Consider the following 229,474-nt stretch of genomic DNA (forward strand, 5'->3'; position numbering starts at 1 on the left):
TGGTCCCACCTGACCCCATGCCGAACTCAGCAGTGAAACGCCGTAGCGCCGATGGTAGTGTGGGGTCTCCCCATGTGAGAGTAGGGCACTGCCAGACATTCATTTATAAGTGTTGCTGGTATAGCAAAAGCAGCATAAGAAAGAAATTCGGTGGTGCGGTAGTTCAGTTGGTTAGAATACCGGCCTGTCACGCCGGGGGTCGCGGGTTCGAGTCCCGTCCGCACCGCCACCGTATTTAGGGGCGTAGTTCAATTGGTAGAGCACCGGTCTCCAAAACCGGGTGTTGGGAGTTCGAGCCTCTCCGCCCCTGCCAGTTAATAACTAAGTAATAATTGAATAGTTTTTAGATTAATAGCCCAGCTAATTTTAGCTGGGTTTTTCTTTTTTATTCGTGGCATTATCAAATCGCTATACTCTTCCACTTAGATCTCTAGTGTGCATCCCCTTTAAGACTCTTTATAGAGCGCTATCAGCTTGTTGCAGGTGCTTTTTCAACAGGTATTTTTAACAACTGTTGGATGAATGTATGCTGATCACTATTTTGTAGCCAGACGGCATATAGAGGCCGTTTGATTGGCTCATGATTGGGTGCAGTGACGAGGTTAGGATAATCATCAAGCCAGTGCTTAGGCAGGAATGTCGCAGCATTTACGCTATCTAATAATTCTCTGGCGATATGGGCTGAAGTGGTTGTAATGATCGGTGGGTGATCATTTTTCAAAATCTGTTGTTTTTGGTGGTGAAAATCAGCTCCCCACTCGAGTTTGATGTAATTTTCTATACCTTGTTCGAGATTATGTTGGGTTGTTAATAAAACAAGTTGGATACTACCGATCACTTGACTTTGGAATTCATCCATTTTTGGGGGCTCTGTTGTGATTAAAAGATCTAATTCACGCGAGTGCAGTTGTTTGACCAGAGACTGACGTGTAGAGACTCTTGATTCGATTCTCATCCCTTGATTATCCCGATAAAACATATTTAACCAAGGAGTTAGGTAGGCTTCCCATAGGGATGCTGTAGCACCGATAGAGAGTTCTGTATGTTGTGAGACGTAGTTGATCTCTTTCTTCGCTAACTGCCAAGTATTCATTAACGATTCTGCATAAGGGACAAGACGCTCACCAGCCGCAGTTAAGCGAATATTATTGCGATGTCGTGTGAATAAATTAGCACCTAACTGATTTTCTAGTTGCCGGATCCGGAAGCTAACTGCGGATTGTGTTAGATAGAGTGATTCAGCTGCCCGACCAAAGTGACGAGTCTTACTGACTTCCAAAAAGGTTTTCAGTAATTCGGTGTCCACATGCATCTCCAATAGTTTTTGTCGTTAAGATTTAAATATTTTGTTTTACAGAATGTCAAGCCTCCCTAATACTCCGCGCCATAATTAGTATGACTGTAGAGTTAGGAGTGTGTCAGATGGCTGAAAGCTTCATCACGACTAATCGTTTTTTTGATAATAAAAATTATCCACGAGGGTTTTCTCGTCACGGGGATTTCACCATCAAAGAGGCCCAATTGTTAGAACGTCATGGTTATGCGTTCAATGAATTGGATCTTGGCAAACGTGAACCACAAACAGACGAAGAAAAATTGTTTGTCTCTGTTTGCCGTGGTGAGCGTGCCCCTGTAACGACAGAGGAAAAAGTATGGGCTAAGTATTTGGCGAAAATTAGCCGTCCAAAACGTTTCCATACTCTTTCCGGCGGAAAACCACAGTTAGATCCTGCTGAGGACTATACTGATTCTGATGATTAATATCATCATTGGGATGACGGATCCATCAAGAGGGGCAAATTAGCCCCTTTTCTACGTCATCCAACCTGTTTTTGTAGCTGAATAAGCAACCTATCCATGCTCCGGTAACTGAGAGCTTCCATAATATCCGGCTTTTCTATTCTCTTTTGCTCTTTCAAATCTGCAATCGTACGTGAAACCTTTAATATCCGGTGCCAGGCACGTACAGACAGCCCTAATTTTAGTAAAGTGTTTTCCAGAAAAACGGCATCTTCCATTTTTAGTTTACAAACACATTCAGTTTGTTGACGATTAAGATGTGCATTTACATGCCCATACCGCTCTATTTGTATGTTTCTGGCATTTTGTACTCTCTTTTTGACTTCATGGCTACTTTCACCATGTTTTGTTGATGATTGACTCAAGATACCCGGAGGGAGTAGAGGAACTTCAATGGAGAGGTCAAAACGATCTAAAAAAGGACCTGAAAGTTTGGAAAGATAGCGCAATATTTGTTGCGGACTACTGCGATTGTGTAACCCCTGATGATATCCTGTCGGGCTTGGATTCATGGCTGCAATCAATTGGACTTGAGCAGGAAAACAAACTTTTGCCCTTGCACGAGATATGATAATTTCGCCGGATTCTAGTGGCTCACGTAATGCATCAAGGACACTTCGGTTAAACTCGGGCAATTCATCCAAGAATAAAATGCCATTGTGTGCAAGTGAAATTTCCCCAGGTTTAGGGATTGAACCTCCACCAACGAGAGCTGCCATTGATGAACTGTGATGAGGCGCTCTAAACGGTCGTATATGCCATTTTTTGGGATTAATTGACTGACCAGCCAAGCTATTGATTGCAGCGACATCTAGTGCTTCCTGATGCGTTAGAGGCGGTAATAGATCGCATAACCGACTGGCTAGCATTGTTTTACCTGTACCGGGGGGCCCAAGTAGCAGAAGATTGTGACCACCTGCGGCAGTGATCTCCAGAGCGCGCTTGGCTTGCTCTTGTCCAATAATGTCTCGTAGATCTAACAGTGGTGGTTCATTTTGTGGGGTAATGGGGGAAGGAGAAGATAATATTGCTTTTTCGCCATGCAAAAAATGGCAAACTTGTAGTAAATGATTGGCTAATAACGTTTCACTTTGGGATAAGATAGCTAATTCCGTTTGATTTTCTGTGGATAAAATCAATTGCCTTCCTGCATTTTTGGCGCTGAGTGCTGCGGGAATGGCTCCCATGACTTTTCGTATCTCACCTGAAAGCGCTAACTCTCCCAAAAACTCATAATTATGCAATTCATTTGGTGGAATTTGCTCTGAAGCGGCCAAAATTGCAATAGCGATAGGTAAATCATATCTTCCTCCTTCTTTGGGAAGATCAGCCGGAGCCAGGTTGACTGTGATTCTTTTTGGTGGATAGGTAAAACCGCTATTGATCAAAGCACTTCTGACACGATCTCTGGCTTCTTTAACTGTCGTTTCCGGCAAACCAACTAGTGTTAAACCAGGTAAACCATTACTGATGTGTGCTTCTATTGTGACGATAGGGGAATCAATACCTATTGTTGCCCGTGTATAGATGATAGCGAGTGTCATGTGCTCTCCTTAGCAAGAAAGCATTATCATGAATTGATAAAAAATAATAAAAAGTCTCCTTTTGTTATTTTGCGAAGACACTCGAAAATATATTGATTTTTTATTGGGGCCTAAAACCCGTTTATTTTTAATAAATTGTTATTTAATGTTTTTTTGGAATACATGAGATAAATTCATAATGTATTACCACTGAGTTAATTATTTTATTATTTAGATGAATTAATTAGCTGTTTTTATTTTTTGTTTATAATGATACTGCGCATAAAAATGTCTCTTTTAACATTTATGTCTTGTTATTAGGCAATTAAATTGTATTTATATAACTTATGTTATTAATTATTTTATAAAACATATAGATAGTTATTTTTTATCCTCATTTAAGGAATGAATACTGCTAACTTTGCTGGTTTTTGATTTATCTAACTGAAAAATATAAATAAAATTATTTTTCAAATAAAAATTTAAAATAATCGTTGTCAACAATTATAGAAAGTGATACTTGTAAAATATACGTCGAACATATGAATAAGAACGAAAAGAATTATGAGTAAATTTGTTCTAGTGATTAGCCTAATTATTAGCGTGGTGGTGATTATTCTACCGTGCGGGGCTGCACTTGAACGAAGGAAGGCGTAGACAGACAGATAGCCGGATTTCACAAAGCCCCCGCACCGAAAAGGAGCGGGGGTTTTTTTTTACACATGCCAAAAAACGAACATAAAACAACATCACAACAGGCCACTGACAGAGTAAACGCAATAGGAGGATGGTATGAATGGGGCTCAATGGGTTGTACAAGCATTACGAAAGCAGGGAGTTGAAAAAGTTTTCGGTTATCCAGGCGGAGCTATCATGCCTGTGTATGATGCTTTGTATGATGGCGGTATTGAACATTTGTTGTGCCGTCATGAACAAGGAGCGGTTATGGCTGCCATTGGCTATGCGAGGGCAAGTGGTAAGCCCGGAGTTTGTATCGCGACATCAGGGCCTGGAGCAACAAATTTGATTACCGGGTTGGCTGATGCTTTGTTGGATTCTGTTCCCGTCGTTGCTATTACTGGTCAAGTAAGTTCTGAAGTTATCGGTACAGATGCTTTTCAAGAAATCGATATGTTGGGACTTTCTCTTGCCTGTACCAAACACAGTTTTCTGGTGGAGTCGCTGGAAAAATTGCCTCAAGTTATGGCTGAGGCTTTTGCCATTGCCATGGAAGGCCGCCCTGGCCCCGTTCTGGTGGATTTACCGAAAGATATTCAGTTAAAACAAGGTGATTTCGCACCTTACTTAATGCCTGTCGTTGCCTCATCTTCTCTGCCTGAGCGTGAACTGGAACAAGCCCGTCATATGATGGCTTGTTCTAAAAAACCTATTTTGTATATCGGGGGAGGCGTTGGAATGTCAGATGCGGTGCCTGAATTACGCCGTTTAGTGGCAGAGACGGGGCTACCTGTTGTCTCTACACTCAAAGGATTGGGAGCTGCGGATGCTGAGCATGAATATTATTTGGGGATGCTGGGAATGCATGGCACAAAAGCTGCTAATTTCGCGGTTCAATCTTGTGATTTGCTTATTGCTGCCGGAGCTCGCTTTGATGATCGGGTAACCGGGAAACTGAATACCTTTGCTCCGCACGCCAAAGTCATCCATTTAGATATCGACCCTGTTGAATTAAATAAGTTACGTCAGGCACATATTTCATTATTGGGGAATTTAAAAACGTTGTTGCCTCATTTACAGCAGCCTTTGTCAATCAAGGCATGGCAACAAGAAGTTAAACAGTTAAAAAACGAACATGCATGGTGCTATAACCATCAGGGGGACAGTATTTATGCTCCCGCATTGTTAAAACAGATATCTGAGCGCAAGACATCAAATACTGTTGTTACCACTGATGTGGGACAGCATCAGATGTGGACTGCCCAACATATGACATTTGATGGGCCTGAGAATTTCATTACTTCCAGTGGGTTGGGCACGATGGGATTTGGCATCCCGGCGGCGATTGGTGCACAGATGGTTCGCCCGGAGGATATGGTCATTTGTATATCCGGTGATGGCTCTTTCATGATGAATGTTCAGGAATTAGGCACTATCAGACGCAAAAAATTACCTATCAAGATGGTTTTGCTGGATAACCAGCGTCTGGGGATGGTTAAGCAATGGCAGGAATTATTTTTTGATAAACGCTATAGCGAAACGATCCTAACCGATAACCCTGATTTTATTACCTTAGCAAAATCCTTTGATATTCCAGGCCAACATATCACAGACAAGTCGCAAATCAATACAGCGTTAGATGCCCTTTTCAACAGTGAAGGTCCTTATTTGCTACATGTATCCATTAATGAATTAGAAAATGTTTGGCCATTGGTTCCGCCTGGTGCCAGTAACGCAAATATGTTGGAGAGATCATTATGATGCAGCATCAACTGGCTATTCAGGCACGATTTTGTCCTGAAATTCTTGAAAGAATTCTGAGAGTTACCCGCCATCGTGGTTTTCAGATATGCGCATTGAATATGGATCATACAATAGATAGTGATAGTGTAAGTATTGAACTCACTGTCGCCAGTCAGCGTCCTGTGAATTTGCTTTTTTCCCAGTTGATGAAGCTGGTTGATGTTGCTGATGTTGAGATACAACACAAAAAATCACAATTGATAAGCGCATAGTGCGCATTTGAAGGAAACAGAAGAATGACAAAGCAAGCTGATTATATTTGGTTCAATGGGGGAATGGTTCCCTGGGCTGATGCAAAAATACATGTTATGTCCCACGCCCTGCATTATGGAACCTCAGTATTTGAAGGTGTCCGTTGTTACAACTCGCACAAAGGAGCAGTTGTTTTTCGTCATCATGAACACATGCAGCGTTTACATGATTCAGCCAAGATTTACCGTATGCCCGTGAGCCAGAGTGTTGATGAACTGATGGAAGCATGTCGTGAAACACTTCGCAAAAACAAATTAGTCAGCGCTTACATTCGTCCACTGGTTTTTATTGGTGATGTGGGTATGGGGGTGAATCCTCCCGCGGGTTATAAAACCGATGTCATTATTGCGGCTTTTCCGTGGGGAGCGTATCTCGGAGAGGAAGCACTGGAACAAGGCATTGATGCGATGGTTTCTTCATGGAACCGTGCTGCGGCAAACACAATTCCAACAGCGGCAAAAGCGGGTGGTAATTACTTATCTTCTTTGCTGGTGGGTAGTGAAGCTCGGCGCCATGGTTATCAGGAAGGGATCGCGTTGGATGTTCATGGCTATATTTCAGAAGGTGCGGGTGAAAACCTATTTGAAGTCAAAAATGGTGTTTTGTTTACCCCGCCATTCACTTCCGCTGCGTTACCGGGGATCACACGAGATGCCATCATCAAACTGGCACAGGATCTCGGTCTGGAAGTTCGTGAGCAGACCCTTTCCCGCGAATCACTCTATCTGGCTGATGAAGTCTTTATGACCGGAACAGCAGCAGAAATTACTCCAGTCCGTAGTGTAGATGGTATTCAGGTTGGAATTGGTAAATGTGGGCCTATCACCAAAAAAATTCAGAGTGCATTCTTCGGCCTATTTGATGGTTCGACAGAAGATAAATGGGGCTGGTTAGATCCAGTGAATCCTTAATAACCTGATTCCTTTATAACTAAGATAAAATTTAACAGGCGGTTCGTTCCCCGCCCGTTTTCTGATGCTGATTAGATAGACATGGGAGTGAAAAATAATGCCTAAATACCGTTCTGCTACGACAACTCATGGCCGCAATATGGCAGGGGCACGTGCTTTATGGCGTGCCACGGGGATGACTGATGCGGATTTTGGTAAGCCCATCATCGCCGTTGTGAACTCATTTACTCAATTCGTGCCCGGGCATGTTCATTTGCGAGATTTGGGCAAGCTGGTGGCAGAACAGATTGAGGCGTCCGGGGGAGTCGCAAAAGAATTTAACACCATCGCAGTTGATGATGGTATCGCAATGGGGCATGGAGGAATGCTTTACTCTCTGCCTTCCCGTGAACTGATTGCCGATTCGGTCGAATATATGGTGAATGCACACTGTGCGGATGCAATGGTATGTATTTCCAACTGTGACAAGATCACACCGGGCATGTTGATGGCATCACTGCGTTTAAATATTCCAGTTATTTTTGTCTCCGGAGGCCCGATGGAAGCGGGTAAAACGCGTTTATCCGATCAGCTCATCAAGTTAGATCTGGTTGATGCGATGATCCAGGGAGCGAATCCGCATGTCAGTGATGAACAGAGTGAGCAAATCGAACGTTCTGCTTGCCCGACTTGTGGTTCTTGTTCCGGCATGTTTACCGCAAATTCAATGAATTGTTTGACAGAAGCACTGGGGCTTTCGCAACCGGGTAATGGATCGCTCCTTGCTACACATGCAGATCGTAAAACCCTATTTATCAACGCGGGTAAGCGCATTGTTGAATTAACCAAACGTTACTATGAACAAAATGATGGCAGCGCTTTGCCACGTAATATTGCGACCAAAGCTGCGTTTGAGAATGCCATGACACTGGATATTGCGATGGGCGGTTCGACAAACACTGTTCTGCACTTATTGGCAGCAGCGCAGGAAGGTGAAGTTGATTTCACTATGGCAGATATTGATCGTTTGTCTCGTCAAGTGCCCCATTTATGTAAAGTTGCTCCAAGTACCCAGAAATACCATATGGAAGATGTACACCGTGCTGGTGGAGTGATTGGTATTCTTGGTGAGCTGGATCGTGCTGGATTGTTGCATCGAAATGTGAAAAACATCCTGGGCTTGGACTTGCCACAAACGTTGGCTCAGTACGACATTATGCTGACAGGGGATGACGATGTTAAGAGCATGTATACTGCGGGACCAGCAGGAATTCGTACTACCCAAGCTTTTTCGCAGGATTGTCGTTGGCCGTCTTTGGACACAGACCGGAAAGAAGGGTGTATTCGTGAACGTACTCATGCTTACAGCCAAGATGGGGGACTGGCTGTTCTGTATGGTAACGTTGCCGCGGATGGTTGTATCGTGAAAACCGCAGGAGTGGATGAAAGTATTCTCACTTTCCGTGGCACTGCCAAAGTTTATGAAAGTCAGGAAGATGCAGTAGACGCGATTCTGGGCGGAAAAGTTGTTGCGGGGGATGTTGTGGTTATTCGTTATGAAGGCCCGAAAGGCGGCCCTGGTATGCAGGAAATGCTCTATCCAACTACTTACCTAAAATCAATGGGGTTGGGAAAAAGCTGTGCTTTGATCACTGATGGGCGTTTTTCAGGAGGTACATCTGGGTTGTCGATTGGCCATGTTTCTCCTGAAGCAGCTAATGGTGGCTTGATTGGATTGGTTCATGACGGCGATATCATCAATATTGATATTCCAAACCGTAAAATCCAGTTGAATGTCAGCGAAAAAGATCTGACTGAACGGAAACAGGCTGAATTATCTCGTGGCGATAATATGTGGACACCTAAATCCCGAAAGCGTCAGGTTTCTTTTGCATTGCGGGCTTATGCTTCATTAGCGACCAGCGCCGACAAAGGTGCTGTACGTGATAAGACTAAGCTGGGGAGTTGATTGTGGCGGTTTATCCTCTTAATACTGAACCCAAGGGAGCGGAATATCTCAAAGCCGCACTAAGTGCACCAGTTTATGATGTTGCACAGGTCACTCCATTACAGGAAATGAAAAAAATCTCTGCTCGTTTAGATAACACTATCTTGGTTAAACGAGAAGATCGTCAGTTGGTACACAGCTTCAAATTGCGTGGTGCTTACGCGATGATCGCCAGCTTAACGGAAGAGCAAAGAGCTAAAGGTGTGATCACCGCATCTGCGGGCAATCATGCACAAGGTGTCGCATTATCGGCCAGTAAGGTTGGTGTTAAAGCCACTATAGTGATGCCGATAGCTACAACAGATATTAAAGTTGATGCAGTACGCAGTTTTGGTGGTGAAGTATTGTTACATGGCGCAAATTTTGATGAAGCGAAAGCAAAAGCGATTGAAATGTCAAAAGAACATAGTTACACCTTCGTACCACCATTTGATCACCCTGCTGTGATTGCCGGTCAGGCAACTTTGGCGATGGAGCTTTTACAGCAAGATGTTCATCTTGATCGCATTTTTGTTCCTGTTGGTGGTGGTGGATTGATTGCTGGTATTGCAGTGCTCATCAAACAACTCGTACCAGAAATGAAAATCATTGGTGTGGAGGCTGAGGATTCTGCCTGTTTGAAAGCCGCGTTGGAAGCCGGGCATCCCGTTGATTTACCCAGAGTCGGATTATTTGCGGAAGGTGTTGCTGTTAAACGTATTGGTAATGAAACATTCCGTTTATGTCAGCAATATGTTGATGATGTGATTACGGTAGATAGCGATGCTATTTGTGCAGCCATGAAAGATATTTTCGAAGATGTCAGAGCGATCGCGGAACCTTCCGGAGCTTTGGCGCTGGCGGGGTTGAAGAAATATGTCCAGCAGCACCAGATTAAGGGGGAGAGACTAGCCCATATTCTTTCTGGCGCGAATGTGAATTTTCATGGTTTACGTTATGTCTCCGAACGTTGTGAGTTGGGGGAGCAACGTGAGGCTTTGTTGGCGGTAACTATTCCTGAACAAAAAGGCAGTTTCCTGAATTTCTGCCAGATACTGGGTGCCCGCTTTGTGACAGAATTCAGCTACCGTTATTCAGATGCTGCCGCTCCAGATAAAGCCTGTATTTTTGTCGGAATACGATTGGGGCGTGGAAATGCTGAACGCATTGAAATTATTGAAGAACTAAAATCTGCGGGATATCAGGTATCTGATTTTACTGATGATGAAATGGCGAAACTGCATGTTCGTTATATGATCGGTGGAAGACCACCCAGACTATTGCAGGAGCGGTTATTTAGCTTTGCTTTTCCCGAATCACCGGGAGCATTGCTGAAATTTTTGCAAACATTAGGAACATACTGGAATATCACACTGTTTCATTACCGTAGTCATGGCACAGATTATGGACGAGTACTGGCCGCTTTTGAATTGTCAGGGTCGGAAGTCTGTTTTGACCGCCATTTAGATGAGCTAGGTTACGAATACCATGATGAGACTGATAATCCCTCATTTAATTTGTTGTTGAAATAGAAACAGTTAATATTATGAGAAATAGCACCTTTTAGAGTGCTATTTTTTTCATGGGATCACGTTATTTCATGGGGTAACAATCCCCAAAATGCCTTTATCAGTGGTTCATGCAGCCGCTTGCCAAGAGCACAAACCCCTAATTCGAATGGCTCAACCAACGAAATATTTTCCAACAGTAATATACGGTTGCGTACTGGTTCTGGGCTATTTTCAACGACAACCGCAGGGATTAACGCAATACCACAACCTAAAGCGACCATGGAAACAATCGCTTCATGACCAGAAACTGTAGCATAAATTTGTGGATGATTGATTTTGTGCCGACGAAACCAAAGTTCAATACGCTTACGGGAAGGGCCATGCTCAGGCAGGATAAAAGGAATGTTGTTCCAATTGGGGTGTTCCTGTGTCGATAGAGTTCTCACGGCACAAGGTAGGGAAGGCGCAATCAGTACCAACGGTATTTCACCTATTTTAGCAAAACTAACATTATCAGGTAGTTTTTCAGGCTTGCCTGCAATCCCCAAATCAGCAGCATCAAATTGGACTCTATCCACGGCATCAGCAGCATCCCCCGTTGTCAGTTTAATTTCCACCAAAGGATGTTCAGCTCGAAATTTATCCAGAACCTGCGGAAGATGGCTATAAGCGGCAGTGACCGAACAAAAAAGGCGTAATTCTCCCGTTAAAGATGGGCTTTGGTGATTCAGTGAATGGAGCAATTGCTGATATTGCAGCAGAGTTTGTTGGGCAAATTGCTTTAATTGCTCCCCTGCGAAGGTTAGTTTTACTGTCCGATTATCTCGCAGAAATAGTGAGTGCCCCAATTGTTCTTCAATACGTTGAATTTGGCGTGAAAGCGTGGATGGACTAACATGCATAGCTTTGGCTGTATGACCAAAATGACAACTTTCTGTAAGATGTAAAAACAATTTTAGATCACGTAAGTCCATCGTTCTTATGCCTTTTACTAGGTTTTTTTGCTATATATCCGTCGTACGATGGGAGATTGTCACAAATAAAGATATGTTGCATAAATTGCAATATAGTCTTGTCAATATATCAATTTAAGCAATGGATTTCATGTCATATATTGGCTATATGCAAACAACATCACACCTAATTATATCGGAGTCACCATGGCTAATTATTTTGATACATTGAACTTACGCCAGAAATTGGCGCAGTTAGGCAAATGTCGTTTTATGACGCGGGAAGAATTTGCTGACGAAGCAGGGTATTTAAAAGGCCAGAAAGTGGTGATTATCGGCTGTGGTGCGCAAGGATTGAATCAGGGGCTGAATATGCGTGATTCTGGCTTGGATATTGCCTATGCTCTGCGTAAAGAAGCCATTGCAGAGAAACGTGCATCATGGCGTAAGGCAACTGAAAATGGTTTCAACGTCGGCACATATGAGGAATTGATCCCACAAGCTGATTTAGTTATTAACCTGACACCGGACAAACAGCACTCTGCGGTTGTACAGGTCGTTCAGCCGTTAATGAAAGAAGGGGCGGCTTTAGGGTATTCCCACGGTTTTAATATTGTTGAAGTGGGTGAGCAGATCCGTAAAGACATCACGGTTGTGATGGTTGCTCCGAAGTGCCCGGGAACGGAAGTGCGTGAAGAATATAAGCGTGGATTTGGTGTTCCGACTTTGATTGCCGTCCATCCGGAAAACGATGCAAAAGGCGAGGGCATGGCAATTGCAAAAGCATGGGCAGCCGCAACCGGAGGTCATCGTGCAGGAGTTCTGGAGTCCTCTTTTGTGGCAGAAGTGAAATCTGACTTGATGGGTGAGCAAACGATTCTGTGTGGGATGTTACAGGCGGGATCTCTGTTGTGTTATGACAAGCTGGTGGCTGATGGCTCAGAGCCGGGTTATGCGGGTAAATTGATCCAGTTTGGTTGGGAAACCATCACAGAAGCCCTGAAACAGGGTGGCATTACCTTGATGATGGACAGGCTTTCTAATCCAGCAAAACTACGTGCTTATGCCCTTTCTGAACAGTTGAAAACCATTTTAACTCCACTGTTCCAAAAACATATGGATGACATTATTTCTGGTAAATTCTCTTCCACTATGATGGACGACTGGGCGAATGATGACAAAGATCTGCTGACCTGGCGTGCAGAAACAGGTCAAACGCCATTCGAAAACTACCCTGATTACAACGGTCATATCAGTGAGCAAGAATACTTTGATCATGGTGTACTGATGGTTGCTATGGTTAAAGCCGGGGTAGAGCTGGCATTTGATATAATGGTAGATTCAGGCATTATTGAAGAGTCCGCTTATTATGAATCACTACATGAACTGCCATTAATTGCGAATACCATTACTCGTAAGCGTCTTTATGAAATGAACGTGGTGATTTCTGATACGGCAGAATATGGTAACTACTTGTTCTCTTATGTTGCGGTGCCATTATTGCAAGAAAAATTCATGCCAACCCTACAGACTGGAGATTTAGGCAAGGTTGTTGTTGATAAAGGTATCGATAATGCTCAATTACGCGATGTTAATGACGCTATCCGTAACCATCCAATTGAGGTTGTAGGCCGGACTTTACGTGGTTATATGACAGATATGAAACGTATTGCTGTCGGCGGATAATACCTACTGATAATGTTACTCTATTGTATGCCCGATATTGTGTATCGGGCATAATTTTAATCTCAGTTACAGGTTAAATCTTTGCTTCAGCTCATCAATTTCCTGGCGCTGGAACGTATCAAAACGTTCTCTCGGTTGTTGGGCCTTAACCATGTTCAGTAAAGGGTCCTGAACTTTAGTGCGGACACCGCTCAACTCTTCCAGCACGGCTAAGCCACAGAATGGCACATAGAGTTCGGAATAACCACCTTCATGGACGACAACCAGTTTGCCATCGCATAATTCATCTGCTGCCTGCTGTATTTTACGCGTCATTTCCCGGAAACTCTCACTATGGAGCTGCATTCTGGCAAGTGGATCGACGGAGTTAGCATCATATCCACAGGCGACAATAATCAATTCGGGTTGATAACGCTGTAATGCGGGAAGAACGATTTGATCCATAGCATACATGTAACTATTGTGCCCGGCTCCTGCCATGAGTGGAATATTGATGTTAAAGCCTTCGCCTTTACCTGCACCGATATCATCTTCACCACTGTACCCTTCGGGGTAACAACCATCCTGATGCAATGACATCGTCAAAACATCATCGCGCTCCCAAAAGATATATTGTGTTCCGTTACCGTGGTGAACATCCCAGTCAACGACTGCGACCCGGCCAAGCCCAAACTGCCTTTTGGCCCGTTCAATGGCAAGGGAGATATTAGCAAGGAAACAAAATCCCATAGCTTTATTGGGTAGACAATGGTGTCCGGGAGGACGTGACAGGCTATAAGCGTTGTCCAGTTCGCCGTGCAGGACGGTTTCCACTGCTGCACAGACTAATCCGGCAGATAATTTGGCGATTTCATAACTGCCTGGTCCTACAGAGGCTTCAGAGCCAAGCATACCTGTGCCACCATCGCTCAGCGACTTAAAATTCTGTAAATACGCTTCTGGATGGATAAGCCTTAAGGTTGTTTCATCAATAGGATCAGCCCCTAACAGTTGTAATGAGCGGCTTAAACCAGAAACATCCATTAAATTTTTCATTCTTCGCTTAGTTTCTGGTGACTCGGCATGACCCGCTCCGGATGGCGGTTGTACCCATCCGCCAACTGGGAGCGTTACGACATGTTGTAATCCGGTAGTGTGCCAGAAACAGCTTTCATCAAAGAAAAAACCTGTTTTGCGTAACATATTGTATCCTCTTTGGCTGACTAATATGAAAATAAAAAATTTATTATTGCTATACCAATCAAACAGATGAAAATGATGTTATTTTTACAATGCATTGATAGCTACTATTACATATAGAAAAGTAATAAATCTATGGTAGAACAGTGAATTTGATAGTTACTAAAATAATTATTTTTGATTGATGAATGTCATGATTAATGAGCAATTGAGAAATGCTAGGATAATTAATTGGATAGGGTTTATTATTAATTCATTTTAAAATAAGACTATTTGTTATTTTTTTAGAAATTTTCTATTAAAAATGGGTTATTGCTATATTTTTATTTCTGTTATTTTAAATATATCTTTTATGCGTATTTCCATCTTGATTGAAAATAACTAACTGAAGCAGATTGATTATCTTATTTAGTAATAACACCTACGGTAAAGAAAATCTCCTTCCTGTGCTGCTTTCTGCTACAATTTCATCCCTCGATCTTTCATCCTGACATAACCTTCAAAACAGTATGCGATTAAACCCTAACCAACAACAAGCGGTTGAGTTTGTAACAGGGCCTTGTTTGGTTCTGGCCGGTGCAGGCTCCGGTAAGACCAGAGTTATCACCAATAAAATAGCCCACCTGATCCGCACTTGTGGTTATCAAGGCCGTCATATTGCGGCTGTGACTTTCACCAATAAAGCGGCACGCGAAATGAAAGAGCGTGTGGCCCAAACATTGGGTCGTAAGGAAACTAAGGGATTAATGATCTCAACATTCCATACGTTGGGGTTGGAGATCGTCAAGCGTGAGTACAAGGCACTTGGAATGAAGAGTAACTTCTCTCTGTTCGACGATCAGGATCAAATGGCATTGTTGAAAGATCTGACAGCGGATTTATTGGAAGAAGATAAAGATCTGCTACAAAAGCTAATCTCAAATATCTCCAATTGGAAGAATGACCTGATGCCACCGGAACAGGTGATGAGACAAGCTCGTTCAGCACAGGAACATCAGTTTGCGGAGTGCTATCGTCGTTACGATTTACATCTGAACAGTTGTAATGTTTTTGATTTTGATGATTTGATTACCAAACCAACCTTGTTGTTAATGCGGGACGAAGAGGTCAGGGAGCGTTGGCAAAACAGAATTCGTTATTTGCTGGTGGATGAATATCAGGATACTAATACCAGTCAGTATCAACTGGTGAAGTTACTGGTAGGCAGCCGGGCGCGTTTTACTGTTGTCGGTGATGATGACCAGTCAATTTATTCATGGCGTGGTGCTCGCCCGCAAAACCTGAGCCTGTTAAAGGAAGATTTTCCACAGCTCAATGTGATCAAGCTGGAGCAGAATTACCGCTCATCAGGGAGAATACTGAAATCGGCAAATATCCTGATTGCGAATAATCCCCATGTATTTGAGAAGAAACTTTTTTCTGAATTGGGTTATGGCGATCCTCTACGTGTGATCGAAGCAAATAATGAAGATCATGAAGCTGAGCGTGTCGTAGGGGAATTGATTGCCCATCACTTTATCAATAAAACCGAGTATAAAGATTACGCTATTTTATACCGTGGTAATCATCAATCCCGTATCTTTGAAAAGATGTTGATACAAAACCGGATTCCTTACCGCATTTCTGGCGGAACGTCGTTTTTTTCCCGGCCGGAAATTAAGGACTTGCTTTCTTATTTGCGAGTACTGACTAATCCTGATGATGACGGCGCATTTTTGCGGATTGTCAATACACCACGCCGGGAAATAGGGGCCGTAACGATTCAGAAATTGGGAGAGTGGGCGAAGCAGCGTAACAAAAGCTTGTATCATGCCAGCTTCGACCTTGGTCTGGAACAGAATTTGTCTGGTCGCGGGTTGGCTGCTCTACAGCGTTTTACCCACTGGATGAATGAAATTTCCCGTCGGGCAGGACGTGAGCCATTGCTGGGTGTAAGGGATTTACTGCACGGTATGGATTATGAAAGTTGGCTGTATGAAACCTCACCCAGCCCTAAAGCTGCTGAAATGAGGATGAAAAATGTCAATCAGCTTTTCACCTGGATGAGTGAAATGCTTGAAGGCGATGATCTGAATGAACCTATGACGCTTTCTCAGGTTGTGGCTCGCTTTACTTTACGGGATATGCTGGAGCGAGGTGAAGAAGATGGGGAATTGGATCAGGTTCAGCTCATGACGTTGCATGCTTCCAAAGGACTGGAGTTTCCTTATGTTTTTCTGGTGGGAATGGAAGAAGGGTTATTACCACATCAAAGCAGTATTGATGAGGATAATATCGAAGAAGAACGGCGTTTGGCTTATGTCGGTATTACCCGTGCACAACGGGAACTCTTTTTTACCCTTAGTAAAGAGCGTCGTCAGTATGGAGAATTGATTCGCCCTGAACCGAGCCGATTTTTGTTAGAGTTGCCACAAGATGATCTGGATTGGCCGCAAGGTAGGAAGGTAGTCAGTGCAGAAGAACGTATGGAACGGGGGCAATCACGTCTTGCCGATATCAAATCCCGCTTTGGCCTTGGGCAGAAAAGTAGTGGTAACTAAGCGGGTTAATGTCCTTACCCCAGTTTCATCACCAGTGATGCTGCTGGGGAACTTTCCTTCGTTTTTTCTTGTAAGTTAAGAGTTATTAGAATGCACAATTATCCCAAACTGGAATTATTCTGCTCTTCAATAATTAGCGGCCATTGAATGTAACTTTGCCACTTGATTTCTTGATGTAATGTTTCAGCACTGAGTGGGTGTCGTGTTTGCCATTGATGAGGGAGAGTAATGGTAAGTACGTCATTTTCTGCCCGCAAATGCAGAGTTACTAAAGAATCATTCCGCCGATGGCTGGCAAATATAATGGCAAGGCGCAGTAAACGGCATAACCGCAGCGCCAGTAATGCTGGTAACGCATTTTGCTGACTTAATGATGTCAGATTGATTGATCCACTTTGATTTTTCAACAATGTTGCCAGTAAGCGTTTTTGAGCAGGAGTATAGCCGGGTAGATCTAAGTGGCTGATCAAATAAGCAGAATGGGTTGGCCCTTGGCGAAAATCGACACATAAGCCGATTTCATGGAGCAAACAAGCGCTGATCAACAGTTCCCGACATCGCTCATCCAATTCCCACGTTTTAGCGACTTGTTGAAAAAAATGCTCTGCCAGCTGTCTGACTCTTTGTGCTTGTTCAGCATCAACCTGAAAGCGTTGTTGAATATCTTGCAAGGTTCTGGCACGGATGTCCCGTTCGACAGATAGCTCCAGCATGCCATAAACCAGCCCCTCACGCAGCGCCCCTCCTGCCAGAGTCATACTTTCGATACTCAATGCCTGAAAGATAGCAATCAGGATTGCCAAACCGCTTGGAAAAACCAATGCCCGCTCTAGTGTCAGGCCATCTATCTCCAGCTCTTCCAGTTTTCTGCATTCAATCGCCTTAGATTTAAGCTGTTGCAATTTGGACAGGGTGATAAGCTCATCCATACCCTGGGCAATCATGATCTCCTGAAGAGCCTGCACTGTACCCGATGCTCCGACACAAATCTGCCAACCTTGTTCCAGAAGTGCTGTGGTAACCGGAGCAAGAATATGGTGAGCAGCCGTTTCCGCTTTAGCAAAGTTTTCTTCCGTCAGACTACGATCATTAAAATAGCGTTCGAGCCAGGTAACACAGCCCATTTCAAGGCTGAATAACTGTGTAGCTTTTGCACCAGTACCTGTAACAAGTTCTGTACTGCCACCACCAATATCCACCACCAGACGTTTTTCCGGCCCGCCTGTAGTGTGGGCAACGCCTTGATAAATCAGCCGAGCTTCTTCTTCACCTTTGATGACTTTGGTCGGAGTGCCTAATATTTCAGAGGCTTTGCCAACAAATTCATCGGAATTTTCGGCAAGTCGCAATGTTGCTGTAGCAACAACGCGGATCTGTGGAGCAGGGATATCCTGCAAATATTCTGCAAAAAGGCGAAGGCATTGCCATCCCCGCTCCATTGCCTGTTGTGATAAATGGTGATTTTTATCCAACCCAGCGGCCAGCCTGACTTTACGCTTGATGCGGGCGACCACTTGAATACTATCGGACACTCTGCGGACAACCAGCATATGAAAACTGTTTGAGCCTAAATCGATAGCGGCATAGAGCGAAGAAGAACTCAGCATTTTGTTATTCCAGAATTATGTTAATCAGCCTGAACATTACGGTTACGAATTGCGTTTACGATTATGAACAGTATTACCACGGCGCGTCATATTGGTACGGCGCGGATGTCCTCCTGAACGTGCGCGGTTGCGGCGTTTAGGCACTGGTAAATCTTTCAGTAATGTATCGCTGTTATATTTGCTCACAGGGATCTGATGCCGGATATATTCTTCAATGGCTGGCAGATTCAGCGCATATTCTTCACAGGCCAGACTGATTGAATGGCCGCTTTCGCCGGCACGGCCCGTTCGGCCGATACGATGAACGTAATCTTCACAATCATCCGGCAAATCATAGTTAAACACGTGTGTTACGGAAGGGATATGCAGCCCACGTGCAGCAACATCGGTGGCGACCAAAATATCCAGATTGCCCAGACTGAATTCTTCCAATATGCGCAGGCGTTTTTTCTGTGCTACATCACCGGTCAGCAGACCGACACGATGTCCATCGGCAGCCAGATGAGCCCAGATATCTTCGCAGCGGTGTTTGGTATTCGCGAAAATAATGCAGCGGTCGGGCCACTCTTCTTCCAATAAGGTCTGTAGCAGACGCATTTTTTCTTCATTGGAAGGATAAAAAAGTTCTTCCCGGATGCGGTGTCCCGTTTTTTGTAATGGTTCCACTTCCACATATTTAGGATTGTTCATCTGTTCAAAGGCCAGTTCACGCACCCGATAAGACAAGGTGGCGGAAAACAGCAGATTCATGCGTTCAGTTGCAACAGGCATCCGACGGAATAACCAACGGATATCTTTGATAAAACCGAGATCGTACATGCGGTCGGCTTCATCCAGTACGATAACCTGAATGGCGTTGAAATTGATATACCCCTGCTTGGCGTAATCAATAAGACGACCCGTTGTGCCAATGATGATATCAACGCCAGATTCCAGCACCTTTAGCTGTTTATCATAGCCATCTCCACCATAGGCCAGACCCATTTTTAACCCTGTGACTTCAGCTAGCTCTTCTGCGTCAGAGTAGATCTGGACGGCCAGCTCACGGGTCGGAGCCATAATCAACGCTCTTGGTTGATTGGTTTTATGCTCCGCCTTGGCGGGATGAGTCAGTAAATAATGAAAAGTAGACGCCAGAAATGCGAGCGTCTTGCCCGTTCCGGTTTGTGCTTGCCCCGCAACATCTTGGCCTTCGACAGTAAAAGGCAATGTTAGCGCCTGTATCGGTGTACAGTTGGAAAAACCCTTTTTATTAAGGGCTTCAATGACCTTGGGGTGCAATGCGAAGTCGGAAAACTTCTTTTCTGTCAAATGTGTTTTGCTCATAGTGTGGTAGAATATCAGCTAACTATTGCTTTAAGAAAGTGTGTCCGCTGAAATAAAGACACCTTATATTGGTTAATGTACACTGATAACGTAAAAGATTTTACTTTGGAGTCCAAATAATGAGTGAAAAGATTGTGAATGCTGGGGTTATTCATCTGGCTGACAGTGACTTTAATGAAGATAAGCTAAAATTGGAAGGTGTCGTTCTGGTTGATTTTTGGGCCGAATGGTGTGGCCCTTGTAAAATGGTTGCGCCTATTCTGGATGAAATCGCTGTTGAGTACACAGGTAAACTAATCGTTGCTAAATTAAACGTTGATGATCATACCAAAACTGCGCCGAAATTCGGCATTCGTGGTATTCCGACGATGATTTTGTTCAAAGATGGCGAAAAAGTTGCGGTGAAAGTGGGAGCTTTGTCAAAAACTCAATTGAAAGAATTTTTGAAACCACACCTCTAATTTAGAGTTAGCTCACAGTAATTATGGGCGTTTAGCAGATAGAGTGATTTATCTTATTGACAGCTAGACGTCCGCAACGAAGCATGGTAAGTTAGCTGCCACGTGCTTATATGAAACATGCGTTAGAAAGATTTTCATAACTTATATGAAGAATTGACAGCAGGCATGTTACATACTAAACAATCTATAGTGTCTGATAAATCTGTTATCTCTGGATCACCTTGAAATATCTGATAGCATATCGTATTTAGTAAAGTATCTGAAAGCATATATAGTGAGCCATTCAGTATATAGCTTGGTGCTGAAGACGTTTTTATGCTAAACATTCCGATGATGTTTTCGTACTGGGCGTTTTATGTCGAAGCCTCCTTTTGCTGAGATAATGTTTACTAAGACAATATTTGTTAAACAGTATGTGCTGAAACAGTATTTACACTGAGATAGCTCTTGTATTGAGATTAATCACATTTCGTTATTGTCATCTCAGTTATGTTTTAACAGTTTGTTAGCCTTATTTTGAAATCAATTAGAGTACTTCAGACTATTGCCTTGTAATATAAATTAATATGTTAAAAGGTTGTATTTGTTTTGGGTACAAATAAACAGGCACCGATAACGCTGCCATACCATTCACGTTCATAGTTCGAGATATACCCCGAGTTAAAGAACCCACCATTATGAATCTTACCGAATTAAAGAATACGCCGGTATCAGAGTTGATCTCTCTCGGCGAAAATATGGGGCTGGAAAACCTGGCTCGTATGCGCAAACAAGACATTATCTTCTCTATCCTCAAACAGCATGCGAAGAGTGGAGAAGATATTTTCGGAGATGGTGTGCTGGAGATATTGCAGGATGGATTCGGTTTCCTCCGCTCAGCAGACAGCTCCTACCTTGCAGGTCCCGATGATATCTACGTTTCTCCTAGTCAAATCCGCCGTTTTAATCTCCGTACCGGTGACACCATTTCAGGTAAAATCCGCCCACCGAAAGAAGGTGAACGTTATTTTGCTCTGCTGAAAGTTAATGAAGTTAACTTTGATAAACCTGAAAATGCCCGTAGTAAAATCCTGTTTGAGAACTTGACTCCCCTCCATGCTAACAGCCGTTTACGTATGGAGCGTGGTAATGGTTCTACTGAAGATTTGACTGCTCGAGTTCTGGATCTGGCGGCGCCTATTGGTCGTGGTCAGCGTGGTTTGATTGTTGCTCCACCAAAAGCGGGTAAGACTATGCTGCTGCAAAACATCGCAGCTAATATTGCCCATAATTATCCAGATTGTGTGTTGATGGTGTTGCTGATCGATGAACGTCCGGAAGAAGTCACTGAAATGCAGCGTCTGGTAAAAGGTGAAGTTATCGCTTCTACTTTTGATGAGCCGGCTTCCCGCCACGTTCAAGTGGCTGAAATGGTGATCGAAAAAGCAAAACGTCTGGTTGAACACAAAAAAGACGTTATTATCCTGTTAGATTCCATAACCCGCCTGGCTCGTGCCTATAACACCGTTGTTCCTGCTTCTGGTAAGGTATTGACTGGTGGTGTGGATGCAAACGCATTGCATCGTCCCAAACGCTTCTTCGGTGCGGCACGTAATGTTGAGGAAGGTGGTAGCTTGACCATTATCGCGACAGCCTTGGTTGATACCGGGTCTAAGATGGATGAGGTTATTTACGAAGAATTTAAAGGTACAGGTAACATGGAGTTGCACCTGTCCCGTAAGATTGCGGAAAAACGTGTTTTCCCTGCTATCGACTATAATCGCTCTGGTACACGTAAAGAAGAGTTGCTCACTGCGCAAGATGAATTACAGAAAATGTGGATATTGCGCAAAATCATTCATCCGATGGGTGAAATTGATGCAATGGAATTCCTTATCAACAAACTGGCTATGACAAAAACAAACGAAGAATTCTTCGACTTTATGAAACGTTCGTAGTCTGTAAACAAAAATTCGCGCACTCCATATACAAAAAATAGTTAAGCGATCACTTCTTCAAAACGCCACTTTTTGTGGCGTTTTTTATAGGTATGTTAATTTATACGTTGAAATGGTACATATTTTGCATGCTTTTTGTTTGATTAAGCGAATATTTATTGAACACAGGCTTTACAAATGTTCCATAAATAATTATTAATCACGATCTAAAATCTGCATTATCTATTTGATTTGTATTTATACACAGTAGGATGTCTTCTTGAACAGGGAACTTATGGATTCGATATTAAATGGAACCTCCATAAGTCAATGAATAATAGATGACCCATCATTATTATTTTTTACAGAGAGTTGTTATTGTGAATATTCCCAGCATGAGCGCCGAAGTTTTTTGCATCTTTATATTTTCATTAATTTTTTTGTTTATAGCAAGGAAGGTAGCAAAAAAGATTGGTCTTGTTGATAAACCGAATTACCGCAAACGCCATCATGGATTAATTCCTCTGGTAGGAGGTATATCAGTTTTTGTTAGTATCTGTTTTGCTTTTGTTATAACAAAAGAGTTTATACCACATAAGTGGTTGTATCTAGCTTGTGCAGGAACATTGGTTTTTATTGGAGCACTGGACGATCGTTTTGATATCAGTGTAAAAATTCGCGCAACAATTCAGGCTTTGGTCGGCATTAGTATGATGTACTTTGCTGGTCTGAAGCTTGAAAGTTTGGGTAATACTTTTGGTCCGTGGGAAATGACTCTGGGCCCATTTAGCTATGTGGTTACTCTGTTTGCGGTCTGGGCTGCCATTAATGCTTTTAACATGATGGATGGCATTGATGGTTTACTGGGAGGATTGTCTTGCGTCTCTTTCGGTGCATTAGGTATTTTGCTTTATGAAAGCGGCAATACTGCATTGGCATTTTGGTGCTTTGCGTTTATAGCTGGAATATTGCCTTATATTTTTCTCAATCTGGGCCTGCTTGGTAAACGTTTCAAAGTCTTTATGGGGGACGCCGGAAGTACATTGATTGGTTTCACCATCATCTGGCTGTTGACTGAGGTGACTCAAGGGGAAAATCGTTCTATTGACCCTGTGACAGCATTATGGATCATTGCTATCCCATTGATGGATATGGTTGCGATTATGTACCGCCGATTGCGTAAGGGCATGAGTCCATTTTCCCCGGATCGTCAGCATATTCATCACTTGATCATGCGTGCAGGTTTTACTTCCCGTCAGGCATTCGTCTTAATTACCGTGGCGGCAGCTTTGTTAGCCGGAGTGGGCATTATGGGTGAACGGTTAAGTTTTGTGCCTGAATGGGTAATGTTGGTATTATTTTTGCTTACATTTATATTGTATGGTTATTGCATCAAAAGAGCATGGCGAGTTGCTCGTTTTATCAAACGGTGTAAACGTCGGATGCGTCGGGTTGCAAGCCATCATTAAAAAATAATCGGCTTATCAAAGAGGTTTGGCGCAGTGAAAAACTCAGAAACGAAATCTAATCAGGGTCAGGCGGCTATAGAGCATGAACTGGATATTCGTGCACTATGTTATGCTCTGTGGCGTGGAAAGATATGGATTATCGCACTGGCAATTATTTTCGCTGCTGTCGCTCTGGCTGCATCGTATCTGATGCAGCAAAAATGGAGCGCAACCGCTATTGTAGATTTACCGACGACGAATAATCTGGGGAGCTACTATTCACAACAGCAATTTCTGCGCAATTTAGATACACACATTAATGCTTCGCCGGAAGCTCAGTTACCGACTATTCCCGACGGTGCATATAACGAGTTCATGACGCAAGTCGAGGCATATGATACCCGTCGTGAATTCTGGCTTCATTCCAATTATTACAAACAGCGCCGAGATGGCAATAGTAAAGCGGATGCCGTGTTACTGGAAGAATTGATCAACAATATTCAGGTGACACGCCGTAATGAGAAAAATGTGCAGAATGAACACATTAAATTAACGGCAGAAACAGCAATAGATGCCAACCGGCTGCTGCGGGAATATATTGCTTTTGCTAATCAACGCGCAAGCACCTACCTGAACAATGAAATTAAAGGTGCATGGGCTACACGTACTCAATCAATGAAGGCGTTGGTCAAACGACAAGAAATGGTGGCCAAGGCAATGTATAACCGTGAGTTGAATGTCTTGCAGCAATCATTGAAGGTTGCTGAGAAACAGGGCATTCAGCGTAATCAGACAAACATCCCTCTTGATGAACTGCCTGAATCCAAAATGTTCATGCTAGGAGTACCATTGCTGCAAGCCCAGATCGAAACTTTGCAAGCTACAGGTCCCAATTACAGCATTGATTATGATCAAAATATAGCAATGTTGGCGACATTAAATGTTGGTCCTACTTTGCAGAATATTTTTCAGACCTACCGTTATCTCAGAACACCTGAAGAACCTGTCAACAGAGACAGTCCTCGCCGTGGATTTATGATGATTCTGTGGGGAGCCATCGGTATGTTGGTTGGTGCTGGAATCGCATTAGCGAGGCGTTCGCGTACATAATTTTATGTAAATAATAACTATATAAATTTCATTTATCGCAAGAACAAATGAATGACTGTTTCAGATAGTCTGTATTTTGTATACACATACATTGGAAGCGGGATGAAAGTAATTGCAACAAATATCCCTTTGTGGAATTACCAGCAATTGATTGACAAAATAAGAGAGCCACTGTGAAAGTGTTGACTGTGTTTGGTACTCGCCCGGAAGCCATCAAAATGGCACCATTGGTACATGCTTTGACCAGGGATAATGCTTTTGAGGCAAAAGTTTGTGTCACTGCACAGCATAGGGAAATGTTAGATCAAGTACTGCACTTATTTGGGGTTAAGCCGGATTTTGATCTCAATATTATGAAACAAGGGCAGGATCTCACGGATATTACCTGCCGGATACTTGAATCCATGAAGCCTGTATTAAGTGAGTTCAAGCCAGATGTGGTGCTGGTGCATGGTGATACGACAACGACAATGGCAACTAGTCTGGCAGCTTTTTACCAACGTATTCCGGTAGGTCATGTTGAAGCCGGATTGAGAACTGGCGATTTGTACTCTCCGTGGCCGGAAGAGGCCAATCGTAAGATTGCTGGTCATCTGGCAACATACCATTTCGCGCCGACGGAAAACTCTCGTAACAATCTCTTGCAAGAATCAATTGCAGATAACACTATTTTTGTCACGGGAAATACGGTCATTGATGCTTTGCTCTGGGTGCGTGACCGCATTATGAATGATGAAGTGTTGAGTGAACAATTTGCTGAGCTTTACCCCTTTATTGATCCCAATAAGAAAATGATCCTGGTGACAGGCCATCGCCGTGAGAATTTTGGTGGTGGGTTTGAGCGGATTTGTGAAGCGTTAGCGCAAATTGCCAGAATGCACCCTGATGTACAGGTCGTTTATCCTGTTCACCTGAATCCTAATGTGTGTGAGCCGGTAAAACGCATTCTGCATGATATTGATAATGTTATTCTTATCAATCCACAAGACTATCTGCCATTTGTCTATTTGATGGATCATGCCTACCTGATCCTCACCGACTCAGGCGGGATCCAGGAAGAAGCCCCTTCACTTGGAAAACCCGTTCTGGTCATGCGTAATACCACAGAGCGACCAGAGGCAATTGATGCTGGCACAGTGCGGTTGGTAGGAACAAAAACCCAAACTATCGTTGATGAAGTCACACGTTTGTTGACGGATGACTCTGCCTATCAACAGATGAGCCGAGCCCATAACCCTTACGGTGATGGTAAGGCTTGCCAGCGAATTCTGGAAGTATTGAAGAAAAATCAGGTGACATTATGAGCTTTGAAACAATTTCTGTTATCGGTCTTGGTTATATTGGCTTACCTACTGCAGCAGCATTTGCGTCTCGTCAGAAAACGGTTATTGGTGTTGATGTTAATCAACATGCAGTGGAGACGATTAATCGTGGAAAGATCCATATTGTTGAACCTGATTTGGATAAAGTAGTCAAAACCGCTGTTGAAGATGGCTATCTGAAAGCAGTGTCTTCCCCCCAACCCGCCGATGCATTTTTAATTGCGGTTCCCACGCCTTTTAAGGGAGCTCACGAGCCTGATATAGCTTATGTTCGCGCGGCGGCAGAATCTCTTGCTCCGGTTTTGAAAAAAGGGAATTTGATTATTCTGGAATCAACATCGCCTGTTGGCGCGACTGAGCAGATGGCAGAGTGGCTGGCAGAAGTTCGCCCTGATCTTTCGTTTCCACAGCAGGCAGGGGAAAATTCAGATATTGATATCGCATATTGCCCTGAGCGGGTACTGCCGGGGCAGGTCATGGTGGAGCTGATCAAAAATGATCGCGTTGTGGGAGGCATGACACCAAAATCGTCTTCCAGAGCAAGCGAATTGTATAAAATTTTCCTTGAAGGCGAATGTGTTGTCACCAATGCCAGAACTGCGGAAATGTGTAAGCTGACAGAGAACAGCTTTCGGGATGTCAACATCGCATTTGCTAATGAACTCTCGCTTATCTGTGCTGAGCAGGGGATTAATGTCTGGGAATTAATCAGTCTGGCAAATCGGCATCCTCGCGTTAATATTCTGCAACCGGGCCCAGGGGTTGGTGGACACTGCATCGCTGTAGATCCGTGGTTTATTGTGTCACAGAATCCTGCACAATCCCGTTTGATTCACACTGCCCGCCTTGTGAATGATGGCAAGCCACTTTGGGTCGTTGATCAAGTGAAAGCTGCGGTGGCGGACTGTTTAGTTGAAAGTGGCAAACGGGCAAGTGAAATTAAAATCGCCTGTTTTGGTCTGGCATTTAAATCAAATATTGATGATTTACGGGAAAGCCCGGCAGTTCATATCACCAAAATGGTCGCACAGTGGCATGCCGGCACCACCTTCGCAGTTGAGCCGAATATCCATAAACTGCCTCATTCACTGGAGGGTGTCGTGGAACTGGTAGATTTGCAACAGGCACTGGAAGAGGCCGACGTTGTGTTAATGCTGGTGGATCACAGCCAATTTAAGTCCATTAATGGCAATCAAATAAAACAAAAATGGGTTGTTGATACCAAAGGAGTTTGGCGTTGAAACGTATTCTGATTACTGGTGGTGCAGGCTTTATCGGCTCAGCGGTGGTTCGCCATATTATTAATCACACTGAAGACAGCGTCGTTGTTGTTGATAGCCTAACTTATGCTGGCAATCTTGAGTCATTGGCTCCGGTTGCCGGACATCCTCGTTGTGTGTTTGAGCGGGTGGATATCCGTCATCGCGAAGCTTTAGATTGTATCTTTCAGCAATACCAACCTGATGCAGTGATGCATCTGGCGGCAGAAAGTCATGTTGATCGCTCCATTGATGGGCCTGCGGCTTTTATCGAAACCAATATTATTGGAACTTATACCTTATTAGAAGCTGCTCGAGCGTTCTGGCAACAATTGGATCAGGATAAGCAGGCTGCATTTCGTTTTCACCATATTTCAACCGATGAAGTATATGGTGATTTGCATGGTGATGAGGGCTTTTTCACAGAAACGACACCTTATGCACCGAGCAGCCCTTATTCTGCATCGAAAGCATCCAGTGATCATCTGGTCAGAGCGTGGCGTCGTACCTATGGTTTACCGACAGTGATCACTAACTGTTCGAATAACTATGGGCCTTACCATTTCCCGGAAAAACTGATCCCTCTGATGATCCTGAATGCGCTGGCAGGTAAACCTTTGCCCGTTTACGGTAAAGGAGAGCAGATCCGTGACTGGCTGTATGTAGAAGATCATGCACGGGCACTACATCTGGTGGTTACCAAGGCAAGACCTGGTGAAACCTATAATATTGGCGGCCACAATGAGCGCCGGAATATTGATGTAGTGAAAACTATCTGCGAATTACTGGAAGAGTTGCGTCCGGAAAAGCCAATGGGTGTTGCCTGTTATCGTGAGCTTATCACCTATGTCACTGACCGTCCGGGGCATGATATGCGTTATGCCATTGATGCAGCGAAAATTGAGCGTGAATTGGGGTGGACACCACAGGAGACATTTGAGTCCGGCATTCGTAAAACGGTGCAGTGGTATCTGGAAAATGAGAGTTGGTGGCGTAGCGTTCAGGACGGCTCTTATGCAGGAGAGCGTCTTGGTTTGGTTGATCACTGCGGGAATGAATAAACCCGCCTGGGGGACAGCATGAAAGGCATTATACTGGCAGGTGGCTCTGGTACTCGTCTCTATCCAATAACACGCGGTGTATCAAAGCAGTTACTGCCTATTTATGATAAGCCAATGATCTACTATCCGTTGTCAGTCTTGATGCTGGCAGGGATACGCGACATCCTGATTATTTCTACTGCGGAAGATCTGCCTGCCTTCAAACGGTTATTGGGTGATGGTGATCGTTTTGGTATTCACCTGAGTTATGTAGTACAACCTTCACCGGATGGTTTGGCACAGGCATTTCTGATCGGCGAGGAGTTTATTGGCGATGATGCCTGTTGTCTGGTACTTGGTGACAATATCTATTTTGGTCAAGCATTCAGTCCGAAATTGCAAAGTGTTGTGGCTCGCGGGCACGGAGCAACAGTATTCGGTTATCAGGTTATGGATCCTGAACGGTTTGGGGTTGTGGAATTTGATGAGCAGTACCGTGTACTTTCCATTGAAGAAAAGCCAGCGCAGCCAAAATCAAATTGGGCAGTAACCGGACTCTATTTTTATGACAACAAAGTCGTGGATTTTGCTAAACAGGTGAAACCTTCCGACCGTGGTGAACTGGAAATTACCAGCATTAATCAGATGTATTTGGAGTGCGGAGAGCTAAATGTTGAACTGCTGGGACGTGGGTTTGCCTGGTTGGATACTGGCACGCATGACAGTCTGATCGAGGCCAGTATGTTTGTTCAGACTGTCGAAAAACGGCAAGGTTTCAAAATAGCTTGTCTGGAAGAGATCGCATGGCGCAATGGATGGATGGATGAGGAACAGGTAAGAGCCTCTGCGACAGAGCTGGCAAAAACAGGTTACGGTCAATATTTGCTGGATTTACTCCATGTCTATTCACGTTGAACCTGTTCACGCTGATATTGAGCCTTTGGTATGGGATAGTCAGTTTTTTGGCTTATCTACTGCCCGTCTAAATTTTGTATCGGAGTTTTCTTCTACTAAGGGACGGATAACAACAACTCAGTTGGATGAATATGCTTTGGTGCAGGCGAAAGTTCCTGCGCAACAACTCTATTTGGTTGATCAGTTATCTGCTCTGGACTTCTCTCTGGTGGAAGGCGAAGCGGATTTACTGTTGTCTGTTAATTCATCATCTGTCAGTTCGTTACCTACCAGTTCAGAAGAATGTGATAAATACCAGGCATTGATAATCGCAACGCCACCGGATATTCCGGTATTGAAAGCTGCAGCGACCCGTGTGTTCGCAACCAGCCGCTTCCGTGCCCCTTGGTATCAACCGGATGACAGTGGCCGTTTTTACGCGACTTGGGTTGAAAACGCGGTTCTGGGAACCTTTGATCACGAATGTTTGCTCGTCAATGATCAGTGTGGTGGGCTTGCCGGCTTTGTCACCATGAGAAACATCGGTTGCCATGAAGCACGAATAGGTTTACTGGCAGCATTACCAGGAAAGCATCACCAGGGAATTGGAAAGAAGTTGATGTCGGCGGCGCAGCAGTGGTGTCATGGCCATAGGATACAACGGTTGAGAATTGCAACACAAATCAGCAATATCACGGCCTTGCGCCTTTATACACGTAGTGGTGCGACAATCGAAAGCACCGCATATTGGTTATACAGAGGACGAAATGATTCCATTTAACAAACCACCGGTAGTCGGCACTGAACTGAAATATATGCAACAGGCGATGACCAGTGGAAAATTGTGTGGTGATGGCAGTTTTACCAAGCGTTGTGAAGAGTGGATGGAAAAGCGTTTTAATTATTCAAACGCTCTTCATAGTTCAAAAATGCTGCTGACACCCTCTTGTACCGCTGCATTAGAAATGGCGGCAATACTGCTGAATATCCAGCCGGGTGATGAAGTTATCATGCCCAGTTACACGTTCGTTTCGACTTCCAATGCGTTTGTGCTGCGTGGAGCGACAATTGTTTTCGTGGATATCCGTTCGGATACGATGAATATTGACGAAACCAAGATTGAAGCTGCTATCACAGATAAAACCCGTGCTATCGTGCCAGTGCATTATGCAGGGGTAGCGTGTGAAATGGATACTATCTTGGCACTGGCGGAAAAATACAATCTGTATGTCGTGGAAGATGCTGCACAGGGTGTAATGTCCACTTACAAAGGCCGCGCGTTGGGAACCATTGGCCATATTGGCTGTTTCAGCTTTCATGAGACCAAAAATTACTCTTCCGGAGGTGAAGGTGGGGCAATACTGATCAACGATAAATCCATGTTCTCCCGCGCGGAGATTATTCGTGAAAAAGGGACTAACCGTACGCAGTTCTTCCGTGGACAAGTGGATAAATACACATGGCGTGATATTGGCTCCAGTTATCTGCTGTCCGATTTACAAGCCGCTTTCCTGTGGGCGCAGTTGGAAGTTGCTGAGGAAATCAATCAGCGCCGTCTGACCTTATGGGATAACTACTATCAGGCCTTGAAACCATTGGCTGAGAAGGGGCTTTTAACTCTGCCGATTGTGCCAGAAAATGTAGAGCACAATGCGCATATGTTCTATATCAAACTGAAAGATGTAGAAGAGCGTAGCGAGTTTAATAGCCATATGAAAGCGGCTGATATTTTGACAGTGTTCCACTATGTAGCGTTGCACACCAGCCCAGCCGGTGAGAAATGTGGTCATTTTCACGGTGAAGACCGCTTTACCACCAGCGAAAGTGAACGTCTGGTGCGTTTGCCGATGTTTTACAATATTACTGATGAAGAGCAGCAGATGGTCATCAGCCGCATTAAGGAATTTTTTGCCTGATGTCACTTGCCAAAGCCTCAGTCTGGACGGCTGGCTCTACACTAATCAAGATTGGCGTCGGGTTGCTGGTCGTAAAACTTCTGGCCGTCTCCTTTGGCCCGACAGGCGTGGGGCAGGCGGGCAATTTCCGCCAACTCATTACTGTTCTGGGTGTACTGTCTGGTGCGGGGATCTTTAACGGTGTTACCAAATATGTTGCGGAACACCATGTTGTAGAACAGCATGTTGTAGAACACCATCAGCAACCGGAAAAGCTCAGAGCAGTATTGGGAACATCATCCTCAATTATTTTGGGGTTTTCTACCCTGCTGGCGATAGTTTTACTCTTATTCAGCGACACCATCAGTATCAGTTTGTTTGGTCATAACCATTACAAAATGGTTGTGCAGGCGCTCGCATTTATTCAAATGGGAATCGCTTATGCCAACTATTTTCTGGCTATTTTGAAGGGATTTCGCGATGCTCAGGGAAACGCACTGGCGATAATATTGGGTAGTCTAGTCGGTGTGATTGTCTATAGCCTTTGCTATTGGTTAGGGGGGTATGAAGGCGCTCTGATAGGGTTGGCTTTAGTGCCTGCTTTGGTAGTGTTGCCGGCAGTGGTTATTCTTCTGCGTCGTAAAGTTATTGCGTTTTCGATATTGAAACCTCTCTGGGATCCTGCGATTGCCAGCCATTTGGGGAAGTTCACTCTGATGGCGTTATTGACCTCCATCACACTGCCAGTTGCCTACATCATGATGCGAAATTTGATGGCAGAGCGTTATAGCTGGGAAGAGGTTGGTATCTGGCAGGGAGTGAGCAGTATTTCAGATGCTTATTTACAATTTATCACGGCTTCTTTCACGGTTTATCTACTGCCGACCCTTTCCCGATTGGAAAATAAAAACGAGATTGCCAGTGAGATAGTGAAAGCGTTGAAATTTGTCTTACCGGCCGTAGCAGTTGCTAGCTTTTCAGTCTGGTTATTGCGTGATTTTGTTATTTGGTTACTGTTTTCTGATAAATTTACCGCAATGCGGGAACTATTTGCATGGCAATTGGTAGGTGATGTTCTGAAAGTTGGTGCTTATGTTTTTGGTTATCTGGTGATAGCGAAAGCAGCACTGCGTTTTTATCTATTGGCTGAAATCAGTCAATTTCTATTGTTGACCAGTTTTTCGCATTGGCTGATCCCCGTTAATGGGGCGCTGGGAGCAGCTCAGTCATATATGGCTACTTATATTGTTTATTTTATTCTTTGTTGTAGCGTATTTATTATTTATCGCGGACGAGCATGACAACCTTAATCCACGTTTTGGGATCGGATATCCCACATCACAATCAAACGCTACTGCGTTTTTTTAATGACGTCTTGGCACAGGAAATAAATTCTCCAGCCAAACCGTGTTTTATGGTGGTGGCGCAAGAGCATTCATGGATAACAGAGAATTATCCTGCTTTAACCATCTCTGTTTATGAGAGTAAAGCGGCACTGTCGAAGGCCGTAATAGCACAGGCGCAAGAAGACAGAGCCAGACGTTTCTTTTTTCATGGACAGTTCAATACAGGATTGTGGATAGCTTTATTGATTGGAAAAATCAAAAGTCATCAATTCTGGTGGCATGTATGGGGAGCCGATCTGTATGAGGATTCCCGTCAGCTTAAATTTCGTCTGTTCTATCTGTTACGCCGTTTAGCGCAGAAACGGATAGGAAAGGTGTTTGCTACACGTGGCGATCTCAATCATTTCGCAGCGTTCAACCCTAATGTACCGGCTTCACTGCTGTATTTTCCAACGCGTATGGCACCTTCGCTGGTGGTGAAGGAAAAATCCTTTTCATCTGAAGGGGTCACTATTCTGTTGGGAAATTCAGGAGATAAATCCAATCGTCATATTGAAGCATTGCACAAAATTCATCGTCAATTTGGCACAGAAGCCCGTCTCATTCTGCCAATGGGTTACCCTGATAATAATCAAGCCTATATCCAACATGTAGAACGAACTGCATTATCGTTGTTCCGGGCTGAGAATATCTGGATATTGAAAACAAAACTGGCTTTTGACGATTATTTGTCATTGCTGCGTCAATGCGATTTGGGCTATTTCATTTTTAAGCGCCAGCAGGGGATAGGAACTCTTTGCCAGTTGATTCAGTCAGGTATTCCATTTGTTTTGAGTCGTCAGAATCCATTCTGGCAAGACTTAACCGAGCAGCAAATCCCCGTTCTGTTTGATGGTGATAAGCTGAATAAGCACTGGGTGCAGGAAGCACAGCGTCAGATGCTGTCTCTTGATAAAAAGGCGATAGCCTTTTTTGATCCTAAATTTGTAGAAGGGTGGAAAATTGCCCTGTTGGAAGCATCTGGAGAGTTTCAATGACTTTGGCGCAATTCGGTGGGTTATTTGTTGTTTACACCATCTCGTTGATCTTCATTCTTACATTGATGTATCAGGAGTTTCGACGTGTTCGGTTTAACTTCAATATCTTTTTCTCATTACTTTATTTACTGACATTTTATTTTGGTTTTCCACTGACGAGCATATTGGTTTTTCAGTTTGATGTACAAGTAGTGTCGGTAGATTCATTGCTACATGCGATGCTGGCGTCGGGCTGTTTTTATGCCATTTATTTTGTCAGTTATAAAATACGGCTCAGGTATCGGATTCCTGACAATGATACAGCATCCAATAATGTTGTATCTCGTAAGCCTTTGTTCACCATGAATCGGGTAGAAACCAACCTGACCTGGCTGCTGTTGGCAGGTATTGCGATCTTTACTGTTGGCTCTTTCTTCCTACAAAATGGTTTTCTGTTGTTTAAACTACAGTCCTATAGCCAGATATTTTCCAGTCAAGTTTCCGGGGTAGCACTTAAGCGCTTTTTCTATTTCTTTATTCCTGCCGTGCTGGTGGTGTTTTTCCTGAAACCGACTAAGGTTCGCTGGCTGTGTTTTTTAGTGGGAACGGTTGGGTTCGGTATTCTGACTTATGTCATTGTCGGAGGAACACGGGCCAATATTATTATTGCGTTTGCGTTGTTCTTGTTTATTGGGATTGTCCGGGGCTGGATTACGCTGTGGATGTTGCTTGTGGCGGGAGTCATGGGGATCGTTGGTATGTTCTGGCTGGCATTGAAGCGCTATAGCCTTGATGTGAGTGGTGCAGAAGCTTTTTATACCTTCCTGTACCTTACCAGGGATACTTTTTCTCCGTGGGAGAATTTGGCTCTGTTGCTGGATAACTATCATAAAATTGATTTTCAGGGATTGGCACCGATTATCCGTGACTTCTATGTCTTTATTCCAGGCTGGGTTTGGCCGGACAGACCTAATTTGGTCTGGAACACAGCCAATTACTTTACGTGGGATGTTCTGGATAACCACTCTGGTCTGGCGATTTCTCCTACCTTAATCGGTTCATTGGTCGTCATGGGCGGGGTATTCTTTATACCGCTTGGTGCAGTTGCCGTTGGTATGATTATCAAGTGGTTTGACTGGATCTATGAAGCAGGAAAACAGGAAACAAACCGTTATAAAGCAGCCATTTTACAGGCATTCTGCTTTGGGGCGATTTTTAACATGATAGTCCTTGCCCGTGAAGGTGTAGATTCTTTTGTCTCCCGTGTTGTGTTCTTTGGTATCGTTTTTGGCCTGTGCCTGATAGCCGCGAAATTGCTGTATTGGTTGTTCGATAGTGCAGGCGTTGTCCGAAAATTTGTCATCAATAATTTGTCTGCATCACAAAAAACACCTGTTATGGTGGGTGTAAGGAGAAAAAATGGCGATGAATAACATTCCTAAATATCGTATCCGTGGACTCAGCCTGTGGGGATTTCGTGGAATGCCCCATTTTCTTGATCACCTTTTTCAGGATGGGCAGGTAAAAACAGGAACATTGGTGGCAATCAACGCAGAAAAAGTACTCACTGCGGAGAAAGACAATGCGCTGAGTATGTTGCTGGATGAAGCAGAATATCTTTATGCGGATGGTATCAGTATTGTACGTGCTATCCGGCGTAAGTATCCTGATGCACAAGTGTCCCGCATTGCGGGAGCTGATTTATGGGAAGCTTTGATGGAACGTGCTGGGCGCGAAGGTACACCAGTATTTCTGGTGGGTGGAAAACCTGAAATTCTGGCAAAGACAGTAAATAAACTTCGCAATCAGTGGAACGTCAATATTGTTGGCAGTCAGGATGGTTATTTTACTGTTGAAGAACGTGACGCGGTATTTGGACGAATCTGTGCCAGTGGTGCGCAGATAGTCACAGTAGCAATGGGGTCGCCAAAACAGGAGATTTTCATGCGTGATTGTCGAAAAGGGCATCCTGGTTCACTGTATATGGGGGTCGGAGGAACGTATGATGTGTTCACCGGACATGTTAAACGTGCGCCGAAAATCTGGCAGAATTTAGGTTTGGAATGGCTCTATCGTCTGCTATCACAGCCCAGTCGTATCCGCAGACAAATCAAATTATTGAAATTTTTGGGGTATTATTACAGTGGTAAACTGTAAGTTACGATTTGATTGTTATAACCCATAGTGTCCGGCTTAATGGCTTAATATTGGTGCTTGATACGGTGGGTTGTCTTATCCTAGCTACGTAATTTGGCCGTCTCCGTTGACTCTATTTTACAATTTTCTATTTCACTGATGGGCAAAACGTGTTTTGATCCCCGCCTTTTTACGACTGATCTTCACAACCATTGATTATCAATTCCTGTATTTTTTCTATTTGCAAATATAGACATCATAAAAATGGATAGGGAGTTTTATGAGTGATTCAAAACAGAGTCTGCAAAGGGGACTTGAGGCACGCCATATTGAATTGATTGCACTAGGCGGCACAATCGGTGTTGGGCTGTTCATGGGGTCCGCCAGCACTCTGAAATGGGCTGGCCCATCGGTATTACTGGCTTATATTATTGCTGGTCTTTTTGTCTTTTTTATTATGCGGTCGATGGGGGAAATGTTGTTCCTTGAACCTGTCACTGGCTCATTTGCTGCTTTTGGACATAAATATCTTAGCCCTTACTGGGGATGCCTGACAGCCTGGGGCTATTGGTTTATGTGGGTTTCAGTGGGAATTTCAGAAATTACCGCGGTGGGGGTTTATGCTGAACTCTGGTTTCCGGATTTGCCCCAATGGGTTTCTGCACTGGCCGCTGTTGGTCTGGTAGCGTTAGCGAACCTGGCTGCTGTGCGATTGTATGGGGAGTTGGAATTCTGGTTTGCTATGATCAAAGTCACCACAATTATCGTGATGATCCTGGTCGGTATTGGGCTGATATTTTTTGGGTTAGGTAATGATTGGCAAGCTATCGGTTTAGATAATCTGACTGCCCACGGTGGTTTCTTCTCTGGGGGCTGGCAAGGTTTCCTGTTTGCCCTTTGTATTGTGGTTGCTTCGTACCAAGGGGTGGAGTTGGTTGGTATTACCGCAGGTGAAGCTAAGAACCCACAAATTACGCTGAAAAAAGCGATCAACAATATCCTGTGGCGAATTTTGATCTTTTATGTCGGAGCGATTTTCATTGTTGTTACCTTGTTCCCGTGGACAGAAGTGGGGACTCATGGCAGCCCGTTCGTGATGACTTTTGCTAAAGTTGGCATTACTTCTGCGGCAGCAGTAATCAACTTTGTTGTATTGACTGCGGCGCTTTCGGGATGTAACAGTGGAATGTACAGTGGGGGCAGAATGCTGTATGCCTTGGCTGAAAACCGTCAATTGCCAGCTTCATTGCTTAAGCTTTCGAAAAACGGTGTACCTGTAAGATGTATCTCGATCACCATTGGTTGCCTGATTGCAGGCTCCTGTTTGAATTATTTGATCCCGGAACCACAGGCTGTTTTTGTTTATGTTTATAGTGCCAGTGTACTGCCGGGAATGGTGCCGTGGTTTGTTATTCTGGTGAGCCAACTGCGTTTCCGCCAACACCACCAAGAAGCGTTGAAACAGCACCGGTTTAAGTCGATACTTTTCCCTTACGTCAATTACTTGACATTGATTTTCTTATCCTGTGTATTGATTGGCATGGCGATTAATCCTGATACCCGTTTTTCATTGATCGTTGGTGGGGTCTTTTTGCTGATCGTGTCACTCATTTATTGGGGGGCAAAGTTTATCCGGGGGAAAAAACAGATAGAAAATATAGTTTGATTTTCAATCAACGGAACAATTTGCGGTGGATAAATGCTGGCTTTATCAACTAAATGAATAAAGCATAATCAAACGCATTATTTATCTTAAAAAAGCACTGGACAGTTGGAGATTAAATCCGTACTATCCTCCACCGCAACGGCGTTAAGCGCCCGTAGCTCAGCTGGATAGAGCGCTGCCCTCCGGAGGCAGAGGTCTCAGGTTCGAATCCTGTCGGGCGCGCCATTTAAAGCGTGCAAGAGCAATGACGATGAGTTATCGTGGTCAGCAGCATTGTAGGTAGTAAGAAAAGATAGTTGTTATGGTGGCTATAGCTCAGTTGGTAGAGCCCTGGATTGTGATTCCAGTCGTCGCGAGTTCGAGTCTCGTTAGCCACCCCATCTTTTTTATGACATGCGAGGGTGGCGGAATTGGTAGACGCGCTAGCTTCAGGTGTTAGTGTCCTTACGGACGTGGGGGTTCAAGTCCCCCCTTTCGCACCATAAGAAAGAGATAGATGTATTAAAAATGTATTCGGCGAGTAGCGCAGCTTGGTAGCGCAACTGGTTTGGGACCAGTGGGTCGGAGGTTCGAATCCTCTCTCGCCGACCAGATTCTAAAGAAATAGCCCTGCCAAAATCAGGGCTTTTTCTCGTTGTATTCAACAGAAAATTTTCTCTTTTTCTTGCTATTTCTTTCTTTTCTTGTAATTAATTACTTTGAAATTAATTGTTTTATATGTTTGCAATTTTATTAACTTTTTATTTTTAAAGTTATTTAATGTTCAGTGTTGTATTTCAACGACAAACCATCCCATCCTGTGTCTCCAATTAGAGACATTTAACTAATTGATTAAACTTATCTATGTCTGACATGTGGAATAGGCGTCTCAAATAAGAGACGGTATTTAGCGTGTTTTATGGAAAGGTGATATATCAGCCACACTCCGGCCATATAGTTTGGGAGAAATTCTCTTATGATCGTTGCTATATCTTGATATTAGGTTAGGAAATTAGCTTGGTATAAGAAAATTGGCATGAAAAGTGCATTACTAAATTAGTAGATACTCATCCTACTCCTTATGACAGCATAGCTTCATAAACCTCTGGATGATGTAGAGCTGATTGTCAGTGCCTATGGTCCATGTTATAGATGAGTAAGCATATGGTCTTTTCATCAGAAACCGGACACAACGTTGAGTGAGGCACTATACCGTCTGTAGACCTGATTGTATTTATACACCTGTCTTATTTGATAGGTGTTTTTTTTTATCTTTTGCTTAGCGTTTTCTTACTCAGCCCCTGCATTAACTTCCTTAAGCTCCTTGTATGTATCGAAATTTTTGCCATGGTTAACAATTTGGATTAAGAATCATCGTTAACCATGGCTAATTTTAATTTAAAGGAAAATATTTATGCTTCTGTATCACTCTCACGTTTCAGTGTCAGCATAAAGCCTTTAGTACGTATTTGAGCGGCTTCTTCGCGTTTGTGCAGCCTGTCCAGTGCATCGGCAAGCCAGGCATAATCATGAGCATCAGGACGCTGTGCAAGAGCTGCCTTGAAGGCGGTTTCTGCTTTTGACCATTCCCCATGACGCAATGCCACTTGCCCCAATGTACTGTTAAGTAAAGGTGTTGCACCGTGTTGTTTCAACAAATGTGAAAGCGATTTTTGCACAGCTTCAGCATTATCTGCCTTTAAGTGGGGGAGTAACAATAACAGCCGTTCATCGTATTGCTGTTTTAACCCATTGAGAATAATTTGTTGTGCAGTTTCATGATCGTTACATTCAATCAGATGTTCGGCCATAGCAACCTGTAACGCAGTGTCATTGCGAACTTTGCGGCTTTGATCTTTCCACCATGCTTTCAGTCCAGCACTGCCTTTCTCTGCCATGCTCTGGTTCATCAGGCCGATATAAGCTTGCTGATGCAATTGAGCCACGTGTTCTTCATCATGCAAACCAATTTTTGTTATTGAAGGTAAAATATCAATCAGGGATTGGTAGGCACCTGAACGTGTATATGCCTGTTCAGCCAGCCGCAACACTTCTGGATGTCGTGGTGCTTGATTGAGTAACTTATCCACACCGTTACGGGCTGCATGAACTTCCCCTTGTGCTAATTGGATGCGCACACGGGTAATATCGACAGGTAGTTGATCTTTATCAGCCACTTCTGCGGCACGCTCGATATATTGATTGGTACGAAAATAATCACCACGCTGCTGGGCAGCTTCCGCAGCAAGCAGATAGTTAACGACAGGGTTTTCTGCATGATCAACATTGCGGGTCATTAAGTGTTCAACCTGTTTAAAATCCCCTTCAGCCAGCTTGAGCAATGCCTGCTTGGTTTGTAACCGAGCCCGGTTGCGTTTATACCCACCAAAGATCCAGCTATGGGTAAAAGTACCGGTGCGTTTTAATCTGCGGTAACACCAACCGATGAAAATCAGTAGGAATTGCAGTAAGAGGAACATAATCACCAAACCGGTAACGCTGGTAGTGATATCGTAATTGTCTGTCTGGATAAGAACATATCCTTGATGCCCGGATAACAAAGGGCCAAGTACAATACCTATGATAAGGATGATGAACAGCAATAATATTTTTAGCATGTTCAGCCCTCCTTAGCGGGTGTTTCTGCCTGATTAGAGCCTTTTTCAGATTTCGTCTGAGGCTGAATTTCTGGTTGAACTTGGGACTGATAAAGTGACTGGTGTGGCAAGTTATAAATACGCTTGCGCACTAAATCTGCCAGTACGGTCTGGCTACTTAACTGTTCTGGTATGTCAATGGAAAGTGGTCGTTTTTCCAGTTTATCTACCTCATTCAGGAAAGTTGCTGTATCTGGCATAGATGTATCAAAATAAGCTCTTACCCAGGTTGAAACAGATTTTAATGATTCTTTGTAAGTATCAACTTGTCGGCGAGGAGCTGCCTGGGCTGCTATCAACAGTTTGGAGCGGATATTTTCCCGTAGATAGATCTCCTGTTTTGGTGCCAACAGAGGTTCTTTAGAGCCATCATGAGGTTTGATGGTAATGAAATTATCCATAAAGCTATGCCAGCTTTTGCTCAGATTTTCGCGCCAGTCAGAGAGTGAAGCACTGATCCCTTTATCATCTTCATCCATCGGCTTGCCTTGTTCCACACTATCAACCAGCGGCAAGTTATCTACCTGATTTGATAGTTGATTCAAGGTGAGAATAATGCCATCTATATCTACCTGGTTGATTTTGGATAGTATGTCGATATCTTGCATAATAGCTGAGCGAGCATGCAGTAAACTAGGATCATTCATTTCTGCAAGGCTGCTGTCTGCATCTTTCAGCAGTGCGATCGCGGTGGCAATATCCTGATCACCCCATATCTTGCGATTTGCCATTTTTATGAGAAAATTTGCCTGTGCCAACCGCCAGTTTTCGATGTCAGAATTTGTAATTGCGGACATGCGATCCTGAAGTTCTGCCATGCGGTTGTCTAATTGCTGTCTTTTTGTCTTGGCTTGCTCCAGGGCATTTTTCATTGCTTCAATTTTGTCATCTGCATCTTGTTTATCCGCAGACTGTTGTTGCACGAGAGAAGCAACTTGCTGTTGCAGCGTGAGGTTTTCGGCTTCTAATGCTGCATTCTGTTGTTTACCATGATAAAAAAGATAAATGCCACCCGCACCTATTGCCAGCGTAATAGCAATTGAGAGTGTATTGCCCACCCATCCGTAACTTCTGGATTTACGAGAAGCCTTTTCAGGCTTCTGGGGGAGTGTTGTCTCAACCGCATCAGTGGATTTCTTTTGTTCCGTCATAATGGACATCCCATATTGGTTTATTCCAGCGCCTGCATTAAGGCGTCATTATCTGCACTCTTAGCGACTTTTATTTCTTGCCAGCCCAGCGTTCGGGCAATATTGGCGAGGCGTTCGCTGACCACAATTAGTCGGCAACCTAATAACCACGCTTTGCCATTACCGCTATTCTCAGTGCTACTATCTTCACTGCCATCATCTTCAGTAACTAAGTTATATAACAGTTGCAACATTTCGCCACTTGTAACAACGATGGTTTTTATACCACATTGTTGCCAATGATGATTGAACTCAGTTGTGCAATATTTGACTGGCTGACGTGAATAACATTCACAGTAATCGATTGCTCCTCCCCGCATCCTCAAGGTTAAAGCAATCATCTCTCGGCCACCATTGCCCCGGAGTAATAAAATCTTTTTATTCTCCATTTTCTGTAAGGTAGGCAGTTGCAGGAGATCTTCACTTGTTTCTCCTTGCTCTGACCAAAGAATGTCTTTTCCCGTTTGTTGATGAAAGAGCAAGGAGGTCGATTTGCCGATACCATAATAGGATAGCTTGTCAGGCCATGAGAGGCCTTCTTGTACAAGCTGTTCGTTGGCATAATGCACGGCATTTTGGGATAGCAGAAAAACGAAATCACCCGCTGATAGCTGTTGCAGTTTTTGTGCCAGCAAGGGCAACTCAGCACCAGGGTAAATAGCAATAAGTGGCGCACTAAATGCTGTTTTACCGATAGCTCTTAACTGATTGGTCAATGCTTCTCCTGCGGGGGCAGGACGGGTGACTAAGATGCTCATGCAGGTGGGTTCCTTTGATATACGTCAGCCAGGATCTGGCGTGCACCTTTCTCTAATAACTCTTCTGCCAATGATATACCCGCCAGGCGGGCCTCTTCTGGCGATACCATTTTTTCACTGTGAGTTCTTTCACCGTAAATAGTTCTTTCACCACGAATAATGGCACTGCCATCAGGTGCGCCAACAAGGGCACGCAACCAGATATTACTGTCCTGCCAGATAGCATAACTACCAATGGGAACCTGACATCCCCCTTCAAGGCGGGTGTTCATAGCACGTTCAGCGAGGACACAAATCTCTGTTCTCTGATGATTTAAGGGAGCAAGCAGCTCACGAGTCTGTGTATCATCCAGGCGGCATTCAATACCAACAGCACCTTGGCCGACAGCAGGAAGCAGCAATTCCGGTACTAATGGCATTCGGATACGTTCTTCCAGCCCTAATCTCTTAAGGCCCGCAGTTGCAAGGATAATGGCGTCATAATCACTATTGTCGAGTTTGCTCAAGCGGGTGCCGACATTACCACGTAAGTCGTGGATCACGAGATCAGGGCGCAACTGGCGAAGCTGGCACTGGCGGCGTAAGCTGGATGTTCCAACAATACTGCCTGCGGGCAGTTCATCAAGTGAGGCGTATTCTACTGAAACAAAAGCATCTCGTGGATCATCCCTTTCACAGATTGTGACCAATCCCAAACCCTCAGGAAATTCGACAGGGACATCTTTCATGGAGTGAACAGCGATATCCGCCCGGTTTTCAAGCATTGCTAATTCCAGCTCTTTCACAAATAATCCTTTACCGCCAACCTTTGCGAGTGGCGTATCAAGGATTATATCTCCGCGAGTGATCATTGGAATTAACTCAACTTTTAGTTGAGGATGGAAATGTTCTAGTTGCTTTTGAACGTATCGAGCTTGCCACATAGCTAAAGGGCTTTGGCGAGTTGCAATGCGAATGGTTTTCATTGTCATGGGTAATTATCTTGGATAATTGTATTAATTAACGGCAATTGGAGATTTTTATCTCCAAAGAGTGAAAAAATAGAACAGTAAAAATGGCTCAGTTTTAACACTTCAATAATTTTTTTTCCAGTTAAGAAAAAGCCAGAATAGTATATAAATATACAGCCCGAAAAGATAAAAATAATTTTAAACATTAAAATATTGCTTTAATTAAATGGAGAAAATAAACAAAAAGATTGAATTAAAATCAAATTGCTATTTGAAATTTATCTTTTTCGAAAAAAGAGAAAGATATTTATTAATTAAAAGTAATATTAATGAAACAGTTATGCAAAATTCGGCGTTTACAATACCTTACAGCAATGATACAGAAAATAGTCAGTTATAATACCTATTTCAAAAAAACATATTTTAGTATCAAATTTGTGATTAACTTAATATTTTACAACGAGTTAATTGATTTTTAGATGTTGTGTGGACGATGAAAAGATGATATTGCGGACTTTACGCCTTGACTGCAAGGTGTTAAATTGATCACGTTTCCGATAATAAGTTTGTAAAAAATTCTAAAAATAGTCTTGTAATACGACCTGTTAACGAGTATCGGACGTTAACGGTGGCTGAGCGTTAGCGGAAACTGGCGATTGTAAGCACTGGAACTGAAACAGGCGAAACTCTTGTATCTTTATATTGAAACGCTGAAGCAGCGACTGGATGCAATTAATCAGCTTAGGTTAGAGCGTGCGACTAATTCAATGAGCGCCGCGTTTAAGCAGGTTTATAATTTAATTCCAGTATTATTACACTACCATCATCCAATGATGCCGGGTTATATCAAAGATGACGTTCCTCATGGTGTCTGTTTTTTTGTGCCTGATGAAACCCAGCAATTTTGGATTAATGACCTGGAATACCAGCTTACTGGAGTTTTCTCACCCTCCTTTAATGGTGAACTGCCAATTACGGGTATTTACTCAATGGGCAGTACTTCTTCTATCGGACAGAGTTGCTTTTCTGATTTAGATATTTGGGTTTGTCATCAATCCTGGCTGGATAGTGGTGAAAAAGCGCTACTGGAACAGAAATGTATTCTAATAGAGCAGTGGGCTGCTTCACTGGATATTGAAGTAACCTTCTTTTTGATTGATGAGAATCGCTTTCGCCATCATGCCTGCGGCAGCCTGAATGGCGAAGATTGTGGTTCAACTCAGCATATCCTTCTGCTGGATGAATTTTATCGCACTGCGGTCTGCATGGCGGGTAAGCGCCTGTTGTGGACGATGGTTCCTGTGGAAGAGGAAGGAAATTACGATGAGTACGTGCTTTCTTTATATGCACAGGGTGTTTTAACCCCGAATGAGTGGTTGGATCTGGGCGGATTAGGTGAATTGTCAGCAGAAGAATATTTTGGCGCCAGCCTGTGGCAGCTTTATAAAAGCGTAGATTCTCCTTATAAATCTGTATTGAAAAGCCTGTTGCTGGAAGCCTATTCGTGGGAATACCCGCACGGCAAATTGCTGGCGATGGAGATGAAACAGCATTTCCATGATGGCTCGATTGTTTCTTTTGGCCTTGATGCTTACAGCATGATGCTTGATCGTGTTACCCGATACCTTACCGATACTAACGACATGACACGTTTGGATTTGGCACGTCGCTGTTTTTACCTGAAGGTTTGCGAAAAAATTCAGGAAAGTGGTGATGATAATAAAGAGTGCTCAGGATGGCGACATCAGATTATCTCTCAGTTAGTGCAGGAATGGGGCTGGAATAACGATAAACTGGCAATGTTGGATAACCGTAACTCATGGAAAATCGAGCAGGTACGCGCAGCTCATAATGAACTGCTGGATACCATGATGCAGAGTTATCGCAATCTTATCCGTTTTGCCCGGCGTAACAATTTAAGTGTGAGTGCTAGCCCACAAGACATTGGCGTATTGACCCGTAAATTGTATGCTGCGTTTGAGGCGCTGCCGGGTAAAATCACGTTGGTAAACCCACAAATTTCGCTGGATTTGTCAGAACAAGATTTGACATTTATTTATGTCCCACCAGGGCGGGCAAATCGTAGTGGCTGGTATCTTTATAATCGAGCGCCCGCAATAGAATCCATCATTGGTCATCAACCGCTGGAATATAATCGTTATTTGAACAAATTGGTGGCATGGACATATTTCAACGGGTTGCTGACGGAAAAAACCCGTATTCATATTCATCATGGCGAGCTTCAGACTGACAAGAAGAAATTGCGCGATTTGGTGAGTGATATTTCTACTCATTTCCCTATCCGATTGCCAGCACCGACGCCAAAGGCATTATACAGTCCTTGTGAAATCCGCCACCTGGCAATTATTGTGAATCTGGAAACTGATCCAACCATAAATTTTTCCAATCAGATTGTACATTTTGATTTCAGAAAGTTAGATGTATTTAGTTTTGGTGAGTCACAGCAATGTCTGGTGGATAGTATCGACCTGCTTTACCGTAATTCATGGAATGAAGTGAGAACACTGCATTTCAGCGGTGAACAATCCATGCTGGAAGCGTTGAAAACGATACTGGGAAAAATGCACAGAGATGCAGCACCGCCAGCTAGTGTTGAAGTTTTTTGTTATAGCGAGCATTTGTGTGGATTAATTCGCACCCGCATCCAGCAGTTGGTTTCAGAGTGTATCGGGTTGCGTCTCTCCAGTAATCGGCAGGATCCTAACCGCTTCAAGGCACTACGCATTTCTGGTCAAACTTGGGGGCTGTTTTTTGAACGGCTCAACGTTTCAGTGCAAAAACTGGAAAATGCGGTGGAATTCTATGGTGCAATTTCAAATACCAAGCTACATGGTCTGCCAGTTAAAATTGATGCTAAAGAAAAACATCTGCCCCCTGTCATTGATGGTTTTGCCTGTGAAGGGATAATTCAGTTTTTCTTTGAAGATATTGAAGGTAATCAAGAGTTCAATATCTATATTCTGGATGAATCAAACCGGGTAGAAATTTATTTCCATTGTGAAGGAAGTAAAGAAGAATTGGTGCGTGATGTCAGCCGTTTTTATTCTTCATCGCATGATCGTTTTACCTATGGCTCCAGTTTTATCAATTTTAATTTGCCACAGTTCTATCAAATCGTTAAGAAAGGCGAGCGTACTCATGTAGCACCATTTATGGATGGTAAGTCGCCGTTGGATAATGAAACACGAAGTATTATTGATCTGGAGCTGGATGAAGTATTCAGGGCAAATAATGACCCGTTTCATTCTTTGTACCACTATTGAGAGTGGGTTATAGTTAGGTCATAGTTGTAGTCAGTAAAAGTGCCGTATTTGGGATACGGCACAAGATGTCGATTGTTTCACTGAAGGGATAAAAACTTCACTAAAACTGAAATGGCTCGCCACTCTGTTCTGTGATTGCTTGTGCCAGCATGGAAAGAAAATCGTTACCGCTACGGTCGCAAACCCACTTGTTATCCCGGTAATCGAAGTGATAACCGCCATTTTTAGTTGCCAGCCAGATTTGGTGAAAAGGTTCCTGGCGATTGATAATGATCTTGCTGCCATTCTCAAAGCTTAGTGTCATTACGCCGCCATTGGTTTCACAGTCAATATCTGCATCACCCTCATAATTATCCAGTTGTTCTTCAAGATGTAGCATCAATTGATCAGCTAATTGATGAAATTCGCTATCGTTCATATTCATTTCCTATTTGCTTTTCAGGGCCTAACTGCGATTATAGAGAGTATTGGCGTATGAATCACAGGCATTAATTATTATGATGAACAAACAATTCCGTTGGTCACTTGCTATCATAACATTACTCTCTATTGCGGGATGTGGCTTGAAAGGCCCTCTTTATTTCCCGCCAGCAGAGTCCGTTGCACCACAAACTTCATTGAATAAGGTGCAACCGACGGGCAATACTTCTCAAAATAACATCTCTAAAAACGATATTATTAAAAACAATACCTCAGCGAATGCTTAATAAGCCTAAGCAGGTGATGGAATTTCACTTGGAGTAGTATATGCAATTCTCCAAAATGCATGGTCTTGGCAATGATTTTATGGTCGTTGATGCAGTGACCCAGAATGTTTATTTTTCACCGGAATTAATCTGCCGGTTATCGGATAGACATACTGGTGTGGGGTTTGATCAACTGCTGGTTGTTGAAGCGCCCTATGATCCTGACCTAGACTTCCACTATCGTATTTTTAATGCGGATGGCAGTGAAGTTTCTCAATGTGGTAATGGAGCGCGTTGTTTTGCTCGTTTTGTCCGTTTAAGAGGATTGACGAATAAACGTGACATTAAAGTTAGTACGCGGTCTGGTCATATGACGCTGAGTGTGACGCACGATGATCAGGTCTGTGTCAATATGGGCGAGCCAGTCTTTGAACCGCAGTCCGTCCCTTTCCGCGCTAACAAAGCAGAAAAAACCTATATTATCCGGGTTATGGATCGTACGGTGCTCTGTGGTGTTGTATCAATGGGGAACCCTCACTGTGTTATTCAGGTTGAGAATGTGGACACCGCAGATGTTGCAGTGCTTGGCCCCGTTTTAGAGCGTCATGAACGTTTTCCTGAGAGAGCGAATATTGGTTTTATGCAGGTCGTGAATCATAACCATATCCGATTGCGTGTCTTTGAGCGAGGTGCCGGAGAAACGCAGGCGTGTGGCAGTGGCGCTTGTGCTGCTGTTGCTGTTGGTATCCAGCAAAATCTGTTAGATAAGCAGGTTCGCGTTGATTTGCCAGGCGGTTCCCTGAATATTCGCTGGGATGGGTCAGGGCAGCCACTTTATATGACCGGGCCTGCAACTCACGTTTATGACGGCACAATTCATGTGTAGTTGATTTAGTGTGGCTGGAGTTATTTTTGAAATATGGGGCATTTGGAAAATGGGTAAAGAAAGCAAACCATTGCATACCGAAAACGAATTGGATGATCAGATAGTGGTGGATTATCTGCTGAATAACCCCAATTTTTTTATCCGCAATGCTAATGCGGTCGATAGAATAGAGGTTCCTCATCCAGTACGTGAATGTGTTTCTCTGATGGAATGGCATATGAACCGTCAGAGAAAACGAATCCGCTATCTGGAAGAAGATCTTATACATCTGGTGGAACAGGCAAAACAAAATGAAATATTGTTTAATCGCCTGTTGCAATTGCTTGCTGAACTTTCTGCTGCCGAAAGTTTGCAGGATTTTCTTTCCCGTTTAAGCTTATGGTCAAAAACACTGGGTCTGAGCAACTGCTATATTCGGTTGTTCTCTGACAAGTGGTTTCTTGGTGCCCCACTGAATGCACCGAATTTAGCGATATCCCGCAATGCTTTTGAGCCAGTCCGGATCCAACGATTCGGTGACAATAACCATTATCTCGGCATGTTACACGGCCCGGAAATTTTATTGTTGATGCCTCAGGCTCGTCATGTTGGTTCAGTTGCTGTATCTCTTTTAGGAGGACAGGGAGAGTTAGGCATGGTGATCTTCAATAGCCATGATAAACGGCATTATCACGAAGGGATGGGAACTGACCTGTTGGATCAGTTGGTGAAACTGTTGCCGGGGTTACTATCCCGTTGGATTGAACGAATATGAGTCAGCCAATCGATTTATTCCTTGAGCCAGTAGAAGCCTTTTTGCACTATCTGCGAGTTGAGCGTCGTCTAAGTCCGATGACAATAATCAATTATCGTCGTCACCTCACAGTATTGGCAGAAATATCATTGGAAATGGGGATGACAGAATGGCAGTCTCTTGATGCGACTAAAGTCAGAATGTTCGCTACCCGTGGCCGTCGGGCTGGGTTGCAGTCTGCCAGTCTTGCACTGCGTCTTTCTTCCTTGCGCAGTTTTCTTGACTGGATGGTGACACAGGAAAAAATAGAGGCCAATCCTGCCAAAGTTGTCAGTACACCACGTAAAAAGCACCACTTACCCAAAAACATAGATGTGGACGAAGCTAACCAACTACTCAATATTGACCTGAATGATCCTCTGTCTGTGCGTGACAGAACAATGATGGAAGTCATGTATGGTGCGGGCTTACGCCTATCTGAACTGGTTGGCCTGGATTGTCGGCATCTGGATTTGGAAAATGGTGAGGTCTGGGTGCAGGGTAAAGGCAGTAAAGAGCGTAAAGTCCCGGTCGGAAGGGTTGCATTGAAGTGGTTGCAACGTTGGCTGGAAATGCGGGAGCTGTTTGAACCGGAAGATAATGCCGTTTTCATTTCCACTCAAAGTGGGAAACGGATCTCAGCCCGCAATGTACAGAAACGATTTGAACAGTGGGGTATTCGTCAGGGGATAAACAATCATATTCATCCCCATAAACTGCGCCATTCGTTTGCTACACATATTCTGGAATCCAGTGGTGATCTCCGGGCTGTACAAGAATTGTTGGGCCATGCAAGTTTATCGTCTACCCAGATCTACACCCATCTGGATTTTCAACACTTATCCAAAGTCTATGATGTGGCTCACCCTAGAGCAAAAAGAGGGAAACCATAATGCGTTTTTATCGGCCTCTCGCGCCATTTGCTGCGATGACATTCGATCTGGATGACACACTTTACGATAACCATCCAGTCATTGATAAAACCGAAAAAGAAGTATTGTGTTTTATCAGGCAATACGATGCCAAATTCAGTCTTTTTGACAGCGAAGATCTGTATGTATATCGTCAGGCTGTTCTTGAGATGGAACCAGAAATTTACCATGATCTGACAGCATGGCGGCGGCAGTCCGCAGAACTGATGTTCAGCTACCACGGCTTTAACCGTGAGGCTGCTATACGTGGTGCGGATGAGATTATGTCTTGTTTCACCTATTGGCGTAATCAGATCACCATACCAGAATCGACCCATAACACCTTATCGGTGCTGGCAGAAAAAATGCCGCTGGTGGCGATCACCAATGGGAATGTTGAACTTGCTGAATGTGGTCTTGTCCGTTATTTTAAATTTGTTCTTAAAGCAGGGGTGGACGGACGTTCCAAGCCTTGTCCGGATATGTATCATCTGGCGGCTGAACGATTGGAGCTGCCAACAAATCAAATCCTGCATGTTGGTGATAATTTAAAGACAGATGTCGAAGGGGCGCTTTGCAGCGGTATGCAGGCTTGTTGGATTAATGTTGAAAATAAAAATCTGATGCAAGAGCCTGAAGGGCGGCTGGTTCCACATATTGAGATTTCTGACTTGGATTCTTTGATCTCACTGATATAATTTCAGACTATAATTCTGTATAAAAAAACAGCGACAAAAGTCATTGTTAACAACTGATGGTAATTATGGACGTCTCTTATCTGCTCGAAAGCCTGAATGATAAACAACGTGAAACCGTTGCTGTACCCCGTACCAATATGCTGGTACTGGCAGGTGCCGGCAGTGGTAAGACTCGCGTATTGGTGCACCGTATCGCCTGGTTACTGTCAGTTGAACATGCCTCACCTTTCTCCGTTATGGCAGTAACATTTACCAATAAAGCAGCAGCAGAGATGCGCCACCGCATTGAAAATCTGATTGGCACCAGTCAGGGAGGCATGTGGATTGGAACGTTTCATAGTCTGGCTCATCGTTTACTGCGCGCTCATCATCTGGATGCCAACTTGCCGCAGGATTTTCAGATTCTGGACAGTGAAGATCAGCACCGTCTGATTAAACGTATCGTCAAAGCGATGAATCTGGATGACAAACAGTGGCCTGCGCGTCAGGGTATGTGGTACATCAACGGCAAAAAAGATGAAGGATTGCGCCCTCAGCACATTGAAAGTTACGGCAATCCGGTGGAAGCAACATGGCTGAAAATTTATCAGGCCTATCAGGAAGCTTGTGATCGTGCCGGATTGGTGGATTTTGCTGAGTTATTGTTGCGTGCCCATGAGCTGTGGTTGAACAAACCGCAAATATTGCAACATTATCGTGATCGTTTTACTAATATCCTGGTAGATGAATTTCAGGATACCAACAGCATTCAATACGCTTGGATCCGCTTGTTAGCCGGTGATTCCGGTAAAGTGATGATTGTTGGCGACGATGATCAGTCTATTTACGGTTGGCGGGGAGCACAGGTAGAAAACATTCAGCGTTTCCTCAAAGATTTCCCGGCTGCGGAGACTATTCGTCTGGAACAGAATTACCGTTCCACCAGCAATATACTTAAGGCAGCTAATGCCCTGATTGCTCATAACAATGACCGACTGGGTAAAAACTTATGGACAGAAGGCAGCGAAGGAGAACTGATCTCACTTTATTCTGCTTTTAATGAATTGGATGAGGCGCGTTATGTTGTTAGCCGCATCAAGCATTGGTTGGACAACGGCGGAGCTTTGAAAGAGTGTGCGATCCTGTACCGCAGTAATGCCCAGTCCCGTGTATTGGAAGAAGCCTTGTTGCAGGCTTCCATACCTTACCGTATTTATGGCGGCCAACGCTTCTTTGAACGTCAGGAAATCAAAGACGCTTTATCTTACCTGCGTCTGGTAGCAAACCGTAATGATGATTCCTCCTTTGAACGCGTGGTCAATACACCTACTCGGGGGATTGGAGACAGAACATTAGATGTAGTGCGTCAGATGGCGCGGGATCAGCAGAAAACGCTGTGGGAAAGCAGTCTGATGCTGATTCAGCAAAAAGTGCTGGCAGGACGGGCCGCATCTGCCCTACAGCGTTTTATTGAGTTAATTGATGCACTGGAAACTGAAACACAAGAGATGCCACTACATATACAGACTGATCGGATTATCCGTGATTCTGGCTTATGGGCGATGTATCAGCAGGAAAAAGGCGAAAAAGCGCAAGCACGTATCGAAAACCTTGAGGAATTAGTCACGGCGACCCGCCAGTACAGCTATCAGGATGAAGACGAAGATTTGATGCCATTGCAGGCTTTCTTGTCTCATGCTGCGCTTGAAGCGGGTGAAGGGCAGGCAGATGCCTATCAGGATTCTGCTCAGTTGATGACCCTGCACTCGGCGAAGGGATTGGAATTCCGGCAAGTTTTTATTGTCGGTATGGAAGAGGGTATGTTCCCAAGCCAAATGTCCATTGAAGAAGGGGGGCGTTTGGAAGAAGAACGCCGTCTGGCTTACGTGGGTGTGACAAGGGCGATGGAAAAACTGACCTTGACCTACGCCGAAAGTCGTCGCCTGTACGGAAAAGAAGTGTATCACCGTCCGTCTCGTTTTATCGGGGAGCTACCGGCAGAATGTGTCACTGAAGTTCGCCTGCGGGCAACAGTGTCCCGTCCGGTGAATCATAAACGGTTGGGAACACCGATTAGCACTAATGACAGCGGATATGCCCTAGGACAGCGTGTCCGCCATCCTAAATTTGGTGAAGGGACGATTATCAATATTGAAGGCAGTGGGGAGCATTGCCGTTTGCAAATCGCGTTTCAGGGTGAAGGCATCAAGTGGCTGGTGGCTGCTTATGCCCGGCTTGAAACCGGCCAATAATAATCCGGTCGAATGTTGACAGGTTTTTTTCTTCTATACCCTATGGATTTTAAGTTGCGTTGCGGCGACAAGAGAGTGAATCCCTGAGAACATAGATAACTATTATGTGACCGAGGGGGCACGAACGCAGTCAACAAAGAGGCAGTTTGAAATACGACAGGTATAAGCGTAACATTCGCGCCTTACGATAAACGTAGGGAGTATAAGGAGACTTATGGTACATGCTGAACGCATTTAAATTAGAGAATAATCGCCTGCTCCGTCTTGAACTTGAAGAAGGTGATAAGTTATCCGACTCCATGTGGGTAGATTTGGTTGGACTGGGAGATGATGATCGACTCCAAGTTCAGAACGAGTTAGGGCAAGCCTTGGCGACCCGCACTGAATTGGATGATATCGAGGCTTCGGCCCGTTTTTTTGAAGATGAAGACGGTATGCACGTCCACTCATTCTTCTATTTTGAAGACGCTGAAGACCATGCTGGCAACTCGACAGTCGCATTTACCATTCGTGACGGTCGTCTCTACACACTGCGAGAGCGTGAACTCCCTGCATTTCGATTATACCGAATGCGCGCCCGTAACCAGACTATGGTTGACGGGAATGCTTATGAGCTGCTGATGGATTTGTTCGAAACCAAGATCGAACAGTTAGCAGATGTGATTGAAAATATCTACAGCGTACTGGAATCCCTGAGCCGGGTGATTATGAACGGTAAACAAGGGGATGAGTTTGATTCCGCCCTATCGAATCTTGCTGAGCAGGAAGATATTGGCTGGAAAGTGCGCCTTTGTTTAATGGATAGCCAGCGCGCCCTGAACTTTCTTGTGCGTCGTGCCCGTTTGCCTGCTAACCAATTGGAACAGGCCCGTGAGATCCTGCGGGATATTGAATCCCTGTTACCGCATAACGAATCACTGTTTCAGAAAGTTAACTTCTTGATGCAGGCAGCGATGGGCTTCATCAATATTGAACAGAGCCGGATTATCAAAATTTTCTCCGTTGTTTCTGTGGTATTTCTGCCGCCAACGCTGGTGGCTTCCAGCTATGGAATGAACTTCAAATTTATGCCGGAGCTGAATTGGACATTCGGCTATCCTGCGGCCATTGGGCTGATGATTGCAGCAGGATTGGCTCCTTACCTCTACTTTAAGCGGAAAAACTGGCTGTAATAATTCCGATCTCCATTCTTTATAGCCGCTTTGCTAGTTATTTCTAAAGACCCCCCAGTTACATAGTCAGCTATATTTCTGGGGGCTATCTCTCGTTATACTACAACCTGAAAAGGTATATTTTCGTACTCGCATTTGTTCGTATATCGACCTGCTCTGAGTGTTGGCATATGCTATACATATGTTTCCCAGTGTAGGAGATTTCATATGAGAACTGTAGCTGTTTTTAAAAATGGTAATAATCGTGCTATCCGTTTACCTAAAGATCTGGATTTTGAGGGAGTGAATGAATTGGAAATTATCCGAGAAGGAGAGACCATTATATTACGCCCAGTAAAACCTAGCTGGCATTCATTTTTATCAGAGGATAAGGCGGACGAAGATTTTCTATCTGAACGACCGGATATTATTGAGGAAGGACGTTTTACGTTATGAAAAAGCTTTACATGTTGGATACTAACATTTGTTCATTCATTATGCGTGAGCCGCCTATTGCGGTGATAAACCAATTACAGAAATGTGTAATGAACAACTATCCAATTGTGGTATCTGCTATTACTTATTCGGAAATGCGTTTCGGGGCAATTGGGGAAAAAGCCTCTCCGAAACATGGTGTATTAGTGGACGAATTTTGTAAACGTTTGGATGGAATCTTATCGTGGGATAAATCTGCGGTGGACGCAACAACAAAAGTAAAAGTTGCTTTGACTTCTGCGGGCACATCAATCGGACATAATGATACCGCCATTGCAGGGCACGCCCTGTCTGTGGGAGCTATATTAGTAACAAACAATACCCGTGAATTTTCGCGTGTAATTGGGTTGCCTTTAGAAGATTGGACTGAAATATATCAATAAAATCATAATGAAATTAATCGAGAAACTGATCCAAACTTTCAATACAGTATTGGATCAGTTCTGAATTTACTAAAGATGATTGCCTACTTCCGCAAGCGGCGCTGCGTATAAAGCGCATCCAGCGTAAACAGAATCAGAGCAGCCCAAATAAAGCCAAAAGTGATCAAACGATCTGGCCCAATCTTCTCACCATAAACCAGAGTTGCTAACAAGAACATTATGGTTGGACCAAGATACTGGAAGAAACCCAGCGTGGACAAACGTAGATGTGCAGCCGCTGCGGTAAAAAGCAACAGTGGCACCGTCGTAATAATACCGGCTGCAATCAGCATCAGATTCAAGGAATAGGTATTATCTAACATGTTGCTGGTCGGGCTGTCGGTGAAGAACAGCAGATAACTCAGAGCGACAGGGAATACCCAGACTGTCTCAATTAACATGCCCGTTTGTGCATCCACCCCTAGCTTTTTGCGGATCAAACCGTAGACGGCAAATGTTGTCGCTAAATACAGGCCAATCACAGGTACAGAGCCAAATTGCACGACTTGGATGAGTACTCCTGTAAAGGCTAAAGCCACGGCAATCCACTGTATCCGCCGGAACCGCTCACCGAGGAACATCATACCAAGTAACACACTCACCAAAGGGTTAATAAAATACCCCAGACTTGCTTCAAGAAGATGGTTATTATTGACTGCCCAGATATAAGTTAGCCAGTTACTGGTAATCGTGAAGGCAGTAAAACCTAACAGTAGCAAGATTTTGGGTTGACGGACAACTACCCAGGCCTGACGCCAGTGACGAGTTACTGTCAACATCAGCACCATAAAAAATACAGACCATATAACACGGTGCGATACGATTTCATCGGGGGGAACATATTGTATGCTTTTGAAGTAGATGGGAGCTAACCCCCAAATCAGGTAGGCACCTAAGGCATACAGGATACCTTTGGCTGTCTGTGGTTTGTTCATAATATCCTTGAATGTTCAGAGAGTGTTCAGAAAAAGTGGGAAGAGCTTGTTAGATGTTAGCCCATAGAGCCGTACAATGTGTCACTGGGTTAAGTAATTTACAAGAAATTAATGATGTAAATAATAAAGAAAATTTCCCAATCGGATTTTTAGACAATTATGCTGAATAATATTTTATTATAAAAATAATAAACTAGATTTATGCGGAAAACTCATTTATTACATAAGTAGTCTGAATGTTGGAGAGGATCTAACAGTGAACCACGTTGGCAAGCGATGTTGACATATTTACACTATCAAACTATCTGAATCCCATCATCGTTCTAATTGGTATTTCAGATTTATCAGGGCAATCTAGTCCTCGTATTTTGACTGCAAGATCGTTATTTCTCAACTCATTACATAGTTGTGCAATGTCTTTCGGAGTCCAATAGATATTTTTTCCATATCCTATTCTCTGAATTGGGTTTAATAAACTTTCCACACCACCCGCTGTTAATATTCTGGCAACTATTGTTGCGCAATTTTTACTGAAAGTACTATAGCTATGGCTCACATGATAGTTGCCATATGTTTTCCCAATATAGATTTCATTCTTTTTTGCCTGCATTTTTTCAACATCTAAGTTGATAAGCAAATATTCCAGATGGGGTTGTAGTATAAAATCTTTCTGAATATTATCGAAGGTTCCTGCAAATGATAAGCCTCCTCGATACCTGTTGGGATCAGAATAGAAACTGACATAATTATTATCTGTTGGAGATGGTGGATGCTGTATGGATGTTGAAGGCCAATCTCTTTCAGTAACGTTGTAAGGAGCAGGAGAACCGGCACCCCGTGAGAAGATAGAACCCCTTGAAGGACTTCTTTCATGTCTTGAAAAAATGGAAGAAGCTGAACGTCTCCTTTCAGTTGGTGGTATGGGGCTTGCTGGTGTGGAATTTGGCGGCGTTGGGGGTTCCGTAACCCCAATTGGCCAGGGGCATCTGGGTACTCCACCAATATAGATAGCGGCATGCCCTGCAACAAATTTGTGGCAGGGATACCAAATATAGACAACGGCAGAGACGGGAGTCCCCGCGAGGATTTTTTGTTCTGCTTTGGTTCTTGGGGTCATAGCTTGTTCTCTGGCTGGTTTATTGATTGATGTTTCAATAAATAACTTTGTAAGACAAGTTGTTGCGACTTTTTGGTATTGCCGGAATTGGCGATTGTTAAGATGAGCGCGGTGTAATGACTGATGCAGTATGATTTATCATATACCCAGAGTGGTGGCTTGTTAATAGATGATTTTGGCTATTTGGGGGAGTATTTTAAATAAAATAGTCAAAACAGAACGTTATTACACCGTGGGATACGTGCCGCAAAATGGCAGGCCGAACCCCAGACCCGCGATAAATTTAACGGGAAGATGGCTTAAAGCGGTGGGCTTTGAGATTGGCGGCACACTCACCGTTAAGATTATGGAGGGCTGTCTGGTGCTCATTCCTGACAGCGATGACACCCGCAGCATCAAGCAGTAGTACCAACGCCCGCAAGACCAGCTCAGTGAGATTAAGCTCAGGATGTGATTTGCCGCATTCTGGATATGGCAATCACACAAGAGAAGATTAAACAGGCAATTAATATAACACGCTAATATTTAACGCATTCTGACCGTGTTGGAGCACGACCAGAATGCTAACCACAAGCAACTAAGTAGGAGTTGAATGATGGCTAAGGCGCATTCTAAGCAAAACCGGGTGGTAAATAAAGCTGCCAAAACAGAACGTTATTACACCGTGGGATACGTCCCGCAAAATAACAAAGCCACAGCACCGCCTGCGATACACCTGAAAGGGCAATGGCTTAAAGCGGCGGGCTTTGATAAGGGCTGCACACTCACCGTTAAAATCATGGATGGTTGTCTGGTGCTGATCCCTGACAGCGATGACACCCGCACTATCAAGCAACAGTATCAGCGCCAGCAAGACCAGCTCAGTGAAATTAAGCTGCGGATGCGGGAACTGATTGGGGATTATCAGGCGGGATAATGATAAAAAAGCCGGAAGATCGCAGAGATCTTTCCGGCTTTTAAAATGGACAGACTAAATAATTTTGACTTGTAATATATAAGTTAGTTTACTTATTACATGCTATTCAATATTTCATCTAGCCAACTACTATTTTTCCTTTCACACTCTATATTGCCGACAAAGAAAAACAGATCATTGGTTTTTATATCTATAATCAGATAAATTTTGATTCCCAGACACGAAAAATACTTCCATATTGTTCATGATCTGGATTTGCAAATGGCACTTTTTCTATGACGAGTTTCAAAATTAGAAAGAGATCTTTTCTTAATTCATCGTCACTTCTATATTTTTCAATACCTACTGTATATTGGAAAAGTGCATCTTTATTCGGTATTTCAACTAATTCATAAGGTTGAATATTATCTTCATCACTGGCCATAATTAATACTGAATCACCGATAGGACATTCCATATCAACTTTTTCAAGCTCTTCTATTATTGCTTGAATATCGCCAAATACGCGTCTATAAGCTTTTGTATAAGCCCTATTTTTGGAAACAACAACAATTGAAAATTTCATATTAATGATATACCGGATTAAATAGTGGCTTATGACCAAAAATTTTCTTATATGTCTTAATGTAACGAAGTTCCACGGACTTGGCAGCAGCTTTACCTGCAACAGTTGCTAGGTGTTCAATGTAAACTTTAATTCCTAACTTATCAAATTTTCGCTGATGCTCTGCAAATCTTGTCATATATCCACGACCAGTTTCTCCAAAGTGAAGTATACGCCCTGGTGAATACCCTGGTGCATATCCTCCGACAACTTCAACTTCACGGATTACGTAAACATCATGTGGGCCCGTTGCTAATTTGCTATTGCCATGAATACGACCAGTGGTAGCTTTTACCCAGTCTGAAAAATTACTTCTAGGTCCTTGTCCCCAAGATTGAGAACGGGTGTGAGCAACCCACTGCTGCATGCTCATTTGTCCGCCACTATTTTTATAATCCTTCCATTTACTTAGTCGCTCTTGTAAACGGGGATTAATATGACACCCTGCCAATCCTAAGGGGTCTACCCATCCTGTTGGATTCTTAACGTATGCATACGGATTCTCACCGCCTGCCAGCCCCAACGGGTCCGGCATCAGGTACACACTCGCCACCGGCGAGTAATACCGGAACCGATTGTAGACCAGCCCGCTTTCTTCATCCAGCCACTGCCCTGCGAATTTTAGTCCCGGATCAAATTTTGAATTTTCTCCCACGACTCCAAGTCGCATTCCATACAGGGAATGCACAGGTTGGCGCCAGACCCGATGCCCTTGCGAATCAAACAACGCTAGTGGTTCCCCAGTTGGGGCACAGATGGCATAGTGCGTCTGGATTTCACTCGCAATCAATTCATCACAGTTTTCTGGATCAGGTGTGAAAAACTGAACCTGCTGCGCCAGCAATTGCCAGCCATCAAACACCAGATGCCGGATGCTGTACAGCCGATTGTGCCGATACTCGCGGATTTCTGCCGGCACATCGCCATCCCACAAATATGTTGTGCTCATTCCGGCTTGCTGGCAAATTTTCTCAGTTCGCCGCCCGAAGGCATCGTAGCGATAATCCCACTGCTGGCCGCCCGGTGTCAGCACGCCGATGAGTTGATTCTGGCTGTTCCAGCGGAACTTGGTCAACTGAGAACGATGGCCTTCCTGCCACAACTGCATGGCAGTCATCCGCCCCTCATCATCATACTCAAACAGATGCTGGCCGAGCTGGCGTAACCGGTGGCCCTTCTGGTAGAGCCGCTCCCCGTCAATCTCATTGAGCCCGTCAAAACGGCGGGATGGGTAACCGCAGGCATCATATTGATAATGTTCCCGCAACCGATCACCATCACTGACTGAGGTCACTTGTCCATTACCATTAACCACATAACGTAACCACTGCCGTTCATCATTCGCCGCTACCAGGTTAAGTGCATCGTCGTAACGATATTCGCGATCTAATCCTGCTAATGTCGGTTGCGGGATATCTGCCACTTCATGAGCAGCAAAAAACTCAGTGTTACGTCCGGCACGTTGGGAAGTGAGCAGCCCCATTAACGAGTGCTCCTGACGCAGGATAAAACCCTTATCAGACTGGCGATGCCATTCGTTTCCATCCTTATCCCGCTCAAAGGTCAGAGAATGGTCACCATTGATTGCCAGTAAACTCAGCTCTCCAACTTTATTAACAGCGGTTTTTGCCTGCCAGAGTCGGCCGTCGTGTGTATGAAGCTGCCTTTCTGTTGTGGTGTTATCAGGATATTCGCGGCGAATTTCCCCGTGTGGTTGGGTTTCCCGGATAATACGGCCTTGCTCATCGTATTCGAATGTTAAAGGAGTAGTGTCAGGCGCGGTGATTTCCAGCAGACGTCCGATGAGGTCATAGCTGTAGTTGGTGGTTCCTTCCGGTGTATGTACGGCTGTCAGTCGTTGTGCGGCATCGTATTCGTAGCGAGTGATATTGCCTAGCGCATCACGCTTTTCAATGCAGTTTCCGTTAAGGTCATAAGCGTAATGCCATTGGGTATCCGCATAGTCGGTTTCAGTAATCACCTGCCCGTCTGCATCCAGTGTATAGCGGTAGCTTTCCCCTTGTGGCGTGATCACTTCCAACAATTGCAGACTGTCAGAGTCATAACGGTACTGCCAGCGGTTTCCTTCTCCATCCACACGTGCGAGAGGTAAATCAAATGGCCCGTATTCAATCTGCCATTTTACGCCATGAGCATCTGTCCATTCGGTCAGATTGCCGTGACGATCATGGCGGAAACGCTCAATACTGTTATTGGGTCGGTCACTTAAAGAAATGCGGTGATGACGATCATAATCCCAACGCCAAAGGGCACCACCGCCAGTCGTCATTCGGCGCAGACGATCCTGGCTGTCATAACCCAGTTGCAGACTGCGGTTTTCTTCATCAAACAACTTAGTCAGGCGTTGATGACGGTCATACTCCCAACTGCGCTTATTGCCATCACTGTCTTCTACGGCGGTGATCAAGCCAAACTCGTTACGGGTCAGAGTGGTCTTATGCCCATCTGGTGCGATAAAACATTCAGGATTACCTTTATTGTCGAATTGTTGCCACCAAACTCGTCCGAGTGGGTCTGTCATGCTGATAAGGCGATCGGCATCATCATAGTGATAACGCCATGTTGCCCCGATGGCATTAGTAAAAGCGGTCACTAATCCGGTATCTGCGAGGTAATCAAGGGTAATAATTTCGCCTTTTGGTAAAATCTGGCGGCGCAAATTTCCCCATTCATCGTATTCATAGCGCGTGACACTACCGCATGGTGTTTCCACCTGGGTTACTTGTTGCTCATCATTGTAATGCCAGGTCGTCGTATGGCCTTGTGGCGTGGTTGAATGGGTGATGCCTGGTTCATAGGAGAGATGAACCGGATAGAAACCCCCAGATCCGACGCTATAAATACAGCGCCCCTGCTCATCATAAACGTAATCCACCGCAGTTTGATCATGATCAGACCACTGGCTTATTAAGCCTTGTTCGTTGTATTCATAAAACAGGTGATAGGTTTGTGTACTGTCTGCATCAGCCAGCCAGTCGTTATCGTGATAACCGTAACGCGCCAGCATCTCATTCAGGCCATTATCGGTACGATGGATCTCTTCCAGTAATCCATTTTCGCGGTATAGCAACACTAATTCCGGGCCATCGCTATGGGTAACCTTAACCAATTGCTGCTGTTCACTGTAATGAAACTGGATGGTGTTATCGTTATTGTCGCGATATTCGGTCAGCCACAAACGTTGGGTGCTCTCTTTGTCTGGGTCAGCCTCCGTGGTTGTAGGGAAGACAGTTGTAGGAAAGACAGTCGCGGGGAAGGTAAAATATTTACTGATTAAGCTGTCGCGATCACTCAGGATAAGGCCTTGCTTATATCGGCTCAGTCTGAAATTGGGGTGTTCAGGGTTGATACTGTGGTCATAACTGGCTGGCAGGGCAAAGAAGAGTGAAGCGCCTTCGGTTGTCAAAATTTCTATTCGATCCCCTGTAACAAGGACACATTCGGAGAAGTTATCCAGCCAGTTTTCCCCTAGCAATCCGCGATGACCGGGTGACCAGCTGCGAATAAATTGCAGCGGTATCGTCTGCCCTAATTCGATATCGGTACGCTGGTCAAACAGAGCGCCGGTGGTAACGTCTATTGGATCGCCCGTAAAGAATTTCTTGACACTTTCCGTATAACGCTTCAGGCCTTTATTATGTTTAAAAGCATGTTTGACGCAACCGATGGTTTTGAGTGTGGCGATATCTTTGATTTTTCCGGGGACATTTTTGATTTTTTTAGCGGCCGTTTCAGCACCTTTTTTAGCTCCTTTGATAGCCGCTTTCCGGCCTACTTTAGTAAATAGTTTTGCAAAGCCTTTTACGGCTCCTCGTGATGGCGGAACGAGAAATTCTACTGCAACAAGCAATGCACGCTGCCAGGCTGAAAACTCTTCTTGTATATCAAGGTATGTGCCCTGACCAGAACCAATAAAGACTTTGCTTGCACCACCTTTGATAGTTGAGCCACACTCCAGTTTATCCTTGATTCGTGCGGCGGGCTTTTCGTTGATAAAGACGCTTTCACTGCCCTGAGCGATGCGTGGTGCTGGATGATTTTTGCAAGCTGCTGTGTCTAACTCCACACGCGCCGCTGGTTTGCCTTCAATAAAGACATTAGGTGAACCTGTGGCAATCATCCCGGCTGGCGGGTTACAACTATCGATAGCGTCTGTAACGGCTGAACTGGCTTTGCCTATTACATCACCCAGCGCTATTGTCCCCAGCGTGCCGAGAGCCATAATTGCAACGGTCGCCAGCCCGCCGGTTGCACCTATCAGAAATGCAGCAGCTCCAAAAACCGCGGCACCGATCAACGCGCCCACAACCACGCCTGCAAGTGCCCCTAAAAAACTTTTATGCTGAATAGGATCACCCTCACGTGCAGCCGCAGGGCCAAGCTCTCGTGCTATCGGTTGAAGTTGCTTACTGGCATGAGTCGCACCTACCCGCGCAGTGCGAAGAGCAATTTCATCCATCAATCCCATAACTGACCTCCTGTCAGGTCGCCTGAAAACTACTGACAATTGCCAGCAGAGCGTTACGCTGCCTTTCCTCAAACGGCTGTGGAGAAGTCAGGTTAAAAGCCAGCAGCAAATTGTCCCGTATTTGCAGCACAACAGTCTGGTGCATCTCACCTTCCGGGCTTTGCCATTGGTAGTCCAGTCGCCAAGCCAGCGCCCCGCTTAGTTCTATCTCCAGCCTTTGATGCTCTTTATAACCGGGGAGATGGGTTTCAAATTGAGTCAATGTTTGGGCGTAGTAGGCGGTGTGGTCAGAACCCATCGGTACGGGTGTGCGGTTAATCACCAAATTAACGCCACTGTCATCCGGCAGGACAAATACCTGCATCGATTCATCACGCCAGTCAGATGGAATAGTTAAGGTTCCTTCATTCATTTGATAGGGTTGTTTATTCATGGGTGTCTTCCTTTATCACTCTTTTTTGGTCTATGTAGCTACCGTGTTCGCATGTGTTTTGATTGGCTCGGCTAGTTCAGTTGAACCTGTTCCTTGCCGTTGATGATGATATTTTTGCCGGTAATATGGATATTGCCCTTCTTGTCCAGAGTGATACTGGCACCGCCTGTGCTGATTTGGATGCCACCGTTGACAGACTGGATAGAAATGTCTTCTTTGGCGCTTAACTTACTTTTTTTCTCCACTGTCACTTGCCGGTTACCGTGGATAGTACTGGTCTCCTCGCCAGTCACTTCCTTGATGCGATCTTTACGTACGGATATCACCTGATTGTTGCCGATGTTTTCGGTGTGATCGTGTTTCACCTGCGTGGTACGGTCGTTGAGGACAGTGGTGTTCATATCATTCAGAACGATGGTATTCATATCTTTTTGGGCATGCAGGGCGAGTTGTTCACTGCCTTTCGCATCCTCAAACAACATTTGGTTATAGCCCTCTCCCTTATGGGTTTTGGAGCGAAACGCCATTTGGGTTTTGCTGCCGGGCAAGCCGCCGGGAGGGATATTGCTGGCGTGATAGGTTCTGCCGATAACGATGGGTTGATCTGGATCGCCATGTAAGAAATCAACCACAACCTCTTGGCCGACACGAGGAATAGCGAGCATTCCCCAGCCTTGCCCCGCCCACGGATGAGTAACGCGTATCCAGCAGGAGCTTTGATCATCACTGCGGCCATAGCGATCCCACGGGAACTGGAGTCGAACACGACCATATTGGTCACAAAAAATTTCTTCCCCGGCAGGGCCGACGACTTTGGCAATTTGTGGCCCATCAACGATCGGCTTAGGCAGTGGAGAAGGGCGCCAAGTCTGGGTTTGGCGGATAAAACTAAATTGGCTGTTTAGTGTTGTACCACTGCCACTGATTTCCTGTTCTAACGCTTGTGGTTGATAACCAGTATGGCTGGCGGAAATAACCTGCCACGGCTGATTCCATTCTCCACACGGATGGTTGGTCAGGGTGAAGAGCCGCCCCGGTTGGATGGCGATGGCATAACCGTTGCCATGTCCTATCAGCGCATCGTTACGCAGTGCTTCGAGCCGGTAGCGGGTAAAAGCAGCACCATGCTGTTCATCTTTGAAGCGTCCGGGATAATCGTAATGCTCGTAATAGAGCTTCTGGAGGTTGTCCTCTTTCATTTGCTGGCTGAATTCTGCTGCCCAGGCCGGATTTTTAAAGGTGTAATCTTTAAGTTGTACCTGTGCCGGTCTGACCTGCGCGCGGTTGGTGATACTACTAACAGAAACATCACCTGTAGGACTTTGTTCACTGGGTTGGTAGGGAAGTTCGATGCCCAACGGTACTGAGCCAGCATCATCGGCAAAGACCAGCGTATTACGCCCGTTGCTGCATTCAAAAAAGTAGAAAATGCCTTCTTCTGCGCTCAAACGCTGGATGAAAGTGAAGTCGCTTTCCTGATATTGCACACAAAATTCACGCTCTGGATGTGGCTGGCGCAAACTAAATACCACATCACGAATGCCGTGTTCTTTTAAGATGGTGGTGACGATGGTAACGATATCGCGCTGTTGGAAGATGCGTGAATTTTGGCGTAGTGTTGTACGCCACAAGTCAGGGCGGATAATCATCTGATAGGTGGTCTGATGTAATCCGGTATTCCCTTGTTCAAAGCTGGATACCATACCGCTGATGCTTCGTTGTTCGGTTTCTCCCTGCAAAATCGTGAGTGTGGCAGTGTGATCGAGCACAGTAGAAAAATCGATAGAGGGATTAGCACTTGCCAGACCAATATTAAGTTGAAAAGGTTGTGAAAAACCTTCTGTCAACGCGAAATCAGTGACAACAAAAGTTTGGGGTGGCAGGCAGCCTGCTGTCAGAGTGAATAGAAGTCCGCCGGATGAATTACCGCCAGTTTGCCGGCTCTTCTGAGAAATAATGCTCTTTTTCAGTGACATAATTTTTCGTCCTTATTTAATGTCGCTATTAATGCGATATTTGAGTAGCTGTTATCCTTAATTTCTCTTTTAACCAACGATTCGCCGGGAATATTTAATGTGAGAATATTGAGGGCGATCAGGAACTGTATTGTTTAATTTTTTTTCGCTCAGATAATAATCGACAAGATATAGCAGGTTTTTATTTAGTATGAAAAATAGTCACTACAATGTGATTGCAATCACTCAATAATTTATATAAATAAAATAATTAAAAACAAAATATGGGGTTGGAAATCAAGATATTTGTCTGCGGGTAGCGAATGACACGAGTATTTCTAAATAAAGTGATAAATTGACAAGAAATTAGCGGAAATTAATATTTCAGGTTCAATCATAATTTAATAATTGGCGGGTTTATCTTGCAAAAAAGGAATGTGTTTTTTATCACATCCCCCTCTTGCAGAATTCAGAACATTATATTTAAGAATATTGAATATCACCCAATCAGATAAGTCCCCGTTGCGCTGGCGATATGTACCTGTTTTTCATTGTGCAATTCTATTCTGGCGACAGATACTTTATTACCGGCACGAATGATATTACTGCTGGCAGTAAATACTTCACCACGTCCGGGACGCAGGTAATCAACACGCAGATCTATAGTACCTATCGTAGACAGGCGTTTTTGTAGTTCTTCCATCGTAATGACTTTCATCGTGGCCAGTGCACTCCCGGTACAGACTAAACCGCCAGCAACATCAAGTATTGAAGCTATAACACCGCCATGCAGGATTTTCTGGATCATATTACCCACTAGCTTATCTTGATTAATAAACTGAATCTCTGCGTAGTCTTCTTCAAAACGAACCAATTCAAGCCCTAAAAGTTGGTTAAATGGCATATGATAAACAAACGCCTCACCTATAAATTTACGCGCCTCTTCTTGTGTTAAAGGTTGGGTTGGTCGCTGTATCGTTTCCATATTGGATTTCCTGAAAATTAAAAAAATAAATTCACTGATATTAGATAGTTATTTTTGGTTAATAACTTGTTAAGTTTATGCTTTTATTTTCCAGCTTGCCAGTCTGAGAAGCGCTTTGAAAAAACAATTTTATGAAGAAAAAGTTGCTATAAAAAATGCTCGTTTCGTGTTTAGAATGTCTCAGTAATAAACAAGCAATGGTTATGGTAGCGGAGAGCGGGATTGGAGTTACCTACTGTCGAAACATGTTCGCGTTTATACACAAGTATTCAGTGGATAGGGTGAACCGATGATTGATTACAACTTCAAGCAGACCCAATGTCATGCTGAATGATATACTGTAATACCCTTCGTCTTTCAAGTTGCCTCTTTGTTGGCTGCGCTCACTCACCAGAGGCCAGCCTTTGGCTGGGCAAATTCGTTCTCGACGAATTTGTCATTCCCTTGCCGCCGCGACGCAACTTGAAATCCATTGGGTATAGCTTCTATATGTAAATCGTTTAAATAAATAGCTTTGAATAAATAATTTCAATAATTGAGGAAAGGCGTGTCTACCGCAGAAGTCATCAGCACGGCATCGCTGGCTGAACAAATATTACGAAAAACATTCGGATATCAGCAATTTCGTCCCGGACAGCAGCAGGTAATAGACGCCGTTCTTGATGACCGTGATTGTCTGGTTATTATGCCGACAGGTGGCGGTAAATCGTTGTGTTATCAGATCCCTGCTTTGGTCAAAAATGGATTAACGCTGGTCGTTTCTCCATTGATCTCATTGATGAAAGATCAGGTTGATCAATTGAGAACAAATGGCATAGAAGCAGAGTGCTTAAACTCAACTCAAAGTCGTGAGCAACAATTCGATATTATCCGGCGTTGCCGTCAGGGAAATATCAAATTGCTTTATATTGCCCCGGAACGGATGGTAACTGATAACTTTCTCGATCATTTACATGACTGGCATCCGGCTTTGCTGGCAGTTGATGAAGCGCACTGTATTTCTCAGTGGGGACATGATTTTCGGCCGGAATATCGTGCGCTTGGACAATTACGCAGACGCTTGCCCGATCTTCCTGTTATCGCACTAACAGCCACAGCAGATAAAACCACCCGACAGGATATTGTTCGCTTGTTGGAGTTGCGTGATCCCATCATTCATATTAGCAGTTTTGATCGTCCTAACATTCGCTATACATTAGTTGAAAAATATAAACCTCTTGATCAACTCTGGTCATTTGTTCGTAGCCAGCAAGGAAAAAGCGGGATTATTTATTGCAACAGCAGGAACAAAGTGGAAGAAACCGCAGAGCGATTGCAAAAACGGGGATTAAGTGTCGCTCCTTATCATGCGGGGCTGGAGACTAACCAGCGTGTCTGGGTGCAGGATGCTTTCCAGCGGGATGATTTGCAGGTAGTTGTTGCTACAGTGGCGTTTGGTATGGGGATCAACAAACCCAACGTACGTTTTGTCGTGCATTTTGATATTCCCCGTAATATTGAATCTTACTATCAGGAAACGGGGCGTGCAGGGCGGGATGGCCTGCCTGCTGAAGCGGTACTGTTCTACGACCCGGCAGATATGGCGTGGCTACGCCGTTGTCTGGAAGAAAAACCCGCAGGCGAACAGCAAAATATTGAGCGTCATAAACTTAATGCCATGGGAGCGTTTGCTGAAGCGCAAACCTGCCGACGATTGGTATTGCTCAACTATTTTGGTGAAAGCCAGCAAACCGCCTGTGGCAACTGTGATATCTGCCTTGATCCGCCGAAACGTTATGATGGTTTAGTAGATGCGCAGAAAGCCTTGTCCTGTATCTACCGCGTTGGACAACGATTTGGTATTGGCTATATTGTAGACGTGTTACGCGGCGCTAATAATCAACGTATCAGGGAGTTAGGGCATGATAAATTGCCCGTTTACGGCCTTGGCAAAGAGCATAGTCAGGAACACTGGATGAGCATCCTGCGCCAGCTGATCCATCTGGGGTTAATCAACCAAAATATTGCCAATTATTCTGCATTACAATTGATGGAAGCGGCGCGGCCTGTTCTGCGTGGCGAAGTGCCTTTGCAGCTTGCTGTGCCTCGAATCCTAAGTTTGAAAAGCAGAAATCAACAAAACAAATCATACAGTGGGAACTATGATCGTAAATTGTTCGCTAAGTTGCGGAAATTGCGGAAATCCATTGCTGATGAGAACAATATTCCGCCTTTTGTCGTTTTCAATGACGTAACACTGATTGAAATGGCAGAACAGTGCCCAATAACGCCCAATGAACTTCTGCTTATTAACGGGGTTGGGCAGCGTAAACTGGAACGTTTTGGTGATGCCTTTATGACGCTGATCCGTGAGCATTTCGAAGGATTTGAATAACCGCAGTCAACCGTAGTCAACAAACAAATAACTGGAAAGACGACGGATATAGAGGATGATGAATGCCGCCTGAGATATTGAAAGCAAGCTGGTTAAACCGCGAACCTCAGTTCTCTGCGTTTACGAATGGATTATTACTGGATTTTTGGAATACCAGAAACGAACGGGAATTTATAGGCGTTGATAATATTCCTATCCGTTATGTCTCTTTCTGTTCGCCCCATCATGATAAGACATTGGTGATATCTCCTGGTCGTAGTGAAAGTTATGTGAAATATCCGGAAGTGGCTTACGATTTTTACCATCTGGGTTACAACATCTTTATTATTGATCATCGCGGTCAGGGGCTTTCAGGCAGAATGCTGACAGATCCTCAAAAAGGACATGTTGAAGCATTTGAACACTATGTGGATGACTTGGCAAAATTCATCGAATTAGAAATCGTTCCACTTCAATCATATCGCTGTTATGCACTCGCTCACTCAATGGGCGGGGCTATACTGAGTTCTCTTCTATTACGCCAAGAATCAATATTCCGTGCTGCGGCACTGTGTGCTCCCATGTTTGGTATTAACTTACCAATGCCTCGTTGGTTGGCGAATTTTCTGGTCAACCAAGCAGAACCTTACCCTAAAAGACGTAACAGATATGCGATATCAACAGGGCATTGGCGACCATTACCCTATTTTATCAACTTGTTAACCCATAGCTATGCACGTTATCAGCGATATTTACGCTATTATGTTGATTATCCTAAGTTACGCCTTGGAGGGCCGACTTACCGTTGGATGCGTGAAAACATGCGAACGGGAGATAACTTAATTGAAAATGCAGGAAAAATTCAGACACCACTTATTGTTTTAGAAGCTAGTGAAGATAAGGTAGTTAGTAATCGGGAGTTATTGGCTTTTTGCGAAGCGCGTCAAAAAGCCGGAGCAGGAAAAGAAGAACATAATCCTCTGGTTATCCAAGGGGCATACCATGAAATCCTGTTCGAGAAAGATGCATTGCGGGCGCAGGCCCTTAATGCGATTTGTGATTTTTTTGATCAACACTGATTTATACCCAATAGATTTCAAGAAAGATGCGGGTATCGCTTAGGAATTTGAACTATGTACTATGTTGTTGCTTCAGACTTAGATGGCACACTGTTATCTCCCGATCACGTATTAACGCCGTATACTAAGAAAATTTTGAATCTTCTGACAGATAAAGGGATTCATTTTATTTTTGCGACAGGGCGTCATCACATTGATGTAGGGCAGATCCGCGATGGATTGGGAATTAATGCTTACATGATCACATCAAATGGGGCGAGAGTGCATAATGCACAGGGAGAACTGGTATTCAGCCATAATCTGGCACCGGAAATTGCCCGTGATTTATGTTTGCTGGAGTTTGATAACCCGAACGTTTTGACCAACTACTATAATAATGATGAGTGGTGGGTTAATCGTGAAAGTTCGGAACAGACTGAATTTTTTAAGGTGTCTGATTTCCATTATCAGCTTTTCCAACGTGAGAATTTTCCTGTTGATGGTGTGTGTAAGGTCTATTATACCAGTGAAGATCATGATTATTTGATTCAACTGGAAGAGAGAATTGAAGCGCGTTGGGGAGATAAAGTAAACGTGAGTTTCTCTCTAAGAAATTGTCTGGAAGTCATGTCAGGAGGAGTATCCAAAGGGGAAGCATTGGCGCAGGTCTGCCAATCCATTGGGTATCAATTAAGTGACTGTATTGCTTTTGGTGATGGAATGAATGATCTGGAAATGCTAAGCGTAGCGGGTAAAGGTTGCATTATGCAGGGTGCCCATCAGCGCCTGAAAGACATTTTGCCGGACATGGAAGTGATAGGCTCTAATGCCGATGATGCGGTTTCGTGTTATTTGCAGAAAATGTATCGAGTTTGATGTTCATTTAAGTAACCAATTGAAAACAGCATTCTGATGGGTGCTGTTTTTATTTTTAAATATAAAAAATCAAATAAAAGGAAATAGTTTTCTTATGTGAATGCTTCTCTATCTATTATCAAAAAACTATCACTTAATTTTCTTTTCCTATTATTATATTTATTGCTTGGGTTTTTTTGTTATTTTTTAGATGGTCACGGTGTTTTATTCTTATTTTTTCAATAATATCAATGACTAAGATTACATTGTATTAATGGTGATATAATTATTGATATACTTTTTTAAAATTTATTAATTACAAAAGTTAAATTTTCTATGATAGTTATGACTGCAACCTAGTTGTTGAATTACTTTATTTTAACAGTCTACGCGAGTAGATATGTCTGTATATGAAAATAAATCATGAATAAAAATAGTGTTGTTATATTTGTTACGTTGGAATTAAAAACTTACTGTTCTGACACTCAGGGAATATATTGATATGCCGTATGAAAATACGGCATCGGTTATAACTCCGATGCAGCATGCTTCTGAAGCATGTTTGGCTACACCGGAAGGGCGAAAAGGGTTTTGGCGAGCTATTTTCTCTTGTTGGCTAGGTACGACAATGGAATATGCTGATTTCGCACTTTACGGTTTAGCCGCGGGTATCATCTTTGCTGACGTTTTCTTTCCTGAAACAGCACCAATGATAGCTTTATTGGCAAGTTTTGCTACTTACTCTGTCGGGTTTATTGCCCGTCCCATTGGCGCACTTATGTTTGGTTGGTTAGGAGACCGCAAAGGACGCAAATTTGTCATGTTAATGACAGTGACGCTTATGGGAATATCAACCACACTTATCGGGCTTATCCCTAGCTACGCTCTTATTGGTATTTGGGCACCGATTTGTTTGGTGACGCTGCGGTTTATACAGGGATTAGGAGCGGGAGCGGCGTTATCCGGTGGTACTGTTATATTGGGTGAATTTGCACCGTCAGCACAACGTGGTTTAGTTTCATCTATTATTGCCCTTGGCTCTAATGGTGGAACGTTACTGGCATCACTTGTTTGGCTGCTGGTATTGATGATGGATAAAGAGAGTTTACTGGATTGGGGTTGGCGTATCCCATTCCTGTGCAGTTTTTTGATAGTGATAATGGCCTTATTCATTCGTCATTACATGAGTGAAACACCAGTCTTCGAACGTTATAAAGCGATGATGGCAGAACAGCGCGAACAAACATTGGGTGAGGGAGATAAGTATCAGACAGCCGATAGCTCTCGTTGTTTCTGGCAACGAACCAGAGCATTCTGGCTTATGGTTGGCTTGCGTATTGGTGAAAATGGCCCGTCATATTTGGTGCAAGGGTTCATCATCGGTTACGTCGCTAATGTGCTGATGATGGACAAATTTATTCCAATGTTTGCTGTGCTTATCGCATCAATATTGGGTTTTCTGATCATTCCATTGGCGGGCTATTTTTCAGATCGTTTTGGTCGCCGTATTACTTATCGTTGGTTTTGTCTATTACTTGTTTGTTATGCACTTCCTGCTTTTATGTTCTTGGAAAGCCGTGAACCTATTATTGTTATCCTGACTATTGTTGTAGGCATGGGATTGGCTTCACTCGGTATCTTTGGTGTGCAGGCCGCCTGGGGAGTAGAACTATTTGGAGTAACTAACCGTTATTCCAAAATGGCCGTTGCGAAAGAATTAGGAGCTATGTTGTCCGGTGGGACTGCGCCATTGGTTGCAGCGGCTTTATTATCTTTCAGTGGGCATTGGTGGCCTATTTCCTGTTATTTTGCAGTGATGGCGGGGATCGGTCTTATTACAACATTTTTTGCACCTGAAACACGTGGCAGAGACCTGAATTTACTTGAGGACGCGATTTAGTGTCCTTCCATTTTTCGTATTTTTACCAATTAGATCTCTGTCTCAATTTGTGGGACTAACATAGGTATTATGAATTCTCGCTTAAAAAGAATAACACGTAGCGATGTTGCGAAAGAAGCTGGAACCTCGGTAGCTGTCGTCAGTTATGTCATCAACAATGGCCCACGTCCTGTTGCAGAAGCTACTCGCCAGCGCGTATTGGCAGCGATAGAAAAAACAGGTTATCGGCCGAATAACATTGCTAAAGCATTGGCTTCTGGCTCGACACACGCTTATGGTTTGGTCCTGCCGGATATCTCTAATCCCTTTCTTTCTTCGGTAGCATGTGCTTTGCAGCAGGAGGCTTTTAAGCACGGGCAAGTATTGTTGCCGGGAGATTCAGGAGATAATCGGCTTCGGGAAAAGGAGCTTATCAACAACTTATTGAATCGTCAGATCGACGGTTTGCTGTATACCAGTGTGGATCGCCATCCTTATATTGATTTGATTCAGGCCAGTGGAACTCCCTGCGTTATGCTTGATTGGGTTAATGCTGATTCAAATGTTAGTGCAATTCGTGTGAATGAAAGGATTGCAGCATTTAAAGTGACTCAACACCTGACAGAGCATGATTACTGGGATATTGCCATTATCTGTGGTCCTCTTAATATGCTGAATACTCAGGATCGTCTTTCTGGCTGGCGGGATGCTTTAAAACAAGCAGACTTGGCGGTACGGCAAGAATGGATCTTTTCCACGGACTATACTCGCCCGGGCGGTTATGAGGCAACGTTACGGATGCTAAAAGGGAAATTGCCTCGTGCACTGTTTGCTACTAATGAATTACAGGCATTCGGTTGCTTGCGCGCGCTGGCTGAACATAAGATAGCAGTACCCGCTGATATTGCATTGGTCTGTTTCAATGCGACTCAGCAATCTCTGTTTAATGTGCCTTCCTTAACCGCGGTTCGTCAGCCGGTTGACCAAATGGCACAAACAGCTATCGAAATATTGAGATCATGGAATGGCAAAGCTCAGGAATGCGAATTCGAGTTTGAGTTACAAATTGGTGAATCTTGTGGTTGTCTATTTGAGCGGTAACCTTGCTCAAACTATGTGGCAGCAATATAAACTGCCACATAGGATGAAAAATTGCCCGGCCGATTACTGTAGAATCGACTTCCCGCAGGATAAGATTATGGCTTGATATTCGTGAGGCTGAGTTACTGAATCCGAGAAAAAACCACAGACAGGATCACTTCAAGAATCGGCTGCAAGGCGATAATTCCGAGTGCTATCGCAAAGGTGAAGACAAATACAAGCACCAGATTGCGTTGGGGATAGCGTTCGGAAATTTTTCCTATGATAAAACCAATCAGGATTGCACCACTGCCATAGATGATACGATACAGGCCGGTGTTATCGCACTTTTTGAATATTTGTACTCTGAAATAGTTAACTGATATATCTTTAAGAGGATTAATCTATTTTTAAATAACTTAATTTAATTATAAGGTTGCTAAATAAAAGTTATTTTTATTGGGGGTTAATAATGAATTAAATGGATTTTTTTTACTGATAGATTTATAGATAACTTTGATATGAAATAGATGAATGTATATTTAACCCACTTTAAATTTTATCTTTGTAAGATTTTCTTAATCCATTATCTAATAATTACATTATTAATTTCATATTCTTTTTTTAAGAATGGAGCATAGACTTCAAGAGATATGTGAGTATAAAATTCGGCAACTTTTATAGTTTGTTTCCTTTTTTATATGATTTGCTCTTAAAGAGAAAGTATTATGAATTGGTATTTTCAAGTTTTTAAAAATTATGCTGATTTTTCAGGACGTGCGCGTCGTAAAGAATATTGGATGTTCTATCTGTTCAATATAATTATTTTTTTCGCAATCTGTATATTAGGCGCAATACTCAGTGATACCATTGGTTCTATAGTGATGCTTATTTATGCACTAGTTGCTTTGATCCCATCACTTGCAGTAACAGTACGTCGTCTCCACGATACTAATCGTTCTGGTTGGTGGATCTTACTAGTTTTTGTTCCAATTGGAGGCATTGTAGTATTTATATTCACTCTTTTAGAAGGCACTGAAGGCAGTAATGACTACGGTGCTGATCCGAAAGCCATGCGTTAGTATTTTAATATCTCTTTGGTTTTATTTCTTTAGTTTGCCATCATCTCAAAAACGTCGTCTATTATTTTATAGCGGCGTTTTTTTATAAATAAAAAGCTAAGTTTAGTATGAATATAAATGGTTTTTTATTACCTTAATTCTCATTTCTCCCACGCAGAAGTAAGTAAATCAATAAGCCACTAAATACCATTACCGCCATGAGTATCGGTATTTGCTGAGCGATTCTGGATTCCAGTACAGCACCGAAACAGACATATCCAAGAGGAACACTAAGAAAACGTGTGGAGGTAAATAGGGTCATTATCCGGCCAAATAAATTTTCTGGCACTTGGCGCTGAATTAGTGTGACTTCTACCGGCGCTGTAAAACCAATACCATAGCCGATGGCAAAAAGTTGGATAAATAGTACATACTGCTCACTGAATAGAGACAAAGATATGAAACCTAATCCGAGCAGGCTGTAACCGGCCAAAATAATTCGGTAACTGGAAAAATGTTTGCCACAGATACCGTAAAGCAAAGAGGAAAGCGTTGTACCTATACCAAAACATGTCATCGAAATGCCAAGGCTGACAACGGAATTAAATTCGGTTTTATTTATGTAAGGCAGATAAATGATCAAGAATGGAGTAATAACAAAATTAATTATTGAGCTGAGGATTAGAACAGAAAACAGTTCCTTTTCTGATTTAATATAGTTGAATGCTTCAAGGAAATAACGATGTGGCAGAGAATGGGGTTCAGTCACCTGATCTATATCGGTAACAAAATGTTTTTTCAGAATGATGATCCCCAGTGCAACCACTAAAAAACTGATTGCATCAAAATATAAGGCATTTATTGTACCGAGCATTGCGATAATCAGTGAGCCAAAAACAGGGCCAATAAGATCACAGATATTTTCAATGGTGCTATTTATTCCGTTAATTAATTCATTTTCTCTTTTATGCTGTTTTATCTCTTTTGCCAGTATGACATCTTTTGCCAGACGTCCTGGAGAATCCAGAATAGTTGAAAATATTAGCAGGATAGCGAATAGATAAAAGTGCAAGATATCCATAGTGTAAAACACAGGGATTAATAATATACTCAAGAAATTAACTAAATCAGATAGCATTGAGATGCGAAACGCACCATATTTATCCACCAACTGTGCGCTAAAGAAAATAGAAAGTATTATTGGCACTATTTTGGCTGACATGACGGCGGCAACCAGCAATGGGCTGCCTGATATTTCCAGAATCAACCACGGAATGGCAATTTCTGTAATGGTGTTTCCCAGAATAGAAACACCATTTAATGCCAGTAAGCCACTTATTTGAAAAGGGATGCGTTTGACCATATTTTGAGTTTCTTCTTTCCTTAATTTCCTTCCCTAATTAAGCCCTAACTTTACAGGTCTCCTGGTTTACGGGGAGGATTACGACCTGATGTGTTGGTAGTAGCACTGCGAATAGTAGTACTGCGAATTTCCTGCCCAAAAATATCAACGCGTGCCTGAAATGGCGGGAACGGCAGGGTAATATCATGTTTGCGGAATTCTTGCAAAATATACTGATGCACTTCATGGCGGGCAGGCATACGGTGCCCCATTTCTGCGGCATAAGCACGCAGTTCATAGATCTGAATCCCTTGTTGCAGGTCAACCAGATAGACTTCGGGCATCGGGTTATCGAGAATTAACGGGCACCGTCTGGCGGCAGTCATTAATATATCGGTTGCTTTCGCGGACTCTGTTTCTACGGGGACAGGAATAGTCAGGACAATACGGGTAATTGTATCTGACAATGACCAGTTGATAAATTGCTCAGTAATAAATGCTTTATTAGGAACGATAATCTCTTTTCTGTCCCAATCGGACAGGGTGGTTGCCCGTGTGTTAATTTTCGTGATACTACCGGTCAAGCCACGAATAGTCACCGTATCGCCAATGCGGATTGGCTTTTCAAACAAGATCATCAGGCCTGAAATAATATTGCCAAAAATTTCCTGTAATCCAAAACCAAGCCCAACCCCCATTGCTGCAATCAGCCATTGCAGTTTCGACCATTCAATGCCCACTAATGAGAAACCGACAATCCCACCGATCAAGGTAATACCGTATTTGGTTAATGTTGTGATGGCATAACCTGTGCCCGGTGTCAGTTCCAAGTGCTGTAACAGTGCTAGCTCAAGTAGCGCAGGGAGGTTGCGGATAAGCTGTGCAGTGATCACAATAACCAGGATCGCAATCAGAACGGAACCCATTGTTATTGGCTGGACGGTATCAACACCGTTGATGGTCGTGGTGACATCCCATAGCCGGATATTTTCGAGGAAAGAGAAAGCAGAATGTAATTCTGACCATAACAGGATCAATGAAACCAGCGCGATCATGGTCAGGATAGAACGTATCAACCCCAGAGATTGGGCACTGATTGCATCTAAATCGATAATCGGTTCTTCTACTTCAATGGAGCCTTCAATGCTGCTGTTGATATTGGTGGAGTCTTCTTCACTTTTGGCACGTTGGGCAAGAATATCGGCACGACGCTGCTTCGCTCTTTCGAAAGCAAGTTTACGACGTTGGATTAACATCCATCGACGAGTAATGTGGTAGATGACCAACAGGGAGAACCAGATGGCAACCGAAGTTTCTAGCCGTGCCAGCAATGCTTGTGACGTTTGCAGGTAGCCGAGCACGGATGCCAGTGCAGCCAGAATTGGTGCAGAGAGTAATATCCACCACAACACAGAGTTTATGATGTTTTCACCCGAACCGTGTTTGTCCATATACAGTGGAATACCTGCGCGTTTTAACGTAATGGTAACCAAGCTCAGGGAAACACAGAGCATCAGGAAGCATAATCTGCCGAGTGTCGCGGCAAACTCACGCTCACTGTAATTGTTGAATGTGATAAGTGCCATCATAAGGGGCACAATCAGGAATATCGACAAACGATAAAACCGCATGGCCCGTTTTACCCGCTCTTCTGGCCAACGGAAATGGGCAATGAACAGGCCATTAGGATGGGCAAATGCCGCACTGAGCATGAAAATCCACAGGACAGGCGTTGTTTCACTGACACCGTTGCCAATTGCTGTCGCCATTGGGTACTGCCACGCATTTTTCAGGCCGTAGCCAATCGCTGACCAAAGCATCGGCAGAGGGAGAGCCGCGACAACAGACCAGAATACTGTACGCAGAGTCAGGGTGAAGTGATCTTGTGTCACTTTGCCAATACGGTTGCTGGAACGTTCAAGGAAAGCATGATATTGGCGATGTGAACTGATGCTGAAAATCACCAGCAATAATGTCCCTAGCAAATAAAGCAGCGTATCCTGCGTGGTCAGCATAACGTGAATGGCGATGCCCAATTGGGAGAATGTGTCCAGAGAGAGCAGACGGGTTAGATCCTTTACCACCCGCAGCGGGTAATCCAGCGAAATGGGGTCGACATCCGCAACCCAAAACAGATAACGGTGAGTTGCATCTTTAACTTCTTTCAAAGCATCATTTAACTGGTTGGTGGATACTTTGAGTTTTGTCAGCTCTAATATTTCGCTGTCATAGCCTGAAAGCAGAGAATTCAGTAACTCTTTTCTGGTACGGATAAGGGAATCATAAACCTGTTTTTGTGCCTGGGTCAGATTATTATATGCAACGGGAACTTGCCCGCTTTCCCGTTGAGAGTTTTCCAGCATTTCTTCATATTTCAGCCTTTCGACCCGTAACTCCACTATGCTTCGGTCAAGCTGTTGGGATTTCGGAACATCCGGGATGTGGGTTAACTGTGTCCTTAAAGCTGCGCCCAGTGCTGTTGAATCACCTAGCCATTGCGCCTGTTCACGAATGGTATTGAGTGTCTGGCGTACCCGCAGAATATCATCGGCTGCTTTGCGTTGCTGTGAGCCAATGGAATCCATACGTTGGGTTTGCTGGTTAAGCATTTGTGATAAATGGCGGTTCTGCTGAAGTTCATCCAATAAAAATTGCGGCAGTTTCCCTCCATTCTGCCCTGCCAGCATTTCAGTATGTTCAAGGGCCGACTCTGCTTTTTGTTGCCGCTGAGCATTTAATTGGCTGCGCAATTGCTGGAGTTGGAGATCCAGCCGTTGATAGCGTTTTTTGAATAATTCTGCCCGTAACCGGGCAATTTCCTGTCGGTTATTGGCAGAAAGTTGTGCCATCTCCAATTCATTAGTTACCGCTTTGCGGGCATTAACTTCTGCTTGTGCAAGGGTTAATTGGGCTTCTCCCAACAGCGTGGGAGTAGGACTCAATGATTGAAGCCGGGAAGTTGCCTCGGTTAGCAGGCGTCTTGCTTCAGCTTGTTGTTGAGGTAAGAGATTGACTGAGTCACTGATTTCGCGGATTTTATCCTGTTCTTGTTGTAACTGCCGCTCTTGTTCCAGCAATTGGCTGCTGAGCTGGATAATTTGCTGCTCTAAGTTGCTGATTGGCTGATTAGCTGGAATAGCTGGAGGAGGCTCACTTGCAGCCAGAATTTTCTGGCGCAACTCTTTAATGATTTTAGGAAAATCATCAATGGCCTGTTGATATTTCTCAATTCTTTCTTTAGAGGACTTGGCATCATTAACCCAGTTGATAGCCCCTTGAAATGCTTGCGCAACCTCTGCATCCTGTGGATTTTTACTGCCTTCAACCTGTTTGAGATTTTGTTTCAGTTGATTTTCATCCAGCTGTATTGTGGAAGCAAAAGCCAGATTCGCAATTAACAGGCTAAGAAGTAAACTGATAATCAGGCGCACAATAAGGGGCTCCTTGGTAATAAATTAACTAGCGTTATTTTGATTCATAGAAACATTAGCGTGCTCAGTTTGTTCTCCCTCTTTGGTGATAGTTTGTGCCAGTAAGTCACCCATCTGGGTTTGTGAACCACTGTATAAATTATTAGCAAACTGAATCTGATTAGGAACAAACAGGTTGATCACGGTTGAACCAAGTTTGAAACGACCCATTTCTTCTCCTTTCTTGAGGGAAACGGCACCTTCTTCACCTTCTGCCGGATAAGTCCAGCGTTTGATAATGCCTTCACGTGGAGGCGTCACACAGCCACTCCAGACGGTTTCTATGCTACCTACAATAGTTGCACCGACTAAAATTTGTGCCATTGGGCCGAAGGCGGTATCAAACAGGCAGATAACGCGCTCATTGCGTGCAAACAAATTAGGGACATTTGCAGCAGTCAATGGATTGACGGAAAACAGATCTCCCGGAACATAAATCATCTCTTTCAGTACGCCATCACATGGCATATGGACACGGTGATAATCTTTTGGTGATAAGTAAATCGTGACAAACTGACCATTGCGGAATTGCTCGGCAAGCTGGTATTGACCAGCCAGCAATGCTTCCACAGTGTAGTAGTGGCCTTTAGCCTGAATAATTTGTTCTTCCCGGATAGCGCCTAACTGGCTGATAGCACCGTCTGCGGGAAGAGCCAGTTGGTGGGCTTCATTGACGATAGGGCGAATACCCTCTTTTAATGGGCGGACAAAAAATTCATTGAATGTTGAATAAGCTTTAAAAGAAGGCTCTTGGGCTTCATTCATATTGACTTTATAAACTTTGGCAAAAGCTTGAATGGCAAGTTGTGTTAACCAACCAGCCTTTTTATTAGCAAACCAACCTGCTAAGTGAGTAATACATTGCTTTGGCAATAAATATTGTAGTCTGATTTTAATATTGTCTAGCACATTAACCTCTTGGATTTTTTATACCCGTCTTTCAAGTTGCAGTCTGAAATCCATAGGGTATATAGGTAAATTGGGCAAAAGTCAGCTATTGTACCTGCCCTTATGCTGAATGTCAGGGCAACGTATTGCTAATTATTGTGTCTCATTTTTGACCTTCAGTGAAATTTTTGCGTGGCTTTACCTGAGCCATACTTTCCAGTATGCGGTGGTAATTTTCAAAACGCTCTTCCGCGATAGACCCTAGTTCCAGGGCTTCCCGTAAAGCACAGCCGGGATCATCTAGATGCTTACAATCACGGAATTTACATCCACCAAGATAATCGCGGAATTCAATGAAACCTTGTACTACCTGTTCTGGTGTCAGGTGCCATAACCCGAATTCCCGTACACCGGGGGAGTCGATGACATCTCCTCCCTGTGGGAAATGATAGAGGCGTGCTGTTGTAGTTGTATGCTGACCAAGGCCGGAATTGTCCGAGACTTCATTGACCAGAATCTCTTTTTCGTTGTTTGGGAGCAGGGTGTTAAGTAGGCTGGATTTCCCGACCCCGGACTGACCAGCGAAAATACTGATTTTATCAGCCAGTAAGTTAATCAGTTCTGATATACCTTCTCCTGTATAGCTGGAAACTTCCAGCACCCGATAGCTGATATGACGGTAAATATCCATGACACTGTTGACCCATTCACGTCTTTCGTCATCCAATAGATCAATTTTATTGAGCACAATCAAAGGTTCAATATTGAGTGTTTCACACGCAACCAGATAGCGATCGATAATATTCAGTGAGAGTTCAGGCAATATGGCAGAAACAATCACAATTTGGTTGATATTGGCTGCAATGGGTTTAATGCCATCGTAATAATCGGGACGGGTGAGGACGGAAGAGCGTTCATGTACCGCTTCGACAATCCCATTGATCTTCACATCAGACTGGAGCTGTAATGCGGGTCGCCATACGACACGGTCACCGGTCACCAGTGAACGGATTGTCCTGCGGATATTACAGCGTTGTATGGAGCCGTCTGCGGCTTCAATGTCTGTATGTTGGCCGAATCGACTGATAACCAGCCCTTCTTGTGGCTCACCAAGCTGGCTGTCATCCAGTTCTGGTTTTTGGGTATCAGTCCTTTTGAGCGGCTGTTTCAGTCTGCGCTGATGATTGGCCTGCACACGGCGTTGCTGCCCTTTGGAGAGTTTACTTTTAGCCACCGAACCTCACTTATATTTCATCTATCTTGCTGATTATCGCTGTGGGTGATCAAAAAAGTTATGATACACCTCTGATACAGACTACCTGTTTTGAAGGAACCTAGGATATATCATGTCGAAAAGTGAGAACAATCTTATCTGGATAGATTTAGAGATGACGGGCTTGGATCCAGAGCGCGATCGCATAATTGAAATTGCGACAATCGTTACCGATTCGGAACTGAATATCCTCGCGGAGGGGCCAGTTATCGCAGTACATCAGTCAGATGAACAACTGGCACTGATGGATGATTGGAACGTTCGAACGCACACCGCCAGCGGGTTAGCGGAACGTGTAAAGCAGAGTTTATTTAATGAGGCTGAGGCTGAGAAAGCAACTATTGCTTTTCTGGAGCAGTGGGTGCCGGCAGGAAAATCACCTGTCTGTGGTAATAGCATAGGTCAGGATCGCCGTTTTCTATTCTGCTATATGCCTGAATTGGAAAAATATTTTCACTATCGTTATCTGGATGTGAGTACGCTTAAGGAGTTGGCGCGTCGTTGGAAACCTGAATTGCTGGCCGGATTAAGCAAGAAGAATACCCATCAGGCATTGGATGATATCCGGGAATCAATTGCTGAACTGGTTTATTACCGTGAGCATTTTATCCAGAAGTAAGGAGTGGTATTTCACTGAGTATCTGTTGATTAAAGTGGGATTGAGAACCCACTTTAATCGAAGTTTATCGTCGTTACCAAAATTTGTATATAAATCAATCATTTATTTGATGATTAAGCAGATAATTCGTCGAATTAATCATCAATCAGAGGAAAAATGCAATTTTTTATGTTTTGGGGCTTGCCAGAAGAAGAATTCTTCGTATAATGCGCTCCCGTACCGACGAAGAATTTCGAAAGTACAGCACGCCAAAATTAAGCGGGAATAGCTCAGTTGGTAGAGCACAACCTTGCCAAGGTTGGGGTCGCGAGTTCGAGTCTCGTTTCCCGCTCCAAATTCAGGACAGTAGATTTTATAATAGTCTGCAAGTCATAGAAAAAGCGCCAAAAGGCGCTTTTTTTGTAATTTCAGCCTGACCAATCCATAAGGATTGATGTTGACCGATATTCGATCCCTCTGCTAAGTTAAATCTAACTTGGTATAATCACCTATAGAAATCAATATTGCCAAAACTCTCCAAACCGAGAATAAGCGTATTATTTTATAGAAACGTTTTCCTTTTCCATACCAGTTTTCTGCACAGTTTCTCCAACCTGTCCCTGGCCGTTTTTCAGGGATATTTATCCATCAAATTAAGAGGATAGTACGGAATGAACTATGATGTCATTGTTGTAGGATCTGGTGCTATTGCAGGTTCGCTTGCTTATGAACTTATCAGTCGCCGATTGAAAGTATGCAGGGTGGGAAGTCTTGATCGTAGCAATGCTGCATCAAGAGCTGCAGGAGCAATGAATGGTTGTTTTGGTGAGGTAACAAGCGGTCTTATTGCGAGTGACTATGGGACGTTGAAACTCAAAATGGATCGTGTCGCGAAAGATTGCTGGTCAACATGGGCACAGCGTTTGGCTGCCTCTTCAGGGGATACTCGTCCTTTGTTTACGGCAAAAGGGACGCATGTCATTCTCAATACCGCAGGTATGGCTGAGGTTGATAGTGTTAACTATGATGCTATAGAGCGTACGCTTCGTGAGCACAATGAACCTTATCAAATTGTTGATCCAGAATTGATTAAGGGAATGAAAGCGAACAACTTAATGCGTTCACTCAAAGGGCTTTATATTTCAGAGGAACATGCCCTTAATTCCCATATATTGCTTGAAATGTTGGATTCTGCCTTTTTCAAGGAGGGGGGAGAGATCGTCGATAACAATGTTAAGCGCATTCTCACAAAAAACGGTGCTGTAACTGGTGTTGAAACCGTTGATGATAGGCGTCTTACCGCAGGTAAAGTGATTATCGCAGCAGGCGTACAGTCGCTTGATGTATTATCAGACCAATCTTCTATCGTGCAGAAAATTCCCCCACTTTTTTCAGGCTATGGAGTGTCTGTTTTACTCAAACTCAAAAACGCTGATGCACTACCAACCTCGGTTATTCGTACTCCGAATCGTGCATTTGCTTGTGGTCTGCATTGTGTGCCGCGTGGGGATGGTGTTCTTTACGTCGGTGCAACCAACCTTGTGAAAAACCAACCTCATAAGTATGGGTCAATTGCTACCGTCCAGTTCCTTCTGGAGTGCACTTACAATCAGATAAACGTTGATTTGTATGAATCAGAGATAATTGCAATCCAGGTTGGCAATCGGCCTGTCTCCGCAGATGGTTTTCCATTGATTGGCGAGTGTGGCATTGATGGGGTATGGCTTGTGACTGGCACTTACCGGGACGGTCTGCACCAATCCCCGCTTTTAGCCGACTATGTTGCGAATGAAATAATGGGATTGCCGAATCAGAATATTGATTTAAAAGACTTTACCCCTATTCGTCCACCTTTAGTCGGGTTTGAGCGGGATATGATTGTTTTGGAAGCGGCAAAACAAACGGTAGCGATGGGTTATGAAAATATGTGGAATATCAAACCAGGATGGGAAAGCGTTATCAACGAAGGTTTACTCCGTAAGTATCAGGCACAGGCTGAATTGATCGATAAAACCTTCACGCCACCTCCTGAATTGGTTGCATTCTCTTGCCGTGAAGAGCAGATAACAGAGCGATTACGTGCTTACTACAACTGTTGGAAGTAATAAATTTGCTGAAGAGAATAAGACTGTTGGACATCACCGTTATTAGTGATGTCCATGTGTATCATCATACAGTTTTTTCCAGCTCTTTTAGCAAAGCTACCTTGCGTTCCTGCATATTTTTTATCGCTTTTTGTTTCACATGCCCGAAACCTCGTACCTGATCAGGCAGAGTGGCAATTTGTTGACAAATTGCCAGGTTATTGCGATTCAATTTTTCTATCAGAAAATCAATCAATCGCTCATATTCGAGTAGTAAACTTCTTTCCTGTTTACGCTCTTCCTGATAGCTGAAAATATCAAAAACTGTACCACGAAATAGTTTACATGCTGCAAGAAAGCGAAAAACAGGAATGATCCACGTGCCATATTCCTGTTTTCCTCGCTCACCTGTCCGGGGATCTTTGCGATTGAAAAAAGGAAGACTCAGATGAAAGCGGATCTTACCTGCATTATCAAATTGTGAACGAAGATTATCAAAAAAACCTGTTTTGACGTAGAGACGGGCAACTTCATATTCATCTTTATACGCCATTAGTTTGAACAAATTCTCAGCAATAGACTTAGTCAGGTCTTCTGCATCAATTTGTTGAGCCGTTTGTTGGACTTGTGCAATACGGCTCAAATAGCGGAGTGCATATTTTTCATTCTGATAATCAACCAGAAGTCTATATCTATGCAAAATAAGATCATCCAGCGTCTCAATAGTCTGTTTCGGTTTAACATACAGAAAATTATCCAGAAGTTCTGGCTTTTCAGCAGCAATGCGGCCGAGATGGAAGGCTCGTTGTGCATTATTTGCAATGTTCTCTGTTGGATGGGACATGTTCTGAATGGCGCTCTCTATAGAGGATAGCTTGATTGGGATCTGACCAAGTTGCCAGGCATAACCGATTAAGACGATATTAGTTTGATTTCTGTCACCGACCAAATCTGCGGCAATTTGCTCTGCGTCAACAGATTGCAGTGTCTGGCAATATTGGTGAAGAGTATCCAGCATCTTGGTATGATCCAATTTCAGCATGGGATTTCTTAACATATTGCCGATTTGCGTCTTATGGGTATTAAGTACGCAGTTGGATCCTGTTTTCGACATCACTTCTAGTGAGTTTTGCCCCGTTGCAGCAACTAAATCAGCCGCAAGGACGAGATTGGCGCGTCCCCGGTCAATTCTGACCTGATGTAGTTTATTGACATCCCGGCTGAATCGAATGTGGGTTATTGCTTCTCCGCCTTTTTGGGCAAAACCAGTAAAATCAAGCAAGCTGACGGCGTAGTTTTCTATTTTGGCAGCGATACCAAGCAGGCGGCCAGCGGTGATAATACCAGTACCACCTACACCAACGAATAAGATTTCATAAGGGGTGTCTGTGGAATTTAAGGCTGGTTGGGGAAGTTTATTCAGTAGCTTATCAAGCTTTTTTTGTGGCAATGTCTTGCCGGTGTCTTGGCGTGGTTCCGCGTTTTCTATAGTGATAAAGCTGGGACAAAAACCTTTCAGACAGGATAGATCTGAATTGCAAGCATGCTGATCTATCGCGCGTTTAGTGCCTAGGGATGTCTCGGTTGGGATCACTGCAAGGCAATTGGATTGTATCTGGCAATCACCACATCCTTCACAGACGGACTCGTTAATCACTGCTCGTCTTGTCGCTTTCGGTACTAATCCTCTTTTTCTTTTACGTCGTAATTCTGTTGCGCAGGCTTGATCATAAATGATGGCAGTCACGCCATCAGTGTCTCGAAAGCGTTTCTGTATATCTTCAAGAAAATCCCGTTGATAAGCATTCACTCTGGCAGGAAGTCTGTTTTTACCTTTATATTTATCAGGCTCATCGGTCACAATTGCGACATCTTTCACACCTTCAGCCAGCATTAAAGACGCGATCTGCGTTATGGTAATGTTCCCATCCAGTGGTTGCCCGCCTGTCATTGCCACCGCCTCATTAAACAGCAGTTTATAAGTAATGTGGCTTCCCGCAGCGACTGCCTGACGAATAGCTAAATGTCCGGAATGGAAGTAAGTGCCATCTCCCAGATTTTGAAAGACATGAGAACGATTAATAAAGGGGGAATGGCCTACCCAGTCGGTACCTTCAGCCCCCATTGCTGTCAGTCCATATCCTGTATTTCGATCCATCCACGAGGCCATGATATGACACCCAATGCCGATTTGAGCCTGACTGCCCTCTGGTAGACGGGTCGAAGTACTGTGAGGACAGCCCGCACAGAAATAGGGAGTACGTTTGGGGAGCATAATATCGTGCAGTGCAGTTTGGGTTGACCATTCCAAAGGAACAGAGAGGAATAAATTGAATTTCTTCAGCCACCCTGCAAGCAGAGGAGCAAGCCGTGAAGGACGTAACTCTATGTCTGTGGGCACAAGTTTTTGGCCGAGATGATTATGTTTACCTATCAGGTTGATATGTTGTGGCAAATTAATGAGATGCCGTGCGAGTAGCATTTCGACTACAGAGTTTTTTTCTTCAATGACAAAAATATCAGTAACCTGTGATGCGATTTCGCTGAGAAGTGGGGATAAAGGATAAACCAGACGTATATGGACAAAAGCAATACCGTGTTTTGCTAATTCAGAAGGAGGTAAACCTCCGGCACGCAGGGCTTCTAAAACATCCCGATGGGCTTTGCCGACGGTAACTAATAAAGCTTGTGGATGTGAACATGGAACAATGAGTTGATCAATTGGGTTAAGTTTGGCGAAATCCTGAACAGCTTTAAGTTTATAAGCTAAACGCTGTTCTATTTGAGGGCTGGGGAGATCAGGCCAACGCCAATGAAGCCCACTTGGGCCGGGATCAACTTGAGGTATTTCATATTCAGGAATAGGCTTACTCTCCCTGATAGCACTACTTTCCACAACTTCACTGATTGCTTTAAAGCCAATCCAAGCCCCACTTACCCGGGATGCAGTCCAGCCCCATAATCCCACATCATAATAATCAGAAACGGAGGCCGGATGTAAGATTGGCATGCTCCACGCCATCAAAGCGAGATCAGATTGGTGAGACATGGAAGAAGACACACAGCCATGATCGTCACCAAGGATAACCAGCACACCGCCATTAGGGGAAGAGCCATAGGCATTGCCATGCCTGAGTGCATCTCCAGAACGGTCGACGCCCGGTCCTTTGCCATACCACATGCCAAAAACGCCAGTAACATTGCGATCAGGGTCAGATTCAACTTTTTGGGTACCATAAATCGCAGTAGCCGCCAGATCTTCATTGACTGCGGGCTGGAAATGAATATTGGCCTGAGCCAGTTTTTTACTGTTCTGCCATAATGTCTGATCTAAACGGGCTAATGGTGAACCCCGATATCCTGAAACAAATCCTGCTGTATTAAGATTACGGCTTCTATCCAGCTCAGCCTGAGCCAGAAGAAGCTCGATAAGAGCATCGGTGCCAGTAACAAATTTAGGTGGATAATATTGAGTCATATGTTCAGGCCTTACTGAAGGGCAATCACCGTGTAAGATACGACTAAAAAATGGTTCTAATCTATTTCCAGCAAATTATTCCGACAAGTACAAATCTTATTAGGGGGATGGTTGTATATATAATGTTAAATTTTAAGGGCCCCTTCACTTATAAAGTTGCAATTTTGTTGCTAGATCTTGAGGTCTATTGGATATAATGTTTGTATCATAAACAGTTATGAAGCTTTGTAGCATCATATTTGTGTAATATATTTGTTCTGTTGGATGTCTTTTAAGCGTTCAGTCTTGATGTGCAAGTAAATGGCTTGCCATCTTTGTTGAAGGCGTTCATAATGGCGTCCGTTCTTGGGGTGCGGGAATAGCTCAGTTGGTAGAGCACAACCTTGCCAAGGTTGGGGTCGCGAGTTCGAGTCTCGTTTCCCGCTCCAAATCATATATCCTTTCTTCAGTAGTACTCACTTAGTTTAATCCTAAACTTAATATAATAGGCAAAGTAATAACAGCAATAATTGTTTGTAGCGTGATGATCGCTGACATCAATTGGCTGTCTCCATTTAGCTGGCGGGTTAAGATATAAGCCGTTGGTGCTGTAGGTATTGAGAAAAATAAGATCAGTAAATTGAGTTCTAACATATTGAACTCAAGTAGAAAACCAATAATCCCGGCAATTAATGGCATTAATAATAACCTAGATAGTCTATTGATAATAATCGGCTTTTTTCAGATCTTAGCGTTGATGGTTGTAAGGATGCACCGATACAAATCAACCCCAATGGAAGGCTTGTACTTGCCAGAATTTTTAAAAATTGCTCTGAACCGTAAGGTAAGCCAATTTTGGTCAGGTTGAATGATATCCCGATGAAACAAGCAATAATCAAGGGATTTTTAATGATCACCATCACGAATTATTTATTACAGCGAGAATTGCCCAAACTAGCCGTGATAATTGCGGGTTATCCAAAGAAGCGGTAGCCAGACTATTTATTTACCAGATTGAGCGTTTCAAGCATGGTTTCGGTCATGCCATTATTGAACTCAATCATATGACATGTGTAAAAACTGAATATATCTTTAGGATTTTTTAGTAAGCATTTATAAAAATAATTTCTGGCTTGGTAATAATTATTCTTAATTAAAGAAATTATTCCTGAGTTGATGAGTTCAACACGCTCATCTGATTCTTTTCCACTTATCATTATTAGTGTATCAAGAAGTGATTTAGCTTGCTCATATTTGCTTTTTTCCATTGAAATAAGCAAGTCAGTCATATGTATCTGTAATATTGAAAGAGAGATGTTACTTGAATGGAGCCAATTTATATTTGCAAGTTTTTCGTTCCTTTTCATTCCCAATATGCAATGATAACATTCGTATATAAACAATAAGTCATCACTTTTGTTTACAATATGCGGTACGTTTGATTTATCATTAACAATCATAGATAACAACCTCATTTATAATTGATTATCCAATATGTTATTTATGTATTAGCTTATAGCTCAACGATATAAAAAATATACAGTAAAGAGAAATGAAAATTAATGAGTTATCTCACAATAAGAAATTCGTGATGAGTTAGAGTAACATTTTATATTCTTGAGTAATAAATATAATGAAGGGTAGATTAATATAATAGATGAAATGGTATTATAAAACTGTAATAACCACTGATTAAACTAATTAACTTATTGTTCATTATTATGATGACATCGCAATTTGATATCGCTTTTATAGTTAATCCGCATGAATATATCTCATTGCCTTGAAAAGTATATTCTTTTTTTGTGCTGGAAAGAGTAATCAAGACCGATGTCGGTGCAGCTAATAGGCTGCTGTTTTCTGCGATATTTTAATGAGATGTATCGTAGTCATATTATTCTCAATTGGGGACAATTATCCTTGTATATTGGATTTCCAGTGCTGAATAAAAAGATTTCTTTTCTTGACCTTTAGAAATTGTCGTAATTGATAGGAGCATAGAAAAGATGATAAGAACCGGAAAGCAATATATGGAGGATTTACGTGATGGACGCACTATTTTTATCAATGGCGAAAAGATCACAGATCATGTGGATCACCCAGCGTTCAGGAATGCGATTAGGTCTGTAGCGAATTTGTATGATTATAAAATTCAGCATACGGATAAAATGACTTTCACAACGGAAGCTGGCGAGCAGATGAGCCTGTACTGGCAGTTGCCTTCTACCCCTGAACAGCTAATTGCACGAGGTTATGCAGCCTATGAATGGGCAAAGCAGACAGTGGGCTGGCTTGGCAGAAGCCCTGATTACACGTCATCAGCACTAGCCGGAATGCTGACACATATTGAGTTATTCGAATCTTATTCTCAAGAACGCGCTGATGCTTTGCGAAATTATTTTGCCTATGCGAGTAAGAATGATCTTTATCTGGCTTATGCCCTGATTAGTCCGCAGGGTGACCGTTCAAAGACACCCGGTGGGCATGATAAGAATATTTATCATGCCCTTGGTGTAGTGGAAAAGAATGCCGAAGGCATTATTGTCCGAGGTGCTAAAATGCTCGCTACGGGCGCTGTATTGGCTGATGAAGTATTGGTCGGTACTACTAAGCCGCTGAAAAAAGATCTTGATGAACGCTATGCGCTCTCTTTTGCTATGCCACTCAATACGAAAGGCATAAAAATTATATCCAGACGCTCCTATGAGTTTGGTGCTAATCCCACAGATTATCCATTGTCATCCCGGTTTGATGAAAATGATTCAATGCTCTATTTCGATGACGTTCTGGTGCCTTGGGAAAGGGTATTTGTCTTTGAAGATATTGAGATGTGCTCTAAGCAGACGGAGTCAACGGCTACGGAAATCTTGATGGATATCCAAAGCCTGGCCCGTTATGCAGTAAAATTACACTTTTTAGCGGGATTAGCGCAGGTAATGGCCGAAACCAATGGTGTCTGCGAATATCCTGCCGTGAAGGAATCACTCGCACAGCTCGCTTGCTACGCCATGAATATTGAAGGGTTGTTTAAGAGTGTGCTCCATTGCCCAAAAGTTCATAATGGATTCTGCTTACCTGATAAGACCATGCTCTATACGTATCGGGTGATCTCGCAGTCAATGTATCCGAATGTATTGGAGACAATTAGAAAACTGGCAGGAGGGGGGGTTTTGATGTTGCCGTCAAGTGCGGCTGATTTAGAGGATGATGAAATTTTAAGTGTTATTGAGAAAACACAGTATTCATCCATTGCTTCACCTGTCGAAAGGGTCAGATTGATGAAGTTGGTGTGGGATGCGGTAGGTTCAGAGTGTGCTTCAAGACACCATCAGTATGAGCTGTTTTATGCCGGAGCTCCTTATCAAACGTTGGGGCGTCTTTACGGTCAATATGACTGGGAGTCATCAAGAGAACTGGTTGAAAGAATAAAAAAGCTTTAAATTAATTTTTATCCTGCTGCTATGTTCATCCTGTTGTCACGTTAAGTTTGCCGGATAATAATGAGTGGCAATAGTTGGTAATGAAATAGTCGCTAAGAAAAAAGTGCCAGCATTGAGTGTTGGCACTTCTTATTCCGTATCAGTATAACTTGTCAGAGTCCTGCCAAAAATAATTTATTGATAAAGCGCTTGCCATCCTGCTTCAACAAGTCCATAATTCCGCCTCATTTTTGGATATGCAGAGGAAAATTTCTCCAGTAGCGTCTAGAATGAGGAGTGGATTCCGTTTTTACTGCCAATACTTAATACTTTTCCAACGAAGTGCAATCTCTATTTTTTATCCACAGTATTTTACGTAACTACCGTATTTAGTTGCTCGGTATTGCTTTGATTGTTACACAGAGTTATCCACAGGCAATACGATTACATTTAAGCTTTGCAGCCCATTATTTAAAATAATATCTATTGATTAACTAATTGATAAATTAGAATAATTGTCTGTTATTCAAAATTATTGAATTAATATTTATCCTTTCTTTGCGCCTTGATCAGTAAAGCGTTTTTATTTTATTCACAAGGAAACAGAGGGGCTTTTTAATAAGAAATTAAGCTGATTGTATATTAAGCATCTCTGGGCAACCCTTTGGTAATTGCTCGTATTAATCGTTTCTGTTGTGACGTTTGGACTTCAATTGCATTAGCACTCCGACGGGATATCTGTTGAGCGACGGCCCAGTGGATATGTTCATCTAATACATCACTCAAACCGATTCTTTTTTTCAGAGTTAGTACAATTTCATCCCGGTAAGGTGCGTTACCTAATGCAACTGAAATATTGCGCAGCCAACGTAGATAACCGATACGTCGTATGGCTGAACCTTCCGTTATGCGCAGGAATTTTTCTTCGCTCCAACTGAACAAATCGAGTAATTCAGGTGTATGCAGTGCGGCACGAGGGCTAAAATCAGCTTCATCTGTTAATTGTGAGAAACGATTCCAGGGGCAAATAAGTTGGCAATCGTCACAACCATAAATCCGGTTTCCCATCAATGACCGAAATTCTTCTGGGATCGTTCCGTCGAGTTCAATCGTCAGGTAAGAAATACAGCGGCGGGCATCAATCGTATAAGGTTCTACAATTGCTCCTGTTGGGCAGGTGGTCATACAAGCGACACAACGTCCGCATTGTTCTTCTTGAGAAATATCGATAGGTAAGGGAAGGTTAATCAGTAATTCTCCCAGAAAGAACCAAGAGCCAGATTCCCTGTTTAATATAAGTGAGTGTTTACCAACCCAGCCAAGTCCGGCTTTTGTTGCCAATGGGCGTTCCATAATGGGAGCAGAATCGACGAAGGGACGAAAATTCAGAGTCCCTTGGTATTCATGGGTGCTGCAATAGTCCTGTATTTGTTCACCTAGCTTTTTAAGCCGTTGGCGTAGCAGTTTATGGTAATCTCTGCCCAGTGAATAACGGCTAACATAGCCCAGTTCAGGGTTATTCAATGTACTGGCAAAAGCAGCTTTGGTGGGCAGGTAATTCATGCGAACACTAATAATCCGCAACGTGCCGGGCAGTAATTCACGGGGACGCGTTCGCATCATGCCGTGACGTGCCATCCAGTCCATTTCACCGTGGTATTGCTTATCAAGCCATTCCTGTAATCTCGGCTCTTCTGTGGATAAATCAGTATCACAGATGCCAACTTGCTGGAAACCGAGGGAAAGCCCCCATTGCTTGATGTTTGTTGCCAGAAGATTCAGATCGAGAGGGGTTACCATTGAATATAAGTTACTGCTGTAAAAGAGGCGTAGAGTAACACAGGATAGATTGAAGACAAAAAATGTGGTATCTGGCTCGGTGTCAGCACAGGAGATGCTAAATGATAATAGCTGAGTTATGTTATGGTTATTGGTTAAACTATTTGACTAATATGTCTTTTATATACCTTATGGATTTCAGGTCGCGACTTGGAAAAGGGTGTGTATATTTCAACAAGCTTCAATTCAATAAATACAATAGATAATTTTCGATGAAAGAACTCGTTTTATCACTTCCAGATGAAAATGCTACGGTTGCGCTGGGCAATGCAGTGGCGGCAGCTTGCGAACGCGGCTATGTTATTTATTTATACGGTGATCTTGGCGCAGGTAAAACGACATTCAGTCGTGGTTTTCTGCAAGCTCTCGGTCATCAGGGACACGTAAAAAGCCCTACTTATACGTTGGTTGAACCTTATACCTTACAACCACGTTCTGTTTATCATTTTGATTTGTACCGTCTGGCTGATCCGGAAGAATTGGAATTTATGGGGATCCGGGATTATTTTCATCAGGATGCCATTTGTTTGGTGGAATGGCCGCAGCAGGGGGCAGGTTTTTTGCCTAAAGCTGATATTGAGTTGCATTTGACCTATAACAATGAAGGTCGACAAGCACGTTTTGTGGCGTTATCTGAATATGGTGAAAATTTACTGGATAATCTGGAATCCTTATGAAGGAATCTCTGACCATGATGAATGCCTTCTTCGTGAAGATGATACAAAAATGGCAAACCCATTGGCTGATGGTTTGTGTGTTGTTTGTGATGTTAAGCCAACTGGTTATGACAACAGTAATGGCGTCTACGCTGTCAAATGTGCATATGAGCAATAGTCCATCTGAAGCGACCGTGACGTTGGGATTCACCGGCGGACATCCTGAGTATCGTTTTTTCCCTCTGCATAACCCTGAAAGACTGGTGGTGGATATTCGTCAATCCGCTAATTTCACAGGGCTGCCAATGCATTTGTCAGGTAAGGGTCAGGCAAAACAGAATTTGGTAAAAGTAGTCCGAACCAGTCAGCCACCTGATTTACTTCATAAGCGAATTGTGCTGGAGTTAGCGCAGAAGGCAACAGCAACTTCCGTTGTGAAGCAATCAGGTCATCAATACCAGATTATCTTTACTCTGAAAGTAAATGGTACTGCGAGTCGTTCATCGACATTGGAAAAAAAACCTGCATTCAGAGAAAATCTAGGATCAAATGAAGGTAAGCAATTACTAACAAATAAGTCAACTTCTGGTACAATGCCGACAAAACAGAATGCTAAAACTACGTCTGTTCATGGTGAACAATTTGCTCATGGTGAACAAGTAGTGAAAAAGCAGCTAACCAAGGCAGCTAAAGGAAAATATCCAGTTGTTATTGCCATTGACGCTGGGCACGGAGGGCAGGACCCGGGGGCAATCGGGCAGCGGGGATTGCGGGAAAAAAATGTTACCATCAGTGTGGCACGTAAACTGGAAGCACTTCTGCGTAATGATCCCATGTTCAAACCTGTCCTGACACGGAACGGAGATTATTTTATTTCGGTAGCAGGACGATCTGAGGTTGCCCGTAAGCACAAAGCCAATATGTTGATTTCCATTCATGCGGATGCTGCACCTAATCGTAGTGCCAGGGGGGCTTCTGTTTGGGTACTGTCCAATCGTCGTGCGAACAGTGAATTGGGGAATTGGTTGGAACAGCATGAGAAACAGTCTGAATTGCTAGGTGGTGCGGGAGATGCTCTTGCCAATGGCACTGATCCTTTTTTGAGTCAGGCTGTGCTGGATCTGCAATTCGGGCATTCACAACGGGTAGGTTATGACGTAGCTATTCAGGTTTTGCATCAGTTAACTCAGGTTGGTTCTTTGCATAAACGTACACCAGAACATGCCAGTTTGGGGGTTCTGCGTTCACCGGATATTCCTTCCATCTTGGTAGAAACGGGTTTTATCAGTAACTCGTCAGAAGAAGGATTGTTGAGTTCCAATCAGTATCAAGAAAAATTAGCGCAAGCTATCCATCTGGGGTTACGTCACTATTTTCAGACTAATCCGTTGCAAACAGCACCAAAGTAATTTTAAACCGTATACGTAAGATAAGAAGTAATACGTAAGAAACAGTAAATAAGGTCGAATGATGGCTATCAGGATATTACCCCCACAATTGGCAAATCAGATTGCTGCTGGTGAAGTGGTTGAACGCCCTGCATCGGTAGTGAAGGAGTTGGTGGAAAATAGCCTGGATGCTGGCGCTACCCGCATTGACATTGATATTGAGCGTGGCGGCATAAAATTGATCCGTATTCGTGATAATGGCTGTGGTATTAGCAGGCAAGACCTCACGTTGGCATTAGCTCGGCATGCTACCAGTAAAATAGCTTCTCTAGATGATCTGGAAGCCATTGTCAGTATGGGATTCCGAGGGGAGGCGCTGGCTAGTATCAGTTCCGTTTCACGGCTGACGCTGACATCTCGTCCTGAAAATCAGGCCGAGGCATGGCAGTCTTATGCTGAAGGTCGTGATATGGAAGTAACGGTAAAACCTGCTGCTCACCCTGTTGGAACAACGGTTGAGGTCTTAGACCTGTTTTATAACACGCCTGCCCGTCGAAAATTTCTAAGAACGGAAAAAACAGAGTTCAGCCATATTGATGAAGTCATGCGCAGAATCGCACTTGCCCGACTGGATGTGGCGATCAATCTGAATCACAATGGAAAATTGGTTCGTCAGTATCGTCCGGCCAAAGAAGAATCTCAGCATGAACGTCGATTAGCAGCGATTTGTGGCGCGGCATTTGTGCAGCAGGCACTTGCACTATCATGGCAGCACGATTCTTTATCTATCAAGGGATGGGTGGTTGATCCGATGAATACCGCTGTGGCAGGTGATACTCAGTATTGCTATGTTAATGGACGCATGATGCGGGATCGGCTGATTAATCATGCTATTCGTCAGGCCTATCAAGATCTGCTGCAAGGAGAGCAGCAACCCGCTTATGTTCTGTACCTGGAGATCGACCCGCATCAGGTTGATGTCAATGTGCATCCGGCTAAACATGAAGTGCGTTTTCATCAGGCGCGTTTGGTACACGATTTTATTTATCAGGGCGTAGCAGCAGTATTGAAACAGCGGGGTAATGGCGCTGGACTGGCACTTGATTGTCAGGAGAATACCGCCAATTGGATACCGGAAAATCGGCCTTCTGCGGGAGAAAACCATTTTCTCCAACAAACAAAGGCGTTATCGGGAGAGCAGCCTTCAAATACATCATCACCTTCTCGCCCTGTTTCTTTATCTTCGTCCGGGCAGCATGATAAGCAAAGGCAAGAACCACGCAAAAATCCATCTTCAGGCGAGCGTTCGGATCATAGCTCTACCCGGCAGCCTTATCATGGGGAAAATTATCAGAAAAAACAGGGGGAGTTGTATCAGAAACTGATGCAGTTTGAGTCAGAGGAAAAACAACCATTATTTCCTGAAAAGGCAACGCCTGAGAAACAAGATTCTGGAAGACCAACTCCTGACACGGAAAAAACGACATTAACACCAACTCATTCAACTGTCGTACAAGGGAAAAGTGGTAGTTATAGTTTCGGCAAGGTATTAAGTATTTATGCCTCTCACTATGTTTTGTTTGAATCGGCGTCAGGCATTGGGTTGCTGTCTTTACCTGTTGCGGAGCGTTGGCTGAGGCAGGCACAGTTAACTCCGGGAGAACAAAGGCTAAAATCACAACCACTGCTTATTCCATTGAAACTGTCTCTTGATCAGGCAGAAATTAGTATTTTGGAGCAGAATAGTGAGCTATTAAAGACTTTTGGCATTGAATCTACTGTCGCACATGGAAAAGTAACCATTCATGCGGTATCGTTGCCTCTGCGCCAACAGAACCTGCCAAAACTGTTTCCGGCATTGTTGGGCTATCTGATAGAGCAGCCATCGGCCTCTGTAGAACAGGTGGCGATCTGGCTCTCCCGTCATTTGGGGAGCGAACACGAAACGTGGAACGTTGCGCAGGCTGTTCAGCTTTTAGCTGATGTCGAGCGCCTTTGCCCTCAGCTGGTGGAATCTCCGCCTGAGGGATTATTACAATTAATTGATTTACAAGCAGTGGTGGCACTTTTTAATCATGAGTGATTCAAAAACTCGACAATTGCCCACAGCCATTTTTCTCATGGGGCCGACTGCCTCAGGAAAAACGGCATTATCAATCGCTTTACGTCAGCATCTTCCGGTTGAACTGATTAGCGTTGATTCTGCATTGATTTATCGTGGCATGGATGTTGGTACTGCGAAACCTTCCGCAGAAGAACAGGTACAGGCACCTCATCGTTTGATTGATGTTTTGGATCCTGCCGAAGTTTATTCTGCTGCTGATTTTCGTCGTGATGCGTTGAAACACATGGCGGAAATTACGGCTGCCGGGAGAATTCCACTCCTGGTTGGCGGAACCATGCTATATTTCAAAGCATTACTAGAAGGATTATCGCCATTGCCTTCTGCAAGTCCTGAAGTCCGGGCACAAATTGAGCAGCAGGCAGCGGAAGAGGGGTGGGACGCATTGCATCAGCAGTTGCAGGAGATTGATCCGGTCGCTGCTGCAAGAATTCACCCAAATGATCCACAACGTCTTACTCGTGCACTGGAAGTTTTTCGGATTTCGGGTAAAACTCTAACTACATTGACTGAAACGTCTGGAGAAGTATTGCCTTATCGTGTTCATCAGTTTGCGATTGCGCCTGCAAGCCGTGAAGTTCTGCATCAGCGCATTGCTGCCCGTTTTGAACAAATGATCAAATCAGGGTTTGAAGATGAAGTTAAAGCGCTTTATGCTCGTAACGATTTGCATACAGATTTACCTTCCATTCGTTGTGTTGGTTATCGTCAGATGTGGTCTTATCTCGCGGGCGAAATCTCTCATGATGAGATGGTTTATCGTGGTATCTGTGCGACTCGCCAGTTAGCGAAGCGTCAGATCACATGGCTCAGGAGTTGGGACAATGTGACTTGGTTGGACAGTGATCAACCTGAACAAGCACTAAATACAGTCATGCAGGTTATTAGTACATAAATTTATTGATTGTGTACAATTGATCAGTACAAAGTGTCATTTTTGAGTAGTTAATTTTTCGAACCAACGGGTTCTTAGTTAAAAACAACAAAATAAGGAAAATATAGAATGGCTAAGGGGCAATCTTTGCAAGATCCATTCCTGAACGCATTACGACGTGAAAGGGTCCCGGTTTCTATTTATTTAGTCAACGGCATCAAATTGCAGGGTCAAATTGAATCTTTTGACCAATTTGTCATTTTGCTGAAAAACACAGTCAGTCAGATGGTTTATAAACACGCCATTTCTACTGTTGTGCCTTCCCGCCCAGTGTCTCACCATGGTAGCAATGCAAATGTGGGATCCAGTGTAGGAAATTATCAGGCTAATACTAGCTCGGCGGCACAACAGGAAAATGATATCGCTGAATAAATCAGTGATAATGCCTGGCGAAAATAAAAACATAGGTAGGGAGACTTTACCTATGTTTTTCCTATGGATTTTACTCAGCCTGAGGGGTTGCACCGTTGTTTGATCGTTATGAAGGCGGAGAACTAGCTGTTCTGGTGCATGTTTTTTTCTCACAGGAAAAAGATACGGAAAATCTCAGTGAATTTGAATCATTGGTGACTTCCGCAGGTGTTTCTCCTGTGCAGATAGTGACAGGAAGCCGTAAGGCTCCGCATCCGAAATATTTTGTCGGGGAAGGCAAAGCAGAAGAAATTGCTGAAGCAGTCAAAAACAGCGGCGCAGATGTGGTGCTGTTTAATCATGCACTCAGTCCTGCTCAGGAACGTAATCTTGAACGCCTGTGTCAATGCCGTATTGTTGATCGCACTGGTGTGATCCTGGATATCTTTGCTCAGCGGGCAAGAACGCATGAAGGTAAGTTGCAGGTAGAACTTGCACAATTGCGTCATTTATCCACCCGTTTAGTTCGGGGTTGGACTCACCTTGAACGCCAGAAAGGGGGGATTGGTTTACGTGGTCCGGGAGAAACCCAGCTAGAATCAGACCGCCGTATGCTGCGTGACAAAATCAAGCAGATTTTGGGGCGTCTTAATAAAGTAGAAAAGCAACGTGAACAGGGGCGTCAGGCACGCAACAAAGCAGATATTCCTACTGTTTCCCTCGTCGGTTATACCAACGCAGGAAAATCAAGTTTATTCAATAGAATAACCTTGGCTGAGGTATTTGCTGCTGATCAGCTTTTTGCTACTCTCGACCCTACGTTGCGTCGGATCAATGTGAATGATGTTGGTTCGGTTGTCTTGGCTGATACCGTTGGTTTCATTCGTCAGTTGCCTCATGATTTGGTTGCAGCATTTAAGGCTACTTTGCAAGAAACCCGACAGGCAAGATTGCTGCTTCATGTTGTTGATGCGTCAGATAATCGTTTGGATGAAAATATCCTTGCTGTTGATAGTGTTCTGGAAGAGATTGAGGCGCATGAGATCCCTTCTCTATTGGTGATGAACAAAATCGATATGTTGGCTGATTTTGTTCCCCGTATTGACCGTGATGAAGAAAATCGTCCGGTGAGAGTCTGGCTTTCTGCTCAGACTGGAGAAGGTATCCCTCTGTTATTACAGGCACTGACTGAGCGTCTTTCAGGGGAAATTGCACATTATGAATTGCATCTTCCACCAGAAGCAGGGCGTTTGCGTAGTCGTTTTTACCAGCTTCAGGCGATTGAGCGTGAGTGGATGGAAGAAGATGGTCAGTTAGGGCTTGAAGTCAGGATGCCGATGGTTGATTGGCGTCGTCTGTGCAAACAAGAGCCAAATTTACCAGACTATGTTGTCTGATTGATTGGCGCAGGACGACAAACAAGGTATCATTTTGTCTGCCATTTCAAGGTGCTTAAAGTCATGGAATAGCGGTGATGGAATGGTGGTGATGAAATGACTGTGCCAGAATTGCAGTGACGGAATCAGCACTGTCAAAAGTATCACCAAAAATATTGGTTGCTTACGAAACGATGAAAGTTATCGTTTCTGCCCATGGAGGCCGCTGTCAGACCTGTCAGGGACAGGCAACGGCCTGTGAAGTGGGAAGCCTCACCCGTCTGGGTGGAGAGCAGTCACCTCTGAAAAACCAGTGAAAAACTAAAAGTGGAGCTAAAACATGGCGTGGAATCAGCCCGGTAATAACGGACAGGACCGCGACCCGTGGGGAAGCAGCAATAATAATGGCGGCAACTCCGGCGGCAACAATAAAGGTGGTCGAAACCGTGGGGCAACTGATCTCGACGATCTGTTCCGTAAACTGAGTGAAAAACTCGGTGGTCTCGGTGGAAACAAAGGTGGAAATGGTTCTGGACAGAACCTTAAATTTGGTGGGCGTCTTATTGGTCTCGCCGTTGCTGCTGCAGTTGCTGTTTGGGTTGTAAGTGGTTTCTATACAATTAAAGAAACAGAACGTGGTGTTGTTACCCGATTGGGTAAATTTAGCCATATCGTGCAGCCCGGCTTGAACTGGAAGATGACATTTATCGACCGGGTTCGTGCTGTTAACGTTGAATCTGTTCGTGAATTGGCAACATCGGGTGTCATGTTGACATCGGATGAAAACGTTGTACGTGCTGAAATGAACGTTCAATACCGTGTTACTGACCCTGTCGCCTATCTTTTTAATGTCACTAATCCTGATAACAGTCTGCATCAGGCGACTGACAGTGCTGTACGCGGGGTTGTCGGCAAATACACAATGGAAAAAATCCTGACTGCGGATCGTACTATTGTGCGTAACGATACCCAAAAGGTACTGGAAGAAACCATTCGTCCGTACAATATGGGGATCACTTTGTTGGATGTTAACTTCCAGACTGCACGTCCACCTGAAGAGGTGAAAGCGGCGTTTGATGACGTTATCGCAGCCCGCGAAGAAGAGCAGAAAACGATTCGTGAAGCAGAAGCTTATAAAAACTCTGTCTTACCGATTGCCAATGGTAATGCTCAACGTATTATCGAAGAAGCTAAAGCCTATAAAGTCAGTGTCGTATTGAATGCACGGGGTGAAGTGGCAAGTTTCGCTAAAATCCTGCCAGAATATAAAGCTGCGCCGGAAATTACCCGTGAGCGCCTTTATATTGAGACGATGGAGCGTGTTCTGAGTAATACCCGTAAAGTGATTGCAAATGAAAAGAGCAACAATATGCTGGTATTGCCGCTGGATCAGGTTCTGCGTAGTCAAGCTGAAGAAGCAAAGATTAAGCCATCAGAAGTGAAGGTAACATCGGAGCAACGCAGCACGACACATTCTACACTAACACACGGGTCATCTAGTTATAGTAATTCTGGTTATGGCAGTTCTGGCTATGATGATTCAAGCAACCTGCGTGGTGATACGACAAGACAAGGGAGACCATAATCATGCGTAAGTCGTTCGTCTTTGCTATTGCCGCCGTATTGGTTGTGCTGTATTCATCGCTATTTATCGTATATGAAGGTCAGCGTGGTATTGTGCTGCGCTTTGGCAAAGTGATGCGCGATGCTGAAAATAAGCCAATGGTTTATCAGCCCGGCCTGCATTTTAAAATTCCATTTATTGAAACTGTCAAAACACTTGATGCCCGTATCCAGACTATGGATATCAAGGCTGACCGCTTCCTGACAAGTGAAAATAAAGACCTGATCGTTGACTCTTATCTGAAATGGCGGATTAAAGATTTCAGTAGCTATTATCTGGCAACGGGAAATGGTTCAATTTCTCAAGCTGAAGTGCTGTTAAAGCGTAAATTCAGTGACCGCCTGCGTTCTGAAATTGGTCGTCTGGATGTTCGTGGCATTGTGACAGACTCCCGTGGTCGTTTGACGACGGATGTGCGTAATGCTCTGAATCTGGGTACAAGTGATGATGATTCTTCCGCAGACAGCGCAATCGCCTCTGCGGCTGCCCGTGTGAAGAAAGAAACTAAAGGTGAACAACCCGCTTTCAACCCGAACAGTATGGCTGCGTTAGGGATTGAAGTTGTGGATGTCCGCATCAAGCAAATCAACTTGCCTGATGAAGTTTCTGGTGCAATCTATCAGCGTATGCGTGCAGAACGTGAAGCGGTAGCACGTCGTCACCGTTCACAGGGTATGGAAGAAGCTGAGAAGGTCCGTGCTGCGGCTGACAAATCAGCTACTGAGATTAAAGCAGCGGCATATAGTCAGGCACTAGTTTTACGTGGTGAAGGTGATGCAGAAGCCACTAAACTGTTTGCTGATGCTTTCAGTAAAGATCCTGATTTCTACGCTTTTATCCGTAGTTTGCGTGCTTACGAGAAAAGCTTCAAGAATGACGGGAACATCATGGTTCTCAGCCCAGATACTGATTTCTTCCGTTATATGAAAGATCCGACTAAACAGCGTGACCATGTTAATCGTGCTGATAACTAATGAGTTCTGATAGGTGAATTGTTTTATATTCGCCTGAATTGAAAAAAGAAAACTCATTTGAGCCACTGTAAGAGAATTTACAGTGGCTTTTTCATGCTAGTTTTTTGTCTGCTATCATTACCAATGTTTACTTAGCAGCCCATTAATATGACGAAACGAAATAACAGAAGTGAGAAAAAATACTGAAAGGTGCTAAATGAGATGTTAGAATCCATTTTTAAGCAACCGAGTGAACTTTTGAAATGGGTAAGAACGTTGTCGTATTGGGCACCCAATGGGGTGACGAGGGCAAGGGTAAAATCGTCGACTTGCTGACTGAACGAGCTAAATATGTAGTTCGTTATCAGGGCGGCCATAATGCAGGCCATACACTAGTCATCAACGGTGAAAAAACCGTTCTCCATTTAATCCCATCTGGGATCTTACGTGAAAATGTCATTAGCATTATCGCAAATGGGGTCGTTTTAGCACCAGATGCTTTGATGAAAGAGATGAAAGAGCTTGAATCACGTGGGGTTCCTGTACGTGAACGCTTGCTTATTTCCGAAGCTTGTCCGTTGATCCTGCCTTATCATGTTGCATTGGATAATGCCCGCGAAAAGGCGCGCGGTGCTAAGGCAATTGGTACAACTGGCCGTGGTATTGGGCCTGCATACGAAGATAAAGTGGCTCGTCGTGGCCTGCGTGTGGGCGATCTGTTCGATAAAGAAACTTTCGCAGTTAAGCTGAAAGAAATCATCGATTACCATAACTTCCAATTGGTTAACTATTACAACGAACCTGCTGTTGATTATCAGAAAACGCTGGATGATATTCTGGCAGTTGCGGATATTCTGACTGGCATGGTAGTTGACGTTTCTGACCTGCTCTACAAAGCAACTCAGAAAGGTGAACTGGTAATGTTCGAAGGTGCGCAGGGTACATTGCTGGATATCGACCACGGTACTTATCCTTATGTAACCTCTTCCAATACTACCGCTGGTGGTGTTGCAACTGGTTCAGGTTTGGGTCCGCGTTACGTTGATTACGTATTAGGCATTATCAAAGCTTACTCCACCCGTGTTGGTGCAGGCCCATTCCCAACCGAATTATTTGATGAAACTGGTGAATATTTGCGCCAGAAAGGTCAGGAATTTGGTGCAACCACAGGGCGTAGTCGTCGTACTGGTTGGTTGGATATCGTTGCTATTCGTCGCGCTATCCAAATTAATTCCCTGTCCGGTTTCTGTATGACTAAACTGGACGTACTGGATGGTTTGAAAGAAGTGAAAATCTGCGTTGGTTATCGTAAGCCTGATGGTACTGTTATTGAGACTACGCCATTGGCCGCAGAAAACTGGGAAGGTCTGGAAGCGGTATATGAAACTCTGCCAGGTTGGGATGAAAGCACTTTCGGTGTTAAAGAGCACAGCCAGTTGCCAGCAACAGCATTAAACTATATCAAACGTGTTGAAGAGCTGACCGGCGTTCCTGTTGATATTATTTCTACTGGCCCAGATCGTTCTGAAACCATGATCCTGCGTGATCCATTTGATGCTTAATTGATGATTTTAAATCTTTAAAGTATCTATAACCGGGCTTTGTGCCCGGTTTAAGTTACTGGTAAGCCCACAATATGTACTACTTATCCCTGTCGTCTTGTTCTTCTCAAGTTAATGCCCCCTTTTCCAGTAGCAGCTTTGTATTTAGCAGTCGCTTCGCGAAAAAATATATATGAGTTTGTATTATTTGGTTTTGATTGGTTCCAACTTATACCTTTCGTCTTTCAAGTTGCCTCTTTGTTGGCTGCGCTCACTCACCCCGGCACATAGTTTTAGTGGATTGGCTACAGTCAATATAGCCTGATGTAACCAACGATGTGCGGCGTCTCTTTCTCGCCTAATGTGCCAGGCAGTAATTCCACCGCTGCATTCCAGTGTGGAAGAGCTAGGGCAATATGCCGCTTTAGCCCTAGTAATGATAAGTTTTTTTCGATTTCGTCATTTGCATCGGGTCGTAAGGCCAACATCACATGAGGACGTTGTAGCCATTGCTCTAGTGATAATTCCCCTTTGGTTGATAGCACCGTTTCCCTGCTAGCCTGACTAATCGCAAGATCAATCCCTGTTGCCCATTTGCGAACGTACCGTACTAGCGGGGGGAGTATGATCCGTGCGGCATAATCTGATAAGGAAAGCCGGAAACGCCTATGGGCTTGCGATGGGTCGAATTCAGAGGTACCTAGCAAACTGTTTAGGCTACCCAAGGCGTCATTGAGTGGTTGTATCAGCGCCTGGGCACGTATCGTCAAAGTCATTCGGCCGTTACGTCAATATAGGGTCATTGAAGTGTGTTCGAAGCTGTGCGAGTGCGTGGCTGATAGCTGGTTGGCTCTTATGTAATCGTAAAGAAGCTCGGGTGACATGTTTTTCTGTTAGTAAAGCATGCAATGTTAGTAGCAGGTTAAGGTCGATGCGGCGAAGTTCATCCATACGGCGAATAATTAACATATATAAGTGATTTTCATCAAGTTACCAGATGAACGATGATTCGGATATCGTCATTAGTGCGTTTTTGTAAAGGAGTAATATATGCAGCATGACTGCGATTTCTGCTCTTCTTTCTGCACTTATTTTCTAAGTTCAATTTTTCTAAGTTCAATCCAGATTAGGAGGGTAAACTCAGACTCGTGCAATCACCGAAGAGGAACAGCACAAGTTGATTTCCATTTTCAACTTAAACCGTGCGGATTTGCTCCAGCAAATCCGCCTGGCAGGACGAACACCTGAAGTTCACTGTGGAGGCTATTTATCAATTTCGGAAGTGGATGTGGCTCCTTATCCCAAAGTGTATGATATGAGGGCAATAACGCCTGAAACTCAAATAGCTGTATTGAATAAATTTGGCCGGCTGCATGTAAACTCTGCGGATAGCGGGGCGGGTATTGATGAGGTAATGACCGTAGTTTCGGGTGGTCCGTTAACTTGGTTCTTCGTATTACCTGATGGTGTGGTTGTACGTTTGACTGTTGATTACGTTGGCTTAGACGATTTGGCTGTGCGTCTCAGTTATCCAGGATTGGGTATTCACGGTGGTTTCTTGATTGCAGAGCAAGGCTTACTTGTCGCATATGAACATGGCCCGGAAATTTTTGTAATGCGTTATGTTGATCCCAGCGTATCTCATTCAGAGTTGCTTGGGACTAATCCCTGGATTGATTTTTCAGGAGACAGGCCGAAGTTGTTTGATAAAGTAAAATAAATTGATATTTAGATAAGCTGCTGGTGAGCTAAAATACTCATCAGCTTCTTGTAACGATTGCCCTTGATTTTTTTTCTGACAAAGTCGTATAGCTTCGAATTTATCACTTGCCACAAAAAGTTATGTTTACTGTCTGATTTTGTGTTTTGAGGAGATAGAAGGAAAAGGGAGCAGCTCGTTTTGCTTAATTTTTAAAATACCCACATAATGTGACCAGCTAATGATAAACCAATAATATCTGTTTGTTTGGTTATCAATAACCCCCCGTTATATTCAGCCACCCAGAGGTAAGTGTGCAGTTAACCAGTTTTACCGATTATGGCTTGCGTGCCCTGATTTATATGGCTTCTTTACCAGAAGGCCAGATGACAAACATTACTGAGGTAACAGAAGTTTACGGTGTCTCACGTAATCATATGGTAAAAATAATTAATCAACTGAGTAACTTAGGGCTAGTTAATGCTGTTAGGGGGAAAAATGGCGGTATTAGTCTGGGTAAGGCCGCCAGCGAGATTAAAATCGGTGATGTGGTTCGTGCATTAGAACCACTTGGATTAGTTAACTGTAGTAGTTGCCATATTACACCTGCTTGTCGTTTAAAATTAGTATTGAATCAGGCGGTAGAAAAATTTTTGGCAGAATTGAATCAATATACTTTGGCCGATATGGTCGAAGACAATCGTCCCCTTTATAAATTGTTGCTGACAAAATGAAGCAAGAAATGAAATATGGGGATAAACAGCTTACTGATGACAACAGAGGAATTGCGATGTCAAAAGATCCTTTTCAGGAACGAGAGGCTGAAAAATACGAATCTCCTATCCCAAGTCGGGAATATATCTTGGATATCCTTTCTAAACACACCACTCCGGTAAGTCGTCAGGAATTAGCACAAGAACTTCAGTTGACCAGCGCAGATGCGCAGGAAGCGTTGCGTCGCCGTTTGCGGGCAATGGAGCGTGATGGACAATTAGTTTTCACTCGCCGCCAGTGTTATGCGTTGCCAGAAAGATTGGACTTATTGAAGGGTACAGTGATTGGTCATCGTGATGGCTACGGTTTTCTGCGAGTGGAGGGTCACAAAGAAGATTTTTATCTGTCGGCAGAGCAGATGAAGATGGCGATCCATGGCGATGTTGTACTGGCACAACCTTTGCGTCCGGATCGTAAAGGTCGGGTTGAAGTTCGTATTGTAAGAGTGTTGGAGCCAAAGGACAGCCAAATTGTTGGACGGTATTTTATTGATGCCGGCATGGGATTCGTTGTTCCTGATGATAGCCGTCTGTGTTTCGATATCTTGATCCCTAAAGAGGAGATCTGTGGGGCAAGAATGGGCAATGTCGTCGTTGTGGAATTGACGAATCGCCCGACTCGCCGTACTAAAGCCATTGGCAAAATTGTTGAAGTACTCGGCGAAACGATGGGAACGAGCATGGCAGTTGATATTGCTCTCCGAACCCATGAAATCCCTTATAACTGGCCGCCAACGGTGGAAAAACAGGTCGCTGATCTGGATGAAAATGTACCGGAATCGGCTAAGCAAGGGCGAGTTGATTTACGAGAATTACCATTAGTTACAATCGATGGTGAAGATGCCCGTGATTTCGATGATGCGGTTTATTGCGAAAGAAAACGGGGCGGTGGCTGGCGGTTATGGGTAGCGATTGCAGACGTCAGTTATTATGTGCGCCCACAAACCCCTTTGGATACCGAAGCACGCAGCCGTGGTAACTCAGTTTATTTTCCATCGCAAGTTGTGCCAATGCTGCCGGAAGTTCTGTCGAATGGATTGTGTTCACTTAACCCGGAAGTTGATCGCCTGTGTATGGTGTGCGAAATGACGGTTTCCGCCCAAGGAAGACTCTCTTCATACAAGTTTTACGAAGCTGTAATGAATTCTCATGCTCGTTTGACTTACACCAAAGTATGGAAAATCTTGCAGGGTGATCAAGAGCTGCGTGAGCATTACAAACCATTGGTAAAGCATATTGAGCATTTACATGAACTTTATCAGGCATTGGATAAGTCGCGTGACGAGCGTGGCGCTATTTCGTTTGAATCTGAAGAAGCAAAGTTTATCTTCAATGCAGAACGCCGTATTGAGCGTATTGAGCCGGTAGCACGTAACGATGCTCACAAACTCATTGAAGAGTGCATGATCCTGGCGAATATTGCGGCAGCCCGTTTTGTTGAAAAGCATCGTGAACCCGCTTTGTATCGTATTCATGACCGACCGAAAGAAGAAAGTATTCTGAATTTACGCTCAGTCTTTAATGAGTTGGGACTGAGTCTATTGGGAGGCATGACACCAGAGCCAAAAGACTATGCTCAATTGATGAAAATAGTCGCTGAACGACCTGATCATGAACTATTGCAGACGATGTTGTTGCGCTCTATGAAACAGGCCATCTATGATCCGGAAAATCGTGGGCATTTTGGTCTTGCTCTGCGTTCTTATGCGCATTTTACATCGCCGATCCGCCGTTATCCTGATTTGGCATTGCATCGTGCGATCAAATACCTGTTGGCACAAGAGAAGGGTACTGTTGAGCAGCATTGGACACCAACGGGTGGCTGGCACAACGATATGGAGCAGATGCTGCAATTGGGTGACCACTGTTCAATGACTGAACGTCGTGCCGATGAAGCGACAAGAGATGTAGCAGACTGGCTGAAATGTGATTTCATGCAAGATCAGGTAGGTAATATTTTCACCGGTCTGATTACCAGTGTGACTGGCTTTGGTTTCTTTGTCAGACTGCATGATCTTTTCATTGATGGTTTGGTGCATGTTTCAACATTGGATAATGACTATTACCGATATGATAATGTCGGCCAGCGTCTGATAGGTGAATCTTCCGGGCAGACTTACCGGCTCGGTGATGAAGTGGAAATTCGTGTAGAAGCGGTTCACATGGATGAGCGCAAGATTGACTTTATCCTGCTTTCTACCACCCGCAAGGCTCGTAATAAAGGTAAGACTGCAAGAGATAAGGCGAAAAAAGGGGCTTCTGAACGTAAAAATGCTAAAAAAGGGCGAGATTATAAAAAATTAGCCGATTTCGAGTCAGATCGTGTTTTCCGTCAAGACAGTGAGTTCCGTAAGAAGAAAAAAACGGAACAAGACAAATCAAACAATAAATCAGGCAAGAAGAAAAAAGTTTCAGACAAAACCAAAAAGATCACGGCAAAATTGAAAGCAAAACGCGCGAAAAAAACGCGCGAAAATAGCTGACAGCCAAATAGCTAACAACTACAGATAATCAGGGGCGGTTTCTGCCGCCTTCTATTTTTTAGGTATCATCCAGTCATGAGTGAAATTATCTACGGTATTCATGCCGTTAAAGCCTTATTGGAGCGTGATCCACAGCGCTTCATGGAAGTTTATGTATTGAAAGGGCGCGAAGATCGCCGTTTAACTCCGTTGTTACAGGACGTGGAAAACATCGGTATTTCAGTTCAATTGGCTAACCGTCAATGGTTGGATGCGCAGACAGAAAACGCGGTACACCAGGGTATTATTGCTAAGGTTAAGCTTGGAAGACAATATCAGGAGAATGACTTACCTGATTTGTTAGCTCAATGGGAGCGTCCTTTCTTGTTGGTGTTGGATGGTGTTACCGATCCGCATAATTTGGGAGCTTGCTTGCGTACTGCCGATGCGGCAGGAGTTGATGCAGTCATTGTTCCTCGTGATCGTTCCGCTCAATTGAACGCAACCGTGAAAAAAGTTGCCTGTGGTGCGGCAGAAAGTGTTCCGCTGATCTGTGTCACGAACCTTGCCCGTACTCTGCGTTTACTACAAGAAAATAATGTTTGGATTGTAGGAACGGCGGGGGAAGCCACGCATTCTTTGTATCAGAGCAAGCTGACAGGCTCGATGGCTCTGATTATGGGGGCTGAGGGGGAAGGTATGCGTCGATTGACCCGTGAACATTGTGATGAACTGATCAGTATTCCGATGGCGGGTTCTGTCTCTTCCCTGAATGTATCGGTGGCAACAGGAGTTTGTCTATTTGAAATTGTGCGTCAGAGAAGCGCCCAATAGTTGCTTGAGTTTTTTTTATTGTGCGGGTATAGTGACGCGTCGATTTTTCAGCCGTACTTAACACGTTCCTTGCCTCCATGGGCCACGGCTGACCCTGACAGGAGGCTGAATAATCCGTAAGGAGCAATAATAATGCGTCATTACGAAATCGTTTTTATGGTCCATCCTGACCAAAGCGAACAGGTTCCGGGCATGATCGAGCGTTACAGTGCGACTATCACTAACGCGCAAGGTCAGATTCACCGTCTGGAAGACTGGGGCCGTCGTCAACTGGCTTATCCAATCAACAAACTGCACAAGGCTCACTACGTTCTGATGAACGTTGAAGCGCCACAAGAAGCGATTGATGAGCTGGAAACTAACTTCCGCTTCAACGATGCCGTTATCCGCAGCATGGTTATGCGCGTTAAGCACGCAATAACTGAACCATCACCAATGGTTAAGGCTAAAGACGAACGTCGTAGCCGTGACCTGGTCTTGGAAGAAGACCTGGTTGATGATGTTGATGAAGCTGGGGATTCTGAAGAGTAATCACCGTGACAACCAATCGTTTGGTGCTTTCCGGCACAGTGTGCAAAGCACCGATACGAAGAGTCAGTCCATCCGGTATTCCTCATTGTCAGTTTGTGCTTGAACATCGCTCACAGCAACAGGAAGCCGGATTAAACAGGCAATCATGGTGCAGAATGCCCATTATTGCCAGTGGACAGTTGTTACAGGAATATACTCACAGTATAACGGTCGGCAGTCGAATAACCGTTTCAGGATTCATTAACTCCCACCATGGGCGCAATGGTCTTAACAAACTGGTTCTTCATGCCGAGCAGATTGAATTGATAGATTCTGGAGACTAGCCAAATGGCACGTTATTTCCGTCGTCGCAAGTTCTGCCGTTTCACAGCGGAAGGCGTACAAGAGATTGATTATAAAGACATTGCTACGCTGAAAAACTACATTACTGAAAGTGGTAAAATTGTACCTAGCCGCATCACTGGCACTCGTGCAAAATATCAGCGCCAGCTCGCTCGTGCTATCAAGCGTGCGCGCTACCTGTCTTTGTTGCCTTACACTGATCGTCATCAGTAATAGGCACAGTCCATTCACGACTTTGAGAGGATAAGGTAATGCAAGTTATTCTGCTTGATAAAGTAGCAAACCTAGGTAGTCTGGGTGACCAAGTTAGCGTTAAATCGGGTTATGCCCGTAACTTCTTAGTTCCACAGGGCAAAGCTGTTCCTGCAACTAAGAAAAACATCGAATTCTTCGAAGCTCGCCGTGCTGAACTGGAAGCTAAACTGGCTGACATTCTGGCAGCAGCACAAGCTCGTGCAGAGCAAATCAGTGCACTGGGCTCTGTCACTATCGTTTCTAAAGCGGGTGACGAAGGTAAATTGTTCGGTTCTATCGGTACTCGTGACATCGCTGATGCAATTACTGCGGCTGGTGTTGCTGTATCTAAGAGCGAAGTTCGCCTGTCTAACGGCGTTCTGCGTACTGTTGGTGAGCACGAAGTTCACTTCCAGGTACACAGCGATGTATTCGCACAGTTGAACGTTAACATCGTTCCAGAAGCTTAATCTCTGATTAGCGACAGAACATGTGAACAAAAAACGCTGGCAATGCCAGCGTTTTTTGTTAGTTATAAATCAAAAGATGTTTTACAAGAGTAAAACTCTTTTTAAATCCCTTCACGCGTTTACCCATCCAGACAGGGCTGTTATGCTTGAGTCTTTATTCATTTAATAACAGGTAATTTCATGACAAAACCTTCTTTTGAATCTATTGAGGCGCGGGCAAGCTACGGTATTGGTTTGCAGGTTGGACAACAATTGCAGGAATCTGGTTTGCAGGGATTGGAGCCAGAAGCTCTGCTGGCAGGTTTGTGTGATGCATTGGAAGACCGTGCTCCGGTTCTTCCTGTGGAAGAACTGCATCGTGCTCTGCGTGAAATACATGAACGTGCTGATAGCGTTCGTCGTGAACGTCAGCAGACGATGGCAGAAGAAGGCAAAAAGTTCTTGGCAGAAAACGCACAGCGTGAAGGTGTAAACAGCACAGAATCTGGTTTGCAATTCTCTGTTCTGACTCAGGGTGATGGCACAATCCCTGCCCGCAGTGATCGTGTCCGTGTTCACTACACCGGTCGTCTGATTGACGGCACTGTGTTTGATAGCTCTGTACAGCGTGGGACACCAGCAGAATTCCCTGTCAGCGGTGTAATTCCAGGTTGGATTGAAGCACTGACTCTGATGCCTGTTGGTTCCAAGTGGGAGCTCTATATTCCGCATAACCTAGCTTATGGTGAGCGTGGTGCCGGTGCTTCCATTCCTCCTTACAGCACATTGATCTTTGAAGTCGAACTACTTGAGATTCTGTAATTCTAATCAATAAAATAGCTGGTTTGCCGGCTATTTTATTTTAGAAAATGCAGAGGTGTATGATGTTACAACAGATCTGCCAATTGGCACGGGAAGCGGGAACAGCAATCATGGCGGTTTATCATGATGAGCAACCGCTGCAAGTAAAACATAAAACGGATGATTCACCTGTTACCGCGGCGGATTTTGCCGCCCACGAGATCATTAAAGCGGGTTTGATGCGTATTTCGCCTGATATTCCGTTGCTGTCAGAAGAAGATCCACCAACATGGGATGAGCGGAAAAATTGGCAGCGTTATTGGCTGGTGGATCCGCTGGATGGAACAAAAGAGTTTATTAACCGAAATGGTGAATTTACCGTTAATATTGCACTGATTGAGGATGGTGTACCCGTAATGGGGGTGGTTTATGTTCCCGCATATGATGTTCTTTATTCAGGGCAGAAACGTCAGGCGTGGAAAGAAACGAGTGGGCAGAAATTTCCCATTAAAGTTGTTGCCGCAATGCCACCCACTGTTGTAGTTAGTCGTTCGCATATGGATGATGAACTAAAAGATTATCTTACTCAATTAGGTACGCATCAGACGTTGTCAGTCGGATCTTCACTTAAATTTTGTATGGTGGCTGAAGGAAAAGCTCAACTTTATCCTCGCTTCGGACCAACGAATATTTGGGATACTGCCGCAGGTCATGCTGTTGCAATCGCCGCGGGCGCACATGTAACAGATTGGGCAGGTAAAACACTAAGTTATGTACCGCGTGAATCTTTTTTGAATCCGGGGTTCAGAGTGACGATTTTTTAAAGTGATACGAATCGTAGCTCAATTTTAACACTACCGTTTTAATACCATCATAATAGCTAAAGTGATAATGGTTCCTGTCACGAAACCATTATCACCAGCTCAATATGATAGAAAAATATGAAGATAATTAATTTTTCAGTTCTTCTTTGATCAAAGTAAGAACATGTGCGATCTCATCATGATTTAATTTGCCATCTTTGACAAATTTCACATTACCATGCTTATCCAGCACAATGATTGCTGAACTTTTGGGTTCCAGTCCCCATGCTTTTTTGGCAACACCATTACTATCGACAATAAATTGTGACCATGGAAACTCTTTTTTACTGTCTTCAAGGCTACTGCGGACGAAAGCACTGGTGCCAAAAATAGCATCATCGGTATTTACAAGACTGGTGGTTTGATATTGATCCTTCGGAAGGCCAGCCGCTTTCAAGGCTTGAATGAGGGGATCATTCATCTCTTTGGCTGAGCTGCGCCCGGCAATATGCTGGATAGTTCTTACTTTCCCTGGAAGTTCTGCACTGCTCCATTCCTGATAGCTAAACTTATTGTCGTTAAGAAGTAGTTCACCTTTATCTGTTACGATGACAGTGGGAACGGGTTTTTCGACAGTAATATTATGGGCAAACGCAGATATTGAAGCTAAGCCCAATATTAAAGGTAACATTATGTTTTTTAGCATTTTTATTCCTTATTTGGCATGATGTGGCATGTTATCAGGGTGCATCACATTCAGCATAGCGCTTGTTGACTGGTCTGTCCTTACAAAACACAACAATTTGGTAACATTCAAAATAAAATATAAGGTAATCTTCAGCCAATATAACATAATGCTCTATTTTTTCATCATGTTACGTAAAAGTAGTGATTGAACCTTTAATGTTGGGGAACAAATTGCCGGATATAGAGTCTATACATCGTACTACACAGCAGTGATGTGTCTGATTACACAATGCAGTAAACAACAATGAAGTAAACAACGTAGTAAAATAGTATCGTAAGAAGCACGGAGGAATAAAAAGAGATGAAAATCTTTCGCCACTATAATCCACTAAAAATTGCTCTCTACATAAAAACCCTATTCCGTGGGCGGTTGTACATTAAGGATATGGGTGCTTTTGAATTTAATTATGGGAAAATTTTACCTCCAAGGATAAAAGATAAACGTCATTTCCATGTAATGAGTGAAGTTAACCAGCACGTGTTGCTCCTACAGGCTGAAATGGGATAGCTTTCTGTAACAGCTAACTTACTGATTATATATGCTTATATGTCATGATTGACGCAACATAATGAGTGTAATAAACGGCCTCTCGGCCGTTTTTTGTAGGGGTAGTTTTTCTAATGACAGTTTTTCTTTGAGTTTATTACTCAGATACTGCCTGCTCAGCAGGGTCTGAACTGGAAGGAGATGGTGTATCCACAATTTTGGTTACCAGTAATTGATCAATTTTGTAGTTATCAATATCTACTACTTCAAATTTGTAACCTTCAAATTTCACATAATCTGTGCGTTTTGGGATCTTCCGCAAACGGAACATCATAAACCCGGCAATCGTTTCATAATTGCTGGAATCGGGGAAATCATCAATATCCAGAACCCGAAGCACATCCTCAATAGGTGTGCCACCTTCTACTAGCCATGAATTTTCATCGCGGACAACGATCTGTTCTTCCTGCCCCTGACCAATTAGATCTCCCATTAAAGTCGTCATGACGTCATTCAAAGTTATCACACCCATCACCAGTGCGTACTCATTGAGAATGATGGCAAAATCCTCGCCGGCAGCTTTGAAACTTTCCAGAGTGTCAGACAACGAGAGAGTATCAGGGATCATCAGAGTATTACGGATTTGAACACCATTTTTTAAGCTGAGGTTCTGCCCATTTAAAACGCGGTTCAGTAAATCTTTGGAGTCTACATAACCAAGGACATGATCAATATCACCATCGCAAACAAGGAACTTTGAGTGTGGATGGGTAGAGATCTTTTCTTTGATACTGTTTTCGTCTTCATTTTTGTCAAAATAAACCACGCTTTCACGGGACGTCATGGCAGAAGGAACGGTACGGGACTCCAGTTCGAAAACATTTTCGATCAACTCATGTTCTTGTTTACGTAATACTCCAGCGACGGCTCCCGCTTCAACCACAGCATAAATATCATCAGAGGTGATATCTTCATTGCGTGCCATCGGGATTTTGAAGACTTTGAATATGCAGTCAGCGAGTCCATTGAACAACCAGACTAATGGACGACATACTGCCAAACAAAAACGCATTGGATTAACAATCCTGATTGCAACAGCTTCGGGTTTAATCATTCCAAGGCGTTTAGGGGTCAAGTCAGCAAGTAAAATAAAGAAGCTGGTTACGATAGTGAAAGAACAGATAAAGCCAAGTTGTTCTGCCCATTCATAAGGTATAAATTTGAGCAATAATGATTTAATGGCAGGAGAAAAAGCGGATTCTCCGACAACACCTGCGAGGATGGCTACTGCATTCAGGCCAATCTGTACGACAGTAAAAAACATGCCTGGCGTTTCTTGTAATTTGAGAACATGAGCTGCATTGATATTTCCCTCGTTAGCCATCAGTTTTAATTTAATTCTTCTTGAAGCGGCGAGAGAAATTTCTGATAACGAAAAAAATGCGCTAATCGCACAAAGCAAGAGTATGACTAATAAACTATTTAACATAAAGTATCCGTTTCTTATCTCCAGTGGCAGGGTAGTTTTTTATTTGAATAACACTGGAGGAAGATATGAAAAATTACACAAATAATATCTTACGGCACATTGCCGTAAGACAAATGAATTTAGTCCGATAATTATAACTTAGGTTTATTAAATCGGCTAGTTTCAGGACAGAGGTGGAAAACAGATGCCTGTACCACCTAATCCACAATATCCTTCAGGATTTTTCATCAGATATTGCTGGTGATAATCTTCTGCAAAATAGAATGGTCCGGCTTCACGGATCTCTGTGGTAATTGTGCGCTTATCGTCATTATCATCCATTGCTTGCTGGTATTGCTCGCGACTGGAGAGTGCCTGCGCATATTGTTCAGGAGAAACCGTGTAAAGGGCTGAGCGATATTGTGTACCGATATCACCTTGTTGACGCATGCCTTGTGCAGGATCGTGGTTTTCCCAGAACAACTTCAATAATTGCCCATAGGTGATTTTGGTCGGGTCAAATACAATTTTGACGATTTCGGTATGTCCGGTTAACCCTGAACAGACTTCCTCGTAGGTCGGATTTGGAGTAGTGCCTCCACTGTAACCAACAGATGTGGTATACACGCCTTCCTGCTGCCAGAAAAGACGTTCGACACCCCAGAAGCATCCCATGCCTATATAAGCAATTTCCATATTATCAGGTATGTTATTTATCGCATGCTGTGTAACGTAGTGATAGGGTGATACAGTTAATGGTATTTCTCGGCCTGGTAATGCATTCTGTTCAGAAACATGTTGGCTTTCGTTGACTGAATTTGGCAAGATTCTCTCCCGTTTGTCATCTATTTTATGGTTATGAGTTGCTTGTATATCTTTCAAACTTTACCAGAATTAATCCATGGCAGTATTCTTTTATGCTGCTGAATCTTACCCCTAAGTAAATATTAGGAGTTCGCGTGTCACGATACCTTTTCATATTTATTTTTTGTGTGTCTATCGCAGCTCCATCGGCTTATAGTGCAAATTTACGATTGAAAGTGGAAGGACTTTCTGGCGAACTGGATAAAAATGCCAGAGTGCAGCTCTCAAGCATTAGTACTGATGAAGTTTTTCCTGATGGACGTTTTCGAGCCCGTGTCGAAAAAGCCATACGAAAAGGGTTAAGACCATTGGGGTATTATGATCCCACCATTGAATTCACTTATCAGGAAAATACTCCGCCTTCCCGTTCTGTTTTGACGGCAAAAGTCACACCAGGTGAACCAGTGCAGGTCGCTGAAGTTAAGGTTGATTTAGAGGGGGGAGCTAAAACCGATCAGGATTATGCCGCACTTATCAAAAAAAATACGCCGAAGAAAGGGACGATTCTAAATCATGGTGAGTATGAGAACTTTAAGAATGGGTTAAATAATCTGGCGCTCAGGAAGGGATATTTTGATGCCGAGATAAAAAAAAGTGAACTGGGAGTATCCCGGGAACGGCATGAATCCTTCTGGGATTTTGATTTTGATAGTGGAGAGCGCTATCGCTTTGGCCCTGTTAAGTTTCAAGGCTCACAAATTCAAGAAAGTTACCTGAATAATCTTGTGCCATTTAGAGAAGGGGATTATTACTCTTCGGAAGAACTGGCAGAATTTAACCACCGTCTGGCAGATACCGGATGGTTCAACTCGGCGGTTGTCGTGCCTGATTTTACGGCGGGGCGCAATAGTAAAGATAAAATATTGCCACTGGATGCTTCTTTGGTTCCCCGTTCTGCCAATTATGTTGAGTTGGGAGGAGGATATGCAACAGATGTTGGTCCTCGTATTCAGGCAAAATGGAAAAAGCCGTGGCTCAATTCGCGTGGGCACAGTTTGAGTACCAGCATCAATATTTCCGGACGTGATCAATTGATTGATGCGTCTTATAAAATGCCACTTAAGGCTAATCCACTTGAACAATATTATGAGTTACAAACGGGTTATAAGCGTAAAAATATCAACGATACCATCTCGGATACTGCAACTTTAAACCTTTCCCGCAACTGGGATCTCTCCACAGGGTGGCGATATAGTGTCAATCTGCGCTGGAGCCTCAGCCACTTTACTCAGGCTAATGTAACGAATACAACGACATTGCTTTATCCGGGAGCGAATATAAGCCGAATTCGTCAGCGTGGCGGTACTATGCCTTATTGGGGAGACAGTCAGCGTTATTCAATTGATGTTTCTGATACGACCTGGCGATCAAATGTGGATTTTCTGGTCTTACAGGCTCACCACGTTTGGATCAGAACGTTCCGTGATAAACATCGTTTTGTTTTACGGGGAGATCTTGGTTGGATAGAAACCAATCAATTCGAGAAAGTGCCGCCTGATTTGCGTTTTTTTGCCGGGGGGGATAGAAGTATCCGTGGTTATAAGTACCAGAAAATTTCCCCTAAAGATAGTAACGGTAAATTAACCGGGGCGTCAAAGTTGGTCATTGGTTCGCTGGAATATCAATACAATATCTATGGTAATTGGTGGAGTGCATTGTTTGTGGATACTGGCGAAGCAGTGAATGATATCAAGAAGAGTAATTTTAAAACAGGTGCAGGTTTAGGTATACGTTGGGCTTCCCCTGTTGGGCCGATTAAATTCGATCTGGCAACCCCTGTGAAAGATAAAAATAATCATGGCATTCAATTTTATATCGGTTTAGGGGCTGAACTATGAGGTGGGCAAAAAGGCTTAGCATTGCTTTCCTATTGATTGTTGGTCTGTTGTTGATAATGATTGCGGGATTAGTTGGTACACGAATTGGCCTGCATTTTATGATTAACAGTGCGACACGCTTAGTTCCAGGGCTGGAGATAGCAGATATCAGTGGCGGTTGGCGCGATTTAACATTACAAGGTATCAAATATAAGATGCCGGGTGTTGATGTTAATGCAGACAAGATACACCTTTCGTTGCGGCTCTCTTGTTTGAAACACAGTCATGTTTGTGTCAGTGCTCTGACGACGGAAGGGGTATCTGTTTTGCTCAATACGACAGAATTTCCGCCATCAGAAAGCCCGTCAGAATCAGAGCCATTAACTGAACTGCAAACACCGTATCCTATTTCGTTGGATCTGCTTTCTTTAAAGAATACCCATGTCAAAGTAGATGATACAGTCATTGATTTAGACGAGTTCAAAGCGGGTGCTCAGTGGCAGGAAAAACATCTGACGCTAAAACCCATACAAGTCAATCAGCTATTGGTTGCATTGCCGAAAACACCTCCTGAACATACTGCACAGAAAATTCAGCAGAAAGCTGAACCAGAAGAATCATTGGGAGAGGTTTTAAAGACACTGTTTTCTAAACCACTATTGGCTGAATTGCCTAATGTTCCTATTCCCCTTGATATTACGGTAGAAAATATTCACGGCCGCCAGCTTCGTCTGACGGGAGATACCGCTATCACTCTCAATGATCTGAAACTGCAAGCCAGTAATCAGGGGCAGCAGGTAGATATCAAAACCTTTAGCGTCAGTGCACCGGAAGGCTCTCTTACGATACAGGGAACGGCAAAACTGTCCGAACAGTGGCCAGTCAACTTATCAGTTAAGGGCAATACCACGCTGGATGAACTAAACGGGCAACAGGTTGAGGCAAAACTGAACGGTGCTTTATTACAGCAGCTTAATCTGGCATTGAATCTTTCAGGGCCAGTGAATGCTAATTTGGATGCTCAGGTCGAATTAGCTAAAGCGGGCCTGCCTGTACGCCTGACATTGGCAGGTAAACGGTTACAGTGGCCATTGACGGGTAAATCTGAATATCAGCTAAATGATGTCAAATTACGTCTGAATGGTAAAGCCAGTGGTTATGATCTTTCCCTGCGTTCTGATATTAAGGGTGAAGAACTTCCACCGGCATTATTGATGTTGGATGCAAAGGGAAATGAAGAACTGCTCAGATTAACTCGGTTGCGCCTATCTGCATTGCAGGGTAATGCGGATCTCACTGGTGTAGTTGACTGGAGCAAAGCCATTAGCTGGAACGCGCTGTTGACGTTTAATGGCATTGATACTGCTAAACAGTGGCCAGAATGGCCTGCCAAAATAGATGGCAAGGTGGCAGTACGTGGCAGTTTATATGGTGGCAGTTGGCAGCTCCAGCTGCCTGAAATATCCCTTGGTGGTTATGTAAAACAGAATACCATCAAAGCACATGGTAAAGTTTCCGGCAATGCGGCCGGACAATGGGATATTCCCCACTTTAACTTCATTTTTGGCCGTAACACGCTGGATATTAAAGGGTATCTTACCGATGAAAAATGGAATTTGGATGGTGATATCAATGCTCCACAACTAAATGGCTTGCTGCCGGGATTGTCCGGAGTGGTTGTCGGTGATGTGAAGCTGCGTGGCAATATGAAAGCACCGCAAGTTGTGGCAGATTTAAATGCACATGGTGTGGGTTGGCAGAATATGCTGAGGGTGGATAGCGCGGTTATTAAAGGAAATGTGCGTTCTACTGACCAGATTGAAGGGCAATTATCGGTTGTTATTCGTCAATTGAAGCAATCGGATCTGATTATCAGTAACTTGATGCTCAATGCCAAAGGAACAGAAAAACAGCATGATTTACAATTGCAGGTGGATGGGAGTCCCGTATCAGGTAAGCTGGCGCTCAATGGTAGTTTTGACCGTAAACAAGAACGTTGGAAAGGCAATATCAACAATACCCACTTTGAGACTCCAGTTGGTGAGTGGCGCTTAAGTAAGGCGATAACCATTGATTACCAGAATTTGCAGCAAAAAGTGATCGTTGGCACTCATTGTTGGTTGAATCCGAATGCTCAACTTTGTATTCCGAAACCGATTGAAGCTGGCACCAGTGGGCAGGCTGATATTGTGTTTGAGCGTTTTGATCTTGCCATGATCCAGCCATTCCTGGATAAAACAACCCAACTTAAAGGCGTATTTAGTGGGAGTGCTAATGTTAAATGGACAGCAGGGCATCAATTACCACAAGCGAACGTGACTCTGCAAGGAAACGGTGTCCAGATTTGGCAGGTTGTGGAGGGCACCACGTTACCTGTTGATTTTGAGACATTGACTTTGAATGCTGGTTTGACAAATGGTAAGGCGGATTTATCGTGGTTATTTAAACTGGCAGATAATGGACAACTGAATGGCCATATTCAAATCAATGACTTAGAAGGCCGTCGTAAATTAACGGGTAATGTAGATATCCAGTCCCTTTCTCTGAAGTTGATGAAACCGATTCTGGATAAAGATGAAAAAGCTGAAGGGAATTTAAATGCGAACTTGCGCCTTGGCGGTAATGCTAAGAATCCGTTGTTATTTGGCATGTTGAAAGCAGATGTTTTTCAGGTCAGTAGCCATTGGCTGCCGTTTGATATCAACCAAAGTCAGGTAGCAGTTCATTTTGATGGTGTTCGTTCCGATCTGGATGGTGTGATCAAAACTCCGCAAGGGCAACTTAATCTTCATGGTAATGCGGATTGGCGCAATCTGGACGCATGGTATGCCAGAGTGACAGCGTATGGTGAAAAACTGCGTGTGACAGTACCACCAATGGTAAAAATTGATGTACGCCCTGATCTGGTTTTTGAAGCGATGCCCCAATTATTGAAACTCAATGGCAATGTGGATATTCCGTGGGCGCGCATTACTGTACAGGAATTACCAGAGTCTGCGGTGGATGTTTCTCCTGACGAAGTGATGCTGGATAAAAATCTACAGCCGGTAGAAAAGAAAAAATCTTCCATCTTGATCCAAAGTAATTTAAATATTCACGTAGGTGATGATGTCCGCTTGAGTGCATTTGGTTTGAACGCTCAGTTGAAAGGAGACCTGAACGTCATTCAGGATCAGCAGGGATTGGGGCTGAACGGTCAAATTGATATTCCTGATGGTCGCTTTCGCGCTTATGGGCAGGATTTACAGGTACGTAAAGGAATTATTCTGTTCTCTGGTCCACCGGATCAACCCATGTTGAATATTGAAGCGATCCGTAACCCCGAATCGACAGCGAATAATGTTATTGCTGGTGTGAAAGTGATGGGGTTGGCAGATAAACCTAAGATTGAAATTTTCTCTGAGCCAGTCAAATCGCAAGAGGAAGCGTTGTCTTACCTGTTGAGTGGTGAAGGCTTAGAGAAGGGAGGGGCTGATAGCTCCCAGATGACTTCTGTGTTGATTGGTTTGGGCGTCGCACAGAGCGGTCGATTGGTGGGCAAAATTGGTGAGACTTTTGGTGTTTCTGATCTGGCCCTGAATACACAGGGAATTGGTAACAAATCGCAGGTTGTTGTGAGTGGCAAGATTACCAACGACTTACAGGTAAAATATGGTGTTGGTATTTTTGACTCTCTGGCAACTCTGACGTTACGTTATCGTGTGATGCCTAGATTGTATCTGGAAGCAGTATCTGGTATTGATAAAGCTTTGGATCTGCTCTATGAGTTTGAGTTTTAAAGATGCGAGTTATTGTTTATGGCAGCCTGAGGCGCAAACAAGGTAATCACCACTGGATGACCTATGCTCAACTTTTGGGGGAGCATAGGTTGGAAGGTTATGAAATCTACGATCTGGGGCATTATCCAGCGGTGATCCGTGGCGAAGGAACAATTGAATGTGAGGTTTATCGCATTACGTCATCCATTTTGACTGAACTGGATGATTTGAAAAAGAATACTCAGGAATATCAAAGGGAATTGGTCAAAACCTCTTATGGCAGCGCATGGATCTATTTATACATGTTATCTGTTGAGGGGGTGCCTAGAATAGAAAGCGGTGACTGGCTGAAGCGTTACGAAGAGAGATAAAAATCAGTGGTGTTACTGTTTTTATATCATTTTTGACAAATTAACCAATATAACCAAATAAAAAAACCTCTGTGCCAATAAATAAAAGTACAGAGGTTATTATATAATCAGAACTTGCTGTTATCCGAGAAGATTATTTTTTCGCAGCGCGTTCGAAAGAAGATTGGATTTCCGCTTTAGCGGCTTCGACGTTCTCCCAACCATCAACTTTTACCCACTTACCTTTTTCCAGATCTTTGTAGTGTTCAAAGAAATGTGTAATTTGAGCACGCAGCAGCTCTGGCAGATCGTTTACATCTTTGATGTGATCGTATTCTTTAGTCAGCTTAGAATGAGGAACAGCAACCAGTTTAGCGTCTTCACCGGATTCGTCGGTCATTTTCAGAACACCAACTGGGCGGCAGCGAATAACAGAGCCTGGCTGCAATGGGTATGGAGTTGGAACCAGTACGTCAACAGGATCGCCATCAAGAGACAGGGTATTGTTGATATAACCGTAGTTGCATGGATAGAACATGGAGGTCGCCATGAAACGGTCTACAAACAGGGCGCCAGATTCTTTGTCCACTTCATATTTGATTGGGTCGGCGTTTGCAGGGATCTCAATAATAACGTAGATGTCTTCTGGCAGTTCTTTACCCGCCGGTACATTGTTCAGGCTCATAAAAGGTTTCCTTCAATTTCAAACCAAAATGGAGTGCGAGGTATTATAGCCAAAACAGGCCTAAAGTAATTCCATTTTTCTGTATTATGCCTGTACTCCTATGGGTTAATGGTGGTAGAGGATTCCTGTCCAAAAATTATTCATGATTTGTGCTATGGTTTCTGACTGCTCTGCTGGTCATTGCCTTACTATGTCGTCGAATAGAAAGAGGCGAAACTTCGCCTCTTCTTACAACCAATTAATCAACCAGTTGATTTATATTACTCATCCGGAAACTCAGCCATAAAACTTTCGGCTTTTTCTACCATAGATTTAGTTCCGACGAAGAAAGGCACTCGTTGATGCAGCTTGCTTGGTACGATATCTAAAATCCGGTTGACGCCATCACTGGCTTTGCCGCCAGCTTGTTCAGCCAGGAAAGCAATCGGGTTGCACTCATATAGTAGACGGAGTTTGCCTGTCGGGTGACTTGCTGTACTTGGGTAGATATAGATACCGCCTTTCAACAGGTTGCGGTGGAAGTCGGCAACTAGTGAGCCAATATAACGGGTAGTGTAAGGGCGTTGAGTTGCTTCGTCTTGTTCCTGGCAATACTTGATGTACTTTTTCACGCCCAGAGGGAATTTGATGTAGTTCCCTTCGTTAATCGAGTACATATTACCTTTTGCCGGGAACTGGACTTTCTCATGGGTCAGACAGAATACACCAAGGGAAGGGTCGTAAGTGAAAGTATGAACACCATAGCCAGTGGTGTAAACCAACATGGTGGACGAACCGTAAACCACATAACCCGCTGCAACCTGACGATGACCCGGTTGCAGGAAGTCTTCTTCGGTAACGGGCTGCCCAACTGGCGTAATTCGATGGTAAATGGAGAAAATAGTCCCAACGGAAACGTTTACATCAATATTTGAAGAACCATCCAATGGATCCATCAAAACAACATACTTCGCATTTTCTGCCCGATCACCATCAAAGATGACGATCTCGTCTTCTTCTTCGGAAGCAATACCAGCTACTTCACCGCGTGCTTTCAATGCTGCTTTGAGCTTTTCATTGGCATACAAGTCCAGTTTCATCTGCACTTCACCCTGAACATTTGAAACACCGCTGGTGCCTAAAATATCTACCAGACCGGCTTTATTTATGTCCCGATGAATGATTTTGGCACCCAGTTTAATGGCAGAAAGTAGTGCGGTCAGTTCACCCGTAGCATGAGGAAAGTCGTGCTGTTTCTCGACGATGAATTCGCCTAATGTTTTCATGACGAAGGCCCTGATTTGGTTATGATTTTAAAATCGTGCTCCACGTTGGGGTAGCACTTAAGTGCGGGCAGTTTAGCTAAAGAATAAAATGATTGATAGGCTATTGCATTTCTAATCTGTGATTTGATGGTTAGAATAGTGATACACTTCATGATATCGGATAGAAATAAATGCGTATTCATATTCTTGGCATCTGCGGTACTTTCATGGGAGGGCTGGCGATACTCGCCCGTTCATTAGGTCACGAAGTTATCGGCTCTGACGCCAATGTGTATCCTCCCATGAGTACTCTGTTGAAAAATCAGGGTATTGAACTGATCCAAGGATACGATCCTTCCCAACTCGCTCCTGTGCCAGATATGGTGATCATCGGTAACGCTATGACACGTGGTAATCCTTGTGTTGAGGCGGTTCTGGATCGCGGTATTCCTTATACATCCGGCCCACAGTGGTTACATGATCATGTTTTACCAGAGCGTTGGGTTTTGGCTGTTGCAGGAACACATGGCAAAACAACAACAGCGGGTATGCTGGCGTGGATCTTGGAAGCCTGTGGCTATAAACCGGGATTTCTGATTGGTGGTGTGCCGGGCAATTTTGATGTTTCAGCACAGATTGGTGAAAGCCCGTTTTTCGTGATTGAAGCGGATGAATATGACAGTGCTTTCTTTGATAAACGTTCAAAGTTTGTTCATTATAGCCCTCGTACACTCATCATGAATAATCTTGAATTCGATCATGCTGATATTTTCGAAAATCTGGCTGCCATCCAAAAGCAATTTCACCATCTTGTCAGAATCGTACCGGGCTTGGGTAAAATCCTTGTACCTGATAATGACGTAAATCTGAAACAAGTACTTGGAATGGGATGCTGGAGTGAGTTGGAACACCTCGGGGAAACAGGGGTTTGGCACGTCCAAAAAAACACTCAGGACAGCAGTACTTATCAGGTATACCATCATGGTGAATTAGTGGGTGAAGTTAACTGGTCATTGGTGGGGGAACACAATATGCATAATGGCTTGATGGCTATTGCAGCAGCTCACCATGTAGGAATTCAGCCTAATGATGCCTGTCAGGTATTAGGTGACTTTATCAATGCTCGTCGCCGACTGGAATTGCTTGGCAGAGTGAATGATATCTCGGTTTATGATGACTTTGCCCATCATCCAACGGCAATTTTGGCGACACTGGAAGCGTTGAGAAGCAAAGCGGGTAGTATGGCGCGCATTCTTGCAGTGCTGGAACCACGTTCAAATACCATGAAATTGGGTATGAGCAAAAATGATATTGCTCCTTCCTTGGGTCGTGCGGATGAAGTTTTTCTGTTTCAACCTGGTAATATCCAGTGGCAGGTTGCTGAAATTGCGGAACAATGTGTTCAACCTGTTAGCTGGAGTACGGATATTGACACGTTAGTACGCATGATTGTGGAGGCAGCCCAGCCGGGTGACCACATACTGATCATGAGTAATGGCGGTTTTGGTGGTATTCATGAGAAATTATTGGCGGCGTTGAATAAGAAAGCACACGCTGCTTAATTGATCATAAACGTTGAATTAAGAGGATCGCAATGAGCAGCGTTCCTCTTGTACAGAACCTATGGCACAATTTTCTCTGGCAAAATGGTATGTAGTGATGCCGTGTTTTTAAATGGTTTTACAGGCGGTTGATTTACAGTTCTTGCTCAAACAGATTGAGGATAGCCTCATAGAGCTGCTTGGTTGTAAGGGCTTGTGTCGGTGTAGAAAAAACAGTGTCATCTCCTGCAATACTGCCAAGGATCCCTTCTGCTTTTCCTAATGAATCCAATAAACGCGCGATCAACTGTGCTGCGCCAGGACTGGTACGAATGACAACTACGGAATGGTTATAATCAACATCTAATACCAGATTTTTCAATGGGCTGGTGGCCGTGGGGACACCTAATTCTGCTGGCAGACAGTAGACCATTTCCATTTTTGCATTACGGGTTCTGACAGCGCCAAATTTTGTCAGCATTCTGGAAACTTTAGATTGGTTAATGTTTTCAAAACCGTCTTCTTGGAGTGCTGCAACTATCTCGCCTTGAGAACTGAATTTTTCTTCTTTTAATAATGCTTTGAAAGCTTTTACCAAATCTTCCTGTTTCGAAGGAATTCGCATATTTCACCATCGTTAAATCCACTTATGAAGCCAATATTATGCAAAAAGTGAATTTTTATGCAAGGAAGAGAAGAACAAACCCAATAGATCGAATATTTACGTTATTGAGCCTGGTAAATGTATTGTTAATAAAATGGCATTATTCAGGTAAAGGAGAAAGACAAGTTAATCAACAGAGTAATTAATAAGATAATAGGAATAATTCCTAAAAAAGTGCCTGTTATCTCATTCACAGACAAGCATTTTGTCTAAAATAAAAAACTTTAGTGTTCCATCATTGGGCTATTAGGTAGATAATCTGTCTGTTAACAGATTGTTTTAATACGTAGTGATGAGTAAGGCTGAGAGCTTATTCCATACTTATACTTTGTATGGGAAATATTAAGTCTCTTAACCAGACAGGTTTAAGTTTTTTACAGCACTTATTTAAAGGAGTATCAGGATGAAAGTTGCAGTTCTCGGTGCAGCCGGTGGTATTGGTCAGGCACTTGCCCTTCTACTCAAGACCCAGCTTCCTTCAGGTTCAGAACTTTCCTTGTATGACATTGCTCCGGTGACCCCTGGTGTAGCTGCCGATCTGAGCCATATCCCAACAGCTGTGAAGGTCACTGGTTTTGCTGGTGAAGATGCAACTCCTGCATTGGTAGGAGCGGATGTTGTATTGATTTCTGCAGGTGTAGCACGTAAACCTGGTATGGATCGTTCAGATCTGTTCAATATTAATGCAGGAATTATCCGTAATCTGGTTCAACAGATTGCTAAAACATGTCCAAAAGCATTAATCGGAATTATTACCAACCCTGTGAACACCACTGTGGCAATCGCTGCCGAAGTGCTGAAAAAAGAGGGGGTTTACGACAAGAATCGTCTGTTTGGCGTAACTACTCTGGATATTATCCGTTCTAATACGTTTGTGGCAGAACTGAAAGGTAAGAAACCAGAAGAGTTGGAAATTCCTGTTATCGGCGGTCACTCTGGCGTAACTATTCTGCCATTACTGTCTCAGATCCCGGGTGTCAGCTTCACTGATGAAGAAGTGGAAGCGTTGACGAAACGTATTCAGAATGCAGGTACTGAAGTTGTTGAAGCAAAAGCAGGTGGTGGATCTGCAACTTTGTCTATGGGTCAAGCAGCAGCACGTCTGGGCCTTTCTTTGATCCGTGGTTTGCAGGGTGAAAGCAATGTTATTGAATGCTGTTACGTAGAAGGTGACGGCAAATATGCTCGTTTCTTCGCACAACCTGTTCGTTTGGGTAAAAATGGTATCGAAGAACGTTTAGATATTGGTCGATTGAGTGAGTTTGAACAGAAAGCATTGGATAATATGCTGGACGTTCTGAAAAAAGATATTGAATTAGGCGAAAGATTTATTAATGGTTAATTCAATTAATTCTTAATTTATTAATATACGAATTAACTTAAATATATTAGATAACGAAAACCGCTAGTTTAAAAAAAGCTAGCGGTTTTTCTTTCAACAATTATATTGGTAGCTAATTATTCTTTTTTCTCTCTTATTTTCCTTTCTAATAACTCTCCAGTATGAGGATTGAAATAACGGCTTGGCCATATTTCAGACGGATGAATACCTAAGTAGTTTGCTATTATCCATTCTCCCTTGGGCCACGAGCGAGAAAGAGTATTCGCCAAAGTTGATGAGCTTAGTCCTGATTCACGAGAAACAGCGGCCAGAGTTGTTCCACGTTTACGTAAAGCAGCAATAATATCAGCAGGATGCCAATCCGATTTCATAGAAATCATTTTTTTAATCCTTTCCTATTAAATTTAGAGCCACATTAGTGGTATAACTAAAGCGTTAGAGTGAAATTAATAACGAACATGGATCTGTTATTAAGAAAATAAAATAACATTATTTTTTCTAAAAATATTTTTAATTTTTTCTTAATAACTTCTTTTTTGAACTTGGTTACAAAAATAGAGAAACATTATGAAAAAAGAGTGGTATACGGCAATGGAGTTGACCGGTGTAGGTGAGTTACCTAGATCACCACAAGGAGTCAATGCCAGAGCCAAACGTGAAGAGTGGTTGAGACAAAAACGAACAGGTGTTCAGGGAAGAGCAATTGAATATCACTATTCATGTTTTCCTGAATCAACATTGGCCGCTCTGGAGCTTAATGAAATATCACCTGAATATCAGGTTCAGAAACAAGACCCTCTATCCATTTGGGTAAGTGCGTTTAATTTACTCACGGATGAAGAAAAGGAGGTAATTACAGAAGTGATACTACGAGATGGAATAAGAAGTTTTTTGGAAAAAATTATAGCTACCTGAGGCAGCTTTTGAAAAGCTAAATGCTTAAAATTTGGCTTCCTCTTTACTGCTCCGGTATAAAGCGAGGAGAGAGAGATGAAAAAAGAATGGTATTCTGCAAAGGAACTCATTGGCCTCGCTGGCCTGCCATCGTCTCCCCAAGGAGTGAACCTGATGGCAAGACGTGAAGGCTGGGAACAACGCCGTAAGCGTGGAGTGCAGGGAAAAGCACTAGAATATCATATCAATAGCTTGCCCGAAGATGTTTTGAGTGTACTGACTGTCAGTGAGAACTCGGTTGAGCATTATCGGAACAAACGACAGGATCCGTTTATGATTTGGGTGGAAGCTTATTATCAATTGACCAAGCCAGAAAGGGAGCGAATGGTTAAGTTCATTTTACGTAAAGGACTTACCAGCATTGTTCAATATGTAGGAATTCAAGAGGTTGAAAACAAAGGGAGTATCCCAGACTGAATAGTCTGGGATACTTATACCCAGGGTATACTATCTGGGTCTGGCTCAGGAACGTCGCTGTACAGCGATGTGGGCTAATCCCACAAGGGCCGCTTTGTATGGAGACTCATCAAGCACTTGTAACGCTGAAATTGCTTTATCTGCTTCTTCCTCCGCCCGTTGGCGGGTGTAATCAAGTGAACCGCACTGTTTCATCGTTGTAAGCACAGTATCCAGTAAATGGCGGCCATTGCCTTTTTCAATAGCTTCGCGGATCAGTGCTGACTGTTCAGGCGTTCCGTGATTCATAGCGTGTAAGAGGGGAAGCGTTGGTTTACCTTCATTTAAATCATCTCCGGTGTTTTTTCCAAGTGTATTATCATCGGAATTGTAGTCTAACAGGTCATCAATCAATTGAAATGCAGTACCAAGATAGCGACCATAATCACGTAGTGCCTCTTCTTGCTCTGGAGTGGCATTAGACAAAATAGCGGGAGAATGGGCGGCTACCTCAAACAAACGCGCAGTTTTACTGTAAATGACACGCATGTAGTCATCTTCTGAAATGTTCGGATCATTACAGTTCATCAACTGCATCACTTCACCTTCAGCGATAACATTCGTGGCGTCAGACATCAATTTCAGCACTCGCATGGAGTTGAGGTCTGTCATCATCTGAAACGAGCGAGTATAGATAAAATCACCAACCAATACGCTGGCTGCGTTGCCATACATAGCATTGGCAGTTGCTTTACCGCGGCGCATATCGGACTCATCTACGACATCATCATGGAGTAGGGTTGCTGTGTGAATAAATTCGATCAGGGCAGCAATTTTGATATGTTTTTCTCCCTCATAATGCAGTGCCTTACCAGCCAACACTGCGATCATTGGGCGAATACGTTTACCACCGCCGCTGATAATGTAGTAGCCAAGCTGGTTGATTAGCGCTACATCAGAATTTAATTGGTTAAGAATTGTTTCATTAACCGCTGCCATATCATCAGCTGTAAGTTTAATTATCGATTCTAAGTTCATGTTTTAGCTTCGGACTCTGATTCAGAGCTGTGCTCATTAATTAGTATATCAATAGATATCACGGTATATTGATTGTACTTGAAAAAACGTTCAAATAAATGACAATCGAAAAACTCGGCTTTTTTCTCCTCTGTTCTAATTCTGCTCTTGTCTTCCAAGCGGTTTTTGCGTAGAATTCGCGCCCTATTGTGAATATTTTTTATAGCGCGCTCTGGAAAGAATTTTAGGGGGGTGCGCGGAAAGCGGAGTTTATATGTACGCGGTTTTCCAAAGTGGTGGTAAACAACACCGAGTAAGCGAAGGTCAAACTATTCGCTTGGAAAAGCTGGACATCGCAACAGGTGAAACTGTTGAGTTTGACCAGGTTCTGATGGTCGCTAATGGTGAAGACATCAAAATCGGCGCTCCAGTAGTTGAAGGCGTTAAAGTTAAAGCTGAAGTTGTTGCGCACGGTCGTGGTGAGAAAGTTAAAATCGTTAAGTTTCGTCGTCGTAAACACAGCCGTAAGCAGCAGGGCCACCGTCAGTGGTTCACTGATGTTAAAATCACTGGCATCGCTTAAGATATTAGGAGAGCAGATTAATGGCACACAAAAAGGCTGGCGGCTCGACTCGTAACGGTCGCGATTCTGAAAGCAAACGTCTGGGTGTAAAACGTTTTGGTGGTGAATCTGTTTTGGCAGGTAGCATCATCGTTCGTCAACGTGGTACTAAATTCCACGCAGGCAACAATGTAGGTTGTGGCCGTGACCACACCCTGTTCGCATTAGCTGACGGAAAAGTTAAATTCGAAGTTAAAGGTCCAAAAAACCGTAAATTTATTAGCATAGTAGCTGAATAAGTTTTTTGAACTTCGATCGAATCGGAAGCCCTGCAATGTGTGTTGCGGGGCTTTTTATATTTTGGATTATGCCATCTCTGGGTACGATCTGCCATCCAGCTTTATAGTGGCTATCCTACGGAGAAAAGTGATGAAATTTGTAGATGAAGCCAGGATACTGGTTGTAGCGGGAGATGGTGGCAATGGCTGTGTCAGCTTCCGTCGTGAAAAATATATTCCAAAAGGTGGGCCGGACGGAGGTGACGGCGGTGATGGTGGTGATGTTTATCTACTGGCAGATGAAAACCTCAATACGCTAATCGATTACCGTTTTGAAAAGTCCTTCCGTGCTGAACGTGGGCAAAATGGGCAAAGCCGCGATTGTACAGGCAAGCGTGGTCAGGATATTACCATTAAAGTACCAGTAGGGACCCGTATCCGTGATATTGCTACAGGAGAAATTCTGGGTGATATGGTACGTCATGAGCAGCGTCTGATGGTTGCAAAAGGTGGTTTTCATGGGTTGGGTAACACCCGTTTTAAATCCTCTGTTAACCGCGCTCCTCGCCAGAGAACCATGGGAACGCTGGGAGAGAGCCGCGACTTGATGTTGGAGCTGATGTTACTGGCTGACGTAGGGATGTTGGGAATGCCAAATGCGGGTAAATCTACCTTCATTCGCGCTGTTTCAGCAGCAAAACCTAAAGTCGCTGATTATCCATTTACGACGTTAGTACCAAGTCTTGGCGTCGTACGTATGGATAACGAGCAAAGCTTCGTAGTAGCAGATATCCCAGGTTTGATTGAAGGTGCATCAGAAGGGGCTGGTTTGGGTATTCGTTTCCTGAAACATTTGGAGCGTTGCCGTGTACTGTTGCACTTAATCGACCTCTGTCCGATTGATGAATCTGACCCAGTAGAAAATGCCCGTATTATCATCAATGAGTTGCATAAATACAGTGAAAAACTGGCTGAAAAACCACGCTGGTTGGTATTCAATAAGGTTGATCTGACCGATCCGGAAGAGGCTAAATTGAAAGCGAAGGCGATCGCTGATGAACTGGGTTGGGAAGGTGACTACTACATGATTTCAGCCGTGAATCGTCAGGGAGTGAAAGAACTCTGCTGGGATATCATGGAATTCATCAAGGCTCAGCCTCGTCAAGTAGATGCCGAGGAAGGATCGCAGCCAGAAAAAGTTGAGTTCATGTGGGATGACTACCATAAAGAACAGTTGCAGCAAGCACCTGATACTGATGATTGGGATGACGACTGGGACAAAGAAGATGAAGAAGGCGTTGAATTTATTTACAAACGCTAAGTTTTCACACCAGATATACAAATGATGGAAAAGGGCGTATTTGAAGCGCCCTTTTTTCTTATTCTCTCTGAAGGCATTTTCATCAATTGTTTTTGTATAGCGATTTATATAAATGGCTTTCAAAACGGGTAAGAGGAACACGGCGCTGACGATGATTTTCAGGAGAGACGGAGTAAGACGAAATAAATTGGACAAAAGCGATCTGTTGTCCGCTGGCAGCGTTCATAAAGCCAGCAAGATTATATACACCTTGTAGTGACCCTGTTTTCGCAAAAACTTTGCCATTAACTCCAGCTTCATGCAAGCCGGGACGATAGGCTAAAGTACCATCATAACCTGCTTGCGGCAGCATGGAGATAAAATCCAGTTCATTATTGTGCTGGGCAATGAATTGTAAAATCTCCATCATTGTTGAAGGAGTGATAAGATCATGGCGTGAAAGGCCGGAACCATCAACTAAGACAGTATTATCAAGATCAATACCTGCTTTTTGTTTTAAGATCTGACGAACAGCATCAGAGCCGGAGCGCCAGGTACCGGGAACGTTAAAGTAATAATGCCCCAAGGTGCGAAAAACGGTATCGGCTATCATGTTATCTGACTTTTTCAGCATGATTCTGAGCAGGTCATGTAAAGGTGCTGATTGATTCAATGTGAGGATCTTTTCTGGTTGTTCAGGGAGCGATTGACGTCGTAGATGACCTTTTAGTTCAATTCCAGCAAGATGTAGTTCATTTTTCAGAATAGCACCCACATAGCTTGCTCCATTCTGGATAGCAAATGCCAGTGGCAAGGGTTCGCTACGTTGTGTCAGGCAGCCAGTTAGCGTATATCGGTTCAATTCTCCTGTTGTCACATCAAGTTCACAATACTTTGTTTCTGGAGAACCTTTCGCAAGTGTTTTTACTTCACTGAATACATTGACAGGATAATACGAAGGAACATGGACAGTGGCTAATGTATCAGCTTGTTCAGCGCTGTAGAGTAAGACTGAAAAACAGTTCTTATCCACAATGGCGGCGGCAGGAGGAGCACTAAAACATTGTGTCATATCATTCCATACCCAGCCGGGTGCTTTATCGTGGCTGGAAAAAATGGAAATATCTATGATGAGATCCCCATCAATCTGCTGTACACCAGACTGTTTTAACTCTTCTACCATATTGCGCAGTTGTGTGCGTGTTAGCGATGGATCACCAACGAAACGGGCAATAAGATTGCCCTTTAATCTGCCATCTTCAACATTAGCGTCACTCTCTAATGTAGTGACAAAACGGAAATCTTTGCCAAGCTGTAATAAGGCAGCTAATGCTGTCACAATTTTCTGAGTACTGGCAGGTAATGCCAATTGCTGTCCATGATAATCAATGATAGGTATTTTTTCGCCGACTTTCTGGGCGATAAATGAAAAATTGGTTCCCGCTGGCAAATATTGAATATTTTCTTCAATTGAAGAGGCATTCGCACTGAAAATACTCAGGCTCAAACTGAGCATCCAAGCTATTCTGCTGGTAATTTTTAAAAGAGCCATAGATCTCGCATATAAACGTGGATGTATTCCGATAATATTTGTATCAATAATACTAAGATGCAATTCAGGAAAAAGTAAACGATGATCCATCATCAACTCTACGTTAAAATGATAGATTAGCAGTTTAAATATGTATGTGAACTATCAGCGTATTCTGCAGTTTACGCTTCTTTTATTGTCTGGAAGCCCGCCTGATAGGGTGTGCTCATTGTGTTGTAGTCTATTGCAAGATACTGTTATTGCAAGAGAAGTGATGTTATTGCAAAAATCAGGAAGATGTTGTCTGGGCTTAGGATTGATTTAGAGGTTTGATAAATGAAACAAATTCCGATGACGGTACGTGGCGCAGATAAATTGCGCGAAGAATTAGAATATCTGAAAAATGTACGTCGCCCTCAAATTATTGCTGCAATCGCTGAGGCGCGTGAGCACGGTGACTTGAAAGAAAATGCTGAATATCACGCTGCTCGTGAGCAACAGGGATTCTGTGAAGGCCGTATTCAAGAAATTGAAGCTAAACTTTCTAATGCACAAGTGATCGATATCACTAAGATGACCAACAATGGCCGTGTGATTTTTGGTTCAACGGTAACGGTATTGAATGTTGATTCTGATGAAGAACAGACTTACCGCATTGTGGGGGACGATGAAGCGAATATCAAAGAAAACCTGCTTTCGGTTAACTCGCCCATCGCCCGTGGTTTAATTGGCAAAGAAGTGGATGACGTTGCTGTGATCGATACTCCGGGTGGCAAAGTGGAATATGAAGTTTTGAGCGTCGAGTATATTTGATATTCAATTTAAAGGTTGAATTAACTTTCCCGCTCGTAGGGTGGGGAAGGGCATAGAAAGTGGCCATTATATGTTGATGATGGGAATAAAAAGGCCTGATTTGGCCTTTTTTATCATAGTAGAATGGCACTTTTGTATAAGTATGTTGAGATTATTTCGGTAAACTAATCTTGCGCTCTTCCGATGGGCGGTAGAGAACTAGCATTTTTCCAATAATTTGCACATTATATGCGCCAGTTTCACGAACAATAGCTTCCGCGATCAAAGTTTTGATTTCACGGTCTTCGCCTGCAACTTTGACTTTGATAAGCTCGTGATGCGAAAGGGTTTGTTCGATTTCGGCCAATACTCCTTCAGTCAGTCCGTTGTTACCGATCATAACAACAGGCTTTAATGAATGAGCGAGGCTTTTCAGGTATTGCACTTGTTTCTTGTTAAGAGTCATCGTTTTTTTGCTTAGTTGGGATTGAAAACGACATATTCTACCGCCATCTCTTATCTATCACCATAAGTGTGTGGTGTGGTTTGATAAGAGAGTGCAAAAATAGGACTCTCTATTAGTATAGTTGGAAAGAACAATGGCCAATAAAAAACGTTCAGCAAGCTCAAGTCGCTGGTTGCAGGAACATTTTAGTGATAAATATGTTCTTCAGGCGCAGAAAAAAGGGCTTCGCTCCCGTGCTTGGTTTAAACTTGATGAGATACAGCAAAGCGACAAAATTTTTAAACTGGGCATGACCGTTGTTGATTTAGGCGCTGCTCCAGGTGGGTGGTCTCAGTACGTAGTCAGTCAGATTGGTGATCGTGGTCGGGTAATTGCCTGCGATCTTTTGCCAATGGATCCCATTGTCGGAGTTGATTTCCTACAGGGGGACTTTCGTGATGAACTTATATTGAAAACATTGCTTGAGAGGGTTGGTGATAATAAAGTCCAGGTCGTCATGTCGGATATGGCTCCCAATATGAGTGGAACCCCCGCGGTCGATATTCCTCGATCCATGTATCTGGTTGAGTTAGCGTTGGATATGTGTCGTGATGTGCTGGCCCCTGGGGGTAGTTTTATCGTCAAAGTGTTTCAGGGAGAGGGCTTTGATGAGTACCTGAGGGAAATACGCTCCCTTTTTACGAAAGTTAAAATTCGTAAACCAGACGCTTCGCGGGCACGATCACGTGAAGTATACATTGTAGCTACAGGGCGGAAAGTGTAGTACCCTGCTGCTATTTGTTAACACAGTTGTAATATGAGGTTAATCCCTTGAGTGACATGGCGAAAAACCTGATTCTCTGGTTAGTCATCGCAGTTGTCTTGATGTTATTGTTCCAGAGTTTTGGTCCCGGCGATTCTAGTGGTCGTAGGGTGGATTACTCGAACTTCATCAGTGAGTTATCACATAATCAAATCAGTGAAGTACGTATTTCGGGTCGTGACATTGATTTCACTAAGAAAGACAACGGTGGAAAATATAGCACGTATATGCCAGTTCAGGATGAGAAGCTGCTGGATACACTGCTCAACAAACAGGTAAAAGTTGTCGGTGAACCACCAGAGCAACAAGGCCTGTTAGCGACTCTCTTTATTTCATGGTTCCCAATGCTACTGCTGATTGGCGTTTGGATCTTCTTTATGCGCCAAATGCAAGGTGGTGGCGGTAAAGGAGCGATGTCTTTCGGTAAAAGCAAAGCCCGTATGTTAACGGAAGATCAGATCAAAACCACGTTTGCGGATGTTGCTGGTTGTGACGAAGCAAAAGAAGAAGTGGGTGAATTGGTGGAATACCTGCGTGAACCCGGCCGATTCCAGAAACTGGGTGGTAAGATCCCGAAAGGTATCCTGATGGTAGGGCCTCCGGGTACAGGTAAGACCTTGCTGGCGAAAGCAATTGCAGGTGAGGCTAAAGTACCATTCTTCACTATTTCTGGTTCTGACTTTGTTGAAATGTTTGTTGGTGTTGGCGCTTCTCGTGTTCGTGACATGTTTGAACAGGCTAAGAAAGCAGCTCCTTGTATTATCTTTATCGACGAAATTGATGCTGTAGGGCGTCAACGTGGTGCTGGTTTGGGTGGTGGACACGATGAACGTGAACAAACACTGAACCAGATGCTGGTTGAAATGGATGGTTTTGAGGGTAACGAAGGCATTATCGTTATCGCTGCAACTAACCGTCCTGATGTTTTGGATCCTGCGCTGTTGCGTCCGGGTCGTTTCGACCGTCAGGTTGTCGTTGGTCTGCCTGATGTTCGCGGCCGTGAACAGATTCTGAAAGTTCATATGCGCCGTATTCCATTGGATACTGACATTGATGCTTCCATTATTGCCCGTGGTACACCAGGTTTCTCTGGTGCGGATTTGGCAAACCTGGTGAACGAAGCCGCTTTATTTGCCGCTCGTGGCAACAGACGCGTCGTATCTATGGTGGAATTTGAGAAGGCAAAAGATAAGATCATGATGGGTGCAGAGCGCCGTTCAATGGTCATGACAGAAGAGCAGAAAGAATCCACCGCTTACCATGAAGCAGGACATGCCATCATTGGCCGTTTGGTTCCTGAACATGATCCTGTCCATAAAGTGACAATCATTCCCCGTGGTCGCGCGTTGGGTGTAACTTTTTTCTTGCCAGAAGGTGATCAAATCAGTGCCAGCCGTCAAAAATTAGAAAGTCAGATTTCTACTTTATATGGCGGCCGTCTTGCAGAAGAGATCATCTACGGTCCAGATAATGTTTCTACGGGCGCTTCCAATGACATTAAAGTGGCGACATCCATTGCCCGTAACATGGTGACACAATGGGGTTTCTCGGAAAAACTAGGCCCATTGTTGTATGCGGAAGAAGAAGGCGAAGTTTTCCTTGGTCGTTCTGTGGCTAAGGCAAAACACATGTCGGAAGATACCGCACGTTTAATTGATCAAGAAGTGAAAGTTATCATTGATCGCAACTACCAGCGCGCACGTCAGATTCTGATGGATAATCTGGATATTTTGCATTCAATGAAAGATGCTTTAATGAAGTACGAAACCATTGATGCGCCTCAGATTGATGACCTGATGAACCGTACTACAGTTCGTCCGCCAGCAGGTTGGGAAGGCGATAATAATAATGGCGGTAATAGCAGTAATAGTAGTAATAACCGTCAGAATACATCGTCTCAGCAGCAGGCCACGAAGCCTGCGGATGGTAATCCAACTGCATAATCTATTCAGACCAAGGGCGATCATTGATAGAAGGTTGCCTCTGGTTTTGACAGACCGTACTTACTAAACCCCGGGTTTTTCCTGGGGTTTTTAACATTAAGGCCCCCTAGCGATGAAACTGACAGCCAGAGGCAGTATTCTTGACCTTTCCCATCCGCAAGTCATGGGAATACTGAATGTTACTCCTGATTCCTTTTCAGATGGTGGTACTTACAGTACCCTTGATGCGGCACTACAACATGCTGCCAAAATGATTGAAGAAGGAGCCACTATTATTGATGTTGGTGGTGAATCGACGCGTCCTGGTGCTGATGATGTCAGTGAACAGGAGGAACTAGATCGCGTTGTACCTGTAATAGAATCTTTGGCACAGCGTTTTAATGTATGGATCTCTGTTGATACGTCAAAAGCTATCGTAATGCAGGAAGCTGCCAAAGTAGGTGCTCATATCATTAATGACATCCGTTCATTGCAGGGGCCGGGTGCACTAGAGGCAGCGGCAAAAACAGAGTTACCAGTTTGTTTAATGCACATGCAGGGACAACCCCGAACAATGCAGGTAGAACCTCACTACGAAGATGTTGTGGCGGAAGTCAGAACATATCTGGAAACACAGATTGAACGCTGTGTTGCAGCAGGTATTACAAGAAACAAACTGATGATAGATCCGGGATTCGGTTTTGGTAAGAATTTATCACATAATTATCAATTATTGGCTCATTTAAAAGAGCTCCACCATCTTGGCCTGCCGATTCTGGCTGGTATGTCACGCAAGTCCATGATTGGTCAGTTACTTCATGTGCCACCACAGGAAAGAGTAACGGGAAGTGTTGCTTGCGCTGTCATTGCGGCTATGCAGGGAGCTCAGATTATTCGCGTGCATGATGTAAAAGAAACGGTGCAGGCAATGCAGATTGTCCAGGCAACTTTGTCAGAGAAGAATATTTTTCGTCAGTAGCGAACCCCGCCGGAAAAATTATCAGCAAAACGCAGATTGTGAACAAAGAATACGTTCAGCAAAGGAAGAAAGAAATTTATGAGTAACCGTAAATATTTTGGTACTGACGGTATCCGTGGCAAAGTCGGTAATAGCCCGATTACCCCTGATTTTGTTTTAAAACTTGGTTGGGCCGCGGGTAAGGTACTGGCGCGTCATGGTTCTCGCAAAATTATTATTGGTAAAGATACCCGTATTTCTGGCTATATGCTGGAATCTGCTTTGGAAGCGGGACTGGCAGCCGCTGGGCTATCAGCATCGTTTACTGGCCCGATGCCGACGCCAGCCGTAGCATACCTGACACGCACTTTCCGTGCTGAAGCGGGAATTGTTATTTCAGCTTCCCATAATCCTTACTACGATAACGGTATTAAATTCTTCTCCATTGATGGCACTAAACTTCCTGATGATGTGGAAGAAGCAATTGAAGCCGAAATGGAAAAACCGCTAACCTGCGTAGAATCTGCTGAATTAGGACGTGCTAATCGTATTGTTGATGCGGCAGGCCGTTATATCGAATTCTGTAAAGGCACATTCCCTAGTGAACAAAGTCTAAATGGATTAAAAATCGTATTGGATTGTGCTAATGGTGCTACCTACCATATCGCACCGAATGTTCTGAGAGAGTTGGGCGCCGATGTTATAACTATTGGCTGTGAGCCAAATGGCATCAATATCAATGAAGAATGCGGTGCGACAGATGTCCGGCTATTGCAGAAACGGGTTCAGGAAGAGCAGGCAAATGTCGGTTTGGCATTTGATGGCGATGGTGACCGGATAATCATGGTTGATCATTTGGGTCAGAAAGTAGATGGAGACCAGATACTTTACATCATCGCACGTGAAGCATTGCGACAAGGGCAACTGCGCGGTGGTGCAGTAGGAACTTTGATGAGTAATATGGGATTGGAGCTGGCGTTGAAACAGCTTGGTATTCCATTTGAACGTGCCAAAGTCGGTGACCGCTATGTACTGGAGAAGTTGCAGGAAAAAGGCTGGCGTTTAGGTGCAGAAAATTCAGGCCATATCATATTACTGGATAAAACCACAACAGGTGATGGTATCGTTGCTGGTTTGCAGGTATTGAGTGCTATAGTACGCAATAATATGAGTCTGCATGACCTGTGTAGTGGCATGAAATTATTGCCACAAGTGCTGGTCAATGTTCGTTTTAGTGGTGATAACGATCCTTTGCAATCGGAACGAGTACTCGAAGTTGTTAAAGAAGTTGAAACTGAGTTAGAGGGTCGTGGTCGAGTACTGTTACGCAAATCGGGCACTGAACCATTGATCCGTGTGATGGTGGAAGGTGAAGATGAGGGACAGGTTACGGCACTGGCGCATCGCATTGCAGATGCTGTAAAAAAATAGCCTGATTTGTTGATTTTTTCTTCGATCAGCATCAGTATTTGAAATTAACCTTGCTTGTCTGAAACGCTTTGGTTAGTATTCACACCCGCTCAATAAGTTAATTTTTTTAATTTTGAGCGGGTGATGCAGTAAACATTACTAGAGTTATGACGTTACCAAAGTTATGGTAAATCCCACGAGGAAACGGGTACAACATATGTATGGAGCTCTTTTAAGTATATTCTTGCTGGTCGGTATCGGGCTAATCGCTCTGGTTCTGCTACAGCAGGGGAAAGGTGCTGATATGGGTGCTTCCTTTGGTGCGGGTGCGTCTGCAACAATATTTGGTTCATCGGGTTCTGCGAATTTTATGACCCGCATGACAGCGGTTTTTGCAACACTGTTTTTTGTTATCAGTCTGGTGCTGGGTAATATGACCAGTAACAAAACTGGTTCAAGCGGTAAGTGGGACGATATTGCTGAGCCTGCACACGTTGAGAAACAAGCAGAAGTTCCAGTAGTACCAGCAAAGCCAACTAAACCGAATAGTGATATCCCACAGTAATTTTCGATAGAAAGTTTTCTATAAAAAGAATAGTCAGTAAAAGAATTGGAGTAGGGTTGTTGATTTAAACGGTTAGTATCATTAACAGGTTAAGATAACAGTTCTACAATCAGTGCCGAGGTGGTGAAATTGGTATACACGCTACCTTGAGGTGGTAGTGCCTAAACAACGGGCGTACGGGTTCAAGTCCCGTCCTCGGCACCATTAATCTAGAAACTTGCGTTTTTAGTGTTATCAGCGTAAGATTTGCCACGTTTTCGAACGCGGGATGGAGCAGCATGGTAGCTCGTCGGGCTCATAACCCGAAGGTCGTCGGTTCAAATCCGGCTCCCGCAACCACTTCTTAACAACATGTACCTTTTCAAATAGTTATGATTTAGCAGCCTAGGGTATCAATCCTGATTTGACAGGTTGCTCCCAGAGGTATAGCTTTGAGAGGTATAAAAGAAGTTGGTTGAGACCACTGGCAGTAAACAGGGTCCAGTTACATAAGCCCCGGATTTCGGGGTTTTTTGTTATTTGACAGCAGAACTACTGGGCTAATATAGCCCTTTTTTTATGTCTTGGGGGTGGGCTTGTCCACATTAGAGCAAAAATTAACAGCGATGATTTCAGCACCAGTTGAAGCTTTGGGTTTTGAATTAGTGGGCCTGGAGTTTATTCGCGCACGTGTATCGACACTGCGGGTCTATATCGATAGTGAGGAGGGTATCACTGTTGATGATTGTGCTGATGTTAGCCATCAGGTCAGTGCAGTACTCGATGTCGAAGATCCGATCTCAGGGCTTTATAACCTAGAAATATCTTCACCGGGGCTTGATCGTCCACTGTTTAAGGCTGAACACTACCAGAGTTTCATGGGTGAAGAAGTCAGCTTGATGTTACGTATGGCAATGCAAAACCGTCGTAAATGGCGAGGAATTATCAAAGCTGTTGATGGTGAAATAATTACGGTTACGGTGGATGGAAAAGACGAAGTGTTCGCACTGAGCAACATCCAGAAAGCGAACCTGGTACCCCACTTTTAAAGTTCGGATGAGGCAACTAGGATGAATAAAGAAATTCTGGCTGTTGTGGAAGCGGTTTCTAATGAAAAATCTCTCCCTCGTGAAAAAATCTTCGAAGCATTAGAGATTGCATTGGCGACAGCCACCAAGAAAAAATATGAGCAGGAAATTGATGTCCGTGTTTGCATCGATCGTAAATCCGGTGATTTTGATACTTTCCGCCGTTGGTTAGTTGTTGAAGAAGTCACTCTGCCGACTCGTGAAATCACATTTGATGCTGCAAAATTTGAAGACCCAGAAATTGAACTGGGTGGTTATATTGAAGATCAAATTGAATCAGTAACTTTTGACCGTATTACAACCCAGACTGCAAAACAGGTTATCGTGCAGAAAGTACGTGAAGCTGAACGTGCAATGGTCGTCGATCAATTCCGCGAACAGCAGGGCGAGATCGTGACTGGTCAGGTCAAAAAAGTAAATCGTGACAATATTACGCTTGATTTGGGTAATAATGCTGAAGCGGTTATTTTACGTGAAGACATGCTGCCACGTGAAAACTTCCGCCCGGGTGACCGCGTGCGTGGTGTCTTGTATGATGTGCGTCCAGAGGCACGTGGTGCACAGCTTTTCATTAGCCGTTCTCGTCCAGAGATGCTGGTTGAATTGTTCCGCATTGAAGTACCGGAAATTGGCGAAGAGATCATTGAGATCAAAGCTGCTGCCCGTGATCCGGGTTCCCGCGCCAAAATCGCAGTAAAAACTAACGACAAGCGTATCGATCCGGTTGGTGCTTGCGTAGGTATGCGTGGTGCAAGGGTACAGGCCGTTTCCAGTGAGTTGGGCGGCGAACGAATTGATATCGTATTGTGGGATGACAATCCTGCGCAATTTGTTATTAATGCAATGGCTCCGGCGGATGTTGCATCTATCGTTGTTGATGAAGATAACTGTACGATGGATGTTGCCGTGGAAAACAGCAATCTTGCTCAGGCTATTGGTCGTAATGGCCAAAATGTCCGTCTGGCGGCACAATTGCTGAAAAAACATCGTGGTGATGACAAGTGGGAATTGAATGTCATGACTGCGGAAGAGCTGCAAGCGAAACATCAGGCAGAAGCTCATGCTTCTATTGATACATTTACTAAGCATCTCGACATTGATGAAGATTTCGCCACTGTATTGGTCGAAGAAGGTTTCTCCACACTGGAAGAGTTGGCCTATGTACCAATCAATGAACTTCTGGTAGTAGAAGGCCTTGATGAGGAAACCGTTGAAGTTCTCCGTGAACGTGCAAAAGCGGCCTTGACGACGCTAGAACTGGCCCAGAAAGAGAGTTTTGGTGATCAGCAACCTGCCAAAGATTTACTGGATCTGCCTGGCATGGAGCGTACTTTGGCGTTTAACCTGGCTGCCCTTGGCATCTGTACTCTGGAAGATCTTGCCGAGCAGGGTATCGACGACTTATCTGATATCGAAGGACTGAATGATGAGAAAGCAGGAGAACTCATTATGGCAGCCCGTAATATCTGTTGGTTTGGCGATGATGCATAAATAAACTGTAGCAGGAAGGAACAGAATGACAGAGGTAACCGTAAGATTACTGGCAGAAGAGATCCAGACATCGGTTGAACGCTTGATCCAGCAATTCGCTGATGCTGGCATTCAGAAAACCGCAACTGACTCTGTTTCCCAGAAAGAAAAAGAAGCTTTGCTGGCCCACCTGAACCGTGAACAAGGCGGTACTGGCGGCCAGCCAGGTAAATTGACACTACAGCGTAAAACGCGCAGTACACTGAACGTCCCTGGCACCGGTGGCAAAAGTAAATCGGTAGCGATTGAAGTCCGTAAAAAACGCACATATGTGAACCGTGACGCGATTGAACAAGCTAAAGCGGAAGAACAGGCGAAGCGTGAAGCGGAAGAGCAGGCTCGGCGCGAGGCAGAAGAAAAGGCGCGGCTTGAAACTGAAGCGAAGAAACTCGCGGAAGAGCAAGCGAAACGTGAAGCAAAAGAAAAAGCCAAACGTGAAGAGGCTGAAAAGGCTCAGCGTGAGGTAGCGGAAAAAGAAAAAGTGACTAAGCAACATACCGAAAAGAAATCGAAACCAGTGCAAACTGAGCCAGCAGCGCAAACTGAAAAAGCGCGTCGTGAAGCTGAAGCAGCAAATTTAAAACGCAAAGCTGAAGAAGAAATGCGTCGTAAAGTTGAAGCAGAAGCAAAACGTGTAGCAGAAGAAGCCCGCCGCATGGCAGAAGAAAATCAGGATAAATGGTCTGACAACTCTGATTTTAATGACAGCAATGACTACCATGTAACTACTTCCCGTCATGCCCGTGATGCGGAAGATGAGAATGACGCTAAAGTTGAAGGTGATCGTCGCACCCGAACCCGTGGTGGCAAATCCTCCCGCCAGAAGAAGAATAACAAACATTCTGAATCGAAAGCTGATCGTGAAGAAGCACGTGCAGTCGGCCGTACCAAAGGTAAACAGCGCAAAACCTCTGCTTTGCAGCAGAGCTTTACCAAACCTGTAGCAGCCGTTAACCGTGATGTAGTGATTGGTGAAACCATTACCGTTGCTGAACTGGCTAATAAGATGGCTGTTAAAGGTTCCCAGGTCATCAAAACCATGATAAAAATGGGCGCAATGGCGACCATTAATCAGGTTATCGATCAGGAAACAGCTCAATTGGTTGCTGAAGAAATGGGGCACAAAGTTATCCTGCGTCGTGAAAACGAACTGGAAGAAGCGCTGATGAGCGATCGTGACACCGGTGAAACTCAGGCAGAGCCTCGTGCGCCTGTGGTTACTATCATGGGTCACGTTGACCATGGTAAAACCTCTTTGCTGGATTACATCCGCTCAACCAAAGTGGCCTCCGGTGAGGCGGGCGGTATTACCCAGCATATTGGTGCATATCATGTGAAAACTGAAAAAGGCATGATTACCTTCCTGGATACTCCAGGCCACGCTGCGTTTACCTCCATGCGTGCTCGTGGTGCTAAGGCAACCGACATCGTTGTTCTGGTTGTCGCTGCGGATGATGGCGTGATGCCTCAGACTATCGAAGCTATCCAGCACGCCAAAGCAGCTAGTGTGCCAGTTGTTGTTGCGGTTAACAAAATTGATAAACCAGAAGCTGATCCGGATCGCGTGAAGAATGAACTGTCACAGTACGGTATTATTCCGGAAGATTGGGGCGGTGAAAACCAATTCATTAATGTATCTGCTAAAGCTGGTATCGGTATTGATGAATTGTTGGAAGCTATCCTGCTGCAAGCTGAAGTTCTGGAGCTAAATGCAGTTCGTACTGGTATGGCAAATGGCGTGGTTATTGAATCCTTCCTGGATAAAGGCCGCGGTCCTGTTGCTACTATTCTGGTGCAGTCCGGTACCCTGAACAAAGGTGATATCGTTCTGTGCGGCTTCGAATATGGCCGTATCCGTGCGATGCGTAACGAACTTGGTCAGGAAGTCATGTCTGCCGGCCCATCTATGCCAGTGGAAATCCTTGGTCTATCCAACGTGCCATCTGCGGGTGATGAAACGACTGTTGTACGTGATGAGAAGAAAGCACGTGAAGTAGCACTGTACCGCCAAGGCAAATTCCGCGAAGTGAAACTGGCTCGTCAGCAGAAATCCAAACTGGAAAACATGTTTGCTAACATGGAAGAGGGTAAGGTATCTGAACTGAACATCGTTCTGAAAACTGACGTTCAGGGTACATGCGAAGCGATTTGTGATTCACTGCTGAAATTGTCTACTGACGAAGTGAAAGTGAAAATCATCGGCTCTGGCGTAGGTGGTATCACTGAAACGGACGCAACGCTTGCGGCAGCATCCAACGCGATTATTCTGGGCTTTAACGTTCGTGCTGATGCTTCTGCACGTCGCATCATTGAAAACGAAAGTGTTGATCTGCGTTATTACTCTGTTATCTATAGTTTGATTGATGAAATCAAACAGGCAATGAGCGGTATGCTGGCACCAGAATACAAACAGCAAATCATGGGATTGGCAGAAGTTCGTGATGTCTTTAAATCACCGAAATTTGGTGCAGTTGCTGGCTGTATGGTGACAGAAGGTACTATCAAGCGTAATAATCCAATCCGTGTCCTGCGTGATAACGTGGTTATCTACGAAGGTGAGCTGGAATCCCTGCGTCGCTTTAAGGATGATGTTAACGAAGTCCGTAATGGCATGGAATGTGGTATCGGTGTGAAGAACTACAATGATGTTCGTGTTGGCGATATGATTGAAGTCTTCGAAGTTGTTGAAGTTAAACGCTCTATCGATTAAAAAACCACAATTGCCCAATAGATTTCAGGTAGCAGCTTGAAAGAAAGACGGGTATAGATTCATTCCATTCTTGGGGGGCTCAATGCCCCCCAAAATGTCAGGAGATAAAACAATGGCAAGAGAATTCAGTCGTACTCAGCGCGTTGCACAGGAAATGCAAAAAGAGATTGCCATCATTTTACAGCGTGAAGTCAAAGATCCCCGCATCGGTATGGCAACTGTTTCTGGTGTTGAGGTTTCTCGCGATCTGGCTTATGCCAAAGTATTTGTGACTTTTCTGAATGTGTTAGTGGAAGAACATGATTCAGATAAGGTTCAGGGGAGTATCAAGGCATTGAATGAAGCCTCTGGGTTTATTCGTTCTTTGCTGGGTAAAGCGATGCGTCTGCGCGTTATTCCTGAACTGACGTTTTCTTACGACAGTTCTTTGATAGAAGGGATGCGCATGTCAAATCTGGTGACTAATGTCGTAAAAAATGACGAGCAGCGTCGTGCTTCTGCGGATCATAACGAGGAAAAGTAATGGGGCGTCGTCGTCGGGGTCGTGCGATACACGGTGTACTGCTGTTGGACAAGCCGCAGGATATTTCCTCCAATGATGCTTTACAGAAAGTAAGGCGGATCTTTAATGCCAGCAAAGCAGGTCATACAGGTGCGTTAGATCCGCTGGCAACAGGAATGTTGCCGATTTGCCTGGGTGAAGCGACCAAGTTTTCCCAGTTTTTGTTGGATTCTGACAAACGCTATAGAGTCATTGCCCGTTTAGGACAGCGCACTGATACTTCAGATTCACATGGAAAAATCATTTGTGAACGTGAAGTTCAGGTGACTCCGGCTCAGCTTGATGCAGCATTGGAGATATTCCGCGGTGATACCATGCAGGTTCCTTCCATATACTCTGCGTTAAAACACCAGGGAAAACCGCTGTATGAATATGCCCGTCAAGGCGTTGAAGTTGAGCGGGAAGCGCGTCCAATTACCGTGTATGAATTGCAGTTCATTCGCTGGGAGGGTGATGAACTGGAGCTGGAAATCCACTGTTCCAAAGGAACCTATGTCCGCACGATCGTTGACGATTTAGGAGAGTTGTTGGGGTGTGGTGCCCATGTGATTTATCTGCATCGTTTGCAGGTTGCCAATTATCCTAATCATAGGATGGTGACATTGGAACAGCTGTATGAGTTAAAAGAACAGGCGGCAAGACAACAGATTGAAGCGGGAGAATTGCTCGATCCATTGCTGTTACCGATGGATACGGCAGTTACGCATTTCCCCGTAATTCATTTGACATCTGTCGTTGCTGCTTATTTTAAGCAGGGACAGCCTGTTCGTAGCCAGCACCGTTTACCATCTAGTGAGTGGGTACGCGTTACCGAAGGAGATGAAAACAAATTCATCGGTATTGCTGTGATTGATGATGATGGTTTAGTGGCTCCGCGTCGCTTGGTAGTTGAAACTGATGATAGTTGAAACATATCAAAAGTAAGCATTAATGGGACTATCTTGCGCTTCACCTATTTGCAGCGTAGAATGATGTGCCTGTATATGAGTAGCTGAATTAGAGATCGGCACTCGTCATTCGTAATCAATTATTTGGAGTTATACTATGTCTCTAAGTACTGAAGCAAAAGCGCAGATTATTGCTGAGTTTGGCCGTGGCGCTAACGACAGTGGTTCTAGCGAAGTTCAGATTGCCCTGCTGACTGCACAAATCAACCATCTGCAAGGTCACTTTGCAGAGCACAAAAAAGATCACCACAGCCGTCGTGGTCTGTTGCGTATGGTTGCACAGCGCCGTAACCAGCTGAACTACCTGAAGCGTAAAGATCTGGCACGCTACACCGCGCTGATTGAGCGTCTGGGACTGCGCCGCTAATCAATGAGTTTCAGTGGAAAGGGGCCTATCGGGCCCCTTTTCTTCTAGAAAGTGGAATTTAAGAAACTTAAATTCCGTTTCTGAAATATTTGAATCTCTTCAGCTACAGTGACTCGCGCGGCTAATGAGAGTACTGAAAAGGATATACCCGGTAGATTCCAAGTTATAGAGCGGCTAACAGAGCTGTTACTTGGAAAACAAAGGGGATTAAGCACTGTCATTAGTCGTGAGGGTGTAGCAATGAAGAGAATATCCATTGTTGCTGATATTTAAAAGGCAGCAACACTAACGAAGGAATATTATTTTGCTGAATCCGATTGTTCGTAAATTCCAGTATGGTCAGCACACTGTGACCATCGAAACAGGCATGATGGCTCGTCAGGCGACAGCGGCTGTTATGGTAAATATGGATGACACTGCGGTATTTGTTACCGTTGTTGGTCAGAAAAAAGTAAAACCAGGTCAGGATTTCTTTCCACTGACTGTTAACTATCAAGAACGTACATATGCTGCTGGCCGTATTCCTGGCAGTTTTTTCCGTCGTGAAGGCCGTCCGGGTGAAGGTGAAACCCTTGTTGCTCGTCTTATCGACCGTCCACTGCGCCCACTTTTTCCAGAAGGTTTCCTGAACGAAGTTCAAATCATTGCAACTGTTGTTTCTGTAAACCCACAGGTTCATCCGGATATCGTTGCTATGATCGGCTCTTCTGCGGCATTGGCATTGTCTGGCATTCCATTCAACGGCCCAATTGGCGCAGCACGTGTTGGTTATATCAATGATCAGTATGTACTGAACCCAACCAGCAATGAGCTGAAAAACAGCCGTCTGGATTTGGTTGTTGCAGGTACTGAAGGCGCTGTACTAATGGTTGAATCCGAAGCGGAGCTGCTGACAGAAGAACAGATGCTGGGTGCGGTGGTGTTCGGCCATGAACAACAGCAGATTGTGATTGATAACATCAATGCACTGGCTGCTGAAGCGGGTAAAGAGAAGTGGGATTGGGCACCAGAGCCTGTCAACCAATCTCTGCATGATCGCGTTGCTGAGTTGGCAGAAAGCCGTCTGGGCAATGCTTACCGCATTACTGAAAAACAGGAGCGTTACGCTCAGGTTGATACTATCAAAGAAGAAGTTTCTGCAATCATTCTGGCAGAAGCAGCAGAAAATAGCGTTGAGCTGGAAGAGACAGAAGTGCTTGAAGTGTTGTCTGTTCTGGAGAAAAATGTCGTTCGTGGCCGCGTACTGCGTGGTGAGCCTCGCATTGATGGTCGTGAAAAAGATATGGTTCGTGCACTGGACGTTCGTACTGGCGTATTGCCACGTACTCACGGTTCATCTCTGTTTACCCGTGGTGAAACTCAGGCACTGGTTACAGCAACACTGGGTACTGAACGTGATGCCCAGGTGATCGACGAACTGATGGGAGAGTACACAGATCGCTTCCTGTTCCATTACAACTTCCCTCCATACTCTGTTGGTGAAACGGGTATGGTTGGTTCGCCAAAACGTCGTGAAATTGGTCACGGTCGTTTGGCGAAGCGTGGTGTTCTGGCGGTAATGCCTAGCATCAACGAGTTCCCGTATACGGTTCGTGTGGTTTCTGAAATTACGGAATCCAATGGTTCTTCTTCTATGGCTTCCGTCTGTGGTGCTTCATTGGCACTGATGGATGCAGGTGTACCGATTAAGGCAGCAGTTGCAGGTATCGCCATGGGGCTGGTGAAAGAAGGCGATAACTTTGTGGTTCTTTCTGACATTCTGGGTGATGAAGATCATCTGGGTGATATGGACTTTAAAGTTGCGGGTAGCCGTGATGGTATCAGCGCATTGCAGATGGACATCAAAATTGAAGGTATCACCCGTGAAATCATGCAAATTGCTTTGAATCAGGCCAAAGGTGCTCGTTTACACATCCTGAATGTGATGGAGCAGGCAATCCAGAGCCCACGTAATGACATCTCTGAATTTGCGCCACGTATTCACACCATCAAGATCAACCCAGATAAGATCAAAGATGTGATCGGTAAAGGTGGTTCCGTGATCCGTGCTCTGACTGAAGAAACAGGCACAACTATTGAAATCGAAGATGACGGTACTGTGAAGATCGCAGCGACTGATGGTGAAAAAGCTCGTCATGCTATCAGCCGTATTGAAGAGATTACTGCTGAAGTCGAAGTTGGTCGTATTTATACTGGTAAAGTTACCCGTATTGTTGACTTTGGCGCATTTGTTGCAATTGGCGGTGGTAAAGAAGGGTTGGTACACATTTCTCAGATCGCAGACAAGCGTGTAGAGAAAGTAACTGACTATTTACAGATTGGTCAGGAAGTTCCTGTCAAGGTGCTGGAAATTGACCGTCAGGGTCGTATCCGTCTGAGTATGAAAGAAGCAGCAGTTAATACTATGCTGAATACTACCGATGAAGCATCACAATCACCGGAATCATCAGTAGAATAAATTTGACGTAGAGAGCGGTGTCCTGTAAAAAGGGCGCCGTTTATCCCCAATAAATTTCGAATTGTCGCCAACAGAGGGCAATTTGAAAGATACAGGGGGGCAGATAATTTCGGGCAGGATGCCTGAAATATACAATGTGGGTGGAACAACCGTGGGTGGAGTAACAGGGCATTCTGATTAATGTCTGACTTCGGGAGTGGGAAATGAATTCTTTTCTGCGCTGGTATTACGTTGCAGCTATTTTTCTCCTTATAGGATGTGGCAGCACTGAATGGCGTAAAAATGAAGTTTTTGCTATTCCACTTCAACCAACATTGCAACAAGAGGTTATTCTGGCACGCATGGAACAAATACTTGCGAGCCGCTCTCTTAAGGAAGATGAGTATGCACAGCTTTTATATGAAAGAGGTGTGCTGTATGATAGCCTCGGGCTGAGAGCATTGGCACAGAATGATTTTTCAGTGGCTTTGTCTATCCGTCCAGATATCCCTGAAATTTTTAATTATCTGGGGATTTATTTTACGCAGGCAGGCAATTTTGATGCTGCCTATGAAGCGTTTGATTCTGTTTTAGAGCTTGATCCAACTTACAACTACGCGCGGATGAATCGCGGAATTGCACTGTATTACGGTGGCCGCTATCGTTTAGCGCAGGATGATCTGCAGGCGTTTTATCAAGACGATCCAAATGATCCCTTCCGTTCGTTGTGGTTGTACCTTGTGGAAGAGAAAATCGATCCTAAGGTTGCAATGACTAATTTGTCGCACCGTTTTGACAAAACGAACCGGGGGCTATGGGGCTGGAATATTGTTGAATTTTATTTGGGTAAGATCAGTGAGAAAACACTGATGGAACGCCTGAAACAGGATTCGACAGATAACACTTCGCTCGCTGAGCATCTCAGTGAAACTGACTTCTATTTAGGTAAGCATTACCTAAGTCTGGGGGATGAGGATAGCGCAGTTGCGTTATTCAAGCTGACGGTAGCTAACAATGTTCATAACTTTGTTGAGCACCGCTATGCATTGTTGGAATTGGCGCTGCTAGGCCAAAGACAAGATGACCTATCAGTATCAGAATCGAACCAACAATAGCTGACGAACATTTTCACGACAGATTTTTAAGTCCACATCTTGAGAGGTGGGGGCTTATTTGTTCGTTTAATAACATAATTTGAGCCAGTTCACATTTTAAATGAAAATGACAGAAATTCTTTTCACTGTGTTATGTAGACTGGCCGCCACGATCAATGAGGCACCATTACATGACCACTGAGACTGAAATCTCTTTTGCTGATTTAGGATTATCAGCACCTATTCTTTCTGCACTGCAAGACATGGGCTATGAGAAGCCCTCACCAATTCAACAGCAATGTATTCCTCACCTGTTAAATGGCCGTGACGTGCTGGGTATGGCGCAGACTGGTAGTGGTAAAACTGCGGCATTCAGCTTGCCTTTACTGCATAATATTGATGCTGAGCTTAGAGCTCCACAGATCCTTGTGTTAGCACCGACCCGTGAACTGGCGGTACAGGTTGCTGAAGCATGTTCAGATTTTTCCAAACATATGCGTAACGTGAATGTTGTCGCGCTCTATGGTGGACAGCGTTATGACGTTCAATTGCGTGCTTTGCGCCAGGGGCCACAAGTTGTAGTGGGAACACCGGGTCGTCTGTTGGATCACCTGAAGCGTGGCACGTTGGATCTGTCCAACCTGAAAGGTCTGGTACTGGACGAAGCTGACGAAATGCTGCGTATGGGCTTTATTGAAGATGTTGAAAACATCATGAGCCAGATCCCGGCAGAACATCAGACTGCATTGTTCTCAGCGACTATGCCTGAAGCGATTCGTCGTATCACTCGTCGTTTCATGAACGAGCCACAAGAAGTTCGCATTCAGACCAGCGTAACCAACCGTCCGGATATCAGCCAGAGTTACTGGTCTGTTTACGGTATGCGTAAGAATGAAGCACTGGTACGTTTCCTTGAAACAGAAGATTTTGATGCGGCGATTATTTTCGTCCGTACCAAGAATGCGACTCTGGAAGTGGCAGAAACGCTTGAGCGTAACGGTTATAATTCTGCGGCACTGAATGGCGATATGAATCAGGCTCTGCGTGAACAGACTCTGGAGCGTTTGAAAGATGGCCGTCTGGACATTCTGATCGCAACAGATGTTGCTGCCCGTGGTTTGGATGTTGACCGCATCAGTCTGGTTGTTAACTATGACATTCCGATGGATGCTGAGTCATATGTACACCGTATCGGCCGTACAGGTCGTGCTGGTCGTGCTGGTCGTGCGCTATTGTTTGTTGAAAATCGTGAACGCCGTCTGCTGCGTAACATTGAACGCACCATGAAGCTGACAATCCCGGAAGTAGAGCTGCCGAATGCTGAACTTCTGAGCCAGCGTCGTCTGGAAAAATTCGCTGCTAACGTTCAGCAGCAGTTGGAAAGCAGCGATCTGGATCAATATCGTGCTCTGCTGTCTAAATTGAGTATCAGTGACGAGTTGGATATAGAAACATTGGCTGCGGCACTGCTGAAAATGGCACAAGGTGAGCGTCCACTGATCCTGCCACCAGATCCAGTTCGTCGTCCTCGCCGTGAATTTAATGAACATGATGACCGTCGCCGTAATGGTAATGGTAATGGCTTTGGTGAGCGTGACAGAGGTGATAGAGGTGATAGAGGTGACAGAGGTGATCGTCCTCGCCGAGAACGCCGTGATGTTGGTGATATGGAACTGTACCGTATTGAAGTGGGTCGCGATGATGGTGTTGAAGTACGCCATATTGTTGGTGCTATCGCTAACGAAGGTGATATCAGCAGCCGTTACATCGGCAATATCAAACTGTTCGCAACGCACTCCACAATTGAGCTGCCAAAAGGGATGCCGGGAGAGTTATTGTCTCACTTTACCCGTACCCGTATCCTGAATAAGCCAATGAACATACAGTTGATGGGGGATGCACAGCCATTTGAACGTCGTGAGCGTCGTGGTGGTGGTCGTAACGGTAATGGTGGTAATGGCTCACGCCGTGATCGTGACGGTTTTGGCAATAGCGGTGGTCGTCGTTTTAACAATGAACGCCGTGGTGGCGGTGAGCGCGGTTCTTTCCGTGGTCGCAATAACGACGATTTCAACGGTGGTGGACAACGTCGCCGTCAGCAACAAAGCAATGGTAACGTGTAATACACTGTTGATTGTTGTCTCGTGTTAGCAATAACACGCTGAAATATCAAATTGAATTAAGCCCTTTCCCCTATAAAGAGAAAGGGCTTTTATGTTTTCAATATTTTCATTTTACCAAATCGGGCAGAATTAGGGTGTTCAATTAATTGTGTTGCTTTTTCTAAAAATAACTCGTCGAGAGCAATAGCGGCTATACATTTTCTTATTTTATTCTGGATTAATAGTAGAGAGTACAGACATTATCTCTGCAAAAATGATTAACTTAACCCCAGTTCTTCTTTGAGAGGCTTTAAGTAACGGCGGCTGACAGGAATTCGTTCATCATTGCTCAATACCAATTCCGCCTGACGATTCTCCCCAAAAACAATCTCCCGCAAATGCGTCATATTGACCAGATACTGTCGATGGCAACGGGTCAGGGGAGTACGGATTTCCAGAGTGCGCAAGGTCAATTCAGTAAAACCTTCCTGTCCGTTGGCACTCATCACATATACACCACTCAAACGTGAGGTGATATACAACACATCATCCAGTTGCATCAGCCATATCCGGCTGTGTCCTATGCAGGGAATATATTTCAGTTGCTCATTTTCGGGTTGTAAGTCTGTCAGACTCTGTTTTTGATAACCCGAACGCAGTCGTTGTAATGTCTTGCTCAGTCGCTCTTTTTCCAGCGGTTTTAGCAGATAATCAAATGCATGCTCTTCAAACGCCTGTATTGCATATTCATCAAAAGCAGTAAGAAAAACGATATAAGGGCGATGCTCAGGGTTGAGCATACCTACCATTTCAAGCCCGGTGATGCGAGGCATTTGAATATCAAGGAAAACCACGTCCGGTTTCAGACGATGAATGGTGCCAATTGCTTCTACTGCATTGGCACATTCACCGATGATCTGAATATCTGTTTCCTCTTCTAACAGGCAACGTAAATTCTCACGAGCTAGTGGCTCATCATCAACAATTAGTACATGCATAACTACGCCGCCTTATCAGCCTCTTTTTCCAATGGCAAACATAAAATGACACGGGTAAATTCTTCTGGTTGGTAATCAACACGCACACCATAATGTTCACCATAGCGAAGCCGCAAGCGCTTATCTACTAAACTCATTCCAAGTCCATTCCCCATTTTTTTCGGGCAATAAAGCCCCGCATTATCTTCAATTTCTACCAATAGCAGATTGGTTTGCTGGTGGGCTCTAATCGTAATTCTTCCGGTATCCAGTAACTGTGATGTGCCATGTTTAATTGCATTTTCGACCATAGGTTGCAGGGAAAATGCAGGCAATTTGGCATAACGTAGAGACTCCGGTATATCTATGGTTATCTGGAGATGTTCACAAAATCGCGCTTTTTCAATTTGTAAGTAAGCATTCACATGCTCTACTTCATTTTGTAGTGTGGCAATTTCTTCTGGTCGCTTCAGATTCTTGCGAAAGAATGTCGAAAGGTACTGCACAAGCTGGCCCGCTTGCTGGCTATCGCGTCGGATCACTGCCTGTAGTGTATTCAGGGCATTAAATAAAAAGTGAGGATTCACTTGCGCGTGAAGTAGTTTCACTTCTGATTGTAATAGAGACTGCTTATTTCGTTCATATTGTCCCGCAAGGATTTGGGCAGAAAGCAAGCTGGCAATTCCTTCGCCTAATGTTCGATTGATCGAACTGAATAAACGATTTTTGGCTTCATATAATTTTATCGTACCGATTACTTGCTGATTTTCTCCCCGCAGAGGAATAACCAGTGCTGAACCCAATTTGCAAATGGGACTAAGAGAACAGCAATAGGGGATTTCGTTACCATCAGCGTAGACGACTTCATTATTTGCTATCGCACGATGTGATTGCTCGGAAGCAATAGGTGTTCCCGGTAAGTGATGGTCAGAACCAATACCAATAAATGCCAGTAGTTTTTCCCGATCAGTAATTGCGACGGCCCCGATTTCCAATTCCTGATAGATAACTTTTGCTACACGCATGCTGTTAGCTTCATTAAATCCCTTAAGTAATATCCCTTCGGTACATACCGCGATTTTCAGGGCCTGGGCAGAAAAAGCACTGGTATATTTTTCGAATATGGCTCGTCTGTCCAGCAATATGCGGATAAACATAGCTGCTCCGATACTGTTAGCGATAATCATAGGAGCGGCGATATTTTTCACTAAATTAAATGCTTCACTGAAAGGGTTAGTAAACAGCAGAATAATCCCCATCTGAGCACATTCGGCAAAGAATGTCACAATCGCCGCAGTCCATAGATTAAGTAACTTATTGATCTTGCCCTGCTTCATTAAATAACTGTGTACAAGGCCGCCAATAACGCCTTCTATAATGGTGGATACCATACAACTGAATGCGGTCATTCCACCAAGGGAATAGCGATGTAATCCTCCGGTGAATCCTACCATCGCCCCGACTGTTGGCCCGCCAAGGAACCCCCCTAATACAGCACCAATGGCACGGGTATTAGCAATAGAATCATTAACATGCAGGCCAAAATATGTTCCCATTATGCAGAAGATGGAGAAAATGACATAACACATGAGCTTATGAGGTAAGCGAACACTCACTTGCAATAAAGGAATGAACAGAGGTGTTTTACTCAGTAGCCAGGCAATCACCAGATAGATACACATCTGCTGGAGCAGTAGTAAAACGAGGTTAAATTCATACATATTTTTTCACGACATGTTTGATAACGATAAATTAATTTATGCAGTTATTATCAAAGCTTAAATTTAACGCCGTCAATAGTACGTTGAAGATTAATGTATTTCCGGATCTTGAGAGGATTATCCACCCTCTTCGGCAAGGGCGGATTTTTTTAAGGATTTTTGTCGAAATAAATAGGAATAGGGTTATTCAGTGCAGATAACGTAATCGGTGACTATCTCGTTAATAACATGAACTGCGCCATCATCTATATTCACGGCGAAATGAACATTTTTCCCGTGTTCATCTATTCCGGGTGTTGAAGAACGATAAGAACGGAATTGTGGCCAGCCGTACAGCTCATGCATCGCATTTTGTTGATGTGTGCGGTACAGGCTGGCTAAATCTTCTACTGTCGATAATTTTTTATGCATTTTTTTGCAATACCATACAGCGCCTTTATAGACGCGACATGACCAAATCTCACCATTTTCAAGATACGTAGTCATTCCTTTCATATCCATATCTGCTAACTCAGCTTGTAACAGAGATCGGTCAAAAACGGCTCCGTTTGTATTTGTCACCGTTTTAGCCATATGTCCCCCAAAATTTGCGTACTTAGAATCAGGGCTGGTCACGACAGTAAAAATGACATCTTCAGTTTTCGGGTTTGAGACGCCATATGCTTTTATTTGCAAGGTCGTTTTTACGCCGAGTCCATTTGGGTCGGTGATGGGGAGCGACAAACTACCCTGATCTCCCGTTACTCCTTGGTAGTGATCTGATTCACTGTCTATCAGCGCAGTAACTGTTTGAGGAAATTCCTGACGGTTTAGTGCATTGGTTGCTTTCATTTCTATAGGGACATTTTTTACAGGCTGTCCGTGATTGAATGCTTTAATATTCAGGGTAATTGTTTCGCCTTTTTTTACTTTTCCTGTATTGATAGTGATTTCCAGGTTATCAGCTATCCCTTTGACTTTTCCGCTTTCAGTGCCACCATAGGTATGGTTACCTTGCTCTTGACCCATACTGGTATCAATCGTTTTGGTATTCCCAGTAATGTGGAGACCATTCTGTGCCTGAACAACAAGCACTTTGATTTTACCTCCGTTGGCAAGCAAGCTTCCAACGTCCCATTGAGTATTGCCATTGCCGGATATCTCTTGTTTGCGGTCAATATCGAAAGTCAGCAATGGAATAGGCGTATAATTAATTCCGGCAGTAAAGGCTGCGGGGGTCTTTTGGCGGTGATCTTTATTGATTAACCCAACTTCATCGCCAAAATATTGTTCATATACCAACTTACCGCCAAGTTGTGGCAAAGCGGGGATATAGCCTTGTGCTCTCACATCAAACCATTGGCAGGGTGTTCATCGTAATCTTTCAGCAAACGCGAATCTTTCCAGTTAGTTAAGCGAAAATAGCCGTTCATGCCTAATCTCAGATAATCGTGGGCGTACTCTGTACCGAGGCCAAGCCGGGTATTATCTCCGGTAAGATCGTGATCCAGAAAAGCATTGCATCCCGGCATCCAGTTATCAAAAAATTGACGTTGTCCGATACCGATATTGATGGTGTTGCGTTTATCAATGCGGCGCAGGCCAAATTGAGTGTCAGTATCTCACCAACGCGGGTAGCCGCATTAGCCAGCTTGCGTTCTGTATCATTGGTTCCGGAAAATGGTTCTGATGGAAAGTAATTGAATGGTAAATATTTATTAGGGCGCGATTTAGGGACATCAATTTCATCACCAATCTCAAGTACTGGAAACGGTTTGCTGAAAGTACGGAATTTATTTATTTCCTTAAGTTGATTAATGGTGAAACCGTAACGTTTAGCTATTGTATGGATCGTTTCTCCCGGCTTCAGAATATAAGGCTCAGTTGGTATTGCCAGAGGGGAATGTTGAGACATCGTATGCGTTTAGGCGGCGGCGATAATAGGAGTAAATGTGCCAGCGAGCGGGAACGAAAATTGGACGATAATATTCACCCAGGCTACTCGTTTCAGCAAGCGTTGCTGATTTTGTGTCCGGGGCTTATCAAATTTTTTGTGCATAAAAATAAACCTGTAATAGTAACAGCGTCAGGTGATGATGAAATAAAAGAGGGGCAAAACGGTATTGCCTTATTTGAGACATCATAAATTGGTTAACAAAAAAATTGTTAATTTGTTAACACAAGGATTATTGATTTGACATATCTTATGCATATGGTTTTTATTCCAGCATAAAATTATTTAGTGGTCAACATTACTTTCTATATCAGGCATTTTAAATAAAAAATAATAGGTGATTTATACGTATTTTTTATGAGATTAAAACATGTTTTTTAAAATTTTTTCAAATAAAAACATTATGTTGAAATTTTTATATCTTATATGTCCAGAGATTATCTGAGGAAGGATAAAAATAGCCTTAAATATAAGGGAATTTTTGACAGCCAAATATTTGTTGCAAATTATTATTAGTTTTTATTTGTATTTTAATTTTATTAATCTTTAATTTTCTATTGGCGAATATTCTGCAATGTAGATTCAGAAAGAACTCTCTTTTTAATTTATAATTAAATATTAATTGATGAATTTATTTTAAGAAATAAAAATAATCAGAGAACAAGTCGAATTGATGGAATATGTTAATTTCCCGTCTTACTGCCACTTGAAATTGATTGGGTATATAATGTGATAGGTAGCTGCATAAAGCATTTCATTTTTGTCAATGATCAGGCGCACTAATTTCTAAAAAGAATTTATGAAGATAGTGTCACATTAGGTCGGTATAGCTAAACTAATTCGTTAATCTCTGACGAGTTTTGATCTGGTAGTATGCTTGGAGCTTACAAAACATAATGAAGAAAAGAACACTTTTCACGATATTGCTGATTATCTTTCTGACCGCAATGGCCGTGCTTTTTCGCTCACATCATCAGGACTTATTGTTGCAGGGAGAGGTTGAAGCACCCGAGGTCATCATTGCATCTAAAGCCTCTGGACGAGTGGTTGCGCTTCACGTTAGGAGAGGAGACGATATAAAAGCCGGGCAACTATTGGTAAGCCTTGATGGCCCTGAACTGACTGCAAAAGTTGCCGCAGCTCAAGCCGCTCGTGATCAGGCCAAAGCAAAACTCAATTTATCTTTGCATGGTACACGAGAAGAAAATATTCGCAGTCTGGAAGCGGCATACTTACAGGCTGAATTTGGATATAAAAACGCTCAACGTGAATTTGAGCGACTCAGTAATATTTCAGTCAAAGGTTATTCATCTGCGAGTGAATTGGATAACGCACGAAACGCGCGTGATATTGCTTACCAGAAAATGCTGTCAGCAAAAGCGGAGCTGGATGCAGGAAAAAATGGTGATCGTATAGAATTACGGCAACAATATCAGGCAGCATTGAATGAAGCTGAAGAAAAATTACAGGAGTTAAAAATTCAGAGTAATGATCTACAGGTAAAAGCTCCCGTTGATGGTGAAGTTGGGCCACTTCCGGCGGAGGTCGGGCAACTTTTCAATGCCAATAGCCCATTGGCAACATTAGTACGTATGCCTGAAGCTTACTTTGTCTATAACTTGCGCGAAGATATTCTGGCTAAAATCCGTAAAGGTGACAAAGTGACATTGCGTGTACCGGCTTTGGATAACAAAGATATTGAGGCAGAAGTACGTTATATCGCTCCAATGGGGGATTACGCGACAAAACGGGCAACTCGTGCGACAGGGGACTTTGATCTGAAAACATTTGAAGTGCGTTTATACCCACTACAACCTGTTGATGGGCTGCGTCCGGGAATGAGTGCATTATGGCACTGGGATAAGTAAGGTGGCAGCTTGATGAACAGAAAAGCTGTGTGGCATGGTCTTAAATGGAATAGTCTTAAATGGCATAATTCTGAATGGCATAGCTTTAAGCGTGCGTTTACCCGCGAGCTGGTGGTTGCAGTCCGTAGCCCGATTTTTCATTGGCTGAGTTGGCTGTTTCCTCTGTTGCTGTTTATCTTAATCAGTGCCAATTTTTCGGAAGGAACGCTGCTAAACCTGCCTGTTTCAGTAGTGGATAATGATCACAGTACTTTATCACGCACATTAATTCGTAATTTAAATGCGGCCCCTCACGCTGATATTAAAACTTATGATAATGGCCTGACGGAATCACTAGAGAGATTGGGGAGTGCAAAGGATTACTCTTTACTCTATATTCCCCACGATCTAGAAAAAGATGCGTTGAGTGGTAAACAGCCAACAGTGAGCATCTATTATAATGCCTTGTTTTATGGTTCAGGGCGTTATTCGATTCAGGACTTCAGCGGATTGATGGCAGAAACAAATGCCAAATATCGTGAGATCATTGCGTCTGAAATTGGTCGTCAGCTTCCACCACTTGCTAAGGCGACGATGTCTTATGACAGCCTGTTCAATGCCAGTGGCAGTTATATCTATTTCCAGCAATTTGCTGCAACCATCCATTTATTACAGCTTTTCGTCGTGACCTGTACTATTTATACGATGGCAAGGGGAAAGCAGCTCTTAAGCGCAAAATCTTTTGTACCGGCTTTATTAGGAAAACTTGCGCCTTATACCTTAATTTTTACCCTGTTGTTGATGATAGAAATTGCAGCATTGGTTGCATTCTCTGATGCCAAAGTTGCAGGTAACCCGATATATATGCCGGTTGTTGGATTTTTCTATGTGATTGCGGCTCAAAGTATCGGCTTATTATTGTTTACTTTCACCAGTAGTGCATTGACGGCTTATTCGCTAATCGGAATGCTGGTTAGTATTGCGATGTCATTTTCTGGCATGGTGGTGCCTGAATTATCAATGGTATGGCCGGCAAGAGTTATTTCGAATCTGGAGCCATTAACCCATGCTTTAAATGCCATGTTCGATATCTTTCTGCGGGAAGTGTCATTAAAAATCATCCTGCATATTTGCATGCTATTGATGATTTATCCTTTGGTTTGTGCCTTGTTGATCCGCAATCGCTTGTGGAAACGGCTTAACCAGCCAGGGGAAGTTATATGATGCAGAGGAAGCAGATAAATGAATAACTGGAAGATGTATTGGCAAACTTTCCACAATGTATTGTTGGGAATGCTGGAAAAACCCTTGTGGTTAATGCTGATTGTTTCTCTGTGTGTGATGAGTCTGGTTTATGTCCGCCCTACATTATGGGATCTACCCATCGCGATTATTGATCAGGACAACAGCCATATGAGCCGTGCGCTGATCCGCCACGTTGATGCGACGGCGAAAGTTGAAACCAAAAGCTACGCTAGTCTTGCTAACGCCCGTAATGACATGTTACGACGGAAAATCTTCGCCATTATCATTGTGCCGCCGGATTTTGAAAAACGTCTTTTAGGCGGAAAAAATGTGACAGTACCGGTTTATGGTGACGCGACGAACCGCCTTGCCAATGGGCAGATTCAGCAGGATTTGGCGTTGGCGTATCAACAATTATTATCTGAATACAATACCCAGTTACTGCTGAAATCGGGTTTCAGTACGGAACAGGTGAAAGTACTGCTACAACCGATTAAAGGAGAAACCATTGGATTATTTAATCCGGGGATCAGTTATGCCGCAATTGTTTTTCCCGGACTACTGGTGATGCTTTTGCAGCACTCCTTGTTGATTGCTTGTGTACGTGTGAGTATTGCTATACGTAGCACTCCTAACGGTAAGCCTCCACTCCCTGTCTATCTGGGTGCTTTGTCTGCGCTGTTGCCTATTTGGCTGTTTTTGTCTGTTATATTTTTTGTCCTGTGGCCATGGGTATTGGGATATCGGCAGGATGCACCAATTTATCAATTGTTGCTGATGACTTTCCCATTCCTGCTGGCAGTATTGGGGTTAGGTAAACTGGTAACAGAGTGTTTGCGCAGTGTGGAAATGATTTATCTGACATTGGCGTTTATCACTACTCCTGTTTTCTATATTTCGGGGACTATCTGGCCGGTTCAGGCGATGCCTGATTGGGTAAGAGCGATTTCATCAGCTTTGCCATCCACATGGGCAACCAAAATTATTGCAGGAATAAACCAAATGAACATGCCTTTACAAAGTATGTTGGGGGATATTGCAATGATCCTGTTCCTTGGTGTCGTGTACATGATCCTGGGGATTTTGGTTGGGATGTTGCGTAATGGTGAGCTGCGGGGACTGAAGAGTTTTAGGAAACGGCAGCGAAAGAATTAATAACAATAATCAAGAATTATCTTTAGACTGATAATGAAAATATATTGATTTGGGACAGGTTCCGTGCAAATGTCACTGGTGCTGATTTACTGGATCTCAGTGATAGAATTTTATTATCAATTCTTGAGATAGTATCAGGAAATATCACAGTATTTAGGTAAAATAACATGTTCCTTTTCACGAAAAGGGATCTGACTTGTGTTAGGTTAAATCCACTTTCCGTTTTGGTTTATTATCGTTAGCTGAATTTATCAAAGTGGAACAAAAAGAGGGCGCAGATCAGCACGATCGCGCGTTATCGTCATGTTAATCAGGGTCGAAATTCCGGTTGATGCCACGGGTATTGATCGCTTGCTGCGAGAATCCTTTGAGACCTCGGCAGAAGCTGAGTTAGTTCATAGATTAAGAGAAGATGGCTTGTTGACGCTGGGTGTTGTTGCGACTGACGATGAAGGTCACGTGATTGGCTATGTTGGTTTCACACCTGTTGACATCAATGGTCAGGATCATAATTGGGTTGGATTGGCGCCATTGGTAGTGTCTGAACCGTATCGTCGTCAGGGCATTGGTGAGAAGTTAGTGTATGAAGGATTGGATAGCCTGAATGAGTTTGGTTATGGCGCAGTAGTCGTGCTTGGTAAACCTGAATATTATCACCGTTTTGGTTTCAGGCTTGCTAAAGAGTACCAATTACATTGTCAATGGCCTGATAGTGAGGAATTCTTTCAGGTTTACACACTGGCTGATGTCTCGCTGGATGATTGTCATGGTTTAGTCACATATCCCAGTCATTTTGATTATGTGTAACTACAAGACGTAAATACAGAAATAGTAAATACACGCTGAAGAAATGTTGGAGATACTCTGGCAACGATGTCTATTCTAATGAAGTCTCTGACAAATAGATTGCTATACAGACAGGCTGGGTTGTAACCAGCCTCTCTTTTTGCTGTTTGTTTAGTTGCTTCACTCGGTATTCCAGCTTTAATGCTGTGCTCTTATCTCGTACTAAACTGTGATAGACCAGAGTCAATGAACCTTTTCCCCTCAAAGCCTTCGCCCCTTTTCCGGTACTGTGTTGTATCAGACGACGGGAAATATCTGTAGTAATTCCGGTATATAAAGAACCATTCTGGGTTTTTATCAAGTAAAGATACCAATCAGATTTGTTAATATTCATTAGTAATTTTAAATAGTTACAAATATATAAATACTGTATGGGATTAAATCATTATGAGGCTATAGACTGTATTATGGTTTTTTGAACATCATAACATGATGAATTATATTAAATTACATGTTTATTAACAGTAAGTGACAGCATTTTTTATTCAAAATAACTGAAAAACTATAGCAAGAGTTGCTAATTATCATTTTTTGAAGAAGCGTATAACTTGATCTAAGTCACAGAGAGACACCCTTTATATTGAAAAGTAGACAGAGGATCTGAAAATGAGAAACGCAAAATTTATTGCCGCTGTTTTAACACTATGTGCTGTTTCGTTTGGTTCTTTTGCGGCAACTGAAGTAAGAAATGCTACAGGAGAGAAGATTGGTATTGTTTCTGTGACGGGAGCAGAAACACTGGATAACCTGACAGAAGAGTTATCCAAAAAAGCTGACAAAGCTGGAGCATCTTATTTCCGCATTATTTCTGCTACTGGAGACAATAAACTGCATGGTGTTGCTGAAATTTATAAATAACTTATAGTTAAAACAGATTAAATCTTATACTACTGTATAACTATCAGAACACATCTGGACATTGATCCAGCTATGTGTTCTGATTGAGATGAGCAAATATAACAGTATGGAATTAGATGGAATTGAATAAAGATATCTTAATAATCTGCCAATACCTTGCCGAGCAACATGTCTTCACAATTTGTACTTCTTCAAATCAGGATCTATGGTGCGCAAATTGTTTCTATGCCTTTGATGTCGATAAAATGACACTTTGGTTTATGACTGAACCTGATACCCGCCACGGTAAAATGATGCAGGAAAACGCCGTAGTTGCAGGTACTATTGCCGGACAAACTCACAATGTTTCCCAGATCAGAGGCATTCAGTTTCGTGGTGAAGTCGTCCCATTGACAGGTAGGGATGAAACAGTTGCCAAAGCAAGTTACTGCCACCGCTTTCCTATAGCGATAACAGCAAAATCGCCTATTTGGCAATTGAACCTGAATGAGATCAAAATGGTGGACAACACCCTTGGCTTTGGCAAAAAATTACATTGGCAGCGTTAATATCAGTATCATAATTAATTATCGTAAATAGTGAATAACCTGATTACTACTGCCTCGCCAGATTAACGCCGGGTCGTGCAACGCCTGTTCAAATTTCCCGTCAACTAACACATGAATATAACTGACAATTTCTTGTTGGAGACCGCTTAACTCGTGGAGTACATAACCTGTCCATAGCCAGATATCTTTATTCGGGCACTCTCTCTTTATCCGTTTGACCAGTTTGAGAATATCGGGTGTATTGGAGGGATGAAGAGGGTCGCCGCCAGACAATGATAACCCTTTCCGTTTGATGCGAAGATCTTTCAAGTCAGTAATGATCTGATCTTCAACAGCCTGCGTGAACGGATAACCTGAGTTAGTCCGCCATGTACTTTGGTTATAACAACCACGACATTGATGGGAACAGCCAGCCACAAACAGGGTACAGCGGGTTCCGGGGCCATTCACCACATCAACCGGATAATATTGATGGTAATTCATAGTATTAGCCAATTCGCTCGTTACTGAGATGTTTGATGCGACGTTTCACCTCTTCCTGTTTACCTGCGTTAAACGGACGGGCATCAGGGCTGCCAAGATATCCACAAACCCGTCGGATCACAGAAACATGCGCTGGATCATGATTACCACAACGAGGACAGATGAACCCTTTGCTGATACAGGAAAATTCTCCGGTAAAACCGCATTGATAGCATTCATCAATTGGAGTATTGGTTCCATAGTAAGGGACACGGGAATAACTGTAGTCCCATACATCTTCCAATGCCTTCACATTATGTTGCAGATTGGGATATTCGCCATAGCAGATAAAACCACCATTCGCTAATGGGGGATAAGGTGCTTCAAAGTCCAGCTTATCGTAGGGATTGACTTTTTTCTCTACATCCAGATGAAAACTGTTGGTGTAATAACCTTTGTCCGTGACTCCCTGGATCACGCCAAATTCAGCGGCATCAAGGCGACAGAAACGGTCACATAAACTTTCACTTGGCGTACTGTATAAACTGAATCCATATCCGGTTTCCTGTTTCCAGGTATCAACCGCTTTGCGTAACCGCTTGACGATAGCGATTGCTTTTTGGCGACGTTGTTCATCGTCAAATAGATGAATGTGATCACCGTATAACGCATTAATTGTTTCATTGATACCAATATACCCTAATGAAATAGAAGCCCGCCCATGTTTGAAAATTTCGGCAATATTGTCATCCTCTTTCAACCTTATTCCACAAGCGCCTTCCATATAGAGGATAGGGGCAACCCGTGCTTTGGTGTTTTCAAGACGTTCAATTCGGGTCATTAATGCTTGTCTGACAACCAACAGGCGCTGCTCCAGTAGCTGCCAAAAACGCATTTCATTGCCTTTGGCTTCAATCGCGATACGGGGAAGATTCAGACTTATTACCCCCAGATTATTGCGCCCTGCATGAATTTGTTGACCCTTCTCTTCATAAACACCGAGAAAGCTACGGCAACCCATTGGCGTTTTAAATGATCCGGTTACTTTAACCACTTGATCATAATTAAGAATATCTGGATACATGCGCTTGCTGGCACATTCCAGAGCCAATAATTTGATGTCATAGTTGGGATCTCCAAATTTATGATTCAGCCCGTCACGAATGGCAAAAACCAGTTTTGGGAATACGGCGGTTTTGTGATTTTTGCCTAAGCCTGCAATGCGGTTACGTAAAATAGCCGTTTGAATCAAACGGGATTCATTTGATGTCCCCAGTCCAAAACCGAATGTCACAAACGGTGTTTGTCCGTTGGCGGTGTGCAGCGTGTTCACTTCATACTCCAAAGATTGGAAAGCATCGTAACACTCTTTTTCGGTGCGGGCTTCAGCATAGGCTGTGTGATCCGTAATATGCCACTCTTTTGCGATGATCAAATGTTTGTTATAGCTGGCCTTAACGAATGGAGCGAGCACTTCATCAATACGGTCGATGGTTGTACCGCCATAAATATGGCTGGCGACCTGTGCAATAATTTGGGCTGTAATGGCAGTCGCTGTGGAGATCGATTTTGGCGGTTCAATCTCGGCATTTCCCATCTTAAAACCCTTGGTCAGCATGCCCTGTAAGTCAACTAACATACAGTTAAACATTGGGAAGAATGGGGCATAATCCAGATCATGATAGTGAATTTCTCCTTTTTCATGTGCCAGAACAACATCACCCGGCAACATATGTTGTTTGGCATACTGTCTGGCGACGATCCCTGCCAGTAAATCACGCTGAGTGGGGATCACTTTAGCGTCTTTATTGGCATTTTCATTGAGTAAAGGCAGATCACTCTGTTCGATCAGGCCGCGGATTTCCTGATCTAGTCGATCATGCCATTTGTGGAGAGCTTTTTCCCCAACATTAACTGTATGGTCACTGTGCTGCATCACAACCGTTTTCACAATAGGGTTCCTCAATATGTTATCCACAAACTAAAACTGCATGATGGTCAGTTTTTAGCTTGGTGTGGATAATCTTGTGTATAATCACTATATATAGTTATTTATTTATATTTAAGCACAATATATGGGTTTTTCTATCCAATATACCATTCAATAAGTTGATCTAAGACAAAGAAAAGGGAAATTATTCTGAGGAGAAGTGGGGGGCAAAAGGAGAGAATACCAACCCTGATATTGAGTTATCAGGGTTGATGGAGCTATGAATTAGCTGCGGACTGCGATCGCTTCGATTTCGATTTTCACATCTTTTGGCAGACGAGCAACTTCAACACATGAACGAGCGGGAAAAGGCGCGTTATGTTCAGTAAAGAATGCTTCATAGGCTGCATTCACTGTAGCAAAATCATTCAGATCTTTAACAAACACTGTAGTTTTTACGATATTCGCTACTTTCAGGCCAGACTGTTCAATAATAGCCTTGACGTTTTCCAGTGATTGGCGGGTTTGTGCCGTGATATCTTCAGAAACGTCACCCGTTTTCGGATCTACAGGGATCTGACCGGAAGTAATAACCATGCTGCCTAGATCAACGCCCTGAACATAAGGGCCGATTGCGGCTGGTGCATTGTCGGTATGAATGGAATGTGACATTAGAAACTCCTGTTTAACGTCAGAATAGAAAATTTTTGTGAGGCCAACATTATAGTGCCCCTCTGCCCGGCATCAACTGCGGGATTTTAATCGTTGCTGATGACAGCCTGACGATCAAACTCTTTTTCGCAGTATTTGCAACAGACGACAACATCGTTAGCGGCTTCCATGACGCGGAAACTGCTTTCTACTGGTTCATTATGACTGATACAGTTACCGTTCGGGCATACAAGGATACCGTCAATCTGCTCTGGTAGGTTGATTGGCATTTTCTTCACGACAACGTAATTTTCAATATTATTCACAGTTGCATGTGGCGCATACATAGCGAGTTGATTTGCCTGTTGTTCTGTCAGGAATGTATTTTCAATTTTGATTAGATCTTTCTTACCCAATTGATTGGAAGGTAAATTTAGACCAATAGTAATGCGTTGGTCGGTTTCTGTGAGTTTGAATAGTGACAATAACTTAAAACCAACATGGGCCGGAATGTGGTCGATAACTGTGCCACATTTAATGGCTTCTACTTGTAATTGATGATCGTGTCGTGAATGGTCTTGGGTCATGTTGTGCTGTGAATACCGCTTAGGGTATTCCTCCTCCAGATATTAGGGAATCAGGGACATGCATCTATTTTGTCATATAAGGTTTGGTATTTCATCCTGCGTAATGGACATATCATAGTTGCTTGTGAAATCAACCACCGACTAAAGTCGGTGGTTGTTGAGTTTGTTGTGGGGAAAACGTCATAGTCGGTGGAAAACTGTGTTGATAATGTTTCCCTATTTAGATATTTCCTGTATATGTCATTAAGTTTTTATGGGAACTTAACCTTAGAGAGCATACTCTTCACAATAATGCCGTGTGTGAGAGATACCGGTATCATATACATTTTCCCAAAAAAACTATGGGTAATTACAGATGCTGTCACCGTTGCTGTGGAACCGTTTACATGATTGTCATCAGAGAAAACGTTCAGGGATATCAAAACCGTTAAGTGTACATCTTTCGACAAGAGACACATTTCATTATCACTAATACGTACAATTTTAAAAAAATCAATATGGCTTCCGTTATGCAGTGTTTCTTTTAAGTGCCCACCAGAGAATCCGTGAATTTTTTTAACGCCTGCAAGACTTGAGATTTTATCTCTTATAGTAAAAGACAGACGTAACCATAATGGTGTTTTTTGGGTCATTTTATTATAAACAGTAAGGGCAGTGACTTTATTTTTAATAAAGGCATTTTGCTGACTGAAATAATCTAATTTATCTTTTTTATCTAAAAACAAACAACCAATTTCATCACGATAGTACATATTACACCACGATATTATTTTATATGATATAAATAAGGGATATCCTGTCCATGTTTAATTTTGCAGTATAGGAGGTGAAATGACACTCTAAGATTTTCCTTTGGTGTGTAATTTGCCATACTCTTGGGTTAATTTTTTGAGCATTAACATTGTTTGATCCTAAATCGAAATAATATGTTATGTGTTGAATTAATACAACGGAAAGGGATATGTCTGACGCTGCCAACATTCTAGTTCGATTAAAAACTATGCCAAGGTATAGAAAAAAGGGAAGGATTGTATGATTAGAGTTGATAATTTTGGAATGCTAAAATAGCAGAAGCCTAGAATTAACTAGGCTTCATAGGTTCCTCAAGGGAAATAAAAATTTAGGGCCTCTATAGCCATCAAAATAATTAGTTATTATTTTACCGTCTTTATTTTTTGGTAATTTCCATAATCACACTCCAATATTTCACCCACATTTTCTTAAGAGTGTAACTTGAAACTGTAAAACCATCCTATTGAGGTTTTTCCTCGTTTTTCTACACCTTCAAAGACTTTATGACGGGGGAATGCGGATGTTATGGCAAACGTATAAGCTCGTAGAATCAATAAAAGTAATACACCCCCCTAGTAAATTTTTCCGTTTGTTGAGTGCAATCTCAGAATCACTTGCACCGTGAGAAGATCACTTGTGTACAGAAAAATTACACTTGTACCTCCCGCTCAAAGCATAAAAAACGCTCAGTTATGAATTAAAAATAAGCAATACCTTGCTTTGATAACGTCTTATTATTTATTGTATTTATTTTCACCAATCTGCTTGCTCTATTGGATGTTGTGATCTCTATTAAATTTCAATTAGTACTATCAATAGGGGGACAATTCGGTTTTCTCGTTGTATAAGAACGGAATAAATATCACAATAAATCAGTTCGTCGTTTCTGATTCATCTGCCAATCCGTGGCCAATTTTTTGACCACCATGTTAAAAAATCGAGATTGTTATGAAATTCAAAACAAAAATAGAACCTTATCGCGCTGCTGCGGGAGGTTGGGGTTCATTGGAGGCAACAACACGCTTTGTCTTTGATAGTAAACAAGCATTAAAAAACATGGTTAACCTGATGCGCATGAACAAACCCAAAGGCTTTGATTGCCCGGGATGTGCGTGGGGAGATGATAACAAAAGTCTTTTCAGTTTCTGTGAAAACGGGGCTAAAGCGGTTACCTGGGAAGCGACCCGTCGCTATGTAGACAACGAATTTTTCGCCAAATACAGCGTTAATAAACTCTACCAACAAAGTGATTATTTTCTGGAATATCAAGGACGAGTCGTTGAACCGATGCATTATAACCATAAAACGGATCACTACGAACCAATTAGTTGGAAGCAGGCTTTTTCTCTTATCGCCAAACACATTAAGACAATGGATAACCCCAATCAGTTGGAACTGTATACCTCCGGTCGAGCCAGTAATGAAGCTTCGTGGTTATATCAATTATTTGGCCGGGTATTGGGAACCAATAATTTCCCGGATTGTTCGAACATGTGCCATGAAGCAAGTGGTTATGGATTGCTGAAGAGCCTGGGAGTTGGTAAGGGAACTATTCGTCTGAATGATTTTGATCACGCTGATGCCATCTTTGTATTTGGTCAAAACCCCGGTACAAACCATCCACGAATGCTGCATAGTTTACGGCATGCTGCTGAGCACGGCGCCAGAATTGTCACCTTTAATACATTGCGCGAACGTGGCTTAGAACGTTTTGCTGATCCACAAAAACCACTCGAAGTGGTCACGCCAATGGCGGGTAATATTAGCCATCGCTACTATCAACCTAAACTGGGTGGAGATATGGCGGCTGTGCGGGGTATGGTCAAAGCACTTTTGGAAACCCATAACACACTTACGAATGCCGGAGAAGCAGGTATTTTTGATCAAGATTTTATTTCGACCTACACCGAAGGTGTGGATGCTTATTTGCAGGAAGTTGCTGCTACTGAGTGGTCGTTTATTGAGGAACAATCAGGCTTAACACAGGCACAATTACGCGAGGCTGCTGATATTTATCAGAACGCTGAACGGGTTATTTGTACCTGGGCGATGGGGATCACCCAGCACAAACATTCTCTGGATACCGTTCGTGAAATTACAAACCTGCAATTGCTGTTTGGCCAATTGGGCAAACCCGGTGCAGGTGTATGCCCGGTTCGTGGTCACAGCAACGTACAGGGAAACCGGACAATGGGGATTAATGAACAACCTTCCCCAAATTTCCTTGATAGTTTGGCAAACCATTTTGGTTTTGAACCGCCTCGCACCCATGGTCATAATGTCGTGGAAGCGCTGGATGCTATGTTGCGTGATGAAGTGAAAGTGTTGATCGCTTTAGGCGGAAACCTCGCCGCTGCTGCGCCTGATAGCCCACGTGCAGAAGAAGCGCTTCGGCATTGCGACTTGACAGTTCATATCAGTACAAAATTAAATCGAAGCCATCTTGTTACTGGTAAAAAAGATGCTCTGATCCTGCCTGCATTGGGACGTACTGAGCAGGATATCCAGCTCAGTGGTGCACAGTTTGTGACGGTAGAAGATTCTTTCAGTATGGTACATGCTTCCGAGGGGGTGAATAAACCACTATTTGATACTCAACGTTCTGAAACTGCCATTATTGCAGGCATTGCCGATGCGGTTTTGGGCAATACCTCAACAATTAACTGGCTGGAATTAGCCGGAGATTACAACAAAATCCGTGATCATATTGCGGCAACTATTCCCGGATTTGCTGACTTTAATAAAAAATGTGAACATCCGGGTGGTTTCTATCTTGGCAATGCTGCGGCAGAACTGCGTTTTCCAACACCGAGTAAAAAAGCCCAGTTTAGCCACGCACCACTACCGAAAACACTGTTCCCACAAATCGACGGAGCTGAAGTTCCTTTTGCTTTGCAGACTTTACGCTCGCATGATCAATACAACACTACCATCTATGGTTTGGATGACCGTTATCGTGGCGTTTATGGCCAGCGGGAAGTCTTGTTTATGAACCCCGAAGATATTGCTCAATTGGGATACCAAGCAGGGGATATGGTTGATATCGAGACAATATGGCATGACGGTATTGAGCGTAAAGTGCATGGCTTTAAACTCGTTCCTTATATTATTCCTCGCGGTAACCTTGCGGCTTATTACCCGGAAGCTAATCCGTTAGTGCCGATGGATAGTATTGGTAATGGTACTGGTACACCAACTTCTAAATCTGTTCCGGTGAAATTATCGTTGACTGCACTGAATGAATCAGAACCTCAGCGCCTTGTATAACTTGTTTGCTATTTTATTTATGTGTCTCTGCTTAATGAATTGTTATCTTAAAAATAGTTCTTTGAGCAGATACCAATTCAGGCCCGGTTTTTGAAATCACATCTGTATTTTCCATTTCATATAACCTCTTTCCGAATAACCTTAATAATAGCAGTTTTTCACTTAACTCTATTTTTACTGTCAATATTTTATTCATTATATTATTTTTAACATATGTTAAACATTATAAATTAACAATTAACAAAAATATTTTTTATTACATAAATCAAATTGCATAAAAAGCAAATTGCATTATTGGCAATATACTCATTATAGATTTTTCGGCACGATGATCATTGATATAAATATCTATTTAGGTATCGATCATAAATATCGATGTAAGCATGATATAGCCCCAAAAAATTTCCAAAATGATATTCCTTGTCATTTTGTGGCGGTAGCTTTCTCCAAATATATAGTCTTACATCCTATTTCAAAGAGATTAATCATAACTATTTTTATTTTAAAAAGAGGCTATTATGTCTATAAGCACATCTAAAATTTCAGTTGAATATCCAATTCCCTCTTATCGTTTCCTTGTTTCCGTTGGCAATGAGCAAATTCCATTTAACAGTGTTTCAGGACTTGATATTAATTATGAAACCATTGAATACCGTGATGGCGTGGGTAATTGGTTCAAAATGCCGGGTCAGCGTCAACCTATTAATATTACCCTGCGTAAAGGTGTTTTTCCTGGCAAAACTGAATTATTTGACTGGATTAATTCTATCCAACTTAATCAGGTCGAGAAAAAAGATATTACCATTAGCTTAACCAATGACGCAGGCACTGAGTTATTAATGACCTGGAATGTTGCTAATGCTTTTCCTACCTCACTGACTTCTCCTTCCTTTGATGCCACTAGCAATGACATAGCCGTTCAGGAAATTACCCTGACAGCCGATCGCGTAACTATGCAGGCTATCTGAAGCATTGATAGTTAATCATTTCGTATAAGGGTATTTCTTATGACAACCGATACCAGTTATCCTGGCGTTTATATTGAAGAATTAAATAGCCTGGCGCTATCTGTATCTAATAGCGCCACCGCCGTTCCTGTTTTTGCAGTGAACAAAGAAAATAAATATCTTAATGAAGATACTGCACTCCGAATTAATTCCTGGATGGATTATCTTAATCTGGTGGTCAACTTTGACAATGAGGATAAATTGTCAGTTTCTCTGCGTGCGTATTTTATCAATGGCGGAGGCTACTGCTACCTCATCAAAACTCAGAGATTAGAAAAATTTATTCCAACTTTAGATGATGTCACTTTGCTGGTTGCTGCGGGTGAAGATATTAAAACAGCAGTAGCAACTTTATGCCAACCAGGAAAAGGGTTATTTGCCATTTTTGATGGCCCTGAAGAAGCGTTGACTATCGCGAATGCGGAAATAGTTAAGAACAAATATGACGCCACAGCGTTCGCCGCAGTTTACTACCCGTGGCTGAAAGCTGATTGGGCTGAGACGACCATTCCACCGAGTGCTGTTATAGCCGGAGTTTACGCCTCCGTCGATCTATCCCGTGGAGTGTGGAAAGCTCCCGCCAATATCGCATTGAAAGGGGGGCTGGAACCTGCATTTCTGGTCACGGATGAAGTTCAGGGCGTATATAACTCTGGTCGTGCCATCAATATGATTCGAAATTTCAGCAATACCGGCGCTACCGTCTGGGGAGCAAGAACACTGCAAGACGATGACAACTGGCGCTATGTCCCTGTACGTCGCCTGTTTAATACCGTTGAGCGAGATGTTAAGCGTGCCATGAGCTTTGCCATGTTTGAACCTAACAGCCAGCCAACTTGGGAACGTGTCAGGGCGGCGATCAGCAACTATCTTCATGGCTTGTGGCAACAAGGGGGATTGGCTGGCAGCAAGGAAGAAGAGGCTTATTTCGTGCAGATTGGCAAGGGGATCACAATGACGCCAGAACAGATTAATCAAGGACAGATGATAGTAAAAATTGGTCTGGCTGCTGTTCGACCTGCGGAATTTATCATCCTCCAGTTTACGCAAGATGTAGAACAGCGTTAATCACATTGATGAGGAATTATTATGCCAGCTAATTTAAAAGTGCCCGGTGTTTATATTGAAGAAGATGCATCCCTTGCATTGTCTGTGAGTAACAGTCCAACTGCCGTGCCTGTTTTTATTGGTAAATTTACCCGAAAACCTGAGATGTCAACCCAAGCCTGTATTCGTATCAGCAATTGGCTTGAATTTACTTCCGCTTTTTCTTTGGCGCCAGTGACAGAAATTGTCATCCACTCTAGTCTTGAAGCTTCTTCTGATGGTGCAACAAAAAAAGAAGAGACCAAAAAAGAAAAAGTCGAAAATAAAGAGACTGAAACCCAAGAAAATCCCAAAATTCAATCTCTCCCGGCAGCCGAAGAAGAACCCAAAAAATGGATTCACAATATTGAGGAAGTCAATCTATCTCAAGCCGTAGAAGCTTTGAGGCTCTATTTTCAAAATGGGGGTGGAGCTTGTTATATCTACCCATTAAACAATGTTAGTGACGATTTGGCTCTGTCCTCCATTCCCGAAGTGATAGAACAAAAAGGGGATATCACTTTGTTGGTTTGTCCAGAACAGGATCAGGATTATAAAAGTAAAGTCTATGGTGCAGTCAGCCCACTGTTGGATGATGACAAAGTGGGCTATTTTCTGATTGCAGATAGCCACAATGGTGAATCGACACCTGGTGTAGGCAATGGCGCTAAGGTTGCCACTTATTATCCTCTGTTGGAAACAAACTTGAAATTATCTGCCTTACCTGACGATAAGGACGTTACTATCAGTGGGTATCAGGATGAATCAGGCAAAGATAAACTGAAAAATCTGGATGAATTCAGGAAAAAAGATAAAACGCTAGCACAAAAAATTGATACCAGATTGCAACAGGAACAGCAACGTAACCTCACCATTCCTCCAAGTGCTGTTATTGCAGGAATTTATTGTAAAACAGATAACCAGCGTGGTGTCTGGAAAGCGCCAGCCAACGTTGCACTTACAGGTATCAAAGGATTGACGGATAAAGTCGATGACGAACGACAAGGCGAGATGAATAACAAGGGCATTAATGTCATCCGTTCATTTACTGATCGTGGTCTGATAGTTTGGGGAGCCCGTACTTGTACCGACATCAACGATACCCACTGGCGCTACATTCCTGTCCGTCGTTTGTTCAATTCTGTTGAACGCGATATCCGCCAGGCACTGCGAGCCGTATTATTTGAAACCAATAATCAACCGACCTGGATGCGTGCCAGAGTTGCCGTTGACCAATATCTTTATGCCCTCTGGCAAAAAAATGCCCTGATGGGGGATCGGCCGGAAGAAGCTTATTTTGTCCATATTGGTCAGGGTATCACCATGTCTGATGCTGATATCAAACAAGGCAAAATGATTATGAAAGTAGGTCTGGCCGCAGTACGACCGGCTGAATTTATCGTTCTGCAATTTACGCAGGATGTTGCTCAGTAATCTCCGTGACTAAACATCAGGCACTGTATTAGCAGTGCCTATCTCACTCAATTAAAGGAGATGATGATGGAAAGAATTCAACCGGGAGTAACCTTAACAGAGAGTATCATCACTACAGGTCAGCAAGAGATACCTAGTGCAGTACCGGTATTTATTGGCTATACATCCCACAATTCACAACAAGCAAAAACTGCGGTTCGTATCGATAATCTGGCGGAATATACCCGGCTATTTGGCGACAATCATTTGATGGCGTGGGCGGTCAGGCACTATTTCGATAATGGCGGGCAACAGGCTTTTGTCTTACCGCTGCAAGGAAAGATGCCCTCAGCAAACATAACCCAAGCGGAAGCTGGAGCACTGATGACAGCATTAAGCTCTGATGCGGTAGCAGAAGCTATTGGTGGTGAAACGCAGATTACCCTGATTTTGGCGCCGGATATCACTCGACTGAATGACAGTGTGATTGATGACCAACACACTTTAGTTAATTTGTGGTCTGAAGGTTGGATGACATTGCTGCAATTGAGTCAGATCCGCGCCAATCTTTTTGTGCTGCTGGATGCGCCGGATGAGGTTAAACAGGCCCGGCAATGTCTGGAAGGTCTCTCGTCAGAGTATCGCCAATGGGGAGCCGCTTATTGGCCTCGGCTGGAAACCATTTATCAGGATATATCCAGCCCGCAAAATATCGTGCTCTCTCCCACCGCAGCCATTGCGGCAGTTATCCAGCACACAGATAGTGAAGTCGGCGTGTGGAAAGCACCAGCCAATATTGCCTTATCCCAAGTTATTCGTCCGGCTAAGTCTTATCTTCAAGGGAGTGCACTATTTAACGCCAACGGCACTTCACTCAATGTGATCCGCACTTTCCCCGGCAAAGGTATACGTGTATGGGGATGCCGCACACTGGAAAACAGGGACAGCTCGCCGTGGCGCTACCTGCAAACGCGACGTCTGGTTTCTCATGTTACCGTTCATTTGACGCAATTAGCCCGTATGTACGTCTTTGAACCCAATAACGAACTGACGTGGATGAAATGCAAGGGGCAAAGCTATAACTGGTTACGGCAACTGTGGTTACAGGGCGGCTTGTACGGTTCACGGGAAGATGAGGCATTTACTGTGTTGTTAGGCGTAAATGAAACGATGACTGAAGAGGATATCCGTGCCGGGAAAATGATCATGAAAGTCGCCTTGGCCGTTTTGTCTCCCGCTGAATTTATCGAAATCAGTTTAGTGTTTGATACCCAAACGGGAGCGCTTTTGTCTTAGAAGGAAAGAGCACAATGAAAGATTATTACACCCCTGTGGTATCCCACCGCTTTATGGCGAGTTTTATTTTTAATGGCATTCCTGATCCGCTGGATATCCGTTTCCAACACATTTCTGGTCTGAGCCGTGAACTTCAAATCACTCAACACAGTCAAGGCGGCGAGAATGCCCGCAATAACTATCTGGCCGAGAAGATCCAACACGGCACATTAACACTGGAGCGCGGTGTGATGACCGTTTCTCCTTTGACCTGGATGTTTGATCGGGTATTGCGCGGTGAGAAAATCGCTTATGCGGATGTGGTGATTATGCTGTTAAACGAAAATTCACTGCCTTTATCCAGTTGGACGTTGAGCAACGCCTTACCGGTACGCTGGCAAACCAGCGACTTTGATGCGAACAGTAACGCCATCTTGGTGAATACCCTTGAGCTTCGCTATCAGGATATGTGCTGGTTGGGAGTCAAAGTATGACAGTAGAAATCAGAGAGTTAATTATTCAGGCAAAAGTGGTTTCATCAGCACCAATATTACCAACACAAGCGACTGGATCAGTTCAACAAGGCCATTCTTTGATGCAGGAAAGTCTGGATGAAGCAATTTGGGTTGAGAAAATTAAACGCGAAGTGTTGGCGGCATTACGCGATGAGGAAGGGTGGCGTCCATGAGTTTAATAGAACGTGGTTTAGCGAAGCTGACCATTAACGCTTATAAAGACAGGGAAGGAAAAATACGGGCAGGCACCATTCAGGCTATATATAACCCCGATTCCCTGCAACTGGATTACCAAACGGATTACCAACAATCCCAGGCGATTAATAGCGAAAAACAGAGCAGCATTTATGTACAGGCCAAGCCCGCAGGCTTATCCCTTGAGTTGATTTTTGACGCCACAATGCCGGGTAACAAAACTCCCGTTGAAGCTCAGCTAATGCAGCTTAAGCAATTGTGCAGCGTAGATGCCACCAGTAATGAAACGCGATTCCTGCAAATTAAATGGGGGAAAATGCGTTGGGAAAACCGCGGCTATTTTGCCGGCAGAGTAAAAGGCTTATCGGTCAATTACACCTTATTTGATCGTGATGCTACCCCTTTGCGGGCGCGGGTCATCCTGGCATTGGTGGCGGATGAAAGTCTGGTCTTACAGGAGACAGAGCAAAACCTGAAATCACCGGCGAAAATCGCCTTACGGGTACAGGATGGTGTTTCACTGTCTCTGATGGCGGCCAGCACAGCCTCAACGCTGTCTGGTGGTGTCGATTATCTGACGCTGGCTTGGCAAAACGGCCTGGATAATCTTAACGGATTTGCTCCGGGTGAGATATTGCAGGCCACCAGAGGAGACACCTGATGAGCCATCAACTGAAAATCATTGCAGATGGCAAGGTTCTGTCACTGTTGGCCGCCGTTGATGTAGATACCTATTACCGTGTTAACAGCATCCCTTGTGCAACGCTGAAACTCAGCTTGCCGGACAGGCCGCTTTCCGCTTTTAGTCAAGCAGATGTACAAGCAGAACTGGCTCATTGTCAGGCAGGGAAAACCTTGCGTCTGAAAGTAATTGATGGTGGCAGGAAATCGGTACTGTTCAATGGCCTGATTACCCGTAACACGTTGAAGATCAAAAACAAGCAATTATTGCTTACTTTGGTCATCAGACATCGGTTGCAGCTAATGGTTGATACTCAGCACTCACAACTGTTTAAGGCCAGTAACGAAAAAAACATTCTGAACACCTTATTGAATCAGGCGGGTATCAAGGCGCATTTTGAACAGATAGCCGCATTAGATCAAAAACATGAGCAAATGGTGCAATTTCGTTGTTCAGACTGGCGTTTTCTGTTGTGCCGTCTATCGGCAACCGGCGTGTGGTTGTTGCCAACGACAGAAGGCGTTCAGCTTGTCCAGCCTGAATCCCTGAAATCTAACCCAATCCATACCCTGAAAAGTCGCGGGGATGAGAAAAAAGATATCATCGTCAAAGATGCCAATTGGCAGTTTGATAACCATCTTAACCCTGCTTCGCTGGAAGTCAGTGGTTGGGATATCAGCAAACAACAGGAATTATCAGGCGGTCGCCACAGCAGTGTTGCCGTGGGTAAAGCGGCTCTCTCCCCTGACAGGCTGGCATCTTTAAATAAAACAAGTTGGGACATTCGCTATAGCAGCCCGTTAACTACTCAGGAAAGTGGCTATTTGGCACAGGGGCTGTTGCTGAATCAGCGTATCTCTGGTGTTACAGGCGAGTTCTTGCTTAAAGGTAATGGACGTTATCAGTTAGGGGACAACATTCAATTGACCGGATTCGGTGCACAATTGGATGGAACTGCAAGCATTACTGCGGTTCGTCATCGTTTTAACCGACGAATTGACTGGGAAACCACTTTGAGCATTGGCCTACAACAGGAACACCTGCCGATGCTACCCGATGCCACCGAACTCCACATTGCAATAGTCGCGAAATATCAGCAAGACAAAGCAGCCCTGAACCGCATTCCAATTATTCTGCCAGTATTGAATCGTCCGAATGAATTCTTATGGGCCAGATTGGGGAAACCTTACGCCAGCCACGAAAGCGGTTTCTGTTTTTATCCAGAGCCCGGCGACGAAGTGATTGTTGGCTTTTTTGAAAATGACCCACGTTATCCGGTGATTCTGGGCGCAATGCACAACCCGAAAAATAAAGCACCTTTAGAACCTACCCAGGATAATCAAGAAAAAGTGCTGGTGGTGAAAAAAGGAGAAACTCAACAACAAATCAGGATTGATGGCAAAAAGAAAATAATCCAAATGAATGCAGGAGAAAACCAAATAGAACTCCAGCAGGATAAAGATATTTCCTTGTCAACGAAAAAAGAATTAACGCTGAAAGCACAAACCATGAATGCCCAAATGGATAAATCGCTCAATCTGTCTGGCAAAAACAGTGTTGAGATCAAGGGTGGCAAAATTAATCTTACCCAGTGAAAGGTGAACAATGGAAAACCAAATACTGACACAACTCTATGGTCGTGGTTGGGCTTTTCCTCCCGCGTTTTCCCTTGAAAAGGGGGTGGAAATGGCTGAAGGAGCAGCAGATGTGCGCCAAAGTTTGCACATTCTGTTCAAAACTGAGCCGGGGGAACGCCTGATGCGTGAAAATTATGGTTGCGGATTAAATGATTTTATGTTTGAAAATATCCGTAACGAACTGTTTGCTGAAATTGAGTCCCATATTCATGACAGCGTATTACGTTATGAATCACGGGCAGATATTACCGATATCCAGGTTCGTCAGTCACCAAATAATAAGAGTACCTTGCAAATTCAGATTATGTATCGCCTGCGGGGAAGTGATATCAATCAGAAAATTCAAGGAACACTGGCGCTGAGTGAAGACCGGAGGATGGAGGTAATATGAGTGAACTCATTGTAGTTGACGGTGACACGCTACAGTTTGAGCCTCAATTTGGCAGTCGAAAGTTGAACATTCCCGGTCTGGTTAAAATCAAAGGTACAGGGCATGCTCAGGTAAACGGCAAAAAAGTCTGCATTTTGGGTGATGAGAAACGGGTTACTGTTTCTGCAACTTATACCACAACAACCCATATGACGCCGGGAAATGGCACCATTACTATCACGGCGTTAGATAGCAGTCAGCAAGCCCTTCACTGTACCAGTGGTGCCGCCTTAATTATCAAAGGGCAAAAATTTACAACCGTGTTTACGCCTCAATCACCAGCCATAAATAATACTGTGAATCCACCTCAACCTGACCCAAATTACCCAAGCCCCTCATCAGGCAAAGGCAGTTTTATCACGCAACAAAACTTTGCCACCGTAAATTAAGGCATTGGCTGAATCAAATAGAAATTAAATGGTGTGAATAATCACTTATTCACAGAGGAATCGCTGTGCCAAACAGGTGATATTATGGAATTGACTGAGTTAAATAAAAAATTGTCAGACTTGGTGCCGATGAGCGATTTTAAATTAGATAATCGAACCAGTTTGCAATTACTCCAATATATTGAGGAGTACACTAAAATAATTCCCTTTAATCAAACCGATAAGCATTGGAATGATTTTTTCTTTATGGCGGATAATACGCCGGAGAAACTTGCCGAATTATATCAGGGGAAAATCGAAGCCAATGGGGAATTATTACCTCATCAAGCTTTTCTGTTAGTGGTATTACGATTACTGGAAACACCAATATCTTTATTTAATGCCTTACCGGCGGCGCATCGCAATCTCTATTACCGGGCACTTTTGGGGTTATCTCCCCGTCCGGCACAACCGGATCAAGTCGCCTTATCTGTAGAACTGAATACCACAGTAACAGAACAACTACTCACTAAAGGCACTTTATTTGAAGCAGGGCAAGATGAACAAGGCAATGCCTTGCAATATGCGTTGGACACCAGTCTGCTGGCGAATCGTGGCTATATCAGTGACTTGCGCTGGCTCCGTCAAAAAGAACAACAACAATGGATTACCGCGACTCCTTGGGATTCACAAGCACAATTATCATTGCCATCTGATGGAATTCGGTTATTCAGTGAAACTGATACGGATAAATCTGTATTGGGTGGCGTATTAATGACTTCTGCACAACTGGCGATGGAAGAAGGGATAAGAAAGATAACTGTTACCTTTGATAAAGATATTGATAGCCAAAATCTGGTGGCTCAAATCAGTAGTGGAAACCAGTGGCTAATCTTGATTGCTGAGGGAAAGGGAACAGAGGTCATACTAACGCTTTCAGATAAAGAGCCAGCAATCAGTGCCCCGGAGGGGTTGGATAATCTTGTTTTCAGTAAGCCGGTGCTCAGACTACAGGGAAAAGACAGTCAGACATTGCCTACAGTAACCGCACTAAAGGTGCAAGAAACAACTATAGACAAAGTTTCATTCAAGACATATCACTTAACCCCCTTTGGTTATAGCCCTGAAATTGAGCCGTTGGAAGAGAACCCCACGTTATACCTTGGTATCACCGACGTCGAGCCGGGGCAAACCTTATCGCTGTATTGGAAATTAAAATCGCCGCAGCAACCTAAAAAGGTTTCTTGGTATTACCTGAATAATAAGAATCAATGGGCAACATTGGATGCGTGGGTCAATGATGAAACCCAACACCTGTATCAAGATGGCATCTGGCAAGTTGTTCTGCCTGCGGATGCTTCCGCTCAGTCTACCCGGATGCCAACAGGGCGCCATTGGTTAAAAGCCGTCGTGGTAATACCCACACACGAAGGTTCATGGGGAAAAAAACCTTGGTTATACGGCTTGATCTATAACGCCATGACAGCAACATTGGTGAACGTCAATAGCATCAGTGACAGCCATTTCTTAACGCCATTACTGGCAGACACTATTCAACGCCCTGTTGAACCCATGGTTGTGGTGGCTTCGATCAATCAGCCTTGGCCGTCGTGGAATGGACGTGTACCGGAATCCTACAGCGCCTTTTTTGAACGGGGAGCCCAACATCTGTCCCACCGTAACCGGGCCTTAACTTGGGGCAATATGGCGACACTGTTAAAAGAGCGTTATGTCAGTATCTTTGATGTTAAGTACCCCAGCAATGATGAGCTCACGCGAGTCCCCGCACTGAAGAAACAGCAACTGACGATCATTCCCGCCAATCGATACAACGACAGTGATGACCCTTTGCGTCCGGTGCTAAACCCGGCACGCCTGCAAGAAATGGCAGAGTGGTTACAGCAAAAAGGCTCTCCCTGGGCTGAGATTGAGATCAGCAATCCTCAATACGTTAAGGTAATAATCAATTACCAGGTGATTTTTAAGCCAGACGTTAACGAAGATTTTGGTTATCGCCAGCTACGACAGCAAATTAGTGAGACATATATGCCCTGGAGCGTCGATGAGCGACGCCCTGTTATGTTGAATAACAGCATTAATTATTACCAGTTACTGGCGACCATTCAGCAACAGCCGCTGGTTGCGCGAGTTACTTGTCTAACACTGCGTCGGTCAGATGCGGCTAAAGACAGTGATATCACCGTATCAGTGGAAGCCAAAGATAATGAAGTGCTGATTTTAGTCTGGGAAGCAGAAGACAAGCTGCAATACCGAGGAAATTAACTATGAGTGATAAAGATGTACTGTTTCGCAAAGTGAAAAACGATATTCACTTTGATACCTTGCTGGAACAGGCTCATCAAATGGTTGAGCAACAGGCCGGAAAACTGTGGAGTGATACGGCGGAACACGATCCCGGCGTTACTTTTCTGGAAGGACTCAGCTACGGTGTGTCAGATTTGTCTTACCGCCATACTCTTCCCTTAACAGACTTATTGACCCCTGCCCCCAATGGGCAGAAACAGCAAGACGGAATTTTTCCCGCTGAATTTGGCCCCCACAATATACTGACTTGTGGACCAATCACCACTGATGATTACCGCAAAGCATTACTGGATCTGCATAGTAGTGACTGGACAAAATCAGAACAGAATAAAGGGGATTTTCTGTTCCGTAACGTGCAATTAGTCCGTGAACCGGCAACGCAACGCTATACCTATTGGTATGATTCCACCAAAAGGGAATATAGCTTTGTCGAGCGTAAAGAGGCGAAAAAGTTTACGTTGCGGGGGAATTATTGTCTTTATCTGGAACCGACCCGCTATAGTCAGGAAAATTTGGCTACTGCCATCCAACAGTTAACCGATTTTTTGACCAAGAACCGCAATATTGGTGAATCGGTCAGTCAGATTATCTGGACAAATCCGGTTGATTTTCCGCTATTACTGGAGATTGAACTGGATGACGATGTGCAAGATGTCGCTGGTATTTTTGCTGCCGTTTATAGCACAGCAGAACAGTATCTGATGCCTGAGGCACAGCGTTTCAGCACCGAAACACTACAAAATGACGGGATGCACAATGATGAAATCTTTGAGGGGCCAAAATTAAAACATGGCTGGATCCCTGAATTGCCGATATCCCGTGACTATACCAAACGGCTCATCCTCAATCTTAGCCGGCTGGTCAATAAACTGCTTGAGATTAAGGGTATTCAGAATGTAAATCGCCTTCGTCTGGATGAAAGTTTTGATAAGACTCTGATTGAGCCGATTAAAGGGGATAGCTGGTCATGGTCAATTAAAGAAGGCGGCTACCCTCGCTTGTGGGGTAAAGATCCAATCCATCAATTGGCGCAACATGATGGTCCACTAAAGGTGATCGCCAAAGGCGGCATCAGCGTCACGGTGAGTGAACAACAAATTCGGGACAGTTTATCCAATCCCTCCTTGATTCATAATAAACCCGTGGTATTACCTTATGGTAAGCATCGCGATGTGGAGCACTATTATCCCGTCAGCGATACGTTGCCTGCCTGCTATGAGTTACAGCAACCCTTATCTGAAAGTGAACATTCCCAACGCCTGTTGTCACTTCATCAATTTATGCTGCCATTTGAACAATTGCTGGCTTGCGGCTGTCAGCAAATTGCCATGCTGCCCAAATTATTGGCTTTTAAGCGTGAAGGATGCGAAGTTTGGGGCGATCAATGGCCGTTTAAGCTAGGCTCTGTCAGTGATGATGCCCACCAAAATTACGCTCACAAATTAAAGGAATTACTAAAAGAGATTGCGCACGATAGCGATCACGAATTGGATATCGTCAATTATCTGCTCGGATACTTTGGCACTCAGCGAGCACCACGTACATTTACCACCAACATCAGTGATTTTCGCGCTGTGCAACAAGGCTATCTGGCTCAACAACCGACATTAACTTATCACCGTGCCAATATTCGGATTGATCAAGTTTCGTCGCTACAAAAGCGCATTGCTGCCCGCATGGGGTTAGGCGGGGAATTATTTAAGCCAAAGCCTGACCTGAGCAAACTGCCTTTTTATCTGGTGGAGCACCGGGCATTGCTGCCAGTCAAACCCAACAGCCAGTTTGATGAAGAGCAGAAGCCAGATTCAGTGACAGCAGAAAGGGAAAATCAAACTGATCAACATTATTTGGTGATTAAGCAAATCGGTATTGATGGAAAACTGATACAGGGACAGGTGATTGATTTAATTCTCTATGAAGGCGAACAGAACGAAAACCGATTTACTGTGCGTAGTCAAATGATCACCAAAACCGAAGGGGATCAGTTTTGGCTGGACGTGGGCAACAGTACTCAACTGGAATACAATCTGGAACGGGTAATGACTGCCGCCAAAGGGAAAAAGCTCGTCTGGCAAAATAGCCCGGTATGGATGGAAGATATGAACTACCGCCTGGCCTATGATAGTGATCAATCCTTGCCTGAAAACCAGCGGCGCCTGACCCGCACAGCACAAACTCCATTTCCGGCTATGATTGCTGTAGGTAATGAAATTACCTTGACAAAAGAGTTGGGGGGAGTTGGTTTGGAGCAAGAATCTTCTAATGAATCAGAAAAATTATATGCAAAAGTTGTCAGCTTTGATCGTATCAAGGGAACCTTGGTTATTGAGCGTCAGAAACATTCTACATTAGCATTCCCTGCCCCAGAAGAAGCCTGGTGGTACAGTTGGCATTTTTCGGGTAAAGAATATGAAAATACGGATCGTTTCTCATTTGTGATTAGTGTTGTGGTAAATAGTGATTTAATTAAATCGCGTGAGCACAAAGTTGATCCATATCAATTAGAAGAATGGGTTAAGGAAACCATTCTTACCGAATTCCCTGCCCACATTTCCATGATTATTCACTGGATGGATTGGGAACCATTTTTAAACTTCGGCAATACTTACCAACGTTGGCAAAATAATGGCACGCCATTAGGGGATGCTGCCTATTCGATTCTGGAAAGTTTGACACTGGGTAAATTACCTTCTGCTTTTAAAGGAATAGGGACAATGCGTGTTGCCACACCACATCAGAGAGAGGAAGTTATCGGTAAGAATGGTGATCAATGGAATACCAATAGAATAAAACAGAACGAATTATTCTATATTCCGCAAGAGAAAGAATAAAAAACAATTAGCTACTAACCAAAACTTTAAATTAAAAATATTTTATGGAGTTAACCATGAAAGAAATTCGTTATTCTGCAAAAATACAAGAGCAACAAACATTGTCTGACTCAAAAGGTGTTGGACCTGATATTGATAAATTAAAAGATAAGTTTAAAGAAGGCAGTATTCCCTTACAAACCGATTTCAATCAATTAATTGATATTGCCGATGTTGGGCGTAAAGCTTGTGGTCAGGCACCAGAACAAAATGGCCCGGGAGTAGGGTTAAAGCTGGGCGATGACGGTACGCTTAATTTAAAAATGGGCACTATTGATAGCCAGGATTTTTCCCCATTAATATTAGAGAAAGATATTTTATCTATCGATCTAGGCAGTGGTTTGATTAATAAAACTAATGGAATATGTGTTGGTCATGGAAATGGTATTACAGTTAATGCTAACGATGTTGCAGTGAAACTGGCTGCTAATAAAGGTTTGGTTGTTGATAGTAATGGTATCGCCATAAAACCTGGCAATGGGATGAAGTTTAGTTCAGATGGTGCATTAACAGTAAATTCGGCTGATTCAACTATTAAAGTTGATGGCTCAGGAATAAAAGTTGCTATCGGTTGGGGAGTTAAAGTTGGTGGTGAAGGTTTGGATGTAAATATCCGCACGGATGGTGGTATTGGTAATGGTTCTTCAGGAATTTATGTTAAACCTGGTAATGGTATTAAGATAGATGCTGATCGCGTTGCTATCGATCCTAACACTGTATTGCCAAAAGGCATGATTGTGATGTTTTCTGGAAAAGATATTCCAGTAGGATGGGCATTGTGTGATGGTTCTAAGGGAACACCTAATCTTATCGATAGATTTATTATGGGAGGTACAATACAAAATACACATGGTAAATCTTCAAATACGTTTTCCGGCAATGAGAACAATAAGGAATTTACGTTCACATCAGAAAGCCAAAGTGTTCGTATATCAGGAAGAACAGATGGGCATGGATTAACCGCTGATGAAAATGGTCCACACAAACATGAACAAGGTGAAGTCCTAAATTTGTCAACTATGTGTCACAATGATTCCACAAATGATAACAGTATGCGTGACTGGGTTAACGGTGGAAGCTCTGGTCGGGATCCAAGTATAACTAGGTACAGGCCATATACATTTGAAAGTGGTAAAGGAAAAGCACATTCTCATTATATCGACCTGACCAGTAGTAAACATAGCCATAATAACAACGTCACTGTACCGTATTATATTTTGGCTTTTATTATGAAGCTCTAATGAAATTTTTTAATTTATATTAGTAGCAATGGGTGTTAGTAAATACTCATTGCTAATTTGCATAACTTATTATATTGGTGAGTGGAGTTAAGTTAGCTGATGTCTTTATTGGAAAAAGAAAAGAATAGCATTATCCACAGAACTATCATCTCCATTGAGTCAGTAGATTATTATGGTGAAAAGGTAATGGATAAATGCTCGTCATTATTTAATGATAAGCTATACTTCATTATAAAAGAAAACATCAAAGCATTAGAGTCAAACAGGAATAAAAAATTTTCCTTAGAAAGGATATTCGTGGATTTAGGTAATATTGATATTAATGCATTTGAAACAGAACTCCCCATAAAATTAAAGTCTGAATTAAGAAAAACTCTGCAAAAGTATTATTATCCTTGCGAATATACTCCGAGGGAAGAGAAAAGATCTTGCCTATTATCAATGCATAAACCCGTGGGTAAATATATAGATAGATCAGGGAATAATATTTCCTACCAAATATCTACTGAGAATTTATTGATAGAAAAAGTAGATCATTACTTACGTAAGGGATACTGGTTATCTGATAACAGCAAACATCACGTCACAAATATTGTGCGTATTGATAATGAATTATGGCAAAAGATCAACCACCAACCACAACAGTGGTTACCTATGTTAGCTAAACACTGTTTACAATCTGTGGGTCTAAGTCGCTTAATTCAAATCTGCCAGCCAGACGTTCTTGCTATGCTTTGTCAGTTATTTACTGAAACAACAACATCTGAATTTGTTAATCCGAAAACACAAGCAAGCATAGATAAAAAAGTGACACCAGAAAAATTAAGTTTGGTGGCTGAATATTATCTGCAACATCAGATTAAATATGTACATGACTTACAACAAGCAATTACATTGCAAATTCAAAATAAGCAAACGTCAACGGTAAATATCACTCAGAATGATAATAGTCTATTAAAACAGACTCACAATAAACCCGATATACAGATGGATGCAATACCGCCGTTTGCACTCCAGCCCATGCAAGCACACCATCAGCCAACGGCTACACAACAGCATTATGGTCTGACAAAGGGGGCTGTAGAACAAAACCCTGCAACTTTGCAAAATAGAGAGCAACACAGGGAATCACTAAAATCGGTTTTATCAGCGCAAGTACCATCCACGCAACCGAGTAATAGAATTCAAACGCCATCGGCACAGTCAGTCTTACCCATCAGCAACGCCGGCTGCATGATTTTATGGCCGTTACTGCCAACATTTTTCCGCGCTTTTGATTTACTGGAAAAGAATCAATTTATCAGCCTTGAAGCGCAAAGAGAGGCCGTTTGTTTACTTGATTGGCTGATTTGGGCCGAAGAGGAAATACCCGCATGGCGGTTGACACTCAATAAAGTGCTTTGTGGATTACCCATTCATGATAACGCGCTATGGTGTACACCAGAGCTAGAACAGCAAATTGCCATCAACCAATGGCTGGAAAAAACCATCGTGCAACTTCCGGCTTGGAAAAAAATGGGCGCGAACGATGTGCGGCACTTATTTCTGCAACGTTGCGGGGAATTAAGTGAATTAAACGTCCATATTAAACCCGAAGTTTATGATGCACTAATAAGCGAATGGCCGTGGCCAATGAATATAGCGAGCTTTAGCTGGTTGAACCACCCTATCACCATAACGTGGTTATAACCATCAAACACAGTAAATTAGTCTGAGTAAAAATTTATGAATACAGCGCCTGTTTTCCCTGATTTATTTCAGCAAAATAATGATCCACATTTAGCGTTCTTATATAGCCAATTGGAGCGCATCGATCTCATTCTTCAATACCATTTCCATTGCATATCAGGCCAGAAAGGTGACCTCCTTGATGAGTTTCTGTTAAGCGAAGAAGATGTGATAAACAGGCTGGATAACCCAATGGGTAAACCTCATTGGCTCACCGATGATTGCCTGACAATACCGCAAACCATCACTGCTGTCGCCTCCCGATTAACTGACCTGATTACACATTTTGAACTGACTGACTTTGAAAGGGATGTTTTGCTATTAGGTTTACTGCCCCATTTCGATAACCGCTACTATCACCTGTTTGCTCTGGTTCAGGGAGAACCACAATCCCGGCTGCCCTCTTTTGCGTTGGCTTTGGAACTGTTTTGCCGCTCAATGCTGGAAAAACAGGCACAGCAGGCCAGTTTTTTACATCAGGCTCCCTTGATTGGTTGCCAACTGTTATCCATTGATAACCGTCAAAAAACGTTGTCCTGGCTCCATACACCCTTTATCACAGACAGCAGCGTGTATCATTTTTTACTTGGGCATCATTATATTGCACCTGCTCTGGAACATTGTGTTGAGTGGATAACGCCCACAGAAATCGGCAATTATCCAGCAGGCTTAAAACAAGCATTGGGTAACATTTTGTTATCTGAGTGCGATGATATCCGGCCCGTTATCTTGCTGAGAGGGATGGCCGATAGTGCAAGATCCCATGCCGTTGCCAATATGATGGCATCGGAACAGCGGCAAACGCTGCTTGTGGATATCGCCAGATTGGCTGATAACGATGACAACTCCCTGTTTTGCCATATAAAAGCCATTTTGCGAGAAATTCGTATGCGTGGTGCCTGTTTATTGTTGCGAAACTTTTGCTTATTTGCAGAACAGAATAAACACTTGCTAGATTCCCTGTCAGGCTTATTAAACCAGCCTGAATTAAGGGTGATCTGCCTGGTCGAACCGTATTCACCGTTAGTATGGCTGAAAAAGATATCGACATTACTGATTGAAATGCCCGCTTTCACTTCGGTGGAAAAAGCGAGGTTATTGACGGCTCACTTGCCCAATAACTGTGCGAATGATATTGATGCAATAACTTTAAGCCAACGTTACGCATTTAATCCCGCAACCCTGCCATTAATTTTACAAGAGGCGAAACTTTACCAACAACAGCGAGATCCTTCAGGTATCTTGCAGCAATGTGATATTCGCAAAGCTCTTAATTTACGCGCTCAGCAAAATTTCGGCCAATTAGCACAGCGAATTATCCCTAAACGTTCATTAAAAGACTTGTTAGTCTCCGACGAAATTGCTCAACAGATACAAGAAATACTGACAGCAATTAAGCATCGGGAAAAAGTTCTGGCGGGCGGTTTTAAAGATAAGATTGGTTATGGCACCGGTATCAGTGCCCTGTTTTATGGTGATTCCGGTACAGGGAAAACGATGGCGGCAGAAGTGATTGCCAATTACATTGGTGTTGACTTAATCAAAGTAGATTTATCTACCGTCGTAAATAAATACATCGGTGAAACAGAGAAAAATTTGTCACGCATTTTCGATTTAGCAGAACATGATGCCGGTATTTTATTTTTTGATGAGGCAGATGCCCTATTTGGTAAGCGCAGTGAAACCAAAGATGCACAAGACCGACATGCCAATATTGAAGTCTCTTATTTACTGCAACGCATGGAGAATTTTCCGGGCTTAGTGATTTTGTCGACGAATAACCGCAATCATTTGGATAATGCTTTTAATCGACGTTTTACCTTTATTACCCGCTTTACTTACCCGGATGAAAAAATCCGTAAGAAAATGTGGCAGACAATCTGGCCTGAAAATATAAAAGTCGCCCAAGATGTAGATTTCGATAAATTAGCGCTAAAAACAAGCGTAACAGGCGCGAATATTCGTAATATTGCTTTATTGTCTTCACTTTTTGCCGCAGAGAATAACCATAACGAAGTCAGTAATAAAAATATTGAAATAGCATTATCACGTGAATTAGCCAAAGTGGGGCGACTGAATTTCCAAAATTCATAGAAATAAAAATACCTAAAAATTAAATACACTAATAACTGAATAGTGATCACAATAATAAATTAAGAGGATTTTCCTATGTCAAAAATGCAAACCGTTATTGATGTCAATAAGGCAATGAAGGCGATTCTGGAAAAATATCTGGATAAAAAAGTTGCGATCCGTTTTGATCTGCCTGAGCTGGATACCGTGCAATCTGATGCGATGGTGAGTGTCTTTCTTTATGATATCCATGAGGATCTACAACTTCGTTCAACAGAATCGAGGGTGTTTAATGCTGCTTCAGGGAGGTTATTGCCAGGTTGGATCAATATTAAATGTAATTATCTGATTACCTATTGGGAATCGAACAAACCCGCAATAGATCCCGGCAGCCCAGATAGCCAACCTGATAATCAGGCAATACAAGTCATGTCACAAGTCTTGAATGCCTTGATTAATAACCGCCAATTGGCGGGCATTCCTGGCGCTTATACTCAGGTTGTACCGCCGAAAGAAAGTTTAAACAGTTTAGGCAATTTTTGGCAGTCACTGGGAAATCGCCCGCGGCTTTCCCTGAATTATTCAGTGACAATACCGATTAGCCTCACCGATGATCAAGATAATGTGACTCAAGTGAACGATATTTCTTCTACAGTGGAACAAGTGACACAAACTCAGATATTATCAAACAGAAATATCTGACAGATGTTAATAAAATTTCGGAATTTATTTTTATTTTGCTAAATCTTTAAATAACAGTTTATTTAAATCGGAGTATTATTATGTATTGTTTAAAACAGAAAGAAGAAAAGAAAAATCCATCCTTCCGTCCTACCCAAGACACTGTCAATAGTGAGAATGTAATAACATCAAGAATAGCGGAATTGAGGAAAAACTTTCAGCAGCCTGATTCGCAAACTCAAACCATGCGCCCATGTGTTGCCCCTCGTCCATTGTATTCACTTTTAAAGACAAGACCATTTCAACAGGCTACAAAAGCACCTATGGCTTCTGCCAGCACGTCTATCAAAACATCTGTCAGTGATATACGAAACCCGAAAGCGACACCAACATCAACCCCGGCACTAACAGGTGTAAAAAAATCATTTACACTATATCGTGCAGATAACCGGAATTTTGAAGAGTTACAAAAAAATAGCCCAGAGGGATTTAAGGCTTGGGTACATCTTGATAGTGAAAAAGCGAGAAAATTTGCCAGCGTGTTTTTGGGTAATGACAATGTAGAAAATTTACCTAAACATATTATCGATGAAATTAATAAATGGAAGAAAGCGGGAACACCTAAGTTGAGTGATCTTTCCACATTCATAAAATATACCAAAGATCGCTCAACTGTTTGGGTTTCTACCGCAGTCAATACTGAGGTCGGTGGACAAAGCTCAGGAGCGCCACTTTATGAAATATCAATGGAGCTCTATGAATTTGGGGTAGATAAAGGAAAATTGGTTCCATTGCCAAATGGAAGAATGGGAAATATGAAACCTTCTATTCTTCTTGATACGCAAAATCTGGAAGACGCAACAATTATTGCCTTAAATCATGGGCCAGTTAATGATGCTGAAATGTCATTTTTAACGACTATTCCAATGAGCTGCTTAAAATCGTATAAAAGGTGATTAGTCAATCAAGAGTAATTTTTTTATTTATAACATAATGATATCTCCCATTAATCAAACTTGCCCTGACAATATTTAAATAAATCTTATGAATAATAATATTTATCATTTATTATGAACATTTCATCATTCTTCAATAAGTTTTATTTATGTTAAGGTTACATTAATGAATGCAATAATTTGTATATTCAAGTGTTGACAAATACCAATGCCTATATATGATCATTGCATAATTAATGATTTTTATTATGATGAGTTATCATATAAAATTATTTATTTAAAATGACAATATAATAAATTCAATAATAATTTTATAATACCAAAATTAAACCCTATTGTATTTAAAAAGGACTTCAGTGTTTATTTCAAAAGAACTAGAAAACTTTATTGTTGTAGCCAAAAATAAATCAATCAATAAGGCAACAAAGGAGCTTTTTATTACACAGTCGCCAATTAGCCGAAGCTTAAAAAAACTGGAATTCTCATTAGGTGTAAAACTCTTTGTCAGAAAAGGCCAGGGATTAGTTTTAACGGAAGAAGGAGAGTGCCTATACAATAAAGTGTTATCAATTTATGAACAACTTAAAAATATCGAAAATGATTATAAGGATCATAAATAATTTTATTATGATGTTTATAGAAACAAAAATAATGATTTAATATAAATCATCAGATATATAAACAATCTCTTCTAATTAACTTTATGTACACTGGTTAGAACAAAAAATAAATTAGGTTTAACAGCATTAATAGACAAGCATTAAAACTTTCATCATAAAATAGAAATGAATAATTAATTCATAGTAGGTTTATTTATTTTAAATATCAATAAACCTTAATCAATAATTAGAGGAAACAACAATGACATACAGTTATGACAATAAAATGATTTATAAAAAAAAGCCGGGATTAAATACGACTCTGGAAAGTCTGCATCTCGATAAACCAGATACAGAAAGGGTTTCTGCTGCCTATCAGCACTTGCTATCGTCTTATATGTCTAGTTTCCAGAATAAAACGGACTTGCTTCGTAAAGAGAAGAGCAAAAAGGCATTACAAAACTTTGCTGCCCATGCTGGCTATTTGCATAACAACACTTATCAAGATAGTTTTGTTAATTTTAAAGACAACAATCATAACTTAGCCCCCGGAAAATTGTTTAGGGGGGTAGAATTAATTCCCCAAAAAACGATCGAAATAAACAGACCGATAGGACCACGGAGAAATAAACTTGCCTATGATATCGAAGATATATTTAGAAATAATATGGAAAATGAATATCGTGTAATAAATACTCCTGCCTTTATTAAAGCATTACAGGATATGTATGAAAGAAATGGGCAAACGCTACACCCGATGATTCAACGTCTGGTTGAAGATCATATTGCACATAACGGGGGCATTTTGCCCACAATGGCAGGTATTGCCGGTCTGCATGCCGAAGTACAAGCGTTGAACCAGATATTTATTACAGCAGATCAGAATGAACCTCTCAATCCAGCACGCTATGACAAGGCAATGCTTCAATCATCAATTTTTACCAAACGGTTAACCACAGCAAATGCTGGACAAGATTTCCCGGCATGTCATAACTGTTCGGGCATTATTCAATCACCGGCTAATGTGATTACGGGAGTGGTTGGCAGTGCTGGTAGCAATTTTTCTAATCAGGTCGCAAAACGTCATCGTTCCCAGTCATTAAGTAATTAAATATTCCTTTTGTGAATCTGGATAATTTTTTATTACCTAAAATGATCACTTTTCATCAAGTGTTCTTTCTTCCACCGCCTTTCCAGAGAGTATGATTTTGCGATTTCGCCACACCGTGTTTGATGGCGTTACTGGCTCCTTTCAACACAGTGGTCTACATGACCGATATTCTTAAGAATATCCATCAAGTTATGCGTGATGATTCAGTACTCTATATTATTGATACAATTAAAGAAGAAAATAATGTGGAGGATATTTCTTTTCATTTATTTATGGTTATTCTTTTTAGGGGTAAAATACGCTATCAATCTGAATATGAGGAACTTGCAAATAATGCAGGGTTTTATATCAATAATATATATAAAATCACTTCTTCTGAGCATATTATTGAAATGAAAAAGAAAACATGCATCACTCAACATGTTATGATGAACGGGGACGAGACGCCAAAGTATTCATGCAACCACTGTGAATTGTTGTTTTAAACATGAAATGGTCTGGCCTTAATGAATTAGCATACTTGTCGTCGCCCTATAAGTTTAGGTAGTGTGTGACTCACAAAATAGCCTGACTGCGGACGAGCTACAATCAATCCCCGATCTTCAAGTAGTCTGTATGCCGCCTTAACGGTATTAATACTTACGTTGTGACTGTTGGCATACGCCCTAATGGACCTAATACGCGCCCTAGGTTGGAGTTGGTCACTGGCGATGGCTGCTGCTACCTCGTCTGCAATAACCTCATAAGTAAACACTTTACTACCCTCGTAAAATATGGATACAGTTCATATCTACCGCAATACTTTATTAGACATAATTATCTGCTGAAATAACAGATTAACATAATACAACTGTGTCCATAAAATTTGCTGAAACCTGTATCTATATCTAATCAATAGGTGCATGTAGTATCTAATACATTCCGATATTAAGCATTTCTTTGCTCAATCAGTTTTATAAGGGTTTCATCAAACCCAGCCTTGTGACGCCAGGGATTTACATAAGGAATAGTAATGTCTAGTGTTAATTTTAAACAGGTTGATGTTTTTACCACTACGTCTTTTAAGGGCAATCCGGTTGCAGTCGTTATGGAAGCTCATGAGCTTTCGACAACACAAATGCAGGCAATCGCAAATTGGACAAACCTTTCTGAAACTACGTTTGTCCTGCCTCCTGAAAGCAGCGAAGCCGATTACCGGGTACGAATATTCACACCAGAAAGCGAGCTTCCGTTTGCTGACCATCCCACTATAGGTACAGCATACGCCCTGCTCGAAGCGGGTGTTATCCAGCACCGTGAAGGCCGAATTGTTCAAGAGTGCGGCACAGGTCTTGTCAATCTTTCAGTGACAGAAAAGGTATCTGGTAACTTGTCGATAGCCTTTGAATTACCTAAGCCCGTTATCACTCCACTGACAACCGTGCAAGTAGACTGTCTTGAAAATATTCTAGGCTGCATGGTTGATCGTTCCCTGATGCCAGCCCTTGTTGATGTAGGCGCGCGCTGGATCGTAGTGCATACCATAGATGTTAATTCAGTCTTGCAAGCTCGTCCTGATTATGCACAACTTCGGGAACATGATCGCGAAATGAATGTAACTGGGATCTGTCTCTATGGCGAATATAGTAGAAATAACGGTTTGCATATCGAAGTCCGGTCTTTTGCACCAGGATGCGGTATGAATGAAGATCCGGTATGTGGTGGAGGTAACGGCAGTGTAGCGGCATTTATACGCCATCACGCTGTCACCTTGCCTGAAGATGGTCTGATTTGCTCCTTTCAAGGGCAGATACTCGGTCGTGATGGGAAGCTTCAACTAACGGTCACTGACGAGAAAATTCTGGTCGGTGGTAATGCAGTCACATGCATCAATGGCACTATCCGTATCCGTTTTTGACGGACAGCAATTTTTTACGGAAAGTAATTTTCCGTAAAAAGTCTGAACAACTCGCAGCCGGAAACCAGTGTGCGATTTTTTCCATTTCATAATTCAGGAATTATATGAGTAAGTTAGTTGTTTTAGTATCACTGTTGTTTTTGCCATTAATAGCTAATGCTGTGGATGTAAATTCGAAAACTGTGAATAATATCCCTTCTGAAAAAGATATTTTTATTACAGTCAGCGATAGTATTTTAGTTACATCAACAACAGAGAATGGAGTAAAACATTATTCCAAGAAATTTTTTATAGAGGTTTTCAACTCATCAGATAAAAATTTGTCTTTTGCCACAGACATTGGGTGTTTTAAAGCTGAAGATTATGATGGTGTAATTTCCATCTCACAGAAAATTGTAGACCCTGTACTACTTAATCCCTTATCCCCCAAAGGCGAAAATTATGGTTATATTATTTTTTCATCGAAGGATCATTCTGTTCTGAAAACAAAGTTTATCGTATGGTCTACTGATTGCTCATATATGAAGAGAAAAAATAAAATACTTTCGCATTAAGCTACTATAAGAGTATTGTTAAACTAATCGGTCGTGACGCTTATTTTTTGATATTGGCGAATGTTTAGATAATACCCAATGACTTTATTAAAAAATAACAGTGTATTGAAATAATGACAGAAAAACATTTTTCAAAAAATAACATTATGACCAAAGCATAACTCACTTGGTCATAATATTAACGGACGCTTATTTTTGTTAATAAGCTATTTCATTATTACGCGATAACGGTATTCTCATTCAATACCAGTGACAGCAGTGCCTGACGGGCGTAAATACCATTGCCTGCCTGTTGGAAATAGTAGGCATAAGGAGTTTTATCCACATCAACAGTAATTTCATCAATACGTGGTAGTGGATGTAATACTTTCAGGTTATCTTTGACATTGACCAAATCCGCTGCGCGCAGTACAAACTGGGCTTTGATATTAGCGTATTCAGAAGGATCAAGACGCTCTTTCTGTACACGGGTCATATATAGAATATCCAGCTCTGGCAACACATCTTCAAAATTGTTGTGAATGCTGTAATTCACTTGTTTTTCATCCAGCATATGCAGGATGTAGTTAGGCATGGAAAGGGCATCCGGTGCGATAAAGCAGAAATGGTTACCTTCAAATTTTGCCAGTGCCTGTGTCAACGAATGTACGGTACGCCCGTATTTCAAATCACCCACCATAGCGATTTTCAGGTTATCCAGTTTGTTTTGGGTTTCCTGAATGGTAAACAGGTCGAGCAAAGTTTGGGTTGGGTGCTGATTTGCACCATCACCGGCGTTAATGATCGGTATATGACCGGAAAATTCAGAAGCAAGGCGAGCGGCTCCTTCTTGTGGGTGACGCATCACAATCGCATCAACATACTGGCTGATAATAGAAATAGTATCGGCCAGTGTTTCTCCTTTTTTGCCTAATGACGTATTGCTGCTGTCCGCGAAGCCGACCACAGACGCACCAAGCCGCTGAATAGCTGTTTCAAAAGAGAGACGGGTGCGCGTAGAGGCCTCAAAAAAGCAGCTAGCGATAACCTTATGTTTCAGTAAGTCAGTCTGTGGATTGGCTTTCAGTGCTGCTGCTGTCTGCAATACCAATTCAAGATCTGTGCGGCTCAAATCATTAATTGAAATGATATGCTTGCGATATAACGGGTTAGCCATGTTTACATTCCTCTTTTATGACTTTTAGCCTTTGACTGGGCAGACAAAAAAAAGCCCCTCAATTGAGGGGCTTTTTAAATGATCGGTTTAGCAATGGTAAAAACAATACGCCCAGGCTGCCAGCTGGCAGTGCTTTGTTGGATTGATATTTTGCAACGTTATCTGTGGCGCAGTATTTCATGTTTTCTCCCGGCAAATCGTCGCGCATTATACTCACGATTGTATTCACCGCAAGGTTTGTGGAAGAAATTTTTATTTCACATCAGCATAGATAACTATGTGACCGGGGTGAGTGTAGCCAACAAAGAGGTAACTTGAAATCCATTGGGTATTAGTCGTTTTTGTCACTCAAACTGATTGCCATTTTGTTTATTATTTTGGTGGAATAATATTCATTGACTTACCATAATAATCCTGATTGATAATATATTATAATTTTATCAATTATATAAATATATTGAATATTTTATATGAAAATAATTTCATCTTGAATCTGCGAATAAAATATATTTGCGATTTTAGTGATTTTGATAACTATATAAAACATGACGTTTATTTTAATAATCGGAATTATAATGTGTTACTTTTTATTTTTTCGTCAAATAAGAGGGTGGTATATGCCATTTTCTCCTCCTTTTAGAAATGAGTTTTTTGAGGGTGATCTGATATATGGTTTAACTGATGAAAGAGAACATTATATCAGTTGTGTTGATAAATTTAAAATCGTTAAACATAAACTTACTAAATCTACTTCTGGACAAGAATTCTCTAAACTGGCAATGATTAATTATTATTTAATTCCGGTTGAAGAGAGAGAAATGGTATCGTTTTTAGATAATTTTAAGCGTTCAATGGGAAATAGGCAAAGAGTCCCCACTCAATGTCTGATTAATAGGGCAAATGAATACAAGCGTTATCTTAATGTTGTTGCTTTTGAAGAATACAGAGAATATAAAGAAAGTTTCTATTCTCATCTTAGAAAACACAATAAATATTATACTGTGCTTGATGAAAATATAAGTAAGGATAATGTAACTATAGGGAGGAAATGTAAAGGAGGGTTATCATGGGTAACTATGAATAATTGCCAACTTACTGAGGATATGCATATACACTTCATCCTTGATGAAATAAATATAAAAGAAGTCGTAGATAAAACAAGGGATTATATAACTGCAAAAGAATTGAGGTGGATTTACAGACACAGAAATAATAGAAAAGTTGCTAGCAAAATACAATTTTGGTTGAATCAAAAACCTATTTGTCCACCTTGGGTTTCAGATGAAACATTATGGGAGAATTATTATCGGTGCAGTATACTTAATCACGATTTATCTGGGGAGTTTTCTAGATTATTTAACCACAAATACTGAAAAATCTTCAGCTAAATCAGTATCGGGAAATATTTCCCGGCATTCTGCCAATAATCGTGGACAATCTTCTTTGCTATAGCGTCCGCTGATATGTGTTGCAATAAAATGTCTTACCTTAGCATCGCGTGCCAATGTTGCAGCTTGTTTAGTCGTAGAGTGTCCGCGTTCATTGGCTTTTTCTGCAAATGCATCTTCCAGTGTGATTTCATGTACCATCACATCAACATTAGTGGCTAGTTTCAGGGCTTCCGGTGTGGGTTCTGTATCCCCGAAAATAGCCAGTGATTTGCCACGTATCGGTTCTCCCAGATAGTCTTTGCCACAAATCGTTCTTCCATCTTCCAATGTTACCGATTTTCCTTGCTTCAACGCTTGCATCCACGGGCCACGGGGAACACTGTCCTGATTCAGTTTTTGGGCATCAAGTACCCCGGGTTTATCATGTTCTTCAATCCGATAGCCGTAACATTCCACGCGATGATTCAGAGCGTAAGCCGTGACTTTCATTGTATCATCATCAAACAGTAATCCTGGTTGCACTTCGGTAATTTCTAATGGATAGGTCAGGAAGGAGCCACTTAGTTGTAATGTGGTTTTTACAAACTGGCGTATTCCTTTTGGGCCATATAATGTTAAGGGAACGGTCGAGCCTGCCATTGATCGGCTGCACAGTAAGCCCGGCAAACCAAAGATATGATCGCCGTGCAAATGGGTGATAAAAATCTTTTCCAGTTTGCGGATCTTAATTGGAGAATTAAGGATTTGATGCTGTGTTCCTTCTCCACAGTCAAACATCCACAGTGCACTGCGGATCGCCTGTAAATCCAGAATAAGGCTGGTGACATTACGCTCTTTAGTGGGAATGCCTGCGCTTGTGCCCAGAAATCTCAATTCCATGTCATTTTCTCCTATACGCTTTATCTTGCGAGTTGGCTTCCGTTGGCCCTGTTAATAAAATCGGTGCGGAAGAATGCAGGGCGACATGCTCAATTTGGTCTGTGTCGGTCTAATGTTGTGCCCAAAACTCCAATAGCAACTCTGCGTTTCATCCCTTTCCCTATCATTAGATTATCTTAATTTATAAATAACGATACAAAAAGATAAGAAAATCAAATAGCAAAAACAATTGTCGAAAATAGGTAAAAATAAAAACGGTTATTTTTCAAAATAATAAAAAATGTTTTTATGTTTTTCCAAAGTTGGCACAGGATTAGTAATAACAAGATTGGCAATAACTATAAGTGTTAACGCACTGATGAAGTCGTATGGAGTTCTAAGCAATTAAAGGAGAGCAAAAATGAAAACAACTGAAATAAAAACCAACGGTTATAACTTATTGACGCAAGAGAATGGTGCTCCGGTAAAAATGTGGGCGAATGGAGTCCCTGTTGATCCAAAAGCCATTACTCAATTGCAGAATACCGCCAAGATGCTTTTTGTATTTAAACATATGGCGGTAATGCCGGATGTTCATTTTGGCAAAGGTTCTACCATCGGTAGTGTGATCCCGACTGGTGGTGCCATTATCCCGGTGGAGATTGGGGTGGATATCGGCTGTGGAATGATTGCAGTCCGTACTTCGCTGGTGGCATCAGATTTACCGGATAATTTGTTGAATATTCGTCATGCCATCGAAGTCGCTGTGCCACATGGACGTAATATAAACCGTGGAGGACGAGATAAAGGGTCATGGCATGACGCGCCGGAAATGAAAAAACGCTTTACCGTGAGTGATCAGAAACGAGCTACTGCTCATGTAGAGTGTCGTAAAGATAGCGATGTGATTGATGAGATCCCGATGGCGTACAAAGATATTGATGCAGTAATGGCAGCCCAGTCTTCGCTGGTGAAAGTTGTACATACTTTGCGTTAGGTCGTTTGTGTAAAAGGATAGTAAATAGAAATAGGTAAGAAAAAATGGAAAGGGAAATAGTCAGTCTAGTGATGAAAAAGCGTATCAAGAGGGAACTGGATAAGATAGAGAAAAAATATGACGTGCACATATTGTACGCCTGTGAATCGGGTAGCCGTGGGTGGGGTTTTGCTTCACCCGATAGTGATTACGATGTGCGGTTTATTTATGTTCATCCTATGGATTGGTATCTGAGAGTGGAAGCAGGACGGGATGTTATTGAACAGTCAATTAATGATAAGTTGGATATCAGTGGTTGGGAGTTACGCAAAGCTTTAAAATTACTGAAACAGGCAAATCCAACATTGATGGAATGGTTGGATTCCCCCATCATCTACCAGGCAAATGCGGCAGCAACCAATGGATTGAAAACGCTGGTGCCACATTTCTTTTCGGACATTAAAGCGCGTTACCACTATCTCTCAATGGCGAAGAAAAATTTCCGAGGTTATCTGCAAGGTGAAGAAGTCCGGTTAAAAAAATATTTCTACGTATTGCGCCCGTTATTGGCTGCCCACTGGATTGAAATGGGCAAAGGTGTACCGCCGATAGATTTTGAGACGTTGGTGGAAGGAACAGTACATGATCCTCAAGTAAAAGCAGAAATTGCCGATCTGTTACAAATTAAACGATCTGCAAGTGAGGCAGAATATGGTTTGCGTAAGACGAAAGTCCACTCATTTATTGAATCTGAACTTGATGAAACATTGGCGCGTTGTGAGCTTAGTGATAACTGTGAACATAATCAGGAATTACTTGATAACTATTTGAAATGTTGGGTAATGAGATGATGCTAAAACAAAAAAATAAATAAATAAAAGAATTCCGATTACTGAGGGGAAATATGGATCAAATCGATATATGAGTGTGATTTAACTTCATTAGTAAACATTGTTTTATCCCTTATCCTTAAGGATAAAAAATAATAGTTATGGACTCCCTACTGGCGTTTATGGTTGCCTAATTCACGGGTATTAATCCTGATTTAGTGCCGCGTTGGGTTTGAAAACTTGTAACGGCAGTGGGAGACGAATTTCAATTCTATTTGGAATTAATGTGCCTGTAAGATAAACACGTTCTGATATATTCTCCGTCCCTTACCATATTTAAGCAGAATACTTGGAATCCATTGAGTATAAATGTGATCAAGATGCAGCTTTAGGGCGGGGGAGGATGTCAAAAGTGTCAGCTTCCGGTTCGCAACGGAGTTTGGTTGACAAAAACTGTTCCTGTCGAATATATGGGTATGAAATAACATCATAATTAAGCATTCTTACGTACTCTTATTTTCGGAGATAAAAATGACAGTTCTGGATTCCTTATTTACCTTTACAGTTGCGGCTACACTGTTAACTCTAACCCCCGGTTTGGATACCGCTTTGATTTTAAGAACAGCCGCGGCAGAAGGCGGGAAAAAAGCTTTTCAGGCTGTACTTGGGATTGATACCGGATGTTTGATATGGGGAGCGATGGTGGCATTTGGTTTAGGGGCGTTAATTGCCATATCTGAACTGGCATTTAACATTCTGAAATGGTGCGGTGTACTGTATTTATGCTGGTTGGGGATCCAGATGATATGGCGACCTAACTCAGATCTTGGTGGGGAAAACTCTTCTTCTGCGAAAATATCGAATTGGTTTATCAAAGGAATGTTGGGAAATGTGTTGAATCCAAAAGTTGGCGTATTTTACGTCTCCTTTTTACCACAGTTTATTCCCCAGGGGTATTCACCAATTATCTGGACATTTGGATTAGTGGCAATTCACGTTATGCTCGGCACGCTATGGTCATTGATCCTGATTTATGCCACCCGGCCTCTTTCCCACATCTTACGTCGTGGGAACGTTATTAAATGGATGAATCGCGCGACAGGTGGATTGTTTTTATTTTTCGCGTTTAATTTGGCGTTGAGTCGGCGGTAATATTGATTTTAGCAAGTATAGTGACAATATCACTGATTTAAATGTTAATAAATTTAAATTATTCTTCAATTTAGATGTATTTTCAGGTTATTAGTGAAAGCTTCCAAGGGCTTTAAGACACATTATATATTATGAATTAAGTAGATACCTGTTGATGTTCATAATTCATTCATTTCGTATAATATAGACGCCAGTATTAACAAACTGGCGTAAATTTTTCCTAATTTAGCTTATCCTTGGCTAGTGTTTAATTGGCATATTTTTCGGATAGTTTCTTATTTTTAGATATCGAAATTCAACTCTTCCACCAACGTTGCCACCATTACGGCCTTAATGGTATGCATACGGTTTTCTGTCTGATCAAACACAATGCTGTGCTTTGACTCAAACACTTCATTAGTGACTTCCAACCCACCATACAGATTGAACTCTTCTGCTAATTGTTTACCAAGTATCGTTTCTTCATCGTGGAAAGCCGGCAGGCAATGCAGGAATTTTACATTCGGATTCTCTGTCAATTTCACGACATCCATATTGACCTGATAAGGCTTTAATACGTCAATCCGTTCCTGCCAGACGTTTTTAGGTTCTCCCATTGAAACCCAAACATCGGTATAGAGAAAATCCACATCCTTAACGCCCGTTGTAATATCTTCTGTCAGTGTGATCTTACCCGCCGTTTTTTCGGCCTGTTGTTGGCATTCTGCCACCAGTTTAGGATCTGGCCAGCAGGCTTTCGGGGCGACTAAACGCAGATCCAAACCTGTCAATGCGGCTGCTTCTAACATTGTATTGCCCATGTTATTACGTGCATCACCCAGATAGGCCAGTTTTATTTCGGTGAGTGGTTTTTGGCTATGTTCCTGCATGGTCATGAGATCTGCCAGTAGTTGAGTCGGATGAAATTCATTTGTCAGCCCATTCCAGACAGGAACACCAGCATATGTCGCTAATGTTTCGACAATATGCTGTCCATAGCCGCGGTACTGAATGCCATCATACAGGCGCCCAAGTACCCTTGCAGTATCCTTGATAGATTCCTTGTGGCCGATCTGGTTGCCACTGGGGCCTAAATAGGTGACATTTGCTCCCTGATCATGGGCTGCAACTTCAAACGCACAGCGTGTACGGGTCGAATCTTTCTCAAAAATCAGGACGATATTTTTTCCTGCCAGTAAGGGAGATTCTTTACCTGATTTTTTATTCGCTTTTAATTTAACTGCCAGTGTTAAAAGTGTATCAATTTCTGAGGGCTTATAATCAAGTAATCTCAGGAAATGATGTTGGAAAAATGGATTCATACAGCATTTTCTCCATGAGCGAAACATTGAATTAATATTCACTATATATCGATAAAAAATCTAATTACAACCCCTATAATATGAATTGGTAATTTGAGGATCATTAAGATAATTGAGATTCAGTCATTTACGACCTGTACTTTCTGTTTAACAAAATTGGATGGCTATATCCTTTGTGGGGAAAAGATGGGAGAATGCGAAACAGGATAGCCAACTGACAGGGGGATTGGCATGGCAGACCCACATGCATTAGAAGAACAGCGTGAAGAAACTCGCTTGATCATCGAAGAATTATTGGAAGATGGTAGTGACCCTGATGCGCTTTATATTATTGAACATCATTTTTCGGCAGAGAATTTTGATCTTCTGGAAAAAGCTGCTGTTGAAGCATTTAAACTTGGTTATGAAGTGACAGATGCAGAAGAGTTGGAAACAGAAGATCGCGTTGTTTTGATGTGTTGTGATGTGATCAGTGAAAGCCGTCTGGATGCTGAACTGATCAACGTACAGGTTGAGCAACTGATGGATCTGGTTGAAAAGATCGGCGTGAATTACGATGGTTGGGGTACATATTTTGAAGATCCGAATGCGCCGGATGATGAAGATGATGACAGTGCTCTCTTCCCGGATGAAGATGAACCCAGACTGCACTAACTTCTTTTCAAGAATCGGTTAATGATATATGCCCCGCGTAAACTGTGGGGCTTATTTATTGAAATCCATAAGGTATAGAGCTTGTTATAGTGCTTTGATCATTCTGACTTCGCAATCACTATGCCCGGTATTTCCCAGTGGTTCGTCAAGATAGCTGAAGCCCAGTTTTTCATAGAGTGTAATGGCTGCCTTCAGATATGCCGTGGTTTCTAAATAACAGCGTGTAAAACCTTGTTCTGTGCCGAACTCCAGAGATTGTTTTACGATTTGTTTAGCAACGCCTTTTCCCCGCAGCACTGATGAAAGATACATTTTTTGTAGTTCACAGGTATCATTGTCACCGCCTGCCAGTGGAGCAACCCCTCCACCTCCAACGATTTTCCCCTCCATTTCAACAACCCAGTAAGCGCTGCGTGGCTGGCTGTAAACTTCGTACAGGGTATCCAGAATAGGATCGGCGACGGCAAAACCTCTGTCAGCGGTTAAACCATGTTCGGCAGATACCTCACGGATAACAGCAGCAATATCTGCATTGTCCTGTTGGATGATAGGACGGATGATATAGTCGTGTGTTGTGCTTTTGGCCATTTTTTCCTCTTTCTGAATTTCGGGTAAAAATCTTAGGTAAGCGCTTAGGGTAAGAGTATTTTGTAACTAACGAAGGGTTAGTTTGATATAACTTATTAAATATATAGTAATTAATGGTAGGATTTGATTCAATACTAACCCGCAATGGTTATATCCAACGCTAGAGATATTCAATTTTATTCCTGCTGAATCAATAGATAGCAATTGAATGGTTACAAATGTTCTGAGGTGGATTAAAAATCAATTAATTCCAATGAAAGTGGATATGGCTGATTATTAACATTGTATTGATGCTCTCTATTATCATAATTATCCAGTACTTATTAATGTGGCGTCTAAATATGTATAGTTTTTATTTATTTTACCAACTAAAGCAGGTGAAAAGAGGGATGGAAAATATTTACAAACTCTGCTATAGAAACATCAGGTTATATCCAACGTTTTGTAGAAGATAATGCAATTGAAGAATATAACCTGATCAATTAATTATTTCGAAATATCAGTGCCGAAGTATTTCTTGGAAATGTGGGCATAGGTTCCGTCATTTTTCATGTCTTGCAGTGCTTTATTGATAGCTTCTACCAATTCCGGGTCACCTTTGCGCAGCAAAACGGCAGATTTACTTGCATCAGTCTGTTGGGCAACAATGTTAACTGGTGCGTTAGGGCGATGTTTTTTGAAATCTAAAAATGACAGACGATCATTTAAGGTTGCATCTGCACGTCCGGTGACAACTAAATCAATGGATTGGTTAAAACCATCCGTACTGACCAAATTAGCCCCATAGGAAGTTGCTAACTGACCGTAGTTACTGGTCAGAGACTGAGCCGAGCGTTTTCCTTTGAGATCAGCGAATGATTTAATATTGTTGTTGTTATCCTTGGTGATCAAGGCAACCTGAGATGTTGAGTAAGGGGTCGAGAAACTGTATTTGGCTTTCCGCTCTGGGGTGACACCCACTTGGTTGATAACGGCATCAAAACGTTTGGCATCCAGCCCCGCAATCAGTCCATCCCATTTCACTTCCATAAACTCTGGTTTGACATTCAGGCGATGCGCAATTTCTTTGGCAATATCCACGTCAAAACCGGTGAGCTTGTTAGTGGCATCATGGTAGGTAAAAGGAGGATATGTGCCTTCTGTCCCAATCTTAAATACGCCAGAAGATTTTATGGTATCAAAATCTTTACCAGCATAGCTGGGAGCAGAAATAGCAAGGGCAGCGGCACCAACTAGTAATAATTTCAAGAATACTTTCATTGTTTTTCTCCGAAGCAATTTTTCTTCAAATCAAGTTTTTCAAGCTAAGTTTTTTTCAGGCTAACGGTGGCACAGTGCTCTATATTTCCCAATCCGGTAAGGTTTCTGTCAGGGTTGAAATAAATTCGACAGTACGTTGTTGATTTGGGCGGGTAAACATGTGTTTTGCGCTTCCTGATTCAATAATTTCACCGAACTCCAAAAAGACAACATCATGGGCAAGATTAGCTGCCAGACGCAGATCGTGTGTTGCCATTAACATGGTTGTTCCTTCGTCCGCCAGCTGTTTCAATACTGAGACAACTTCTTTCGATAACTCAGGATCAAGGGCTGAAGTGGGTTCATCACATAATAATACTTTGGGGGATGGGGCCATCGCTCTGGCAATGGCAACACGCTGCTGCTGACCTCCTGATAATGTGGTTGGCCAGGTATCAGCCTTATGGGACATATCCACTTTTTCCAGTAATTCGAATGCTCGTTTTCTGGCGCGTTCACGTGGCCATTTTTGTACCCAAATCAGCCCTTCCATGATGTTTTCAATCACAGTGAGATGAGGAAAAAGCTGGAAATTCTGGAATACCATGCCAGTTTGCAGGCTAAAGCGCTGAATTTCTTTGTGAGGCAGTCGCTCTTTACCTGTAAATGTGATTTTTTCCTTGCCGATCATCAGTTGACCCGCTTGCGGAATTTCTAATAGATTAATGCAACGCAACAGAGTACTTTTCCCACTGCCGGAAGGCCCGATAAGCGCCGTCAGACTCCCTTCCTGAATAGTCAGGTTAATGTTTTTCAGCACCTTTTGTCCGTCGAAACTTTTTTCAATGTTAGAGAGCTGAATCATCTTTGACTTCCTTATTATTGCTATTTTGAGAGTATTGCTGGGAGAATTTCTTTTCCAGACGAACTTGCAGTACCGATAGCAACGAACTCAGGATCAGATAAAGGATAGCTGCTTCGGTGTACAGGATCATTGGTTGGTATGTTACGGCAGCGATGCGTTGTGCAGCCAGGAACATCTCTGGCACGGTGATGACAGAAGCTAATGAGGTATCTTTTACCAGTGAAATAAAGGTATTGGACAGTGGAGGTATCGAAACTCTTGCCGCTTGTGGCAGCACGATCCGACGTAAGGATTGCCACCAACTCATGCCGATGGAGTGGGAAGCTTCCCATTGTCCTTTGGGAACGGAATTCAGAGCTGCGCGGATCACTTCCGAGGTATAGGCACCAACATTCAGAGTAAAACCAATCACGGCAGAGGTGAATGCTTCCAATGTAATACCGATGCTGGGCAGGGCGTAAAATATCAGGAATAGCTGAACCAGTAAGGGTGTTCCACGGATCAACCAAACATAAAAACGTACGACTGCAACCAGTGGCTTAGGCCCGTAAAGCCTGATCAGGGCAACAATAAACCCTAGTGTAAGCCCAAGAGCAAATGTAATCAGGGTGAGGGGAATAGTGAATGTCAGGCCTGCGTAAAGCATTGGCCAAAGGGAATCCAGCGCTAAGCTGAACCAGGATGGAGTCATATATTGTTCCTATATTTTATACCTTTCGTCTTTCAAGTTGTCTTTCTGTTGGCTGTGCTACTCTTTACAATTACACCCCCGGTCACATCGTTATCTATGTTTCAGGGGATTAATGAGAGGCTCCTGCCTCTCACCGGAGGCCAGCCTTTGGCTGGACAAATTCGTTCCCGACGAATTTGTCATTCCCTTGCCGCCGAGACGCAATTTGTAATCCATTGGGTATATAGCCTAACTTCAAAAAGTATTTATTTTTTATGTGATTGTTTTATTGATGATATGGCAATAAGAGATCATAGTTATATAAAATATAGTTATATCTTATACCCTTCGTCTTTCAAGTTGTATCTTTGTTGGCTCCACTCGCTCACCCCAGTCACATAGTTATCTATGCTCCTGGGGATTCGCTCCCTTGCCGTCTTTATGACATAAGGCCAACCTATAATTTTTATAATGTGATTTTATCATTACGGAACCTTTATGCTCAGACAGGTAATACAAATTATCTGAGACTAATTAATGTTTATGAAGATCAGGAAGAATATGTGGCAATCAGAGGTATTGCTGTTGCACAAATTCGTGGGGTTCAGGAGTTTCTGTATGATTGGGGTAGTGATACTTATAATGGAGGCAATGCCATGATGGCTTATCGATAACCGCTTTTTTAAATGCCAGCTTTTTATAATAGTGTTTAACTTCACTCCACCTTTGAATCGGTGGAGTGATAAACTCCGATCGAACGAGATTACTGTGCTCCCAAAACTGTTGGCAATGCTGGATATTGAAGGCTCCATATTAAATTGTTTTGGGATACCCAGTTGGCGAACGTTTTTACAGATGTTTCCCATACCAATTATCGAAGTGTGGACGGCGATCATGGACGTATAGAGCTGCGTCAGTTGTAGCTGGTTAGCGATATCGTCATCCATCCTCAGTGATCCACGTCGGGCGGCAGAGTTTATCGCTTGTGCAATACGCAGCCATTGGCACATTGAAACGAAACTCCACTGGCAATTGGATGTTAGTTTTGGTGAAGACAGACAGCCCTTGAGAAGCGGCTTTGATTTATTTTGTTATTTCCTCACCAAAATATTTGTCCCAAATACGTTGATAAGTACCGTCAGCATTGATCTCAGTAATGGCTTTATCAACTGCGGCTTTTAATGCAGTGTCGTTCTTGCGCAGGAGTACGGCGGTTTGCGCTGCGTTGGTATCGGCTGCCACTATTTTTACTGGTGCTTCTGGTCGATGTTTTTTGTAGTCGAGATAGGAAAGTTTGTCATTGATGGTGGCATCAGCACGACCTGTACTGACAAGTTCCACCTCTTGATTGAAACCATTTGTACCGATAATTTCGGCGCCATGTTTGCGGGCAATTTGGGCGAAGTTATTGGTCAGAGTATGGGCAGAAGTCCGATCTTTCAAGTCACTGAATGTTTTAATTGTGTTGTTATCTGTCCGGGTAATTAGCACGGCTTCAGAAATGACATAAGGCAGAGAGAATATATATTTTTTCTCGCGTTCAGGTGTAATCGCAATTTGGTTCATAACTGCATCTGAGCGTCCAGCATCAAGGCCAGCGATTAGTCCATCCCATTTACCTTCAATAAATTCAGGTTTAACTTGCATACGCTGAGCAATTTCACGACCGATTTCCACATCAAATCCAGTTAGTTTTCCAGAAGCATCATGATAACTGAACGGAGCATAAGCCCCTTCCGTTGCGATTCTGAATACACCTGTGGATTGAATATTATCAAAGGTAGATTTTGCATAGGCTAAATGGGTAACGCTTAATTGGAGAATACTTGCTAATAATACTTTACTTACAATTTTCATTGTGCCTTCCTGATAATGAAATTTATTATCAAATATAATACATGATCAGCTTTTATGTCCAAATAGTCTATATAATATGAAGTTATATGATGTGTTTTAATTTTAACTCCCTTGAATGCTGTTTTAATTCCCGTTTATTAAACCCTTTTATTTTATTAACCATTTAAAATATAGATCAAATGATTCTTCTTTTATAAGAAGATATCACAAATTAAAATAGTTTATATTTTAAGATACAAAGATAAAACTGTTATTCCGCATATCAGGGCAAGAACATAGGATGATATCATGAATGTCTATTTATTATAGAAGGCTTAAGTGTGAACTTTTACAAACAAATAATAAGTTATTTATTTATTGTAAGTTAAAAATAAAAGCCACCGCAAAAAATGCGGTGGCTTAATCTTAATATAAGTGAAAAATATTACAGGGCAGCAATAGTCTCTTTTTGCGCCAATAATTTTTCTTTAGCAGCATTGTCCGTTGCCAGACGCTCACGCTCTTTGGCAACAACGGCTTCTGGTGCTCGGCTGACAAAACCTTCGTTAGCCAGTTTGACTTCGATACTGTTGATTTCTTTATCCAGCTTCTCGATTTCTTTATCCAGACGAGCCAGTTCTGCGTCTTTATCTATCAAACCCGCCATTGGGATCAGTATTTCTGCACCGTTGATCAGTTTGGTTACAGAAACAGGCGCTTCTTCTCCTGCCGCCAATACGGTAACAGAAGAGAGACGGCCCATTGCCTGAATAAAGTTAAGGTTTTCAGCTACACGACGTTGCGCATCAGCATTTGCATCACGCAGCAGAACTTCCAGCGGCTTGCTTGGTACGATGTTCATTTCTGCACGAATGTTACGTACTGCAATGATCGCTTCCTTGATCCACTCCAGATCGTTCAGTGCCAGTTCATTGACTTTCGCTTGATCAAATTCAGGGAAAGGTTGCAGCATGATGGTATCCGCATCAATACCTTTAACCACTTTCACACGTTGCCAGATAGTTTCGGTGATGAATGGAATGATTGGATGTGCCAGACGCAGCAAACCTTCCAATACTTCGGTCAGAGTATGACGTGCAGCGCGAACTTCTGTTTCAGCGCCTTTGTTGATAGCTGGTTTTGACAATTCCAGATACCAGTCACAGAATTGGTTCCATGTGAATTCGTAAAGAATATTGGCGGCGATATCGAAACGGTAAGTATCCAATGCTTCGCGATAGGCTTTTACTGTCTGGTTGAACTCTGCCAAAATCCAACGGTCTGCCAGTGACAATGACATTTCACCACCGTTCTGGCCGCAATCCTGTCCTTCGGTGTTCATCAGTACGAAACGGCTGGCGTTCCATAGCTTGTTACAGAAATTGCGATAACCTTGCAGGCGTTTCATATCCCAGTTGATATCACGACCAGTAGAAGCCAGTGCTGCCAGAGTGAAACGCAGAGCGTCAGTGCCGTGGGTTTCAATGCCTTCCGGGAACTGTTTTTCGGTACGCTTGCGGATTTTCTCTGCCATTTGTGGCTGCATCATATTGCCGGTACGTTTTTCCAGCAGAGTTTCCAGCGAGATACCGTCAATCATATCCAATGGGTCGATAACATTCCCTTTGGATTTTGACATCTTCTGGCCTTCTTCATCGCGGATCAGACCGGTCATATAGACAGTTTTGAATGGTACTTGTGGTTTGCCGTTTTCATCTTTGATGAAGTGCATAGTCATCATGATCATGCGGGCAATCCAGAAGAAGATGATGTCAAAACCACTGACCAGCACATTCGTTGGATGGAAGGTTTTCAGGGCTTCAGTTTGCTCAGGCCAGCCGAGGGTAGAGAATGTCCACAGGCCAGAGGAGAACCAGGTATCCAGTACGTCTTCGTCCTGAGTCAGTGCAATATCTGCACCCAGATTGTTTTCGCAGCGAACTTCTTCTTCATCGCGTCCAACATAAACATTGCCTTGTGCGTCATACCATGCCGGAATACGGTGACCCCACCACAATTGACGGGAAATACACCAATCTTGAATATCACGCATCCAGGAGTAGTACATGTTTTCGTACTGTTTTGGTACGAACTGGATATCACCGTTTTCAACCGCTTCAATCGCCACTTTTGCCAGTGGCGCTGTGCGGACATACCATTGGTCAGTTAGCATTGGCTCGATAACCACACCGCCACGGTCACCGTAAGGTACGGTCAGATCATGAGGTTTGATTTCTACCAGCAGGCCCAGTTTTTCAAATTCAGCGACAATCGCCTTACGGGCAGCAAAGCGTTCCATGCCACGGTATTTAATAGGGATTTCGGTCGAGTAACTATCAGAAACTTCACCATTAGTGTTGAAAACTTCTGCGGCTTCGCGGATATCGCCATCGAAGGTCAGAATGTTGATCATTGGCAGGTTGTGGCGTTTACCGACTTCATAGTCATTGAAATCGTGAGCCGGAGTGATTTTCACACAGCCAGTGCCTTTTTCCATATCTGCATGTTCATCTCCCACGATAGGAATACGACGGTTGACCAGTGGCAGAATGATCTCTTTTCCAATCAGATCTTTATAACGAGGATCTTCCGGGTTAACAGCAACGCCGGTATCCCCTAGCATGGTTTCCGGGCGGGTAGTGGCAACAATCAGGTAATCTTTGCCTTCGGCAGTTTTGGCACCGTCAGCCAATGGATAACGCAGATGCCACATAGAGCCTTTAACTTCGCGGTTTTCGACTTCCAGATCAGAAATCGCGGTACGCAGTTTAGGATCCCAGTTAACCAGACGTTTGCCACGGTAAATCAGATCTTCTTGATACAGGCGAACAAAGGCTTCTTTAACGGCTTTTGACAAACCCTCATCCATAGTGAAGCGTTCACGCTCCCAATCCACAGAGTTACCCAGGCGGCGCATCTGATTGGTGATAGTACCACCTGATTCCGCTTTCCACTGCCAAATCTTGTCAATAAAGGCATCGCGGCCGTAATCGTGGCGAGTTTTGTTTTCTTCTGCCGCGATCTTGCGCTCGACAACCATTTGCGTTGCGATGCCTGCGTGGTCAGTACCGACTTGCCATAGCGTGTTTTTACCCTGCATGCGTTGATAGCGCACCATAGTATCCATGATCGTCTGCTGAAATGCGTGCCCCATATGCAGACTTCCGGTCACATTTGGTGGCGGAATGACGATGCAGAAACTTTCACGGCTGGTATCGCCATTCGGCTTGAAATAACCGCTCTTTTCCCAGTGGTTATAAAGAGGTTGCTCTATCTCTGTCGGATTGTATGTTTTATCGAGAGATGGCTCAGATTGCGTTTTAGTAGCGGGTGTCTTTTCCATTGTATCTTGATATTTAATAAGTTGGCGGGGTTGCCATGGTCAAATTAAAGCCGACGCTACGATAGGATTTATATCGTTCGCGCGCTAACTGTTTCAGATTTTCATCAATAGGGACGAAGTCTATCACTTCATGGAAAGCCGTGGCAAAGTCTACAAAATGAGGAAGCAGTGTTACCAGAATATCACGGGGAGCGTTGCCTCTTTTTTGCGGCCAGCACAGTTCCACAGGGGCACCATAACGAGGGCCTTCTCCTGCAAGGTTATGTGGCACAAATTGACCTGGCTTTCGTTGCCATAGTGCTTCATCCAGTTTTTCGGCCTGTTGCTGGCTTTCACAAGCAATCAGAACCCGCTTCCCTGCACGCCATTGATCGGCAGCCAACTGACATGCCAGCCATTCATGCGGCTGCAATTCATCAAAAGACGATGATTCTTCCTGTAACGGTTTTTCCAACAACAGCTTTTCCAATAAATAGAAAGTGGCGTTTTTCATAAATTCTTTTACTGACAATGTCTCATGATTATAGAAAACGAGTTACAGAAAAAATGATGGACAAAGTGACGGAAAAGGGTATTGCTATTGCAATACCCTCAATCCCGTTGACTTTTTCAATACCTTTTACGTTAGCCTTTAAGCAAAAAATGGCTAGTCTGGGTATTAATCATCTGCATTCAGACCTGCACGATTTAACAGGAATTGTGACAACAGTGCAACCGGGCGACCCGTTGCCCCTTTTGCCTTGCCTGAACGCCATGCTGTACCGGCGATATCCAGATGTGCCCAGTTGTATTTAGCTGTAAACCGGGACAGGAAAGCACCGGCAGTGATTGCGCCGCCAAGACGTCCGCACGAGTTGACCATATCCGCAAAATTGGATTCCAATTGCTCAGAATATTCGTCACCCAGTGGCAGACGCCATGCACGATCTCCCGCTTGTTCTGATGCGTTCAGTAGCTCATGTGCAAGCGGGTTATGGTTGGACATCAAGCCCGTGTAGTGGCTTCCCAGCGCAACCATGCAAGCGCCTGTCAGAGTGGCAACATCAATAACCAGTTCTGGCTCGAAACGTTCAACATATGTCAGCACATCACACAACACCAGACGACCTTCCGCATCCGTATTTGTCACTTCAACAGTCTGGCCGGACATAGTGGTCAAAATATCACTGGGACGATAAGCATGACCACCGGGCATGTTTTCGCACCCTGCCAATACCCCGATAACGTTAATAGGTAATTGTAGCTCTGCGACAACGCGCATGGCACCATAAACAGAAGCGGCACCTCCCATGTCGAATTTCATCTCTTCCATGCCTTCGGCGGGTTTGAGAGAAATACCGCCGGAATCAAAAGTCAGCCCTTTACCCACTAACACAATAGGTTTCGCATTGGGATCTTTGCTGCCTTTATATTCGATCACTGACATCAGAGATTCGTTCTGTGAACCTTGCCCCACGGCCAGATAGGCATTCATGCCTAACTCTTTCATCTGTTCTTCACCAATTACTTTGGTGATCAGATTGTCAGCACTGTCAGCAAGCTGGCGTGCCTGTGATGCAAGGTACGCAGCATTACAGATATTGGGTGGCATATTGACCAGATCTTTTGTCGCCTTAATACCGGATACAATAGCAAGACCGTGCTGAATAGCGCGTTCACCGCTGGTTAATTCACGGCGGGTCGGCACATTGAAGACCATCTTGCGTAAAGGGCGACGCAGTTCATTTTTGCTGCTTTTAAGCTGATCGAAAACATACAGAGATTCTTTTGCTGTTTCGACAGCCTGACGTACTTTCCAATAGTTATTGCGCCCTTTGACGTGTAATTCTGTCAAGAAACAGACCGCTTCCATTGACCCTGTTTCATTAAGGGTGCTGATCGTTTTCTGGATAATTTGCTTATACTGGCGCTCGTCCAGATCACGTTCTTTTCCGCATCCAACCAACAGAATTCGTTCAGACAGCACGTTAGGAACGTGATGCAGTAATAGGGTTTGGCCCACTTTGCCTTCAAGTTCACCGCGGCGCAGTAAGGCACTAATATAACCGTTACTTATTTTGTCAAGTTGCTCTGCGATAGGGGACAGACGGCGAGGTTCAAATACGCCGACAATAATACACGCACTGCGTTGTTTTTCCGGGCTACCGCTTTTTACACTAAACTCCATGCGTTCTCCTGAATCTTAAAGACAAAGACAGATACAATCGCTAAAATACCACGTTCCGCGTTAAATCATCCCAAATAAAGTTCTCTATTATGTTAAGCTGAGCATATTAATTTTAGATACTTAGCTAACGATAACTGTGCTCTAATTGAGAACGAATATATGGAATGCTTTGGTATCATTTTAGCAATGGGGAAGCCAAACTGATTCATATAAATGGTAGATATACGACGAAGTTAGCGACTTTCCTGCAAAAAGACAAGTTTTCACAGGCGTAATAAGCGTGATCATCATTAGATATCTGGTACGGGAAACCCTGAAAAGTCAAATCGCGATACTTTTCATCTTATTACTGATCTTTTTCTGTCAGAAATTAGTTGAGGTATTAGGTGCGGCAGTAGAAGGTAATATTCCCGCAAATTTAGTTTTATCTTTGTTAGGCTTAGGTGTGCCGGAGATGGCGCAGCTAATTTTACCCCTGAGTTTGTTTCTTGGGGTATTAATGACATTTAGCAAACTCTATACGGAAAGTGAAATCACTGTGATGCATGCCTGTGGTTTAGGTAAAGGTGTGTTGGTGAAATCTGCTCTCATTCTGGCTCTGCTTACTACAATGCTGGCAGCGGCCAATGTTATCTGGTTCACACCATGGTCATCCAAATATCAGGCACAGGTGGTGGCAGATGCGAAAGCAAACCCAAGCCTTGCAGCGATAATGGAAGGGCAGTTCAAACCTTCCAGAGATGGCAACATGGTGTTGTATATTGGTAACGTCAAAGGAAATAATTTTGAGAATGTATTCCTTACTCAACTGAGACCGGTGCATAACCAGCGGCCTTCTGTGGTTATCGCTGATGGTGGGCATATGGAAGAGTTACCGAATGGCAATCAGGTAGCGGTACTTCATGAAGGAACCCGTTACGAAGGTACTGCATTGTTGCGTGATTTCCGTATCACAGAATTTCAAAACTATCGGGCAGTCATAGGGCACCAAAGCCCGGAAATTGACAGCGGCAAAGTTGAACAAAAATCAATGGATGAGCTGTGGCATGGCAACGATCTGGATTCTCGCTCAGAATTCCACTGGCGTTTAACCCTGATTGTTTCTGTCTTGATTATGGCGCTGATGGTTGTTCCGCTCAGTGCAGTCAATCCGCGCCAGGGACGAGTGCTCAGTATGTTGCCGGCCATGTTGCTCTATCTGATTTTCTTCCTGTTGCAAAGTTCCCTCCATTCTAATGGTGGCAAGGGCAAACTTAACCCCCTGTTTTGGATGTGGCTGGTAAACGGCGTGTATTTTGCTTTGGCACTGGTGCTCAACGTATGGGATACCATCCCGGTGCGTAAGCTACGTTCACGCTTTAAGATCCAAGGAGCAGCCTGATGTTTGGTGTATTAGATAGATATATCGGGCGGACTATCCTGCAAACCATTCTGATGACACTGTTTACTCTGGTGTCATTGTCCGGCATCATCAAATTTGTTGAGCAGCTTCGTAAAGTCGGTCAGGGAGAATATACCGCTCTTTCTGCCGGCCTTTATACGCTGCTGAGTGTTCCCAAAGATATCCAGACTTTCTTCCCGATGGCAGCATTGCTCGGCGCACTTCTGGGGTTGGGAGCACTGGCAACCCGCAGTGAGCTGGTGGTTATGCAGGCTTCTGGTTTTACCCGCTTGCAAGTGGCTGGTTCGGTAATGAAAACCGCGATCCCATTGGTTCTACTGACGATGGTTATCGGTGAATGGGTGGCTCCACAAGGTGAACAAATTGCCCGTAACTTCCGTTCCCACAAGATGTATGATGGTTCTTTAGTATCCACTGCTAAAGGGATTTGGACAAAAGATGGTCAGGACTTTATCTATATTCAGAATGTGGGTAAAGATAATTCCCTGAATGGTATCAGTATCTATCATGTTGATGAAAAAAGAAAACTGTTATCAGTGAGATATGCGGCTTCTGCTGTGTATGATCAGGACAACAAGCAGTGGAAGCTGTCTCAAGTTGAAGAGTCTGATTTAAGTCAGTTCGGTCGGATCACTGGTTCGCAGCGTATCTCTGCTGATTGGAAAAGTTGGCTGACACCAGAAAAACTGGGGGTTGTTGCTCTTGAGCCTGCTGCACTCTCTATTCGTGGTCTGCATCAATATATTACCTACCTGAAACAGGGTCAGCAGGATGCCGGGCGCTACGAACTCAATATGTGGAAAAAGATCTTTGCTCCGTTATCCGTTGCGGTCATGATGCTGATGGCACTCTCCTTTATCTTTGGCCCATTGCGTAGTGTTCCTATGGGATTAAGAGTTGTAGTGGGGATAAGCACTGGCTTTATCTTTTATGTTCTCAATGAGATATTCGGCCCACTCAGTCTGGTTTATAGCATGCCACCAGTATTGGGAGCACTGTTGCCAAGTTTGCTATTCTTTGCAGTGAGTATTTATTTACTTCTGTACCGAAAATAACAGCAACTATCTTATATACAAATGAATTCTCTTATCGCCTCTGCTTTCAACGGTGGAGGCGATTTGTTTTGAGCTTTTGTACGATGGAAATACATATTTTGGGTAAAATTTAGTTTACTTGAGTTACTATTTGTTTATTATAAAACATAGCTACTTTCTGATGATGGTATTCATGCCTTTAATTTATTTACCATCTAATCATTGTCTGTTTCTATTTTGTTTTATCTATCCTGACTCACTGAAACTTGGAATCTGGTGAGTGTCATTAACATGCAAATACTCACTGTATCTTTCTGAAAAAACAGTTCTTGATTGTTGTTGAGTCGCTAATGTGAGGTTTTTTTCATGAAATACCTTAAATTTTTCCCGGAAGGATTCCATCTTTTTGAAGATGTACCTTATAACGCACCTAATGAGCGGCGCTTGACTATATCGGGCCATGGCACATTAAGGGAAGGACTTAGAACGCTAGATAGATCTTTAAATTTTATTGAACCAGAAAAATTAATATTAATTTTAAATAGATACCTTGAAAATGATATTTTTAGATATCGTCATATCCGTTTATTATTCTGCTATTCGGCAGATAATAGGGGTTGGTATAGTGACTCTTTTGCAGGTAGGTTTTCCCGATTACTACCTAACCCTGACCGGATTATCGTGGAGGCTTATGAGGGAGAGATTGAGGTGATGGTCACTGATTATGATAAAAGAATCCGGGCTTTCGAAGACATATCACGATTAGACTGGAATGCTTCTATGTCTAACAACAGGGATGGAGAACCAAAAAGGGTATTAGCATCTGATTATGATATTGACGATATGTACGAGTTTCTATTTGGGTCTAAAAGCGCATATAGTGAAACAACTCGTTTAAAGACCGCTTTTTGGAACTCAGTGAATGAATTTGAATACACATTTGAGACCTGTGATCCCGTTGAATTGAAGGACATCCTTGCTTCTCGGATATTTTTTTGCAATGGAAAATCCAGCAGAAATATAAATGATTTCCGTTAATCTCTGTCAGATATAGCCTGAGTTTTTGAACAGTAAAACTCAGGCTGTTGTTTTTTTTATTAATTATTTTTTTACCAACTCTAACAACTTTGCGTCTGAATTCTGATTATGATTCTGTGCCAGCGCAGTGACCAGCTCATTCACGCCCTTAGTAACACGATGGAACTTACTGTGTTCTTTGCGAGTCATTACCACAAATACCCCGATATTCTGTTCAGGGATCATCGCCATATAAGTATTGAACCCGCCGCCGCCGCCAGTTTTCTGATAGATACCCGGAATATCTTTTTTGCTATTTATATAAACCCAACCAAGCCCGATACCATCGGCTTGGCCTGCCACATCCATTCCTTTGATTGATATCAGATCGGCGCGTTTAAAGTAGATACCCTGTTCACGGCTGGCTGTCTGCTTCCTCAACTGATTGTGAGAAGATAAAAACTGCTGCATCCAACGCTGCATATCGGCGGGGGTAGAATAAACTCCTCCACTACCTGCTGCGGAAATAGTACTGATACAGGGACTGGATTTGATCCCTTCCATCAATCGGGCACATTGAGTTTGGGTAGGCGTCAGGGTTGTATCTTTCATCTTATAAGGATGGGTGATTTCTTCTCGCAGAAGACGGGGGTAAGGCTCTCCTGTCGCCTTGGAAAGCGCATCTGCCAATAAATCGTAGGCCAGATTGGAATAAGAAGCTGTTGTACCAGGAACGGCATTTATCTCAGCGGATTTCAGCCAAGTCCAACGATTGGATTGTGTCGGCCAGATAAACACCGGGCGTCCCCACTTTCCACCGGGTTGTTCTCGTGGTAGCCCGCTGGTATGACTTGCCAGATGATACAGCCGAATTGGTTGATTTGCGCTAAAGTGTGGTACATGCACGCCATAATAAGAATATTTCTGCAATGGGTCGGTGATCCTAATCCGTTTTTTCTCTGCCAGCTTGATCATCACCTCACTAGTCATCAATTTGGTGATAGAAGCGATACGAATTAAAGAATTCTGACTTGGCTTAATACCACTCCCTGGGTAAGTTTCTCCAAAACTGCGATGCATGACCTGATTATTATCGATGACCACCATTGCCATACCTAACGGATTACCTTCATTAAAGATTGACTGGGCATACTGTTCAACCAGCGCTGAAGTTAGTTTTCGGCTGGAGGCATTGCCGTCAAACACTTCCCATCTTGTGGGCTGTATACTTGAGCGCTGAGTTTTGCTCTGATGTGAATGACCAGAGGTAGCGCAAGCTGAAAGCGCCAATGAAAGAGCGGAAACTATACAAAGTTTATAGAGCCGTTTGTTCATTTTTGGATTAACCAATCAGGGAACGTAATTAAGTGGGGGGACAAAACCGTTATTTGTTCTTCTTAAATATCGCAATAACGGCACCGATAATGAAACCCAACAGAATGCCAGCGAAGATCCAATTGATAAGAGTCATAGTTATTTACCTCAAGACAGTGTTTTGCTTTGAATTATATAAGGTGTTTATGGGTTGTCTATTGGTGATAAGGCGTTATAACGGGTTGATTGATGTTAGATAGAATGAATGAATGCTGAGATTTGAGCTTTTTTGTGGAAAAACAGGTAGATCTGCTTTTTTTTTCGGCACTTGAACAAAATTGGAAGGATAAGTGTTGCGCATGGTCTTCTGACAAGTATAATGACTCTCGTTTTCCGAACCCTTCAGTGCCGAAGTGGCGAAATCGGTAGACGCAGTTGATTCAAAATCAACCGCCTTCGGGTGTGCCGGTTCGAGTCCGGCCTTCGGCACCATACAAAGCTTTTTTCAAGTCTACTAACGTCTACTTTAGTCCATAAAAACAGTAAGTTAAGTTGGTTTCTGACTCAGCTTAGTCTGTTCACGTCTACTCAATTCCTTGAACATATACCAACCGATGATGGTATAACTGATGGTATTCCCGGTTCGATTGATTTTGGTACCAACACAGGAGGTATCAACTGATGGCTCTCACCGATATCAAAGTTAGGACTACCAAGCCCTCCGACAAACCCTTCAAACTCACAGATGGGCAGGGTATGCACCTGCTGATCAATCCCAATGGTTCAAAATATTGGCGATTCCAATACCGTTTCGGGGGCAAACAGAAAGTTTTAGCATTGGGTGTTTATCCAATGGTCTCTCTTGGTGAAGCCCGCAGGAAGCGAGATGAGGCCAAAAAGTTGGTATCTAATGGTATCGACCCTTCTGAGAAGAAAAAAGCAGACAAGATCGAGCAAAGCGAAGCCCTGACATTCGAAGCTGTTGCAAGGGACTGGCATACTGCCTGTAAAAGGAAATGGTCAGATTCCCATAGCGAGAGAGTTCTAAAAAGCATGGAAGATGGTCTCTTTACTGCGATTGGTAAAAGGAAAATATCCGAGCTTACTACAAGAGAACTTCTTGTTCCTATCAAGGCTGTTGCAGCTTCTGGGCGATTAGAGGTTGCTTCCCGCCTACAGCAAAGAACAACGGCGGTGATGCGTTATGCTGTCCAGAATGGGCTGATAGATTACAACCCCGCCCAAGAAATGGCAGGAGGTATTGCGACAGCAAAGCGGGTGCATAGACCAGCCTTACCATTTGATAGGTTCTCAGAGCTTTTAGAGCGCATCGAGAGCTTCAAAGGTAGGAAACTTACTAAGTTAGCTGTGAAGCTGACATTGCTCATTTTTATCCGTTCCAGTGAACTCAGGTTTGCTCGTTGGTCAGAGATCGATTTCGAGAATGCCATGTGGACTATTCCAGCAGAACGAGAACCATTACCCGGAGTGAAGCATTCGCACCGTGGTTCGAAAATGCGAACTCCACATCTTGTTCCTTTGAGTTGTCAGGCATTGGCTGTGTTGACTGAAATTAAAGAGATCAGCGGTGACCATGAACTCGTGTTTATTGGCGATCATGATTTTAGAAAGCCTATGAGCGAAAACACGGTAAATAAGGCTTTAAGGTCGATGGGTTATGACACTAAAGTTGAAGTATGTGGACATGGTTTTCGTGCGATGGCATGTAGTGCTTTAATCGAGTCGGGGAAGTGGTCGAGAGATGCTGTTGAGAGGCAGATGAGTCATCAGGAGCGAAACTCGGTTCGTGCCGCATACATTCATAAAGCTGAGCATTTGGACGAGCGTAGATTGATGTTGCAATGGTGGGCTGATTATCTGGATGAAACAACTGAGAGAAGAATTTCACCTTTTGATTTTGATAACTAACTGATTTTTATTAATATAATGGCGTATTCAATAACAAATTGAGACGCCATTTTTTTATTTGCGATTTATGTGCTATTACGAAGTAAAACTTTTTACAACGGAGTGGCATTAATGAAATCTTGGGTAAAGATGAATAGTTGGATATCAGAAGACACCAAAGCAGTGAAAACGTGGTTTGATTTGGACAGATATCGAGAGTTTGAAAACATTTCTATTAATATGCTTTACCATGAAATATGGGCAAGAACATATTTCTTCAAACCAGTAGTAGAAGAAGGAATGCAGAAAACGGTATTGAAAAATTACATGCAGGTATTGGATGGTGATCCTTTTCTTATCAAAGAGAAAGACTTAAATTATATGGACGCAGAAAATCAATTATATCAACCGCCATACTTTTTTATTACTACCGTAGATCGAATAGCAAATATCAGTTTTGCTTGTATGAAAAAGGCTTTATTCATAAGAGCAAATACAGAACAATATAAAATTGATTCCGCTATTGAGAATGAATACATATCCGAAAAAATTCCTGAACAGTTTCCTACTACGATTATGTTAGAAATCGATCTTGCGGGTGGAAGCGATGATGAGATAGCAGAGGCCCTGCGAGTATCATTACCACAATGGCGAAAAGTAAAGGGCGTTAAACCTGCACCACTTGATGCAGTCAGATTTGGTTATGGGGCAATAAAGAAATTAATTGGCTATCGAATTATCCCCATGCTTGATTTGCTTGCATGGTCAGAAAGAAAAAAAGTACTTCTGTCAGACGATAGATTATCTCGACTGCTATACACGGATGAAGATGATGATAAGGCGATTCGCCAAGGATCTCATATTAGAGATGCGGATCGACCTTTCGCAATGAAAACTGTAGAAATTGATTTCCTAAGGCAATTTAACTTTTTTATCAATAAAAATCAGTATGTTAAAGAAATGAGAGTTTCAGACGTTATGAAACTCTCAGACTCTGAGTGATATGAATCTCCATAGACTCATAATTTTGAGCCAAGGATGGCTCTGCTGATCGGAATCCCGCTTCATTCATTTGAAAATCATGTGTATTGTGACCCTATTGAAATAACAGAGGGTATACATATGGAACATCAAACTCGTCTTATTCGTTTACCTGAAGTCATGAAGAAAACTGGTTTTTGTAAAGCGTGGATCTATCGTCTCATCAGTGATGGGCGTTTTCCTCAGCCAGTGAAGATTGGACTCCGTGCTGTCGCCTTTGTGGAGAGTGAAGTTGAGGACTGGATTCAGTCTGTTATTGAAACGACAAGAAAAAATGTTGCCTGAATGGGAGAGATAAAATGAATATTAATGACTTTGCAGAATTTGAAAATTATGAAGGTATCATTACTGATGGTATTTTTGAGGATGTCTTCAATATGGACTATGTTGAAGAAATTGAACTAACGGAAGAGAAAAAGAAATATATTGAATGGTTAAGTTATTTCTTTGTTGCCGAAATGCAAGATGTGTTGGATGAAATTAATGAGATGGATATGCTTGAACAGATTTCTGTTTTTGATTTTTGGTTCAAGATCATTCAGTCAAGAGATGAAGTAGAAGCTCTGGCAAGAACTATTATCTATCATAAGACAGGGATGCCTGTTTGATATAAATATAAGGTAAAAGGCTTTAGTGCTTTTTGAAAAAAGTAAATATTCACCTAAATAATATACTTATTTTTTACTAAAGTCTTTACAAATGATGTTAATGTGTTTTATTTAGAATGGTTAGAGGGGAAAGAATTACTATCAGGTGTATACAATGTTCGAATAATGTTAACAGGTGTAAAATAAGATGGTGTGAACACATCCTCCGAAAAATCAGAAATTTCTCGATTGTTGGTACTGTCATTAATGATAAGGGCGTTATTAATTGTTCGATATGCACCATCCTTAATATACTGAACAAGTGCGTACCTTCTGATGTGATGACCTTTTCTGAAATGTACATCGCGGATCTTAAAACGTTTTTCTACTCCATCGGCATTTTTGACCCAGATATGACCATCACAAACATCGATAACGGTGCCTGAAAAAGTTTCTTTGAAAGTATAGGTTTTACTCTGGAACTCAAATTTAGGCGTAGTGATTTCTTTTTTCTGAGGGCTAAGATAACTGTTTTTTGCCAGTTCAGATTTTTCTTTATTATCGCGTCTGTAGGTTAAAAATGCCCAGATAAGAAGTAGGGCACTGACTGGAAACCAGACTACGCCAGTAAGGATTAATCCACTTTTTCCAGCGAACAGGGCGATAAGAGCAGGAAGAGATACCGCAAGCCAAAACAGCCTCATAGTGAAAATGCTCATACAGATTCCTTTTTTAAAGATGAAGGTCATATTCGACGTATGAAGAAATCAGGAGTTACAAACAGGATGGGTTCGCTCATATCAAAGCCTGCATTGAAGGAATAATTGAATAGACTAGATAAATCAGTCTGTTATAGAGAGTGTAGTCGAAGTATATTTTGACTGGCTTTGCCGGAAACGCAAATTACTTGTACCGATCGATTAAGAAATAACAATAGATTACAGCTATCAACACTAGTTTATCGATCGGTATAAACGATCAGTTTATTGAGATGTATCTATCAAAAAAGGCTTGCCAGCCTTACATTGTTGGTGATGGTTTTGTGTTTTTGAGGACGTTTCAGGGTTGGGATTTTTAGGTTTTTCAACATGGTAATGATGGCATTGAGGTAGGGGATGGTTTCCAACCATCTAAACGCAGTCGTAACGTAGCTTCGGTCGGGTGCTTCTTTTAACGCTTCGGTTGTATACGCTTCTTTAGCACCAGCACCAGCTTCTAAGTGAAGCTGGTTTACAGAAACATTAGTGTATTCGTCCTGACCAGCACGGTTATCCTGGATAAGCGCTTCTATGGGGGTGTTAGCTTCTTTTGTTGTGATTTCAGGAGCATCTGTAGTTATGGCCATACAAGGCGCTTCACTGACAGATGCTTTCTTCTTACCATTGTTTTATTGGATATTACCTGATATTTGTCATATAAACAAAGGCCACCATAAAAAATAATTTATTTGTTTTTCAGAGATACCACAATTTTATTTTCCTTTTGTACCGAAGCATAGATGTCATTGCTATTAGAAGCCCTTATGGATATAAAAGTGTTGTTATCATTTATGCTGATTTTGGATGTGAGATCATTTTGAGTATTATTGTTTTCACCATGTAATTTGTGCTTTTCTTGAAAGAATTCTTTAATGCTTATTGAACACTTTATCACTCCTGACGAGGTGATTAATGTCAGGAACAAATATCCAAGAAGACTTGAAAAAACTTGGGTAAAAGTTAATTTTGAATCTACATTTGTTATCATATAGAGATAATATCCGTAGCCACAAAGAGAAAAAAAAGCAATTAGTGATTCGAAAAACTTTTTTAATACCTCGTGATAACGTTTGTGAAGATAAAAAAATGTTATTAGTCCTGCCGTTACAGGGAGAATGAAAACTAATAAGTTTAATGCCCACTTGTAATAAGAGCCAGAAAAGTATAGGAGGCAGAAAATAGTCATAATTGATATCGAAAATAAAAAATTACCAACTGAGTGTTTTTTTAACATTATTTAATCCTTATAGCATATTAAGATCTATTTAATTTTATTTACAGCGAGTAATTTCGGTAATCATATAAGCATAAGAGCCTTCTGTAAGAGGTGTTGTTTTTATCGCAATAACTAATTAAATATGTTTTCATTTCATCCGAATTTATGCGGTTTTCGTAGTAGCTATTAAATATACAATCATCTTTTCTGGATGTTGAGATATTATGATCGCATAATATATTTGTTATTGTGTCATGCTCATTTTTGCAGTTACTGGATTTTGTTCTTGCGAAATGATCTTCCAGTTTGCTTATTTGTTGCTTCTTATAAATTTCTACATTATCGAGTTCAGGACAGATTTCGCTGAATGCGAAGATTGGAAAGAACTGGGAACTTTGTATTTTCTGTTTATTTAACAATATAATTAATTGCTTATTTGCTTCCTCTACAATCTTGAAATAATCTTGCATCATCTCAGGCTTGGTTTGGAACTCATACTTGACTCGTTTATGAGATCCTACGGCTAATACCATTTGTCCATTTTTTAACTGGTCCAAATCTTCTGTGATTTTTACTTCTATTTCCCCTCCGCTTTTTATTTCAGTCCAGACTTTTTGAACTTTTCTAATATCCATTGCTGAAACTGGTAAGATTAAATCTGATAAACTTTTATATATCGAAGCGTAATCGTCAGTCTTGATTTTATTTATTCTTATAGTGGTAGCATTCCCTATGTATATATCATGTTCAGATATGGTAGTAGATCGTGAATCTTTTTCATATTCCACAAGTAAAAAATTACTTCTAATTTTATTGGCTATATCTGAGTTAGTAGGTACATAGGAAAAAATAGTCTTTAAAATTTGCTGTATGTTTCTGTCACTTATGCTGTACCCAATAAAGATAACAGGGTTATGAATGAATAGTGAGAGTAATTGTGCTCTAATTAGTTCATATTTGTTATCGAAATAGTCATAATCTTCTTCTGTAATCGTTAGTTCAGAAGGGGCTGACACACAACCATGTATTTTATAGACAGAACCATAAGGATTACTTAAAAGTATGCTATTACCTATTAGTGGGTCAAATTCGAAGAGTTGTTCAATTAATGAATCATAGTTCGTTGTGATGATTGACCCGATATTTTTTCTCATCTTAATGAGTTCGGCTATCTCTTCGCTTTTCTCTTCTTTTAATTCTACAGTTGATAATAGCTGAGTAATATATATTTTAAATCTACTTAAGTTGATTCCTTTGTCCATTTCACTGTAGAAAATATCGTTTATTTCTTTAAACTTTCCGTTTCTGTCTTTAGATAAAGTTTCATTGAATTTTCTTTCTATATCACTGGCAATTTTATCATATTTATATTCACCATTGATTTGACATTTTGATTTAATATCAAGATATGTTTCTTTATCATTAGTGAGTTCGAAACATATATGTGAGAGTAAACCATTCCAATCAACGGAGTTTGACAGGTATCGCAAGCTAAACCCAGTTCCAATGAAGAGCACTGGATGATTTCGATACTTTGCTATGAATTCTTGAATTTCCATCTTTCCTTTGCCTTATCACATTGATTTTTCTTTGGATTTTTGTAAGTGAGTTACCAATTATTATGGCTCCTAAGTATTGCTGTTGTCCAGTATGGATGCTTGCAAATTAAACATCATCTTTCTAAGGTGGGAGGTAACTATATTAATAATATTATGTATGACCTGAAATAAAAAATAGTTTGGGTTTGCAATCCGCTATATATAAAAAATTATTGGGTCTTCTTTAAGCATTTAACTGCGTAATGCAAGGATATATCTTCAATCCCATTATTTGTTTTGATATAGAAACATGTTGTACCGTGTATTGATTTACCGACTGTAATGCCCAGGAAACCATTTGAAGTTTTATGTTCCCATTCGTCATGGTTTTTGAGCAGGTCTAAGATAAAATCATAATTTTCACCATTAATTTCATCGTCGACATTTGTGACCAAAATTATATTTTGGGCTTTGGTTATGATATCAGACTTCTTTTTGTAGATTTCCTTGTTGATTAAATAAGGCATAGATATTCCTCTTCTCCATTCAAGTAACAAAGTTAAGTATTCTCCATCATGTTTAGTACACCATGAAAACTAAATTTACAAATTAAAAATGACTTAGTATTAAATTTTTTGCTTCTTTAAAATTACACTAGTGATTTTTTTCATTAAAATCAATTGTTTAAATTGTTTTCGTAATTGATTATTAGTTGTGATATACGTAATTAACTTGAAGATGCTGGTTTTAAAGTCTGGAAATTATCCGTCAAACGGGTGGCGAGTTCTTTTGCTTTTTGGGGCAGTATGACATGAAAGAAATGCAGGAGTGTTTTACGGAATGTGGTAGCGTCCGGAAAATAAACATTATTGCGTACCTGCTCATTCATGTACTTCCATAATCGCTCTATCGGATTGAGATTAGGACTATAAGGTGGCAGATAATGGAGTTCTATATTAAGCACTTCCGCGAAATCTTTGACCAGTTCAGCGCGGTGATAACCCGCTCTATCCAGAATAATATGGATTTTTTGTGTTCGGGGGTAAGTTTTCCGAATTTCGCCGAAAAACAGGACAATATTGCGGGCATTGATAGCCGGATATTCACGGATCACGGTGTCTTCAATCCGTTGTAAATTCAGGGCACCCACGATGTTAAGACGAGTACGGCTGCCTGTGGTTTCAACGACTTTGACATGCTCTTTTCCGGCTTTCATCCAACCGTAGCTTAATTTTGTCGATTGCGTGGGATGCACCGCATCAATAAAAAGAATCGGCTCACTCTGACCGAAATCTGCTTTTAGGGTGTTGTAAGCATGGATAAATTGCTGCTGTTTATCCGCATCGAATTTATGGGGGGTTCCCAGGGGTTTTTTATAGCTGAATCCCTGACGGTGCAACCATTTCGTCATGCCTGCAAGGGTAAAAGTTATCTGCCAACGTGCCCAAACATAAGCCGTAATTTGTGCCGTTGTGCGCATCAAATTCTGAGTGAGATGTTCAATCAACTCCCCCGTTTGTTCGGCCGATAAATGGCTGTCAGAGCCGCCGTTTTCAGGGGCAAGTTTTTCTTCTGAAAAATAATCCTTGAGATGGCGACTGACCGTACTTTCATGGATACGTAAGGCTTGAGCAATCATCTGCGCAGTCCAACCTTCCGAAGCCAATAGAACGGCCTTAATGCGGTCACGTACTCGCCCATCACGCGTCGTATCATGCATCAATTCGAGCGTTTCTTTTTGGGCATCGGTCAGGGTAATTTTCATGGGCGCGATCATGATCTGATACAAAGGAAAAATCAAGCATCTTCAATGACGATTGGTATATATATAGTTTTTTAAATATTGCCAAGGGGGCTAAATGCATTTAAGCCACTGTAAATTCAATAGTTTGTGCTATATCTCACAACTTCAAAGCTTGTAGATATCTATAATGAATCTTAGTGAAGGATTACATTCCAATTGCTTAGAGTTTTCTATGCAGGACACTGCTGGTTTGGTAACCTAAGGTGAAGATTTTTTCATAGCTTTCCTACACTGATGAACGACTTTTATGTGGGTTGTGCTAAGGATTTTGGCAGTAACCAAGCAAGATCCTGAACGATGGACTATGTGATTCACCATGATGAGAAGTAACGAACTTAACTCTTTTCAATTGAC

At 43.0% G+C, this 229,474-nt stretch carries 198 protein-coding genes, 11 tRNA genes, 3 pseudogenes and 1 other annotated feature; of the genes and pseudogenes, 145 read left to right on the top strand and 67 right to left on the bottom strand.

Annotated features, from left to right (window positions below; genetic code table 11):
* Positions 1-87 (top strand) — a sequence feature (5S ribosomal RNA rRNA prediction is too short).
* A gap of 65 nt (positions 88-152) precedes the next feature.
* Together Xbud_RS00245 and Xbud_RS00250 are read left to right on the top strand one after the other, a co-directional pair.
* A tRNA-Asp gene (locus Xbud_RS00245) sits at positions 153-229 on the top strand.
* 8 nt (positions 230-237) lie between these two features.
* Positions 238-313 (top strand) — tRNA-Trp (locus tag Xbud_RS00250).
* 156 nt (positions 314-469) lie between these two features.
* Here the strand turns inward: Xbud_RS00250 and hdfR are convergent.
* On the bottom strand, positions 470-1,306 hold the full coding sequence (gene hdfR, locus Xbud_RS00255) for an HTH-type transcriptional regulator HdfR (RefSeq protein ID WP_099134187.1): 837 nt from the start codon (positions 1,304-1,306) through the stop codon (positions 470-472).
* Positions 1,307-1,422: 116 nt separating this feature from the next.
* Here hdfR and Xbud_RS00260 point away from each other — a divergent pair, with 116 nt between their 5' ends.
* Positions 1,423-1,761 carry a MaoP family protein gene (locus Xbud_RS00260; RefSeq protein ID WP_099134188.1) on the top strand — a complete coding sequence of 113 codons (339 nt, stop codon included), beginning with the start codon at positions 1,423-1,425 and terminating at the stop codon, positions 1,759-1,761.
* 56 nt (positions 1,762-1,817) lie between these two features.
* Here the strand turns inward: Xbud_RS00260 and Xbud_RS00265 are convergent, their stop codons facing one another.
* Positions 1,818-3,344 (bottom strand): YifB family Mg chelatase-like AAA ATPase, encoded by a 1,527-nt coding sequence (locus Xbud_RS00265; protein ID WP_099134189.1) that lies wholly within the window; start codon positions 3,342-3,344, stop codon positions 1,818-1,820.
* Between the two features lie 543 nt (positions 3,345-3,887).
* On the opposite strand from Xbud_RS00265, the gene Xbud_RS21250 reads away from it, so the two are divergent.
* The 6 genes from Xbud_RS21250 (at position 3,888) to ilvA (ending at position 10,465) form a co-directional block, all read left to right on the top strand.
* Positions 3,888-3,980: an IlvGEDA operon leader peptide gene (locus Xbud_RS21250; RefSeq protein ID WP_145956602.1), complete on the top strand. Its 93-nt coding sequence runs from the start codon at positions 3,888-3,890 to the stop codon at positions 3,978-3,980.
* A 135-nt stretch (positions 3,981-4,115) separates the two neighbouring features.
* Complete coding sequence (gene ilvG / locus Xbud_RS00270; protein ID WP_099134190.1) at positions 4,116-5,762, top strand: acetolactate synthase 2 catalytic subunit; 1,647 nt, start codon at positions 4,116-4,118, stop codon at positions 5,760-5,762.
* On the top strand, positions 5,759-6,016 hold the full coding sequence (ilvM, locus tag Xbud_RS00275; RefSeq protein ID WP_099134191.1) for an acetolactate synthase 2 small subunit: 258 nt from the start codon (positions 5,759-5,761) through the stop codon (positions 6,014-6,016). The genes ilvG and ilvM overlap by 4 nt, the downstream gene beginning before the upstream one ends.
* A gap of 24 nt (positions 6,017-6,040) precedes the next feature.
* Positions 6,041-6,967 (top strand): branched-chain amino acid transaminase, encoded by a 927-nt coding sequence (locus tag Xbud_RS00280; RefSeq protein ID WP_099134192.1) that lies wholly within the window; start codon positions 6,041-6,043, stop codon positions 6,965-6,967.
* Between the two features lie 97 nt (positions 6,968-7,064).
* Complete coding sequence (gene ilvD, locus Xbud_RS00285) at positions 7,065-8,915, top strand: dihydroxy-acid dehydratase (protein WP_099134193.1); 1,851 nt, start codon at positions 7,065-7,067, stop codon at positions 8,913-8,915.
* Positions 8,916-8,917: 2 nt separating this feature from the next.
* The gene (ilvA, locus tag Xbud_RS00290) at positions 8,918-10,465 is read left to right on the top strand and encodes a threonine ammonia-lyase, biosynthetic (RefSeq protein WP_099134194.1); all 1,548 of its coding nucleotides are present in this window, start codon (positions 8,918-8,920) and stop codon (positions 10,463-10,465) included.
* Between the two features lie 56 nt (positions 10,466-10,521).
* Here the strand turns inward: ilvA and ilvY are convergent, their stop codons facing one another.
* A complete protein-coding gene (gene ilvY, locus Xbud_RS00295) occupies positions 10,522-11,418 on the bottom strand; it encodes an HTH-type transcriptional activator IlvY (protein WP_099134195.1) in 897 nt (298 codons plus the stop codon).
* Positions 11,419-11,604: 186 nt separating this feature from the next.
* On the opposite strand from ilvY, the gene ilvC reads away from it, so the two are divergent.
* Positions 11,605-13,083, top strand: a complete 1,479-nt coding sequence (ilvC, locus tag Xbud_RS00300; RefSeq protein WP_099134196.1) for a ketol-acid reductoisomerase — start codon at positions 11,605-11,607, stop codon at positions 13,081-13,083.
* A gap of 66 nt (positions 13,084-13,149) precedes the next feature.
* Here the strand turns inward: ilvC and Xbud_RS00305 are convergent, their stop codons facing one another.
* On the bottom strand, positions 13,150-14,265 hold the full coding sequence (locus Xbud_RS00305) for a class II histone deacetylase (protein ID WP_099134197.1): 1,116 nt from the start codon (positions 14,263-14,265) through the stop codon (positions 13,150-13,152).
* 506 nt (positions 14,266-14,771) lie between these two features.
* Here Xbud_RS00305 and rep point away from each other — a divergent pair.
* Positions 14,772-16,802: a DNA helicase Rep gene (rep, locus tag Xbud_RS00310; protein WP_099134198.1), complete on the top strand. Its 2,031-nt coding sequence runs from the start codon at positions 14,772-14,774 to the stop codon at positions 16,800-16,802.
* A 98-nt stretch (positions 16,803-16,900) separates the two neighbouring features.
* Here rep and gppA read toward each other — a convergent pair whose 3' ends face one another.
* Positions 16,901-18,409 carry a guanosine-5'-triphosphate,3'-diphosphate diphosphatase gene (gene gppA, locus Xbud_RS00315; protein ID WP_099134199.1) on the bottom strand — a complete coding sequence of 503 codons (1,509 nt, stop codon included), beginning with the start codon at positions 18,407-18,409 and terminating at the stop codon, positions 16,901-16,903.
* A 42-nt stretch (positions 18,410-18,451) separates the two neighbouring features.
* Positions 18,452-19,735, bottom strand: coding sequence for an ATP-dependent RNA helicase RhlB (gene rhlB, locus Xbud_RS00320; RefSeq protein WP_099134200.1), 1,284 nt, complete (start codon positions 19,733-19,735; stop codon positions 18,452-18,454).
* Positions 19,736-19,854: 119 nt separating this feature from the next.
* On the opposite strand from rhlB, the gene trxA reads away from it, so the two are divergent.
* The 19 genes from trxA (at position 19,855) to Xbud_RS00415 (ending at position 37,835) form a co-directional block, all read left to right on the top strand.
* Positions 19,855-20,196, top strand: coding sequence for a thioredoxin TrxA (gene trxA / locus Xbud_RS00325; protein ID WP_099134201.1), 342 nt, complete (start codon positions 19,855-19,857; stop codon positions 20,194-20,196).
* Positions 20,197-20,873: 677 nt separating this feature from the next.
* Positions 20,874-22,133 (top strand): transcription termination factor Rho, encoded by a 1,260-nt coding sequence (gene rho, locus Xbud_RS00330; protein ID WP_099134202.1) that lies wholly within the window; start codon positions 20,874-20,876, stop codon positions 22,131-22,133.
* Between the two features lie 359 nt (positions 22,134-22,492).
* Entirely contained in the window at positions 22,493-23,581 is a 1,089-nt protein-coding gene (wecA, locus tag Xbud_RS00335; protein WP_099134597.1) for a UDP-N-acetylglucosamine--undecaprenyl-phosphate N-acetylglucosaminephosphotransferase, read from the top strand.
* 33 nt (positions 23,582-23,614) lie between these two features.
* Positions 23,615-24,670: an ECA polysaccharide chain length modulation protein gene (wzzE, locus tag Xbud_RS00340; protein WP_099134203.1), complete on the top strand. Its 1,056-nt coding sequence runs from the start codon at positions 23,615-23,617 to the stop codon at positions 24,668-24,670.
* Between the two features lie 173 nt (positions 24,671-24,843).
* Positions 24,844-25,974, top strand: a complete 1,131-nt coding sequence (gene wecB, locus Xbud_RS00345) for a non-hydrolyzing UDP-N-acetylglucosamine 2-epimerase (RefSeq protein ID WP_099134204.1) — start codon at positions 24,844-24,846, stop codon at positions 25,972-25,974.
* Complete coding sequence (gene wecC, locus Xbud_RS00350; RefSeq protein ID WP_099134205.1) at positions 25,971-27,233, top strand: UDP-N-acetyl-D-mannosamine dehydrogenase; 1,263 nt, start codon at positions 25,971-25,973, stop codon at positions 27,231-27,233. Before wecB ends, wecC begins: the two co-directional genes overlap by 4 nt.
* Positions 27,230-28,312, top strand: coding sequence for a dTDP-glucose 4,6-dehydratase (rffG, locus tag Xbud_RS00355; protein ID WP_099134206.1), 1,083 nt, complete (start codon positions 27,230-27,232; stop codon positions 28,310-28,312). The genes wecC and rffG overlap by 4 nt, the downstream gene beginning before the upstream one ends.
* 18 nt (positions 28,313-28,330) lie before the next feature.
* Positions 28,331-29,206: a glucose-1-phosphate thymidylyltransferase RfbA gene (gene rfbA, locus Xbud_RS00360; RefSeq protein ID WP_099134207.1), complete on the top strand. Its 876-nt coding sequence runs from the start codon at positions 28,331-28,333 to the stop codon at positions 29,204-29,206.
* The gene (rffC, locus tag Xbud_RS00365) at positions 29,190-29,966 is read left to right on the top strand and encodes a dTDP-4-amino-4,6-dideoxy-D-galactose acyltransferase (RefSeq protein WP_099134208.1); all 777 of its coding nucleotides are present in this window, start codon (positions 29,190-29,192) and stop codon (positions 29,964-29,966) included. Before rfbA ends, rffC begins: the two co-directional genes overlap by 17 nt.
* Positions 29,953-31,101: a dTDP-4-amino-4,6-dideoxygalactose transaminase gene (rffA, locus tag Xbud_RS00370; protein WP_099134209.1), complete on the top strand. Its 1,149-nt coding sequence runs from the start codon at positions 29,953-29,955 to the stop codon at positions 31,099-31,101. The genes rffC and rffA overlap by 14 nt, the downstream gene beginning before the upstream one ends.
* Positions 31,101-32,381 carry a lipid III flippase WzxE gene (gene wzxE, locus Xbud_RS00375; RefSeq protein ID WP_099134210.1) on the top strand — a complete coding sequence of 427 codons (1,281 nt, stop codon included), beginning with the start codon at positions 31,101-31,103 and terminating at the stop codon, positions 32,379-32,381. The genes rffA and wzxE overlap by 1 nt, the downstream gene beginning before the upstream one ends.
* Positions 32,378-33,463, top strand: coding sequence for a TDP-N-acetylfucosamine:lipid II N-acetylfucosaminyltransferase (locus Xbud_RS00380; RefSeq protein ID WP_099134211.1), 1,086 nt, complete (start codon positions 32,378-32,380; stop codon positions 33,461-33,463). The genes wzxE and Xbud_RS00380 overlap by 4 nt, the downstream gene beginning before the upstream one ends.
* Positions 33,460-34,875, top strand: coding sequence for an ECA oligosaccharide polymerase (gene wzyE / locus Xbud_RS00385; protein ID WP_099134212.1), 1,416 nt, complete (start codon positions 33,460-33,462; stop codon positions 34,873-34,875). The genes Xbud_RS00380 and wzyE overlap by 4 nt, the downstream gene beginning before the upstream one ends.
* Positions 34,862-35,599 carry a lipopolysaccharide N-acetylmannosaminouronosyltransferase gene (gene wecG / locus Xbud_RS00390; RefSeq protein WP_099134213.1) on the top strand — a complete coding sequence of 246 codons (738 nt, stop codon included), beginning with the start codon at positions 34,862-34,864 and terminating at the stop codon, positions 35,597-35,599. Before wzyE ends, wecG begins: the two co-directional genes overlap by 14 nt.
* 259 nt (positions 35,600-35,858) lie before the next feature.
* Positions 35,859-37,244: a bifunctional threonine/serine APC transporter ThrP gene (thrP, locus tag Xbud_RS00395; protein ID WP_099134214.1), complete on the top strand. Its 1,386-nt coding sequence runs from the start codon at positions 35,859-35,861 to the stop codon at positions 37,242-37,244.
* 148 nt (positions 37,245-37,392) lie between these two features.
* A tRNA-Arg gene (locus Xbud_RS00400) sits at positions 37,393-37,469 on the top strand.
* Positions 37,470-37,548: 79 nt separating this feature from the next.
* Positions 37,549-37,624 (top strand) — tRNA-His (locus Xbud_RS00405).
* Positions 37,625-37,639: 15 nt separating this feature from the next.
* A tRNA-Leu gene (locus Xbud_RS00410) sits at positions 37,640-37,726 on the top strand.
* Positions 37,727-37,758: 32 nt separating this feature from the next.
* A tRNA-Pro gene (locus Xbud_RS00415) sits at positions 37,759-37,835 on the top strand.
* Positions 37,836-38,635: 800 nt separating this feature from the next.
* Here the strand turns inward: Xbud_RS00415 and hemY are convergent.
* Genes hemY through hemC form a run of 4 tightly spaced genes read right to left on the bottom strand, consistent with a single transcriptional unit; the run spans position 38,636 to position 42,799 of the window.
* Positions 38,636-39,841, bottom strand: coding sequence for a protoheme IX biogenesis protein HemY (hemY, locus tag Xbud_RS00420; protein WP_099134215.1), 1,206 nt, complete (start codon positions 39,839-39,841; stop codon positions 38,636-38,638).
* A gap of 2 nt (positions 39,842-39,843) precedes the next feature.
* Positions 39,844-41,031, bottom strand: coding sequence for a uroporphyrinogen-III C-methyltransferase (gene hemX / locus Xbud_RS00425; protein ID WP_099134216.1), 1,188 nt, complete (start codon positions 41,029-41,031; stop codon positions 39,844-39,846).
* Positions 41,032-41,051: 20 nt separating this feature from the next.
* Positions 41,052-41,828, bottom strand: coding sequence for a uroporphyrinogen-III synthase (gene hemD / locus Xbud_RS00430; RefSeq protein WP_099134217.1), 777 nt, complete (start codon positions 41,826-41,828; stop codon positions 41,052-41,054).
* Positions 41,825-42,799 (bottom strand): hydroxymethylbilane synthase, encoded by a 975-nt coding sequence (hemC, locus tag Xbud_RS00435; RefSeq protein WP_099134218.1) that lies wholly within the window; start codon positions 42,797-42,799, stop codon positions 41,825-41,827. Before hemC ends, hemD begins: the two co-directional genes overlap by 4 nt.
* 668 nt (positions 42,800-43,467) lie before the next feature.
* Between hemC and Xbud_RS00445 the strand changes: the two genes are divergently transcribed.
* A complete protein-coding gene (locus tag Xbud_RS00445; RefSeq protein ID WP_099134220.1) occupies positions 43,468-46,062 on the top strand; it encodes a class I adenylate cyclase in 2,595 nt (864 codons plus the stop codon).
* 100 nt (positions 46,063-46,162) lie between these two features.
* On the opposite strand, the gene cyaY is transcribed toward Xbud_RS00445, so the two are convergent.
* Positions 46,163-46,480 carry an iron donor protein CyaY gene (cyaY, locus tag Xbud_RS00450; RefSeq protein ID WP_099134221.1) on the bottom strand — a complete coding sequence of 106 codons (318 nt, stop codon included), beginning with the start codon at positions 46,478-46,480 and terminating at the stop codon, positions 46,163-46,165.
* A gap of 82 nt (positions 46,481-46,562) precedes the next feature.
* Here cyaY and lptM point away from each other — a divergent pair, with 82 nt between their 5' ends.
* From lptM to Xbud_RS00495, 9 genes are all read left to right on the top strand, one after another.
* Entirely contained in the window at positions 46,563-46,769 is a 207-nt protein-coding gene (gene lptM, locus Xbud_RS00455) for an LPS translocon maturation chaperone LptM (protein WP_169923014.1), read from the top strand.
* A gap of 40 nt (positions 46,770-46,809) precedes the next feature.
* Positions 46,810-47,634, top strand: coding sequence for a diaminopimelate epimerase (dapF, locus tag Xbud_RS00460; RefSeq protein ID WP_099134223.1), 825 nt, complete (start codon positions 46,810-46,812; stop codon positions 47,632-47,634).
* A 49-nt stretch (positions 47,635-47,683) separates the two neighbouring features.
* On the top strand, positions 47,684-48,388 hold the full coding sequence (locus tag Xbud_RS00465; protein WP_099134224.1) for a DUF484 domain-containing protein: 705 nt from the start codon (positions 47,684-47,686) through the stop codon (positions 48,386-48,388).
* Entirely contained in the window at positions 48,385-49,299 is a 915-nt protein-coding gene (xerC, locus tag Xbud_RS00470) for a tyrosine recombinase XerC (protein WP_099134225.1), read from the top strand. Before Xbud_RS00465 ends, xerC begins: the two co-directional genes overlap by 4 nt.
* On the top strand, positions 49,299-50,015 hold the full coding sequence (gene yigB, locus Xbud_RS00475; RefSeq protein ID WP_099134226.1) for a 5-amino-6-(5-phospho-D-ribitylamino)uracil phosphatase YigB: 717 nt from the start codon (positions 49,299-49,301) through the stop codon (positions 50,013-50,015). Before xerC ends, yigB begins: the two co-directional genes overlap by 1 nt.
* A gap of 65 nt (positions 50,016-50,080) precedes the next feature.
* Positions 50,081-52,246: a DNA helicase II gene (gene uvrD, locus Xbud_RS00480; protein WP_099134227.1), complete on the top strand. Its 2,166-nt coding sequence runs from the start codon at positions 50,081-50,083 to the stop codon at positions 52,244-52,246.
* Between the two features lie 221 nt (positions 52,247-52,467).
* Positions 52,468-53,418, top strand: a complete 951-nt coding sequence (corA, locus tag Xbud_RS00485; RefSeq protein WP_099134228.1) for a magnesium/cobalt transporter CorA — start codon at positions 52,468-52,470, stop codon at positions 53,416-53,418.
* A 207-nt stretch (positions 53,419-53,625) separates the two neighbouring features.
* Positions 53,626-53,853, top strand: a complete 228-nt coding sequence (gene vapB / locus Xbud_RS00490; RefSeq protein WP_047683259.1) for a type II toxin-antitoxin system VapB family antitoxin — start codon at positions 53,626-53,628, stop codon at positions 53,851-53,853.
* Complete coding sequence (locus tag Xbud_RS00495) at positions 53,850-54,275, top strand: type II toxin-antitoxin system VapC family toxin (RefSeq protein WP_099134229.1); 426 nt, start codon at positions 53,850-53,852, stop codon at positions 54,273-54,275. Before vapB ends, Xbud_RS00495 begins: the two co-directional genes overlap by 4 nt.
* 83 nt (positions 54,276-54,358) lie before the next feature.
* Here Xbud_RS00495 and rarD read toward each other — a convergent pair whose 3' ends face one another.
* Positions 54,359-55,249, bottom strand: a complete 891-nt coding sequence (rarD, locus tag Xbud_RS00500; protein WP_099134230.1) for an EamA family transporter RarD — start codon at positions 55,247-55,249, stop codon at positions 54,359-54,361.
* Between the two features lie 301 nt (positions 55,250-55,550).
* Complete coding sequence (locus Xbud_RS19490) at positions 55,551-56,366, bottom strand: hypothetical protein (RefSeq protein WP_145956603.1); 816 nt, start codon at positions 56,364-56,366, stop codon at positions 55,551-55,553.
* Positions 56,367-56,535: 169 nt separating this feature from the next.
* On the opposite strand from Xbud_RS19490, the gene Xbud_RS00515 reads away from it, so the two are divergent.
* Entirely contained in the window at positions 56,536-56,772 is a 237-nt protein-coding gene (locus Xbud_RS00515) for a SymE family type I addiction module toxin (protein ID WP_099134233.1), read from the top strand.
* 189 nt (positions 56,773-56,961) lie between these two features.
* On the top strand, positions 56,962-57,282 hold the full coding sequence (locus tag Xbud_RS00520; RefSeq protein ID WP_099134234.1) for a SymE family type I addiction module toxin: 321 nt from the start codon (positions 56,962-56,964) through the stop codon (positions 57,280-57,282).
* 196 nt (positions 57,283-57,478) lie between these two features.
* Here Xbud_RS00520 and Xbud_RS00525 read toward each other — a convergent pair whose 3' ends face one another.
* From Xbud_RS00525 to Xbud_RS00545, 5 genes are all read right to left on the bottom strand, one after another.
* Positions 57,479-57,847 carry a hypothetical protein gene (locus tag Xbud_RS00525; RefSeq protein ID WP_244589825.1) on the bottom strand — a complete coding sequence of 123 codons (369 nt, stop codon included), beginning with the start codon at positions 57,845-57,847 and terminating at the stop codon, positions 57,479-57,481.
* A 1-nt stretch (position 57,848) separates the two neighbouring features.
* On the bottom strand, positions 57,849-62,375 hold the full coding sequence (locus tag Xbud_RS00530) for an RHS repeat-associated core domain-containing protein (RefSeq protein ID WP_099134235.1): 4,527 nt from the start codon (positions 62,373-62,375) through the stop codon (positions 57,849-57,851).
* Between the two features lie 13 nt (positions 62,376-62,388).
* Positions 62,389-62,808 carry a DUF1795 domain-containing protein gene (locus tag Xbud_RS00535; protein WP_099134236.1) on the bottom strand — a complete coding sequence of 140 codons (420 nt, stop codon included), beginning with the start codon at positions 62,806-62,808 and terminating at the stop codon, positions 62,389-62,391.
* 71 nt (positions 62,809-62,879) lie between these two features.
* A complete protein-coding gene (locus Xbud_RS00540; RefSeq protein WP_099134237.1) occupies positions 62,880-64,784 on the bottom strand; it encodes a type VI secretion system Vgr family protein in 1,905 nt (634 codons plus the stop codon).
* Between the two features lie 478 nt (positions 64,785-65,262).
* A complete protein-coding gene (locus Xbud_RS00545) occupies positions 65,263-65,748 on the bottom strand; it encodes a thioesterase family protein (RefSeq protein WP_099134238.1) in 486 nt (161 codons plus the stop codon).
* Between the two features lie 547 nt (positions 65,749-66,295).
* Between Xbud_RS00545 and recQ the strand changes: the two genes are divergently transcribed.
* The 6 genes from recQ (at position 66,296) to Xbud_RS00575 (ending at position 74,055) form a co-directional block, all read left to right on the top strand.
* Complete coding sequence (gene recQ / locus Xbud_RS00550; RefSeq protein ID WP_099134239.1) at positions 66,296-68,122, top strand: ATP-dependent DNA helicase RecQ; 1,827 nt, start codon at positions 66,296-66,298, stop codon at positions 68,120-68,122.
* Between the two features lie 62 nt (positions 68,123-68,184).
* On the top strand, positions 68,185-69,180 hold the full coding sequence (pldB, locus tag Xbud_RS00555) for a lysophospholipase L2 (protein WP_099134240.1): 996 nt from the start codon (positions 68,185-68,187) through the stop codon (positions 69,178-69,180).
* Between the two features lie 54 nt (positions 69,181-69,234).
* Positions 69,235-70,035 (top strand): sugar/pyridoxal phosphate phosphatase YigL, encoded by an 801-nt coding sequence (yigL, locus tag Xbud_RS00560; RefSeq protein WP_099134241.1) that lies wholly within the window; start codon positions 69,235-69,237, stop codon positions 70,033-70,035.
* Positions 70,036-70,516: 481 nt separating this feature from the next.
* Complete coding sequence (locus Xbud_RS00565; RefSeq protein WP_099134242.1) at positions 70,517-71,914, top strand: MFS transporter; 1,398 nt, start codon at positions 70,517-70,519, stop codon at positions 71,912-71,914.
* Between the two features lie 69 nt (positions 71,915-71,983).
* On the top strand, positions 71,984-72,994 hold the full coding sequence (locus tag Xbud_RS00570; RefSeq protein WP_099134243.1) for a LacI family DNA-binding transcriptional regulator: 1,011 nt from the start codon (positions 71,984-71,986) through the stop codon (positions 72,992-72,994).
* Between the two features lie 707 nt (positions 72,995-73,701).
* A complete protein-coding gene (locus Xbud_RS00575) occupies positions 73,702-74,055 on the top strand; it encodes a DUF805 domain-containing protein (RefSeq protein WP_099134244.1) in 354 nt (117 codons plus the stop codon).
* Positions 74,056-74,188: 133 nt separating this feature from the next.
* Here Xbud_RS00575 and Xbud_RS00580 read toward each other — a convergent pair whose 3' ends face one another.
* The 4 genes from Xbud_RS00580 to rsgA form a co-directional block, all read right to left on the bottom strand.
* On the bottom strand, positions 74,189-75,397 hold the full coding sequence (locus Xbud_RS00580; RefSeq protein WP_099134245.1) for an MFS transporter: 1,209 nt from the start codon (positions 75,395-75,397) through the stop codon (positions 74,189-74,191).
* Between the two features lie 50 nt (positions 75,398-75,447).
* Positions 75,448-78,807 (bottom strand): miniconductance mechanosensitive channel MscM, encoded by a 3,360-nt coding sequence (gene mscM, locus Xbud_RS00585; protein WP_099134246.1) that lies wholly within the window; start codon positions 78,805-78,807, stop codon positions 75,448-75,450.
* Positions 78,808-78,831: 24 nt separating this feature from the next.
* The gene (asd, locus tag Xbud_RS00590; RefSeq protein WP_099134247.1) at positions 78,832-79,755 is read right to left on the bottom strand and encodes an archaetidylserine decarboxylase; all 924 of its coding nucleotides are present in this window, start codon (positions 79,753-79,755) and stop codon (positions 78,832-78,834) included.
* Positions 79,756-79,897: 142 nt separating this feature from the next.
* Positions 79,898-80,968 carry a small ribosomal subunit biogenesis GTPase RsgA gene (rsgA, locus tag Xbud_RS00595; RefSeq protein ID WP_099134248.1) on the bottom strand — a complete coding sequence of 357 codons (1,071 nt, stop codon included), beginning with the start codon at positions 80,966-80,968 and terminating at the stop codon, positions 79,898-79,900.
* Between the two features lie 112 nt (positions 80,969-81,080).
* Here rsgA and orn point away from each other — a divergent pair, with 112 nt between their 5' ends.
* The 3 genes from orn to Xbud_RS00610 all read left to right on the top strand — a co-directional run bounded on the left by orn (position 81,081) and on the right by Xbud_RS00610 (position 83,710).
* Positions 81,081-81,626 (top strand): oligoribonuclease, encoded by a 546-nt coding sequence (orn, locus tag Xbud_RS00600; RefSeq protein WP_099134249.1) that lies wholly within the window; start codon positions 81,081-81,083, stop codon positions 81,624-81,626.
* A gap of 258 nt (positions 81,627-81,884) precedes the next feature.
* Positions 81,885-81,960 (top strand) — tRNA-Gly (locus tag Xbud_RS00605).
* Positions 81,961-82,276: 316 nt separating this feature from the next.
* A complete protein-coding gene (locus Xbud_RS00610) occupies positions 82,277-83,710 on the top strand; it encodes an NAD(P)/FAD-dependent oxidoreductase (RefSeq protein WP_099134250.1) in 1,434 nt (477 codons plus the stop codon).
* A gap of 64 nt (positions 83,711-83,774) precedes the next feature.
* Here the strand turns inward: Xbud_RS00610 and Xbud_RS00615 are convergent, their stop codons facing one another.
* A complete protein-coding gene (locus Xbud_RS00615; RefSeq protein WP_099134251.1) occupies positions 83,775-87,167 on the bottom strand; it encodes an indolepyruvate ferredoxin oxidoreductase family protein in 3,393 nt (1,130 codons plus the stop codon).
* Positions 87,168-87,519: 352 nt separating this feature from the next.
* Between Xbud_RS00615 and Xbud_RS00620 the strand changes: the two genes are divergently transcribed.
* Positions 87,520-87,595: transfer RNA gene (locus Xbud_RS00620), tRNA-Gly, on the top strand.
* Positions 87,596-87,626: 31 nt separating this feature from the next.
* Here the strand turns inward: Xbud_RS00620 and Xbud_RS00625 are convergent.
* Entirely contained in the window at positions 87,627-87,845 is a 219-nt protein-coding gene (locus tag Xbud_RS00625; protein WP_099134252.1) for an AEC family transporter, read from the bottom strand.
* 299 nt (positions 87,846-88,144) lie between these two features.
* Positions 88,145-88,606, bottom strand: a complete 462-nt coding sequence (locus Xbud_RS00630) for a hypothetical protein (RefSeq protein ID WP_099134253.1) — start codon at positions 88,604-88,606, stop codon at positions 88,145-88,147.
* A gap of 546 nt (positions 88,607-89,152) precedes the next feature.
* Here Xbud_RS00630 and Xbud_RS00635 point away from each other — a divergent pair.
* Positions 89,153-90,586: a 4-hydroxyphenylacetate 3-hydroxylase family protein gene (locus Xbud_RS00635; RefSeq protein ID WP_099134254.1), complete on the top strand. Its 1,434-nt coding sequence runs from the start codon at positions 89,153-89,155 to the stop codon at positions 90,584-90,586.
* A gap of 621 nt (positions 90,587-91,207) precedes the next feature.
* Here the strand turns inward: Xbud_RS00635 and queG are convergent.
* Positions 91,208-92,365, bottom strand: coding sequence for a tRNA epoxyqueuosine(34) reductase QueG (gene queG, locus Xbud_RS00640; RefSeq protein ID WP_099134255.1), 1,158 nt, complete (start codon positions 92,363-92,365; stop codon positions 91,208-91,210).
* 251 nt (positions 92,366-92,616) lie between these two features.
* Here queG and tsaE point away from each other — a divergent pair, with 251 nt between their 5' ends.
* The 10 genes from tsaE (at position 92,617) to Xbud_RS00685 (ending at position 103,370) form a co-directional block, all read left to right on the top strand.
* Complete coding sequence (tsaE, locus tag Xbud_RS00645) at positions 92,617-93,081, top strand: tRNA (adenosine(37)-N6)-threonylcarbamoyltransferase complex ATPase subunit type 1 TsaE (RefSeq protein WP_099134256.1); 465 nt, start codon at positions 92,617-92,619, stop codon at positions 93,079-93,081.
* Positions 93,078-94,469: an N-acetylmuramoyl-L-alanine amidase AmiB gene (gene amiB, locus Xbud_RS00650; protein ID WP_244589826.1), complete on the top strand. Its 1,392-nt coding sequence runs from the start codon at positions 93,078-93,080 to the stop codon at positions 94,467-94,469. The genes tsaE and amiB overlap by 4 nt, the downstream gene beginning before the upstream one ends.
* Positions 94,470-94,530: 61 nt before the next feature.
* The gene (gene mutL, locus Xbud_RS00655) at positions 94,531-96,531 is read left to right on the top strand and encodes a DNA mismatch repair endonuclease MutL (protein WP_099134257.1); all 2,001 of its coding nucleotides are present in this window, start codon (positions 94,531-94,533) and stop codon (positions 96,529-96,531) included.
* The gene (miaA, locus tag Xbud_RS00660) at positions 96,524-97,465 is read left to right on the top strand and encodes a tRNA (adenosine(37)-N6)-dimethylallyltransferase MiaA (RefSeq protein ID WP_099134258.1); all 942 of its coding nucleotides are present in this window, start codon (positions 96,524-96,526) and stop codon (positions 97,463-97,465) included. Before mutL ends, miaA begins: the two co-directional genes overlap by 8 nt.
* Before the next feature lie 108 nt (positions 97,466-97,573).
* Complete coding sequence (gene hfq / locus Xbud_RS00665; RefSeq protein WP_099134259.1) at positions 97,574-97,876, top strand: RNA chaperone Hfq; 303 nt, start codon at positions 97,574-97,576, stop codon at positions 97,874-97,876.
* A gap of 95 nt (positions 97,877-97,971) precedes the next feature.
* The gene (hflX, locus tag Xbud_RS00670) at positions 97,972-99,252 is read left to right on the top strand and encodes a ribosome rescue GTPase HflX (protein WP_099134260.1); all 1,281 of its coding nucleotides are present in this window, start codon (positions 97,972-97,974) and stop codon (positions 99,250-99,252) included.
* A gap of 116 nt (positions 99,253-99,368) precedes the next feature.
* Positions 99,369-99,548, top strand: coding sequence for a hypothetical protein (locus Xbud_RS19715; protein ID WP_169923000.1), 180 nt, complete (start codon positions 99,369-99,371; stop codon positions 99,546-99,548).
* A 23-nt stretch (positions 99,549-99,571) separates the two neighbouring features.
* Positions 99,572-100,816, top strand: a complete 1,245-nt coding sequence (hflK, locus tag Xbud_RS00675; protein WP_099134261.1) for an FtsH protease activity modulator HflK — start codon at positions 99,572-99,574, stop codon at positions 100,814-100,816.
* A 2-nt stretch (positions 100,817-100,818) separates the two neighbouring features.
* Positions 100,819-101,829, top strand: coding sequence for a protease modulator HflC (hflC, locus tag Xbud_RS00680; RefSeq protein ID WP_099134262.1), 1,011 nt, complete (start codon positions 100,819-100,821; stop codon positions 101,827-101,829).
* A gap of 242 nt (positions 101,830-102,071) precedes the next feature.
* A complete protein-coding gene (locus Xbud_RS00685; protein WP_099134263.1) occupies positions 102,072-103,370 on the top strand; it encodes an adenylosuccinate synthase in 1,299 nt (432 codons plus the stop codon).
* A 290-nt stretch (positions 103,371-103,660) separates the two neighbouring features.
* On the opposite strand, the gene Xbud_RS20300 is transcribed toward Xbud_RS00685, so the two are convergent.
* Complete coding sequence (locus Xbud_RS20300; protein WP_244589827.1) at positions 103,661-104,125, bottom strand: type 2 periplasmic-binding domain-containing protein; 465 nt, start codon at positions 104,123-104,125, stop codon at positions 103,661-103,663.
* A gap of 7 nt (positions 104,126-104,132) precedes the next feature.
* On the bottom strand, positions 104,133-104,318 hold the full coding sequence (locus tag Xbud_RS20305) for a helix-turn-helix domain-containing protein (RefSeq protein ID WP_339353600.1): 186 nt from the start codon (positions 104,316-104,318) through the stop codon (positions 104,133-104,135).
* Between the two features lie 208 nt (positions 104,319-104,526).
* On the opposite strand from Xbud_RS20305, the gene Xbud_RS00695 reads away from it, so the two are divergent.
* The 10 genes from Xbud_RS00695 to cysQ all read left to right on the top strand — a co-directional run bounded on the left by Xbud_RS00695 (position 104,527) and on the right by cysQ (position 112,298).
* Positions 104,527-105,069, top strand: coding sequence for a hypothetical protein (locus tag Xbud_RS00695; RefSeq protein ID WP_099134264.1), 543 nt, complete (start codon positions 104,527-104,529; stop codon positions 105,067-105,069).
* A 293-nt stretch (positions 105,070-105,362) separates the two neighbouring features.
* Positions 105,363-105,782, top strand: a complete 420-nt coding sequence (nsrR, locus tag Xbud_RS00700; RefSeq protein WP_099134265.1) for a nitric oxide-sensing transcriptional repressor NsrR — start codon at positions 105,363-105,365, stop codon at positions 105,780-105,782.
* A 56-nt stretch (positions 105,783-105,838) separates the two neighbouring features.
* Positions 105,839-108,304 carry a ribonuclease R gene (rnr, locus tag Xbud_RS00705; protein ID WP_099134600.1) on the top strand — a complete coding sequence of 822 codons (2,466 nt, stop codon included), beginning with the start codon at positions 105,839-105,841 and terminating at the stop codon, positions 108,302-108,304.
* Between the two features lie 75 nt (positions 108,305-108,379).
* Entirely contained in the window at positions 108,380-109,117 is a 738-nt protein-coding gene (gene rlmB, locus Xbud_RS00710; protein ID WP_099134266.1) for a 23S rRNA (guanosine(2251)-2'-O)-methyltransferase RlmB, read from the top strand.
* Positions 109,118-109,249: 132 nt separating this feature from the next.
* A complete protein-coding gene (gene rpsF / locus Xbud_RS00715) occupies positions 109,250-109,648 on the top strand; it encodes a 30S ribosomal protein S6 (protein WP_038261402.1) in 399 nt (132 codons plus the stop codon).
* A 5-nt stretch (positions 109,649-109,653) separates the two neighbouring features.
* Entirely contained in the window at positions 109,654-109,971 is a 318-nt protein-coding gene (priB, locus tag Xbud_RS00720; RefSeq protein WP_099134267.1) for a primosomal replication protein N, read from the top strand.
* 4 nt (positions 109,972-109,975) lie between these two features.
* Complete coding sequence (rpsR, locus tag Xbud_RS00725) at positions 109,976-110,203, top strand: 30S ribosomal protein S18 (RefSeq protein ID WP_000135199.1); 228 nt, start codon at positions 109,976-109,978, stop codon at positions 110,201-110,203.
* 38 nt (positions 110,204-110,241) lie between these two features.
* The gene (gene rplI, locus Xbud_RS00730) at positions 110,242-110,694 is read left to right on the top strand and encodes a 50S ribosomal protein L9 (RefSeq protein ID WP_099134268.1); all 453 of its coding nucleotides are present in this window, start codon (positions 110,242-110,244) and stop codon (positions 110,692-110,694) included.
* A gap of 180 nt (positions 110,695-110,874) precedes the next feature.
* Entirely contained in the window at positions 110,875-111,495 is a 621-nt protein-coding gene (gene bamJ / locus Xbud_RS00735; RefSeq protein WP_099134269.1) for a BamJ family beta-barrel-assembly machinery protein, read from the top strand.
* Positions 111,496-111,557: 62 nt separating this feature from the next.
* The gene (gene cysQ, locus Xbud_RS00740; RefSeq protein WP_169923015.1) at positions 111,558-112,298 is read left to right on the top strand and encodes a 3'(2'),5'-bisphosphate nucleotidase CysQ; all 741 of its coding nucleotides are present in this window, start codon (positions 111,558-111,560) and stop codon (positions 112,296-112,298) included.
* 127 nt (positions 112,299-112,425) lie between these two features.
* On the opposite strand, the gene Xbud_RS00745 is transcribed toward cysQ, so the two are convergent.
* Positions 112,426-112,983, bottom strand: a complete 558-nt coding sequence (locus tag Xbud_RS00745) for a YtfJ family protein (protein ID WP_099134271.1) — start codon at positions 112,981-112,983, stop codon at positions 112,426-112,428.
* Positions 112,984-113,325: 342 nt separating this feature from the next.
* Between Xbud_RS00745 and Xbud_RS00750 the strand changes: the two genes are divergently transcribed.
* Positions 113,326-113,532, top strand: a complete 207-nt coding sequence (locus tag Xbud_RS00750; RefSeq protein ID WP_099134272.1) for a DUF1107 domain-containing protein — start codon at positions 113,326-113,328, stop codon at positions 113,530-113,532.
* Between the two features lie 136 nt (positions 113,533-113,668).
* On the opposite strand, the gene paeA is transcribed toward Xbud_RS00750, so the two are convergent.
* A complete protein-coding gene (paeA, locus tag Xbud_RS00755) occupies positions 113,669-115,000 on the bottom strand; it encodes a polyamine export protein PaeA (protein ID WP_099134273.1) in 1,332 nt (443 codons plus the stop codon).
* A 162-nt stretch (positions 115,001-115,162) separates the two neighbouring features.
* Entirely contained in the window at positions 115,163-115,804 is a 642-nt protein-coding gene (msrA, locus tag Xbud_RS00760; protein WP_099134601.1) for a peptide-methionine (S)-S-oxide reductase MsrA, read from the bottom strand.
* Between the two features lie 134 nt (positions 115,805-115,938).
* Here msrA and tamA point away from each other — a divergent pair, with 134 nt between their 5' ends.
* Genes tamA through Xbud_RS00775 form a run of 3 tightly spaced genes read left to right on the top strand, consistent with a single transcriptional unit; the run spans position 115,939 to position 121,789 of the window.
* Complete coding sequence (gene tamA, locus Xbud_RS00765) at positions 115,939-117,681, top strand: autotransporter assembly complex protein TamA (protein ID WP_099134274.1); 1,743 nt, start codon at positions 115,939-115,941, stop codon at positions 117,679-117,681.
* The gene (gene tamB / locus Xbud_RS00770) at positions 117,678-121,439 is read left to right on the top strand and encodes an autotransporter assembly complex protein TamB (RefSeq protein ID WP_099134275.1); all 3,762 of its coding nucleotides are present in this window, start codon (positions 117,678-117,680) and stop codon (positions 121,437-121,439) included. Before tamA ends, tamB begins: the two co-directional genes overlap by 4 nt.
* A gap of 2 nt (positions 121,440-121,441) precedes the next feature.
* Entirely contained in the window at positions 121,442-121,789 is a 348-nt protein-coding gene (locus Xbud_RS00775; protein WP_099134276.1) for a gamma-glutamylcyclotransferase family protein, read from the top strand.
* A 133-nt stretch (positions 121,790-121,922) separates the two neighbouring features.
* Here Xbud_RS00775 and ppa read toward each other — a convergent pair whose 3' ends face one another.
* Both ppa and fbp read right to left on the bottom strand, forming a co-directional pair.
* On the bottom strand, positions 121,923-122,453 hold the full coding sequence (gene ppa / locus Xbud_RS00780; RefSeq protein WP_099134277.1) for an inorganic diphosphatase: 531 nt from the start codon (positions 122,451-122,453) through the stop codon (positions 121,923-121,925).
* A gap of 260 nt (positions 122,454-122,713) precedes the next feature.
* Positions 122,714-123,718, bottom strand: coding sequence for a class 1 fructose-bisphosphatase (gene fbp, locus Xbud_RS00785; protein ID WP_099134278.1), 1,005 nt, complete (start codon positions 123,716-123,718; stop codon positions 122,714-122,716).
* Between the two features lie 170 nt (positions 123,719-123,888).
* Here fbp and mpl point away from each other — a divergent pair, with 170 nt between their 5' ends.
* Positions 123,889-125,259: a UDP-N-acetylmuramate:L-alanyl-gamma-D-glutamyl-meso-diaminopimelate ligase gene (gene mpl, locus Xbud_RS00790; RefSeq protein WP_099134279.1), complete on the top strand. Its 1,371-nt coding sequence runs from the start codon at positions 123,889-123,891 to the stop codon at positions 125,257-125,259.
* Between the two features lie 133 nt (positions 125,260-125,392).
* Here mpl and argR read toward each other — a convergent pair whose 3' ends face one another.
* Positions 125,393-125,863 carry a transcriptional regulator ArgR gene (gene argR / locus Xbud_RS00795; RefSeq protein ID WP_099134280.1) on the bottom strand — a complete coding sequence of 157 codons (471 nt, stop codon included), beginning with the start codon at positions 125,861-125,863 and terminating at the stop codon, positions 125,393-125,395.
* Between the two features lie 442 nt (positions 125,864-126,305).
* Here argR and mdh point away from each other — a divergent pair, with 442 nt between their 5' ends.
* Entirely contained in the window at positions 126,306-127,244 is a 939-nt protein-coding gene (gene mdh, locus Xbud_RS00800) for a malate dehydrogenase (protein WP_099134281.1), read from the top strand.
* Between the two features lie 116 nt (positions 127,245-127,360).
* Here mdh and Xbud_RS00805 read toward each other — a convergent pair whose 3' ends face one another.
* Positions 127,361-127,624 (bottom strand): helix-turn-helix domain-containing protein, encoded by a 264-nt coding sequence (locus tag Xbud_RS00805; protein WP_038261455.1) that lies wholly within the window; start codon positions 127,622-127,624, stop codon positions 127,361-127,363.
* 187 nt (positions 127,625-127,811) lie between these two features.
* Here Xbud_RS00805 and Xbud_RS00810 point away from each other — a divergent pair, with 187 nt between their 5' ends.
* Together Xbud_RS00810 and Xbud_RS00815 are read left to right on the top strand one after the other, a co-directional pair.
* On the top strand, positions 127,812-128,159 hold the full coding sequence (locus Xbud_RS00810; protein ID WP_099134282.1) for a DNA-binding protein: 348 nt from the start codon (positions 127,812-127,814) through the stop codon (positions 128,157-128,159).
* Positions 128,160-128,234: 75 nt separating this feature from the next.
* On the top strand, positions 128,235-128,615 hold the full coding sequence (locus Xbud_RS00815; protein WP_099134283.1) for a DNA-binding protein: 381 nt from the start codon (positions 128,235-128,237) through the stop codon (positions 128,613-128,615).
* A gap of 45 nt (positions 128,616-128,660) precedes the next feature.
* On the opposite strand, the gene ispB is transcribed toward Xbud_RS00815, so the two are convergent.
* Positions 128,661-129,632 carry an octaprenyl diphosphate synthase gene (ispB, locus tag Xbud_RS00820; RefSeq protein WP_099134284.1) on the bottom strand — a complete coding sequence of 324 codons (972 nt, stop codon included), beginning with the start codon at positions 129,630-129,632 and terminating at the stop codon, positions 128,661-128,663.
* 253 nt (positions 129,633-129,885) lie between these two features.
* Here ispB and rplU point away from each other — a divergent pair, with 253 nt between their 5' ends.
* The 3 genes from rplU (at position 129,886) to cgtA (ending at position 131,772) form a co-directional block, all read left to right on the top strand.
* A complete protein-coding gene (gene rplU, locus Xbud_RS00825) occupies positions 129,886-130,194 on the top strand; it encodes a 50S ribosomal protein L21 (protein ID WP_045968299.1) in 309 nt (102 codons plus the stop codon).
* 20 nt (positions 130,195-130,214) lie between these two features.
* On the top strand, positions 130,215-130,472 hold the full coding sequence (gene rpmA / locus Xbud_RS00830; protein ID WP_038261469.1) for a 50S ribosomal protein L27: 258 nt from the start codon (positions 130,215-130,217) through the stop codon (positions 130,470-130,472).
* 130 nt (positions 130,473-130,602) lie between these two features.
* Positions 130,603-131,772, top strand: a complete 1,170-nt coding sequence (gene cgtA / locus Xbud_RS00835; RefSeq protein WP_099134285.1) for an Obg family GTPase CgtA — start codon at positions 130,603-130,605, stop codon at positions 131,770-131,772.
* Between the two features lie 82 nt (positions 131,773-131,854).
* On the opposite strand, the gene dacB is transcribed toward cgtA, so the two are convergent.
* Complete coding sequence (gene dacB / locus Xbud_RS00840) at positions 131,855-133,303, bottom strand: serine-type D-Ala-D-Ala carboxypeptidase (protein ID WP_169923001.1); 1,449 nt, start codon at positions 133,301-133,303, stop codon at positions 131,855-131,857.
* A gap of 315 nt (positions 133,304-133,618) precedes the next feature.
* Between dacB and greA the strand changes: the two genes are divergently transcribed.
* A complete protein-coding gene (gene greA, locus Xbud_RS00845; protein WP_099134287.1) occupies positions 133,619-134,095 on the top strand; it encodes a transcription elongation factor GreA in 477 nt (158 codons plus the stop codon).
* Positions 134,096-134,246: 151 nt separating this feature from the next.
* Here greA and yhbY read toward each other — a convergent pair whose 3' ends face one another.
* Positions 134,247-134,540, bottom strand: coding sequence for a ribosome assembly RNA-binding protein YhbY (yhbY, locus tag Xbud_RS00850; protein ID WP_038261477.1), 294 nt, complete (start codon positions 134,538-134,540; stop codon positions 134,247-134,249).
* 133 nt (positions 134,541-134,673) lie between these two features.
* Between yhbY and rlmE the strand changes: the two genes are divergently transcribed.
* The 16 genes from rlmE (at position 134,674) to Xbud_RS00930 (ending at position 153,034) form a co-directional block, all read left to right on the top strand.
* Positions 134,674-135,303, top strand: a complete 630-nt coding sequence (gene rlmE / locus Xbud_RS00855) for a 23S rRNA (uridine(2552)-2'-O)-methyltransferase RlmE (RefSeq protein ID WP_099134288.1) — start codon at positions 134,674-134,676, stop codon at positions 135,301-135,303.
* A gap of 47 nt (positions 135,304-135,350) precedes the next feature.
* A complete protein-coding gene (ftsH, locus tag Xbud_RS00860) occupies positions 135,351-137,285 on the top strand; it encodes an ATP-dependent zinc metalloprotease FtsH (protein ID WP_169923002.1) in 1,935 nt (644 codons plus the stop codon).
* A gap of 112 nt (positions 137,286-137,397) precedes the next feature.
* Complete coding sequence (folP, locus tag Xbud_RS00865; protein WP_099134290.1) at positions 137,398-138,243, top strand: dihydropteroate synthase; 846 nt, start codon at positions 137,398-137,400, stop codon at positions 138,241-138,243.
* Between the two features lie 78 nt (positions 138,244-138,321).
* Positions 138,322-139,653, top strand: coding sequence for a phosphoglucosamine mutase (gene glmM / locus Xbud_RS00870; RefSeq protein ID WP_099134291.1), 1,332 nt, complete (start codon positions 138,322-138,324; stop codon positions 139,651-139,653).
* Positions 139,654-139,849: 196 nt separating this feature from the next.
* Positions 139,850-140,197: a preprotein translocase subunit SecG gene (gene secG / locus Xbud_RS00875; protein ID WP_099134292.1), complete on the top strand. Its 348-nt coding sequence runs from the start codon at positions 139,850-139,852 to the stop codon at positions 140,195-140,197.
* A 114-nt stretch (positions 140,198-140,311) separates the two neighbouring features.
* A tRNA-Leu gene (locus Xbud_RS00880) sits at positions 140,312-140,401 on the top strand.
* 58 nt (positions 140,402-140,459) lie between these two features.
* Positions 140,460-140,536: transfer RNA gene (locus Xbud_RS00885), tRNA-Met, on the top strand.
* A 236-nt stretch (positions 140,537-140,772) separates the two neighbouring features.
* A complete protein-coding gene (rimP, locus tag Xbud_RS00890) occupies positions 140,773-141,225 on the top strand; it encodes a ribosome maturation factor RimP (protein ID WP_145956604.1) in 453 nt (150 codons plus the stop codon).
* Between the two features lie 21 nt (positions 141,226-141,246).
* A complete protein-coding gene (gene nusA, locus Xbud_RS00895) occupies positions 141,247-142,755 on the top strand; it encodes a transcription termination factor NusA (RefSeq protein WP_099134294.1) in 1,509 nt (502 codons plus the stop codon).
* A 25-nt stretch (positions 142,756-142,780) separates the two neighbouring features.
* Positions 142,781-145,504 (top strand): translation initiation factor IF-2, encoded by a 2,724-nt coding sequence (gene infB / locus Xbud_RS00900; RefSeq protein ID WP_099134295.1) that lies wholly within the window; start codon positions 142,781-142,783, stop codon positions 145,502-145,504.
* 112 nt (positions 145,505-145,616) lie between these two features.
* Positions 145,617-146,027, top strand: a complete 411-nt coding sequence (gene rbfA / locus Xbud_RS00905) for a 30S ribosome-binding factor RbfA (RefSeq protein ID WP_099134296.1) — start codon at positions 145,617-145,619, stop codon at positions 146,025-146,027.
* Entirely contained in the window at positions 146,027-146,974 is a 948-nt protein-coding gene (gene truB / locus Xbud_RS00910; RefSeq protein WP_099134297.1) for a tRNA pseudouridine(55) synthase TruB, read from the top strand. The genes rbfA and truB overlap by 1 nt, the downstream gene beginning before the upstream one ends.
* A gap of 136 nt (positions 146,975-147,110) precedes the next feature.
* A complete protein-coding gene (rpsO, locus tag Xbud_RS00915; protein WP_038261508.1) occupies positions 147,111-147,380 on the top strand; it encodes a 30S ribosomal protein S15 in 270 nt (89 codons plus the stop codon).
* Positions 147,381-147,684: 304 nt separating this feature from the next.
* Positions 147,685-149,838 carry a polyribonucleotide nucleotidyltransferase gene (pnp, locus tag Xbud_RS00920; RefSeq protein ID WP_099134298.1) on the top strand — a complete coding sequence of 718 codons (2,154 nt, stop codon included), beginning with the start codon at positions 147,685-147,687 and terminating at the stop codon, positions 149,836-149,838.
* Between the two features lie 203 nt (positions 149,839-150,041).
* Positions 150,042-150,932 (top strand): lipoprotein NlpI, encoded by an 891-nt coding sequence (gene nlpI, locus Xbud_RS00925; protein ID WP_099134299.1) that lies wholly within the window; start codon positions 150,042-150,044, stop codon positions 150,930-150,932.
* A 170-nt stretch (positions 150,933-151,102) separates the two neighbouring features.
* Complete coding sequence (locus Xbud_RS00930; protein ID WP_099134300.1) at positions 151,103-153,034, top strand: DEAD/DEAH family ATP-dependent RNA helicase; 1,932 nt, start codon at positions 151,103-151,105, stop codon at positions 153,032-153,034.
* Between the two features lie 257 nt (positions 153,035-153,291).
* Here Xbud_RS00930 and btsR read toward each other — a convergent pair whose 3' ends face one another.
* The 4 genes and pseudogenes from btsR to Xbud_RS21255 form a co-directional block, all read right to left on the bottom strand.
* Entirely contained in the window at positions 153,292-154,011 is a 720-nt protein-coding gene (btsR, locus tag Xbud_RS00935; RefSeq protein WP_099134301.1) for a two-component system response regulator BtsR, read from the bottom strand.
* Between the two features lie 2 nt (positions 154,012-154,013).
* Positions 154,014-155,711, bottom strand: a complete 1,698-nt coding sequence (locus tag Xbud_RS00940) for a sensor histidine kinase (protein ID WP_099134302.1) — start codon at positions 155,709-155,711, stop codon at positions 154,014-154,016.
* Positions 155,712-155,894: 183 nt separating this feature from the next.
* Entirely contained in the window at positions 155,895-156,719 is an 825-nt protein-coding gene (locus Xbud_RS20310; RefSeq protein WP_244589837.1) for an adhesion domain-containing protein, read from the bottom strand.
* Between the two features lie 144 nt (positions 156,720-156,863).
* Positions 156,864-157,291: pseudogene (locus tag Xbud_RS21255) on the bottom strand (inverse autotransporter beta domain-containing protein); the annotation flags it as partial.
* Between the two features lie 317 nt (positions 157,292-157,608).
* On the opposite strand from Xbud_RS21255, the gene Xbud_RS20325 reads away from it, so the two are divergent.
* The 5 genes from Xbud_RS20325 (at position 157,609) to Xbud_RS00965 (ending at position 162,698) form a co-directional block, all read left to right on the top strand.
* Complete coding sequence (locus tag Xbud_RS20325; RefSeq protein WP_244589829.1) at positions 157,609-157,836, top strand: hypothetical protein; 228 nt, start codon at positions 157,609-157,611, stop codon at positions 157,834-157,836.
* Positions 157,837-158,540: 704 nt separating this feature from the next.
* On the top strand, positions 158,541-159,512 hold the full coding sequence (locus Xbud_RS00950; protein ID WP_099134303.1) for an HlyD family secretion protein: 972 nt from the start codon (positions 158,541-158,543) through the stop codon (positions 159,510-159,512).
* A gap of 12 nt (positions 159,513-159,524) precedes the next feature.
* Positions 159,525-160,715, top strand: coding sequence for an ABC transporter permease (locus tag Xbud_RS00955; protein WP_099134304.1), 1,191 nt, complete (start codon positions 159,525-159,527; stop codon positions 160,713-160,715).
* Between the two features lie 18 nt (positions 160,716-160,733).
* Positions 160,734-161,891: an ABC transporter permease gene (locus Xbud_RS00960; protein ID WP_099134305.1), complete on the top strand. Its 1,158-nt coding sequence runs from the start codon at positions 160,734-160,736 to the stop codon at positions 161,889-161,891.
* Positions 161,892-162,194: 303 nt separating this feature from the next.
* Positions 162,195-162,698 carry a GNAT family N-acetyltransferase gene (locus Xbud_RS00965; RefSeq protein WP_099134306.1) on the top strand — a complete coding sequence of 168 codons (504 nt, stop codon included), beginning with the start codon at positions 162,195-162,197 and terminating at the stop codon, positions 162,696-162,698.
* Positions 162,699-162,768: 70 nt separating this feature from the next.
* On the opposite strand, the gene Xbud_RS00970 is transcribed toward Xbud_RS00965, so the two are convergent.
* Entirely contained in the window at positions 162,769-163,065 is a 297-nt protein-coding gene (locus Xbud_RS00970; RefSeq protein ID WP_280176097.1) for a GIY-YIG nuclease family protein, read from the bottom strand.
* Between the two features lie 278 nt (positions 163,066-163,343).
* Between Xbud_RS00970 and bhsA the strand changes: the two genes are divergently transcribed.
* Together bhsA and Xbud_RS00980 are read left to right on the top strand one after the other, a co-directional pair.
* Positions 163,344-163,595: a multiple stress resistance protein BhsA gene (gene bhsA, locus Xbud_RS00975; protein WP_099134308.1), complete on the top strand. Its 252-nt coding sequence runs from the start codon at positions 163,344-163,346 to the stop codon at positions 163,593-163,595.
* A gap of 116 nt (positions 163,596-163,711) precedes the next feature.
* A complete protein-coding gene (locus Xbud_RS00980; protein ID WP_099134309.1) occupies positions 163,712-164,143 on the top strand; it encodes a YhbP family protein in 432 nt (143 codons plus the stop codon).
* An 18-nt stretch (positions 164,144-164,161) separates the two neighbouring features.
* Here Xbud_RS00980 and nrdG read toward each other — a convergent pair whose 3' ends face one another.
* The 6 genes and pseudogenes from nrdG to Xbud_RS01010 all read right to left on the bottom strand — a co-directional run.
* Positions 164,162-164,626, bottom strand: coding sequence for an anaerobic ribonucleoside-triphosphate reductase-activating protein (gene nrdG / locus Xbud_RS00985; protein ID WP_099134310.1), 465 nt, complete (start codon positions 164,624-164,626; stop codon positions 164,162-164,164).
* A gap of 4 nt (positions 164,627-164,630) precedes the next feature.
* Positions 164,631-166,541, bottom strand: coding sequence for an anaerobic ribonucleoside-triphosphate reductase (gene nrdD, locus Xbud_RS00990; RefSeq protein ID WP_099134602.1), 1,911 nt, complete (start codon positions 166,539-166,541; stop codon positions 164,631-164,633).
* Between the two features lie 279 nt (positions 166,542-166,820).
* A complete protein-coding gene (gene ridA, locus Xbud_RS00995; protein WP_038261552.1) occupies positions 166,821-167,207 on the bottom strand; it encodes a 2-iminobutanoate/2-iminopropanoate deaminase in 387 nt (128 codons plus the stop codon).
* 86 nt (positions 167,208-167,293) lie between these two features.
* The gene (gene pyrI / locus Xbud_RS01000; RefSeq protein ID WP_099134311.1) at positions 167,294-167,773 is read right to left on the bottom strand and encodes an aspartate carbamoyltransferase regulatory subunit; all 480 of its coding nucleotides are present in this window, start codon (positions 167,771-167,773) and stop codon (positions 167,294-167,296) included.
* A 251-nt stretch (positions 167,774-168,024) separates the two neighbouring features.
* Positions 168,025-168,525, bottom strand: coding sequence for a DUF2867 domain-containing protein (locus Xbud_RS01005; RefSeq protein ID WP_099134312.1), 501 nt, complete (start codon positions 168,523-168,525; stop codon positions 168,025-168,027).
* Positions 168,526-168,999: 474 nt separating this feature from the next.
* Positions 169,000-169,129, bottom strand: a pseudogene (locus Xbud_RS01010) (transposase); the annotation flags it as partial.
* Between the two features lie 384 nt (positions 169,130-169,513).
* Between Xbud_RS01010 and Xbud_RS01015 the strand changes: the two are divergent.
* The 21 genes from Xbud_RS01015 to Xbud_RS01115 all read left to right on the top strand — a co-directional run bounded on the left by Xbud_RS01015 (position 169,514) and on the right by Xbud_RS01115 (position 194,509).
* Positions 169,514-171,832 carry an FdhF/YdeP family oxidoreductase gene (locus Xbud_RS01015; RefSeq protein WP_099134313.1) on the top strand — a complete coding sequence of 773 codons (2,319 nt, stop codon included), beginning with the start codon at positions 169,514-169,516 and terminating at the stop codon, positions 171,830-171,832.
* A 518-nt stretch (positions 171,833-172,350) separates the two neighbouring features.
* On the top strand, positions 172,351-172,800 hold the full coding sequence (locus tag Xbud_RS01020; protein WP_099134314.1) for a phage tail protein: 450 nt from the start codon (positions 172,351-172,353) through the stop codon (positions 172,798-172,800).
* Between the two features lie 39 nt (positions 172,801-172,839).
* Positions 172,840-173,907: a phage tail sheath family protein gene (locus tag Xbud_RS01025; protein ID WP_099134315.1), complete on the top strand. Its 1,068-nt coding sequence runs from the start codon at positions 172,840-172,842 to the stop codon at positions 173,905-173,907.
* Between the two features lie 21 nt (positions 173,908-173,928).
* Positions 173,929-175,359 carry a phage tail sheath family protein gene (locus Xbud_RS01030; protein WP_099134316.1) on the top strand — a complete coding sequence of 477 codons (1,431 nt, stop codon included), beginning with the start codon at positions 173,929-173,931 and terminating at the stop codon, positions 175,357-175,359.
* Between the two features lie 66 nt (positions 175,360-175,425).
* On the top strand, positions 175,426-176,634 hold the full coding sequence (locus Xbud_RS01035; protein ID WP_169923003.1) for a phage tail sheath family protein: 1,209 nt from the start codon (positions 175,426-175,428) through the stop codon (positions 176,632-176,634).
* A gap of 14 nt (positions 176,635-176,648) precedes the next feature.
* The gene (locus Xbud_RS01040) at positions 176,649-177,107 is read left to right on the top strand and encodes a phage tail protein (protein ID WP_099134318.1); all 459 of its coding nucleotides are present in this window, start codon (positions 176,649-176,651) and stop codon (positions 177,105-177,107) included.
* Positions 177,104-177,301 carry a DUF5908 family protein gene (locus tag Xbud_RS01045; protein ID WP_099134319.1) on the top strand — a complete coding sequence of 66 codons (198 nt, stop codon included), beginning with the start codon at positions 177,104-177,106 and terminating at the stop codon, positions 177,299-177,301. Before Xbud_RS01040 ends, Xbud_RS01045 begins: the two co-directional genes overlap by 4 nt.
* Positions 177,298-177,984 carry a CIS tube protein gene (locus tag Xbud_RS01050; RefSeq protein WP_099134320.1) on the top strand — a complete coding sequence of 229 codons (687 nt, stop codon included), beginning with the start codon at positions 177,298-177,300 and terminating at the stop codon, positions 177,982-177,984. Before Xbud_RS01045 ends, Xbud_RS01050 begins: the two co-directional genes overlap by 4 nt.
* The gene (locus tag Xbud_RS01055) at positions 177,984-179,600 is read left to right on the top strand and encodes a phage baseplate assembly protein V (protein ID WP_099134321.1); all 1,617 of its coding nucleotides are present in this window, start codon (positions 177,984-177,986) and stop codon (positions 179,598-179,600) included. The genes Xbud_RS01050 and Xbud_RS01055 overlap by 1 nt, the downstream gene beginning before the upstream one ends.
* 10 nt (positions 179,601-179,610) lie before the next feature.
* A complete protein-coding gene (locus Xbud_RS01060) occupies positions 179,611-180,033 on the top strand; it encodes a GPW/gp25 family protein (protein ID WP_099134322.1) in 423 nt (140 codons plus the stop codon).
* Positions 180,030-180,461, top strand: a complete 432-nt coding sequence (locus Xbud_RS01065) for a hypothetical protein (RefSeq protein WP_099134323.1) — start codon at positions 180,030-180,032, stop codon at positions 180,459-180,461. The genes Xbud_RS01060 and Xbud_RS01065 overlap by 4 nt, the downstream gene beginning before the upstream one ends.
* An 84-nt stretch (positions 180,462-180,545) precedes the next feature.
* On the top strand, positions 180,546-182,723 hold the full coding sequence (locus Xbud_RS01070) for a baseplate J/gp47 family protein (protein WP_099134324.1): 2,178 nt from the start codon (positions 180,546-180,548) through the stop codon (positions 182,721-182,723).
* Between the two features lie 2 nt (positions 182,724-182,725).
* Positions 182,726-185,596, top strand: a complete 2,871-nt coding sequence (locus Xbud_RS01075; protein ID WP_099134325.1) for a hypothetical protein — start codon at positions 182,726-182,728, stop codon at positions 185,594-185,596.
* 56 nt (positions 185,597-185,652) lie between these two features.
* Complete coding sequence (locus Xbud_RS01080) at positions 185,653-186,876, top strand: tail fiber protein (RefSeq protein ID WP_099134326.1); 1,224 nt, start codon at positions 185,653-185,655, stop codon at positions 186,874-186,876.
* 99 nt (positions 186,877-186,975) lie between these two features.
* Positions 186,976-188,565, top strand: a complete 1,590-nt coding sequence (locus Xbud_RS01085) for a contractile injection system tape measure protein (protein WP_099134327.1) — start codon at positions 186,976-186,978, stop codon at positions 188,563-188,565.
* 36 nt (positions 188,566-188,601) lie between these two features.
* The gene (locus tag Xbud_RS01090) at positions 188,602-190,698 is read left to right on the top strand and encodes an ATP-binding protein (protein WP_099134328.1); all 2,097 of its coding nucleotides are present in this window, start codon (positions 188,602-188,604) and stop codon (positions 190,696-190,698) included.
* 75 nt (positions 190,699-190,773) lie between these two features.
* Positions 190,774-191,379, top strand: coding sequence for a Pvc16 family protein (locus Xbud_RS01095; protein WP_339353610.1), 606 nt, complete (start codon positions 190,774-190,776; stop codon positions 191,377-191,379).
* 80 nt (positions 191,380-191,459) lie between these two features.
* The gene (locus tag Xbud_RS01100; RefSeq protein WP_099134329.1) at positions 191,460-192,314 is read left to right on the top strand and encodes a hypothetical protein; all 855 of its coding nucleotides are present in this window, start codon (positions 191,460-191,462) and stop codon (positions 192,312-192,314) included.
* A gap of 356 nt (positions 192,315-192,670) precedes the next feature.
* Entirely contained in the window at positions 192,671-192,934 is a 264-nt protein-coding gene (locus tag Xbud_RS01105) for a helix-turn-helix domain-containing protein (RefSeq protein WP_169923004.1), read from the top strand.
* A gap of 241 nt (positions 192,935-193,175) precedes the next feature.
* Complete coding sequence (locus Xbud_RS01110) at positions 193,176-194,024, top strand: YwqJ-related putative deaminase (protein WP_099134331.1); 849 nt, start codon at positions 193,176-193,178, stop codon at positions 194,022-194,024.
* Between the two features lie 158 nt (positions 194,025-194,182).
* Positions 194,183-194,509, top strand: coding sequence for a methyltransferase (locus tag Xbud_RS01115; RefSeq protein WP_169923005.1), 327 nt, complete (start codon positions 194,183-194,185; stop codon positions 194,507-194,509).
* 26 nt (positions 194,510-194,535) lie between these two features.
* Here Xbud_RS01115 and Xbud_RS01120 read toward each other — a convergent pair whose 3' ends face one another.
* Positions 194,536-194,778, bottom strand: a complete 243-nt coding sequence (locus Xbud_RS01120; RefSeq protein WP_244589830.1) for a GntR family transcriptional regulator — start codon at positions 194,776-194,778, stop codon at positions 194,536-194,538.
* 258 nt (positions 194,779-195,036) lie between these two features.
* On the opposite strand from Xbud_RS01120, the gene Xbud_RS01125 reads away from it, so the two are divergent.
* Together Xbud_RS01125 and Xbud_RS01130 are read left to right on the top strand one after the other, a co-directional pair.
* Positions 195,037-195,921, top strand: a complete 885-nt coding sequence (locus Xbud_RS01125; RefSeq protein ID WP_099134334.1) for a PhzF family phenazine biosynthesis protein — start codon at positions 195,037-195,039, stop codon at positions 195,919-195,921.
* Between the two features lie 104 nt (positions 195,922-196,025).
* Positions 196,026-196,475 (top strand): DUF4354 family protein, encoded by a 450-nt coding sequence (locus Xbud_RS01130; RefSeq protein ID WP_099134335.1) that lies wholly within the window; start codon positions 196,026-196,028, stop codon positions 196,473-196,475.
* 217 nt (positions 196,476-196,692) lie between these two features.
* Here Xbud_RS01130 and pyrB read toward each other — a convergent pair whose 3' ends face one another.
* A complete protein-coding gene (gene pyrB, locus Xbud_RS01135) occupies positions 196,693-197,631 on the bottom strand; it encodes an aspartate carbamoyltransferase (protein ID WP_099134336.1) in 939 nt (312 codons plus the stop codon).
* A 78-nt stretch (positions 197,632-197,709) separates the two neighbouring features.
* On the opposite strand from pyrB, the gene Xbud_RS19720 reads away from it, so the two are divergent.
* Together Xbud_RS19720 and Xbud_RS01140 are read left to right on the top strand one after the other, a co-directional pair.
* A complete protein-coding gene (locus tag Xbud_RS19720; protein ID WP_169923006.1) occupies positions 197,710-197,949 on the top strand; it encodes a hypothetical protein in 240 nt (79 codons plus the stop codon).
* Positions 197,950-198,248: 299 nt separating this feature from the next.
* Positions 198,249-199,004, top strand: a complete 756-nt coding sequence (locus Xbud_RS01140) for a hypothetical protein (RefSeq protein WP_099134337.1) — start codon at positions 198,249-198,251, stop codon at positions 199,002-199,004.
* Here Xbud_RS01140 and rnz read toward each other — a convergent pair.
* A complete protein-coding gene (rnz, locus tag Xbud_RS01145) occupies positions 198,984-199,901 on the bottom strand; it encodes a ribonuclease Z (RefSeq protein WP_099134338.1) in 918 nt (305 codons plus the stop codon). The genes Xbud_RS01140 and rnz overlap by 21 nt on opposite strands.
* Positions 199,902-200,316: 415 nt before the next feature.
* Here rnz and Xbud_RS01150 point away from each other — a divergent pair, with 415 nt between their 5' ends.
* The 3 genes from Xbud_RS01150 (at position 200,317) to Xbud_RS01160 (ending at position 202,838) form a co-directional block, all read left to right on the top strand.
* Positions 200,317-200,877, top strand: a complete 561-nt coding sequence (locus Xbud_RS01150) for an RtcB family protein (protein ID WP_099134603.1) — start codon at positions 200,317-200,319, stop codon at positions 200,875-200,877.
* 71 nt (positions 200,878-200,948) lie between these two features.
* Entirely contained in the window at positions 200,949-201,707 is a 759-nt protein-coding gene (locus Xbud_RS01155) for a nucleotidyltransferase domain-containing protein (RefSeq protein WP_099134339.1), read from the top strand.
* 510 nt (positions 201,708-202,217) lie between these two features.
* Positions 202,218-202,838 (top strand): LysE family translocator, encoded by a 621-nt coding sequence (locus Xbud_RS01160; RefSeq protein ID WP_099134340.1) that lies wholly within the window; start codon positions 202,218-202,220, stop codon positions 202,836-202,838.
* 281 nt (positions 202,839-203,119) lie between these two features.
* Here the strand turns inward: Xbud_RS01160 and argF are convergent, their stop codons facing one another.
* Positions 203,120-204,139, bottom strand: a complete 1,020-nt coding sequence (gene argF / locus Xbud_RS01165; RefSeq protein WP_099134341.1) for an ornithine carbamoyltransferase — start codon at positions 204,137-204,139, stop codon at positions 203,120-203,122.
* Between the two features lie 231 nt (positions 204,140-204,370).
* Between argF and rraB the strand changes: the two genes are divergently transcribed.
* Positions 204,371-204,793, top strand: a complete 423-nt coding sequence (gene rraB / locus Xbud_RS01170) for a ribonuclease E inhibitor RraB (RefSeq protein WP_099134342.1) — start codon at positions 204,371-204,373, stop codon at positions 204,791-204,793.
* 84 nt (positions 204,794-204,877) lie between these two features.
* Here the strand turns inward: rraB and Xbud_RS01175 are convergent, their stop codons facing one another.
* The 8 genes from Xbud_RS01175 to pepA all read right to left on the bottom strand — a co-directional run bounded on the left by Xbud_RS01175 (position 204,878) and on the right by pepA (position 215,501).
* On the bottom strand, positions 204,878-205,381 hold the full coding sequence (locus tag Xbud_RS01175) for a GNAT family N-acetyltransferase (protein ID WP_099134343.1): 504 nt from the start codon (positions 205,379-205,381) through the stop codon (positions 204,878-204,880).
* 486 nt (positions 205,382-205,867) lie between these two features.
* The gene (locus Xbud_RS01180) at positions 205,868-206,641 is read right to left on the bottom strand and encodes an amino acid ABC transporter substrate-binding protein (protein WP_099134344.1); all 774 of its coding nucleotides are present in this window, start codon (positions 206,639-206,641) and stop codon (positions 205,868-205,870) included.
* A gap of 79 nt (positions 206,642-206,720) precedes the next feature.
* The gene (locus tag Xbud_RS01185; RefSeq protein ID WP_099134345.1) at positions 206,721-207,485 is read right to left on the bottom strand and encodes an amino acid ABC transporter ATP-binding protein; all 765 of its coding nucleotides are present in this window, start codon (positions 207,483-207,485) and stop codon (positions 206,721-206,723) included.
* Positions 207,469-208,176, bottom strand: coding sequence for an amino acid ABC transporter permease (locus tag Xbud_RS01190; protein WP_099134346.1), 708 nt, complete (start codon positions 208,174-208,176; stop codon positions 207,469-207,471). The genes Xbud_RS01185 and Xbud_RS01190 overlap by 17 nt, the downstream gene beginning before the upstream one ends.
* 1,062 nt (positions 208,177-209,238) lie before the next feature.
* Positions 209,239-210,012 (bottom strand): amino acid ABC transporter substrate-binding protein, encoded by a 774-nt coding sequence (locus tag Xbud_RS01210; RefSeq protein WP_099134348.1) that lies wholly within the window; start codon positions 210,010-210,012, stop codon positions 209,239-209,241.
* Between the two features lie 424 nt (positions 210,013-210,436).
* Positions 210,437-213,334: a valine--tRNA ligase gene (locus tag Xbud_RS01215; protein WP_099134349.1), complete on the bottom strand. Its 2,898-nt coding sequence runs from the start codon at positions 213,332-213,334 to the stop codon at positions 210,437-210,439.
* A 13-nt stretch (positions 213,335-213,347) separates the two neighbouring features.
* Positions 213,348-213,827, bottom strand: a complete 480-nt coding sequence (locus Xbud_RS01220) for a DNA polymerase III subunit chi (RefSeq protein ID WP_099134350.1) — start codon at positions 213,825-213,827, stop codon at positions 213,348-213,350.
* 165 nt (positions 213,828-213,992) lie between these two features.
* Positions 213,993-215,501 carry a leucyl aminopeptidase gene (pepA, locus tag Xbud_RS01225; protein ID WP_099134351.1) on the bottom strand — a complete coding sequence of 503 codons (1,509 nt, stop codon included), beginning with the start codon at positions 215,499-215,501 and terminating at the stop codon, positions 213,993-213,995.
* 280 nt (positions 215,502-215,781) lie between these two features.
* Between pepA and lptF the strand changes: the two genes are divergently transcribed.
* From lptF to Xbud_RS01240, 3 genes are all read left to right on the top strand, one after another.
* Positions 215,782-216,882: an LPS export ABC transporter permease LptF gene (gene lptF / locus Xbud_RS01230; RefSeq protein WP_099134352.1), complete on the top strand. Its 1,101-nt coding sequence runs from the start codon at positions 215,782-215,784 to the stop codon at positions 216,880-216,882.
* On the top strand, positions 216,882-217,958 hold the full coding sequence (lptG, locus tag Xbud_RS01235) for an LPS export ABC transporter permease LptG (protein ID WP_099134353.1): 1,077 nt from the start codon (positions 216,882-216,884) through the stop codon (positions 217,956-217,958). The genes lptF and lptG overlap by 1 nt, the downstream gene beginning before the upstream one ends.
* 345 nt (positions 217,959-218,303) lie before the next feature.
* Positions 218,304-218,975, top strand: coding sequence for a hypothetical protein (locus Xbud_RS01240; RefSeq protein WP_099134354.1), 672 nt, complete (start codon positions 218,304-218,306; stop codon positions 218,973-218,975).
* A gap of 63 nt (positions 218,976-219,038) precedes the next feature.
* On the opposite strand, the gene ampH is transcribed toward Xbud_RS01240, so the two are convergent.
* On the bottom strand, positions 219,039-220,289 hold the full coding sequence (gene ampH / locus Xbud_RS01245; protein ID WP_099134355.1) for a D-alanyl-D-alanine-carboxypeptidase/endopeptidase AmpH: 1,251 nt from the start codon (positions 220,287-220,289) through the stop codon (positions 219,039-219,041).
* Positions 220,290-220,675: 386 nt separating this feature from the next.
* Here ampH and Xbud_RS01250 point away from each other — a divergent pair.
* From Xbud_RS01250 to Xbud_RS01270, 5 genes are all read left to right on the top strand, one after another.
* Positions 220,676-220,760 (top strand) — tRNA-Leu (locus Xbud_RS01250).
* Positions 220,761-220,949: 189 nt separating this feature from the next.
* Positions 220,950-222,197, top strand: a complete 1,248-nt coding sequence (locus Xbud_RS01255; protein ID WP_099134356.1) for a tyrosine-type recombinase/integrase — start codon at positions 220,950-220,952, stop codon at positions 222,195-222,197.
* A 111-nt stretch (positions 222,198-222,308) separates the two neighbouring features.
* The gene (locus Xbud_RS01260; RefSeq protein ID WP_099134357.1) at positions 222,309-223,178 is read left to right on the top strand and encodes a DUF6387 family protein; all 870 of its coding nucleotides are present in this window, start codon (positions 222,309-222,311) and stop codon (positions 223,176-223,178) included.
* Positions 223,179-223,298: 120 nt separating this feature from the next.
* Positions 223,299-223,502 (top strand): helix-turn-helix transcriptional regulator, encoded by a 204-nt coding sequence (locus Xbud_RS01265; RefSeq protein ID WP_099134604.1) that lies wholly within the window; start codon positions 223,299-223,301, stop codon positions 223,500-223,502.
* Between the two features lie 14 nt (positions 223,503-223,516).
* Positions 223,517-223,825: a hypothetical protein gene (locus tag Xbud_RS01270; RefSeq protein ID WP_099134358.1), complete on the top strand. Its 309-nt coding sequence runs from the start codon at positions 223,517-223,519 to the stop codon at positions 223,823-223,825.
* Positions 223,826-223,932: 107 nt separating this feature from the next.
* Here the strand turns inward: Xbud_RS01270 and Xbud_RS01275 are convergent, their stop codons facing one another.
* The 5 genes and pseudogenes from Xbud_RS01275 to Xbud_RS01300 form a co-directional block, all read right to left on the bottom strand.
* A complete protein-coding gene (locus Xbud_RS01275; protein ID WP_099134359.1) occupies positions 223,933-224,523 on the bottom strand; it encodes a hypothetical protein in 591 nt (196 codons plus the stop codon).
* A gap of 308 nt (positions 224,524-224,831) precedes the next feature.
* Positions 224,832-225,176, bottom strand: a pseudogene (locus Xbud_RS01280) (relaxase/mobilization nuclease domain-containing protein); the annotation flags it as partial.
* Positions 225,177-225,837: 661 nt separating this feature from the next.
* A complete protein-coding gene (locus Xbud_RS01290) occupies positions 225,838-227,337 on the bottom strand; it encodes an SIR2 family protein (protein ID WP_099134361.1) in 1,500 nt (499 codons plus the stop codon).
* Positions 227,338-227,546: 209 nt separating this feature from the next.
* Complete coding sequence (locus Xbud_RS01295) at positions 227,547-227,873, bottom strand: DUF3223 domain-containing protein (RefSeq protein WP_145956607.1); 327 nt, start codon at positions 227,871-227,873, stop codon at positions 227,547-227,549.
* Between the two features lie 170 nt (positions 227,874-228,043).
* Entirely contained in the window at positions 228,044-229,081 is a 1,038-nt protein-coding gene (locus Xbud_RS01300; protein ID WP_145956608.1) for an IS630 family transposase, read from the bottom strand.
* Between the last annotated feature and the right edge of the window lie 393 nt (positions 229,082-229,474).

This window comes from Xenorhabdus budapestensis (genome assembly GCF_002632465.1).
Taxonomy (GTDB): Bacteria; Pseudomonadota; Gammaproteobacteria; order Enterobacterales; family Enterobacteriaceae; genus Xenorhabdus; species Xenorhabdus budapestensis.

Excerpts from the sequence above, each read along its gene's own strand:
- Xbud_RS00260 (WP_099134188.1), top strand. The coding sequence starts at position 1,423 with ATGGCTGAAAGCTTCATCACGACTAATCGTTTTTTTGATAATAAAAAT.
- Xbud_RS00265 (WP_099134189.1), bottom strand. The coding sequence starts at position 3,344 with ATGACACTCGCTATCATCTATACACGGGCAACAATAGGTATTGATTCC.
- Xbud_RS21250 (WP_145956602.1), top strand. The coding sequence starts at position 3,888 with ATGAGTAAATTTGTTCTAGTGATTAGCCTAATTATTAGCGTGGTGGTG.
- ilvG (WP_099134190.1), top strand. The coding sequence starts at position 4,116 with ATGAATGGGGCTCAATGGGTTGTACAAGCATTACGAAAGCAGGGAGTT.
- ilvM (WP_099134191.1), top strand. The coding sequence starts at position 5,759 with ATGATGCAGCATCAACTGGCTATTCAGGCACGATTTTGTCCTGAAATT.
- Xbud_RS00280 (WP_099134192.1), top strand. The coding sequence starts at position 6,041 with ATGACAAAGCAAGCTGATTATATTTGGTTCAATGGGGGAATGGTTCCC.
- ilvD (WP_099134193.1), top strand. The coding sequence starts at position 7,065 with ATGCCTAAATACCGTTCTGCTACGACAACTCATGGCCGCAATATGGCA.
- ilvY (WP_099134195.1), bottom strand. The coding sequence starts at position 11,418 with ATGGACTTACGTGATCTAAAATTGTTTTTACATCTTACAGAAAGTTGT.
- ilvC (WP_099134196.1), top strand. The coding sequence starts at position 11,605 with ATGGCTAATTATTTTGATACATTGAACTTACGCCAGAAATTGGCGCAG.
- Xbud_RS00305 (WP_099134197.1), bottom strand. The coding sequence starts at position 14,265 with ATGTTACGCAAAACAGGTTTTTTCTTTGATGAAAGCTGTTTCTGGCAC.
- rep (WP_099134198.1), top strand. The coding sequence starts at position 14,772 with ATGCGATTAAACCCTAACCAACAACAAGCGGTTGAGTTTGTAACAGGG.
- gppA (WP_099134199.1), bottom strand. The coding sequence starts at position 18,409 with ATGCTGAGTTCTTCTTCGCTCTATGCCGCTATCGATTTAGGCTCAAAC.
- rhlB (WP_099134200.1), bottom strand. The coding sequence starts at position 19,735 with ATGAGCAAAACACATTTGACAGAAAAGAAGTTTTCCGACTTCGCATTG.
- trxA (WP_099134201.1), top strand. The coding sequence starts at position 19,855 with ATGAGTGAAAAGATTGTGAATGCTGGGGTTATTCATCTGGCTGACAGT.
- rho (WP_099134202.1), top strand. The coding sequence starts at position 20,874 with ATGAATCTTACCGAATTAAAGAATACGCCGGTATCAGAGTTGATCTCT.
- wecC (WP_099134205.1), top strand. The coding sequence starts at position 25,971 with ATGAGCTTTGAAACAATTTCTGTTATCGGTCTTGGTTATATTGGCTTA.
- rfbA (WP_099134207.1), top strand. The coding sequence starts at position 28,331 with ATGAAAGGCATTATACTGGCAGGTGGCTCTGGTACTCGTCTCTATCCA.
- rffC (WP_099134208.1), top strand. The coding sequence starts at position 29,190 with ATGTCTATTCACGTTGAACCTGTTCACGCTGATATTGAGCCTTTGGTA.
- rffA (WP_099134209.1), top strand. The coding sequence starts at position 29,953 with ATGATTCCATTTAACAAACCACCGGTAGTCGGCACTGAACTGAAATAT.
- wzxE (WP_099134210.1), top strand. The coding sequence starts at position 31,101 with ATGTCACTTGCCAAAGCCTCAGTCTGGACGGCTGGCTCTACACTAATC.
- Xbud_RS00380 (WP_099134211.1), top strand. The coding sequence starts at position 32,378 with ATGACAACCTTAATCCACGTTTTGGGATCGGATATCCCACATCACAAT.
- wzyE (WP_099134212.1), top strand. The coding sequence starts at position 33,460 with ATGACTTTGGCGCAATTCGGTGGGTTATTTGTTGTTTACACCATCTCG.
- wecG (WP_099134213.1), top strand. The coding sequence starts at position 34,862 with ATGGCGATGAATAACATTCCTAAATATCGTATCCGTGGACTCAGCCTG.
- thrP (WP_099134214.1), top strand. The coding sequence starts at position 35,859 with ATGAGTGATTCAAAACAGAGTCTGCAAAGGGGACTTGAGGCACGCCAT.
- hemY (WP_099134215.1), bottom strand. The coding sequence starts at position 39,841 with ATGCTAAAAATATTATTGCTGTTCATCATCCTTATCATAGGTATTGTA.
- hemX (WP_099134216.1), bottom strand. The coding sequence starts at position 41,031 with ATGACGGAACAAAAGAAATCCACTGATGCGGTTGAGACAACACTCCCC.
- hemD (WP_099134217.1), bottom strand. The coding sequence starts at position 41,828 with ATGAGCATCTTAGTCACCCGTCCTGCCCCCGCAGGAGAAGCATTGACC.
- hemC (WP_099134218.1), bottom strand. The coding sequence starts at position 42,799 with ATGACAATGAAAACCATTCGCATTGCAACTCGCCAAAGCCCTTTAGCT.
- cyaY (WP_099134221.1), bottom strand. The coding sequence starts at position 46,480 with ATGAACGATAGCGAATTTCATCAATTAGCTGATCAATTGATGCTACAT.
- lptM (WP_169923014.1), top strand. The coding sequence starts at position 46,563 with ATGAACAAACAATTCCGTTGGTCACTTGCTATCATAACATTACTCTCT.
- dapF (WP_099134223.1), top strand. The coding sequence starts at position 46,810 with ATGCAATTCTCCAAAATGCATGGTCTTGGCAATGATTTTATGGTCGTT.
- Xbud_RS00465 (WP_099134224.1), top strand. The coding sequence starts at position 47,684 with ATGGGTAAAGAAAGCAAACCATTGCATACCGAAAACGAATTGGATGAT.
- xerC (WP_099134225.1), top strand. The coding sequence starts at position 48,385 with ATGAGTCAGCCAATCGATTTATTCCTTGAGCCAGTAGAAGCCTTTTTG.
- yigB (WP_099134226.1), top strand. The coding sequence starts at position 49,299 with ATGCGTTTTTATCGGCCTCTCGCGCCATTTGCTGCGATGACATTCGAT.
- uvrD (WP_099134227.1), top strand. The coding sequence starts at position 50,081 with ATGGACGTCTCTTATCTGCTCGAAAGCCTGAATGATAAACAACGTGAA.
- corA (WP_099134228.1), top strand. The coding sequence starts at position 52,468 with ATGCTGAACGCATTTAAATTAGAGAATAATCGCCTGCTCCGTCTTGAA.
- vapB (WP_047683259.1), top strand. The coding sequence starts at position 53,626 with ATGAGAACTGTAGCTGTTTTTAAAAATGGTAATAATCGTGCTATCCGT.
- Xbud_RS00495 (WP_099134229.1), top strand. The coding sequence starts at position 53,850 with ATGAAAAAGCTTTACATGTTGGATACTAACATTTGTTCATTCATTATG.
- rarD (WP_099134230.1), bottom strand. The coding sequence starts at position 55,249 with ATGAACAAACCACAGACAGCCAAAGGTATCCTGTATGCCTTAGGTGCC.
- Xbud_RS19490 (WP_145956603.1), bottom strand. The coding sequence starts at position 56,366 with ATGACCCCAAGAACCAAAGCAGAACAAAAAATCCTCGCGGGGACTCCC.
- Xbud_RS00515 (WP_099134233.1), top strand. The coding sequence starts at position 56,536 with ATGATTTTGGCTATTTGGGGGAGTATTTTAAATAAAATAGTCAAAACA.
- Xbud_RS00520 (WP_099134234.1), top strand. The coding sequence starts at position 56,962 with ATGGCTAAGGCGCATTCTAAGCAAAACCGGGTGGTAAATAAAGCTGCC.
- Xbud_RS00525 (WP_244589825.1), bottom strand. The coding sequence starts at position 57,847 with ATGAAATTTTCAATTGTTGTTGTTTCCAAAAATAGGGCTTATACAAAA.
- Xbud_RS00530 (WP_099134235.1), bottom strand. The coding sequence starts at position 62,375 with ATGGGATTGATGGATGAAATTGCTCTTCGCACTGCGCGGGTAGGTGCG.
- Xbud_RS00535 (WP_099134236.1), bottom strand. The coding sequence starts at position 62,808 with ATGAATAAACAACCCTATCAAATGAATGAAGGAACCTTAACTATTCCA.
- Xbud_RS00540 (WP_099134237.1), bottom strand. The coding sequence starts at position 64,784 with ATGTCACTGAAAAAGAGCATTATTTCTCAGAAGAGCCGGCAAACTGGC.
- Xbud_RS00545 (WP_099134238.1), bottom strand. The coding sequence starts at position 65,748 with ATGGAAACGATACAGCGACCAACCCAACCTTTAACACAAGAAGAGGCG.
- pldB (WP_099134240.1), top strand. The coding sequence starts at position 68,185 with ATGCCGCCTGAGATATTGAAAGCAAGCTGGTTAAACCGCGAACCTCAG.
- yigL (WP_099134241.1), top strand. The coding sequence starts at position 69,235 with ATGTACTATGTTGTTGCTTCAGACTTAGATGGCACACTGTTATCTCCC.
- Xbud_RS00565 (WP_099134242.1), top strand. The coding sequence starts at position 70,517 with ATGCCGTATGAAAATACGGCATCGGTTATAACTCCGATGCAGCATGCT.
- Xbud_RS00570 (WP_099134243.1), top strand. The coding sequence starts at position 71,984 with ATGAATTCTCGCTTAAAAAGAATAACACGTAGCGATGTTGCGAAAGAA.
- Xbud_RS00575 (WP_099134244.1), top strand. The coding sequence starts at position 73,702 with ATGAATTGGTATTTTCAAGTTTTTAAAAATTATGCTGATTTTTCAGGA.
- Xbud_RS00580 (WP_099134245.1), bottom strand. The coding sequence starts at position 75,397 with ATGGTCAAACGCATCCCTTTTCAAATAAGTGGCTTACTGGCATTAAAT.
- orn (WP_099134249.1), top strand. The coding sequence starts at position 81,081 with ATGTCGAAAAGTGAGAACAATCTTATCTGGATAGATTTAGAGATGACG.
- Xbud_RS00610 (WP_099134250.1), top strand. The coding sequence starts at position 82,277 with ATGAACTATGATGTCATTGTTGTAGGATCTGGTGCTATTGCAGGTTCG.
- Xbud_RS00615 (WP_099134251.1), bottom strand. The coding sequence starts at position 87,167 with ATGACTCAATATTATCCACCTAAATTTGTTACTGGCACCGATGCTCTT.
- Xbud_RS00625 (WP_099134252.1), bottom strand. The coding sequence starts at position 87,845 with ATGCCATTAATTGCCGGGATTATTGGTTTTCTACTTGAGTTCAATATG.
- Xbud_RS00630 (WP_099134253.1), bottom strand. The coding sequence starts at position 88,606 with ATGATTGTTAATGATAAATCAAACGTACCGCATATTGTAAACAAAAGT.
- Xbud_RS00635 (WP_099134254.1), top strand. The coding sequence starts at position 89,153 with ATGATAAGAACCGGAAAGCAATATATGGAGGATTTACGTGATGGACGC.
- queG (WP_099134255.1), bottom strand. The coding sequence starts at position 92,365 with ATGGTAACCCCTCTCGATCTGAATCTTCTGGCAACAAACATCAAGCAA.
- tsaE (WP_099134256.1), top strand. The coding sequence starts at position 92,617 with ATGAAAGAACTCGTTTTATCACTTCCAGATGAAAATGCTACGGTTGCG.
- amiB (WP_244589826.1), top strand. The coding sequence starts at position 93,078 with ATGAAGGAATCTCTGACCATGATGAATGCCTTCTTCGTGAAGATGATA.
- mutL (WP_099134257.1), top strand. The coding sequence starts at position 94,531 with ATGGCTATCAGGATATTACCCCCACAATTGGCAAATCAGATTGCTGCT.
- miaA (WP_099134258.1), top strand. The coding sequence starts at position 96,524 with ATGAGTGATTCAAAAACTCGACAATTGCCCACAGCCATTTTTCTCATG.
- hfq (WP_099134259.1), top strand. The coding sequence starts at position 97,574 with ATGGCTAAGGGGCAATCTTTGCAAGATCCATTCCTGAACGCATTACGA.
- hflK (WP_099134261.1), top strand. The coding sequence starts at position 99,572 with ATGGCGTGGAATCAGCCCGGTAATAACGGACAGGACCGCGACCCGTGG.
- hflC (WP_099134262.1), top strand. The coding sequence starts at position 100,819 with ATGCGTAAGTCGTTCGTCTTTGCTATTGCCGCCGTATTGGTTGTGCTG.
- Xbud_RS00685 (WP_099134263.1), top strand. The coding sequence starts at position 102,072 with ATGGGTAAGAACGTTGTCGTATTGGGCACCCAATGGGGTGACGAGGGC.
- Xbud_RS20300 (WP_244589827.1), bottom strand. The coding sequence starts at position 104,125 with ATGACTTTGACGATACGTGCCCAGGCGCTGATACAACCACTCAATGAC.
- Xbud_RS20305 (WP_339353600.1), bottom strand. The coding sequence starts at position 104,318 with ATGTTAATTATTCGCCGTATGGATGAACTTCGCCGCATCGACCTTAAC.
- rnr (WP_099134600.1), top strand. The coding sequence starts at position 105,839 with ATGTCAAAAGATCCTTTTCAGGAACGAGAGGCTGAAAAATACGAATCT.
- rlmB (WP_099134266.1), top strand. The coding sequence starts at position 108,380 with ATGAGTGAAATTATCTACGGTATTCATGCCGTTAAAGCCTTATTGGAG.
- rpsF (WP_038261402.1), top strand. The coding sequence starts at position 109,250 with ATGCGTCATTACGAAATCGTTTTTATGGTCCATCCTGACCAAAGCGAA.
- rpsR (WP_000135199.1), top strand. The coding sequence starts at position 109,976 with ATGGCACGTTATTTCCGTCGTCGCAAGTTCTGCCGTTTCACAGCGGAA.
- rplI (WP_099134268.1), top strand. The coding sequence starts at position 110,242 with ATGCAAGTTATTCTGCTTGATAAAGTAGCAAACCTAGGTAGTCTGGGT.
- bamJ (WP_099134269.1), top strand. The coding sequence starts at position 110,875 with ATGACAAAACCTTCTTTTGAATCTATTGAGGCGCGGGCAAGCTACGGT.
- cysQ (WP_169923015.1), top strand. The coding sequence starts at position 111,558 with ATGTTACAACAGATCTGCCAATTGGCACGGGAAGCGGGAACAGCAATC.
- Xbud_RS00745 (WP_099134271.1), bottom strand. The coding sequence starts at position 112,983 with ATGCTAAAAAACATAATGTTACCTTTAATATTGGGCTTAGCTTCAATA.
- Xbud_RS00750 (WP_099134272.1), top strand. The coding sequence starts at position 113,326 with ATGAAAATCTTTCGCCACTATAATCCACTAAAAATTGCTCTCTACATA.
- paeA (WP_099134273.1), bottom strand. The coding sequence starts at position 115,000 with ATGTTAAATAGTTTATTAGTCATACTCTTGCTTTGTGCGATTAGCGCA.
- tamB (WP_099134275.1), top strand. The coding sequence starts at position 117,678 with ATGAGGTGGGCAAAAAGGCTTAGCATTGCTTTCCTATTGATTGTTGGT.
- Xbud_RS00775 (WP_099134276.1), top strand. The coding sequence starts at position 121,442 with ATGCGAGTTATTGTTTATGGCAGCCTGAGGCGCAAACAAGGTAATCAC.
- ppa (WP_099134277.1), bottom strand. The coding sequence starts at position 122,453 with ATGAGCCTGAACAATGTACCGGCGGGTAAAGAACTGCCAGAAGACATC.
- fbp (WP_099134278.1), bottom strand. The coding sequence starts at position 123,718 with ATGAAAACATTAGGCGAATTCATCGTCGAGAAACAGCACGACTTTCCT.
- mpl (WP_099134279.1), top strand. The coding sequence starts at position 123,889 with ATGCGTATTCATATTCTTGGCATCTGCGGTACTTTCATGGGAGGGCTG.
- argR (WP_099134280.1), bottom strand. The coding sequence starts at position 125,863 with ATGCGAATTCCTTCGAAACAGGAAGATTTGGTAAAAGCTTTCAAAGCA.
- mdh (WP_099134281.1), top strand. The coding sequence starts at position 126,306 with ATGAAAGTTGCAGTTCTCGGTGCAGCCGGTGGTATTGGTCAGGCACTT.
- Xbud_RS00805 (WP_038261455.1), bottom strand. The coding sequence starts at position 127,624 with ATGATTTCTATGAAATCGGATTGGCATCCTGCTGATATTATTGCTGCT.
- Xbud_RS00810 (WP_099134282.1), top strand. The coding sequence starts at position 127,812 with ATGAAAAAAGAGTGGTATACGGCAATGGAGTTGACCGGTGTAGGTGAG.
- Xbud_RS00815 (WP_099134283.1), top strand. The coding sequence starts at position 128,235 with ATGAAAAAAGAATGGTATTCTGCAAAGGAACTCATTGGCCTCGCTGGC.
- ispB (WP_099134284.1), bottom strand. The coding sequence starts at position 129,632 with ATGAACTTAGAATCGATAATTAAACTTACAGCTGATGATATGGCAGCG.
- rplU (WP_045968299.1), top strand. The coding sequence starts at position 129,886 with ATGTACGCGGTTTTCCAAAGTGGTGGTAAACAACACCGAGTAAGCGAA.
- rpmA (WP_038261469.1), top strand. The coding sequence starts at position 130,215 with ATGGCACACAAAAAGGCTGGCGGCTCGACTCGTAACGGTCGCGATTCT.
- cgtA (WP_099134285.1), top strand. The coding sequence starts at position 130,603 with ATGAAATTTGTAGATGAAGCCAGGATACTGGTTGTAGCGGGAGATGGT.
- dacB (WP_169923001.1), bottom strand. The coding sequence starts at position 133,303 with ATGGCTCTTTTAAAAATTACCAGCAGAATAGCTTGGATGCTCAGTTTG.
- greA (WP_099134287.1), top strand. The coding sequence starts at position 133,619 with ATGAAACAAATTCCGATGACGGTACGTGGCGCAGATAAATTGCGCGAA.
- yhbY (WP_038261477.1), bottom strand. The coding sequence starts at position 134,540 with ATGACTCTTAACAAGAAACAAGTGCAATACCTGAAAAGCCTCGCTCAT.
- rlmE (WP_099134288.1), top strand. The coding sequence starts at position 134,674 with ATGGCCAATAAAAAACGTTCAGCAAGCTCAAGTCGCTGGTTGCAGGAA.
- folP (WP_099134290.1), top strand. The coding sequence starts at position 137,398 with ATGAAACTGACAGCCAGAGGCAGTATTCTTGACCTTTCCCATCCGCAA.
- glmM (WP_099134291.1), top strand. The coding sequence starts at position 138,322 with ATGAGTAACCGTAAATATTTTGGTACTGACGGTATCCGTGGCAAAGTC.
- secG (WP_099134292.1), top strand. The coding sequence starts at position 139,850 with ATGTATGGAGCTCTTTTAAGTATATTCTTGCTGGTCGGTATCGGGCTA.
- nusA (WP_099134294.1), top strand. The coding sequence starts at position 141,247 with ATGAATAAAGAAATTCTGGCTGTTGTGGAAGCGGTTTCTAATGAAAAA.
- infB (WP_099134295.1), top strand. The coding sequence starts at position 142,781 with ATGACAGAGGTAACCGTAAGATTACTGGCAGAAGAGATCCAGACATCG.
- rbfA (WP_099134296.1), top strand. The coding sequence starts at position 145,617 with ATGGCAAGAGAATTCAGTCGTACTCAGCGCGTTGCACAGGAAATGCAA.
- truB (WP_099134297.1), top strand. The coding sequence starts at position 146,027 with ATGGGGCGTCGTCGTCGGGGTCGTGCGATACACGGTGTACTGCTGTTG.
- rpsO (WP_038261508.1), top strand. The coding sequence starts at position 147,111 with ATGTCTCTAAGTACTGAAGCAAAAGCGCAGATTATTGCTGAGTTTGGC.
- nlpI (WP_099134299.1), top strand. The coding sequence starts at position 150,042 with ATGAATTCTTTTCTGCGCTGGTATTACGTTGCAGCTATTTTTCTCCTT.
- Xbud_RS00930 (WP_099134300.1), top strand. The coding sequence starts at position 151,103 with ATGACCACTGAGACTGAAATCTCTTTTGCTGATTTAGGATTATCAGCA.
- btsR (WP_099134301.1), bottom strand. The coding sequence starts at position 154,011 with ATGCATGTACTAATTGTTGATGATGAGCCACTAGCTCGTGAGAATTTA.
- Xbud_RS00940 (WP_099134302.1), bottom strand. The coding sequence starts at position 155,711 with ATGTATGAATTTAACCTCGTTTTACTACTGCTCCAGCAGATGTGTATC.
- Xbud_RS20310 (WP_244589837.1), bottom strand. The coding sequence starts at position 156,719 with ATGGGTCAAGAGCAAGGTAACCATACCTATGGTGGCACTGAAAGCGGA.
- Xbud_RS20325 (WP_244589829.1), top strand. The coding sequence starts at position 157,609 with ATGCGTTTAGGCGGCGGCGATAATAGGAGTAAATGTGCCAGCGAGCGG.
- Xbud_RS00950 (WP_099134303.1), top strand. The coding sequence starts at position 158,541 with ATGAAGAAAAGAACACTTTTCACGATATTGCTGATTATCTTTCTGACC.
- Xbud_RS00955 (WP_099134304.1), top strand. The coding sequence starts at position 159,525 with ATGAACAGAAAAGCTGTGTGGCATGGTCTTAAATGGAATAGTCTTAAA.
- Xbud_RS00960 (WP_099134305.1), top strand. The coding sequence starts at position 160,734 with ATGAATAACTGGAAGATGTATTGGCAAACTTTCCACAATGTATTGTTG.
- Xbud_RS00965 (WP_099134306.1), top strand. The coding sequence starts at position 162,195 with ATGTTAATCAGGGTCGAAATTCCGGTTGATGCCACGGGTATTGATCGC.
- bhsA (WP_099134308.1), top strand. The coding sequence starts at position 163,344 with ATGAGAAACGCAAAATTTATTGCCGCTGTTTTAACACTATGTGCTGTT.
- Xbud_RS00980 (WP_099134309.1), top strand. The coding sequence starts at position 163,712 with ATGGAATTGAATAAAGATATCTTAATAATCTGCCAATACCTTGCCGAG.
- nrdG (WP_099134310.1), bottom strand. The coding sequence starts at position 164,626 with ATGAATTACCATCAATATTATCCGGTTGATGTGGTGAATGGCCCCGGA.
- nrdD (WP_099134602.1), bottom strand. The coding sequence starts at position 166,541 with ATGCAGCACAGTGACCATACAGTTAATGTTGGGGAAAAAGCTCTCCAC.
- ridA (WP_038261552.1), bottom strand. The coding sequence starts at position 167,207 with ATGTCACATTCCATTCATACCGACAATGCACCAGCCGCAATCGGCCCT.
- pyrI (WP_099134311.1), bottom strand. The coding sequence starts at position 167,773 with ATGACCCAAGACCATTCACGACACGATCATCAATTACAAGTAGAAGCC.
- Xbud_RS01005 (WP_099134312.1), bottom strand. The coding sequence starts at position 168,525 with ATGTACTATCGTGATGAAATTGGTTGTTTGTTTTTAGATAAAAAAGAT.
- Xbud_RS01015 (WP_099134313.1), top strand. The coding sequence starts at position 169,514 with ATGAAATTCAAAACAAAAATAGAACCTTATCGCGCTGCTGCGGGAGGT.
- Xbud_RS01020 (WP_099134314.1), top strand. The coding sequence starts at position 172,351 with ATGTCTATAAGCACATCTAAAATTTCAGTTGAATATCCAATTCCCTCT.
- Xbud_RS01025 (WP_099134315.1), top strand. The coding sequence starts at position 172,840 with ATGACAACCGATACCAGTTATCCTGGCGTTTATATTGAAGAATTAAAT.
- Xbud_RS01030 (WP_099134316.1), top strand. The coding sequence starts at position 173,929 with ATGCCAGCTAATTTAAAAGTGCCCGGTGTTTATATTGAAGAAGATGCA.
- Xbud_RS01035 (WP_169923003.1), top strand. The coding sequence starts at position 175,426 with ATGGAAAGAATTCAACCGGGAGTAACCTTAACAGAGAGTATCATCACT.
- Xbud_RS01040 (WP_099134318.1), top strand. The coding sequence starts at position 176,649 with ATGAAAGATTATTACACCCCTGTGGTATCCCACCGCTTTATGGCGAGT.
- Xbud_RS01045 (WP_099134319.1), top strand. The coding sequence starts at position 177,104 with ATGACAGTAGAAATCAGAGAGTTAATTATTCAGGCAAAAGTGGTTTCA.
- Xbud_RS01050 (WP_099134320.1), top strand. The coding sequence starts at position 177,298 with ATGAGTTTAATAGAACGTGGTTTAGCGAAGCTGACCATTAACGCTTAT.
- Xbud_RS01055 (WP_099134321.1), top strand. The coding sequence starts at position 177,984 with ATGAGCCATCAACTGAAAATCATTGCAGATGGCAAGGTTCTGTCACTG.
- Xbud_RS01060 (WP_099134322.1), top strand. The coding sequence starts at position 179,611 with ATGGAAAACCAAATACTGACACAACTCTATGGTCGTGGTTGGGCTTTT.
- Xbud_RS01065 (WP_099134323.1), top strand. The coding sequence starts at position 180,030 with ATGAGTGAACTCATTGTAGTTGACGGTGACACGCTACAGTTTGAGCCT.
- Xbud_RS01070 (WP_099134324.1), top strand. The coding sequence starts at position 180,546 with ATGGAATTGACTGAGTTAAATAAAAAATTGTCAGACTTGGTGCCGATG.
- Xbud_RS01075 (WP_099134325.1), top strand. The coding sequence starts at position 182,726 with ATGAGTGATAAAGATGTACTGTTTCGCAAAGTGAAAAACGATATTCAC.
- Xbud_RS01080 (WP_099134326.1), top strand. The coding sequence starts at position 185,653 with ATGAAAGAAATTCGTTATTCTGCAAAAATACAAGAGCAACAAACATTG.
- Xbud_RS01085 (WP_099134327.1), top strand. The coding sequence starts at position 186,976 with ATGTCTTTATTGGAAAAAGAAAAGAATAGCATTATCCACAGAACTATC.
- Xbud_RS01090 (WP_099134328.1), top strand. The coding sequence starts at position 188,602 with ATGAATACAGCGCCTGTTTTCCCTGATTTATTTCAGCAAAATAATGAT.
- Xbud_RS01095 (WP_339353610.1), top strand. The coding sequence starts at position 190,774 with ATGTCAAAAATGCAAACCGTTATTGATGTCAATAAGGCAATGAAGGCG.
- Xbud_RS01100 (WP_099134329.1), top strand. The coding sequence starts at position 191,460 with ATGTATTGTTTAAAACAGAAAGAAGAAAAGAAAAATCCATCCTTCCGT.
- Xbud_RS01110 (WP_099134331.1), top strand. The coding sequence starts at position 193,176 with ATGACATACAGTTATGACAATAAAATGATTTATAAAAAAAAGCCGGGA.
- Xbud_RS01115 (WP_169923005.1), top strand. The coding sequence starts at position 194,183 with ATGACCGATATTCTTAAGAATATCCATCAAGTTATGCGTGATGATTCA.
- Xbud_RS01125 (WP_099134334.1), top strand. The coding sequence starts at position 195,037 with ATGTCTAGTGTTAATTTTAAACAGGTTGATGTTTTTACCACTACGTCT.
- Xbud_RS01130 (WP_099134335.1), top strand. The coding sequence starts at position 196,026 with ATGAGTAAGTTAGTTGTTTTAGTATCACTGTTGTTTTTGCCATTAATA.
- pyrB (WP_099134336.1), bottom strand. The coding sequence starts at position 197,631 with ATGGCTAACCCGTTATATCGCAAGCATATCATTTCAATTAATGATTTG.
- Xbud_RS19720 (WP_169923006.1), top strand. The coding sequence starts at position 197,710 with ATGATCGGTTTAGCAATGGTAAAAACAATACGCCCAGGCTGCCAGCTG.
- Xbud_RS01140 (WP_099134337.1), top strand. The coding sequence starts at position 198,249 with ATGCCATTTTCTCCTCCTTTTAGAAATGAGTTTTTTGAGGGTGATCTG.
- rnz (WP_099134338.1), bottom strand. The coding sequence starts at position 199,901 with ATGGAATTGAGATTTCTGGGCACAAGCGCAGGCATTCCCACTAAAGAG.
- Xbud_RS01155 (WP_099134339.1), top strand. The coding sequence starts at position 200,949 with ATGAAAAAGCGTATCAAGAGGGAACTGGATAAGATAGAGAAAAAATAT.
- Xbud_RS01160 (WP_099134340.1), top strand. The coding sequence starts at position 202,218 with ATGACAGTTCTGGATTCCTTATTTACCTTTACAGTTGCGGCTACACTG.
- argF (WP_099134341.1), bottom strand. The coding sequence starts at position 204,139 with ATGAATCCATTTTTCCAACATCATTTCCTGAGATTACTTGATTATAAG.
- rraB (WP_099134342.1), top strand. The coding sequence starts at position 204,371 with ATGGCAGACCCACATGCATTAGAAGAACAGCGTGAAGAAACTCGCTTG.
- Xbud_RS01175 (WP_099134343.1), bottom strand. The coding sequence starts at position 205,381 with ATGGCCAAAAGCACAACACACGACTATATCATCCGTCCTATCATCCAA.
- Xbud_RS01180 (WP_099134344.1), bottom strand. The coding sequence starts at position 206,641 with ATGAAAGTATTCTTGAAATTATTACTAGTTGGTGCCGCTGCCCTTGCT.
- Xbud_RS01185 (WP_099134345.1), bottom strand. The coding sequence starts at position 207,485 with ATGATTCAGCTCTCTAACATTGAAAAAAGTTTCGACGGACAAAAGGTG.
- Xbud_RS01190 (WP_099134346.1), bottom strand. The coding sequence starts at position 208,176 with ATGACTCCATCCTGGTTCAGCTTAGCGCTGGATTCCCTTTGGCCAATG.
- Xbud_RS01210 (WP_099134348.1), bottom strand. The coding sequence starts at position 210,012 with ATGAAAATTGTAAGTAAAGTATTATTAGCAAGTATTCTCCAATTAAGC.
- Xbud_RS01215 (WP_099134349.1), bottom strand. The coding sequence starts at position 213,334 with ATGGAAAAGACACCCGCTACTAAAACGCAATCTGAGCCATCTCTCGAT.
- Xbud_RS01220 (WP_099134350.1), bottom strand. The coding sequence starts at position 213,827 with ATGAAAAACGCCACTTTCTATTTATTGGAAAAGCTGTTGTTGGAAAAA.
- pepA (WP_099134351.1), bottom strand. The coding sequence starts at position 215,501 with ATGGAGTTTAGTGTAAAAAGCGGTAGCCCGGAAAAACAACGCAGTGCG.
- lptG (WP_099134353.1), top strand. The coding sequence starts at position 216,882 with ATGTTTGGTGTATTAGATAGATATATCGGGCGGACTATCCTGCAAACC.
- Xbud_RS01240 (WP_099134354.1), top strand. The coding sequence starts at position 218,304 with ATGAAATACCTTAAATTTTTCCCGGAAGGATTCCATCTTTTTGAAGAT.
- ampH (WP_099134355.1), bottom strand. The coding sequence starts at position 220,289 with ATGAACAAACGGCTCTATAAACTTTGTATAGTTTCCGCTCTTTCATTG.
- Xbud_RS01255 (WP_099134356.1), top strand. The coding sequence starts at position 220,950 with ATGGCTCTCACCGATATCAAAGTTAGGACTACCAAGCCCTCCGACAAA.
- Xbud_RS01260 (WP_099134357.1), top strand. The coding sequence starts at position 222,309 with ATGAAATCTTGGGTAAAGATGAATAGTTGGATATCAGAAGACACCAAA.
- Xbud_RS01265 (WP_099134604.1), top strand. The coding sequence starts at position 223,299 with ATGGAACATCAAACTCGTCTTATTCGTTTACCTGAAGTCATGAAGAAA.
- Xbud_RS01270 (WP_099134358.1), top strand. The coding sequence starts at position 223,517 with ATGAATATTAATGACTTTGCAGAATTTGAAAATTATGAAGGTATCATT.
- Xbud_RS01275 (WP_099134359.1), bottom strand. The coding sequence starts at position 224,523 with ATGAGCATTTTCACTATGAGGCTGTTTTGGCTTGCGGTATCTCTTCCT.
- Xbud_RS01290 (WP_099134361.1), bottom strand. The coding sequence starts at position 227,337 with ATGGAAATTCAAGAATTCATAGCAAAGTATCGAAATCATCCAGTGCTC.
- Xbud_RS01300 (WP_145956608.1), bottom strand. The coding sequence starts at position 229,081 with ATGAAAATTACCCTGACCGATGCCCAAAAAGAAACGCTCGAATTGATG.